Genomic DNA, 230686 nt, shown 5'->3' with positions numbered 1-230686 from the left:
TATCGCGACCCTGCTCGCCGGCGCGCATCTTCATGACGCGTTGGAACAAATTGCCGTCGCCGGCCGCGAAAAGATCCGTCGCGACTCCGGAGTCGTGCGCGTAGACGTTGTCGCTCATGCCGTTCATCCCGATGTCATTCAACAATACGATTAAAACTGGTGTAGTGGTCGTCCGAGTAGTAACAATTATCGGTTCGCTTTAGCGGACCTCCGCAGACGATGCGACGCGCCCCGCGATTGTGCGAACGAGGCGTAGGTACGGTGTATTCGTGGTAATAGCCGCGCCGATGGGCCGGCAGCAACCGTTCGCGATTGCCGAATACGATGCCGTCTTTCTCATACGGGTAAGGCCCACCCGCTGCAATCAAGTTCAATGTATTGACCGCTTCGCGCGGCAACTGCGCCAGCGCGACCGTGCCCTGCGCATTCGTTTCGGCGGGCGCCGTGTAGTCGCGTGCAAACGCGCCAGGCACGGGGCCGGATAACGCGTACAGCGTAAAAGCACCGATCAGCACGCCTTTGATGCGCAGCCACGAGCGTGCCATGTATCAGGGTTCCCCGCTGTTAGATCACGAGTTTGACGACCATGAAAGTCGTAAGGGTATCGCTAATGGCCCCCGGAATCAACGTTAGCCGGGTAGCCTAAGCCATCCAATCGCGCGGGAAAGGCTACGGGTGGGACTTTGACGACTTTTCACAGAATGTTTAGCCCGATCAGGCTAAACTGAGCTTGACCTTGCGAATTGGGGGCGCATGACAGGCTAATCAGCATGCAGTCTGGTTGCGCCGCCAGTCCCTGCGGCAAGCGCGGGGGCAGCTTCGGTCTTTGAAGGTTGGATTGTGTCAGTAGCCGTTTTTTGGGTGGCTATCCCCTGCTTACCCTGAGGTGTGCCCATTGCGGGCACGCCTTTTTTTTCGCGTGGCGCAGATCAGACCGCGCCACGCCTTGCTCTGATCGAGGAGATCAGCGAGCCGCGATCACATCGGCAACCAGCAGCGCCGTCATGTTGACGATCCGGCGAACTGTCGCCGAAGCCGTCAGCACATGCACAGGCTTGGCTGCGCCGAGCAGCATCGGGCCAATTGCGATGTTGTTGCCAGCGGCGGTCTTCAACAGGTTGTACGAAATGTTAGCGGCGTCGATGTTCGGCAGCACCAGCAGATTTGCTTCGCCCTCGAGCGTCGAGTCCGGCAGCACTTCGCGGCGCAGATTCGCGTCGAGCGCGACGTCGCCGTGCATTTCGCCGTCTACGTGCAACTCCGGCGCGCGTTCACGCAGGATCTGCAGCGTATCGCGCATCTTCTGCGCGGTCGGCGCGTTGCTCGAACCGAAGTTCGAATGCGACAGCAGCGCAACCTTCGGCTCGATACCGAAACGACGGACTTCCTCGGCTGCCATGATCGTGATCTCAGCCAGCTGTTCCGGCGTCGGATCGACGTTCACGTGCGTGTCGACGAGAAAAATCTGGCGATTCGGCAACACGAGGCCGTTCATCGCTGCGTAGACCTTGGCGCCTTCCTTCTTGCCGATCACCTGATCGATGAAGTGCAAGTGACGATGCGTCGTGCTGACCGTGCCGCAGATCATGCCGTCCGCTTCGCCCTTCTGCACCAGCATCGCGCCGATCAGCGTGGTACGGCGGCGCATTTCGAGCTTCGCCATTTGCGGCGTGATGCCCTTGCGCGACATCATCTTCGCGTATTCCTGCCAGAAATCGCGATAACGCTCGTCATGGTCGGTATTGACGATCGTGTAGTCCTGACCTGCGACCAGACGCAGACCGAAACGCGCAATGCGCTGCTCGATCACGGCCGGACGGCCAATCAGAATCGGCTTCGCCAGCTTTTCGTCGACGATGATCTGCATCGCGCGCAGCACGCGCTCTTCTTCGCCTTCCGCGAACACGATGCGCTTCTTCTCCGGCTCGACGCCACGCGCCAACTGGAAAATCGGCTTCATCGTCGTGCCGCTGTGATACACGAACTGCTGCAAGTGCTGTTCGTACGCTTCCATGTCCTCGATCGGACGCTCGGCAACGCCGCATTCCATCGCGGCCTTCGCGACAGCCGGTGCGACCTTGACGATCAGACGCGGGTCGAACGGCTTCGGAATCAGGTATTCCGGCCCGAACGACAAATCCTGAATGCCATAAGCCGTCGCGACGATGTCGCTTTGCTCCTGACGCGCCAGTTCGGCAATCGCGTTGACTGCGGCGATTTCCATTTCCCGCGTCACCGTCGTCGCTCCTGCATCTAGCGCGCCGCGGAACAGGAACGGGAACACCAGCACGTTGTTCACCTGGTTCGGATAGTCAGTACGGCCAGTGCACAGCACGGCGTCCGGACGTACTTCGAGCGCCAGCTCCGGCAGGATTTCCGGCGTCGGGTTAGCGAGCGCGAGAATCAGCGGCTTGTCCGCCATCTGCTTGACCATGTCCTGCTTGAGCACGCCGCCAGCCGACAGGCCGAGGAAAATGTCCGCGCCGCCAATCGCTTCAGCGAGCGTACGGGCGTCGGTTTCGCGCGCGAAACGCTCCTTGTCCGGGTCCATCAGTTCGACGCGGCCCTTGTAGACCACGCCGGCGAGATCGGTAACGGTGATGTTTTCGAGCGGCAGGCCGATATCGACCAGCAGATCCAGACATGCCAGCGCCGCTGCGCCCGCGCCCGACGAAACCAGTTTGACCTTCTTGATGTCCTTGCCGACCACCTTCAAACCGTTGGTGATCGCAGCCGCAACGACGATTGCCGTGCCGTGCTGGTCATCGTGGAAGACCGGAATCTTCATGCGCTTACGGCATTCGCGTTCGACGATAAAGCAGTCCGGCGCCTTGATGTCTTCGAGATTGATACCGCCAAAAGTCGGCTCCAGCGCGGCGATCACGTCGACCAGCTTGTGCGGATCGGACTCGTTCAGCTCGATATCGAACACGTCGATGCCGGCAAATTTCTTGAACAGGACGGCCTTGCCTTCCATGACCGGCTTCGACGCGAGCGGCCCAATGTTGCCCAGACCCAGCACTGCCGTGCCGTTCGTGACGACGCCGACCAGGTTGCTGCGCGCGGTGAAACGCGCTGCGTTCAGCGGGTTTTCGACGATTTCCTCGCACGCGAATGCGACGCCTGGCGAATACGCCAGCGCGAGGTCGCGCTGGTTGATCATCTGCTTGGTCGGGGCGATCGCGATCTTCCCCGGGGTGGGGAACTCGTGGTAATCGAGGGCGGCTTCGCGGAGTTTGCTATTGACGGGATTCGACATAAGGCGGGCTTCGAAGTGCAGATTAGAATAGACGTTCGACGGCATTGTAGCCCCAATTGCCTACGCGATTCCTTCAATACGGGTACAACTGCCGCGACTTAAATAAAGCGAAAGGCCGAGTTGGCCGGCGTCGACCCAATTGGGACAGCAAATGGAGTTGCAGGTGAATTGAATCTCGATGCTGCAGCCACTCCGTACAATGCGCGCCGTTCATCACTTTTCGCGGCAATTATTCATTCTTCGCGTGCCACTATGCTTTCCGAGTTTTCGCTGATCGATCGCTTCTTTGCCCGCCGGGCCGCAGCGGCTCGTCCGCCTGACGGCGCCACGGGAACCCTCGGCATCGGCGACGACTGCGCGTTGCTCGCGCCGCGAGCCGGCGAAATGTTGGCGATATCGACGGACATGCTGGTAGAAGGCCGCCATTTCTTTCCTGATGTCGCTCCCGAAGCGCTAGGTCACAAAGCGCTCGCCGTGAATCTGTCGGACCTTGCCGCGATGGGCGCCCAGCCGCAGGCGTTCACGCTGGCATTTTCATTGCCGAAAGCGGACGAAGCGTGGCTCGCCGCGTTTAGCGAGGGACTCTTCGCACTCGCGGAGCGCTACGGCTGCGAGTTGATCGGCGGCGATACGACCGGCGGCCCCTTGAATCTGTGCATTACGGTATTCGGCAGCGTGCCGCCACACACCGCACTGCGCCGCGATGCGGCCAAACCGGGCGACGACATCTGGATTTCCGGCACGCTGGGCGACGCGCGCGCGGCGCTGGGCGTGCAGCGCGGCGAGTGGTCGGCGGATTCGGGCGACGCTGCGACGTTTCGTCGCGCCCTGGAACGTCCGGAGCCGCGGGTCGCGCTCGGGCTTGCATTGCGCGGCGTCGCGCACGCGGCGCTGGATCTGTCCGACGGGCTGGCCGGCGATCTGCGACACATTCTCGAACGTTCGTCCGTTCAGGCGAGCGTCGACGTCGACGCCATTCCACGCTCGGACGCACTGCGTCGCCTCGCGCCCGGCATTCAACAACGTTGCACGCTCGCGGGCGGCGACGATTACGAACTATGCTTCACGGCCCCGGCGGCAGCGCGCGCGTCGGTGGAAGCCGCCGGCCGCAAGGCGGCCGTGGCGGTCACCCGCATCGGTACAATAAGCGCACTCCAGGCGGCCGAAGACCGTCCGGCGATCCACTGGCACGACGCCGCCGGCACGCCGCTCACCCTGACGTTGCAAGGCTTCGATCACTTTCATGCAGACTGATCCCCCGCTCGGCCCCGCCAACGACCTCATCGGCGGACAGCCGCCAGAGGCGCCCGGACCGGACGCGCCCCGCCCCCAGCCACGCCGCGCGACCGCACGTTTCATGCTGTCACATCCGCTGCATATCCTGTCGCTGGGTTTTGGCAGCGGCTTATCGCGGATTGCGCCGGGCACGATGGGAACGCTGTTCGCGTGGGCGTCGTTTGCCGTATTGAGCCGCTATCTGACCGTGGTCGAATGGGCGGTACTGATCGTCGTGGGCTTTGTCGCGGGTATCGCAATCTGCGACTTCACCGCGAAAAGGCTGAATGTCGCCGACCCATCGCAAGTCGTGTGGGACGAAATCATTGCGTTCTGGCTGGTGCTGCTGATGGTCACGCCAGTCACGCTGACCGGCCAGTTTTGGGCGTTCGTCGTGTTCCGTTTCTTCGACATGGTGAAGCCGCCGCCCATCGGTTATTTCGACCGCCGGCTGAAAGGCGGCTTTGGCATCATGTTCGACGACCTGGTCGCTGCGTTTTTCACGTTGCTCGTGATCGCGCTGTGGCGCATGTCGGTTTAAGCGCCTCGCGCGCCCAGCCTCACCTTCTGTCTCTGGATACGCCATGCCTACCGACTCCGTGGTTCACCAGCTCGCGATTCGCGTGAGCAATCGTCTGCGCGACGAGCGCCTGATGCTCGTCACCGCCGAGTCCTGCACCGGCGGCATGGTGGCGACCGCGATCACCGACATCTCCGGCAGTAGCGGCTGGTTCGAGCGCGGTTTCGTCACCTATTCGAATCAGGCCAAGAGCGAGATGATCGGCGTGCCTGCCGATCTGATCGACAAGCACGGCGCGGTCAGCGAACCCGTCGCGCGCGCGATGGCCGAAGGTGCGCTGCGCAATAGCCGCGCGCAGGTTTCGGTGTCGATTACCGGCGTCGCCGGGCCGGGCGGCGGTACTGAAACCAAACCGGTCGGGATGGTGTCGTTCGGATGGAGCAACCGGCTGCATACGTCGGTGGAGACGAAGGTTTTCAAGGGCGATCGCGAACAGATTCGCGTGCAGGCAGCCGCTCATGCGCTGCGTGGCGTGCTGGCGCTGCTCGATGAGCGCGAGCATTAAGCTTTCTTTCTGCACGGTCCAAACCCATGCCCGATTTGCGTTCGGCCAAAGACGAGTTGATCCGGCGCTTCAATCTGACGCCGCATCCTGAAGGTGGTTTTTTTAGCGAGACTTACCGGTCGGCGGCTCGGGTTGACCGGGGCGATCTCACTGCGCGGTCGGCATCGACGGCGATTTATTACCTGCTTTGCGACGGCGCGCATTCGGCGTGGCATCGGATCCGGTCCGATGAAGTCTGGCATTTTTATGCCGGCGAACCGTTGCGGGTGCATGTGCTCGCGGAAAACGGCAGTTTGATCACGCACAAGCTGGGCAATGCGTTGACGCATGCCAACGCGGTATTTCAGGCTGTGGTGCCCGCCGGCTTGTGGTTCGCCGCGGAGTGCGCTGATCCGGCCACGTTTGCGCTGGTGGGCTGCACGGTGGCGCCGGGGTTTGAGTTCAGTGAGTTCGAACTGGCGGACGTCGAAGCACTAAAAGGTCAGTATCCGCAGCATTCAGCGTTGATCGAACGGATGGGACCGGCGAAATAGCGGCCCATTTCAAGCCGATCCGCCTCGCCTGCGTCACCAAGGCTGCCGGCTAATTTCAACTTCACCGCCCACAGCCTTTCTCTCACTCACCGGAATGCATTGATCCGGTCACGCGTTTCCATCGCCGCCTTCGCTGCGGCTTCCGCGAAATCGTCATCCTTGCCCGCATAGATGATTGCGCGCGACGAGTTGATCAGCATGCCCGTGCCATTCGCGGTGCGCCCGGCGTTGACCGTCGCCTGCACGTCGCCGCCTTGCGCGCCGATGCCCGGAATCAGCAGCGGCATATCGCCGACGATCCCACGCACCACTTCGATCTCTTTCGGGAAAGTCGCGCCGACCACCAGCGCCAGTTGGCCGCTGGCATTCCATTTGTCCGCCGCGAGTTGCGCAACGACCTGATACAGCGGACGCCCTCCCGTCTCGAGGAATTGCAGATCGGAGCCGCCCGCGTTCGACGTGCGGCACAGCACGATCACGCCCTTGCCCTCATGCTCCAGATACGGCTGGATCGAATCGAAGCCCATGTACGGATTCACCGTCACCGAGTCCGCCTGATAACGCTCGAACGCCTCGCGTGCATATTGTTCGGCGGTGCTGCCGATGTCGCCGCGCTTGGCGTCCAGAATCACCGGCAGGCCCGGATGGTTCGTGTGAATGTGCGCGATCAGCTGCTCGAGCTGGTCTTCCGCGCGATGCGCGGCAAAGTACGCGATCTGCGGCTTGAACGACGACGCGTACGGCGCGGTCGCATCGACGATAGTGCGGCAGAAATCGAAAATTGCGTCGGGCCGGTTCGCGAGTGCACCCGGGAATTTGCTGGGCTCGGGATCGAGGCCGACGCACAGCAGCGAATTGGTGCGCTGCCAGGCGTCGTTGAGTGTCTGGATGAAATTGGACATGGTGGGTCTCGCGGCGAGCCGGTAATCGGAAGAGGCGCGTATTTTACCCGTCCTGTGAGGCGGGCCGTGTGCTGCCGGCGGAAGCCCTCACGGCCTCCGGCCAGATCACGCCACGACCTGTTCCGCGCCGCTTATCAGGACCCATTAACGGGCGCTATTAACGACGCCGTGCCCCCGGCATCGACCGCAACCCTGTTCGCTCGACCGTGAACCGGAAGGTCCGCGTCAGCCGCTCGCCGCGCGCCAGCAACGTCATGCCGTTCTCGCTCGCACCGCCGGCCAGATTCATTGCGTTAATCGGATGATCCACCGGCTCGAAGCAGAAAAAGTCCTCGCCAGGCGGCGTGTACAGCACGTAGTAGTCGGTATCGGCGGCAATGTTCAGCGACAGACGCCGCTTCGGCCACACGACCGCCGCCTGCCCGCTCCACCCTGTGAAAGCATGATTGACGATGGTGTCCGGCAGCGGATACGCCACGCCGAATTGCCACGCGGGCGGCGCCGGTACGTGCCGCAGCGGCAGCCAGTCGTCGCCGGAAAGCCACAAACCGCCCGCGGCCGCCGACAATTCCGTATCCGCGTCACGCACAAAAAAAGGATGCACGCCCAGGCCGAACGGCAACGCCTCGCGCCCCGTATTCTCGATTTCCAGCGCGATGACGAGCGTCGGGCCGTCCAGCGTGTAGGTCTGCGTCGCGCGGAATGCGTAGGGTTTGCCGTCGTGCCGGTCGAGCGTCAGACGCACATGCTCGCGGTCCGATTCGGCCACCTGCCACGCGGATAACCAGCCGTCGCCGTGAATCGGCAAAGCTTCGTCGGTGCGATTGCGCGGCACCTCGACACGCCGTGCGCCGACATTGAAATGGCCGCCGCCGATCCGGTTCGAATACGGCAGCAACGGATAGCAGGCTAACTGGTTCGGTTGTGTGTCGGCGGAAACGTGACGGCAGCGCCGGAAAACCGGTGTCAGTGCACCGTCGTTGCGCCAGTCGAAACGGGTGATGCCGCCGCCCAGAGTCGGTGCCACGTCGAGGCGCAAATGCGCGTTGGCGAGCGTGATACAGGCCACGTCGCCGCCACTGGTTTCGCCGATCGCGACCGCCGAGGTGCTTGGCCCCGGCAGCACGGGATTGGCCGCCGCAGCAAGCCGCGAACGTCGGCTCTGGGAGGAGGGAGAAGAACCGGAAACAAGATTCGCAACAGTCATATCTGGCTCCATCGAGAGGCGTGGGACGTTGCCGTCATTGCTGACGGATGCTGTAGGGCGATTTTTTTGAGCCGGTCGCCTCTGGGTCCAACTTCATGCTGCCGATTTGCTGCCACTGGAATTGCGACTTCGACTTCTGATTCACTGGGAGGATCACTACGGATACCGGCCGCCAGATCGACTTGGCGGCCGGCTGCGTCATTCTGCGCTATGCGGGCGCGCCCTGGAACACCGGTTCGGGCAAACCGTGGCGTCCTTGCATCGCCACGAACACGCCGCCCGCGTGAGTATCCGCTGCGAGCGCGGCGGCGTCGAGGTCGGCGCGCGCACTCGTGATGTATAGCGTGTCGAGTTGCGGGCCGCCCAGCGCGACGCAACTCGTGTGCGCGGTCGGCACCTCGACGCGTTCCGTTTCGAGGCCATCGGGGCCATAACGCACCACGCGATGGCCTCCCCATTGCGCGTTCCACAAACCGCCGTCGCTGTCGACGGTCGAGCCATCCGGTTCGACGCTCTGGTCCGGCAGACGGAGGAACAGCCGGTCGTTGGAGATGACCCCGTCCGCGTGATAGTCGCAGGCGCGAATTTCGAAGGCCAGCGAATCGCAGTAATACATCGTCGCGCCGTCGGGACTGAATGCGATGCTGTTCGCAATCGCCGGCGACGGCAGCGGCAGACGCTCCAGCGACAGATCGCGATTCAGCCGATAAAAGCCGCCGATCGGTTGTGCCGGCGACGTGTCGTCTTTGGTACCGAACACGAAACGGCCCTGGCGGTCACAACGGCCATCGTTGACTCGCGTATGCAGGCCCGGTTCGACATCGACAACCGGACGGATTTCGCCGGTCGTCAGATTGAAAAAGGCCAGTTGCGACGCGAGACCGAGCAGCACAAAACGCGGATCCGCGCACAACGCAAAGCTGGCGAGCCGCTCCGGCATCGGCCACGACGAATTGGTACCGTCGAGCGGATCGTAGCGCCACAGACGCGCGCCTTCGATATCGGTCCAGTAGAAGCGGTCGGTGCTCGCGCACCAGGTCGCGCATTCGCCGAGTGTGCATTTCGTATCGAGCAGCAGCGTCGCCTTTTGCGGCGTCGAGCTGGAAGGCACACCCGTGCTCACGCCCAGCCTCCGTCAACCACGACGTCCTGCGCGGTGATCATGCGGCTGTCGTCGGCGGCGAGGAACAGCGCCATGCGCGCGAGATCGGACGGTTCAAGTTCGGCGTCGATACACTGCCCTTCCTTGATCTGACGACGCCCTTCGTCATCGAGCCACAAGCGCTTCTGCTTCTCCGTTATGACCCAGCCCGGCACCAGCGTATTCACGCGAATGTTGAAATGCCCGAGGTCGCGAGCGAGACCGCGCGTCAAACCCTGCACCGCCGATTTCGACATCACGTACACCGGATAGCCACCGTTCTTCAGCATCCAGCTAATCGAGCCGAGATTGATGATCACGCCGCTGTTGGCCGCCTTCATGTCTTCCATCACGGCCTGCGCCGCGAAGAACTGGTGACGGATATTCACCGCGATACCCGCGTCGAAAAACTCGCGCGTGACTTCACCGATCTGGTGACGCTTGTCGTTCGCTGCGTTGTTCACCAGCACCTGGATCGGGCCGAGTGCGGCCTTCACGTCGGCGATGGCTTTTTGCAGCGCGTCGATGTCGGTCAGATCGCACGTCAGGAACAGCGGCTTGTGCTTCGAATCGCCGAGTTCGTCGGCGAGCGCTTCACCGGCGCTCGCGTCGATATCAAAGAACGCGACGCGTGCGCCTTGCGCCGCGAAATGCTCGACGAACGATGCGCCGATCCCGGTCGCGCCGCCCGTGATCAACACCGTACGGTCGACAAGACTCGGATAGCGCGCGAACGCGCTATCCGCGAGACGGGCGTTTGCATTGGCCGGAGACGACATCGTTCGATTCCTTTTAAAAGCTAAGTGGTGAGTGGCTGGGCTTAATCAGGCGATCAGTCTCGCGAGCCACGGTTCTTCAACTGGTCGAGCAGCACGGCGGCGAGCAGGATCGCGCCACGCACGAGGTACTGGTAGAACGCGTCGATGTTCAGCAGATTCATCACGTTCTCAACCGTACCCATGATCAGCACGCCGATCACGACGCCGGAAATCGTCGCGCGTCCGCCGAGCAGCGACACGCCGCCCAGCACGCACGCCGAGATCACGTTCAACTCGAAACCTTCAGCGGCATTCGGCTGACCCGACGTGATACGCGAAGCCAGAATCACACCGGCCAGCGCGGTCACTGCGCCTTGAATCAGGAAGATGTAGACGCGCGTGCGTTCGACGTTGATACCGGCCAGACGCGACGCTTCCGGATTGCCGCCGATCGCCAGCGTGTTACGGCCATACACGGTCTGGTTGAGCATCACGCCGAAGACGATGAAGCACAGCAGCGTGACCCAGATCGGCAGCGAGACGCCGAAGAAGCTCAAACCGCCCAGCGCGATAAACGTATCCGACGACACACCGACTGCCTGACCATGCGACACGATGAAGCCGAAACCGCGCACGATTTCCATCGTGGCGAGCGTCGTGATCAGCGCGTTGATGCGCAGATACGCGATCACCGCGCCGTTGACGAAACCGATCACCGCGCCCGCCGCCACAGCAGCAATGATCGCAATGAACGTATTGCCCGTCGCATTCAACACCATCGCGCACAACACGCCGGCAAACGCGACCGTCGAACCCACCGACAAGTCGAAATCGCGCGATGCCAGACAGAACATCATCGTGCACGCGACCATGCCGATCTGCGAAATCGACAGCGCGAGGCCGAGCATGTTCTCGATCGAGAAGAAGTGATCGACCGTGAACGACATCGTCGCGAACATGATCACGAAGATGACGATCAGACTGTACTCGGTGATCTGCTGCCACCACTTCGTCTTGTCGTTGGTCTGTGGAATCAGCGCTTCAGCCGCGCCTTTGGCGGCTTGCTGCGCGAGGTTTTCTCTAGCTTGCATGATGAAGACTCCTCCCGTTCCCCACGGGTTGCCGGACTTGCGTCCGAATAATGTTCAGGCCGCCTGCTGGGCGACGGTCTCGGTACCGGGCAATGCAGTCGAGCTTTGCGGCAACGCGAGGCTCAACACCGCTTGTTCGTTTGCATCCTTGCGCGCCAGTTCGCCGGAAATGCGGCCCTGACGCATCACGACGATGCGGTCGGACACGCCGAGCACTTCCGGCAATTCCGACGAAATCATCACGATCGCGCAGCCGCGTTCGGCGAGCTGGTAAATCACGTTGTAGATTTCATGCTTGGCGCCGACGTCGATGCCACGCGTCGGTTCGTCGAGAATCACGACCTTCAGATCCGGTTCGGCGAGCCAGCGTGACAGAATTGCCTTCTGCTGATTGCCGCCCGACAGGAAACGGATTTTCTGGCGACGGCTCGGCGTCTTGATCTTCAGCAGCTTGATGAAACGATCCGCGGTTTCCGCTTCTTTCTTGCGATTGAGGAACATCCCCGCCCGCAGGTAATGGCGGCGGCAACTGATGTTGATGTTCTCCGACACCGTCGCCATCGCGACAATGCCCTCTTCCTTGCGGTCTTCCGGGCACAGCACGATGCCGTGGCGGATCGCTTCGCCCGCACTGCGCACCTTGATCGGCTTGCCGTCGAGCATCAGTTCGCCGCCCTTCTTGCGATCCGCGCCGTACACCAGATGCATCAGTTCGCTGCGGCCCGCGCCGACCAGTCCGAAGAAGCCGACAATCTCGCCGCGCCGCACTTCGAAGCTGGCCGGTTGCGAGAGCGCGTGGCCTTCGATCGCCTTTGCCGCGAAACGCACCTCGCCGAGCGGCCGCGCCGAATAGCTATAGATGTCCGAAATCTCGCGCCCGACCATTTCGCTGACGATGGTGTCGCGCGACACGCCTTCGAGCGTCGGATGCGAAGCGATCTTGCGACCGTCGCGGAAAATCGTACAGGCGTCGCACAACTCGTAGATCTCGTCCATGCGGTGCGAGATGTAGATCATCGCGCGATTGTCGGCGCGCAGATCGCGCACCAGCTTGAACAGCACTTCGGTCTCGCGGTGCGACAGCGAACTGGTCGGCTCATCCAGCGCGATCACGCGCGCATTGCGCAACAGCGCCTTGCAGATTTCGACCATCTGCCGCTGCGCGATGGAAAGCTTGCGCAGCTTCGCGTTCGGGTCGAGGCCGACGCCCATCGCTTCGAGACGTTCGCGCACGAAACGCCTGCCTTCACCCTTATTGACCCAGCCGAGCGAGTTCGGCAAGCGACCCAGCAGCAGGTTTTCCGCGACCGTCAGATCGGGCACGTACTGCAATTCCTGGTGAATCACCGCGATCCCCGCCGCGATCGACGACGCCGCGCTCGTAAAGCGCACCTCGTTTCCGTCGATCATCACGCGGCCCGAGTCGGGCTGATATTCACCGCCGAGAATCTTCAGCAGGGTCGATTTCCCTGCGCCGTTTTCGCCCATCAGGCCGTGAACCTGGCCGACGTTGACGTCGAAGGACACACCGTCGAGCGCACGCACGCCTGGAAAGACTTTGCCGATATTGTCAAAACGTAGCGTCGCTGACACTTCGCCTCCTATGCCGACTGGAGTCAGCGCTTTAACGCTGACTCCAGCCCCATGCAATTTGTATGTCGACCGGAGTGCTGCAAAGCACCGACTCCAGCCCCATTCATGTGAACCGTGTTTGAGGCGCCTCGTGGGTGCCCGGAACCCGGCCTGTCTCTACTGCTTCTTTTATTGCTGCTGCCGGTGCGCTGCGATCAAGGGCGTTGCCCTTCAAACCAACGCACCGGCAGTTCACTTCATTGCCTGGCGAGCGCGTGATGAAACCCCGCGCCGAATCAACGCTTAGTTCGCTGCGAGACCCATCTTCTGGCGAACATCGGCGACGTTGTCACGCGTCGCCAGCATGCCGGTGGTCAGCGTGAGCGGCGGCGGTTCCTTGCCTTGCGTGATCCAGTCGTACATCAGCGTCGAGGTTTCTTCGCCGTGACGCTTCGGGCTGATGATGACCGTGCCGTAGAAGCCCGTCGGCGTCGGCTTCTTGAACTCGTTGAGTGCCGAGTCCGAACCGCCAATGCCGATACCGATCATGTTGTCCGCCTTGAAGCCGCGGCCTTCCGCTGCGCGCACTGCGCCGAGCACGCCTTCGTCGTTCAGCGCATAAGCGACCCAGTGCTTGTACTGCGGGTTCTTCGTCAGCGCGATGTTGGCCGCGTTGAACGCGTTTTCCGTGTCGGTCTTCGCTTGCGGCGCCGCGATGATGTTCGCCTTCGGGAAACCGGCAGCGACCAGTGCGTCGGTCGCACCCGACGTGCGGTCATGCGCGGTCGGCAGTTGCTCGTAAGTCACGTCGATCGCGCCGACGTCCTTCATGTCCCAGCCGCGCTTCTTGATTTCCGCAGCCAGACCGTCGCCGACCTGTTTGCCGATGTTGTACGCGGAGATGCCCATATGCGGCACCGAAGCGATCGGCTTGCCTGCGCCGTCGACCAGACGGTCGTCGACCGTCATCATCTTGAGGCCGTCAGCTTTCGCTTTGGCAACAATGCCCGGCCCGAGCTTGACGTCCGGCGTGCAGATCACGAAGCCTTGCGCCTTCTGTGCCGACAGGTTGTCGATTGCGCTCATGACCTTCTCGCCTGACGGCGCGCCGATCTTCACCAGCGTGAAGCCTTTCTCCTTGGCGGCGATTTCGGCGAACTTCCATTCGTCCTGGAACCACGGTTCTTCCGGCTGCTTCACGAGGAAGCCGATCTTCACCGGATCAGCGGCTTGCGCGGCCGTTGCGTTGAACAGCACACCTGTTGCCGCTGCCATCAGCGTGAGGAAAATTCTACGTTTCATGGTGCTTGTCTCCTGACTAATTGATAACGAGAAGGTATCGGCCGCGTCTTCTTGTACCGGGTATGACACACGCGGCCAGCGCGTCGTCCGGTGTACTTTTTTGCCCTTCTACTTTCTTGTTGCGTGATACGTGATGCGTGATGCGTGATACGTGACTCAGTCGTGATACAGCGCGGAACGGCCGCCGTCGACGGTGATGCAACTGGCGTTGATGAACGGCGCTTCGTCCGATGCGAGGAACACCGCCGTCATCGCCACTTCTTCGGGGCGGCCAATGCGTTTCATCGGCGGCAGAGCGAGCGTGGCCAGTTTCGCGGCGGCCGGGTCGGGCTGCTCGTTCCACCAGTCGTGCGTCAGTTGTGTTTCGATATAACCCGGTGCAATCGCGTTGACCCGCACATTGCGCGGCGCATATTCGATACCGAGCGCGCGCGTCAGACCGATCACACCGTGCTTCGCGACCGGATACGGGAAACAGCCCGGAATGATCTTGAACGAATGTGTCGAGGCAATGTTCACGATGCTGCCCGCGCCGCGTTCGACCATGCCCGGCAACACCGCGCGGCAACCGTTCCACACGCCGTCGAGATCGACCGCGAAGCAGCGCCGCCAGTCGTCGTCGGTCATGGTCAGCGGGTCGCAGAACACGTTGATGCCCGCGTTGTTCACCAGCACGTCGACCGGACCAAAGGCGTTGCCGGCCTCGCTCACCGCATGCTGAACGGACGCCGATTGCGTGACGTCGGTCCGCACCGCGAGCACCCGTGAGCCGGTTTGCGCCCTGATCGACTCCGCCGTTTGCTGCGCGGTATCGATGTCCAGTTCTGCCAACACGACCGACGCGCCTTCGCGCGCGAACGCCAGCGCAATCGCCGCGCCGATTCCGCGTCCGGCACCCGTGACTAGCGTCGTTTTGCCGGCGAGCCGTTTCATTTCTTCACGCCCGCACGAGCGATCCGCAGGCCGTTGATGAACGCCTTCGCATGCGAAGCGGTCACGGCGGCGCTCTGACCCGGCTTGTACAACGCCGAGCCGAGACCGAAGCCGTTCGCGCCGGCACTGAGGAACGGCCCCATGTTGTCCGGCGTGACGCCGCCGACCGGCACCAGCGGAACCTGCGCCGCGATCACTGCGCGCCATGCTTTCACGACCTGGCAGCCGAGTTGTTCGGCGGGGAACATCTTCAGGACGTCCGCGCCGTTCTTCAGCGCGATGAAGGCTTCGGTCGGCGTCGCGACGCCCGGTGCGCAGGCCATACCTTGTGCTTTCGCAGCGCTGACGACTTCCGGATCGCTATGCGGCATCACGATCAGATCGCCACCCGCCGACTTCACGTCATTGACGAAGCTCGGATGCAGCACCGTGCCCGCGCCGACGATTGCATCTGCCGGCAGCACTTTGCGGATGGCGGCGATGCTGTCGAATGGCTGCGGCGAATTCAGCGGCACTTCGACGATGCGAAAACCGGCTTCGTACAGCGCCTGACCGTGTTCGGCCGCATCGGCGGGCGTCACGCCACGCATGATTGCGATCAGCGGACAGGCTTCGAACGCTGCGATCAAACCCGCGTGCGGCATATACGGAGCGGGCAGATTGATGTGAGGTTGCATGTCGGTTCCTTGTTTCGTAAGCGGCGGTGCAGCCGGTTAGCCGGCGTGCGCCGTTTGAGCGGCGGGATTGACGAGTCCCGCCTGCGAGGCGACGCGCCACAGGCCGCGCTCGGTCGCCTGCCTGACCAGTTCTGTCCGGGTGCAGCCGAATTGCGCCAGCGCGAGGCGATAACGCTCGCACAGCGCTTCGTTGCCGATCAGACGCAGGCTTTGGCCGGCGAGTGAATCCTGCTGTTGCGCCAGCACCGCGTCGAGACCCGCCAGTTCGTGTCCGATCAGCAGGCCCGACAAATAGTCGGGCTGTTTCTGTCCTGGCAATTGACCGGTGAGGCCGAGCGAGCGGGCGCTGAAAATAGTCGCCAGCACACCCGCCTGGCCTTTTTCCCGCGCGATGTTCACGCCGTGCAGAAACGCTTCGGCATCCGGACGATCCGGCGTGACCATCGTGCGGCCGAGAATCGTGTGTTCACGCAATGCCGCGAACACTTCGCCGGTCATGAAGGTATGAAATCGCTCGATCCGGCCCGCCTGCACCACCGCCCATTTCGCGTGGGTGCCGGGCAAGCCGATCAATGCGCGGGCGTCGTTGCTGGATGCGTTCGTAGCGTTCGCGCTTTCGGTGAGTGCGCCGAAAATCTGCGTTTCCTCGCCGCGCATGACGTTGGGCAGTTCGCCACGTTGCAATACGCCCGGCACGATATGCAGCGTCGCACCGCACGCCGCCTTGACGCGGACGATACCGGCGACCAGCGCGTCGGCATTGGCGGGCGCGTCGACGTACGGCGCTTCCAGCCAGCCTTGCGCGCTGCCGACCATGCCCGCTGCGATTGCCGGTAGATGGGGGGCGTGTTTGAGCCACGCACCGCAGACGTCGTCGAAAGCTGCGTCGAAACCGCCCTGCTCCGCGCTGCGCGGCAAATTCATGATGCCGGCCGGCGACGAACGCGTGGCCAGCACCTGGCCCGCTGCGTCGAACAGATACGCACGCAGTGAGCTGGTGCCCCAGTCGAGCGCGATCAGCGCGGCGTCCGGGAAGTGTGCGTCGGCGCCTGCGTCGTTGGCAGGAGAAGCCGGTGCTGTTTGGGAAGAACCCGCGTGTGTCATCGTTTGATCCTGCGGGTTGCCGGTTGTGGCGCACGCCAGCCGAGTTCCTCCGAAATCGCGCGCGCTTCGCGCTGCACGACCGGAATCAGTTCGTCCATGCGTTCGAGCGACATGTACGGAATCGTGCTCGCCACGGAAAGCGCCGCCACCACTGCGCCCGACGCATCACGCACGGGTGCCGCGACGCAGCGGATCGCCGCCTCGTTTTCCTCGAGGTCGAAGGTATAGCCGCCCGCCGAGTAGCCCGCCATGCGCTGCATGAAGGTCGGCGCGTCCGGACGATTGTCCGGCTTGAACGTGACGCCGGCGAGCGCGCGGCGCGATGCGTCGAATAGCGATTGCCAGACATCCGGCGTGAGGTCGAGCATCATCGCCTTGCCGATTCCCGTCGACGCCAGCGGCATGCGGTGACCGACGCGCGAGCGCATTTCGAGGCCACGGGTGCCCGGAATCTTGTCGATGTACAGCACGTCGTCGCCGTCGCGGACGCCGAGGTGGATCGTGTCGAGCGTCTGTTCGGCCAGCGATTCGAGATGCGGACGCGCCACCGCGGTAAGCGGCATTTGTTCGAGCGCGATGGTGCCCAGTTCGATCAACTTCGGGCCGAGCAGATAGCCGCCTTGAACCTGCCGCAGATAGCGCGCCTGCACGAGACTGCTGACCAGCCGATGCGTCGTGCTGCGGGTCGTGCCGAGCGCCGCGCCGAAGGTGCGCAGATCGCGCACGCCCGCCGCCGCGGCTTCGAGAATCGCCAGGCCGCGCAGCAGCGTTTGCGTGCCGGCTTGCTGCGGCGTGATATCCAGCAGCGTGCTCGGCAATGCGATGGCGTCGACAGGGGCCGGTTGAACGCTGGCTCGTGGCGCTTTGGCGACGGGAACCGGCCGCGGGGCGGCGCTGGTCGCGTGATCCGCGTCGGACGCGCTCCCGGCGTGAGTGGGCATCGCTTTATTCATGGCGATTGGCTTTTGGGTGGTTTTTTGCGCTTACAGCGCGGGGCCAGAGAAACGGCTTGATGTGCTCGCGATGCTGCGGGCGCGGGGGTGCTGCCTCAAGCTATTGGGCATGGTTTGGCCTTGTCTCCGATTTTTTTGCGTCGCTGTTTTCCGTGGTCAGAAGGGTGGCTTTCTGGCGAACGGTGCGTATTGGGTTGGATTGTAGGGGGGTTTTTGAGAAATCTCCAATATGTGAATGGTGGATTCATATAATGGGATTTGGGGAGGCGTGGCCTTTTGGTTTTGGTTTTGGTTTTGGTTTTGGTTTTGGTTTTGGTTTTGGTTTTGGTTTTGGTTTTGGGGTGGGGGGCTTTTCTTGAGTTTGCGGTGGGCTGGCGGGGGCGTTTTCGGTTTCCTGTTGCCCGTTGCCCGTTGCCCTTGGCTGCATGCTTTGGCCGGGAGCCGCCTTGCTTGTGCTCCACGGGCGTTGGCCTTTCCTTGAATTCACGCTGGTCTATTAGCACTGCCCCTGTGCGGGGCGGCACTCACTTTCTTTGCCGCCGCAAAGAAAGTAAGCAAAGAAAGCGGGCTCACACCGCCAACTCTTAAGCGGGTCCCCTGGCTTGGAGGGGGCAGTGGTGCATCTGGAATCGGTGCTTCCGCGCACTCCGCGTTCGTGACAAGTTGCCCGATGGCTGGATGCTTTGGCTGGGAGCCGCCTTGGGTGTGTTCTTTGGGCGTTGGCCTTTCCTTGAATTCACGCTGGTCTATTAGCACTGCCCCTGTGCGGGGCGGCACTCACTTTCTTTGCCGCCGCAAAGAAAGTAAGCAAAGAAAGCGGGCTCACACCGCTAGCTCTTAAGTGGGTTCCCTGGCTTGGAGGGGGCAGTGGTGCATCTGGAATCGGTGCTCCCGCACACTCCGCGCTCGTGACAAGGCAGTCATACTTCCCGCCTCGCACTTCGTGCTCGCCGGAAAGGGCGTTCTTTTTGCGGTGTGTGGGAGCAGGTGCGGTCGCAATACTCGGCAACTCGTGGAGCACCCCTTGGTTTTTTAGATATGCAAACGCGCATACCGCCCTGCAGCGGAGGCAGGTGGCGCAGACAAACACATTGAATCATTGGGATATGGCGTCTCTCCACCAGGGACGCGATCTGGCGGTCAGCGGAAAGCATGAGAGGGTGGCTGAAGAACTACCGCTACGGCGCGCGAAGCGTCGCCGGAAGAATGACTGCCTTGTCACGAACGCGGAGTGCGCGGGAGCACTGATTCCAGATGCACCACTGCCCCCTCCAAGCCAGGGGACCCGCTTATGAGCTAGCGGTGTGAGCCCGCTTTCTTTGCTTACTTTCTTTGCGGCGGCAAAGAAAGTGAGTGCCGCCCCGCACAGGGGCAGTGCTAATAGACCACCGTGAAAGCAAGGAAAGGCCAACGCCCAAAGAACACACCCAAGGCGGCGCCCGACCAAAGCATCCAGCCATCGGGCAACTTGCCACCAACGCGGAGTGCGCGGAAGCACCGATTCCAGATGCACCACTGCCCCCTCCAAGCCAGGGGACCCGCTTAGGAGCTAGCGGTGTGAGCCCGCTTTCTTTGCTTACTTTCTTTGCGGCGGCAAAGAAAGTGAGTGCCGCCCCGCACAGGGGCAGTGCTAATAGACCACCGTGAATTCAAGGAAAGGCCAACACCCCAAGCCAACCCCCCGCGCCAGCCCCAAAACCGCTCAATTCCGACTAGCAATAGCCCTCTGCCCTTCATCAGTAGGAGAAGAAGTCCCTTGCGCCGTCTGCGCCCCCTGGGTCCCCCAAACCACCGAATTATCAACCGCATACAACCGGCAAGGAGCCGCGCTCTGCTTCTGGCAATTAGCCACCGCCACCGACATCGGATCATCCCCACCTTCAGCCCACGACCAGGCCCCCGAATCCGACACGGCAAACGCGCGACTCGGATACTGATGCAGGAAATTCCGATACCCCGAACGCCCCGCTTCATCGACATAAGGCACAGCGTCGACGGAATCGACAGCAGCAAAACCACTCGCCTTAGGCGATGACGGATCCGACACCTGATACCGCACACCGGTAGGCATCCCCACCTGGGCCAGAAACGCTTCGACAGCCGGCCACCACACATGCACGCCATCGCGGTCGCCTACCAGCCGATGCGCGTCATTCTTGTAGCTGCCGTAATCCACCATCTTCGTGCTCGCACCATGCGCGCCAAACGCGGCGTACATGCCCGCCACCAGCGGCGCATTCCAGACCGAATCGTTATCTCCATACATCCACAGCGACGGCACTTTGGTCTTTTCACCATAAGCGCCAAACGCGCGCGTCAGATTGCCCTGCCAGTCCGTGCACGCATCCTGCCGCAAGCCGCCCGAGAAATTGATTAACGCCCGCACACCAGGCGCAGCTTCCGTGCCGTAAGCCATCGTCGCAAGACCGCCATGCGAAGTGCCCGCCACGACGATATGGTTTGCGTCCACGTAAGGCTGCTTCGTCATGTAGCTGATGGTTGCCGCGACGTCGCCAGCCTGACCCAGGCCGTTACGTTCGACGTCGCAACCGTCCTGTTCATACACGCCATCCGAATGACCGAAGCCCTGACGGTTCGGCGCGACCACGACATAGCCACGGCGGACAAATTCGCGTGCGAACGGCAGCGGGTCGCTGCGCTCCTGCGTACGCGGATCGCCAGGAATCTTGCCGTGGTTGAATACGATCATCGGGAACGGGCCTGCGCCGTCCGGTTTGTAGACCGTGGTTTCGAGCGTGGTCGAGCCGTCGGCATCGACCGGCACGCGAATGATTTTTTCGTTGAGGCTCGCCGTGGGCAGATAAACGTCGTCGAGCGCGATACGCGGCACATGAGCGCGTGCCAGCGGGCCTGCCTGGTTGTCGGCGAGTGCGGCGGTGCGCGCATCGGCAGATGTACCGGCGAGCGGATCGGCATGAGCGGCTGCGACAGCGCACGTAGCCGCTGCACAGATCACCACACACTTCGTCAGAACCTTGCTGAACACCATTGACGCACCTGCCTCAAGAACCTGCCCTGAACACCGTGATGTCTGTTCGCCGGAATATTGCTGACGTTTTCCTTTCGTCCGCATTTTCGACAAACAAAAACACACTCGCGTACGGAGTGCGCTATGCGCACGCACGCTAATCGAGATCGCACGGGATGAACCCAAACGGCCGACGCGACCCCACGCGCCGATGATGAGCGCCACCTGCTGCCGGGGACCGCCGCCGAACCCACACTCTCTGGTGAACGGCAGGACCCCCCTGCGCATTTGCGGAACCGCTATGGAGAGGCTCTCGCAATGTGACGTCATGAAGCTACGGCCTCATCCTGGCACGACAATTTTGTTTTGTGCAATCAAGGAGAACCCGCGACGAAAAAATTGCCGCACGCTTTTTGCGTCGATGAAGCCAAGGCCCGCATGGCGCGCCGGTGATTGGGTGGACGAAGTAATCGACCGAAAGGGGGACGCTGTGGTGCCGAGCCAACACGAAAAAAAAGCCCTGATATCAGGGCCTTATGTCGATGCGTTCAGTAAGTGCTGAAAACGGTGCAGGTGAAAGCGGTCACTGAATACTGCGTAACGTGAGCCGGCCGCGGGCGAAATATTTGGAAATGCAGCAGCGACGCAGAGCGCGGTTACTCGCTAACGTCGCCGTCGATATAACGCCAGCGTCCGTCGTCGCCACGCACGAAGCGACTGAGTTCATGCAGCCGGTGCGCGCGGCCGCCCACCTTGTATCGTGCGACGAATTCGACCGTCGCGTGATGGTCGTCGGTTTCGGTGAAAGCCTTGATCTGAAGTCCGAGCCAACGTGGCGCGTCGGGCGCGCCCGGGTCCGCGTCGAGATCGGCAGGGCAAGTGTGAGGCGCCCACGTGGCGCGCAGGTATTCCGTTGCGCCGACAACATAGGCGCTGTAACGCGAGCGCATCAGTTCGAGCGCGCGTGGTGCGGTTTCATTGCCGTCAATGTAGCGGCCGCAACATTGTGTAAAGCGCGGCGCTTTGGTCCCGCTTCGCTGCGCGGGCGCGGCACCGCCGCAGGGGCAGTCGTTAGGTCGTTGCATTGACAATAATTGTTTATTCATTGGACTTTCAACCAGCACCGCGAGCGGTCAATACTTTCTGGAACGCTGCCGCGTGGCCGGATCTGACCTAGGTACCCGTCAGCGCGGTGAACGTGCATGAACGCCCCTTCTTACCAGTCGAGCGGCGTACCGTCGTATTGATAGAAGCGGCCATTGAACGCATCGCGTGACGCAGCGGCCTGCGCGAGCACATCCCGCATGCCCGTGACGCTGCGCGCCGGATCGATGGCCGCCTGCGCACCGCCCATGTCGGTGCGCACCCAGCCGGGATGCAGCGACACACACGTGGCGCGCTGTGCGTTCAGCGACGCGAGCTTCAGCACGTCGTTCAACGCCGCCTTGCTCGCGCGATACAGCCAGCCGCTTGTGCCGCTCGTGTCGCTGATGCTGCCCATCTTGCTCGAAATCACCGCGAACACACCGCCGGCATCTTCGACTAGCGGCAGCAGGATCGGCATGAGTTGCATCGGACCGCGCACGTTCGTGTGCATCACGTGATCGAAGTCTTCAGCGGTGATTGTTTCAATGCCTTCGGTGTGCGGACCGTACACGCCCGACACCACAATCGCCGCATCGAGTCGCTCGCCGTCGAGCTTCCAGCCGAGCGCGGCGATGTCCGCCGGTTCGGTCACGTCGACTTCAAATGGTTCTGCGCCGAGTTCCTTCAATGCGTCGAGCGCGGCGCCGTCGCGCGCGGTGGCGAGTACGCGCCAGCCGCTCTTTTTGTATTGCCGTACGAATTCCTGACCGATGCCGCGCGATGCACCGACGATCAATACTGTCTTCATCGAATACCTCAATCTGTTGACTATCGCCGCTTCAAAAACACCGCGGCAGATAGCTTGCTAAACCAGTTCGATCCCCATCGCAGTCGCTTCGCCGCCGCCGATGCATAACGTCGCGACGCCACGCTTCAAACCGCGCTTCTTCAACGCACCGATCAACGTGACGAGAATGCGCGCGCCCGATGCGCCAATCGGATGACCTAGCGCACAAGCGCCACCGTTCACGTTGACCTTCTGATGCGGCAGATGGTGTTCCTTCATCGCGGCCATGGTCACGACGGCGAACGCTTCGTTGACCTCATAGAGATCGACTTCGTCGGCGCGCCAACCGTTCTTCTCGAACAGCTTGCGAATCGCCCCGATTGGCGCGGTGGTGAACTTCGCCGGTTCCTGTGCGAACGTCGAGTGGCCGACCACGCGTGCAATCGGTTCGACGCCGAGCCGCTTCGCCGTCGATTCGCGCATCATCACGAGCGCGGCTGCACCGTCCGAAATCGACGACGAATTCGCTGCTGTCACCGTGCCGGTTTTGCTGAACGCGGGCTTGAGCGTCGGGATTTTTTCGAGATTTGCCTTGAACGGCTGCTCGTCGTGATCGATGGTCACGTCGCCTTGACGGCTCGCCACTTTGACCGGCGTGATTTCCCACGCGAACGAACCGTCTTCGTTCGCGCGTTTGGCACGGTTGAGCGACTCGATGGCGAACGCGTCCTGCGCTTCACGCGTGAAGTCGAACGATGCCGCGCACTCCTCGGCAAACGTGCCCATCAGACGGCCTTTCTCGTACGCATCTTCGAGACCGTCGTAGAACATGTGGTCGATTACCTGACCATGTCCCATCCGCATGCCGCCGCGCGCCTTGGGCAACAGATAAGGCGCGTTCGTCATGCTCTCCATGCCGCCCGCGACGATCACGTCGGCGGAACCCGCGGCGAGCATGTCGTGCGCGAACATGGCTGCGCGCATGCCGGAGCCGCACATCTTGTTGACCGTCGTGCTGCCGGTGCTCAACGGCAAGCCAGCGCCGAGCGCGGCCTGACGCGCAGGCGCCTGGCCGAGACCGGCAGGCAATACGCAGCCCATCACCACTTCGTCGATCTGTTCGGGTTTCAGCCCCGCGCGCTGCACGGCGGCTTCGATCGCGGCCGAGCCGAGTTGAGGCGCGGTAAGCGCGGCGAAGTCGCCCTGAAATGCGGCCATCGGCGTGCGCGCCGCACCGACGATCACGATCGGATCAGACTGGCTTGCGTTCATGTTTGTCTCACTCATGTTTTAGCTCCTTGATCACACCTTCGACGATGGCCGGTACGTCGCCAAGTTGCGCGGCGTCGGCCGCGACCACGTCGTTGTCCGCTTTATGCGCGCCTCTCGCCGATACTGCCGCGACGCACTCCTTGTAGGTCGATTCGAGCGCGGCAGCGTCGCTGATCGTCATGCCGAGGTTACGCACCTTGCCGTCATGCACGCCATAGGCCCAGCCGTGAACGGTCAATTCCTGGCCACGCGCCCATGCATCGTTGACGATGGTCGTGCGGCACACGTTCATCACCTGCTCGATCGTATTGAGTTCGACGAGGCGCCGATGACGCACTTCGCCAATCGGCCATTCCTCGATCAGCGCCGCGTGTTTGCTGCGCACGTCCTGCACGTGGGCGAGCCAGTTATCCGCGAGACCGACGCGACGGCCGTGAAGTGCGGCTGCGACGCCCGAGCAACCGTAGTGGCCAACCACCATGATGTGCTTGACCTTCAACAGATCGACGGCAAACTGGATCACCGACAGACAGTTCAGATCGGTATGCACCACCACGTTCGCAATGTTTCTGTGGACGAACACTTCGCCTGGCGGCAGGCCGATGATCTGGTTCGCCGGCACGCGCGAGTCGGAGCAGCCGATCCACAGATATTCGGGCGCCTGCTGATGCGCGAGACGCGAGAAGAATTCGGGATCTTCGGACAATTTGCGCGTGACCCACGCGTCGTTGTTGTCGAACAGATGCGCGAGCGGGTGGGAAGAGTTAGAGGCGTTGGTTGTCATGTTGCGTCTTTGCGGTGATCGATCGACCGGTTGATTCGAGCGCGGTCGATCTCGTTATATAAGGCATCTGGCGATACGCGCGTTTCACGCGGCTCGTGCGTTGCGTTCATCGTCTTCAGCGGGGGTATCCGCGAAACGTTCGGGATACCGCACGCAAAAGCGCGCGCTGTTGTCGTACGGAAAAAAGTCGGGCAGTTCGCCTTTCAGTAGGTGATCCTTGTGCCGTTGCCACAGCGCCGGATCGAAGAAGTCTGCGTGATGCTGGATGAAAGACCGGCGCACGCGTGGGTCGCCGAGCAGAAAAGTGCCATACGTTTCGGGGAAAATGTCGTGCGGGCCCACCGAATACCACGGTTCGCCCGAGAGTTCGTCTTCCTCGCTGCGTGGCGCAGGCACTGCGCGCACATTACAGTCGGTCAGATATTCGATTTCGTCGTAGTCGTAAAACACGACGCGGCCATGACGGGTCACGCCGAAATTCTTGTACAGCATGTCGCCGGGAAAGATGTTCGCCTGCATCAACTCTTTCACCGCATTGCCGTATTCCCTAATGCCGTGATCGACGTCGTCATCGCTGCCGTTTTGCAGGAACAGATTGAGCGGCACCATGCGTCGCTCGATATACAGATGGCGGATCACCAGGCTGTCGCCGTCATATTCGATCAGCGACGGCACTTCTTTTTTGAGTTCGCGCACGAGCGCGTCGTCGAGCCGCGAGAGGGGCAATGCGACACTCGAATATTCGAGCGTATCGGCCATGCGACCCAGGCGATCGTGCCGTTTAACAAGCTGATACTTCGCCTGAATCTGCGCGCGAGTCGTTTCTTTCGGCGGCGGGAAGTTGTCTTTGATCAGCTTGAAAACGTAGGGGAAAGAGGGCAGCGTGAACACTAGCATCACGAGCCCTTTGATGCCGGGCGCGATGATAAATCGGTCGCTCGAATGCGACAGGTGATGCAGCAGATCGCGATAGAACAGATTCTTGCCCTGTTTCTGCAATCCCAGCGACGTATAGATTTCCGCCTTCGGTTTGCCCGGCATGATCGTGCCGAGAAATTCGACATAGGCGGAAGGTACTTCCATATCGACGAGAAAGTAGGAATGCGAGAAGCCGAAGATGATCAGCAACGGGTCGCGGTTGAGCAGGACAGTGTCGAGCGCGAGCACGCCGGGTTTGACATGTCGCAGCGGCACGGCAAATGGCAGTAGTGCATCACCGTTGATAATTCGCCCGACGATATACGCCGACTTGTTCCGATAAAACAGCGACGACGGCACGTGAATCTGGAAGTTGGGTGCTTCGTCGAACGCGCCGAACGTATCGTGAATGGCCTGCATCACGCAGCCGACATCGCGCGTCAAATCTTCGAACGGCGGCTCGAGCTGGAAGTTCGTTACGATCCGCTCGAGCGTGGCGGCCAGACCGTCTTTGCCAGGGTAATACGCGCGGTACGTCGGCTTTGCTGCAGGCTCGTCGTTCTCGATATAGTCGGTCGAGATTGCCGGCCGCACGAAAATGAAATCGTTATTGAAATACGAGCGGTGCAGGATCTTGCAGCATACCGAATTGAAAAACGTCTCCGCGCACTCGGGTTGGCGGTGCGTGGTCAATAGACCGATGTAGTGCAGCTTGATCTGCTGCCAGACTTCGTTGTCGATCTCTTCCGCGTCGTATTCGTCTTCGAGAAGAATCACGCATTCGGCCACGCGTTCGTCATACGAAGTAATGCGCTCACGGGCGAGTTTTTGCAGACCGTGCCAGTCGCCCGTTTCGAACAGCGTTTTGGCACGGATCGCCGCGTCGCGGAAGATCTGGTAATGCCGGTCGAATCCTTCGAGCATCGTCTGGGCGACGTCAAAGCCGATTTGCGACGACAGCAGTTTGGGAAAGTGATTCATGTCGACCGTGCATTCGTCTCATGTCGTGAAGACACCCGTGATTGTATCGTCCGGGTGGACCTGCGACGCATCGCGCCGCTCGACTCGCGCTTTCACGCCTGGTGGGCGTTGGCTGGCGTTGGCCGACGTTCAGACTATCTCCGCTCAATGCTTGAGTTCGGCGTGCAATAGGCGCTGCAACTTCCAACAAAAAATATTTGCGCGCGTGCTGGTTCTTCAGGCCATCCGTTCACGCAGGCCGGGCTTCGCGCGTGCCGCCGTCGAGCAGCGCGCGCGCCTGGGCTTCGTATTGCGAAAGATCTTCGAGCGTCGCATCGAGGTCTTCCCGTTGCCGTTCAAGTACCTCGCGATGGCGCGCCACCGTGGCGAGAAATGCATGCAATTGCGGCACGGTGTCGGTCGGCGATTCGTAGACGTCCAGCAGATCGCGGATTTCGGACAGTGTGAAGCCGAGCCGCTTGCCTCGCAGCGTGAGCTTCAGTCGCGTGCGATCCCGACCCGAGTACACGCGCCGCAAGCCGCTCGACCCTTCGCGGCTCGGCGAGAGTAAACCCTGATCTTCGTAGAAACGAATCGCGCGCGGCGTGACGTCGAATTCCCGCGCGAGTTCGGTGATCGTGTATTGCGTGTTCATCGGGGGAGTCCGTGGCCGGGCAGAAAATCAGATTGAACGATAGAATCTAGACGTTTACGTTATCGTCAACCTGAGCTGAAATCAACTACGGCAGCACCCACGGCGCGATAGCGCAACAAGCGCCACAACCACGCTGACCGGCATCGCACACCTCGCCATACCGGACGGCCGACGGAGGAAGACATCCCCAATGAATGCACTCGAACATCAACTCCAATACCCATTCAGCGATACCTTGCCGGAACCCGGCCACGCGATGGAAGTCGCCCCCGGCGTGTTCTGGCTGCGCATGCCGCTGCCTTTCGCACTCGATCACATCAATCTGTGGCTGCTGCGCGACCAGATCGACGGCAAAGAGGGTTGGACGGTGGTGGACTGCGGCATCACGTCGGACACGATCAAGCAGAACTGGGAAACCGTGTTCGATTCGGTACTCGACGGTTTGCCGGCGCTGCGCGTGATCGTCACGCATTGTCATCCGGACCACATCGGCCTCGCGCATTGGGTGTGCACGGGAGGCGACAGGAAGCGTTGGGACGTGCGCCTATGGATGACCCTCGGTGAATACATGCAGGCCCGTGTCATGGCCGCAGGGGACGGCTCGAATGCAGGCGGTGAGGCAGCGGCGCGGCACTTCGCGCGGCACGGTCTGAACGATGAGGAATCGCTCGAAAAACTGCGTCACCGCAAGAGCTACTACTCGAGCCTCGTACCGGCCATTCCGGGCCAATACCGCCGGTTGCGCGAAGCCGATGACGTGAAGGTCGGCGGCAACACGTGGCGCGTCGTGACGGGTTTCGGCCATTCGCCGGAACATTGCGCGTTGTATTGCGAGGAAACCGGCGTGCTGATTTCCGGCGACATGGTGCTGCCGCGCATTTCGACCAATGTGTCCGTGTTCGATATCGAACCGGAGGGCACACCGCTCGCGTTGTATCTGGAGTCGCTAGGCCGCTACGAGACGATGCCGGAAGACACGCTAGTGCTGCCGTCACACGGCAAGCCTTTTCGCGGGGTTCGCACGCGCATCCGTCAATTGCGCGAGCATCATGATGCGCGGCTGGCCGAAGTGCGCGACGCGTGCGCAGAGAAACCGCACAGCGCCGCAGACATCGTGCCGCTAATGTTCAAGCGCCAACTCGATATCCATCAAATGACGTTCGCGCTCGGTGAAGCGCTCGCGCATTTGCATCTGCTGTGGCTGTCGGGCGAGTTGAAACGCACGCACGACGCGGACGGAGTGATTCGCTTCTCGCCGGCCTGAATCAGTCAAACGCGTTGACGCAGCAATAAAAAAAGCCCGGTCATCCAGACCGGGCTTTCTTCTGTGTACTTTCGCACCGTCAGGCAAGCGGCATTTACTGCACCGACACCGTCGCGAAGTTCACGCGGCCAAACGGACTCACGTGATACCCGCTCACATTCGTGCGCGTCACCGCCGACGCGGTCGGATATCCCAGCGGAATCCACAGCGCCTGATCGTGGATGATCTGCTGCGCCTGCTCATACGCCTTCGTGCGTTTGGCGATATCCGGCGTGGCCTTGCCGTCGGCAATCAGCTTGTCCAGATCCTGATCGCAGAAGCGCGCGAAGTTGATCCCCGACTTCACCGCGTTGCAACTGAATAGCGGCGACAGGTAATTGTCCGGATCGCCGTTGTCGCCCGCCCAGCCCATGAACAGCGAGTCGTGCTGACCTTGCTTGGCCTGCTTGATCAACTCACCCCATTCGATCACCTTCACCTCTGCCTTCACGCCAATCTTCGCGAAGTCGGCTTGCAGCAATTCGGCGCCCGCTTTCGGATTCGGATTCAGCACGCTGCCATTCGGGCGTACCCAGATCGTCGTTTCAAAGCCGTTCGGATAGCCCGCGTCGGCGAGCAGTTTCTTCGCTTTCGCCGGATCGTACGGCCACGGCTTCACCGACTTGTTATAGCTCCACGTGTTCGGCGGATACGGGTTCGTGGCCGGCGTCGCGGTGTTGTCGAACACGGTTTTCAGATAGGTGGTGCGGTCGAACGCCATGTTCAATGCGGCGCGTACCTTCTGGTTGTCGAGCGGCTTCTTCTGCGTGTTCAACGCGACAAACGCGGTCATGAATGCCGGTGTCTGCACGATGGCGAGCGACTTGTCGTTTTTCGCATCCGCGAGATCCTGCGGTTTCGGCGACAACGCGATCTGGCATTCGCCCGCTTTGACCTTCTGCGCGCGGACCGTGGCGTCCGGCGTGATCGCGTAGATCAGACGGTCGATCTTCGGCTTCGGCCCCCAGTAGCTGGGGTTCACGTCATAGCGGATCACCGCGTCTTTCGTATAGCTCTTCAGTGTGAACGGGCCGGTGCCGATCGGCTTCGCGTTCAGATCGACCTGCTTGCCAGCCTTCAGCAACTGGTCGGCGTATTCAGCCGAATAGATCGACGCAAAACCCATCGTCAGGATCGATACGAAGGTCGCGTCCGGCGAGTTCAGTTCGAACTTGACCGTGTTGTCGTCGACCTTGCTGATCGACTTGATGAGCTTCGGCAAGCCCATTGACTGTGCATGCGGGAAGCCGCTCGCGCCCGCCACCTTGTGCCACGGGTTGTTCTCGTCAAGCATGCGCTCGAACGTGAATACGACGTCGTCGGCGTTCAGCGCGCGGGTCGGCTTGAAGTAGTCGGTGGTCTGGAACTGCACGTTAGGCCGCAGATGGAACGTATAGGTGAGGCCGTCGGCGCTCACTTCCCATTTGTCGGACAGCGCCGGGACGACTTTCTTTGCGGCCTCGTCGTACGAGACCAGCGAATTGAAAATTACATCCGCCGACGCGTTGGTCGTGACGAGCGAATTGAACTGCACCACGTCGAAGCCGTCGGGGCTCGACTCGGTACAGACGGTCAGCGGTTTGGCGAGCACGAGCGCGGGGGCCGTGAACAATACGGCGGCTGCGAGCAGTTTGAAGCGCATAGGTTCTCCCATAACGAGCGCAGTCGGGCAGTGCGTCTGGTTGTGTGGTTATTCCGGTGGCGAGGGACGAGGCTGAACGTCGTCTTTATTGTGATACGTTTCCGGCGCTGGCGCATGACTCGGATGACACCGGCCATGCAGTTGGCGGCCTTCGCGAAAGCTTATCGAAGGGAGATTGCGGCGACAACAACTTAATCCGTATATCCATATGGGTTCGGTTTCGTGCGCGGAGCCCGCTCCATTTCGATGCGTGTACGCCGTGGCACGAACCTTTGCTTGATCGATCAACACGACGCGTGTGGCCGCCGCACATGGATCGTGCGGGAGGGCATCGCGGTGAGTTTGAGTGAGGCGCCAGGGCTGGCAGGAAAGCAGAATGAGATCGACGTCGCAGAGTCGCCGCGCAAACAGCGTTTCAGCGATGGCCGGCACCAGTGATGCAGCGAGTGCGTTATCTCGTGCTGCTGCTTCGTGCGCACCGCTGGCTGCATCGCGGCCGCACGGCGGTGCGTGATTTACTCGGCAGCGACTCGCGGCTTGCGCGGCGCGCGTTCGAACGCGCGGTCGTAGAGCCAGCGCGGCAACACATGCAACAGCATCGCGACAATGCGCATTTGCCACGGAAACACAGAGAAAGCCGTTCGACGCTCTATCGCGCGCGTTGCCTTCGCCGCGAAACGGTCGGCGTCCATCAGGAACGGCATGGTGTACGGATTGTGTTCGGTCATCGGCGTGCGGATATAGCCGGGCGCGATGGTGACCACACCGACGCCCAATGGCCGCATCTCCACACGCAGTGCTTCGAGATACTTGAGTGCCGCCGATTTCGACGCGCTATACGCGCCCGACCCCGGCAAGCCACGCACACTGGCGACGCTGGCAATGCCGACCAGCGTGCCGTGCTTCGCAGCGACCATGGCGGCGGCGAACGGTTCGAAGGTGGCGACCATGCCGAAGTAATTGACGTCCATCACTTCGCGGAAGGCCCGCAGATCGCCGTGCCCGGTAACCGCGCCACGACTGATGCCTGCATTGGCGATCACGACGTCGGGCAAGCCGTGCTGCGTGATGAATTGAGCCGCCGCTTCGGCGAGCGCTTCGGCGTCGCGAACATCGACGGAATAGATTGAGACCGTGTTCTGGGGATGGGACTGCTGGAACGCGGCGAGCGCGTCGCCGCGGCGGGCAACGAGGCCGAGAATCGCGCCGCGCGCCGCGTAGTCGGCGGCGAGCGCGAGGCCTATGCCACTCGAAGCGCCGGTAATGAAAACCTTCAGCGGTGAACTCATTGCGGCGCCTCGTCTTTACATCTTCTTCGCGCGGATTTGCGACACCAGGTAGTCGAGCACCTGGATCGTGCCCGGCAGGCTGTCGGTGGCGGCCGGACCGGTTTCATACTTGCCTTGCACCGCGAGCGTCGGCACGCCGTCGATCTTGTAGTCGTCGAGCAGCTTCTTGTCCTTCTGCAATGCGCTTTGCGTCGAGAACGAGTTGTACGCTTCCATGTACTTCTTCGGATCGACACCGTTCTTGGCGAGGAATTTGGCCTGATCTTCCGGCGTCAGCAGATAGTTCTTGTTGACGTGGATTTCGTTGAACACCTTCGGCGTCAGTTCCTGAGCGACGCCGAGGGCGTCGAGCGCGTGGTACATCTTCGAGTGCGGAATGAAGTCGTCGCGGAATGCAACCGGCACACGCTTGAACACGACGTCAGGAGCCTGCTTCTTCACCCATGCTTCGAGGTACGGGTTGAATTCGTTGCAGTGCGGGCAGCCGTACCAGAAGAATTCGGTGACTTCGATCTTGCCGGCCGGCACGTCGGTCGGTTGCGGCGACGGCAGCACGGTGTAGTCCTTGCCTGCCACCGGTGCGGACGGCGACGCCTGGGCCGTGGCGGCGATCAGACCCAGCGAGAGAAACAGAATGCTCAGCAGTTTTTTCATGTTGTGTGATCCAGGTAGGCAGTAAAGCGGTGGCGCCACGCAAATGCCCGTCACCGCTTCTCAGAGTCAGACGATGTTTGATCGCCCATCGGGCTGTGACACGCGCGGCTCGCTCATAGTTCGGCTGGCGGCGCGTGCCGATGTTTACCGTTTGTTTATTGTTTGGTGAAACGGATTACCGCGGTATCGACACCCGCGTCCGACAGACGCTGACGGTTCGAATTCATGTCCTCGAACTTCGAAAACGGCCCGATGCGCACGCGATAGTACGTCACGCCGCCTGCATCACGCTGGGTAACCTTCGATTCGAAGCCCTGGAACGCGAGACGCGCGCGTTGCTGTTCGGCATCGGCTGCGGTCTTGTATGCGCCCACTTGCAGGAAGTAGCCGGTGTTCGCATCGCCCGGAGCGGACGTCGCCGTAGCAGCCGACCCCGGTTTCGCATTGGCATTGGCCGTCGCGTTGGGCTTCGGTGCAGAGCCTGCGGCGGTGGCAGCCGGTGCGCTCGATGCTTGCGGCTTCTTCACCGGAGCAGGCGCCGTGGCCGTTTCGTTGCCGTTATCTTGCGAAGGCTTCGGCGCAACCGCCGTGCCGTTTGCATTGCCGGCCGACGGCGGCACTTCGATGATCTGCGGTTCTTCCGCGATACCCGACTGGGTTTGCGAATTGGTTTGACCCGGCGCGGTGTTAGGCGGAGCCGGTTGCGCAGCTTGCGGCACCGGTTGGCCCGGCGTCTTGCCTTGCAGCGGACGGTTCGGATCGTATTGCGTGTTGCCCGCGTTGGAGTCGGATGCCGCGGGCGGTGCGACCTTCGACACGAATGGCGTAGGTGCCCGGGTGATATACAGCGCCACCACTACCGCGATCGCCAGGCCGACGATCAGGCCCAGCACGATGCCGAGAAAAGTGCCCCCGGTTTGCTTCGATTGCTTTGTTGTGCGGCGTGGTTTTGCCATCGTACGAATCACCTGCAAAAAGAATCCTGGAACGGCCGTCGATTATAGCGACGGCCGCATGCATGTTGCGCCGGAGGACTTACATCTTGGCGGGAGCGGAGACGCCGATCGTCGCGAGACCGTTGGCCAGCACCTGGCGCGTGGCCGCGAGCAATGCCACGCGTGCATTGCGCTCGGCCGCATCGTCGACCAGCACGCGCTCGGCACGGTCATTGTAGAACGAGTGGAATTCCCCGGCGAGGTCGCGCAGATAGAACGCGACCGCGTGCGGTGCGAGTTCGTCGGCGGCATGTTGCAGCATGTCCGGGAATTCGGCGAGCTTGTTCAGCAGAGCCATTGCGCGTTCGCTGGTGAGCGGCGACACGTCCACGCTTGCGAGCGTGCTTTCGTCGGTGTTGTAGCGCGTCTTGCATTCGGCGATCACCGAGCAGATGCGTGCGTGCGCGTATTGCACGTAGTGCACCGGATTCTCGTCGTTCTGCTTCAGCGCGAGGTCGATGTCGAACACGAATTCCGTATCCGCCTTGCGCGAGATCAGGAAGAAGCGCACCGCATCGCGGCCACGGCGAATGGTGTCTTCGTCGATCAGATCGACGGCGGCTTCCTGGCCTGGCAGCGCGCCGCCCGACCATTCGATCAGGTCGCGCACCGTCACGTAGCTGCCCGCGCGCTTGGAGATTTTCACCTCTTCGCCGTTGCGCATGACGGTGACCATCTTGTGCAGGATGTAGTCGGGATAGCCCTTCGGAATGCCGATGCCAAGACCTTGCAGGCCGGCACGCACGCGCGCGATCGTGCCGTGGTGGTCCGAACCCTGAACGTTGATGACCTTCGTGAAGCCGCGCTCCCACTTGGCGACGTGATAGGCGACGTCGGGCACGAAGTACGTGTAGGTACCGTCTTTCTTGCGCATCACGCGGTCTTTGTCGTCGCCGTCGTCGGTGGTGCGCAGCCACAGGGCGTCGTCCTGCTCGTAGGTCTTGCCGGCGGCGACCAGTGCATTGACGGTTTTCTCGACCCGGCCTTCCGTGTACAGCGACGACTCCAGATAGTACTGGTCGAACTTCACGCCGAACGCCTGCAAGTCCATGTCCTGCTCGCGGCGCAGATACGCGACGGCGAAGCGGCGGATCGCTTCGAGGTTTTCGACGTCGCGCGCACCGGTGACGGGTTCGCCGTCGCTCGCCGCTACGGTCGCGCCGTCCAGATAGTCTTTCGCGATGTCGGCAATGTACTCGCCGTTGTACGCCGAAGCCGGCCAGCCTTCGTCACCGGGAGCGAGGCCGCGTGCGCGCGCCTGAGTGGACAGCGCGAGCGTGTGGATCTGCACGCCGGCGTCGTTGTAGTAGAACTCGCGATGCACGTCCCAGCCTTGCGAGGTCAGCACGTTGGCGAGCGCGTCGCCGAGCGCGGCCTGGCGGCCGTGGCCGACGTGCAGCGGACCGGTGGGGTTCGCCGACACGAATTCGATCAGCACGTGCTTGCCGGCGTCGCGATCCGAGCGGCCGAACTTGTCCTGCTCGGCGAACACGGCGGCGATCACCGCCTGCTTGGCCGCAGCGGCGAGACGCAGGTTGATGAAGCCGGGGCCGGCCACTTCAGCGGCGTCGATCAGGCCTTTGGCCTGCGGCTGCGCGAGGAGTGCGTCGACGATCTGTTGAGCCAGCTGGCGCGGATTCGCGCGCAGCGGCTTGGCGAGTTGCATGGCCACATTGCACGCGACGTCGCCATGAGCGGCGACCTTGGGTCGTTCGAGCGTGATGGTGGGCGACACAAAAGCGGCTTCGGTCGCGCCCTGGGTGGCTTCTGCGACCTGCTTCACCGTGTCGGCGAGCAGTGTTTCGAGGGTATGTTTATGTGCGGGCAGCATGCTTGTTGCGAGTCCAGTGAGGCAATCCGGTGAGGCGGGAGAGGCGCCGGCCGTGCGTCATGCGTTTTTGCATCAGGCGCAGCCGGTTCGTCAGAAGCGTGGAAAGCGGCGCTGCACGCGTTGCGGTCCATCAGGGCGACGCGGGGTAACCCCGTCGCGCCGTCAGGCACGTTGCCTGCAAAGCAGTCAGGCGGTGCACCGGGCGCGGCAACGTAACTTGCGACGGCGCTGGCTGTTTCCAGCCGGATTCGGCCGCGATGCCTGCCGTCGACTTACCCAACCACGCATTTCTGCGCTTCGCCTCGCGCGGTGCGTTGCAGCGCGCTTTTCCGTTCAGACGGATTTTAGCAGGTGCTAATATGTTCAATGAGATGCCCAGCAAGGGCCGTGGCCGCCATGCCTGCCTGGCGAGCAAACGTAGAGCGCGCCGGCAGTGGCTTTTTTAGCCGCCCGCGCGTCAAATCCGACATAACGAAAAGGGAATAGTCATGCTGATTACTTTCAAATGCCGTGCTTGCCCAGACGTGATGATGCTTGAGAACCTGGCACAGTATCTGGTCGGCATTGTCGGCAAACGCCTTGGAGAACGCGGCGTCATTACTCACGACGAAGCGGGTCCGGCCATCACGAAACTCGAAGCGGCCATCACTTTCGACAAGCAGGAACGCGCCGAACACGACGGCCATTTCCACGAAGGCGAAGAAGGGCATGAGCATCATGAGATCCCGCCGGGACTCGCGCAACGTGCGTATCCGTTCCTCGACATGCTGCGCGCGGCGCAGAAGGAAAACGCGGATATCGTCTGGGGTCTTTGATTCCAGAAGCGGTGTTGCGCTAGCGGCAACCCCGCCGCAGCGGGGCCAGGAAGGGATCGCTGTGGCGGCGCAGACATCGCCGCATCAATGAAAAGAGCCCGCGCGATGCGGGCTCTTCGTCGTTCAAAGGTCTGAATCGACCGGCCTGACCATGCAGCTTACTGGCTGGCGGCATCCGCTGGAGCGGCCGCAGGAGCCGACGCACCTTTCTTCACTTTCTTTTTCTTCGGCTTCTTGACGTGTTTCTCCGTAGGCGGCGAATACGAGCTCACCGCACTGGCCGCGCCCGGAGCGGCAGGCTGGGCCAGCGCCACTGAGGCGCCCGCAGCAAGTGAAACGGCAGTCAATAACAGCGTCAGCTTCTTCATACGATTCTCTCCGTCGACGATTGCAATTAATAAGCCGACGCGTTGTATTCGCGCCTGGCGGGATAAAACCGGGTTCAGTCTACAAAGACGAAAATTACGCTGCCGCAAATATTCAGTCTTTCAGACCCGATATAGTGGGTTTCCCGCCACAAGGCTTACAGCAAAGGCGCCAACGCCCGTTCAGCGTCCGCTTTCGACAACGACATGCGTTGCGCGAAGTCTTCAACCTGGTCCTGGCCGATCTTGCCGACCGAGAAATACGTGCTGTCCGGGTGCGCCAGATAGAAGCCCGACACGCTGGCTGCTGGCAGCATCGCCAGTGATTCGGTCACGCTCATGCCGATTTCGTTGGCTTGCAGCACGTCGAACATGTCGCGCTTGACCAGGTGGTCCGGGCACGCCGGGTAGCCCGGAGCGGGGCGGATGCCGTGATATTTCTCGGCGATCAGGTCGTCGTTGGACAGGTTTTCAGCGTTCGCATAGCCCCACAGATCGCGCCGCACGCGGGCGTGCATTGCTTCGGCGAAGGCCTCGGCGAAACGGTCGGCAAGCGCCTTCAGCATGATCGCGCTGTAGTCGTCGTGATCCTTTTCGAACTGCTTTTCCTTCACATCGACGCCCAGACCGGCGGTGACCGCGAACATGCCGATGTAGTCGGCCACGCCCGATTCCTTCGGCGCGATGAAGTCGGCGAGCGACCGGTTCGGCCGCATCACGCCGTCCACCACCGGCCGCACGCTTTGCTGGCGCAGATTGCGCCAGGTCAGCGCGACTTCCGAGCGCGATTCGTCCGTGTAGATTTCGATGTCGTCGTCGTTCACCGTGTTGGCCGGCAGCAGCGCGATCACGCCGTTGGCCTGCAGCCAGCGGCCCTGGATCAGGCGCGAGAGCATCGACTTGCCGTCCGAGAACACCCGGCGTGCCGATTCGCCGACGATCTCGTCGTTCAGAATCGCCGGATACGGACCCGCGAGGTCCCACGTCTGGAAGAACGGACCCCAGTCGATATAGTTCGCAAGGTCGCTCAAGTCGAAGTTCCTGAACACCCGGCGGCCGATGAACTTTGGCTTGACCGGCTGATAACCGGCCCAGTCGATCTTCGTCTTGTTCGCGCGCGCTTCGGCGAGCGTGACCATCGGCGTGGCCTTCTTGTTGGCGTGCTGAACGCGAATGCGGTCGTAATCGGCCTTGAGGTCGTCGACATACTTTGCCGCGCCTTCGTCGGACAACAGGCTCGACGCCACCGAAACCGAACGCGACGCGTCCGGCACGTACACCACCGGCCCTTCGTAATGCGGCGCGATCTTCACGGCGGTGTGCACGCGTGACGTGGTGGCGCCGCCGATCAGCAGCGGAATCTTCTTCACGCGGAAATAATCGTCGCGCTGCATTTCCGACGCGACGTAGGCCATCTCTTCGAGACTCGGCGTGATCAGCCCCGACAGCCCGATGATGTCCGCGCCTTCGACCTTCGCCTTCGCGAGAATGTCGTTGCACGAGACCATCACGCCCATGTTGACCACTTCGAAGTTATTGCACTGAAGCACCACCGAGACAATGTTCTTGCCGATGTCGTGCACGTCGCCCTTGACGGTCGCGATCACGATCTTGCCCTTCGCGCGCACGTCGGCGCCGGCTTCGGCCATCAGCTTCTTTTCTTCTTCGATGTACGGAATCAGATGCGCGACCGCCTGCTTCATCACACGCGCCGATTTCACGACTTGCGGCAGGAACATCTTGCCCTGTCCGAACAGGTCGCCGACGATATCCATGCCGGCCATCAGCGGGCCTTCGATCACGCTGATCGGGCGGCCACCTTCGGCGGCGATCTTCGCGCGCACTTCTTCGGTGTCTTCGACGATAAAGTTCGTGATGCCCGACACGAGCGCGTGGGCGAGACGCTTTTCGACCGGCTGGTTACGCCACTCGAGGTTCTCTTCTTTTTTTGCCGCGCCGGTTTTGAACTTGTCGGCGATTTCGAGCAGACGGTCGGTGGCGTCGTCGCGACGGTTCAGCACCACGTCTTCGACACGTTCGCGCAACTCCGGATCGAGCTCGGCATACACGCCGAGCTGGCCCGCGTTGACGATGCCCATGTCCATCCCCGCCTGAATCGCGTAGTAGAGGAACACGGTGTGGATCGCCTCGCGCACCGGGTCGTTGCCGCGGAACGAAAACGACACGTTCGACACGCCGCCGCTCACCTTCGCGTACGGCAGGTTCTGCTTGATCCAGCGGGTCGCCTCGATGAAGTCGACCGCGTAGTTGTTGTGTTCCTCGATACCAGTGGCGACCGCGAAGATGTTCGGATCGAACACGATGTCTTCCGGCGGGAAGCCGACTTCGTTCACGAGGAAGTCATACGAGCGTTTGCAGATCTGCGTCTTGCGCTCGAAAGTGTCGGCCTGACCTTGTTCGTCGAACGCCATCACCACCGCCGCCGCGCCGTAGCGGCGAATCAGGTTCGCGTGATGGCGGAACGCTGCTTCACCTTCCTTCAGCGAGATCGAGTTGACGATCGCCTTGCCTTGCACGCACTTCAGGCCCGCTTCGATCACTTCCCATTTCGACGAATCGATCATGATCGGCACGCGCGCGATGTCCGGCTCCGATGCGATCAGATTCATGAAGCGCACCATCGCCGCTTTCGAATCGAGCATCGCCTCGTCCATGTTGACGTCGATGACCTGCGCGCCGTTTTCGACCTGCTGGCGCGCCACGGCGATCGCTTCGTCGAACTGGTCGTTCAGGATCATTCGCGCGAACGCTTTCGAGCCGGTCACGTTGGTGCGCTCACCAACGTTGATGAAGAGCGTCCCGGGCGTGACGTTGAACGGCTCGAGGCCGGAAAGGCGCATGGTGTGATCGGTCATGGCGTAGGTGCGGGTCGATGGCTTGCGTGTTAGGTGCGGCTGGGATACATCTTTGTTTGCCGCTGCTTTGATGCTGCTGCCGGATAAATACGAACGACAGCGGCCTGAGATTCAGGCCGCTTCCCTCGTCAGGCGGCGTCGCGATATTGCGTCGGCCATTGACGCGGCTTGACGTCGGCCAGCGCTTTCGCAATCGCGGCGATGTGCTCCGGCGTCGTGCCGCAGCAACCACCGGCGATATTGACCAGACCAGCCTGGGCAAATTCCTTCAGCAATCCCGAAGTATCCGCCGGCAATTCATCAAAGCCCGTATCGCTCATCGGATTCGGCAAACCGGCGTTCGGATAGCACGACACATAGGTGTCGCACAGCTTTGCCAGTTCGGCGACGTACGGACGCATTAACGCCGCGCCCAGCGCGCAGTTCAGCCCGAACGTGAGCGGTTTCGCGTGACGCAGCGAATTCCAGAACGCCTCGACGGTCTGACCCGACAGAATGCGGCCCGATGCGTCGGTGACGGTGCCCGAGATCATGATTGGCAGACGCTCGCCGGTGTTCTCGAACAGCTCGTCGAGCGCGAACAGCGCGGCCTTCGCATTGAGCGTGTCGAAAATCGTTTCGACGAGGAACAGATCGGCGCCGCCATCCAGCAGCGCTTTGGCTTGTTCGTAATAGGCGGCGCGCAGTTCGTCGAACGTCACGTTGCGTGCGCCTGGATCGTTCACGTCCGGCGAGATGCTCGCGGTCTTCGGCGTCGGTCCGATGGCGCCGGCGACGAAGCGCGGCTTGTCGGGCGTCGAATACTTGTCGCAGGCTGCGCGCGCGAGCTTGGCCGATTCGAGGTTCATCTCGATGGCCAGTGCTTCCATCCCGTAGTCCGCCTGCGCGACCGTCGTCGCACCAAACGTATTCGTTTCGATGATGTCTGAGCCCGCCGCCAGATACTGTTCGTGAATCTCGGCGATGATCTGTGGCTGCGTGAGCGACAGCAACTCGTTGTTGCCTTTGATGTCGGTCGGATAGTCCTTGAACCGCTCGCCGCGATAACGCGCTTCGTCGAGCTTGTATTGCTGGATCATCGTGCCCATTGCGCCGTCCAGGATCAGGATGCGCGACTTGAGCAGCGCAGGGAGCGTCGCACCGCGCGTGTAGGCGGCTTCGGAGCGGGCTGGCGTGGCGGTTTGAGCAGGCTGGTTCATGGCGGACAAGGGCTTGCGCCGGCTTTTTCAGGAAACCTGTCATTGTAGCCGCTGCCGGGGCGATCCGCCCGGCGCTGGCGGGCGGTCCTTTGGCGCCGACGCGGCTTGGGCCACCGGAAGCCTCAGCTGAAAAGAAAACGGCCCGGCAGGCGAGAAGCCTGCTGAGCCGTTCCATTCCTGCTGACCGCCTTAAAAAGGCCGCCGGTTTTGCCGGACGGCGCGGTCGATATATGTCGCCAAAAAAACCTTAAGCCTAACCCTGAGATCAGTGAAGAATCACCGGTTGATGCATCAGGCTGTCGAACTGGCCGAGGAATTCGTCTACTTCGTCCAGCGACGGTTCCTCTTCGATCAGCTTTTGCACATGCTCGCGAAAACGTGCCGCCATCGCACCGTCGATATAGATTTCACGCTGCATGTTCTTGTCCACGATCTCATACCCACCCGACTTCATGGCCAGCAGACCTTCCTGCGGCGGAAACTCGACAACACAATAGTTGGGGCTGTTATAGATCATTTGCATGGCGACACTCCTTATTTCCGTTGGCTCCTGGCCGTTCCTGCACCATAAATGGAGCGTGTGGTGTGGAATTCAAGGGGTGGGTCCGGGTTTGACGCTTGTGAAGTTCCGAACCTACCGGTTAGACCGGCCTTTCAAGAAACGTTTCAAGCAGTGCAGCAAAACGGTGAGATTGCTCGATGGGGGCAAGATGGGCTGCATCGAGAAGTTCGAACTGTGCGCCATGGATGGCGTCGGCTATTAACCGCGAAGTAGCAGGCGGCGTGCCCGAATCGTGGCGCCCCGCCACGACCAGGGTTGGGCGAACAATGCTTCCCAGCTTACTGCGTACGTCGAATTCGCGCAGCGCTTCGCATGCCATTGCGTAGCCTTCTGGCAACGTGTGCGCAAGAACTTCACGAATGGGTTCGACCGCTTCGGGATGCGCTGCCTGAAAATCGGCCGTCAGCCAGCGGCTCAATGTGGTCGATGTAAGCGCTCCCATTCCATCCGAGCGCGCGGCGTGCGCGCGTTGATCCCATGTGCCACGGGCTTCTGGTGTGGTGCCAGGAGAACTGTCGGCGATCGTCAACGTATCGACGCGCGACGGGTGATCGAGCGCAAATTGCTGCGCGATCATGCCCCCCATCGACATGCCGACGAGATGCGTGCTGGGCGCGCCGAGCGTGTCCAGCAGCGCGGCAAGATCGTCTGACAGATCGCTAACGCCAAACGGTTCAGCCGATACCGCAGTCCTGCCATGACCGCGTACGTCGTAACGCAGCACCGTGAAGTCGTCGCGGAAATAGCCGGCGAGTTGGTCCCATATGGACAAATCGCCGCCGAGCTGATGGACGAACGTCAGCCACGGGCCGCCGCCCTCGTTGCTCAGCACATAGCGCGTTTCGATGCCGTTGATGTTCACTTGCATGCGGGCTCCTTGAAGGAAACGCAGTAGAAGGTCCGTTTGCGCGCTGCATGTCGTCTTCCGACTTCGTCACAAAACTTCGTCACAAGCTTGACTCATATACGCAGTATCCGCGCGAACGGTTGCAACAGACGTGCGAGTCACGAGCGTCGCGGAAGTTTCGACGATCTGCTGAGACCTTATTCGGATTCAGCGACAGTTAAGGCTTGAGGTTGCCGGCATCGGTCGGATCGACCGCGGGAGCCGGGGGCGGCTCGGGCGTAACTGCCGGTGTGTCGGCGGGGGGCGGGGTGTTGGCGGAATTGGCGGGCAGCGCGGATGCGGCATCGTTGCCGCTTTGATTGGCATTGGGGTCGCCATCCTGCGAGCCCGCTTCGTCGATGCTCAGCTTGCCGCGCCAGACCAGTTCGAACTGGTTGCCGTTCGGTTCTGTTTGAACGATACGCGCGGGCAGCCAGCCGAGCGCCGGCGCAAGCCACACGTCGATGCGTCGCAAGTCGCCATCATGGCGAGGCAGGCGTTTGAAATGGCGCGTCTCCAGATAGCCTTGATCCGTGCGGATGGTTTCGTCACCGATCGTCTCGACGGGCCAGTTTTCGCCGCTATTGTTGTCGACCACGAAGAACTGCCGCGTCACGCCGGGCTTATACGCCGACGGATCGCCACGGACCAGACTCGCGAGTTGCATCACCATGCTGAAACGGTCCTGCGCGCCATCGGGCAGCGGCAGCGTGTCGGGTGTCCGCGTGAAAGCGATTTTCTTCTCTGTGCGATTGAAAATCGCGATGTCTTCCGCGCGACGGCCGCGCTTCTCGCTGTACTGGTCGGGCGCCAGACCGAATGCATCGATGTGCCCGTGGCTCGAGTAGACGAATGGACCCACGAACGGCAGCGGCACGGACACGATCATCTCGTAGCCTTTAGCGCTGCTGGTCCAGTGGATCGTGCCGGGTGCATTGCGCACGCTGTTATAAAACGTGTCGTACTGCAACTCGGCCGACGGCGGGACGGAAAACTTCACGCCCGGCGATGCCTGAGGCGCGCTGGCGGCAACGGGCGCGCTGGCTGTGCCGGTGCCGGCGTTCGCGCTCGGGTTCACGCTGGGTGCGCTGGCACCATCGGGCGCGCTGGCCACCACGTCCGATGCCGCTGCTGCCGGGGCGGCCTGATTCGCAGCAGGCTGAAGCGCGGTCAGCACATGTTCGCGTGGCGGGCTCGCTACGGCTGTATGTGGGGGAGCCGGGGCGGGAGCCGGTTGCGTCGCGGCGGCAGGTTTGCTTTCGACGCGCTCCGGCGTCAGCAGCGCGACCTGAACAGGCACATGCTCGTTGTCATGCGGATTGAGCGATGCGCGGTTGCGCTCGAACCATTGCGCAGCGATCCAGTGCACGACGACCACGCTCACCAGTACCGCGATCCACCGCCACGCACGCGAACCGCGTCGCGGCTCGCTGGGCGGCAGGTGATCGGCGCGGCGGGAGGCGGAGGCTGAGGCCATCGGCGATTGAATGTCTAGTGAGGGAGCGCGGTTTGGTGGATGCGCCAGCATAAGGCGAATGAGCGAACGGGTTCGACCGCGTGGCCGCGAACGATGTTCCTTGAACCACGGCGACCCGTCATTTCAACGCCTTTCGTTACGTATCTTCGCAGCGGGGCGCCGCACTATACCCCAGCTCGTACGACAGCTTTTGCGCGCAGTCACGCAAGGCCAGATCGATTTCACCGCCCCAGCGAATATCGAACACGCCTTCATGTCCAAGTGCGACCAGCCCCAACGCAAGCTCACCCGTCGAATCGAACACCGGCATGCAGAACGCGTGAATGGTCGGCAGCAACATGCCTTCGACGCGTGCCGCTTCATGCTCGCGCACTTGAGCGAGCACCGTGGCGACCTCTTCATGGGTACGCGGGCCGCTCATATGCGATGAGCGACGCGAGTCAGTCAGTTCGCGTTCGAGCATCGCGGCAGTTTTACTCGCGGGCAGATAGGCGGCGAACAGCAGGCCAGTGGCGGAACTGAGCAGCGGCATCACATCGCCAAGCTTCAGCGACGCCTTCGCGGGATGACTCGATTCCATCCAGTGGACCATGGTCGGCCCCTGATTGCCCCACACCGCGATACCCACGGTGAGATCGAGCCGGTCACGCAATTCCGCCAGCGCGATCCGCGCGAGCTTCACACCGTCGACGCGCGCAAGCCGTGCGAGTCCCAACTGCAACGCGAAGCCGCCGAGTTCGTAACGCCCCGACAATGGATCTTGCGACACGACACTGAGGCGCAGAAAACTCACCAGATACCGATGTGCTTTCGCTGGACTCATGCCGGCGCGTTGCGCGAGATCGCGCAGCATCATCGCGCGAGGTTCGTGGGTCAGCACGTCGAGCAATCTGAAACCGACCTCGATCGACTGGATGCCCGAGCGCAACTTCTCTTCGCCGGTGTCGACGCTGTCGTCGTCGGCTTCGGGCGCGTCGAGTGGTTCAGCGGAGTCGGAGTCGGTACGGATCGCGCCGGAGCGGGCAGTTGGAGGCATGAGCGGGGCGCATGGCGCGCGTTCAGAAGCGGTGAAAGAGGTTGATGGCGACGCGCCCGCTGAAAACCCTCACCCACTTGGGTCGCGCCGATTCACCATCGTAGAATAGATTCCCTCCATCGTCACTAACACGGTTCACTCCTCTATGAAACTTGCCACGCTGAAGGACGGCACGCGCGACGGTCAACTGATCGTCGTGTCCCGCGACCTGCATACCGCGGCCATCGCCGACGCGATCGCGCCCACCATGCAGCGCGTGCTCGACGACTGGGCCTTCTACGCGCCGCAACTGAACGACCTGTACGACGCGCTCAACCAGGGCCGCGCGCGCAACAGCTTTACGTTCGACGCCAAAGAGTGCATGGCGCCGCTGCCGCGCGCTTTCCAGTGGGCCGATGGCTCGTCGTATGTGAACCATGTCGAACTCGTGCGCCGTGCGCGCGGCGCGGAGATGCCGCCGGAGTTCTGGACCGATCCGCTGATGTACCAGGGCGGCAGCGACGACTTCGTCGGGCCGAAGGACGACGTGCTGTGCGCATCGGAAGCGTTTGGCATCGACTTCGAGGCGGAAGTCGCCGTGATCACCGGCGACGTGCCGATGGGCTCGACGCCCGACCAGGCGCTTAGAAGCATCCGGCTCATCACGCTTTGCAACGACGTCTCGCTACGTAACCTGATCCCCGCTGAACTCGCGAAGGGCTTCGGCTTTTTCCAGAGCAAGCCGGCAACCTCGTTCGCGCCGGTCGCCGTGACGCCCGATGAACTCGGTGAACATTGGCGCGAAGGCCGCGTACATCGACCGATGATCGTTCATTGGAACAACAGGAAGGTTGGCCAGCCGGACGCGGGCACCGATATGGTGTTTCACTTCGGGCAATTGATCGCACATGCGGCCAAGACGCGCAATTTGCGCACGGGGGCGATTGTCGGATCGGGCACGGTGTCGAACAAGGACGCGAAGCGCGGCTACTGTTGTATCGCCGAGAAGCGCTGCCTCGAAACCATCGAGCACGGCGCGCCGCAAACCGAGTTCATGAAGTACGGCGATACGGTGAAGATCGAAATGTTCGACGAAGCGGGCAAGTCGATTTTCGGTTCGATCGATCAGAGCATCGCGCCGCTGGACTGAAGCCTTGAATTGAAGCATTGAAGCATCACGATCGACATGCGGAGCGCGGCATCAGACCTGCGCCCGCATTGGTCGACGCAGGCAGAAGCGAAAGGGTTTCGCCCGATGCCGTCACCGCAGCGCGCCGCTACACTGATTGGCGCAGCGGCGTGGCTGGCAACGCTGTAAGCGGCACATCGGCAGTAGATCAAAACGAAAAACCGACGTGAGGAGACAGGCATGCTGCTATTTGAACAATCCGGTGCAACGGGAAGCCGGCACGCTCACGCGTCGAACGTGAAGCAAAGCGGATCGGTCAACCCGTTCGCCCGCCGTGCCGCCGCATTCTGCGCCGCGCTCGCTTGCGCGTCGGCCTGCGCATTTCCCGCCATCGCATGTGCGCAGGTCAAGATCGGCCTCGTGCTGTCATTGACCGGACCGGCCGCGTCGCTCGGTATTCCCGCACGCGACACGGTTGCGCTGCTGCCCAAACAGATCGGCGGTCAAACGGTCGAATACACCGTGCTCGACGACGCGTCCGACACCACCCAGGCCGTGCAGGACACCAAGAAGCTGATCTCCGAAAATCACGTCGACGCGATCATCGGTTCGTCGATCACGCCGAATTCGCTGGCGATGATCGACGTCGTCGCCGAAGGCACAACGCCGATGATCTCGCTGGCGTCGTCCGCGAAAATCATCGAACCCGTCGATGCAAAACGTCACTGGGTATTCAAGACCCCGCAGACCGACGCGATGATGGCGTCCGCCATTGCCGAACACGCGAGCACGCACAACGTCAAAACCATCGCCTTCATCGGGCAGGCCGACGCGCTTGGCGAAACTTTCTACGCCGAAGTCGCGAAGTTCGCTCAACTGCATCACATCGACATGGTGGCGAGCGAGCGCTTCAATCGCACGGACCCGAGTGTCACCGGTCAGATTCTGAAAATCCTCGCGACGCATCCAGACGCGGTCGTGGTCGGCGCAGCCGGCACGCCCGCCGCGTTGCCGCCAAAAACGCTTCGGGAGCGCGGCTACAAGGGCTTGATCTATCACAATCACGGGGTCGGCAATAACGACTTCCTGCGCGTGTGCGGCGCCGATTGCAACGGCACGTTCCTGCCCGCGAGTCCGGTGCTGGTCGCCGCGCAATTGCCTGCGGACCATCCGGCGAAACGGCTCGCGCTGGACTACATCGCGCGCTTCGAGGCGCAGCATGGAGCGGGCAGCGTGTCGGCGTTCGGCTCATACACGTGGGACGCTGGCGTGCTGCTCAATCACGCCGTGCCGATCGCGCTGAAAGCAGGCGCACCCGGCACCCCGGAGTTTCGCCGCGCTTTACGCGATGCGCTCGAAACAACACAAGGTCTCGCGGATACCAACGGCGTCGTCAATATGAGCGCTACCGATCACCTCGGGCTCGATCAGCGGGCTCGCGTGATGGTCGAAATCAGCAACGGGAAGTGGGTTTATCAGCCGCGTTAATCGGCGGCTTGCGACCCCGGTTCAACAGTTTCAGCGACACACGGATTGCTCATCATGTCCCACGTACCTTCTTCCGCATCACACAGTAACGACGCCTATTACGCACGCTATCAAGCGCTTCAGTTGCACCGTCATCCCCATGGCGTGCTCGAAGTCGTGATGAACGGCGAGGGCGCGAACAAAAGCGGCCTCGCTACGGCCAACGCGCGCATGCATTTCGAACTGGCGGAAATCTGGCGCGATATCGACCGCGATCCCGACACGCGCGTCGCGATCATTCGTGGCGAAGGCAAAGGCTTTTCGGCGGGCGGCGACCTGCAGCTGGTCGAAGACATGGCGGCCGATTTCGACGTGCGCGCCCGCGTGTGGCGCGAGGCCCGCGATCTGGTCTACAACGTGATCAATTGCAGCAAGCCGATCGTGTCGGCCATGCACGGTCCGGCGGTCGGCGCCGGACTTGTCGCCGGGTTGCTGGCCGATATCTCGATCGCGGCGAAGACCGCGCGGATCATCGACGGCCATACGCGGCTCGGCGTCGCTGCGGGTGATCACGCGGCAATCGTCTGGCCGCTTCTGTGCGGCATGGCCAAGGCGAAGTACTACCTGATGCTGTGCGAACCCGTCAGCGGCGAAGAGGCGGAGCGCATCGGCCTCGTGTCGCTCGCCGTCGACGAAAGCGATCTGCTGTCAAAGGCATTCGAGGTGGCGCAGAAGCTGGCGAACGGCTCGCAGACGGCGATTCGCTGGACCAAATACGCGTTGAACAACTGGCTGCGCTCAGCGGGCCCCGCGTTTGATACTTCGCTCGCACTGGAATTCATGGGCTTTGCCGGCCCGGATGTGCGTGAAGGCGTGAACTCGCTGCGTGAGCGGCGCGCGCCCGATTTCGGTGCCGCCGACCCTTGGCGCGACGCGTCACGGGAGCGGTCCGGTGGCGATTCATCGAACGGCTAGCGGTCCAGATTCCGCATCTCACACGGTATGATTGAACCGGACCCATATCGACACCAGCTCGGACCAGGCTCGACGTTGAATCGAACCCGAACCTGAACCAGACGCGCGGGACGGCGCTCACCTTCCCCTTATGCAGCGAGGCGACAAGCATGACCGACTCAACTAATTCGACGCCGCCGTTTCCCGGCTTTCCCGGTTTTCCGCCCGCTGAAATGCTCGAGCGCATGTGGGGCATGATGCGGCTCTCGCCGTTCGGCTCGGCCTTTCCGGGGGCGCAATCTGGCGGCAACCTCGGACCTTCGCTGTCGATGATGTCGGACATCATGGCGCCGCTCACCAACGTCGAAGAACTCGACAAGCGCATCACCGACATGCGCGCGGTCGAACAATGGCTCAAGCTGAATCTGAGCATGCTGCAATCCGCAATCCAGGCGCTCGAAGTACAGCGCGCCACGCTCGCTACGCTGCGTGCGTTTGGCGCATTCGCGCAATCGTCGATGTCGCAGCCGGCGCCGTCCGCTACGCCGGGCCCGGCGCCCGCCACTGGCTGGCCGCATCCCGCGGCGCCCGCTGCAGAAACCGCAGGCGCCGCTGAAGCGTCGGCAGGTGACGACGACGAAACGCCCGCCACGCCTCCTTTCGACGCGTCCGCGTGGTGGAACCTGTTGCAATCGCAGTTCAACCAGATCGCGCAGTTCGCGGTAGCTCCGCCCGCAGCGGCGGCCTCGGCAACGGACTCCGCTGCGGGCAATCCGGCAACCGGCAGCGCGGCGGCTGAGTCGTCAGAAGCGCCGGCCGCAAACGGGGAACCCGCAGCCAAACGGCCCGCAGCGAAGCGCGCGACGTCATCCACCAAACGTCCCGCGAGCGCGTCAACGGCGAAAAAGTCTATTTAAGGGCAGGAATCAAACGGAGCGCGGCAAGCCATGCAGTGCGCGAAAAGCCCTTGGGGCCGACGTGAACACAAAACGACAAATTCGCCGCCTGTCATGGTTTTGCCGTGAATTGTCCGCGACACTTAAGCCGCTGCTCGCTTTGTTGAGAAATGTCAATCAGGCACCTCCCATAGCGGCGGTTCTGCTAAAGCAGCGTGCTATCATTGTGTAAGCTTTATTTGGCTTCTGGGCGTGCGCTGAAAAGAACCAATCCAGCCGCCCTCGTCTTATTCGCCGCCGGTAACACCGGCGCAGGGCTGGACGGTGCGGTTTTCATCGCAAACTGGCTCGACCTCAGGCATAGGGTATCCCTCACCCACGGTTGGCCGCATCGCGCGTAACTTATGGTTAGCCGCGCATGCACATATGCCCGGACTTCTTTGCTGCCTGGTGCATCTTGGCAGTGGATTACCGCGTAAAATCGAATACTTGGCCGATAAACGGTGCACGCCATGTGCATTCCGTTCATCGTGAGCAAAAGTGCTACATGTAGCAGCGACAGACACACACAGTATGCGCAGAACAGGGGTGGGACTATGAACACCATGCTTTATCCGGAACTTTATAAATCGCTCGAATCCGTTCGATGGGACATGGAGAAAGACATTCCCTGGGACAAGTTCGATGCATCGCTTCTGACCGACGAGCAGGCTGCGACGATCAAGATGAACGCGATCACCGAATGGTCGGCGTTGCCCGCCACGGAAATGTTTCTGCGTGACAACCATCACGACAGCGATTTCTCTGCGTTCATGAGCGTGTGGTTCTTCGAAGAACAGAAACATTCGCTGGTGCTGATGGAATATCTGCGCCGCTTCAAGCCGGAAATGTGCCCGACCGAAGAAGAGCTGCACGCAGTGCGCTTTGAATTCGATCCGGCGCCCCCGCTCGAAACGCTGATGCTGCATTTCTGCGGCGAAATCCGTCTGAATCACTGGTATCGCCGTGCGGCCGAATGGCACACCGAGCCGGTCATCAAGCAGATTTACGAAACGATTTCGCGCGACGAAGCGCGTCATGGCGGCGCGTATCTGCGCTACATGAAGAAAGCGATGGCGCAAACCGGCGACATCGCACGTGCTGCGTTTGCGAAGATCGGTGTGTTGATGGCATCGGCTCGCCGCACCGAAAAACCGCTGCATCCGACGAACCTGCACGTGAATCAGGCGCTGTTCCCACGCGACACGATTCAGTCGCGTCTGCCCGATCCGGAGTGGCTCGAGCGCTGGCTCGACGAACAGATCCGTTTCGACGACGGCTGGGAAAAGAAAGTGGTCGAGCGCATTCTGCACAACCTGTCCATTCTGTTCGAGCGCACGTTCACCACGGCGCAGGAACTGAACCGCTATCGCAAGGAAGTGGTGACGCGTTTGCAGGCCGAGCAGAAGTCGAGCGAACTGCCGGCTTGATGCGGCTGAGTTCGTGATCCGGGGCGCGGCATCACAGCGTTCCACGTTCGCGGCGTGAACAGATTCAAAGGTTTAAGTACGGTCCGACAAGCGTGAGCTTGCCGGACCGTTTTGCTTGATGCCGTTCACCCTGTATCGTGACGGCAATTTCTACTCATTCTTCACATCGTCATGGCCGCTATTTTTGAACGCAAGATTTTGACGCGCGATGCACTGGCAACGCTGCGTCCCACGCTCAACTCACCTGTCGTGTTCACCAATGGCGTGTTCGATATCCTGCATCGCGGGCACGTGACGTATCTCGCCGATGCAAAGGCGCTGGGCGCTTGCCTGATTGTCGGCGTGAACAGCGACGCGTCGGTGCGCATGCTCGGCAAGGGCGACGACCGGCCGATCAATAACGAAGCCGACCGCATGGCGCTACTGGCCGCGCTGGAAAGCGTCGACTACGTGGTGTGCTTCGGCGAGAAAACGCCGGTCGAGCTGATTTCGGCGCTGCGCCCGGACGTGCTCGTCAAAGGCGGTGATTACGATATGGATGTGCTGCCCGAGTCCGCGATCGTACGCGGGTGGGGTGGCAAGGCGCTGGCGATTCCGTTCGAGCATGACCGCTCGACGACGGCGTTGCTGAAAAAGGTGCGCACGCAGGGCTGAGCGCCGCTGCGCAGGTTGCGTATTTCGTGATTGGCGGGCTGGACGTCGCGGCGGTCAAGCGCTGGGTACGCGCCATGCTCCGCTAGCGTGCATTTTTACTGAGCCAACTCAGAGGCCGCGATCGGCACCGACGGCGCCGGCCCACCCACAACCGGTTGATCGGCCGCGTCGGCAGCCGTGATCGGCTGCACTTTCAACCACTCCGGATTGACCTGCCGGTTCAGATGATTCGGCTCGCGTCCGCCCGCCGTGGGCGACGGGCCGAACACGCCGCGCACCGCGACGAATGCCAGCACGTTGGCAAGAAACAGAATGGCGATCGGCCAGCGAAGCATTATTGGTATTCCCGTCCAAAAAATTGAGCCGCTGTTGTCGAGATAGAGGGCCGTGATTCAGGCGCCGTGTTCCACCGCGTGCTCGGCGGCAATCAGCGCCAGGCCGGACAGCACGAGCGAATCGTGGCGAGTATGCGGCACTTTGAGCGCGCTCGCCACTTCATCCACGGCACCGCCGCTGACCACGAGGCGCACCGGCACCTGCCATTCATCCTGCAAGTCGCGCCACATCCGTTCGATCAAACCAGCCTGCGCCAGCGTGCAACCCGCCGATAGCGAGCGCGGCGTGTCCGTCGCGAAGAAGGGGCCGCGGCGGGGCGCGTCAGCGGGACCCGATCCGCTATCGGGCGTGAGCAGGCCGCGTGCCGCGTTGGCGTCGAGCGTGGGCAGTTGAGCGGTGTGCTCGCCGAGCGAGCGCATCATCAAGGTCCAGCCCGGCGCAATCAGGCCGCCGACAAAACAGCCGTCCGCGCGCAATGCCTCGAGCGTGGTCGCCGTGCCGAACGTTGCAATCAGCAGATGCTCGCCGGGAAACGCGGCGTGCGCGCCGATCATGCCGGCCCAGCGGTCGCTGCCGAGTGCATGCGGCGTGGTGTAGCTGTTGGTCACGCCGCATTGCTGCGCACGTGCGCGGATCGTCGTGAGCGGCAGGTGCGGCCAGCGCGCGTCGAGCAACGCGGCGATTCGCGCCGCGGCCTTTTCGCCCGCGACATTGGATAGCCATGCGCCGCACGGCGTGGGCAGCGTCGACCAGTCGGGAGAATCGTCGCCGCCATGCGTCAGTGCGCCGGACGCGAGCTGCGTACGGTTCGCGTGGACCATCGTCCATTTGATCCGGCTATTGCCCGCGTCGATCAGAAGATAAGGCGCGCCGCTCGTCATGCAGCACCGTCGACGAGACGCAGCGAGACGTCACCGGTAGCAATCGTCTGGCGGCCCGCACGCGTGTCGAGCAGCAACTGTCCCCGTTCGTCGACGCCTGCCGCCACGCCGCGCGCCAGTTCCTCGCCCTGTTCCAGCAGCACGACTTCGCGGCCCGCGTACGCATGTACCGCGTTCCAGCGCGCCTGGAACGACGCGAAGCCTTCTGCGCCGAAGCGCTGCAAGGCGGGTTCGAGCGCGTTCAGTTCGGCGGCGAGCGTGTCGGTGAGATTGGCGTTGGGCAGCGCGCGTTGCAGCGCGGTCGGCACGGTGCCGCGCGCTTGCGGCGGCGCGTTGGCGTTCAGCGCGCTGACCTTGGCCGCCAGTTCGTCGGCGCCCTTCACGTTGGTGCCGATACCGATCACCACGGCGCTTGCGTCGCCGGTGCTCCAGGCGGTTTCGATCAGAACGCCGGCCAGCTTGTCGCCTTCGAGCAGTACGTCGTTCGGCCATTTCAACGCGATCTGGCCAGGACCCGCGACCGGCAGCGAGCGCAGTCCGTCGACCAGGGCGACGCCCACCGCGAGGCTCAAGCCCGCCAATCCCTCAAGCGGACGCGGCAGCACACAGGCGACCGAAAACAGCAGCGCATTGCCCGGCTCTGCATACCACGGACGCCCACGGCGGCCACGCCCGGCGGTCTGCAGATAGGCGACCCGCACGATCGGCCGCGGCAGTGCGCCGGCTTTGCGCGGCAACGCTTTGACGCGAGTCATCAGGTCGGCATTGGTCGAGCCGGTTTCCTCGACGATTTCGATGGGCCAGTCGTGCGCGTGCGCGCCGAACAGCGCCACCGCACGCTCACGGTCGATACGCCAGTCGGCGCCGGTTGCGGACGACGCAGCGGCCGCCGCGCGTTGGGATGGAGTCTTGGAAGCATTCATGTCTCATATTGTAGCGACAGCCAACCCTATGGGGTTTTGAGCACGGCCCATCCGCCGCGCCTTCGTTACAATGGCCCCTAATCCGATAACCAGATTCTCGCGATCCTTGAACTACGACACTCCGCCCGGCCTTGAAGTCGCGGCAGGCAGCCAAGGCAAGATCGTCCGGCTCTCGGGCCAGTGGACGGCGCTCGCGCTCGCACGCGACAAGGCCACCGGGCACGTGATTCCCCAGTTGCGATCGCTGGCGGGCGCCCCGGGCATCGGTGCGTGGGACCTGTCGCGTATCACGAGAATGGACCACGTCGGCGGCCAGGCGTTATGGCGTGTGTGGGGCCACAAAATGCCTCCGGACACCGAACTGACCGATACGCAGCGCGATATTTTCGAGCGCATCGCGTTGCTCGATACGGTGCGCGAAAAAGCCGAACCGGTCGTCCGGTTCGACCCGTTCTCGCGCCTGGGTCTCGCGATCTTCTCGTTCTTCGAGCATCTGTACGGCGGCGTCAGCATGCTCGGGCGCGTGGTGCTCGATCTGTTCGCGATCGTGCGCAATCCGAAGGTCACGCCGTGGACCGAAATCTCGGCGAATGTGTATAACGCCGGCGCCAGAGCGCTGCCAATTACCGCGCTGGTCGCGTTCCTGATCGGCATCGTGTTGAGCTATCTGTCCGCGCAGCAACTGCGGCTCTTCGGCGCGAACCAGTTCATCGTCAATATTCTTGGGCTGGCGGTGATTCGTGAATTGGGGCCGGTGCTATCGGCGATTCTGGTGGCGGGGCGGTCGGGCTCGGCCATCACCGCGCAGATCGGCGTGATGCGGGTGACCGAAGAACTCGACGCGATGCGCGTGATGGGCATTCCGCACGGCCTGCGGCTGATTTTGCCGCGGGTGGTCGCGCTCGGTGTGGCGATGCCGCTGCTGGTCATGTGGACCAACGTCATCGCATTGACCGGCGGCGCGCTGGCTGCCAAGGTGGTGCTTGGCATCGACATGAGCTTCTTCGCGCGGGCGTTGCCCGGCGTGGTGCCGATCGCGAATCTGTGGATCGGGCTCGGCAAGGGCGTCGCGTTCGGCATGCTGATCGCGATCGTCGGCTGTCACTTCGGTTTCCGTATCAAGGCCAATTCGCAGAGTCTCGGCGAAGGCACGACGACCTCGGTGGTGACCTCGATCACCATCGTGATTCTCGCGGACGCGGTGTTCGCGATCCTCTTTCAGAGCGTGGGGCTAGGATGATCGCGCCACTTACCCAGGCCGTACGCGGCCAGCCGGTGCCATGTATCGCCGAACCGGTGATCGAAGTCATCGACATCACCAAGCGCTACGGCCGCAACATCGTGCATCAGCATCTGAATCTGGATGTGCGGCGCGGCGAGATCATGTCGATCGTCGGCGGCTCGGGTTCCGGCAAGACTACGCTGGTGCGGCAGATTCTCGGACTGGAGCGACCGTCGTCCGGCACTATCAAACTGTTCGGCGAGGACCTCGCGACCATCTCGCCGGAAACCGCACTGCTGATGCGCAGCCGCTCCGGCATGCTGTTCCAGCGCGGCGCGTTGTTCTCGTCGCTGTCGGTGTTCGACAACATCGCGCAGCCGGTGCGCGAACTCGGCAAGGTGCCTGAAGACCTGCTGCGCGACATCGTGATGCTCAAGCTCGAAATGGTCGGGTTGCCGTGCAAACATGCGTCGAAAATGCCGTCGGCGCTGTCGGGCGGGATGGTCAAGCGGGTCGGTATTGCGCGCGCGATTGCGCTCGAACCCGAGTTGCTGTTCCTCGACGAACCGACCGCCGGGCTCGATCCGCAGGCGTCCGATGAATTCGTCGAACTGATCTCCGCGCTGCATCGCGCGCTGGGCTTGACGGTGGTGATGGTCACGCATGACCTCGACACGATGATCGCGCTGTCCACCCGCGTGGCCGTGCTGGCCGATCGCAAGGTGCTGGTCGCCGCGCCGGTCGAAGAGGCGGCGGGCGTCGATCACCCGTTTATCCGCGAATATTTCCTCGGCCTGCGCGGGCGCCGCGCGTTGCAGGCGTTGCCGCCGGAGCGGCGCGCGAAGTTGCCGCGTGCCGCGCTCGAGGCGGCATCGTCCGAATTGCCGCTGTGAACCAGGGAAGCTGACAATGGAAAACAAAGCACATGCCTTTTGGGCCGGGCTCTTCACAGTAGTTCTGCTGGCGGCGATCGCAGTGGCGGCTTTTCTGTTCAATGTCGACCGCTCCGTGCGGGTGCCCTACGATCTGATCGCGCGCACCAACGTCACCGGGCTGTTCGCCGATGCAGCGGTGCGCTATCGGGGCCTCGACGTGGGCAAGGTGCAGTCGATCAAATTCGATCCGAGTCATCCGGGGCAGATTCTGGTCCGTATTCTGGTCGATACGCGTGCGCCGATTACCCATTCCACGTTCGGCAGCCTCGGGTTTCAGGGGGTGACGGGCATCGCCTTTATCCAGCTGGACGACAACGGCAAGGATTTGCGGCCGCTGCCGTCGTCGATTCACGATGTCGCGCAGTTGCCGATGCGTCCCGGTCTGCTCGATCAATTGCAGCAACGCGGCGACATCCTGCTGCGCAAGCTCGAAAAGGTCACGGACGACGTGAACAATATGCTGTCGCCGGAAATGGTCGCGCAGTTGCACGGCACGGCGGCCAGCATCCAGAAAGCCGCCGACGGCGTCGCCACGCTGACCCAGCAGATTGCGCCGGCTACCGGCAAGCTGCCCGGCACGATCGATCAACTGAATCGCACGCTAGCGTCGACCAATCAGCTGGTCACCAGCCTGAACCGTCCCGATGGTCCGTTCGAGATGAATCTGAATAAGGTCGGCACGGCCGCGCAGCAGGCCGGCAACGCGTTGGCGCAGATGAACGTGTCGGTGCAGGACCTGTCGGCGCGGGTCGGCTACGACACGCTGCCGCGCGTCAACTCGCTCGCTGACGATGTGCGCACGGCGGTCCGCTCGGTCGACCGGGCCGCCGACACGTTCAGCACCAACCCGCGCAGCGTGCTGTTTGGCGCACCGCGCCCGGCGCCGGGTCCCGGCGAAGCGGGCTTTACATGGCCGGCTGCCCACACCGCTCATTGACTCACCGAATTTGAAGTTTGAAGAAAGGAAGATTCTCATGTCACGCTCGATTAACCGATTGTTGTCCACGAGCGCCGCGCTCACGCTGCTGCTCGCGTTCGGCGTGCTGGCCGCTGGCTGCGCGGGCACGCCTGCCGCGCTCGCGGACATTCGCTATGACTTCGGGCCGCCGAATCCGGCGGCATCGGCGGGCACATTGCCGGCAGTGAAGGTGCTTGACGTCACCGCGCCCGCGACGCTGGAATCCGACCAGTTGATCTACCGGCTCAGCTACGCCGACGCGCAGCAGACCGCGTCGTACGCGAACAGCCACTGGACCATGATGCCGTCGCAACTGTTGACCCAGCGTCTGCGTAACGCGCTCAGTTCGCGCGGCACGGTGCTGACCGGTTCCGACGGTGTGGCCGCGCCAGTGTTGCGGGTCGATCTGACCGAGTTCGAACAGGTGTTCGACAGCCAGTCGGAGAGTCACGCCGCGATCGCCGCGCGCGTCACGCTGACGCAAAGCGGCAAGGTGCTCGGCCAGCGCACGTTTATCGCGCGTGCGCCGGCAAGTTCTGCGGATGCCGCCGGCGGTGCGCAGTCGCTTGCCGCGGCCAGCGACGACCTGGTCTCGCAAATCGGCGCGTGGCTCGGCGTGCAGGCGCTGGTCGCCGCCCAATGACGGGCTCGCAGCGCACGCAACGGAGCGCTGCATGAGCGAAAGACCCTGGCTGCGCCGGCCTTCGGCGCTGGCCCGGCAGGCGCTGCTGCTGTATGCCGCGTTGATCGTGTACGGTTCGTGGTATCCGTTTTCCGGCTGGCGCTCGCTCGGTATTGCGCCGTTTGCCTATCTGTCCGATCCCATGCCGCAGTATCTGACGGCGTTCGACGTCGTCACCAACGTGCTCGGCTATATGCCGTTCGGCGCGCTGGTGGTGCTCGCGGTCTATCCGCGCTGGCGTGGCACGCTGGCGGTTGCGTTGGCATTCGGGCTCGGCGGCGTGCTGTCGGGCGTGATGGAAGCCGTGCAGACCTATCTGCCGACGCGCGTCGCCTCCAACCTCGATCTGGCCGCGAACGCGCTGGGCGCGCTGCTTGGCGCGGCGATCATGTCGCCCGCGACTGGCGCGCTGCTCGATCGCGGTTTGCTGCGGCGCTTGCGGTTGCTGTGGTTCGAGCGCGATCGCGCGGCGCTCGCGTGTCTGATCGCCACGTGGCCGTTCGCGACGATGTACCCGGCGCCGCGTCTGTTCGGCCTTGGCAACTGGCCGCGCGCGTTATGGCTGCGTTTCGATTCGACGACCCAGGATGCGCTGCTCACATGGACGCCGCCAGGCTGGCACGTTGGCGCGTGGCCGGCGCTGGTCGCCGCGTGGTTGCCCGATGACGCGTGGGAAGCGGTCATCACGACGCTTAATCTGTTCGCCGCGCTGCTGTTGGCGTCGTTGCCGGTCAGACGCCATGCGCCGCGCGTGCGTCTGCTGATCCTCTTTATCGTCACGACCTTGTGCGTGAAGGTAGGCGCGACGTTCCTGCAGTCGCAGTCGGGTCTTGCGTTCGATTGGGCGACACCGGGAGCGCTGACGGGGCTCATTAGCGGCACCGTTCTTGCGCTCGCTGTGTTGCGTGTGCGACGTAGAGCGCGCGTGGCGCTGGCAGGCATAGCGCTGACGGTTGCGTTGGTATTCGTCAACCTGCTGCCGGTGAATCCGTATTTCGATGTCGTTCTGGCCGACTGGCGGCAAGGGCGCTATCTGCACTTCAACGGACTCGCGCATTGGCTCGCGTGGATCTGGCCTTATGCAGCGCTGATATGGATGGCCTACGTGGCCGAGCAGGCGTGGCTGAAGCGGCGGGTGAAGCGCCCGTAAGCACAGGCCCGGGCTCGCGAGCGGGCTTCTCACCGACGCTCGCGGCCACCGGCGCCGCTTACCCTCGCTCGCTATAATCGTCCGCACAACCGGCACGGCACTGTCACTGTGCTTACAACAGCATTCCCCACTCTTACACTCTCGCCCCGGACATCATGGACTCCTTCTACAAGCACCACGTCTTCTTCTGTCTCAATCAGCGGGACCCTGGCGCGGAGCGCCCGAGTTGCGCGAACTGCAACGCGCAGGAAATGCAGGAATACGCGAAAAAGCGGGTGAAGAAGCTCGGTCTTGCTGGCCCCGGCCAGGTGCGTATCAACAAGGCTGGCTGTCTGGACCGCTGCGAACTGGGACCGGCGCTGGTCGTGTATCCGGAAGGCGTCTGGTACACCTATGTCGACGAAACCGATATCGACGAGATCGTCGACTCGCATCTCGCGAACGGCAAAATCGTCGAGCGTCTGAAAATCGATTAACAAGCCTCGAATATGAACGTTCACACGAAGAAGTACCTGATTGACGGCCCGGTCGGCAAGCTCGAGGTCGCTCTGGATCTGCCCGACGAGATGCGCGAGAACGGCACCGCGCCGCGCGGGATTGCGCTGGTTGCGCATCCGCATCCGCTATTCGGCGGCACGATGGACAATAAGGTCGCGCAGACGCTCGCGCGCACGCTGGTTGGTCTGAACTACGTGGTGTACCGGTCGAATTTTCGTGGCGTCGGCCAGACTGAAGGCGAGCACGATGCGGGCATCGGCGAGCGCGACGATCTGCGCGCCGTGCTCGATCACATGCGCGCCGAAGCGGGGCAGGGTGATCTGCCGCTCGTGCTTGCGGGCTTTTCGTTTGGCACTTTCGTGTTGTCGCACGTGGCTGCGAAGTTGCGCGAAGAGGGCGTGGCGATCGAGCGGATGGTGTTCGTCGGCACGGCGGCAAGCCGCTGGGAGGTTGCGCCGGTGCCGGAAAACACGCTCGTGATCCACGGCGAAACCGACGACACGGTTCCCATTCAGTCCGTTTACGACTGGGCGCGTCCGCAGGAATTGCCGATTGTCGTGATTCCGGGGGCAGAACATTTTCTGCATCGCAAGCTGCATGTGCTGAAGCGGATCATCGTCGACGCATGGCGGTAAGTAGTCCGCTGCACGTATTTTTCGCGGTACAGGTACGCGAAAACGAGAATTTATCGGCAAGCTCTGAGCAAAGTTGGCGGAAATGGGCGCGTATAATGAGCGCTCTTTTTTGGGCGCAGCCCCGCCTGTCCGACAGTTCGCGCGACGCGTAGCCGCATTTCGCGCGCAGCGGTGACGGATGCAGGGCGAGCTGCGCGAACCGATCGCGTCGCCGGAAGTCCAATGGGCGCCGCGCCGTTTTACGGCCAGACGCTCGCCGACCGGCTCTTCCAAACAATGCGCCCTGCGCGCGATGTATTTTTCCGCACGAATCGACCCTATGCGTTTCTCCACCACCGGCCGCACGTCAATCCCGTCAGTAGTTTCTTCCGCTCCCCACAAACTTAGCCGTGCCGTTACCCTCGGCATCGTGTTGCCGGCCACGCTTGCCGCCAGCACCGCTTTCGCGCAAGTGCCGCCGCCGGCGGTCAACGCGCGTTCGTGGGTGCTGGTCGACGCCACCAGCAACCAAGTGCTCGCTTCAGGCAATGCCGACGAGCGCGTCGAACCGGCTTCGCTGACCAAGCTGATGACCGCGTATCTCGTCTTCGAAGCACTGCAGACGAAGAAGATCACGATGGACCAGACGGTGATGCCGAGCGAGGCGGTGCGTCGCGTGAAGACCGACGAGTCGCGCATGTTCATCGAGGCGAACAAGCCGGTGACCGTGCACGATCTCGTGTACGGCATGATCATCCAGTCGGGTAACGACGCCGCTATCGCGCTTGCCGAACTGGTTGGCGGCAGCGAGTCGCAGTTCGTCAACATGATGAACACCGAAGCGCAGCGCCTCGGTATGAAGCACACCCATTTCGCCGACGTGAACGGCATGCCCGACCCCCAGCACTACACCACGGCGGGCGACCTCGCGGTGCTGTCGGCGCGGCTGATTCGTGACTTCCCTGACTACTACAACATCTTCTCGGTCAAGGAATTCAAGTACAACAACATCAAGCAGCCGAACCGCAATCGTCTGCTGTGGATCGACCCGACCGTCGACGGTCTGAAGACCGGTCACACGCAAGCCGCTGGTTACTGCCTGATCGCGAGCGCGAAGCGTCCGCTGCCGGGCACGAACGACGCGTCGCGCCGTCTCGTCTCGGTGATGATGGGCGAGACCAAGGAACACGACCGCGTGCAGGACAGCCTGAAGATGCTGAACTACGGCTACACCGCGTACGACACGGTGCGTCTGTACAAGGCAGGTCAGGTGGTCGGCACGCCGCGCGTGTACAAGGGTTCGCAAGATAGCGTGCAGATCGGCGTGAAGAGCGACCAGTACATCACCGTGCCGAAGGGCATGGCCGACAAGGTGAAGCCGCAGATCGACCAGGTCGACACGCTGATCGCGCCGATCGCGAACGGTCAGCAGGTCGGCACGGCGAAACTGATCGCCGACGGCAAGGTGCTCGCGCAATTCCCGGTGGTCGCGTTGCAGGCAGTGCCGCAAGCGGGTGTGGTGGGCCGCGTGTGGGACTCGTTAATGCTGATGTTCAACAAGAAAAAATAAGAGCCAGGCCGCAATGTCCGCAGCAGTTTCTGATGTGTCGCCAGATCCGGTTGTTTATCTGAATGGCGAGTTGGTGCCGTTGTCCGAAGCGCGTGTGCCGGTTCTCGACCGCGGCTTTATTTTCGGCGACGGCATTTACGAAGTGGCGCCGCTGTATGCGCTCGAAGGCGGCCGCACGGCGTTCCGTTTGCCGCAGCATCTGGCGCGTCTCGCGCGTTCGGTCGACAAGATCGGCATCGTCAACCCGTTCAGCAACGACGGCTGGCGCAAGTTGATCGGGCGAGTGGTCAACGCGAACGAGGCCGCCGGCGGATTGCGTGCCGATCAGGACGCGATTGCCTATATTCAGGTGACGCGCGGTGTTGCCAAACGCGGCCACGCGTTCCCGGCCGGCGTTCAGCCGACCGTGTTCGTGATGGTCACGCCGCTGCATCTGCCGGATGCCGCGCAGCGCGCGCAGGGCGTGCGTTGCGTGAGCGCCGAGGATCGTCGCTGGCTCAATTGCGATATCAAGTCGGTGTCGTTGCTCGGCAACGTGCTGATGGCGCAATTCGCGGCTGAAAACGACGCGTTCGAGACGATCCAGTTCCGCGACGGCATGCTGACCGAAGGGTCGTCGTCGAATGTATGGATGGTGAAGGATGGCGTGTTGTCAGCGCCGCCGCGCAGCAACAAGATTCTCGAAGGGATTCGCTACGGGCTGATCGAAGAGCTCAGCGCCGAATGCGCTATTCGTTTCGAAGCACGCGAGATTACCGAGGCCGACCTGCGCGCAGCCGACGAGATCATCGTCAGCTCCGCGACGAAGGAAGTGCTGCCGGTCACGCAACTCGACGGCCAGCCTGTTGGCAGCGGCAAGCCGGGTGCAGTCTTTGCGGCGCTATATGCGGCATATCAGCGAGCCAAAGTTAAGGAAGCGCAGGAAGCGCAGCAAGGAGCAAAGCATGAATCAGCCGAACAATCCGAACGACTCGCTGTTTGAGTTTCCGTGCGATTTCCCGATCAAGGTCATGGGCAAATCGCATCCGGAGTTTGCCGAGACGATCGTCACGGTGGTCCGTCAGTTCGATAACGATGTCGACGCATCACGCGTGGAAACGCGTCCGTCCAGCGGCGGCACTTACACCGGCCTGACGGTCACGGTGCGGGCCACGAGCCGCGCGCATCTCGACGATATTTATCGCGCGCTGACCGGCCACCCGATGGTCAAAGTGGTGCTTTAAAGCTTTAAAACTTCAAAAGCTCCACCGAAGTTTCGTATCACGGCGTGACGCGCAATGCGTCCGCCGACAGACCGGCGCTTGCGGCGGGCCCCGCCTCGCAGGCCCGGTCGAACAGTTTCTTGAAGCGTCCCACCTCGTCGAACACCCAGTCGCGAAACGCCTTGACCCGCGCGGTTTCGATCATTTGCGGCGGGCAGATGAAGTAGTACTGCCACGGGCTCGGGCCATCCACGTCGAACAAGCGCACTAGCCGGCCTGCCGCGATTTCGTGCATGGCCAACGAGCGGCGGGTGAGCGCGACTCCCTGACCGTCAATTGCTGCCTGCAATAAGTTCGACGAATCCTGATACAGCACGCCGCGCTTCGGCTCAGGCCAGTCGGTAAGGCCGGCGGCGTCGAACCACGGACGCCACAGTTCGTCGTCGGAACGTAGCAGCGGGACTTTGGCCAGATCGGCCGGAACCTGTGGCAGTTTTCCACCATTGAAATTCGGCGAACAGGCCGGGAAGAAAATCTCCTCCAGTAACAGCTCCGCATGCAGGCCCGAATATTTGCCGAAGCCGAAACGGATCGCCACGTCGACGTCGTCGCGTGCGAAGTCTGTTAGCGCGTTGGTGGACAGCAGTTCGAGATCCCATTGCGGATGCGCCTCGATAAAGCTGCCGATGCGCGGTGTCACCCAACGTGCCGCGAACGACGACAGCATCGACACGACCAGGCGCCGCTCGCGGTCGCCGGCGCGGACCTCGCGGGTGGCGTCGGCGAGCGCCATCAGCGCGGTGCGCACGTGCGTCGCATAGCGACGGCCGGTGTCGGTGAGCCGTACGCGCTTGCCGTCGCGCGCGAATAGCGACACGCCCAGTTCCGCCTCGAGCGCGCGAATCTGGTGGCTGACCGCGCCGTGGGTGACGAACAGTTCGTCCGCGGCGCGCGAAAAGCTTTCGTGGCGGGCGGCGGCTTCGAACGCCTTGATCGCGTTCAGTGCGGGCAATTGCCGGAGATCCATCGCAATATTTCTCACATAGAGGTGAAAATTGATCGTTTTGCGTAACCCCTTGCTACACCTACGATTGTAGCCACGAAACGATTTTTGACGAGGGCATCATGCGAGAAATTTCCTCTAGTATCGCCTTTGAAATCCGCACAGGCGAAACGCTTCCGCTGAAGGTGGCGCGCAGTACCAAACTGGTCGTGCACGGCGGCGCGGTCTGGGTCACGCGCAGCGACGACATCCACGACTACTGGCTGCAACCCGGCCACACGCTGCGGCTACGTCGCGGCGAGCGGCTGTGGCTGAGCGGCGAGGGCGTCATGCCCGCGAAAGTGGCGTTTTCGGTGCCGACACGTTGCGACGAGCGCGCGTTGAACTGGCTGGCGCGGGTCGGTGAGCGACTGGTGGCGCGGATGCGCAGCGGCTGGCGTACGGTTTGACGGTTTGGCGGCGAGTCGGTGACCGAGGTGGTCCGGGATCGACAGCGGCAAGGGCGACGGCGTGTGCGTCGCCCGCTCCGCGTCGGCCTTTTGCTCATCAACCGTAGTTGGACGCCGCCGTCAATTCCTTGCCGTAGCGCATGGCGTTACGAGCCGGAATCCGCAGGCCGATATTCCGCCGCAAACTGCGTCGCCATCGATGTCTGCACTTTTGCACGGCCCAGCGGTGATGGCTGGGTCCGGAAAAAATGCCGCCATAACGCGCTAAACCAACCCCAGCCGGACTCCGCGCCCATTCGGTAGGCCTCGCGAGCCTGGCGGCCTCCGGCGCAGATTCCCACTTTTCGGTAAACTAGCGGGATTATGTCCGCCACCCCGGTTTCACCGTCTCCCTCGTCCGCCGTAGCGCCGCTCATGCTGCGCTGGCGCGGCAACGAACCCTACGAAGCCAGTTTCGACGCGATGCGCGCGTTCACCCACGCGCGTACCGCCGACACCCCCGACGAAATCTGGCTAGTCGAGCATCCACCCGTCTTCACGCTAGGCCAGGCCGGCGATCCGGCGCACCTGCTGGCCGCCGACAGCGGCATTCCTCTGGTCAAGGTCGACCGTGGCGGGCAGATCACGTATCACGGCCCCGGACAGGTGGTCGCTTACCTGCTGCTCGATTTACGCCGACGCAAGCTGATGGTGCGCGAGATGGTCACGCGTATCGAGCAGGCCGTGATCGACACCCTGGCGGCGTATAATCTCGCCGGAGAACGCAAGGCGGGCGCCCCGGGTATCTATGTGGCGCCTGGGCCAGACGCCGGGTTGCACGCCAGCGCCAAGATTGCGGCGCTGGGTCTGAAAATCCGCAACGGCTGTAGTTATCACGGCGCGAGCCTGAACGTGAAGATGGACCTGCGGCCGTTTCTGGCCATCAATCCATGCGGCTACGCGGGGCTCGAAACGGTCGATATGGCAACGCTGGGTGTTGCCGCCGGCTGGGACGACGTGGCCCGTACCTTTGCAGCATGCCTCACCGCAAACCTCGACGGCAGTCCCGCGGCCGTCGCCCAACCGCAGGCTGGTGCGCTCACCGCCTGACTGGACCGAACGAATGACTGACGTTACCGCGAACCTCGCAACTTCTTCCTCGCCCGATAGCGCGCCGGCTTCCGCCGCTGCCTACGACGCCACCGCGAAGCAGAAGGCGCAAGCCAAAACTGCCCGCATTCCGATCAAGATCGTCCCGATTGAAAAGCTGAAGAAACCGGACTGGATTCGCGTCAAGGCGGCCACCGGCAATTCGCGTTTCTACGAGATCAAGCAGATTCTGCGCGAACACAACCTGCACACGGTGTGTGAAGAAGCGAGCTGCCCGAATATCGGCGAATGCTTCGGCAAGGGCACGGCCACGTTCATGATCATGGGCGACAAGTGCACGCGCCGTTGCCCGTTCTGCGACGTCGGCCACGGCCGCCCCGATCCGCTCGATGTGGACGAACCGGGCAACCTCGCGCGCACTATCGCCGCGCTGAAGCTGAAATATGTGGTGATCACCAGCGTCGACCGTGACGATTTGCGTGACGGTGGCGCGGCTCACTTCGTGGAATGTATTCGTCAGACGCGCGAGTTGTCGCCGGAAACGCGTATTGAGATTCTGACGCCGGACTTCCGTGGCCGTCTCGATCGTGCGCTCGGCATTCTGAACGCCGCACCGCCCGACGTGATGAATCACAACCTCGAAACGGTGCCGCGTTTGTATAAGGAAGCGCGTCCGGGTTCGGACTACGCGCACTCGCTGAAGCTGCTGAAGGACTTCAAGGCGCTGCATCCGGAAGTCGCGACCAAGTCGGGCATCATGGTCGGCCTTGGCGAAACCGAGGAAGAAATTCTGCAGGTGATGCGCGATCTGCGCGAGCACAACGTCGACATGCTGACCATCGGCCAGTATCTGCAGCCGTCGGAACACCATCTGCCGGTGCGCTCGTACGTGCATCCGGACACGTTCAAGATGTACGAGGAAGAAGCGTACAAGATGGGCTTCACGCATGCGGCGGTCGGCGCAATGGTTCGTTCGAGCTATCACGCTGATTTGCAGGCACATGGGGCTGGTGTGGTCTGAACACCTTCTTCTGATTGACGCTGTTGAAAAAGCCCGCGAATGCGGGCTTTTTCATGTGCAAAACGACGCGATAGCGCGCATCGCCGACAAAGATAAAACCCGCGCCGACCTCACGAATTTTCGCGCCGCTTCAAATACCGCTGCGGACTTTCCCCCAGCGTTTTCCTGAACATCGAAGTGAACGCGCTCGGGCTTTGATAACCCAACTCGGCCGCTACCGATGCAACCGGCGAGCCCAGCGCAAGCCGCGCCACCGCCTCCACCAACCGCAACTGCTGCCGCCACTGGCCAAAACTCAGGCCCGTTTCGTCGCGAAACAGGCGCGCCAGGGTTCGCGTGCTTGCACCCACGCGGGCGCCCCAGACATCGATCGTGTCGTTGTTCTGGGGGCACAGCAGCAACTGCTCGCAGACGCCCCGCAGCCGCCGGTCCGTGGGAAGGGGAAGCGTGCCGCTCAAGGCCGCCGGCGCGTGCGTCAGCTCGAAGAGAAACAGCGGCAATGCCAGTTTGGCTCGCCTCGTATCGCTGTCGCCGGAACTCACGGCTAGCGCGACCAGCGACGCGTCCATCAACTGGCCCACCTGCAACACGCGGCACTGCGTCCAGCTTTTCAATTCCGCCGACGCACCTGCATCCGCATACACAGTACGCACCGACACCTCGCCGATGGCGTGAAGCTCATGCAGCATCCCCGGCGGCAGCCAGATTGCCTGAAACGGAGCGAGCATCCAGATCCCGGTGGGCGTCAACACCCGCACAACGCCCCGCGTGACGTAAATCAGTTGCGCTTCTTCGTGAGCGTGCCACGGGTCCCGGTAGCCATCCTCGACTTCCCACATGCGCGCGACGAGCGGATTGTCTCCATCCGTGCGAATCGGCAGGAAACGCTGCCGCCATACCGGTTCCAGATTTTCAAACTTTTCTAATTTCATCGAGTTTCAGCAACTTTTTGGCAGGATCGCGATAGAACTTGTCATCACGGCGGATGCAGGTCGAATGTAAGCTTCTTCCTGTCTAGCCGGGTAGAAAGTTCGGCAGCAACCAGTAATAATTCTCATTCTTGCATAGATCAATGCACGATCTTCACGCCACGACGGGCGCGGCATGAACCGCCCCGCATCCTCATAGCGCCCTGACCGGCGCGTCCCCTGGTTTTTAGAGAAGCCGCTGCGAGCCCTGCGACTCGCAGGCGCGTGCTTGCGTGCGCGCTTTTTCGGCGGAAACAGCGGCGTCCTGGAGACCGATTGGGAAGATGGCCGGAAGGAGATCACAACGTGTGTGGCGCAAGCCAGCCGCACGTCGGAAGCGAAGCGATAACAACCCGAGAACGAGGGGAGCGACGGCCGCCCGGCCGGTGTCCCCCGAACAAGGCTCGCCGGGATGGCAGCCGCACACTAGTGGAGAGCAACGAGAGATGGAGTGGGCAACAAGCACGCGCGTGCGCGCGATTTCGGCCGCCGCGGGGATGGCGTTTTATGCAGCGGCGACGAGCCACGTTTATGCGCAGGCGGAGCAATCGCCGCCGTCAGCTCAATCGCCAGGGCCGGCCCAGTCGCCGCCATCGTCGGCTAAACAAACAGGCAGCGCCACGACCCAGCCAACCGCGAGCGCCAACACGTTGCCCGCGATCGCGGTGTCGGGGAATACCGACAAGGACGCGACCGTCGGTCTCGTCGCGCGCCGCAGCGTCACCGGGACCAAGACCGATACGCCCATCAACGAAACGCCGCAGACGATCAACGTGGTCACCGCGCAGCAGATCGAGATGACGCGTGCGACGGACATCAACCAGGCGCTGCGTTACGTGCCGGGTTTCTCCACCTACAGTTCGGACAATCGCTCCGACTGGTATGCGGCGCTGCGAGGCTTCACGCCGACGCTGTTCGTGGACGGCCTGTCGGTGCCCAACACGATCAATCTGGCCAGTTGGCGTGTCGATCCGTACATGATCGAGAGCCTGAGCGTGTTGCGCGGCCCGACCTCGGTGCTCTACGGGCAGGGCGATCCGGGCGCGATCGTCGACGTGCAAAGCAAGCTCGCGAATGGCGAGCGCATCCGCGAGGTCGAAGTGCAGGTGGGCAACTATGCGCGCAAGCAGATCGCCTTCGATATCGGCGACAAGATCGGTGATGACGGACGGCTGTCGTACCGCGTCTTGGGCGTCGCGCGTGACGGCAATGTCGAGGTTGGGCCGAAGGCCGATCAACGTGTGGCGCTGTCGCCGTCGATTAAATGGCAGCCGAGTGCGGCCACTTCGTTCACGCTGTACGCGACCTATCTGCAGGACTGGACCGACACGGCGAGCAACTTCCTGCCGGTCTACGGCACGGTGTTGCCGAACCCGAACGGCAAGATTCCGGCCGATCTCTACGTCGGCGATCCGGGCTTCGACAAGTACGGAAAGAAACAGGCATCGGTCGGCTACAAGTTCGAGCATCAGTTCAACGACATCTGGACCGTGCGGCAAAGCGCGCGCTTCATGCACCTGTCGACCGACGACTGGTCGGTGTACGGCGGCGGTCTCGACGACGCCGATCCGACGATGGCGTCGCTGACCCGTTATGCAGGGATTTTCCGGTACAACTACAACCGCTTCGACGTCGACAATCAGGCGCAGGCGAACTTCCGCACGGGCGAGCTTGAACATACGGTGCTGGTCGGTATGGAGTACAACCGCCAGACCACGACTGACAGCGAGTCACTCGCGCTCGCGCCGGACCTGAACCTGTTCAATCCGGTCTACACGCCGGTGACACCGGCGATTTTCTCGACGGATGCCGCGTATCCGCGCACCGACATCAAGAGTTCGATGGACGCGTTCGGCGTGTATCTGCAGGATCAGATCAAGTGGCGGCGCTGGGTCTTCACCGCGGGTGGCCGTCAGGACTGGTCGGTGACGACGCAGAACGATCTGGTTGGCGGCACGCAGCAGACGCAGAGCGATCACGCGTTCAGCGGACGGGTCGGCGTGACGTACCTCGGCGACTACGGTTTGTCGCCGTACATCAGCTATTCGACCTCGTTCAATCCGCTGCTCGGCGTGAACCTGGCGAGTGGCGAAATTGCTGCGCCCACCCGGGGGCGTCAGATCGAAGCGGGTCTACGCTGGCAACCGCCCGGCAAGAACCTGATGCTGAATGCGGCGATCTATCAGATCAACCAGACCAACGTCGCAACGCCTAACCTCGCGGACCCGACCTTGAGCACCTACGTGCAAACCGGCGAGGTGCGCTCGCGCGGCATCGAACTCAGTGCGGTCGGCAAGGTGACGAACAATCTGTCGATCATCGCGGCGTACGTCTATCAGGACGTGAAGAACGTCGTGGCGAACGACGATTCGCTGAACAAGTGGCCGGTCGACATTCCGCGTCCGCGTCAGATGGCGTCGCTGTGGGCCGACTGGACGTGGCACACGGGCGTTCTCGCAGGGCTCGGTTTCGGCGCGGGCGTGCGGTATCAAAGCTCGGCGGCGGGGGCATCGGACAACTCGATTTCGGTGCCGAGCTACACGCTCTACGATGCGGCCGTGCACTACGACACACGCGACTGGCGGTTCGCGGTCAACGCGTCGAATATTTTCAACCGTACCTATGTGGGCGGTTGCCAGTCGGCCAGCGTGTGCATTTACGGCAATCCGCGTACGGTGATCGCTTCGGCGAGGTACAACTGGTAAGTGCGGTTGCCGTCGCAGTCGTCGTCGCGTAATTGCGTGACAGGGAGATTGGGTGTCCTCGACATCCAGTCTTCGTCAGCGCGCCGCGCGGTCAACCAAAGATCTACGCAAACATAGCTTTGCGTCTACGCCAGAACAACCTCCTCTAGCGTCTTCTTCAGTGCGGCAAAATCGGCGGCTTCGACCGCCTTTTTATTCGTGACGAGCACATCGATCCGGTCGACCGCGCAATACGAAATACGGCTGTGTTGGCCGATCTTGCTGTAGTCGGCGAGGATGGCGACACGATCTGCATTCGCAACCATCGCGCGCGCTACTTCGGTTTCCGCGTGATCGTAACTGGTCGCACCATGCCGGTGATCGACTCCGACCGGCGACAGCAGCGCCAGGTCCGCGCGATAACGGTGGATGTCGAGCACGGTCGTTGCGCCGGTCGTCGCCATCGTGCGGTCGCCGATCGATCCGCCCAACAGAATGACTTCGTTGGCCGCGTCGGCCTGTTCGGCCACGCCGCGCATTTTCAGCGCGACGTCGATGGAATTCGTCACGACGGTCAGATTGGCCAGCTTCGCCAGTTCTTCGGCGAGCGCTGCCGTGGTCGTGCCCGCATCGACAAACAGCGTCTGGCCGCTTGCGATCAAACCGACCGCCGCTTTCGCGATCGCCGTTTTGGCTTTGACGCGCAGGTGAGCGCGTTCGGCAATTGGTGCTTCGTCGGCGGGCCTGATCGCACCGCCATGCACGCGACGCAGTTCGCCGAGTGCTTCGAGATCGAGCAGGTCGCGCCGCACGGTTTCACGCGAGACCCCGAGGTCCGCCATGATCCGCTCGGTCGACACACGTTGCAGCGTGGACAGCAACGCGCGAATTCTCTGATGACGGTCTTCCTGCCACATGCATTTTTCCCTCAAGGAGACGCGCGGTGAAGCGTTCGAATCGATAGCTGCATCGTGGACATGGATGTGTGTCCGAACGATGTCAAGCGTACCGTTTTCGCCAGATTGTGTTGTATTTTTTTGGCAGCTTGCAACTTTGTGTATTTCATTTTAGCCTTCGCAAATCAAACATTGCGCGTGTTCTCTCGCGCGATGAAGCGCGTGGTCAGCTTCGTCATCCTGACAAAGATCTTGCAGCATAGATTCGGTATCCACGCGATAGGTGCGGGAAAACGCGCGATACTACGCGCGGGTCTCGCACGTAGTATCTGACGCCTGAATTCGCTATGCATCGCGGTTGCCTGATAGCCCGATGCGTTAAGGCAGCCGCAACCGTGTCGAGAACAAAACCAACCGCTTTATCAGGAAGGTAACGAGACGTGGCAAACGGGATTGATCGATGGCCTTACCCGCGACTGGTCGCGCATCGCTGCGGCGGCACGCTCGCGCCGGAGAACACGCTGGCCGGTTTCGACGCGTGTATGCGCTATGGCTACCGGATGGTCGAATTCGACGCCAAGCTTTCCGCCGATAACGAAGTCTTCCTGCTGCACGACGACACGCTCGATCGCACCACCAACGGCCACGGCGCCGCCGCGGAGCACAGCTGGCAGCAACTCGCCACGCTCGATGCGGGCGCCTGGCGCGGTCAGCAATTCGACGGTACGCGTCTGCCGACACTTGCGGAAGCGGCGCAACGCTGCAAGCGCGACAACATCGCCGCCAACATTGAAATCAAACCGTGTCCGGGCCGGGACGTGATCACCGGCACGCTGGTGGCGCAACGCGCGTCGACCTTGTGGCAAGGGCAAACGCCGCCGCTCCTCTCATCGTTTTCATTCGACGCACTCACCGCCGCGCGCGACGCCGCGCCGTCGCTGCAACGCGGCATGCTATTCGAAGAAGTGCCGACGGATTGGCTGCGTATCGTGCGTGAGCTGGAGTGCGTGTCGTTGCATGCGAGCCACCGCTATCTGAGTGAGCCGCTGGTCGCGCAGATTCATGCAGAAGGACTATGCGTGCTGGCGTACACCGTGAATGACCCGGCGCGCGCGCGACTGCTCGCGCAATGGGGTGTCGACATGATCTGTACCGATCGCCTTGATATCTTGCCGCATGACATGTTGTCCGCGCTGGCCGATCCTGCCTGAAACGAGGCAAACGACGAGGCAAGCGCGGTTGTTCAAATCAGACATTTTCCAAACGTAGCAATTTCGGCAAAGGATGGGGAAGACTATGAACCGCACCGCGTTAGCTCGCATACTTTCGATGTCGGCCGCTGCGGGTGTCGCCGCTGCCGGGGTCGGCAGCGCATCGGCGGCGCCGCTCGACGCGCTGATCTCGGCAGCGAAGCAGGAAGGCCAGCTCACCGTGATCGCGTTGCCGCACGACTGGTGCAACTATGGTCAACTGGTCGCGGGCTTCGAGAAAAAGTACGGCATCAAGATCAACGAGCTGAATCCGGATGCGGGTTCCGGCGACGAAATCGAAGCCATCAAGGCGAACAAAGGCAACAAAGGGCCGCAGGCGCCCGACGTGATCGACGTCGGCCTGTCGTTCGGTCCGACCGCGAAGGCCGAAGGTTTGCTGCAACCGTACAAGGTCGCGACGTGGAACTCGATCCCGAAAGAATCGAAAGACGCGGACGGCTACTGGTATGGCGATTACTACGGCGTGCTGGCATTCGAAGTGAACGCCGACATGATCGACAAGGCGCCTGCCGACTGGAGCGATCTGCTCAAGTCGGACTATAAGAATGCGGTCTCGCTGGCGGGCGATCCGCGCACCGCGAATCAGGCCATCCAGGCCGTCTATGCAGCCGGTATTTCGCAAGCCAAAGGCGATGCCGGTCAGGCAGATAAAGCCGGCCTCAAATACTTCGCCGATCTGAATAAAAGCGGCAACTTCGTGCCGGTGATCGGCAAGGCCGCATCGCTCGCTCAGGGCACGACGCCGATCATCGTGCGTTGGGATTACAACGCGCTGGCCGACCGCGACACGCTGAAGGGCAATCCGAAGGTGCAGGTGGTGATTCCGAAAACGGGCGTGGTCGCCGGTGTTTATGTGCAGGCGATCAGTGCGTACGCACCGCATCCGAATGCCGCCAAGTTGTGGATGGAGTACCTGTACTCCGATGAAGGTCAGATTGGCTGGCTGACCGGTTATTGCCACCCGATGCGTTACAACGAACTCGTAGCAGGCAAGAAGGTACCTCAGGAGTTGCTCAACAAGTTGCCGCCGCCGTCGTCGTACAAAAACGTGGTATTCCCGACGCTGTCGCAACAGGACGCGTACAAGGAGACCATCACGAAGCAATGGGACGCAACCGTGGGCGCGAACGTCAAGTAAGCCCGGGTCGGCGCGTCTGACCGTGGCGGGATGTTTTTGCTGTCGTGCGCGCCGCTCATTCCCGGGCGGCGCGTATTGGCTTGAGCCAGATTGTTGCAAAGGTGAGCTATGAGCGCTTCATCGGATGCCGGGTCGGTGCAGCCGGAATTGCTGATTCCGACTGTGCCCGGTCCAACGCCTCGTGTCGACGGTCCGGGGCGTGCGTCACCGTTACTCGCATGGATCGGCGTGGTGCCGTTCTTCGTGTTCGCGCTGATGTTCCTGATTCTGCCGACCGGCTTCCTGATGGTCGGCGCATTCCAGGATGCGCAAGGCCACTTCACGCTGACCAACCTTCGCGACCTGCTCCAGCCGACGATTCTCGACGCGTACTGGATCAGCTTCAAGGTCAGCGCTGCCTCCGCGTTGGGCGGCGCGGTAATCGGTTCGCTGCTCGCATGGGCGGCGGTGCAGGGCAAGCTGCCCGGATGGATTCGTCCTACGTTGATGACGTTTTCCGGCGTCGCTTCAAACTTTGCCGGTGTGCCGCTCGCGTTCGCTTTCATCTGCACGCTAGGGCGAGTCGGCCTCGTCACCGTTTTGCTAAAGAAATATCTCGGCTTCAATCTGTACTCGACCGGCTTCAGCATTCTCAGTTTCACCGGTCTCACGATCACCTACCTGTACTTCCAGATTCCATTGATGGTGCTGATGGTCACGCCCGCGCTCGACGGGCTGAAGCGCGAATGGCGCGAAGCCTGTGATTGCCTCGGCGGCACGGCGTTTCAATACTGGCGATACGTCGCGCTACCGGTATTGTTGCCGAGCATTCTCGGCGCAGCGTTGCTGCTGTTCGCCAATTCATTCGGCGCGGTTGCTACCGCTTACGCACTGACGGGTAGCTCGCTTAACATCGTGCCGATCCTGCTATTCGCGCAGATTCGCGGCGACGTCATGCATAACCCGAATCTCGGTTACGCGCTTGCATTAGGGATGGTGGTCGTCACGGGCCTGTCGAACGGCGGCTACATCTGGTTGCGTTCGCGCTCGGAAAGGGGGCGTCGATGAAAAGTCAGTCGCGGGTGGGCGCCTGGACCGCGGTGATCGTCGGCTCGCTGTATTTTCTGATTCCGTTGATCGCAACGTTCGAATTCAGTTTGCGGATGAAGCGCGGCGCGTATAGCTTCGAAGCCTATCGTGTCGTGCTGTCCGATCCGCGTTTTCAGGCCTCGTTTGGCTATTCGATTCTGATCGCCATCCTGACGATCGTGATCGGCATCTTGCTGGTGGTGCCGACGGCGTACTGGGTGCAGTTGCGTTTGCCGAAGCTGCGGCCGGTTGTCGAATTCATTACGCTGCTGCCGCTGGTGGTGCCGGCAATCGTGATCGTGTTCGGCTATCTGCGCATCTATAACAGCAGTTCGATTCTGCCGCTCACCGGCAACGAGCGCGCAACCGATCTGCTACTCGTGTTCGGTTACGTGACGTTATCGCTGCCGTATATGTACCGCGCAGTCGATGCCGGTCTGCGTGCCGTCGACGTGCGTTCGCTGACCGAAGCCGCCGAATGCCTGGGCGCAAACTGGCCGACGATTCTCTTCAAGGTCATTTTCCCGAATATCCGCTCGGGCATTTTGTCCGGTGCGTTTCTCACGTTTGCGGTGGTCATCGGCGAATTCACGATAGCCAGTCTGCTCGACCGGCCTGCGTTCGGTCCATATCTGCAATTGATCGGCGCGAATCGCGCGTATGAGCCGTCGGCGCTCGCGATCATTGCGTTTGCGATCACGTGGGCGTCGATGGGACTGATTCAGGTATTCGGTTCGGCCCGCGCATTGAGCGCGCAAAAAATCTGACGGACTCAGGCAGCGAGAATCATGGCATTCCTTGAAATCGAAAATCTGCACAAGACCTTCGGTGCGAACACGGCGCTGCATCACTTCGATATGCAGATCGAGCGCGGCGAGTTCATCACGTTCCTCGGCCCCTCCGGCTGCGGCAAGACCACGGTGCTGCGGATGATCGCCGGCTTCGAAACACCGACGCGCGGCATCATCCGGCTCGACGACAAAGACGTCACGCACCTGCGCACGCGGCAGCGCAAGGTCGGCATGGTGTTCCAGTCGTATGCGCTGTTTCCGAACATGACGGTGGCGGAGAACATCGGCTTCGGGCTGAAGATCGCGCATCAGTCGCAGGCGGAGATCGGCAAGCGTGTCCAGGAGATGCTCGATCTGATCAAGCTGCCGCAGCTCGGCGAGCGTTATCCGTGGCAACTGTCGGGTGGACAGCAGCAGCGCGTGGCGTTGGCGCGAGCGTTGGCCGGCAAGCCGCAGGTGTTGCTGCTAGATGAACCGCTGTCCGCGCTCGACGCCAAAATCCGTATCTCACTGCGCCAGGATATTCGCGCGTTGCAGCGTGAACTCGGCATTACGTCGATCTTCGTCACGCACGATCAGGAAGAGGCGCTGTCCATTTCCGACCGCATCGTCGTGATGAACGAAGGGCGGGTCGAACAGATCGGTTCGCCATCGGAGATTTACAACTATCCGCGCACACGGTTTGTCGCGTCGTTCGTCGGCACCTTGAATATTCTGGCGGGACACGTGATCGATCCGGCGACCGGCAGGATGGCTGTCGACGGTCAGGAACTCACCACCACCCAGGAACTGCCGGCGGACGACGCAGGCAAGAAGCGCTTGCTCGCGTTGCGCCCCGAGGCAATCGTGCTGGAACCCGCCGCACCTGGGCGCAACACGTTGAACGCCACCGTCGAAGAAGTGAATTTTCTGGGCGCCGTGGTGCGCATCAGGACCCGCGTAAAAGATGCGGTGATTTCGCTCGACGTATTCAACGATCCGAATCGCGGCCTTCCGGAAAGAGGGCAGCCGGTGTCGCTCGGTTTCTCGCACGAGAATCTGCTGGTGCTGGAAGAAGGCGCGGTTTAAGCCTGATCAGAAGTTGGCCGGGTTTTCCCGTAGCTCACGGCCAACTCGATTCCGGATTCCCCGACAGCCCTTGTCCGGATTTCCGGAATCCCGGACGTCATTCGCGACGGCGCGATAAAAAGCCTATAAAAATCAACGCGCTAATGGCGGCATGCAGCTGGCATTGACCTTGCAAAACAGATATCGCGGCCGCAACGGTCCGACAACTAAAGCAAGGAGACAACGATGTCTGATTTCCCTTCCCGGTATTTCTGAATTCGTCGTCTTGTCGCGGTCTGATGCCGTGCACGAGCGTGACGACTATTCGTTCGCGTGATGCGCAATGTGACAGGCCTTGAGCTCATCCCCCTAGCAGGAACCATCGTGAAGAAACCTATCCACAAAGTGCTGTACGTCCAGGTGATCGTGGCGATCATCATCGGTATTGCGCTCGGGCATTTCTACCCGGATCTCGCCATCGATATGAAGCCGCTCGGCGACGGCTTCATCAAACTGATCAAGATGGTGATCGGGCCGATCATCTTCTGCACGGTGGTCACGGGTATCGCCGGCATGGAAGATATGAAGAAGGTCGGGCGCGTGGGCGGCAAGGCGCTGCTGTACTTCGAGATCGTGTCGAGCTTCGCGCTGGTGCTCGGCCTCGTCGCGACGCACGTGCTGCGGCCGGGCGCGGGCTTCAACATCGACCCGGCCACGCTCGACAGCAAGGCCGTCGCATCGTATGCCGCCAAGGCGCACGGCCAGTCGACCGTCGACTTCTTCATGCACATCATTCCGGACACGATCACGTCGGCGTTCGCGCAGGGCGAAATTCTGCAGATCCTGCTGATCGCGCTGCTGTTCGGCTCGGTGCTCGCGACGGCCGGTGAGAAGGGCAAGGTCGTGACGAACCTCATCGAGGGCTTCGCGCATGTGCTGTTCGGCGTGGTGCGCATCATCACGAAGCTGGCGCCGATCGGTGCGTTCGGCGCGATGGCGTTCACCATCGGCAAGTACGGGATCGGTTCGCTGCTGCCGATGCTCAAGCTGATCGGCACGTTCTATCTGACGTCGATTGTGTTCGTGGTGGTGGTGCTCGGCATCATTGCGCGTTTCGTGGGCTTCAACATCCTGCGCTTCGTCGCGTACATCAAGGAAGAGATGCTGATCGTACTCGGCACGAGCTCGTCCGAAGCTGCGCTGCCGCAACTGATGCTGAAGCTCGAAAAGCTCGGCTGCTCGCGTTCCGTGGTGGGTCTGGTGGTGCCGACCGGCTATTCGTTCAACCTCGACGGCACCAACATCTACATGACGATGGCCGTGCTGTTCATCGCGCAGGCGACCAACACCGACCTCACGTGGACGCAGCAGCTCACGCTGCTGGCCGTGACGATGCTGACCTCGAAGGGCGCCAGCGGCGTGACGGGTGCGGGCTTCATCACGCTGGCCGCGACGCTGGCCGTGGTGCCGACCATTCCGCTGTCGGGCATGGTGCTGATTCTCGGTATCGACCGCTTCATGAGCGAGTGCCGCGCGCTGACCAACATCGTCGGCAACGGCGTGGCGACGGTGGTGGTGTCGGCATGGGAAAAGGAACTGGACCGCAGCAAGCTGAATGCCGCGTTGCGCGGTGAGGTGGCGGTCAAAGAGTCGGCCGGCGTTTAAGCCGCGCCCGGGCTTCAATACCTGTCCTCCCCCGACTGCGGACACCAGCGTATGAAACCGGTGTCCGCACCTGAACCTCTGGTGCGATCCACGGCGGAAGCTCAGGCCGACGGCGCGCCGCCTTATGCCACAATGTCCGATCCTGACCGATCGGACATTGCCAACGTGACCCGCCGCCTGTTGATCCTCTTCGTGCTCGTTGCCGGGCTCGCGGCGGCGTGCGGACTCACTTACAGCATTGCGTGGAAGAGCGGGGTCGACAACTTGCGGCGCAACGCTGCCGTGCGGGTCGACCGCACCACGAGTGCGCTTAAGAGCACGCTCGAGCGTTACGAATCGCTGCCCTATCTGCTGGCTGAGCATCCGATCGTGCAGGACGTGCTGGTCGACCCCAGCCCGGCCAACGTCAAGCGCGCCAATCTCTACCTCGAAGACCTCAACCTGCACGCGCGGGCCACGGTCACGTACATCATTTCGCTCGACGGCTACTGCGTCGCCGCCAGCAACTGGCGCGGTCCAGGCAGCTTTGTCGGCGCGGGCTATCAATTCCGGCCGTATTTTCTCGACGCGATCAACGGCGGCGTGGGCCGCTTTTTCGGCATCGGCACGATTTCGCAGGCGCCGGGCTACTACATCTCGCAGCCGGTGCGGCGCGACGGCAAGATCGTCGGCGTGGCGGTCGTCAAACTCGATCTGGAATGGTTTCAGGGTGTCGACGCGTCCGAGCCGCTGGTCGTCACCGACGACCATGGCGTGATTTTTCTGTCGTCGGTGCCGGCGTGGAAATATCACACGATCCGGCCTTTGTCGGGACCGGTCGCCGATTCGATTTATCAGGCGCGGCAATACGCGCAACAGCCGATTGCGGCGCTGCCGGTGACGATCGAGCGCACGCTTGAAGGGGATGCGCAGATCGTGCGGATCGGCGGCGGCCGCTATGCGCCGCGTTATCTCGCGTCGCGCCGCAGCATGGGCGAGCCGGACTGGCATCTGATCACGATGTCGACCGTCGATCCAGTCGACGCCGATGCGCGCAAGGCGACCATCGTCACGGGCTTCGGCTACGTGTCGCTCGTCCTGCTCGCGTTCTACTGGCGGATGCGCCGCGCGCGCGTGCGCGAGGTGATGCGCAGCCGCGCGTTGCTGCAGAAAGCCTATGCCGAATTGAACCGGCGCGTCGCCGAGCGCACCGCCGATCTGTCCGAAGCCAACGAGCAGTTGCAGAAGGAAGTCGCCGAGCGCACGCGCGCCGAGCAGGAACTGCGCGCCGCGCACGACGAATTGATTCAGGCGAGCAAACTCGCCGCGCTCGGTCAGATGGCGGCCGGCATCACGCATGAGTTGAATCAGCCGCTCGCCGCTTTGCGCAGTTTTTCAGACAACACGCGCGTGTTTCTCGAACGTGGCGATCAGGTGTCGGCGCGCGAGAATCTCGAAGCGATTGCCGCGCTCACCGAGCGTATGGGCAAGATCACCAATCAACTGAAGCTGTTTGTCGGGCGGGCGCGGCCGCGTAGTGCGCGCGCGCCGATCATGCGGGCGTTGCGCAATGTCGTTGGCTTGCTGCAAAAGCGCTTGCAGGGTATTGCAATCGAATACGCGTTGCTCGATTCGAGCAGCGGCGCGCGCACCCCGCTCAGTCTCGCCGACGACCATGCCGAACTGGTTGCGCATTGCGACGATCTGCGGCTCGAACAGGTGCTGATCAACCTGCTCGGCAATGCGCTGGACGCAACCGCCGGCATGAGCGCGCCGCGCATTGTGATCGAGATCGAAGCCGGCGAGTCGAGCCTGTCGTTTGCGGTGAGCGACAACGGCCCGGGCATTCCCGACGACGTGCTGCCACGTTTATTCGAGCCGTTCTTCACAACCAAAGAGATGGGGCAGGGACTTGGCCTTGGGCTCGCGATTTCTTCGTCGATTGCACGCGATTGCGGCGGCACACTCGTGGCGCGCAACGGGCCGGACGGCGGTGCATTATTCGTGTTGACGCTGCGTCGCGCGCGCGTGCAGACGAGCCACACATCGGACCCGCTGACTACGGGTCCATGAATCAGAATCAGATGGAAAACGACATGAGCTACGGCCTGCAAGTGCTGTATATCGAAGACGATGAACTGGTGCGGCGCGCCAGCGTGCAGAGTTTGCAACTGGCGGGCTTTGACGTGATCGGCCATGCGTCGGTGGAATCGGCGGCGAAGATGATCAGCGCGGAATTTTGCGGCGTGATTGTCAGCGATATTCGTTTGCCCGGTGCGAGCGGTCTCGATCTGCTCGCGCAATGCCATGAGCGTGCGCCCGACGTACCGGTGATTCTGGTCACCGGGCACGGCGATATTTCGATGGCTGTTCAGGCGATGCGCGACGGCGCGTACGACTTCATCGAGAAGCCGTTTGCGTCCGAACGTCTGATAGAAACGGTGCGGCGCGCGTTGGAGCGCCGCAAGCTGGTGCTTGAGAACACAGCGTTGCGGCGCGAACTGGCTGAACAGAACACGGTGGCGCCGCGGATCATCGGCCGCAGCCAGGCTATCGAGCAGGTGCGCCGGCTGATCGCGAATGTCGCGCCGACCGATGCGTCCGTGTTGATCAATGGCGACACCGGCGCGGGCAAAGAGTTGATCGCGCGTAGTCTGCATGAGTTGTCGCCGCGACGTGACAAGCCGTTTATCGCGGTGAACTGCGGTGCGCTGCCGGAGCCGATGTTCGAATCGGAGATGTTCGGCTACGAACCGGGCGCGTTCACCGGTGCGGCGAAACGCCGGATCGGCAAGCTCGAACATGCGTCGGGCGGCACGCTGTTTCTCGACGAGATCGAGAGCATGCCGCTCGCGTTGCAGGTCAAGCTATTGCGCGTGTTGCAGGACGGCGTGCTGGAACGCCTCGGCTCGAATCAGCCGATTCGCGTGAATTGCCGCGTGGTGGCGGCGGCGAAAGGCGATATGGCGGAGCATGTCGCGGACGGCTCGTTCCGGCGTGACCTGCTGTATCGGCTGAACGTGGTGACGATTGCGTTGCCGCCGTTGGGCGAGCGTCGCGAAGACATCGTGCCGCTGTTCGAACATTTCCTGCTGGATGCGGCGGTGCGTTATCAGCGTCCGGCGCCGATCCTCACCGACCGGCAACGCGCGAGTCTCACGCAGCGCGACTGGCCCGGCAATGTGCGCGAACTGCGCAATGCCGCCGATCGCTTCGTACTCGGTATCGCAGACGACCCCGTGATGTCTTTCTCTGCCGACGAAGCTGCCACACAGCCGCTCAAGGAGCGCGTCGAGCAATTCGAACGGGCGATGATCGCGCAGGCGTTGGAGCAGGCAGGCGGCGTGGTCGCCGTCGCGGCGGACAATCTGCAACTCGGTAAAGCGACACTCTACGAGAAGATCAAGCGATATGGCCTGGCGGCCAAAGGGGAAGGGGAGCGGTGAGGATTGAGTGCGCCGGCGGCGTAATGCGGTGCCGGCGCGTTGGAATCTGATTTAAAGCGGGCGCGCGGAGTTCAGGTTCAGGCTGCTTTCAACGCCTTTTCCAGCAAGTGGTCGAGTTCCGCGAATTCCGGTTCGCCAACATAGCGCTTCAGAATCTTGCCGTCCTTGTCGACCAGGAAGGTGGTGGGTGTGAGTTGCACGTTGCCGAACTGCTTGGCTGCCGAGCCGTCGTCCATGGCGACCTTGAACGGAAGCTGACGTGTTTGCGCGTAGTTGGTCACGTACATCGGCGCGTCGTAGTTCATTGCGACAGCGACGAATTCCAGACCTTGGCCCTTGAAGCGGTTATAGGTCTTAACCATCTGCGGCATTTCCTTGATGCAGGTGTCGCAGTTGGTGGCCCAGAAGTTGATCAGGTAGACCTTGCCTTTCAGGTCGGCGGTCGACACTTTCTGGCCCGACAGCAGCGTGAAAGTCGCATCCGGCACGCGTTGCTGGCCGGCAAACGCGAAGTAACCGGCGATGGCGAGCGCGACCGCCACAGCAGCCGCGATGATGTAGCGAAGCGGGCTGGTGCGCTTGACGGCGGTAGACGGATTGGAGCTCATGAACGGAACCTCGAGAGTCGCGCGGAGCGCGCGGGACAGTGGTCGGTTGTGGGCTTTCGGCCCGGTGCTGGACAGCCCCGCTATTGTAGACCCATTCCCTTTGACGGAGCAGGAGAGCGGGCGGGAGAGGATAATGGGGCTTTATGTTCCCGTCAGCCCGGTCTTCTGTCCCTATGTTCCGATCCGCTTTTGGCATTCGTCGTTTGATCGTCCGGGTTTTGTCCCGTTTTGCATCGGCTGACATTTTTTCGGCGCGCGTTCAGGCCGATGGCCGGTTTCCTCGCGATGCCGGTGTCCCCGCCAGTTCCGGCGAAAGCTCGCAGGGAAAGCCGGGACTGCGAGCGATTCTCCGCACGGCGGCCGCCGTGCTGGCTGTCGGCGCGGTCCTCACCGCCTGTTCGCCGACTTTCGACTGGCGAACCATCATGAACAACGATGACGGCTACACAGTCGATCTACCTGCCAAGCCGAGTAACGATCAGCGTGCGTTGCAGATCGACGGCAAGTCTATGCAGATGGCAATGCAGACAGCTGAGGCCGGCCACGCCGTCTTCGCAGTCGGCACCGTGATGCTGCCGGACGACGCCGAGGCCACCCAGCGCGCCGCGCTCGATTTCCTGCGTGACGGACTTGCCCGCAATGTGAACGCAGCACCTGCCGCGCATGACGTGCAAATCCCGCTGGCAGCAGGCGGCAAGGTGCCGGGTCTCGAAATGCAGCTAAGCGGCGAGGCGGGCTCGCAGCACGAAACGCGCACCATCTACGCTCGCCTGGTGGCGCACGGCCGACACGTTTATCAGGCGGCGATCATCGCGGCCACACCGCTCCCTCAAGAGCAGGTCGACCAGTTTTTCTCGTCGTTTCAGCTGTATTGAGGCGGTATTTTTGTCCGGTTCAGCAGGCTTTTAAGTGGGTTAACGCAGTGAAGGTTTTTTCGTAACTTCGTGCGCTAATCCACGGTTTACGTTGATTTTTTTTGTATCCACGGCGCCCCTGTGGATAACTCTGTTGAGAACTCCGCCAGATTTGCCGCAAATGCCCATCCCGTGGGCATTCTGTCAGACGGCCGCCGCGCGCCGCGTCTAAAAAAACTCAATCAAATCAATGCGTTCCCGTCAGGCCTTTCAATGCGCCTTTCAGATGTATCTAAATCTAACGAAGGCTTGAACATGTGCATAAGTCAAGTCTTGACAGCAGATTTTTCTCCTTATACCGAACCAAAAGCGCGCCGATACTGGATTGCCTCGCCGATCTGCGCCGCACTCGGCATCCGGGCGCCGGCAAGGTCGGCGATGGTTCGAGCGACCTTCAGCACACGGTAGTACGCGCGCGCTGACCATCCGAAGCGCTCGCCGGCTTCGCGTAGCAACGCCTCGCCCGCCGCGTCGGGGCGGCAGAGTTCGTCCACTTGCCGGCCCCCCAGTTCGCGATTGGTCATGCCCTGCCGGTTGAGCTGACGCTCGCGGGCGGCACTGACCCGTTCGGCAATCGGCGCGGTCGCTTCGCCGGACACCGTTGCGCGGGCCGACAATTCCGCCGCTGTGAGCGCTGGAATTTCCAGCTGGATATCGATCCGGTCGAGCAAAGGGCCGGACAGTTTGCGCAGGTAGCGCGCCGCGACCTCCGGCGTGCAACGGCAGCGGCCGCCCGGATCGCCGCGCCATCCACACGGACAGGGATTCATCGCCGCGATCAGCTGGCACGCGGCAGGAAAATCCGCCTGGAGCGCCGCGCGCGAAATGGTGATGCGGCCGGCCTCAAGCGGTTCGCGCAGCGTCTCCAGCACATTCCGGTCAAACTCCGGCATTTTGCTTTTAGGCACAAAAAAAGCGAAAAGTTGCTCATTGTCGTCGGGTAGCCCCGTACCTAGTGAGGCCTGCCGTAACGTGGGGGTAGGTTTAATTTTTTACATTTAGGGCAAGCCGGCGCAGCCGGCGCGTCAGCGCTCAAGTGTGTGCAACTGCGGAACCGCCGTTAGGCGGCTGTCCACACCCTTGCGGTGTGGGCAGCGAAGTTGTGCACACGGGGAACTGTCGGAGTGCTGTCACAACCTCAGTTTTGAAACACGCGGGTAATGTGCGTCTTTCAGTCTGCCTAGGTGAATTGCTAGGTAAGACCTTAAGCGAGCTTTGCCTCGAGCAGCTTTCTAAGATGCTTGCGTTCGTGCTTTGATAAGCGGCCCCATGTCAGCACCAACTCCGCGAGGTCGTCGTCCTCGCAATAAAAATATGCTGCCGGAACGCGTAGCACTTTGGCGAGCTTCATTGCGATTTCAAACGATGGCTCGTGTACACCAGTCTCATAACGGCTAATGCGGGCGCTTGCGGTATGTTCATCTAACCCAATTTGGAAGCCCAATTTGTCTTGTGGAATCTCCGCCCGGCGCCGGGCACCCCGGAGACGCTGACCGAAAAGTGAGGCTGATTGCTTGGTAGTCATTCTACGAATATCGTAGGATTCGCTTGTGGAATCTCTACGTAATTCGTAGAATTGGTTTCATATTTCGTTTTTGCCGCGGGTATAACAGTTATCTCCCATTCGTCGGGTCAATCAATTGACGCGACAACTCAAGGCGGTAGAGCCGTCTGACGTTCAATGGATACGTGAGCTTCTTTTCGGCGAGGCAGCAATCGACGTCCCAGGACGAACCCGAGCTCACAGCGACGAACGGGATTTTTATGGGTTCCGTTTGGCATACACCTGCGTGGAAGCCTAGATGTCATGGATGTGCAGATGCCCCTTTTGCCAACGTTTCTAACTCCAGCTGAGCCAGAAATCGCTTTGTCACGCTGGAGAGCCTTCAAGACTTCGGATGGCTTAATGCACCTTGTTGGCGTCGACTCATCTCGGCGAGAGCGCGTGAGTTGGGCCGTTGGCGTATTTGACCACCGGGATATGCTAGCTTTCACGAGCGACGGTAATACCTATCGACTCGTCGGGAAGCCAGGAACGTTCTGCGACGTTGAGAACGCGTGGGAAAGCTGGTTTCAAGTTCACTGCGTAGGAGCGGTCACCGATGTTACGGATTGCCTACTCGCAAAGTCCGGCGGTGCCGACGCGTAACCGTACTGAGTCGCAGTAGGGAAGTGAATGGGCACCGTCGGGTCAGCATATTGTGAGAAGCTCATTTAGCGCCAGAAAGTTTTTCGACAAGCGAGCTCGAAATCGCGTCTAGTTCTGAACGACAAATGTCCACATAGATGTGACCTGTCGCAGCAAGTTGATATTGAGGTCCAGCTAGTCTTTCATCCACTAGCATTGAATCAGCACTACATGGGAATGGTTATGCCGAGGTCCGGAAGTGATACCAGTGCTGATGTGCGACATGTCATGCGCAGTGCCGCCGTTGCGGCAATGCTGTCGGACCCAACTGGCACCGAAGCGCTACTACATCGTTCTGATGCGGAAATCGGGGGCCTCTTCAAAATGCACCTTATTCAGGTTGTTGGCGCCGCGACGGTTTCCAACTTGGACTTGAGTTCGACTCGTGAGGAAGACGAGGCGCGAGGTCGTTTGACTAGCCGCCGTGGCACAGAATTCCCCGGTTTGACAAGCGTGTCCGCGGCTAACATGGAGCGGTATTCCCTTGTTCTGCAAGGAAGACTCTTACCTGCGGAGGACTTCTGCAAAGCAGAGGGAATCACTGAGCAGCAGCTAAACGAAGACGTCGCATTGTGCCGAGTCTTCACCGTGGAATTTGAGTCGGACCAGTACTACCCGATTTTTGCCCTATCGAGTCAGGTTCACCGTGGGAACTTCGCGAAGGTCGTCCGGAGTCTGGGTGAATCAACTGGCTGGAGCAAATGGAAATTTTTCACGACGCCTTCGGAATCACTCGGCGGACTTACGCCACTCAAACTTTTGATGCGTGAGGAAGTAGGCCGTGCGGTGGCCGCTGCCGCGGAATTCCGAGCGCTAAGTGCAGTGTTCCTCAGCATCACACGAACGACACCGCACTCAAACTGATTCACACGCCATGCGTACAGTCACGGCCACAGAGACCACCGAGCCCGAAGTCCCAAATAAGAAGCGAACGGTTCAATCGCTTGAAGATGCACGGGTTGCGCAGGTAAACCATGCAATTCATCGCGCGGTTGTCACTGCTATCCTGGTTGACCCTGTGGCCGCCGATGCGTTTCTTGACATCCCTGACGAAGAACTCGGACGCAGGTTCAAGAATCGACTTTGGGAGGTCATCGGCGTGTCCACGATACTGAACCTGGACCTTCGGTCGATGCGCGAGGAGGAAGCGAATCTCGCCAAACACTCTGGCCGCGGCTCGAAATTGCGAATATCGGAACGCAACGGCATCGGCATCTCAGAGCGCTACACCTTGGTGCGCGAGGGTCGGTTGCTCCTTGTGTCGGACTACTGCAAAGCGACCGGTATCACTGAAGCAAATCTGAACAGGAGTCTTGGTGCGAGGAAAATCTTTAGCGTTGAACTCAAGCGCAAGAAGTATGTTCCAGCTTTCTTCCTCTCACCGATGATTCGTCGGGAAGATTTCGCCAAGGTTATTCGTCGCCTAGGTGAGACTTCTGGGTGGGGCACGTGGGACTTTTTCACCACTCCGAAAGCGACGCTTGGTGGCGCTACGCCGCTTCAATTCCTCGCGATTAAACGAGTCAAGCCCGTTCTGATGGCTGCTGCAGAGTTCGCAAAGGGCCAGGTCTCACCGCCTTCAACGTCATGGACGAAATCCTGAGAATCATCTTCCAAAACTTACCGCTACTTTATGTACCAGCGGTCGGAGCTCTTGTCGCTCTGGTCGTATTGTGTATCAAGCGGCGTTACGTGAAAGAAGGCTACATCTTTCGACGCCCGTCTGCGTCTTCACAGCAGAACCAGGCGCCAGTCCTTGAAGTGACCAACACGTTTTCTGTTAGTCAGGTTGCACCGGAGCGTCCTATGACCACGCCAAGCGAAAGGACCAACGCAGTTATCGAGACTCGTAGATTCCTTCAAGAGCTCGCTTCCGACGATGGTCACACCGAGGCTTCCGAGATTCGAGAAAGTGCAAGGCGGCTTCTTCGGCACTACCCACTCGACATCGACATATCGATATCGGCATCGGCCTTTCCAAGCGTCTGGTCTGAACCAGAAGCGTAGCGACAGTTGCATCTTCCCCACGAAATGGCGAGGCGCTTCTAAGCCGAAACTACACAACCCATTTTGGCGTCCCCAGCGACGACAACTCAAATGACTAAGCGACCGAGTATTGCTAAGCAAATGTTCCGGGAGTCAGAGATACCTTCCGAAGACTTCAGTCGTAGCTGGCACATTAGGCAATCCCCTAGCTTCGATGAATTTCCCTCTGGAGATAGGACGGGCAAGTGGTGCATCTTCGCGCCCAACGTCGATGTCGACTCGGCGTGGGCCAAAATCAAAAGTGCAGTGGATAGCGACAATCTCTTTTGCGCGAAAGTGTCCACTGGATTGCGCAGTTTGCGGCGGGACGGCCACGTAATCTGCGTGTACACACGAGATTGGGAAGACAGACAGGACATCTTCCGCGTACGTGAAATATTGCGGTCGCTGGGCTTTGTGGAGGAGCTCGGTTACAAGCGTGACATTGATACCCTGAACGGGGTTTACGGGCCGGGGGAATGGTACCTGCGTGAGTAGTAACAGGCGAATCGTTGCTGCCACCCACGGTAAGTCAATGTCATTCCGTGAAGAGTCTAGGCGAGAGGAGTAAATCGTGGCCGAATCAACCGTGAATTCAAAAGGACAGACTACGGTGCCTGAAAGTATGAGAGCGATGCTGAATGTTCAAACGGGTACGCATTTGCTCTGGCATGTGATGCCTGATGGCAGCGTAATTGTGCGCGCGAAATCGCAATCGATTTGCAGTCTGGCGGGGTCAGTGAAGACCGACAAACACGTCGACATCGAAGACATGAACCCGTGGCGTGGTTAATTTTTCGACCAGCGTCGGGTTCAATCTGCTAGCGATGCTCCAACCGTGGCCAGAATGCGAAGCGGTGGCCCGAAATGACACGAGCACGCTGCCGTCAACTTCTGTCATGGCATCACGGTCTTCACCGGTATCGTGCCGCTGGGTCAGAGCGCCATGGCAATTTCTGGAACTCTTCTTCCGAGAGAACCTTTTTATCGCGTGCATCATCGAGGCCGTCCACGGCGTCATTCAGCATCATCATCCTGCGCCGCTCGTCTTCAATCAAAAGTGCCGACTTAACCGCGATGCTGATGAGCGTCTCTGGGAACGGCGGTCCGTTAAGCCTCTCGTCAAGAAGGTGGTCGCTCTCCATTGCTTCGGAGGACCACAACGGCTGTGAATAGCGATGCGAGTTAGCGGCCATGTCGGCGGCAGTGAGCACGCTTGAACGTTCGGCGGAAAGCGAGGTGCTTCGCTTAATCAAAGCCTTCAGATTCGTGCCCATATCTGCATCCTTGCAGTCGTCGACTACGAATATTGCACGAATGGGTCGGCTGGACAATCCTTTGCGGGAAGATGCAATGCTCAGAATATCCGGAATGTCAGCGCCTGGAAATGGCAGATATGGTCGATGGAGCCGGCGCCATGAGCGTTTGTTGAGCTATACGGTATCGTCCCAACAACGAACACTCGAAACACTATGAACGACTTTGCAGAAGACCAACTAGTGTTCCGTTCCGCTGATTCGCGTACAAAGTCTTTGTAGCTTTGCGAGGATGGAGTCAGCGGAAGCGGTCCATGTAAACGCTTTGCAATTCTCGTTGTAGTGGGACACGAATTGATCGATACGCTTGATCAGTTGCTTGACCGAGCCGAACGAGCCGCGACGTATGGCCTTGCCGGTGATCAACGCAAAGAAGCGTTCCACCTGGTTAAGCCATGAACTATAAGTGGGGATGAAATGCATGTGCCACCGAGGCCGCGCGGCCAGCCATGCCTTGACTTTGGGATGCTTGTGGGCACTGTAGTTGTCAACGATGCAGTGCACGTCGAGAGCTTGCGGGACCGCCTTGTCGATCTCACGCAGGAACGACAGAAACTCCTGGTGCCGGTGACGCGGCTTGCAGGTGGCCAGCACCGCGCCGTTGAGCACGTTCAGGGCCGCAAACAGCGTGGTGGTGCCGTGACGGACATAGTCATGCGTGACACCCTCGACGTAACCAAAGCCCATCGGCAGCATGGGCTGAGTACGCTCAAGCGCCTGGCATTGGCTTTTCTCGTCTACGCACAGCACCAGCGCGTTCTCCGGAGGGCTCAGGTACAGGCCGACCACGTCGCGCAGTTTCTCGATGAAGAACGGGTCGGTCGACAGTTTGAAGCTTTCGCTGCGGTGCGGCTGGAGGCCCAGCAGTTTGAAGTATCGATGGACGCTGGTCGCAGAGATTGCCGTCTCGGCAGCAATTGTGCGTACGCTCCAATGCGTGGAGCCGTCGGCAGGCTTGGTATGCAACGTCTTGTGGATCAACTCGGCCACCCGCTCGTCATCGATCGTGCGAGGCTTGCCGGGCCGGACTTCGTCGTACAGACCATTGATGCGCTGTTCAAGAAACCGGGCGCGCCATTTACCCACAGTGGCACGTGTGAGTTGCAGGCGCCGGGCAATCTCGCTATTTGGTTCGCCAGCGGCCGCAGCCAGGACGATGCGTGCCCGTGTAACCAGCGCAGCCGGAATCGAACGCGAACGCGCCATCGAAGCAAGTTGCGATTGTTCGGATTCGCTCAACATCAACTCCACCTTCGGTCGTCCCATTGGCATGCTGGTATCTCCCGTTCCGTTGATACCAACATCCTACGCAAACATAGTTCAGTTAACAACGGAACAGGACACTAGATATCAAAGAACTCCGGAACGCTGCTTACCATGAGGCTGGCCACAAGGTGCTTTACGAACGGTTTGGAGGTGCTGGTGATGCGGTGGTATGGAAGAACCAGAGCGGAAATCTCGACGAAACCACCTGGCTCGGGCACTTCCAACCCAGGACGTGTCCCGAGACAATGCACGCAGTAGCCAAGGCGCAGGGGTTCATCGCCGTTCAGTTGCCCGCGAATTGGAAGGTGTTGTACGGCATGGCAGGCTTGTTGGCTGAGGTCATCCTAAGCGACGAGACGGACGACGCCGGCGTCATGGCTGACATGTTGCGCACTCGAGTGTGGACTGGCGAGGCGTCACTCTCGGACTTAACGTTGATGAACGCCATCGACCTCGATTGTTCCTCGCTGAGCTACGACGTCGTCGAAGAGTGCGTGCGTCTGCTGCGCGAAGGATGGACCGACGTGCAGCGAGAGGCCGAATATCTTATTGCGGCCGGGTTGGAAGATTTGAACGTCAAGTGACACGTTGCGCAGGCCCTCTACGAGCGCGAACACCGATTCAGCGAGGTGAGTTCCCATGTCGACAGATGCGAAGATTTCACCGCCATCCGAAGGCGGCACTGACGAATTTATGTCCGCTGCTGAAGCGGCGAAGCTGCTGTTTGTTTCACGCCCACATGTGCTGAAGCTACTCGCGCAAGGGAAACTCAAGCTCCACCACAAAACGGAGAACAGCCGATTCGTGACGAAAACGTCGGTTCTGGACTATCAGGCCGACCAGCGCGCTGCGGCAAAAGCATACCAAGCTTCAACAACTGACGACGAGTAAAGCGAGTGCGACCAGCTGAGCAGAACGCCAAGTTCGAGGCAAGCGCTCACACGCGACTGTGCTCCCCTAGGCACTGACTTTTTCGACAAAAAGTGGTCGAGACAATGCGGTATCTTTCCAAACACTCCGCGCGGCTACATATGTACATGAACATGAAGAACGATACTCATATGCCGACTGAGCTCCTCGCGGTTAGCAGACTTCTTTCGAAGATTTTGCGCCACGAACCCGAGCTGATTGGCATCAAGCTCGACAGTCAAGGATGGGTATCTGTTGCCGAGCTTACACGCGCTATCGAACGTACTGCGCGTACTGCGGGCGCGTCAAAGCGACTGAGAACACTTCCAACAATCACCAAAGAAGTCATCCAAGCGGTCGTTGCCACAAGCGACAAACGGCGATTCACGCTTTCTCCGGATGGCAGTCGAATACGTGCGGCGCAAGGTCACTCGATAGGAGTGAGCCTGGGATATGCCGTAACGGAACCGCCTGCCGTTCTCTATCATGGCACCGCCTGGAGCAACTGGAAGAGTATCGCTGTTGAAGGGTTGACGACTCAAGCGAGGCACGCGGTTCATTTGAGCACGGATGTGGAAACGGCAACTCGGGTCGGTGCTCGCCACGGCCGGCCGCTGGTGTTAGTTGTGGACGCGGGACGGATGCACGTTGATGGATACGCTTTCTCGCGGTCGGATAATGGAGTTTGGCCTGTTCAGGCAGTGCCGGCAGCTTACCTCGCTCAGCATGGGCCGCGCGAGCAAGGGTCGAAATCGTGAATGCGTGTCAGCACACAGGTTCATCCTTGAGGGCGGCAAGCCCTGTGTTGAACTCGTTGGTGGGCGCCCCCCGCATCGAGGCTGCGGTGTCGAGCAGCAGCAGGCAGGGACAGCGCGGCTCCGGGTTGTCCGCAAAGTTGCCGGTGCCAAACGGACCTGGCTGAAAAATTGGTTCTCCGACATCGCACGTCCCCATGTTTGTGTAATATCCACAGTCATAGCCAGACGGCTAGACACAAAAAAGTTGTTCCCGCGTAGAAAGCAAAAGAGCGCGGCAGTCGCGAATCAAACCAGCCTGTTCATTTACGGAGTTCTTGCCGACGGCGCGGCGAGAATTCGCTCAGTTGCCGCCGACACAAGAGTGCTTCCGAATAATTTCGGTTATGCTCGATTCGTCGACGGTAGACAAGTACCAGCACGCGTCTAACCTACTCGCAGCGGTAAAAGCGGCCCGACTGGGCCGCACTGCCAGTTAGCCCCTCGCCCAGAGCTTCAATGCACGCTCCAACAATTCCCGACCGCGTGTTTCGATTGTTGACTCATCCCAGCTACTGAAGCGGTTGAGGACGCCATTTATCGGCGATACAGAGTGCGTGAGAATTGCATCACGCTTCGTCAGCCAGGCACCGTTTTTCATCGAACTGTTGAGACTTCCGGTGATGAGCGTCAGATTGCCGAAAGTTTGCACCAGTTCATTGCGTCGACGGCTTAGACTAACTCCCTGCGTTTCCTCCTTCGCGAACCACGCGTGCTCGACGCCCGCCGAGCCATCCTGTAGCGGCCAATGGGGCACCCATCCTTGCGGCATGATGTGTTCGACCGTGAGCGGAGCGTTGGTGCTTACGTTTTCCGATTTTGCTGACCGATAGGTTTCGCTGATGCGCCAAAGAACATGCGTCAATCGTAGATTGTTGAGAGAGTGATATGCGCTAATCCGCATCCAGGCGTCTGATACAGCGGCATCGTTAGGCCAAACGTCCGTTGCGTTTTTGAGTGACGTCAGGAATTCGCGGATGACCTCAGAACTGGCTCCCTTGGTTCGGATAGCTCGCGTCAGGCTCATAAAAATTCTGTTATATGCCTTTGTCTCCCCACCGCAGATTGCGCGCCGCACAAGATAGCTTTCAAGCATTTCAGCAGTTTCGGACATATCGACATCGCTAGCGCCCAAATCAAGCATCGCCAGAAGCGGCGGATAGGCCGTGCTGACGTCAAACAGATTGAGGAAGTGCGCCAGTTCGCCAAGCAGGGGGGATTCATGAGACACCGAGAGTGTGCGGAAATGGTCACGCTGTCGCGCGAGTTCAGCCAGCTCGTCCGCAACGGTGGCGAAAGGGTTTTCGCGTTCGACCCAGTGCTTGTATTCAACGAAGAGATGCTTGATTGGAATATCCCGTGCCTGCTTACTGGCAAGGTAATGCTGGATGAATAGGTCGCTGCGGGGACGACGCAGTCGGCCTTGCGTCACCTCTTCTCGCCAAAACGAGTCGTCGAAAGTAGACCAGTACTGCTCGTAAAGCTGTTCTTGTGGTTCGCCATGTCGAGCTGCCCGGAGGAAGATGTAATTTCGCAGCAAGTCTGCCGGTAAAAGCGGCTCGCCTCGTGCATTGAGAGTTTCGAAAATGACCTGAGCGTCATCGCCATCGCCCAAGTCAATCGCCACAACCTTCAGCGCAGTTTTGAGCGCCTCGAAGCATGCCTCAAGACGATGTTCCATCACGATATCGGCGCCGACAGGCGGCTCATCGGACGTACCTTTGAAGTATGCAGAGACTTGCTCATGGAAGAAGAGGTATGCCTCGACCATTCGTGGCCGTGGATTGAACCTTCTTGCATACGGTCGACGGGTTAAAGGATGAATTTTCTCAAGGGAAGATTTTGAGCCGGCTGTTAGTACGTCCATGAACTGAGGACGGTCAGAAAGCGTCGGCCAGACCTTGAATTTCTCGACCTCGGGTTCGGCCATTCTGCCCGAATTAACGGTGTACTTCTCACATTCCTCAGCGAACTCTTCCAGACCCTCCTCGCGGCAAAAGTCACGAAAAGCGGCGAGAAAAATCTGCAGCGTGGTCAGGCGCTGTTGCCCATCGATTACGCTACGCCGCTCGACCCGGCCAACGTGAGTCTGCTTCTGGTCCAACACCATGGCACCCAAAAAATGGACCGGCGCATCCCGTCGGTCTTCAATAAACTCAGTGAATTTCCGTGAAATGTCTTCCCATAGCGGCTCCCACTGATGTTCCTTTCCCCAAACATATTGCCGTTGAAACATGGGTATTTCCAGTCGCATCTTCCTTTCGAAGATGTCGAGTAATGCAATCGCATTTGCGTCCATCAGTGGTCCCTCAGCGTTCGTTTTGTATTGGCGACTTGACTTGCCCGAACGCGATGATAGCCGGGATAAAGAATGCTTGAAACCTGGCGGCCTCGGTGCGCGCAGTTTCATCAGTACACGGTGATGCCCCACGGCGCGACACGCAGCGGACAAGGCACGGCCCGCGGCCGCCGCTTTTTGCTCAATTGCATCGTAGAATTCCGGTCTGGCATGCGACGGGCGCGGGGGAACATACGCCCCAAATAATATGCATTCAGGAAAAGAGAGCAAGCAATGACCACGGGCCTAAAAGAAGCAATCCTGCGCATCCTGCCGACTGAGCGCGATGCGATTGCATGGATGGGCACATCGGAAGTGCGGCACCAGCTCGAAGAGCGCGGACACCGCACTTGCTATTCGAAAAAGGTCTTGCGCGAGCTGGCGAAGCTGGAAAAGGAAAAGCTCGTTCTGTCCACGATAACTGGGCGCGAGCTGATGTGGCAACGCAAACCGTGGTTACAGGGCGCACGCGACAGCGCAAGCCGCATGGGCGCATCCGAGGCCGTGGCATTTCATATAATGAAGCGCTTTGCCGGCAACAAGCTGCCTGCGGCCGTTACACGCGATATCGAGCCGCTCTTTGCTGCCGCGGAGGTTCGACTCTCCCAAGAAAAGGCGGACAGCCGGATTTACCGGGAATGGCCCGACAAGGTCGATTCGGTCGACGGCACCTTTTCCCTTATCCGGCCGAGTCTGCGTGAAGATATTTTCCATGTGATTACGACCGCGACTTTTTTCGAAAGAGAAATGTCTGTGCGGTATCGTCCTGCTGGAAAGCCCGAGACAGAAGAGCTCAAACCGAAAACCCTGTGGCCCCTTGCCCTAGTTGAGTCCGCCGGCATCATGTATATGGTTGCGCAGGACCCATCCTTCGAACCGCGTAAGGACAAGCCGAAGATTCAATGGCTGCGCAGCCTATTCCGGGTCGACCGGGTTGTCTCGGCGGCTGAGTCAGGCAAAACGTTCGCCTACCCCGAGGACTTCAGTCTGCGCGACTATATCGAGAGCGAGCAGGCGTTCAACTTTCTGACGGAGCCCGCGGTTCAGCTAAGTATTGCCTTTGATGGGCACGCTGGAAGCCATCTCCGCGAAACGCCAATGTCGAAAGACCAACGAATTGAAACGCTCGCCGACGGGCGCATGATAGTGACCGGTACTGTCATCCCGAGTCTGAAGTTGCGCTGGTGGTTGCGGTCGTTCGGCGCAAGCGCCGAAATCCTTGCTCCGGCCGCCCTGCGCGAGGAATTTGCCGCCGAATATCACAGACTCTCCAAGCGCTACGGCAGTTAGTAATCGCCACCCGCTGTGTCACACTTGCCTCCGCCTCTGACACCTCGGCCTTCCAGACGACCCCGTTTCGGCGGACAAGTTTTGTCTCGATGAGCAGGAAGAATGCGCCTGTTGCGGCTCAACAGGAGCAGGAAATTCCAATGAATCCAAACATAACCGGACCGGCGGCCGTTGTTAGTCCATACACCGCGAAGAACATAGACGAGGCCCTCACGCATCTCGAGCGCGTCCTGTCGGTCGAGGGCGCGACGACTGTGCTCGGGCGACATTATTGGCACGGGAGGGTTGCGCAGATTGGCGCGACTTTGGGACTGACGCCTAGGCAGCGGGCACGTGTAGCACGGTTGCCACAACTGTTAGCGGATGCCCAGAGTGCGCAGTGCGAGAACTAAGGCGGGGATTTATCCTGTCACGTAACTAGGCAGCCGAAAGCAGCGGCAAGAAAAGGTCCTTCGCGCTCTTGGACACCGTTCTTCGAACAAAAGCGCGCCCACGACCGCATCGTGGTGCGCCTTGACATATTGCGTTATTGTCTTAAACCACCTTAAAAACTGGACGTTGTAAGCGCTGTCGACGGAGCGACCTTCTGAGGCATGGGGTTGCCACACTCGGAGCAGAATTTTGCTTCCTGTGTGTTAATTTTCGTACATTTGCTGCACCGGCACTCAAGCGCAATTCTCAGGGCCTTTTGCCGGATGTGCGCCACTTGCACGACGCACGGAACGGTGACACGATAGGCAGCACTGGCCAGTTCGGCGACTGTCCATATGCCTGAGAGGGCTACGCCGAAAGGGCCAATAAGCACGGCCGCGCCGCGCGAAGCGATGACGCTCATCGCAAGCGGCAACCCGCGGCCAATGACTGTGGAGGCCATAGCACTCGCAACAACCATCGACATTGCGTACATACTCATTCCAGCAGCCATCCCCGACGCTGCTGTCGATGCTCCAAACGAGCCCATTGACGTAGTGAACTCTCGCAGGTCGCGGGCCGACATTACTCGGACAGTGTCGTTGTAGAGTTTTTCAATAATGGCTTCCTCAATCGTCCTCGCGTCGGCACCTTTGGCGAAAGTGACTTTCAAGTGGCTGCCGACATCGCTCGCGAGCTCGTTATAGGACACACCCTTGCCGCCCCGGAACAGATTAGCTATTGAGTTACCACCGAAAAGCAGTATTTCACTGGCAATGGCACCTCGGTCAGCCGCGCGGTAATTGCGTGCATTCTTGCAAGTGACGAAACGCTCGCGCACATCCTTGGCGAGTGCCACACGCCCGTTGCCATTGTCGGTAATGTAGTCGACCAGCGCATCCAGGTCGTCAACGTCGGCGGACTGCAACAATGCTGCTAGGTCTCCTGAATCTTTCAGAAATGCCGTATCCAATTTGTATCCTTGAGGCACAGTGTGTGCGCCATGTTTCGCTGGCAGCGCTGTACGGCCGCTGTGAATGTAGTCGCGCCGTTCAGACGGTCGCGGTTTGCTGTTTGAATATCTCGACCACGGCGGCAAGCAGTGCTGCTACAAGAAAGCAGACGAAGGCCGCGGCTAGCGCCGTGCCGAGCAGCGTGCCCAGAATCTCGAGACAGCCGTAGAGCGCGGTAGTGAGTGCAGTCCAGAAAATCGTCATCTTGTTATCTCCGTTAGGTCCGAGAATCCAATGGTGCTTCGGCGCGTTCAGGCGCCAGTCATGAATGCGTCGAGGTCCGACTCATTCCTGATAAGAAGCGCTTCATGCACGCCATGCGCACGCGCGAGCGCGAGGCTCGCATCGAGCAGGCGCACATTGGCCGACAGGTCGAACGCAATCGTCGTGAGCTCGCCCAAGCGGTCGAATTCCTCCTCAAGGAAGTTGAGGACCTTGCGCACCTCATCATCAAGTGCCGCTACGATTCTGCTCATCCGTTCCGCCAGACGGTCGGTAACCTCCCGGGCTTTTTTGCCAATGAAGGTCGACAAAAGCTTGCCGGCGATGGAGCCCAGCACGGCGCCAAGCACCGGCACCGGGATAAGTGTCTGACCTGCAGCGGTGCACAGGCCCACGATGGCTGCATCGCTGCACACGAACATCCCGTTGTCGATGAGCGCGTCCAGAGAAAGTTTGCCGGCATGGTAGTCAGCTACGAGCGACGCCATTCCTTTTGCCGCGCTCACGAATGCACCTGCGAACGGGGCGGCCATCTCAGCGCAGTTGGTCAGCGCGTAGATGGCGCCGCCCGCAAAAGCGCCGCCGGCAGCACCCTTGACAGTGGATAGGCCGACCTCCTTCCAGTCCTCCACGGTAAAGTCGCCTGCGAAGACGTTTTTTCCATCGCGATACTTCTTCCAAACGTGCATTGTCAGGCTGAGTGCAGCACCGACTGCCGCGGCCCCGCCCGTTGCCTTCAATCCTTCGGCCAGCGATGGTTCGTGCTCAAGGGCAATCTGGTCCTTGAGCGCCTCATTCTGCTCCTTGAGGTCCTGCTCGTGATGGTCGACTGTTTCACCAACCTTGCCGAGTTGCACTTCGCCGTATGTCGACACGGAAGGCTGCACGACTTCAGTAAACGGTTTGCCAGTCGAAAGTTCGATTTGCGCGACCTTCTCATGAATGGCGCGTACGGTCTTTTCGCTGAGCTCGCCGTGATTACCCTTTAGAACATCAAGAATCTGCGAGTGCTGGTCCTTGGGAATGTGATAAAAGCCGTCTTTACCAAAATCGCTGTACGTATCCATGTGTTCAAGGACATGCTTGAGGCTGTTATTGGCGCCGTTGATGAACTTCGACTGAACGTCGATTCCGTTGATACGGTAGTCCATGGGCGCTGTACGTCCTACCCCCTCGAACGTCGCGCCGGGCATGATTTGGGCGAGATAGTCGCGCGAACGACGCACGGCAACCTCGACATGCTCGGCGACCTCCCCGTGCTTGGTATCCATGCGGCCCAAAATCTTCCCGGGCTCTCCGATGAATTCTCGCAGCCCCGCCATCGCAGCCATTGCGTTTTCGAACGCCTTGTCCTGCGCGGACTGCAGAACAGCCTCAGCCGCCACTCGCGCCCCATTGACTGCGTCGACCACGATGCCCGCAGCCTGGTCGGCCAGCGAAGCCGTGCCGGTTAGGGCCGGGCCGCCGTAAAACGCAGCCGCCCCTGATATCCCGATTGTGGAGTCGATAGTCATATTGGGCCTTAGGAAGCGTTCGACATAATGGTCTTGTTCAGCAGAGACGACAGCGAGCGCACGTGGTTGATGAGCGAGCCCAAGGCATCCTTGCTTTCCGCGGAAAACTGACTGTAGTCCTTGGGCGCAGTCCGCTTGAGCTTCCCGAGAAGCGACTTCATCCCGATGGTGTGCGTGAGCGTCAAATGCCTGAGGATTTCGATTTCGGCTGCGGCCATCTTGAGCGACGCGATGCCCTTCTCGATAGGCGCTCGCTTGGCGTGAGCTTCCTCAGCGACCTTTCCGTTTGAGCGCCACACAAAGAGTCCGCCCCCGACGACCGCCGCACCCGCAAGAGTCCAACCGACCGGGCCTGCTAGTGCAAGCAGTGCGCCGCCGGCGGACATTCCACCACCGCCCGCAGCCAGCGCGCCGCCACCAAGCCAAGCCAGCGCCGCGTTCGTCGCGGCTGCACCGGATAGGGAGGCGATGGCGGTACCCGTAGACGCAGTGCCGAATGTCGTGGCAACAGCCATGGCGGCCGTCGGAGCCAACAATGCTGTCGACGCACCGGCAGCTACGCCTACCCCTGCGGCCGCACCGCCCGTCACGTTGATGTCATGCAGTTGACGGTCGACCTCTGCGATGACACCTTCAAACGTGTGATACTCGACCTTGAATTCAGAAAACGCACGGCTGAATTCTTTCGGTGTCGAAGCAAGACCATTCACGTACGCTTCGACGTCGCCAATCAGTAGTTCACTGCTCTCGCGACGCAGGTTGTAAAGCCCCGTGGCCAGCATCTGGACTTCGTTCTGGCGTTTGTCATAGTCCTTAGCCGCCGCTTCAAGTTGATTACGGGCATTTGACGCAGCCTCTCTGTTCAGCATGTATCTCTCCGTTTTTAATCTTGTCTTCGTCAACGCGACGTCAACCCCGGGCCACGTATCGCGTTGGGTACGTACTGCAAAGGCATTCTTCCCTTTTGCATTGCCAAAAGTGACGCAAGGGACCCCATCGACTAACGGCACGATGCGCAGAAAACTTTAGGCTGTGCCGATAGCCAACACACACGAGTCAAACAGAAGATATTTGTCCCAAACTTGGAGCCCGATTGTGAAATGAGCTCAGGACAAAATGTGTCCCGATAGGAATACCCTTCACGAAAAGTTGTTCCGTCAGTCTCGTCTATTCAACGCAACGCGTTGCTAGCCGGACAGGAATTGTCTCGCTGGCCCGTAATCATCCGTGCTAGTCGACAACTTTATGGAAATCGGAAGAGATGCCACAGACGAACGCAGGGGTCAGCAAACTCGGCGAATTCACGGTCCGGGAACTCGCGAGACTTCATATTCTGAATGAGGCGTTGCAGGAGGCTGAGCATTGGATTCGTGAGCACTTGTTGGGCGAGCAGCACAGTAGCGAATCAGACTCGAACACTGTGGGACCCTCGCACATGCTACCGGCATCGGATTGGTCTCCGAGGTTCACCGTTAGCGCCTCATTGGTCTGCGTGACCGTTGCTGCTGAGCCCGGCAGCGCAGTTATCCAAAGCCCCGCCGCACCGACGGACTCCACAGCGGTACCAAGACAGGTTAGCGTGTATATGGACGCGAACGAAACACCGCTAGCAGATGAGAGCTTGTTCGGTCTTCGACCCTGCGCTCTATTCAGCGCGCTCTTTACCGACTTGCGCGGCGATTGGCTGCAGATGCTCGACGTGAGCGCCCTGAAGGTGAAGTTGGGCGGGTCGGCATGTCGCGAGTTTGAGGTTGCGCCGGTTCTTGCACCACGAACCTCAAATCTTTCTTTTGGTCGTGCGCGACTTCAGGCCTGTGCTTGCTGCCATCGTAGGCTGGATTAGAGCAGCGCGTAGCGCAGGCTCGCTAGGACGCGCTTCACTATATCAATGAGGTCTCGAAGTGGTCGCAGCAGCAATTCGCATACTACTACTCACGCAGGTACCACTCGCCAGGTCCCTAGACTTCGCTCAATGTGCGGTTCGTAGGCGGGTGGGTCCTATCGTGCCATCCTCTCGCTGCCTACATTCTTGGTACATCGAGACTTGCGGGCCGGGTCAGCGTAATAGGCTTGTCGTGGCGATGCTCGGCTAACGGTCGCTTTGCGGATGGAAGCTGCAATTGCTCACAAAATCTCGGACTTTGTCGCGGACACCGCTGATATCCACTGCGCCGGTATGCCCAACAGCTCCGTCTGCTGCGACCCAAACCGTAATTGTCGTCGAGGCCAACAGTTTCTGGACTTCCGCGGGCGCGAGAACACGTGTTACCCAAATTGTTGAGTCATTCGGCATTAGGCCGTCGTCCGCGTTGCCCTTTCGCCTCGTTTGTATTGTCTGCTGGTCGAACGTGAAGAAGGACTGTGTAGCCCAATCGTACACCTGCTTCGCATCTTGCGAGTTGGTAACGATGCCCCCCATCAATAGAATCCTGTCGCCGCGAGCGCAGTTGAAAATGAAGCGAGCGCTGTAGCTCGTATATTTCTGCTCGATGCGAAGGTACGTCGAGCCGTTGACCTGCTTGAGCTCTGCAGTCGTTGGCTCTATTCCGTTGTTGGAAAAATGGAGCTTGTTGGCTTCCGCTGCGCTCAACCAGAAAATGTCATTTGGTTGAACGGACGCCGATGCAGAAAATGCCAACGCATCAACACCCATGCGTTGAAGATACGCAACCAGCAAGCCGCTGACCTCCTGACTGGTCCCATTGCCGATGTCACCACCCTCCGAATAGAATTGGTGGATACCGAGCCTTGTGTTGCCGCCTAAATAGTATCGGCCCCGGCCGCCAGCAAAAGCATATGCGCACGCACTCGCGCAGATGCCGCTTGTCACCATTCCCCCTTGAAGATATGTCGCAATACCGGTGTCGAATCCAAGTTTCCTGATGGTGTTGCCTAGCGCAACCCCTCCCATAAGCGAACCGCCCGGTGAGTTAAATAACACCATGCCTCGCTCGATGTGATTTGCGCGAGCGAACCGTTCCAACTCGCTGGCGCTGGAAGTGGTTATCTCACCCCCCGCATAGATTCGAGTCGTGTCACCGTGTTGGTCCATCCACGTGACGACATCGGGGAGGTTATGTTTGGGCGCAGTGAACGACATCGCATTTGCATCGCTACCAGCGAGGCCAAAAATCAGGAGAATTAGGCTCAGTGTTTTCATGTTTTTTGCAGGCCGTATTGCCCACAAAGTTCGCGCCAGCGTTGGTGACTTCGCTGCCGACCTTTGTTCTAATCGTGGGCGGTGAGGTGTTTCTGGAACGACAACTTTGTCCTTATATTATATTTGTCAATTCCGTCTGGCTAGAATTGGGACGCTATTGAGGAGCTGAACATAAGCGCGCCAGCCTGCCAGTTGCATGCTTGTAATCCGGTTCCTCGTCGAGGCCGGGTGTCGTCGCTGTGAACTACGCGCTCTGACGGAAAAACGCGTGAAGAGTTGGCGGGGGCAGTGACGGCCGGCAAACACATCGACATCGAAGACACGAATCCTTGGCGTTGATAATGTTCCGCTCGCATCGGGTTCCAGTTTTTGAAATCGCAGGGCCGAATTGCATCGAAGTCTCCGGTGATGGCTGCATCCGTATGATGCGGGGAGGCTGAACTCGCAATGGCGAGAGCCCCACAACAGGTGTGAGACCGTGAGCCGTCTTCGCTTTGTCGTTGAGCTATAAAGTTACGTCAAGACAGCCGAGTATCGTCAAACCCACGAACGATACTCCTTCACACGGCACCTTTCGTTTTCCCGTCAAACCGGCTACCGTACTCATTTTTGAGATACGACCTTCGCCAGCTAGACGTCTGGCTTCGCGTCGGCTAACTACGATGACGAGCGCCGATAACAAAAACCAGTGGGTACCTTCCCATTACGGCCAGGTATTCACAAAATCGAAGAACTGGATTTTGAGTCTGGCAGACGGTGCTCTGGTTCTCTTCGTTGAAGGGAAGCAACAGGTTACGCTCACACTGGACGGCAAAAACAAGCCCATTATCAAGCAAGGCTTGTTCTGGACGGACATCACCTTTGGGGCTGGCAAGCCAGACTCAGTCCGCATCGATGGGCTACCAAACAAGCTGGCAATTGGGCTTGAAGACGCAATCTCGGCGTGCGAGCGTCTCTATGTGTTCAATCACGCATATGGCGAGATACTGGCGTGGCTCAAGACGGCTGGTGCCCACGTGGCGAAATGCGAAAAGGAAAGACGCTGGATACCGCAGAGCTGGCAGGCCGGATTCGAATCGCGGCGACCGCGCCTGAAAATATCCGAGGAGGAACTTTGGAGACTTTTCAAAGACCCGGCAATCCGTGCCAGCCTTTCCGATGACACGGGTCGCATCGAAACGGCACTCAAGAGCTGGCGAAGTGACTGGCCGGCCTATTGGGCGCGGAGAAATGAAGCGCATGCGAAGCGGGAACTGATTGCCTGCAAGGACCTGTTTGACCGTGTTGAAAGCAAACCGCTGTCTGAAGAACAAGCGCGCGCGGTGGTCTGCTTTGAGGACCGCCTGCTGGTTGTTGCCGCTGCCGGGTCCGGCAAAACGTCGACCATGGTCGCAAAAGCCGCCTACGCAATCGACCGTGGCATCGTTCGCCCCGACCAGATTCTCCTGCTGGCATTCAACAAAAAGGCCGCAGACGAGCTTCAGACACGCGCAGCCCAGTCGTTCAGTCGACTCGGCATGAACGATGCAGCAGTTGAAGCGCGAACCTTTCACGCGCTGGGGCTCAGCATCATCGGCAAGGCAACTGGCGAAAAGCCAGATGTGCCGGACTGGGCAATCGACGCATCGTCCGGTCAGCAAAAACTGATGGGAATCGTCGACGCGCTCAAAGACAGCTCGCCCATATTTCGCACGAACTGGGACCTCTTCCGGGTTGTGTTTGGTCAAGACCTGCCGAAACCTGGCGAGCAAGGTGATGCCGACTTCATCGACCGCGATGGCAATGCAAAGATGCGAACTAACGACGGCAAGTTTGTCCGCAGCCAGGAAGAACGCATCATCGCGAACTGGCTGTTCTACCAGGGCGTCGAGTACGACTATGAACGACCTTACGAGCACAACACGAGGACGGCCGAGCATCGCCAGTACAAGCCCGACTTCTACTATCCGGACATCGGCCTTTACCACGAACATTTCGCGTTGGATGCGAGCGGTGAAGCCCCTGCTCACTTCGAAAACTATCTTTCTGGCGTAGTCTGGAAGCGAGAAGAACATGAACGCCGCGGGACCGCGCTCGTAGAGACGACATCTCACCAGGTCCGCACGGGTAAATTCGCGTCAATCCTCGAACTCGCTCTCACAGAACGTGGAATTTTGCTTGACCCGAATCCAGACCGCCCCGTCCCGAAGTACGGACAGCGCCCCATGGATAGCGCGACGCTGGTCAAGCTCATCCGCTCGTTCATCGTGCATACGAAGAGCAATTCACTGTCGGTGGACGATTTGCGCAAGCGTCTTGGCGACTCGTCCAAGGATACCTTCGTTCATCGTCACCGGATGTTCCTTGACCTTGTCGAGCCGATACTCGACGCCTGGAACGCCGCACTGGTGGCGGAGGGTTGCATCGACTTCGAGGACATGTTGAACCAGGCGGCCGAGCACGTTGAAAACGGTCGATACATATCACCGTATGGGCTCGTCATGGCTGACGAATTCCAGGACGCGTCGCGCGCCCGGGCGCGTCTCTGCCGGGCGCTGGCGAATGCTCGACTCGGGCCGGCGCGAATGACATTCGGGACCTTAAGCGGGTCGGCGGACTTCCATATGCTCAAAGCGCCAGCTCCCGTAACTCATCGATACTTCTTCGCCGTGGGCGACGACTGGCAGTCCATCAACCGCTTCGCCGGCGCCGACGTTTCGGTGATGACTGGCTTCGCGGAGTGGTTCGGCAAATCACAGGTGCTGCGACTGGAGCAGACATTCCGATGTCCGCAGGCGCTCTGCGATATATCGAGCCGGTTCGTAACGAAGAACCCGCAACAAATCAAAAAGAACGTGCGCTCGTCGACGCCCGCTATCGGCACAGTGCTGGAGGCATTTCAAGTCAAGACGCGGTTCGACGTCCAGAGAGCTATCGATGATTATCTGGCGAACCTGCATCGCGGTATCCTGGATGGGAGCGTTCCTCGTGCGCACGACAGAAAAGTCACCGTATTCATTCTCGGCAGGTACAACGCTGACAAATCTGCGCTCCCAGCGGGATGGCAAAGACGCTATGGACAGGAAATTGCGTTGTCGTTTGTCACCATGCACAGTTCGAAAGGCGCCGAAGCTGACTACGTGATTCTGCCCGGAATGCTCAGCCGCGGATTCCCTAATACGCGAGAGGACGACCCGGTTCTGGCCCTCGCGATGCCCGGTACTGACCCATATCCATTTGCTGAGGAGCGGCGCCTCTTTTACGTCGCACTCACGCGTGCCCGTCGCTCGGTAGCGATGTTCACAGTCGCGGGTCAGCGCTCCTCGTTTCTGACAGAGCTACTCTCGGAAGGCGCTGTCAACGTCACGTCGGCACGAGAAGATGAAGATGCGGAGAATACGTGCCCGGCGTGCGGTACCGGACAAATCGTCACCCGTGAAGGACGTTACGGGCCGTTCCTTGCATGCTCCAACTTTCCGGCATGTCGATACAAGCCCCCTGCAAAAAATTAGGCTCGACGTCTTTAGCTTTCAGGGCCTGCCCTTGCCGCATGCGTTTCGGTAACCCGCTGATGTCATCGCTGGCCTCAGAGATGCAAAATATGGACGCTCGGTCGGCGAAGCCGAATTTCGCCGACCGTTTCTACAATGACGGCGAACCTGGTTGCGGAACTCAATCGAAGGAGTCGAGATGTCTGATTCACAAGATGAGAAACTGGAGAAAGCGACCGCATGGCTCCGGGAAGCCGACGGACTGCTCATCACTGCGGGTGCCGGCATGGGGGTCGATTCGGGCCTGCCTGACTTTCGTGGCCGAGATGGGTTTTGGCGCGCTTATCCCGCTCTGCGGCACCACGGCTTTTCGTTCGAAGACATGGCGAACCCGGCAAGATTTGCGGAGCATCCCGAACTTGCATGGGGCTTCTACGGACACCGTCTGAAGCTTTATCGTGAGACTGTGCCGCATGAGGGCTTCGCGATTCTGCGCCGGTGGGCGGACCGCATGCCCCATGGCGCATTCGTGTTCACGAGCAACGTGGACGGCCAGTTTCAGAAAGCGGGGTTCTCCGACGACCGAATCCACGAATGCCATGGGTCGATACACACACTCCAGTGCCTTGATGTATGCACGCCAGATACGTGGTCGGCCGGGCAGTTTCAGCCGCTAGTGAATGATGAGACATCCGAGTTAGAGAGCCCGATGCCGCATTGTCCACGTTGCGGTGCACTTGCGCGTCCGAATATTTTGATGTTTGGAGACTGGGGATGGGTTGACGTCCCATACGAAGAGCAACGCGAGCGCTTGGAAGCCTGGATTTCGACCGCTTCTAAGCTGGTTGTCGTTGAGCTTGGCGCAGGCAGGGCTTTGCCTACCGTACGGCGCTTCAGCGAGCAGAACTCTCGGCATCGGCTCATTCGAATCAATCTTCGGGAGCCAAGCACGAGCTCGTTGCATGGTGTTGGACTCGAGGGAGCGGCGGCTGCGACGCTCAAGCTGCTCGACGGTAAGCTGTGAGTTAGGCGCAACGGGAACGTTCCAGCCGCATAGGAAGGAGGCACAACGAATTGCGGAATGAAAGACACCCGTTGGGGAAACGCCCAATCTCGGCGCAGCCTGTATCGGGTTAGAATTATACTTTCGATTCTATTATCAAGGTCAGCCCGATGACGCTACGTTTGCGACTGGGCGGACCGCGAGTACATCGACCTGTCAAGGCAAGCAATCAAATGACGGACCCAACGAATCAGAACTTCGTTCGAGCGCCTAGCCAAGGGCGAAGCCGCGCGTCGTTCGAACGTGTGCTGGAGACAGCCACGGAGTTGCTCGCCACGCGCGGTTACGAGGGCTTTACGCTGCAAGATGTCAGCGTATTGTCAAAAGCGTCAATCGGTTCAATCTATGGGCGTGTGAAAGGGAAGGATGACCTTGTCCGGGCCGTGCAAATTCGCGTGCTACAGAAGGCTGATGACGAGCAGATAGAGATGTTCAACTCTCTTCGTTCCCAGCATGCAAGTTTGGCTTCGTTAATTCCAGCGACGATTTTCGCAACCGCAGAATATTTGAAGTCGCATGGCGCCTTATTCAGCGCTTTCATGACTCGCGCGCCGTTTGACCCCGTCATTGCATCAACAGGCAAGATGTCGTTCCACAAGTTCCTTCAGGGTTTCAAGTCTTTGTTGCTTGCGCATCGCGACGAGATTGCGGCTCCCGACCCACATCGGAGCGTCGAAACATGCTTCGTTGTTGTGTATGCGGCGTTGAGCCGCTACCTTGGACTAGGAATGCCGAGCGAGATGAGCGGCGCCGGCGGATGGGAAGATTTCAAGTCAGACCTCAGTCGCATGTGCCTGCTGTACATGACGACGGAGCTCGAGACGTCCAATGGCGAAGGCGCAAAGAAGTCGGACGCGGTAAGGCAAACCGCAAAACGGCGTCAGCGAAAAGCCGAGAACCGTCCTCGAGCGGGCTCCTTACCAACACCGCCGGACCACAACTAAGTTCGCGCGCGTTGGACGGCGGGGACGACTTTCGAATTACCTCAATGCTCGCCTAGCGGGTCCTGGCAGAGCCAAGGTCCGCTAGGGACCGCCGGCGCATTGCATGACTCGCTACCGGTCGACCCGGAATGCTTCGAATCACCACACGCCATTGTCTTTAGTAGGCCTCCGTTCTGGTGCCGGAACATTCGCTCTTCACTTCCTAACCGACTGCTTTCAGTCTCGGCATGTTCACCCGACTAGAGGCAGTTCGTCGCCATCGAGCACCGCTGGCCGGAGGTGAACGTCTCGAGATGTCCAGATAGAGTTCAGCGAACCGCCCACTGTGACGCGATATTTGCCGCCACGGATGTGCCACGACTGTTTTTCAGTGGACCATTCCGCGAACGCTCGAGCGGGTATTTGGCACCGGACGTTCCGGCGTTCGTGCGCCGGAATGACAATCGTCTCGAATGCAGCCAGTCGCGGATATTCCCTGTCGCTTTCCAACGAAGGAGGGAACGTCACATAGACTTGCACCACTGACTTGCCCGCTCGCGCCGAAACGTTCCTAAGCGTTGCGCACGCTTCGACATTGATTTCCTGTGACTGCTCTACAGCAGCGCCTTCTACCTCGATATTTGCATATCCCAGCCCGTACCCGAATGGGAAAGCAGGAGAGATTCCGGCGGCCACAAAGTGCCTGTATCCGACCAGGTCACGTTCGTCATACACAAGGTTTCCGTTTTGGTCCGGTGCAAGTGAGGTAACAGCGTAGTCGTGGTCCTGTTTGGCGAAGGTCACCGGCAGGCGGCCTCCAGGCTCCGCTACGCCTGTAAGTACGTCGGCTAAAGCAACTGCATATTCCTGCCCCGCAAACCACGTGACAAGTATCGCGGCAGCGCTGCCAGCCCATGAGGTATCCACGGCGTGTGCCGCGTTCAGCACCACGATGGTTCGCGAATTGACAGCGCAAACGCGCTTGATGAGGTTGACTTGTTCTTCGGGGAGCGAGGATGTCGTCCGGTCCACACTTTCCACTGCGGTGTCCGGTGTCTCACCGACGAACACGATAGCGCAGTCAGACTCCGCAGCAAGCGCAACGGCATCTTCGAGTAAGGTCTCGCTAGGGGGGGCTTCCGCTCCGAACCACAGCCCTTGCGCACGTCCTTCGCCGAACTGCATCTCAATCGACAGCTCATAGTCCTCGCCCGCCTCGAGGCTTACGTTGACCCGCTCGTGCGCACCTCGCAGCAGCTTGCCCATCACATCGCCAGACATTTCAAGCCCTGAGAACTTTCCGTATACATGACCTGCGATGGTCAGCTCGACGTCTCCCGTGCCTCCCACGAAGAAGCGGTATTCGCCGGTCTGAGTCGGGCGCAATATGCTGCTAACGCGTACGCGACCGTTCTTCCCCTCGAGAGAACCGATGCCCGGCATGCTTCCGAACCAAATCAGGGAATTGCTGTGACGCCCCTCCGAAGCCGTAGCGGTGCTGGAACGCCCATCAAAATATTGAACGTTGACAGTGCCTTCGCCGTGTTCGCTCACAATCGGCAAAGAGGTAAGCGGCGGAATCCGAAATTCGGGCATCACGCCCACGCTGTGCGAGACTTTGCCGCGAGCGCGCATTGCATGTTCCAGCGCCGTGACCGGGGTCGGAGTGTCGCCCGAAATTGAAATGCGAGCGAATGTCCCACCTTGGTAACACGGCGTTGCCGCGTTCGGCCCTACAACGGCGACTCGCTGCATACCCTGACCAATCGGTAAAGTACCGTGTTCGTTCTTGAGCAAAACGAAGCTGTCTATTGCGGCTTGGCGAAGAATAGCGCGAGCCTCGTCATCGCTTACGCCGGCTTCCTGCGCTGTCGATGTCGCGTCGCCGCAGGTCCGGGACGAAAAGCGGGCCACGCGCGCGGCGGCGTCGTTGAGTTGACTGCGCGCAATCTCACCGCGTTTGACCGCAGTATGCAGCTGCGAGCCCATATGGCGCGCCGGTCCAGGCATCTCCAGGTCAAGGCCAGCTTCAAGGCTAGCTACGCCATCGTGTGTCCCAAACCAGTCCGACATGATGACACCATCCCACTGCAGCTCTTCTTTTAACCACTGGCTCAGGAGGGATGGCATTTCTGCGCACCAGTGACCATTCAGCCGGTTATACGCTGTCATCATCGCCCAGGCACCGCCACGGGCAGCGTGCTCAAAGGGGAGAAAGTACACTTCGCGCAGGGTCTTTTCATCAACGACCGCGTTCATCGAGTGGCGCTCGGTCTCGGAGTCATTGCAAAGCAGATGCTTTGGTGCTGCCGCGACGCCGACACGCTGTACGCCCTGAACCCACGCACAGCCGAGAATTGCTGTTAGAAAAGGGTCTTCCGAAAGCTGTTCAAATGCCCGTCCGCCCAGTGGGCTCCGTGGCAAATTCAAGTTCGGCCCCAACACAGCACCTACGCCGAGCCTTTTCGCATCCTGGCCAATCAATTGGCCAACTTTTGACACCAGTCGGCGGTCCCAGGTCGCTGCGAGAGCCACACCGCACGGCGTGAGCAATGAAACGTCGCGTTCATCAAGACGACCATGCGTGACGCCCATTGGGCCGTCGACCATGCGGACCGAAAGCACGCCCGCCGATTCGAGAGACGGGCCGGACCATAGGCTACTGCCGGCGGTCAAGGATGCCGCGTCTTCGTCCGTTAGCGCGTCGATAGATGTCAGGTTCATGCCCATGCCGGTGCGCTCCGCATTGCGCGCGCAAAAGTTACCAGTTGCTGAGCGACGAGATTAAATGTTCGACTTGCCGATTCAACCTGGCAACTGCCGTCGCTTGCAAAAAGTTTTGTCTCGACCGTATTGAACGTCGCGCCGATAGGAGTTGGCCAACCACGCATCGCATGAGCGACGGACCGTAGTGCGCCCAACGTCGTATTGCACCCCTGCCAGCCGGCGGCCGTGACGACGCACCCTACCGGTCGGCCGTCAAAATACACTCGCGTGTCGTCGCGCAAATCCTCGAGTAAATCAAGCGCGTTTTTGACCAGTGCGGAGATGCCACCATGATAGCCAGGCGATGCCAGGACGATGCCGTCCGCTTCGCGGACTGCTTCGACCAACGCAATCTGCTTTTCCGTGCGGGTTTTGTCCTCAGGGACGTAATAGGGCAACGCGAGCAAGTCGGCGCCGCCAAATATCCGGGTGCGAGCTCCAAGACGCTCGCAGGCGAGCAGGGTTGCCCTCAGCGCCAGTTCCGTCGATGAACCGGCGCGCGTCGTTCCGCCGATACCGACAATGAGGGGTTGCTCTACCTGCAGGGCGGATGCTTCAGCGTAGTTCATGGTTGTTCTCCGTAAAGGCATGGAAACTGTTCCGCCTATTTGAACCGGGGCATGACTTCATTCGCGAACAGCCGGATGGACTGGTCCGCATATCGGACCCGTTCTTCGCTCATCGGCCCAGTGGTAAAGCCAAGCAATACATTCCCGATACCGAGGGCCGCATAAGGCTGCAGGTGCGCAGCAACCGTGTCGGGGCTACCGTGCAGGCACCAGGTTTTTATCCATTCGCTAGTGAGAGCCGGCGGGGATGAGACAAGGTCGACGCCGCTAATCGCTTCTGCCCGCTTGTTATAGCTATGTTCGCGGTCAATGGCCTTTTGGTAGCTCTCCAGGATTGCATGCAGTTCGCGCTCCGCCTGCTCATCGGTCTCAGCGATGTGGACGCACTGATACGTATGCGTAGTCCATGAAAGGCAGTGGTTTACGCGGGCCTCTGGATGGCCCGCGCCCAATAGTGCGTCGCGATACCGCGTGAAGTAGCGTTTCGCGTGCTCAAACGGCTGGTCGCTTGCCGGTACGGGCGGAGTGAAAGCGGGGATGAATGCGGGCCATCCTTTCTGCGCCGCTCGCAGGGTGCTGCTTTCGCGGAGCGCGACAGCCATCAACGGCGCATAGTCCTGCGTCAGCGCTTCTGGAACAATGCGTTGAACTACAGTGCCTTTGTAATGGCCCGTGTCGAAGCTGTAAGGACTGTCGTCCATTTTCTTCGACCACAACCTGGCGGCAATCTCCAGGTTCTCTTCTGCCATACGTGACGCGTCTTTATAGTGGACGCCAAACCCAATCATTTCCTCGGGGGTCGTGCCGCTGCCTACGCCGACAAGAAGACGTCCATTCGTAAGTTGGTCCAGGAGGTTGATACGCTCTACGAAACGGACGGGGTGGTGCAAAGGCACCGTCGTCACGGAAAACCCGAAATGAACGTTCTTCAGGGTTCCCGCTAGATATGCCGCGAACATGAACGGGTCGCTGGACATTGGCGCATAGCCGGTGAAATGGTGGTCCGGCAGAAAAACAGCGTCGAAGCCGAGTGCATCGGCTTGCGCCGCGTGCTCAGCGAGACGACGCATTACGACTGCGTCTTCTTGGGGGCCGGTCGAGCGGCCGTTTAGAAAGGCAGAAAAGCGCATTTTCGAGTCCTAGGGGCGAGTTGCTGTACTGCAGCGCAACCTATAGGCGAGGTGCACTGCACAAAATCAGAATTCGTATTCTGATTTGCAGTATAAGCAACTTCGCTACCGAGGGGCAATGACATCTTCCCTCAGGGGTTTCCCTACCCGTTGACGAACAGCCCCGCTTCCCGACTGCTCGTGGCATTCCCGGCCGCCGCTATCGGGGCCGGGGCGCATTGACTCCCACTAGCGCAACGTAATTCTCCGCATAAACCCTGAGTTGACGCTGTGTCGGGTCAGTGCCTATTATCCAAACCAGAATATTGCTTCTGAAACGCAGCGACGTGCCGGCGGCCTCGATGCCAGTCCGGCTAACAAATTGAGCCCAAGAGGAGACGGATTTTGATGGACGACCAGAGACACATCGTGCGCACGCCACGCTTGAAACGGTTGGCTTTTGCTAGCGGCTTGCTGGCCTGCTCGATAGCAGCGTCAGCCGAAACCGTCGACGCGCCTGCGCAGAGCGACGTGCCCGCAGTGCCAGTCAACTCGAGCGCGCAGTCGCCCGACTGCCGCTCCTACGACGCGTTCCTGACGCGTGCGGAACCGGTTCTACGAGAAACACCGGCGTGCGAGACAGTGTTTCCGGAACTGGGCGGCGCGCGCGCGAAGCTGGCGGAGAACGGCTGGGGCTTCGCTGCCTCCTCGACGCTTGGCTACGCCTATGACGTGCTGGGTCACAACGAGTCGGTTCAGCTCTACAACGGTCAGAGCCCAACCTGGAATTACTCGTCGCAGGCCATGTTGACTTATGACCTGAGCCGCATCGGATTCTCGCCTGATGCACAATTCACCGTGCAGGGTGCGTGGCAGGGCTCGAACTATCGTCCGGCCCAGCCGAAATATCTGACGATGCAGATTTTTGCAATTACCCAGTCTTTTCTCGACCATCATCTTGAGCTCCAATATGGGTACTTTCCGGTCATTCGAGCCTACTACGGTCTCATTCTCGGCGGCAATGCGTCTGCCGCAGCGCTCGGACCCAGCAGTGTCATTCCATTCCAGATTGGCGTCAGCGCATTCGCGCCGACTCCCACCTTCAATGCGAAGCTTTGGGACCCAAGCAAGCATTTCTATAACAGCTTCGGCGTGACTCGTAGCGTTAGTCCTGACGGTTTTCTTGCTGATATTGACCAGAATCCCACGGGGTTTCGCCTGAGCGTACCTGGCGCACGAGCGCTGTTCATCGACGAATTCGGATACAAGGCGGACAGCGGGCCGGACACAAACTCAAAGTGGTTCCGGGTCGGCCTCATTTACAACACAAGCCATTACACGGATTTCAAATCGGGCGGGGTCTCGTCTAACAACTACGGCGGGTATCTGGCAGCAACCTATCAGTTGTATAACCCGGATGGCACCGCGCGTGGTTTGTACGGCGACGTCAAATTCGACTACGCACCGTCGGACCGCAACCTGTACACCAAGGATTACCAGTTGACCCTTTTCTATCTCGGACCTTTCAAGAGTCGCCCGGGCGACATGGCTGCCGTTGGATTCACAAAGAACTATTTCAGTGAATACGTTCAGAGCCTTGTGCGTAGCTCCGGGACAACTGCAGCAGTAGGGTCGGCGGCGCTGACTGCTTCGTACGCCGCCAGAGTGTCGAGGGGCGTCTACGCGGTGACAGGTCTGACGTACACCAAAAATCCGAATTTCGCGCCGACCCGCGCCAACGCGCTGATTTTCCAAGAGACGCTCAACCTGTCGTTCTAGTACGACGGCGTCGGACGCTGTGCCGTTGACTAATGCCCCGGCCGTCGACCGCATGGCGTCCGTCGTATCATCCAAACTTGGAGTTCGAAGTGGAGACAACCATCAAACGTGAGTCGCTAGACAACGGTGTCGATATCGCAACAGCAAACCGGAACCTGCTCGGAATGCGTGAGCGGATAAGTTACGGAGTTGGCGACCTCGCATCCAACCTGCACTGGAACATGGTGTCGGGTTTTTTGATGTATTACTACACCAACGTAGCAATGCTCCCGGTCGCCGCACTCGGTACCCTATTCCTTTTGGCGCGGGGATTGGACGCTTTCGCTGACCCTGCCATCGGCATACTCGTTGACCGGACCGACACTCGGTTCGGACGCGCACGGCCTTATCTGCTTTTCGGTGCCATCCCGTTGAGCTGTCTCGGCTTTCTGACATTTCTGACGCCTTTCAGCGGCGAGACAGCAAAGCTTGTCTACGCCTATGTCACCTTTCTTGCGTTGGGCATCGCCTATTCTGCCGTGAACATTCCCTACGGCGCACTCCTGCCAATGATGGCCCGCGACAGCAACCATAAGCTGAAGCTCGGAAGCGCCAGAGCTATGGGCAGTGCGGCGGGCAATGTCATTGTGTTCAGCGGAGCTATGCCATTAGTAGCGTGGCTTGGACACGGAAGCCAGAAGCAGGGGTTCGCCTTGACTGCAGCGCTTTTCGGCATCGTAAGTGCAGTGCTTTTCTTCGTCACTTATCGCAACTGCCGTGAGAAGTACACTGACAGGCCTTCAGCGGCGCAGTCAGGACTTGGCCGCGCACTGCGGCACATGGTTTCGAACCGAGTCTGGATTGTAACTTCGGTATTCATGGTCGCCGTGTTCATTCGACTTGGCGTGCAGCTCGGCGTAACCGTTTACTTTGCCCTCAATGTTCTCGGTAAGCCGTGGGCAATTCCCATCTTGATGTCTCTTATTCCTGTCGGCGCCCTTGTCGCTTCGTTCTTCGCGGCTGCGTATTATCGACGGACCGGTATTCGACGCGGCAATGTAATTGCGCTTATTGCTTCCGGGGCGTTGTTCCTTTTCCTTCCTTTTGTGGAAGGAAACTTGACGGTGTTTGTCTCCGTCTACGCGCTGTCTTGCGTCATGGTAGGCCTTCCGGTCGCATCCATCTTTGTGATGGTAGGTAACGTCGTAGATGTGCAGGAGTACAACAGCGGCGTGCGCAGCGACGGACTGATTTTCTCATCAGTGAGCCTCGCCGCGAAGCTGGGCATCGCGTTGGGCGGCGCTCTTGTAGGATGGGGACTCGCATTTGGCGGCTACGACCCGGCGGCCGTGAGCGCCACAGCCCGCCATGTAATCTCCGTACTCTATTACGCTGTTTTCCCACTCTGCATACTCGTACAGATTATCACTGTGTGCTTCTACGACCTTGACGCGCGCCACGCGACCATCGTCGAGGAGTTGAACCGTCGCCGCCAAAGAGCAGCCTAAATCGAATCGCGAGAATATTCATGGTCAAGCTGGTCACTCTCAAGAATGGAAATCGCGACGGCGAACTGGCCGTGGTATCGGCCGACCTGACTCGCTTTAAGCGAGCCACCACGATAGCGCCCACGTTGCAGGCTGCTTTGGACGCATGGCAGGTGCATGCACCGCTGCTCGCAACGTTGTATGAGGAGGTCAATGCCGAGGGGCTGCATGCTGATAATCGGTTCGACCCGGCGAGAGCAATGGCTCCCATGCCACGGGCCTACCAGTGGCTCGACGGCTCCGCGTTTCTCGCGCACGGCGAGCTAATGCAGCGGGCCTTCAATCTTCCTGCTTCCGAAGACGCCGCTCGTATTCCACTGATGTACCAGGGAGGCAGTGATGCGTTTATTGGACCGCATGACGACATAACGCTCGAGTCGGAAGAGTTGGCTCTCGACTTCGAAGGAGAGTTTGGCGTCATCGTGGGTGACGTGCCGATGGGATGCAATGCAGACGATGCCCTAAAGCATGTACTGCTCGTCGTTCAGATTAACGATGTCAGCCTGCGCGCGCTTGCTCCCCGCGAAATGAAGACCGGGTTTGGATTTTTACAGTCTAAACCGTCCTCCTCGTTTGCGCCGGCTGCGGTTACGCTCGATGAGCTTGGAGCCGCTTGGCGCGACGGCCGCGTCGCTCTACCGCTTCATGTTTCCTATAACGGTGACAAATTCGGTTCACCGGACGGCGCCGAAATGGATTTCTCGTTTGGCGACCTTATTGCTCATGCGGCTCGTACACGACCATTGTCAGCCGGCACCATCGTAGGCTCCGGGACTGTGTCTAACCGAGGGCGGGCGGCGGGGTCGGCCTGCATCACGGAACGTCGCATGATTGAACTGATTTCGGAAGGTGCCGCACGTACACCATTTATGACTTACGGCGACCGCGTCAGGATGGAGGCGCGCACGAGCGACGGCAATGAGCTCTTCGGCGCCATTGACCAGCAAGTCAGGCGAGCGGCTTAGAGCAGCGATGGCTCGTGACGTCCGAGGTCGTGCACAGCCGCAATTGATAGCTCGTGCGGGACTGCCCGTGCGTCATAAGGAAAAGACTATTCATGTGGAAATGGACATTCCTTCTTGCTGGCCTGGGAGCGCTCGGTCCGTTTTCCACGGACATGTATTTTCCCTTCTTCCCAGCGCTTAGCGAAGCCTTTAACAGTGCGCCCGCCGCCATTCAGCAAACTTTAACGTTTTATCTGGTCGGCTTCTCCGCGATGATGCCTTTCCACGGCGCAGTCGCGGACGTCTTCGGACGGCGGCGCACGATTCTCTGCTCCCTCGTAATCTTCGGGGTCGCGTCTGTACTGTGCGCATTTGCTCCGTCATTGCTTTTGCTCAACATTGCCCGCTTCGGTCAAGGACTGTTCGCCGGCGCAGGCATGACTGTCGGGCAGGCTATCTTGCAAGAGCGATTCGCGCCCGTCGACGCGCGGCGTCTGACAGCACAGGTCACGATGATGTTCGCACTCGCACCGGCTGTAGCTCCAGCACTCGGAGGTTGGTTAGCACAACATTTCTCCTGGCGAGTCTGCTTCATCGTTCTTGCAATCGCGGGCGCCGGGCTTTTTGCCGGCTGCGCGAGAATCCTCGACGAATCGCATCCAAGAGAACAAAGGATTGCCTTCGGCTGGAAATCCGTCGTCCTTGGCCCCTGGTCTCTGCTGGCGAATCCCGATTTCGTTCGGCGTTCGTTAGCGCGAGCGTTCGGCCTCGGCGGTCTCCTTGTTTATCTTGGAGCTGCGCCAGACTATGTGCTGAACGTCCTGGGCCTTTCCACAGGCGAGTTCGCAACGCTCTTTATACCTGTGGTCGCCGGAATTATGACCGGTTCCCTCGCATCAAGCCGTCTCGCGTCTCGTCTATCGACTACGGTACAAATACGCATCGGACTCGCAATCATGCTTTGTTCGGGCGCAGCCAATTTTTTGCTCGCATGGTTTATCCCAGGCCGACTGCCGTGGGCAGTAATTCCCTGCGCTACCTATGCCTTCGGGACCGCCCTTTATCTGTCGAGCGCGACGTACGAAGCACTCGAGCGCTTTCCGGCGCGTCGAGGAAGTGCGGCCTCGATGCTTGGATTCGTTCAGTCGCTAGCTTTCGCGGGAATCTCTGCATTGGTCGCGCCGCTGGTTTTCCACTCGGCTCTACGTTACGCAACTGCAATGCTCTGCGCTGCGGTCTTGACTTGGGGCCTATCTCGACAATGGGCAAAAGCGGATACGCGAGAAGTACGTCTTCAATAACATGTCTTCTGTTCTGCTTAGCGGGGAAGCTGGCGCCCTCCTGCTAATCCGCACGGCATACAGCGACTCGATTGGGTGTCATTGCTTCAACTGCCCAGCGGCGGCGAGCAAAGTCTGTCGTACAAATCGATGACCGCTATCGTTGTCGAGATGGGCGGGCCATTGCAAGCACTCCGTTAGAGGCGGAATCTTCACGGGCAGGTCTACGATTCGAAGCGGGAGTAGGCCGACGTACCACTGCGCCAAGCGGTGGTGAACTGTCGCTATCCGTGTCGTACCGACCAGCATTTGAGGAAGAGTATTGAAGTCAGGAGCAATGACCTCAAGCCTTCGGTCGAAGCCTTTTCGCTTTAGGTAGCGCTCCTCAAAAGACTCCTGACGATTCGCCCCGAAGCGTATGCCCACGTGCCCGAAAGAACGGTACTGAGCAGCCGTAATTCGCTCGCTGATTTGGCCGTTGCCTGTCCATATCAGCCCAACGTACTCATCGCTCAACAACGGCACGTACGGCAGGTTCTGGTCGATAAAGTCAAAAGGCGTAGCAAGCAGGTCAACGTCTCCCCGTCTGAGCGCTGCAACGCTATCGTCACCGGGAAGAAGAATTTCAATCGTCGTGCGCGGTGCGCTTGTTTGCAGCCTACGAACCGCCTCGGAAAGCAATACTGTCACCAGATAGTCGGAAGCGATAACTCGAATATGGCGCTCAGATGTGGCCGGGTCGAATTGAGACCTCCGCTCAAGCGTTTGTTCAATTCGCATAACGATGTCGCGCACGTCATGCGTAAGTTCGTTCGCTAGCGCCGTTGGAATCATGCGCCTACCGCTTGGCACCAAAAGCTCATCGGCAAAAAACTCTCGTAGACGCGCCAGGATGTTGCTAACGGCAGGCTGCGAGAGATGAAGTCTCGCAGCCGCATTGGTGATGCTTTTCTCCGCGAGCAATGCATCAAGCGCGACAAGTAAGTTGAGGTCAAGCTGTCTGTATCGCATAGCGCTCGTATTTCAAATGGAAATACATTGTATCCATAGATTCAATTTGCTGAATAGATTTGCATGCCTGAAAATCGCTATAAATAAGCGGCATCAACCGCGACGAAAACGTAAATCGGAGACGAACGTGAGGTCCACGCTTGTGGCTGATGGAAGGTATTCGCGCTCGATGCTTCGGATGAACCTCAGTTATCGGGAATGCCACAGTGTTTAAATATTTTCCTACCAATTACGTCTGGAACCTGTCCGTGGACCTGGCCATCGAAATGGGTGCCAAGATGGGCGAGATAGAAGAGATGTGCTCGCAGTTACAGGACGCGGCACTGAAGCCCGACGCAGAGGGCACGCGGGCTTTCAGAACCGCCTGGGAACGGATGGGTGACAAGCTAGTCGACCTGGCGCACGAAGACGAGAGCCGAAACCGTCTGCTTTCGGCGGGGGAGAAATACAACAGAGCCGCTACGTACTACCTGACCTGTGAACGTCTTCAGTCGCACGGCTCTCCAGGGCGCGCAGAACTCTATTCTCGCTTTCTGGACGCCTTCGCCAAGGGGGTGAAACTTACCGCAGAGAATTGCGAGCGAGTTGAGATTCCTTACAAGGACACCTATCTGACTGCGCTCTACGTGAGACCTGAAGGCTCCACCGGGCGGGCGCCCGTACTGGTGCAGGTTAACGGGCTGGACTCGACAAAGGAAATGAAATACCGGGTCGGCCTGCCGCAGATGCTCGCGCGGCGCGGAGTTGGTTCTCTCATCGTAGACCAGCCAGGAACTGGAGAGGCCCTGCGTTTGCAAGGTTTGCACGCGGTACATGATTCGGAGCAGTGGGCGACTCCGGTCGTCGACTGGCTTGAAACGCGGGATGACATCGACGCTCGCCGCATCGGTATGGAAGGCATCTCCCTGGGGGGATACTACTGTCCCCGTGCGGTTGCATTTGAGCCTAGGTTTGCCTGCGGAGTCGTTTGGGGTGCGAATCACGACTGGCGAGATGTTCAGAAAAAGCGATTGGACCGTGAAGGGAGTTTCCCGGTGCCTCACTATTGGGAACATGTGAGATGGGTCTGGGGCGCTAAGGACATGGACGAATTCATGCGGATTGCTGAAAACGTCCACCTCGACGGCATTCTTGACCGGATACGTGTTCCTTTTCTGGTAACGCACGGCGAGAAGGATTCACAGATTCCTTTGGCATGGGCGCATCGAACCTACGAGCAGCTCATCAACAGCCCAAAACGGGAACTCAAGATTTTCACTAAACGGGAAGGCGGCGTTCAGCACAGCAGCTTTGACAACCCGGCGAATGCTGGCTCTTACATTGCGGATTGGGTCGCTGAAACGTTAAGCGGCCGGACTTCGGTCTGATTCTTCTTGGCTAATACTACTTCTATGAACATTACCGGTCCTGAAACACTCGTATTTGGCGTTACTGACGTGAAGTCCTGCAATCAGTATCTTATTGATTATGGCTTGATTGCTGTCGCCTCATCTGAAGACGGCGGCCGTTTCGAGGCCCTCGATGGCACGGGCGTCGAAATCGCCCACCGCGACAGTTCGGCCCTTCCCCCCGGTCTTGACACATCAAGCATGCTTCGCAAGACCGTTTATGGCGTGGCCGATGCCGCCTCACTCAGGGCAATCGGCGATGAGCTGCGTAAAGACCGCGAGGTGACAGCGCTGTCCGACGGCTCGCTCGAAGCGGTAGACGATATGGGATTCATGCTTGGATTCCAAGTTACGAAGAAACGGGCTTTTTCATTGCCGGCGGAGGCTATAAACGCTCCGGGTGCGCCCGTTCAGCGTGCTGTGAACATCATCGGAGTCGATGACAGCGTAGTCCTGACTCCCCGGACCCTTTCGCATGTCGTCCTGTTCGTGCCCGACGCAGCGAAAGCAGAGGCGTTCTATGTGAAACGTCTAGGGTTTAAGGTGACCGACCACTTTGACGGCGTAGGTCCTTTCCTTCGTCCGCAGGGTACGCTTGACCATCACACGCTTTTCCTTATTGAAACGCCGCCGTTTCTCAAAGGTTGCGAGCATTTCACTTTCCATATGGGTGGACCGACTGAGGTGATGCAGGCAGGCACCCGATTCGTCGAGAAAGGCTACGAATCATTCTGGGGGCCAGGTCGGCATCGCTTCGGTTCCAACTGGTTCTGGTATTTCAACAGTCCTCTTGGCTGCCATGTCGAATATGACGCGGACATGGATTTACACGACGACACATGGGATGCGCGCCACGCACCTATGGGCGCCGACGCTTCGCAGCTTTTCCTCTTTCAACACCGCGAAAAGTGGGCACCGGGCGGACCGCCGCCGGCTGTGAAGAGCACGGGTCAGTGACGGTAGGACGTGTATACGCACTGTTGCTCGGACAAATGCATTGACGCGCCTGCGGCCATTCGGTCGACCTGGAGAATCAAAGAGATGTCGGAGAAGATTTGAAAAAAGAGACCCAGCAGATTCGGGAGGCTGCGGCAGTCGGACCGGCGGTCGTAGCGGACATCGGAGGGACGAACGCCCGGTTTGGACTATGGAATGACGGCCGTGTCCAGCACGTTCATCGATACCTATGTGCGGATTTCGACTCGGTCGCCGCGGTGTATGCGACTTATCTCCGGGACATAGAAATAGCAGCGCCGCGCCGCGCCGCGCTTGCCATAGCTACCCCGGTGACGGCCGACATCGTCCGGATGACAAACTGTCCGTGGGAATTTTCCATCGAGGGCCTTCAGCGGGCTCTCGGATTGGACGACCTCAAGGTTGTGAACGATTTGGCTGCTCTCGCGCACGCAGTTCCATATCTTGCCGCTTCCAGCGTGGAGTCTGTCGGGACACTACGGGAGCCGAAAGCCGGGAGGAGTTTCGCCGTAATTGGTGCAGGCACAGGACTTGGCGTCGCTTCGGCAGTCCACGATGGCAATGAGTGGCGAGTTCATGCAAGCGAAGGAGGACACAGTAGCTTCGCGCCGACGAGCGAGATAGAAGACGTTGTGCTACGCCATGCGAATAACGTCTGGGCGCACGTTTCATACGAGCGCCTGGCGTGCGGCGAAGGCATATCAGTAATTCATCGCGCGCTTGGCGCGCATCGAGACCACGAGCCAGCCGAGATTGTCTGCCTCGCTGAACAGGGCAACGGGCATGCCATTGAGAGCTTGCGGACCTACAGTCGCATTCTCGGCAACTTTGCGGGCAACGTAGCGCTCATGTTCGCGGCAACCATGGGCGTCTACCTGGGCGGCGGGGTCTTAGGAAAACTGAGACACAGCTTCGATGCCGACGCCTTTCGTGAAGGCTTTGTAGGCAAGGGTCGCTTCACAGCCTGGCTCAATGAGATACCGACGCTCCGGATTCTCGCCGCGTATCCAGAACTCGACGGGCTTGGGCATCTTCTTGAGACCAGCGGTCTTCGCGGGAGCACGCGCACTTCGGCACCGTGAGTTTGCCCGATGGCACTCAACATCAATACCAACGACGGCTAATGGAGACAACTATGAATCGCAAAGCGCATCGCCGCTTCATCGACTTATCTATCTTTCTCGAGAATGATGTGCTGTCTGACCCACCTTCTCTTGCGCCAAAGATAACCTATCAAGGTCACAGCGACACATTGCCCGAATTCATGATGCTGTTGCCTGGAACGTCCCCCACGGATTTTCCCGAGGGTGAAGCGGCAGCAGCGGAACGGGTAACGTTGACTACGCACAGCGGGACGCACCTGGACGCCCCTTATCACTTCCATTCGACGATGGATGCGCTGAACGGCGGTACGAGGCCGTCCATTACCATTGACGAGGTGCCGCTTGAGTGGTGTTTCCAGGACGGCGTGAAGCTCGATTTTCGCCATTTTCCGGACGGCTACGTCGTCACCGCTGCAGACGTCGAGGTCGAGCTAGCTCGCATAGAGCACGAATTACAACCACTCGACATTGTAGTAGTCAATACTCGTGCGGGCTCTCGCTACGGATGCAGCGATTACGTTAGCTCCGGATGCGGGATGGGCTACGAGGCAACGATGTACCTCCTGGAGCGAGGCGTTCGGCTAACCGGGACTGATGCCTGGAGTTGGGACGCCCCGTTCACTTACACTGCAAAGAAGTTCGCCGAAACAGGCGATAAATCCCTCATCTGGGAGGGACATAAGGCGGGCCGGGACATTGGATATTGTCATCTTGAAAAACTGCACAATCTCGAAGCGCTCCCGGCGACAGGGTTCATTATTTCGTGCTTTCCCCATAAGATTCGCGCTGCTTCCGCAGGATGGACGCGGGCAGTTGCAATCTTTGAAGATGTCTAACCTCTGAAGGTTGCCGCAAATTGCGGCGGTGAGAAGGCGCCTCGGAAATTCTGCGGCTGCGGTCGTTTTGTAAGCGGTGTAGCAACGCTTTCCGCGCTGGCGGTAGCAGCGACGTCGATGCAGTCGCGATGGTTCGCCAGGTCGAGCGGGCCTTTCGTGCGCGCGGCCTCGGCTGCTGGGAGAAGAGGAAGGAGCGCAACGACATCGCGGAGAGCCCCTTGTTGAGGTTTGCTTGCCATGCCTTCTCCTTGGCGATGGTGGCGAGGGCGGCGATACTCGGACAACACGGTGACGGCCTTAATTTTTGCGATGTAGGCCAAGGCCAAACGGCGGTGGTTAAAACTATTACCAAGACGGCAACCATCGTGGCGCAGCGGGCGGGCCCCCACTTTGCGCGACTCATGGTTGCTCTCAAGCAAGACAGTGACGAAAGGGAAGACCTTCAACCTCGGCGCCCCGCCATTGACTCATCGGGAACTGCGGTTGTGCGAGATTGTAAGGGCTGCTCCACCTGAAGATTTTCCGCTTTGGGCTCCGTCGACTGTTCGCGCCTACCTTCGTGAACGATGACCGCATGCACGCGCGAGTCTGCTGATTGCCCTGCTCAGAGGTCGAGAATGAGAACTTGGGTTTTTGAACGTGAGCAGCATGGCAAGAACTGGTCGCAAGCAGTTTTTTCTTCGTCGGTAAGGTACGAGTCCCGATGCTCCGGTTGCCCCTCCAGAACGCGGGTTAGACACGTGCCGCAAACGCCCTGTTCGCACGACGTCAGCACCTCCACGCCGTTCTCCGCTAGAGCCTGCACGACTGTGCACCCCGGCGGAACGTCGACTGTGAGGCCGCTGCTTGCGAGCTTCACCTGGAAGCTTGCGTCGTTAGTTGGCTGCTCGATGACAGCGCCGAAGAACTCGTAGTGAAGTCTCGTTTCGGGCCACCCCTGCTTACGTGCTTCGGTGAGAACTGCATCCATAAAGCCCCGCGGACCGCATACATAAAGATGAGTTTCCTCGGGCGCCTGCTTGAGCGTTGTGGACAAATCCAACTTCTGCGCAGGTTCGCCATCGCTAAAGTGAAAGCTGGCCGACCTGCCCAGGTCCGACGACAGGATTCGGGAGACAAACGCGGCGCGCTTCGGCGAACGCGCGCAGTAGTGCATCTCAAACGTCTCGTTAGCCAAAGATAGCCGTTCTGCCATGCACAGGATGGGTGTTATGCCGATGCCACCTGCTAGCAAAAGGTGATTCTTAGCGTCGTGTGCCAGCGGAAAGTGATTCTTAGGTCCGCTTATCCTGAGCGTGTCCCCTTCGTGGACGAGGTCGTGAATGGCCATGGAGCCACCACGACCCTCGGCATCACGCAAGACAGCAATGTGGTAACGATTCGACTCGTTCGGATTGTTGCAAAGCGAATACTGTCGGATGAGCCCGCCCGGCAGATGAACGTCGATATGCGACCCTGCGCTGAACGGTGGCAGCGCAACTCCATTTTCAGAGGTGAGTTCGAAGGCACATATGCCTTGCGCCTCCTCCCATTTCTTTGAAATCTTGACATCGAGCGTCGCCGTCGTCATGACGCCTCCGAAACGTTCGAAAGCGGGATGACCTTGCGGTCCGACTGGGACTTGCGCTCTTCGGTGAGCAGACGGTCGATGACTTTGACACCACCGTTAAACGTCGTGCATGGCTGAAAGAGAACGCCGACGAGATTCGAAAGGCGTTGGTGTTTGAGCCACGCTGACATGTACGGTGGCTAAAAGACCACCAGATAGCGAAGAAAAGGGCTATGCAATCTTATGTTGAAGTTCATCGACATGACTTGACCTTCACCCACGTTTTACTTGACCTTCACACACAGCCAACTTGACCTCCACCCACATATTGCTTGACCTTCACACACGGAAATTGGGTATCCACTTCTGAAAACTCCGCTGTAGCCAACGTGTTTTCTCGGTCAAATGTTCCGGTAATCATATAATCTTTAATCTGTGTAATTCTCTATGCGCAAGCGACACGGTCCACCGAGATGAGCTCGCAACAACGTCTCTGCTCAATCCTTAAGCTTGTTTGTACCCAGCTGATTTCCTGGCGCGAAAGATAATGGCTGCCAGGACAGAGCGATGGCGCGCGCGGCGTCGCTCCCATCATTAAATGGGTGCTACCTGCTCATTCACTCGGGATGCGGTTCCCTACTTCAAGTCACTTGGCGCTAAAGCGCACTCCCTGGCTGCCCTGTCGATGACTGAAGGGCATGGGCCACCGCTCTGCGTCTGCGCATTACATCGCGTATCTGCTGGCTGGGGCCACTGCCCGACGTTCGCCAAGCGGACTGCTGCTACGAGCGATTGAATATCTCAGAGGGGAGCGCTACCGACATCCATACTGTGGCGGCTTGAGCCCGCGTGCAGCACGCTACCATCGGCACGACCAGGTGTTCTTCATGCAGTGGGGACGGCTCGTCAGCCAGTGAGAGGATGGCTGCCCCACCGACTGCTCGGTGGACGCTCCCACTAGACCTCAGTGCCGTAGTCCATGCGCTACCGTTCCGTCAGTGCGTAAGGAAGTCCAGCACCATGCGATTGAACTTGTCGGCGTGTTCCCACTGCGCCCAGTGCCCGCAACGGTTGAAGATATGGAACTCGGCGTTCGGCATGCCCCATAGCAGCCGCAGTCCAACGTCCAAGGGGACGAAGCGGTCATCGCGCCCCCAGATGATGAGGGTCGGCGCCTTTACTTCGGAGAGGCGGTGACCAACGTCAGGAAACTGCTTGGGATTTGCGGCGAGACTCTTCGTAAAGTTTTCAAGATGTTCCTTCTGAGCGAGCATGTTGCCGAGTCGCGCTTGGAACAGCTCTTCAGTCAGATTGCTCGTGTCGTACACGAAGACGCTCATCATCTTCTTCAGGTTTTCAATCGTCGGCTCACGATACAGACCCTGTAGCAGCTTGATGCCTTCGGTGGGCATCGGGACGAACTGGCTCGGGCCGCCCGTCCCGCCGCCCATCAGGATGAGCTTGCCGACGCGCGATGGATTGGCGAGTACGAACGCAACCGCACTGTGACCGCCCATCGAATTGCCGATGATGTGTACGGGACCCTGTACGTCGATTGCATCGAGAAGACCCTTCAGTGCGCGGGCATTGAGCTCCGAACGGGAGCCCGTACATACGATGGGGTCGCTCTTGCTCCAGCCCGGACAGTCAATCAGGATGACCCGATAGCCTTGTTCGACCAGCGGCTCCAGATTGCGATTGAAGTTAGCCCAACCACTCGCGCCGGGACCGGAGCCGTGCAGCATCACCACGGTTTCGCCGCCTTTGCCCATGTCGTTGTAGTGAATCTGGAGGTCGAGGTCGCCTTCCTTGATTCGCACAAGCTTGCTGGTTCCCGCTTCCGTCAATTGAGTGTTCGCGCTCATGGTGAAATCCTTGCTCCTACAAAATGATTTAAATCGCTCAAAATGCCTGGTTCAAACCGCGTGTCCAGCGACCGACTTCATGCTGCCGAGAACGGCTGAAAGTGCGGACTGAAGAAATTCTTTCGCCATCGCGGCGTCGAATACGTTCTCGCCTTGGCGCCACGCTATGTATCCATCGGGACGAACGAGAAGCGCTCCCGCTTCTGAAGTTTCGCGAACACGCTGCCAGTCGCAGTAAGGGTCCTGCGTATCATTCGCGCCGGTGACAACCGTTTGCAAGAAAGGCAAATCGAGCTCGTCGGCGGCCTTAACCCATGCGCCGCCAGACAGGCCAGTAACAAGCGTGAATTTGCCTTTGCCCGTAACGTCGAGGGTGGACACACGGTGCCCGGTTTTATCAATGAGCCACGCGTGCGGAATCTTGGCGCCCGGCCGGCTGGTCGCCTGCAGATAAAGCTCCTGGTCGCGTTTCCATTCCTCCTCGCCCACCTGCCCATCCGGGATGACCGCCGAGGAGTTGTATCGCTGGTTCATCTCAACGCCTTGCGCGTTGAATTCACGGTTCTTGAGTTCCAGAGCTTCCTGAGCCGCCTGACGCGCCTTGGCGCCTTCGGGCCCGGGGTCCTTGAATCGCGCGATGCCAGCCGCCACCGGATTTTCTGCACCTTCGACGCTGAATACCGCCTTGATGGGTGCATAGTCGAGACGGGACTGATTCGCGCGCAAAACAATCTGCTTTCCCACGGGTGCCCGCTCGGGTGAATACGTCTCAAGCAGTTGGGCACCCGCGTAGCCCTTCAGTACATATGCAAGCTTCCAGGCGAGATTGAAGCCATCCTGGACGCACGTGTTCAACCCGAGTCCGCTGGAGGGTGGGTGACGATGAGTTGCATCTCCGCCTGCGAATACGCGGCCTTTGGAGTAGGTGGTTGCATAGGCCTGGTTCACATACCAGACCGATTTGCGGACAATGTCGACCTCGAGGTCCGGGTCACCAACCAAAATTCGAATCTTGCTCAGAACCGTCTCCTCGCTGAGGTCCGGTTCACCCTTGGATATATCGAAGCCCCAACCGGCAATCCACTGGGTCCACGGTTTGACCGCGCGGAGCAGTCCGAGGCCAATCTCGCCGAATGCAGCGTCCGGGCTGACAATCCAGTGAAGGATGCTTGGGCGATGCTTCACGTAGCGCGTCAGGTCCGCATTGAAGATGACATAGGCGGTACCTGCGCGTGCCATCTGACCTTCGATTTTCAGGTCAAGCTCTTCAACGACTTTAGAGCGCGCACCGTCGGCACCTACGAGGTACTTGGCGCGCATTGAATATTCGCGCCCGGTAATGCGGTCTTGCAGTTGCACAGTCACGCCGCTCTCGTCCTGCTCGTGCGACAGATACTCGGTATTGGTCGAGAACGTAGCCCCCCGCTGTGCGGCATTTTTAAACAGGATTGGCTCCATCTCCGGCTGAATGATGTCGACGACGTTGCAAGGGCTCCCTTGAACATAGTCACCGTGGCGTGCATCACCAGTACCCCACGCACGCAGGCGAATCAGTTCCTCGCCGGCCAGACTTGTGGCGAAGAGACTATCGCCCATCTGGTCCCACGCCGTGGCATGGCGAAGCACTTCTTCTTCAATCTGCAGGTCGCGGTAGACCTCCATCGTTCGCTGGTTGGTAATGTGCGCGCGTGGTGTGTCGGCCAGCCAGTTGAACCGCGAAACCATATGCGCGCGAACCCCGTACGTCGCCAGTGCAAGTGCTGTGGTGGCGCCCATCGGGCCAGAGCCGACAATGACCACGTCGGTGTCAAATTCAGTGTTGGTTCCCATAATTGCTTCCTAGGCTTTTAATAATCAAACAAACAGCATCCATGGGCACTGGCCGCGGGCCGCGCACCCGCTTTTCGGGCGCCGGGACGCGGAGACCACTTTGGCCACCACGTCCGTTCCAGTGCAATCAGATTTCGGCCCGACGTAGTCGGATGTCGACGATTGGCGATTTACTCAAGCGGTTTCAACAGCGTCTTTCCTGGCAACCCGTACGACCCTTTCCGGGAAGGCGAAGGCGATGCAGATGGCGCCGACCGCAGACAATGCTGCAATCGCCAGTACGCCATTTGTCAGGCTGCCCGTCGCGGTCTTGATGTAGCCAAGAAGCGGCGGACTCGCAAAGGCGCCGATGTTGCCCAGCGTGCTAATGAATGCGATGCCGACGGGCGCAGCCTTTTTGCCAAGATATGACGGTGGAATAGCCCAGATGAGTGGACCGCTCGCCCCCGTCGCGAAGCTGGCGACTGCAAACGAAAGGAGCATCAGCGGCAACGAATGAGTCGTGGTGCTCGCAATCAGACCGAGCGCGATAAGGCAGAAGCAGAGCGTGAGGTGCCAGCGTCGTTCTTTCAGCCAGTCGGAGCTCCAGCTCAGCAAGATGGCGCCAATGAATCCCATAGCCAACGGGATGGCGCTTAACAGTCCCACGTTCACGAGCGAAGCAACACCGCTTTCCTTCACAATCGTGGGCAGCCAGAAGAAGAGCAGATAGTTGCTGCAGATTGCTGTGAAGAACAGGAAGGCGACCAGATAGTTCACCGGGTTGCCCGCAACCTGGCGAAAGACGCCGAAGGAGTGGTCTGGCAAAACGACAACCTCCGAAGCAAGGTCTGCTTTGACCGCTGCTTTCTCCTCTGCGGTCAACCATTCAGCGTCGTCCGGACGGTCGCGCAATGTCAGGAAGCAGACAACGCCCAGCACGCATGCGGGAAGCCCTTGCACGATGAACACCCATTTCCATCCGGCCATGCCCAGGGCGCCATTCAACGACGTCAAAATCCAGCCGCTCAACGGGGCGGCGATAGCCCCTGCAGCAGCGTTCGCTACGAAGATGACAGCGGTCACGCGGGCCCGCATGCTCGCGGGAAACCAGAATGTGAGGTAAAGAACGATGCCCGGCAGGAAGCCGGCCTCGAACGCACCTAGAAGCAGGCGCAGAGTGATGAGGTGTCCCACTGTCAGAACAAACGCTGTAGCGACAGTAGCAAGACCCCAGAGAACCATGATGCGCACAAACGTTCGCCGGGCGCCCCATTTCGCAAGCAGGATGTTGCTTGGCATCTCGCACAGCGAATAGGTGACAAAGAACGCCCCCGCCGCGATGCCATACCACGTGGGATTGATGCCGAGGGCATCGGTCATCTGGAGCTTGGTGAATCCCAGGTTGATACGGTCGATGAATGCAATCCCGTAACACACAAAGAGCAAGGGGATGATGCGCCACCAGATTTTTCGATACGCCCGCTTTTTTAGCAGGCTGGAATCAGAATTCGAAGCGAGGTATTCGTGCATGTCTTCCTCCAAACGTGGATAGATTATTTTTTTGTTGTTTGTCACCGGACCATCGAGGGCCCGGTGCCTTAATGCCTTTGCTTCAGACTGCTTCCTTCTGCCGTGCAACCAGGTCGAGGGCAACGTCGACAATCATGTCTTCTTGGCCGCCGACCATTTTTCGCTTGCCCAACTCAATGAGGATGGTTCGCGTGTCGAGCCCATACTGCTTTGCCGCAGTCTCAGCGTGTCGCAGGAAACTCGAATAGACGCCGGCGTAACCCAGGCTCAGCGTCTCCCGGTCCACTCGGACTGGACGGTCCTGAAGCGGGCGCACCAGTTCCTCGGCAGCGTCCATTAGCGCGAAAAGGTCCGTGCCGTGTTCCCAGCCATAGACATCGGCCGCAGCAATGAACACCTCGAGCGGAGCGTTGCCGGCACCTGCTCCCATACCCGCGAGGCTTGCGTCGACACGAATTGCGCCGTTCTGAACGGCCACAACCGAGTTCGCCACACCGAGCGAGAGGTTGTGGTGTGCGTGGATGCCGCGCTCGGTCTCCGGTTTGAGCACTTCGTCGTAGGCGCGAAAACGTGCCGCGGTGTCATCCATAGTCATGGCTCCGCCGGAGTCCGTGACATACACGCAATGCGCGCCGTACGATTCCATGAGCTTCGCCTGCTGGGCGAGCTTGGCCGGTTCCAGCATGTGCGACATCATCAGAAAGCCGGAGACATCCATGCCGAGTTCGCGGGCGTATTCGATGTGCTGCTTCGACACGTCTGCTTCGGTGCAATGCGTGGCGACGCGAACGGAACGCACGCCCGATTCGTATGCGCGCTTGAGGTCGTGAGTAGTACCGATGCCAGGAATGAGAAGCGTGGTCAGCTTTGCGTGCGTGATGACCTCAGCGGTTGCCTCAATCCACGCCCAGTCTGTGCAGGCACCGAAGCCGTAATTGAAGCTCGAGCCGGAAAGACCGTCACCGTGGGCGACTTCAATGGCATCGACCTTTGCCGCATCCAGCGCGCGGGCGATTGCACGGACATGGTCAAGACTGTATTGATGGCGCACGGCGTGCATACCGTCGCGCAGCGTTACGTCCTGGATGTACAGCTTGGGTTTGACTTCCTTGTTCATACAGCCTCCGCGGCGGTGCTTTCGTGTTTCTGGCGACGGACAATGCTCTCGGCCGTGGCCAGCGCTGCCGAAGTCATGATGTCGAGATTGCCGGCGTAGGCAGGCAGATAGTGGGCGGCACCTTCGACTTCGAGGAACACCGTGACCTTCATCCCGGTGAACGAGCGGCCGAGTTCCGCAATGAAGAGCGGGTTCTCGTCGGTGTAATGCTGGAACTGGACCTTCTGCTTCATCCGGTAACCAGGGACGTACGATTTAACTTTGGCGACGGTTGCCTCAATCGACGCAGTGACCGCTTCTTCGTCTGTGCTTTCGCAGAGGCAATAGACCGTGTCACGCATGATGAGCGGCGGCTCCGCCGGATTGAGGACGATGATTGCCTTACCGCGCTTTGCGCCCCCGACCTTCTCGATTGCCTGTGACGTCGTTTCGGTAAACTCGTCGATGTTGGCGCGAGTACCGGGGCCTGCGGAACGCGACGAAATCGATGCAACGATTTCGGCATAGGGGACGTTCGAGACCGCGCTCACGGCAGCAACAATAGGAATGGTTGCCTGGCCGCCGCATGTCACCATGTTCACGTTCGGGGCGTCGAGATTCTGTTCGCCATTCACGCACGGCACGGTGAAAGGCCCAATCGCGGCCGGCGTGAGGTCGATGACGCGCTTCCCGAATGATTGCAGTACCGCGTCGTGCTTCTTGTGAGCTCCAGCCGAAGTCGCATCAAAAACGATTTTGATTTCCTGAAAATTGGGCAGACGTGTCAGTCCGTCGATGCCTTCTGCCGTGATGGGCACACCCATACGTTCTGCACGCTTCAGGCCGTCGGACTCGGGGTCGATGCCAACGAAGGCGCCCATTTCAAGAACGTCAGACAAGCGAAGCACTTTTATCATCAGGTCAGTGCCGATATTGCCGGAACCGATGATGGCTACCTTGGTTTTGGACATAGATACCTCTTAAACGAATTTCGCCGTGACTTCGCCGAGTCCGGACAGTTGGGCGACAAACGTGTCACCAGCGTTGACCGGGACCATGGGACCCAGTGCGCCGGTCAGCACGACATCACCGGCTTTGAGCGGGCGGCCGCGGCGGGCGATTTCGCCTGCGAGCCAGACAGCTGCGTTGAGCGGATGGCCGAGACACGCTGCGCCGCAGCCGGTCGATACAACATTCGGGCCGGTCGTTACCCCATCGTGTTCGCGGCGCATCGTCATCTGCAGGCCACGCAAGTCGAGGTCTTGGATACGACGTGCGGGGCCGCCGAGCACAAACATTCCGGATGAAGCGTTATCAGCTACGGTGTCAAAGAACCGGATGTCCCAATTGGCAATACGGCTGCCGACGATTTCCAGTGCCGGCAGGACATACGCCGTCGCGCGAATCAGGTCGGCAACTGTAGGCGTCTGAATGTCAAGGTCCTCGGCCAGGATGAGCGCCACCTCCGCTTCCACCTTCGGCTGATGCAGGCGGCTAACTGCGATAGGCTCGCCTTCCCCCGCAGCCATGTCAGCGAACAGCATTCCGAAGTCGGGCTGGTCGACGCCGAGTTGTGCTTGCACGACCTTCGAGGTCAATCCGATTTTTCGACCGATGAGGCGCCGGCCTTGTGCCTCGAAAAATTTCGTATTTGCGTCCTGAATCGCGTACGCCGTATCGACATCGTCAGACAAGGTGCGCGAGCGCAGGGGGCCAATCGTCTGCCCGGTTTCGTAGCAGTTGCGAATCTCAGCAGCCAGCGCTTCAATGCTCGTCGCGCTGGCTGGCTGTCGCTCAATGGTTGCGTCAGACATGAAAACCTCTTCTCAATGCTTGCGTTGGTGGCGACTAACAGACAGGGTCGACCTCAAGCGGGTGATAGCAGCCGCGCCAGTGCACCAGCGGCGATTTGTCGGCCACTCGGGTACGCATCACGCGCCCAACAAAAATAGTGTGGTCGCCCGCTTCGATTTCGCGCTCGAGGCTGCACTCAATCCAGCCGAGGCAACCAGCTACGAGAGGCAAACCCTCTAGTCCGAGAAACGATTCGACTTGTGAGAATCGGTCAATCGGCTTGCAGAAAGTCCGGGAGACGTCTTCCTGGTTGGACGCGAGGATGTTCACCGCGAAGTGCTTTGCCTGACTGAAGATGGGATACGAATACGACTTCGTCGTCAGGCTCCACTGGATGAGCGGCGGGTCAAGCGACAGTGACGAGAAGGAGCTGACCGTCGCCCCGTACGGGGTCCCTTGAGCGTCGACCGCGGAAATCACCGTAATGCCAGTTGCGAAATGGCCAAGCGCGTGGCGAAAGGCGTCCGCTCGGACGCTTGCTGCGGCCGGTTGTGCGTCGGCGACCCGGTTGGTTTCTGACATGATTAAATCCTTAATCGCAGGCTTTGGTCGTTGGGTTGTGGTCCCGTCGATGGAACCACCCTCCGTCACTTGTCGAGCAGGAAATCAATATGGAGTCGATTGAACAGTTCGGCGTCTTCGAACTGAGGCCAGTGACCGCACTCATTCATAACGACGTATTTACAGTTCGGAATCATTTCCGAGATTTCCTTACCTTCCGCAGGTGTTGCCGTCGGGTCATGCGAAGTCCAGACCACCAGCGACGGAGACTTGATTGACCGGTACTGCTCTTCGGTAATCATGTTCGGGCGGCGGATTTCCATTTCCTGCAGGCACATGATTCGCTTCATCGTGTCGGCGAACCCGGGTTGCGAATAGATGCTGCGCCGTGTTTCGATGAGGTCATCGCTAACCGTGCTCTTGTCGCACATCAGGAATTCGAGGCGGGTCTTGATACGTTCCCAGCTGGGGTCTTCAGCAGCCTGGTTCGACAGGCTTTTCAGGCGAGCCATGACTTCGGGGTGCGCCGTCCAGCCGCCGGCGGTGTTCAGCACCAGGTGGTCGACAACCTCGGGGTGGTGCACCGCAAGATATGTCGCAACCCAACCACCGAGTGATTCACCGGTGATGTGCGCCCGCTCGCGGCCGAGCGCCTTCAACACCGCAAGTACGTGGTCGGCGTAGTCTTTGACCTGGTAATTGATTTCCGGCTTGTCCGTCCAGCCGTGGCCGAGCATGTCGATAGCCACGACCCAGAAGTGCTCACCATGCGGTCCAAAATTTCGCGAATAAGCTTCGGCATGACCGCCTACCCCGTGCAGGCAAAGCAGCAGCGGCTTGTCCGGCGTGCCAGACGAGATATACCTGGTCTTGATGCCGTCAGCGTCGAGGTAGCCCTGACTGAATGTGACGCCGCGCAGGTCGGCCCAGACGCTCGAAAAATTGGAGGGGCGGGTATCGCTCATGAATTCACTTCCGTTGCGAGTTCGTTGTTGGTTGGCTCGGCAACTGTCGCCGGAGCATTCGGGTCACCGGCGAGCGCAAGTGCCTTGTCGACCAGACGTTGCATGTCGGGATTGCGGTTGCTGAGATAGTTCAATGCGAGATTGCGAACGGGGTCGCCAGCGTAGTAGCGCTCGTATTGCACGAGGCGCTGGCCGAATGCTTCTCCGGCAAGGTCCCAGGCCAGCTTGAAGAGCTTTACGCGCTCGACCGACGGCATACCGCCAGCGCCCTGGTAATACAGCGCGAGGTCGTCCGACAGCTCCGGCGCGCGGAAGTCGGCTCCGCTCGGCATCAGCATGAAGCCACCCGCACCGATGGTTTGTAGCACTTCGATGACGCGCGGATACGCGGTAGGAAGCATCGTGCGGATTGCCTGCAGCGGTGCAAGGCTCGGGCGTACCGTGCCGACTTCGGTTGGTTCCGATTCATACTCGGACCGCACGAGGGCGCTCTTGACCTGTTCGATGTAGCCGAGCAGTTCGCCCAACATCTGCTGCACGTGCAGGAACTGGTCAGCCTTGATGGACTTCGCTACTGCGATGGCCAGACCGACCGAGAACTGCATCTTGATGAGCGCGCGGGTGTTTGTCTGATGTGCGGTGTGATTCCGCACGCCGGTGTGCGTGTACAGCTGGTTCGAGAGCTCAACCTGGCGATAGCAGAAGACACGGTCCCAAGGGACGAAGACGTTATCGAAGATGAGAAGTGAGTCGTTTTCCTCGAAACGCGTCGACAGCGGATGGTCGTAGCTTTCGTGTGCGTCGACGTGATACGGGTCGCGCGAAATCTGACGCATGCCCTTCACATCCGTCGGCACGGCAAAGATGAGCGCGTGGTCTTCGTCGCCTGCCTTGAACTGCGGCAGGTTGTACATAATCATTTCGTCCGACACCGGACCCAGCGTCGCAATCATGCGAGCGCCGCTTACGTAGATGCCTTCGGTGGTTTCTTTCACGACGCGCAGGTGCATGCTGGCCTGTTCGGACGACTGCTTGGAGCGGTCGTTCTGCGGCGTGATAAGCGCGTGGCTCAGAAACAGGTCGTTGTCGCGGATGTACTCGTAATACTTCACGATGTTGTCCGCGAACTTCTGGCCGCCCTTCGCGAAGTCGTGACGAGCTTCCCAAAAAGCGAGGAGCGTGACGTTCATGAAGTCGGGTGAACGGCCCATCAGTCCAAAGTTTGTCTCGGCCCAGATGCGATAGGCTTCACGGCGCTTGCGCAGGTCCGCAGCAGATTTCGCGGGCATGAATGCCAAGCCTGCACGTTCACCAGTTTCCGGGACGACGTAGGTGACCTTGTCCTGCAGTTCGGGGTCATGCTGCGTGTCGTATAGCGCGGCGAGTTGTTCGACAGCACCTTTGAAAGCCGGATGTGTCGTTACGTCGTCGACGCGTTCGCCCCGGACCCATACGTCACGCGGCCGACTCCTCAATCCTTCAATGAACTGCTTGCCTGTTCTGATACCCATGACTCATCTCCTAAAATCGTAGCCGCGTCAAACGCGTGGCGCCTTGGATTCGGCGAACATCATTGCCATGCCGGCAATCCATCCTTGAATCGCCTGGTAGTAAATAAGGTCGGCCTTGTAGTCGCCATTCACAGACAGTGCTGCGAACGCAGCAACCCAAGCCAGAACTTCGGGACCACCGCGTCCGGCTTTTTCGCGGACTTCTTTGGTGGTTAATGAATCGAAATCTCTCAAGTTCCCGCGCTGCAATTGTTCGATGAAAGCTTTGTCCCACTCGGGGTCTACTGGGAGAATCTCCGGGGTGCCGTCAACCGCCCGGGCCCCCGCTGCAAGCACGCGCTCGACTCGCGCACGCTGCACGTCTTGCGACGGATGTCGGCCGCTGATTAGCCGCTCCTTCACTTCGTCAGGCGCGGTGACGATGCTCGGCGTCGGCGGGTCGTGTGACAAACCTCCCGATGCCGAAATCAGCACACGCTTGCCGGATGCTGCTGCCCATCGGCCCACCGCTTCGCCGAGGAGGCGAGCACGCTTGAACGTCGGGAGCGGCGGCGCCGCACAGTTGATGAATATTGGAATCGTTGGGAAGCGACTGAATGAGCCGAACATGCGCTCCCAGATTTGGACGAAGCCGTGGTCCACTTCCATGCGGTAAGAAACCGCGATGTCCAGGCCGTCTTCAATCAATGCCTCGCTCAGCCGCACTGCGTCGTCAGAAGCAACGGGAAGGGTCCCTGTGGACGTGTCCCAGTCGCCGAGCGAAGTCGCATTTACGCCGATGCAGAAGCTCGGCATAAGCTCGTAGAAAAATCCATTGAAGTGGTCCGGCGCGAACTGAATGAGAAGGTCCGGCGCGAATCCTTCTGCTCTCTTTGCAAGGGAGGCAAATCCTTGCTTAACAGCGGCGCGGACGTCCTCTGAAGCGACTCCGTCTTGCATCAACGGCGTATGGGATGCACCAAGCACAGCCAGTGTCACGGTCTGTCTCCTATGTTCAATCATCCGTGCATTCCGCACGGCCGGCTCGACGGCCGGTCTGCTTCGCTGCTGCCGCTGTTCGGTTGGCACTGGCGAAACGTTGAACAAATGTTAGCGAGACAGGTGTTATCCGGATAATGCGTGTTTTCTATAGAGTCCATCCGATTTTCGTTTATCGGTTAAAACCCTATGTTTAGACGGGATTAGCCTTTAAATTCAGCGCCCTATACATTTCTTCTGGTTGGCAATCGGGGCTAACCGGGTTCAGGGAAATCCCCGATTCGAACGTTGAGGCGGGCCGGACGTATAATCGTTTTATGGATAACCAAGGCCTAAGTTGCACAGAAATGGCCTAACGGAGACGGATGTGGACTCGCGGCTGATTGAGTATTTTCTGCGCGTTGCAGAGCTTGGGAGCATTAATAAGGCAGCGACCGACCTGCGGCTTTCTCAGCCTGCGCTTTCGCGCCATATCGCGCTGCTGGAGCATCAGGTACGGGCCAAGCTCTTCACCCGGACCCAAGGTGGGGTGATGCTCACAGACGCAGGGACGCTATTGCTTGAACGCGCGCGGCCAATCTTGCGTCAACTGACAAAACTCGTCGAACAGGTTGGCGACCGCGCAGCGGGCCAGTTGTCTATCGGCATTGCGCCATCCTGGCGCTACCTGTTCACGTCGAAGTACGTTCCGCGTCTGGTAGCCGAATATCCGGGGGTTTCGTTGCGAGTGCACGAGGGCGCCAGCCACGAACTGCGTGAAGTCATGCACTCGGGGATGCTGGACCTTGCTATCGTTCCGTTCGAGGGGTCGCCGCCGCAGGGTTACGTGCACACACCTCTTATCCGGGAGCCACTTATTCTTGTTGGACAAAAAGAGGCAGGGCTTCAGCCTGACAAGCCTGTGGCGCTGTCCCGACTCGAAGACCTGCAGTTCGCATTGCCCGGAAAACCCAACGTCATTCGAACTACCATTGAGAATGCTCTATCGCGGCGCGGCCATGATTTGAGGACGCTTTTCGAAATCGACGCCATGCATCTTTCCATGGAGCTTGCGCGCCAAGGAGTGGCCGATACCATCACGCCATGTTGTGCAGTAAGCGGCAACCCATACTGGGAAGAGTCATTGTCCTGGAGTCCGATTCGCGGTGCTTACATGACCTGGGCTCTTTGCGAGAACACGGCGCGCTCTCACTCGCAAGCCGTACGGGAAGGTCAGCGACTCATCTTCCAACTGGTGGATGAAATCGTGAGTAGCGGCATCTGGCTTGGAGCCGAGCGACTGAAGAAGACGTACGAGACCTCCGCAGACGAAGTGCTCGAAGAAACCTGAGGAATTGTTAGCGTATAGAGAACCTGTGATGAACTGACCGGCGCGAAACACGCCAGTCAGTTGCCTCACGGGTTCTTAGAATAGAGTTCGCATCCCTAGCCGCAGAACAGTCTGATTCTGACCGGAAGACGTTGCAAATGTACCGTTGACCGATGCGACAGCGTCTGTTCCGCTGGCACGCTGATAGATGGCATTTACGTAGACGTCAGTCCGTTTCGACAGGAGGTAGTCAAGAGTCAGCCCCCCCTGGTTTGAGTGAGTGTTGTCGAGCTCACCGTTACCTTTTGCGTAGATGTAGTTTGCGTAGAGAAAGATGTCCGGCGCGAATGTTATCAGGCCCCCAACCTCGTAGCTGTCTACATGGCCGTTCGTAAATGTGTTGCGCGTGTTCGTATAGAGGGCATCCAGAGCGAACACGCCGAAGTCGTAACGACCTCCTGCACCAAAGTTTCGGATACCGGAATGACCATCATTGATTCCGTCTTCTTTCGAGTAGGTGTAGGCAGCGTTCAACCGCAACGGGCCATTGTCGTAGTTCGCGCCGAAGCTTGAAAGGTTGTTGCTGCCAGTCTCGCCCGCCATATTGCTGAAGCCATACATCGCGCCGAAGTTGAAGCCTGCGTAAGTCTTCGATGTAAACTTGACCGAATTCGGCGTGGCCTCTCCGCCGGCGATACGCGTGATGTCGAACGTGCCGAGGGGCGCGCCGAGCTTGGCAAATGGCCCCCCTGGCAACTGGTAGAGACTGACGAACGGTATCTGATGTCCCCACCGAGCAATGGACAGATTATCGAACATATAGTCAAACTGGCGCCCCATCGACAACGAGCCATACGGCGACGCAAGTCCGACGTATGACTCCCGGCCGGTGAATGCGCCACCGCTCTGTTTTCCCGTGTTCAGGTCGGGCTGCGAGTCGAGGACGAAGAAGGCCGAATATCCGCCTCCGAGGTCCTCGATTCCACGCAGGCCGATTAGGTTCGGTGCCTGAATGCCCGAAGCCATCTGTACAAGATGATGGCCTCCCGAGTTGCTTACGAAGCTCACGCCTTCGTCGAGAAGGCCGAACAACGTAACAGAACTCTGCGCGTGGGACTGGAGCGGAATTGCAGCTAGCGCGACGAGAAGTAATCTCTTAACCATGAAACTTTCCTTTTTATGGGCGCAGGCGTGCCTGCACCGCCCGCGAGATGCGGGCAGAGATTTTTGATGAAAAGTCAGGCGACCAATGCGGCGTGGGAGGTTGGACCTCCGGCGGATTCAATGCTCCGGAGTTCCCACGTCGTCAGTCAGCTTTGATACGATGAGCCCATAAGGACGAACAGAACAATTGCAGGACTGTTGCCAGGATTTCGCCATGCGTGGCGCGTTGCACGCTGCACGACGACGTCGTTCGCTTTGAGTTCGCGTGACTGTCCGTTATCAAGCTCAAGCACGATGGAACCGGACAGGACCACGCCGTAGTCGAGTGTCGCGGTCTTATGCATGCCTGGGTTGTCGGCCTCGAATGCCTCGGCTAGGCCTGGGATTTTTTCCATCTGCTCCCGGTGCGCTGCCACGCCGTCAAATGCATCCGATGCCATCACACTGTCAGGCGGAAAGGTTGCAATCAGCAGTCGGCTTCCTCCCGGACCAGGCACCCACGACTCAGGCGGTGCTCCGGAATCCGGAAACACGTCCGTGGCGCTGATTCCGGCACCATCTGTTGCCCACAGCATCGAAACGGCAAAGCCCGGAATCGAGCTAAATGAGGCGCCCCAAGGGGATTCCCCCTCGCTCATGATGACGGATGCGCCGTTGGCGTCGTGCCCGGTGACGAGACGTCTGGTCATGACAACCTCCGCTCAAATCAACGTTGGGTTGATGACGACGTTCGTGAAGCCACCATGACGATGGTCGACCGCGTGGAGCGCTTCATTGATTTGCTCGAGCTTGAACACCTCATGCTCGAAGACAGAAAGGTCGAGTGTCCCCGAATCAGCCATTGCTGCCATGTTTTCGCCTTCGGCAGGCGTGAACCATAGCGAACCAATGAGCGATTTTTGCTGGCACATGAGTGGGAACGGCTCAAGCGGAATCGGGTCGGAGACGCCACCGATTGAAACTGCTTTGCCGCCGCGGCGCAACGCCGAGAATGAATCAAGGACATTCGATACCGGTGCGTTAGGTCCCAGACACTGCAACACAGCATCGACGCCATATCCATCTGTCGCTTCCATCACAACATCATGAACACTACGGTCACCTAGCGGCACCGGATGAATGCGCTCAGGCGCGAGGGCTTTCAGTTGGGCTAGCAACTCGCGGTTACGTCCGGTTGCGAAGATTGTTCTGACACCCATGCCTAGCGCACAAAGCGTACCGCCCAAGCCCAGCGTGCCAGTCGCGCCGTCGATGACAAGCGTCTGACCTGCCTCTAGTGAGGCGCGGCGCAGACCCGCATAGGCCGTACCGATATATCCGAAACGCGCACCTTGCTCGAATGAGATTGATTCGGGAAGCTTCACCAGATTGTCGGCCGGAGCGGTCAGATATTCGCTAAAGCCGCCGTAGGGATAGTCTTCAAAGAGCTTCTGCGAGCCCTGACCAAAACCGAAATACCCTTGGAAAGTGTATGCGGGACAGTTCGTATTGTCGCGTCTGCGGCATGCGGGGCAACTGCCACAAGAAAGGCCGGGATTTACGTAGACACGGTCACCCACCTTGATGCCAGTGACGTGGCTGCCTATCTGTTCAACGATGCCGGCAGCGTCAAGTCCATAGATAGCGGGCAGTTTGGGCAGTGGGAGAAACGGAAACCACTCGGGATAGTAGGCGACAACATTGTGCAGATTGGGAACGACACCGCACGCATGGACCTTAACAAGGACGTCGTTGGGGCGAGGTTCAGGTACCGGGATTTCATCAACCTGGAAAGGTTGTCCGACCGTATGCAAACGCGCGGCGCGCATTGTCTTCATGCTTGTCTCCTAAGCAGTCAACGAAGATGTTTTGAACATCAATCTTTTCGTTCTGTCAGCTCTAGCGGGTTTGCAGCGGCTCGCGATGTACCGTTTACAGCAAGGCCCCGCAACAATATGCGAAGCATTGGTATCGGAGTCATTTGCACCCGTGCGCTATGGGAAGACAAGTTACAGCAGGACAATCCGTGCCAGTTATGCAATCAATCTATATCAGTTATCCAGAATTCCAGGACGTAAGCGGCTCGCAATTTCTCAGGTTCAACAATGTATCGGAGTTCTGCATGCTCGCCTCGTGGTTCGCGAGTACGCGAGAGAGGCCCTTCCCAGGCATCGCAGTCTCGGAACGCCGCTTGCTATATGGTTGCTTTGCAACATCTAAAGGGGAAGGACAATGGCAGGCGACAGTTCATACAAGCCGGGTGAAATAGTAAAAGTTTCGGGTATCTATTCGGTAGTGCATGATGATGGGAAAGACACGTTCGAGGTCACTTGCGTCGAAGGGGAGCATTTTCCGCCAACACGTAGCGGCAAAGGTGTGCATTTCGAGCTGAAGTACGCAGCGACGCATTCACACAAGCATAGTGAACTGAAGGGCGCTGAGGACCGCAGCTAAACTGTGTGCGGAAAGCGGCGCATCGAGAAGTGGTACCTTGACGGTGCGCCGGTGTCCTCTAAGCCATCGGAGGCTTTGCATTGCCTTGTCAAATTGAGTGACCGGCTGATAGCCGGCGTGAACCACGCCTACAGTTGGGCTTTCTTCGGGCCAAACCTATGGTCACGAGCCGCAGAGTTGCATCCGCCTCTCTCAACCGCTACGAGAAGATGCGGGATTTCGGCGCAACGCCCGAGCCTGCCCCATCGGCTCGCGCCACAAGCGGGTCAGCGGACCTTGGTTTCGTTGTTCAGAAGCACTGGGCCAGTCGCCTTCACTATGATTTCCGCCTTGAGCTGGATGGCGTGCTGGTCTCCTGGGCTTTGCCTAAAGGGCTCTGCTACGACCCAAAGGAAAAGCGAATCGCCATCCACGTTGAGGACCATCCCCTCGAATACGCGACGTTCGAAGGAACAATACCACCTCGGCAGTACGGCGCGGGTACCGTCATTGTCTGGGACCGGGGGACCTGGGAGCCAGTCGGTGACCCGAGAAAGGCATTAAGCGCCGGCAAGCTGATTTTCCAACTCCATGGCGAGAAGCTCGCAGGTTTGTGGGAACTGGTTCGCATCTCCAAGCCAGACGACAAACAGGACCAGTGGATGCTCTTCAAGAAACGCGACGAATGGGCACAACCGCTGGCGAAATACGATGTCATCAAGGCGCTTCCAGACAGCGTCACCGCCAAGCCACTGGGGCTGCTCGAAGAGCGGGAGCCGAAAGTCGTGCGACCGGTGCGAAGGAGCAACCAGGAACTAGACCTGTCTGCCGCCACGAGCGCGCCGCTCCCCGCCAAGCTCGAACCGCAGCGCGCGACGTCGGCTTCGTCGCTCCCAACGAGCGGTGATTGGATAACTGAAAGCAAACTAGATGGCTACAGAATGCTCGCCCGCGTCGACAAAGGTCGCGTGCGCCTGTTCACAAGCGGCGGCCACGACTGGACAACGAAGCTCGCAAGTCTGGCTGCGGAGGTCGCCAAGCTGCCCGTTCCGAGTGGATGGCTGGACGGCGAAATCGTCGTGCTGAGCAACGGGCTGCCAGATTTCGGCGCTCTCCAAAATGCTATAGACGGCGCGAAGAATCAGGAAATTATCTATTTTCTGTTCGACCTCCCCTACTTCGATGGCATGGACCTCAGGAACGTCCCGCTGTGGGCGCGCCGCGCGCTGCTTTCAAAAATGCTCAACGATGAAGGCGACCGCATACGTTTCAGCCAGGACTTCGACGCGCCGGTGGCCCAGATATTTGAGGCGGCGGCTGGTCTGGGTCTCGAAGGCCTGATGCTGAAATCTCGCGACGCGAGATACGAGTCAGGAAGGACGCAGACATGGTTGAAGGCAAAGTGCCGGTTGCGACAGGAACTGGTTGTTTGCGGCTTTACGGCCCGGGGCGGCAAGGACGGTGAAGTTGGTAGCCTCCTGCTTGGATACTACGTTGGAAAAAAGCTCCACGACGCGGGCAGCGTCGGCACCGGTTGGAACGCCCGTACTGGCCGTGACCTATGGGTGCGCCTGATGCCGCTCGAGCGGGATGCGTCTCCGTTTGACGTAGCAGTATCAAAGCCCAGTCGCTGGTCGAGGCGTGCGGCTGGCAGCGAACGCTGGGTTCGGCCTGAGCTCGTCGCCGAGGTCGAGTTCGCGGAGTGGACGGCGGAAGGGGTCGTGCGCCAGGCGTCGTTCAAGGGTCTGCGCGTCGACAAGCCAGCGCGTCTTGTCGTCCAGGAAGCTGGCGAGACGCTGAAGCCAGCGCCTGCCTCCAATGTGAGGGTGACCCACCCAGAGCGTATCGTCGACCCGACAAGCGGCGTGACAAAGCTCGACCTGATTCGGTATTACGAAAGCGTTGTTCAATGGATGCTTCCGCACCTAAGGGAACGGCCGGTGGCCATGGTCCGCGCGCCAACCGGCATAGCGGGTGAGCTGTTCTTCCAGAAGCACGCCGAAAAGACAGCCATGCCGGGCCTGAAGGCCCATGACCGGGATTTGTGGCTGAATCACCCGCCGTTGCTGACGGTCGATACCGCTGATGCACTGATGTCGGCGGCCCAGATGAATGTCGTCGAGTTTCACACCTGGAATTCCACGGTGCTCGAAATCGACAAACCGGACCGGGTCATCTTTGACCTAGACCCGGGCGAAGGGGTCAAGTGGAAGCAGATTCAGGAAGCGGCTGTGCTTGTCCATGCGTTGCTGACGGAGCTTGAGCTGAAAGCCTGGCTGAAGACAAGTGGAGGCAAAGGACTGCATATTGTCGTGCCGCTGACGCCCCGGCTGGACTACAAATCGGTGAAGGCGTTTTCGCAGGCGTTTGTCCGGCATATGGCGAAGACCATACCGGAGAGGTTCTCGGCGACGTCAGGGTCGGCCAATAGAGTCGGCAAAATCTATGTTGATTACCTGCGCAACGGCAAGGCGCAGACCACTGCTGCCGCGTTTTCTGCGCGGGCACGGCCGGGAATGGGGGTTTCGATGCCAGTGTCGTGGGAACAACTGCACGACCTGAAAAGCGGTGCGCACTGGACGGTGCAAACCGCGAGAGAGTATCTTAGCTTCCAGACGCAGGACCCATGGGCAGACTACTGGACCACCCGTCAATCCCTGGTGGCAGCCGCGAAGCGTCTGCGTTAGGACGCCTGCCCGACTGCGCGCAGTCCGTTGGCTGCAGCTTACCTGCAGCGAAGTTAGGCACATCCCATGCTGTGAGAGGCGCACGGTAGTCGCTCCAGATGGATAGTGTGTAGCAGCGCCAGCGGCATGGTCGCCGGCCACGTTCAGGAGAATCTCATGGCAGCGCGTTCCATCGCATCGCTGACGCTTTCCTTCGGCCTGGTGTCCATACCGGTGAAACTGTATTCGGCTACAGACAGCTCTGCCGGCGTTGGATTCAACCTGCTGACACCGGAGGGCGGCCGGGTCAAACAGCAATACATATCCGAGGCAACTGGCGAAGTCGTTGCTCGCGCCGACATGAAGAAAGGTTACGAATTCGAAAAGGGGCAATTTGTCGTCTTTGCACCGGACGAATTGAAAGCGCTCGAGGAAGGTGCGAGCCACGTGGTCGAGATTGTTTCTTTCGTTCCGGAAAAGTCGGTCGACCCGCTCTACTATGACAAGGCGTACTTCATTGCCCCGGACAAACGGGGAGGCAAACCCTATAGCCTGCTGCAACGGGCTATGCGGGAAAGCGAGCGCTGTGCGCTGGCCAAATGGTCATACAAGGGGAAGACCCGAATCGTTCAGATACGGCCGGCTGAGGATGGGATGGTCTTTCAGCAACTACTCTTTGCCGATGAAGTACGAGCGCTGAGCGATTTGCACATCGAGCAGGTCACTGTCAGCGAGACGGAGCTGAAGCTGGCGCTTCAAATCATCGACCAGGTTTCCGAGGACGCATACGACCCGACCGCGTACGAAGACGAAGAAAAGAGACGGATTCTCGAAGCCATCGACCAGAAGATTGCCGGCAAACAGATTGTGTCGCCGGAGGCGCCGGCCGAAGAGTCAGGTGGACAGGTGATTGACCTGATGGAAGCGCTGCGTGCAAGTCTTAGCGCAAACAAGACAAAGCGGGCCGCTCCTGCCAAAACGGCGGCAAAGACAGCTACTCCGAAGAAGGCTGCGCCCGATGACAACGTCGAAGCGCTTTCTGCCAAACCGCGGCGGCCCGTCAAACGAGCCGCACCAAGAGTCGACGTGAAAGAAGCGCCGCCGACCAAGGTTCGAGCTCGCAAGTGAACAGAAGAAATCTTTCACACGATTATTCGTTGCGGAGCCTCCAGTCGTTACTGGGCGTCTCGCGCCGGGTTCTGTCCGGACTGATTGACGCAGGCTTTGTTCAGCCCGCACGTGGCCGGCGAAACGAGTTGCGGTTCTCGTTTCAGGATGTCGTGGTCCTTCGCACCGCATTTCAACTGCAGTCCGCAAAGGTTTCGTCGCGGAAAATTCTGAAGGCGCTTGCCAGGCTAAGAGCGGACCTCCCCGACGAGCTTCCGCTGTCTGGAATCCGAATCACATCTGTCGGAGAAAGCGTGGCTGTCAGGTCAGGACGGTCTCAATGGGACGCGGCCTCGGGCCAGCTTTTGCTCGATTTCGAGGTCGCACCTATCCGGGGCGATGTCGCGTTCCTGGACTCTGCGCCGCGAAACCTGGCGAGCCGGGACGAGCAGGCAGAAGAATGGTTCGTGCTGGCTGAACAATTGACTGAAACCGATGCAGTCGGTGCAGAACAGGCGTACCGGAAAGTGCTTGAGCTTGCACCGTCTCCGCATTACCACGCTTACATTAACCTGGGCGTGTTGCTATGCGAAGTGGAATCCCGCTGCGATGACGCACTGTCCATTTTCGATGGCGCACTTCAGCACTTTCCAGATGACGCGTTGCTCCACTTCAACCGAGCGGTGGTTCTAGAAGAACTGAAACGCTATGACGCGGCAGACGCTGCCTACCAACGCTGCTTAGAGCTTGACTCCGGCCACGCCGACGCTCATTTCAATCTTGCACGGCTGAGCGAGATTCGCGGGGACAAACAAGGTCTTGTACGGCACCTTAGTGCTTACCGTCGGCTGGTTGGCTGAAGCTGCAGGTACTAGCTCTCCTAGTGGCTGCCGGTCGGTATTCGTTGTCGGGATGGAGCCTTTACTTAAGCCAACACACGAAGCTTCACGCTATGAACGACAATACAGCGTGTCGCTTCACGCCTTTACTTGCATCCAAGTGCCTCAAAAATGCGGCCGTCGTTGCGTATGAGATTGTCGGCGGGCCTCTCGCATCATCAAACGACTGCCAATTTGCGGCCACGATGACGTTTCAGTTCTTCAAATCGTCAGGCACTTTGCCGCCATTCTCAGCGAGCTTTTGCATGACCTCCTCATGCAACCATATGTTCATAGAAGCTGAGTCCTCGGTGTTACCCGTGTAGTGCAATTCGGTAGCCAGTTCTTTGCGCGCAGACAGACTGCTATCCAGGCCGAGCAGCTTGAGCAGGTCCACTATTGAAGTTCGCCAGTTCAGTTGCTCGCCATTTCCCTCCTGCATCTTTGTGAGTACCCCTTCAACGTCGACAGTCGGTATCGGCACGGCCGTTGGCTGAGAGCCCTCAGCTGCAACGGTTGACGGCGTGATGGTCGCCGCTGGCGCGCTGGCGGGGGTGGCGGACGGAGGTGCGGCTGGGGCTACCGTTGCGCCGGAGCCGCTATTTGCCGGATGGTCTTGCGGAAATATCCTGTTGAGAATCGACGAGAAAATACTCATTTGATGCTCCAAGTTGACGACGTTGGGACGGCTGCATGTTATTGCTGCTCAATCTTGCTGCATTGCGGCTGCTAGCTACCCGAGCCGCTCGCACTGACCGGTGCTCCGGGCCCACTGGGTGTTGGTGTGCCGCCAGGCTGCGTGGACTGTCCGGCAGGTCCCGACCTCGATGATTCCATGTTCTTCGAAGGCGAAGATTTATGTGTTGGCGCAGATTGGACGTTGTCCCCTGCGTTGAGGCCTTTATTAGAGCTAGACGGATTGGCCTGCGCAAAGGCACTGCCAGAAATAGCGGCGGTGGCAAGAAATGTATAGAGGAATGCATAAGATTTCATTCGATGCTCCCGGAGAATCCTGTGGAAGAACGCGCACCATGCGATGGAGAGACCATTGCGTTTTGGCACTCGTGAGCCAGCAGGTGGACAGGCCACAAAAAATGGCGAGAATGACGCATCAGAAGTGAACGCGAGTGCCTCAAGTGCACTCGCTTGTTCCGGCTATTCAACCTTTTCGCTGCGTCTTCATTTTTCGGGCTCTGCGACCGTTTGTCCTGCCCCTAAGTCGGCGCCGGTCGTCGGGTCCAGACTCGTGTCGGATGCAGTCCGCGCAGCCATTGCCTGGAGGACTTTCGCATCTGCGCCCGATACATTTACTGTGGCAAGCCCATCACCGCCGTCGACGGCCGGTTGAGGGGTCTCAACAAATTCCCATTCGGGACCCTCGTTCCACGGACCCCGCGGCGCGTCATCGCCTTGCGACATTTTGTAGTAGACACTCGCAAATTCCGGGACGCCCGGCAGTTTCCCCTGCGGGAAGTTAGGCTGAATCGAATGAAGCGCTTTTTCGAAAGACTTCTGATGAGCTATCTCCCGCGTCATCAGGAAGCCGAGTGCTTCGGAAATGCCGGGGTCATCGGTCACGTTCATGAGGCGCTCGTACACTATCTTGGCGCGCGCCTCTGCTGCGATATTTGAGCGCAGGTCCGCAGTTGGGTCGCCGATGGTGTCAACGTATGCCGCGCTCCAAGGGACTCCCGCCGAGTTTGTCAGCGCGGGGCCGCCTCCATACAGCAACGCTGTCGTATGTGAGTCATTGCCACCACCCGTCATCGACCGGTAAAGCTCGGCCTCTGCCTCCACGCCTTCGGCAAGTTGTCCCTTTGCGCTCTTGTTCAACATTGCGACAATGGACCCAATAATTTCAAGATGGCTGAGTTCCTCAGTGGCAATATCAAAGAGCATATCCTTTCGACCAGGGTCATCTTCGCCGACCGCCTGGGTGAAGTAGCGGCAGGCCGCCCCCAGTTCGCCTTGAGGCCCCCCAAATTGTTCCAGCAGCAGGTTAGCCAGCCCGGGATTCGGGGCGCTGACGCGGACGGTATATTGAAGACGCTTGTTGTGGATAAACATGTCACTTCTCCATAGGGGCCGAATACCCGGCGACGAGGTGGAAGGCTTCGCTCCCATAACGATGCGAGGTACTCTGGCTGGTCAGACATACCGGACAGCTGCACACTAGCGGCGCTAGATGCCGCACCCTGATGGGCGCCCGGGTCTCAGAGCGAAGCGCTCTGGCAGAAATGCAGCGTTGCGCTGCACGGCGAAGGTAATCACTCTGCGCATGACGCGTTCCCGGGCGGCAGCGCTCTCACAAGTTCGTCGCAACGGATGGCTGCGCTGCGTGGCACACGCACATGTGCGTCTTTGTGGTTTCATCCGTTCCCGTTCTGCAAGGACGGCTGATTGCAAAATAGTCATCGCGGATTGTATTAATCCGGTAGAGAAGCCGCGAGGTCCGCTTTGGGGGACTTTCAACTTTTCAGAGTTTTGAACAAATAGGGCACTTAGGTAGGAGTGAGCGTTCGCTGGGGATGATTTACTTCCCGCCGAATTTGACAAGCCTCCAACGAAGTTGGGTGGCTGTACTGGGTATCGAGGCCTCCAGTTCCTTTCCGACCACTATCTATTGCGCGCGGACCGGCGCATCATCGTTTTTCGGCTAGCTGCTGAATCAGGTGCGACGCAATGAGGCGGGATATGACTTTCACTGTTTCTGATGGCGACATCCGCTCCCGCGCTTACGAGTTATGGCTGGATGCCGGCAGTCCAGACGGGCGCGCCGACGAATTCTGGGAGAAGGCACGGTTGCAACTGACGTCGTCGGAGGAACCGACCGCAGAAGATGTGGTCTCGGACTCCGATGACTTTGCGGCCGCCCCGGCGGCAAAGCCAGCGTCCGACGGCACTGGACGTTGACAGGCCGTCAATTCATTCCTGGCCCAGGTTTAAGAGGGGCGCCCATCTCTGCAAAATACGGAACGCTACTGGCTTCGGCTCGCTTTACTCACTTCGGTGGTCCGTGCTTAAACATAGCGTTGCAGGGTTAAATTCGAGCCTCGACTTCTCCTGAGCGAAGCCTTCAGACACGTTCCGAAGCATCAAAGATGCCCCTCGGAGCCAGCGTCACCCGTCAGCCGTTCGCCTCGGGGCGCTAACTTCGCCACCCTGTCCGGTATTTCAAGGCTATCCCACAGTACCGGCTATCCCGCGACCGCTGCCGTTGATGTCCGACCAGTCGCGCGGCTGCACCGCGGAACGGGCAGCAGTATGTATACCGCACGACAGCGGGGATGTTTTCGGATTGAGAGACCGTGCTCGCAAATCTCGCCGAGTGCTCGGAGAATATCCAGAAAAATATTTCAAGCGGACTGGCGGTGTGCGTGTGCAACCCTCGACGAACAGTTCGTCAACGACTTCCGCGAGGCGCAGCATTGCCACGCCCGCCGCCTGACGGATTTCCGGTCGTGCTCGGCCAGTTACCGCCTGAAGAGCCACTTCCCGACCGGCCGCCACTCCCGGCTGGTTTGGCTCCGCTGGACGAGCCCTTCGATGCACCGCCCGAGTCGCCGCGCGTGCCACTTTGGCTTCCGCCAGTTCTTTTGCTCATCGCCGCCTCCATTGGACATGTCGGGTGCGACCAGCGGCATCCGATGTCTCGATTGCGCATCGGAGCCAAGGTCGCCACTCCACAGTACTCTCAGGGCGTCGCTTCCGCGAATTGTTGGACAACCGTGAGCGCCCAAGTCGTCCATGCTTGCGCCAGCTGCGATTCGTTATTCGACTTCGCTCTGGTCGTTGTCGGAGGTTTCCGTATTTCGCTCATGGCTCATCGCCGTGTTCGTTAGCGCGGCTATTGCCGCAGGCGCCTTCTCTTTGCGTTCGCTGTAGCGGTCCGTTAGATAGTCAGAGCGGTCGCGGGTGAGCAATGTGAACTTGTAGAGCTCCTCCATGACGTCGACGACTCGGTCGTAGTAACCGGACGGCTTCATTCGGCCGTCTTCGTCGAACTCCTGAAAGGCTTTTGCGACGGAGCTTTGATTGGGAATTGTCACCATGCGCATCCATCGTCCAAGAACGCGCAGCGCATTTACGGCATTGAAAGACTGACTTCCCCCGGATACCTGCATGACGGCCAATGTGCGACCCTGAGTTGGTCGAACACTTCCCGTTTCGAGCGGCAGCCAATCAATCTGGTTTTTGAATATGCCGGTGAGGGCTCCGTGGCGCTCCGGGCTGCACCAAACTTGACCTTCCGACCAGATAGAGAGGTTGCGAAGCTCCATCACCTTCGGGTTGTCGCCGGGGACACTATCGGCGAGCGGCAGGCCTGCCGGGTCGAACACTTTTGTCTCTGCGCCGAAGCTTTGAAGAATGCGTTCGGCCTCCAACGTCAGCAGCTTGCTGTACGAAGTCGCACGCAGCGAGCCGTAGAGCAAAAGGATGCGTGGAGGGTGAGTCGATACCTTGCGCGGCTCAAGCTTCTTCAGGTCAGGCGTGTCAAAAGCCGAGGGAACAATGTTAGGGACCATCGTATGCATCAGCGCACTCGATTGCCGGCGGCATCGACCACTTTTTCTCCATCTTCCTTCGCGAATTCGCCGAGTTGCTTCGAAGGGAGAATGTCCAATACCGTTTCCGACGGGCGGCAAAGTCGAGTGCCGATTGGCGTCAAGACAAAGGGACGGTTGATAAGAATGGGGTGGGCCATCATCGCGTCGCGCAGTTGCTCGTCAGTCAACGACTCGTCTTCGAGATGCAGGTCAGCGTATGGCGTCCCTTTTTCTCGAAGCGCGGCCCGGACAGTTATGCCGGCCGCCGCAATCATCGATTCGAGTTGCTCACGACTCGGCGGATGCTCCAGATATTCAATAACATCGGGTTCAATTCCAGCGTTTCGAATCATGGCGAGAACGTTCCTCGATGTGCCGCACGCCGGATTGTGATAGATGGTGACTTTCATTGTCGAGTCCTAATGCGTTCGTGCTTCGTACCAGCGCTGCGAGTGGTTCACGACCGCGACCACATGCAGCATGACCGGCACCTCAATAAGTACGCCCACGACAGTTGCAAGCGCGGCCCCAGACTGGAATCCGAACAGGCTGATGGCGGTGGCTACCGCTAGTTCGAAAAAATTGCTCGCTCCAATCAAGCTGGATGGTCCGGCGACGCAGTGCGCGACACCGAGTCGACGGTTTAAGAGGTACGCGAGGCTAGAGTTCAGGAATACCTGAATGAGAATCGGCACTGCCAGCATCGCGATGACTATAGGCTCTTTGACTATTGCCTGGCCTTGGAATGCGAAGAGCAGCACAAGCGTGGCGAGTAGCGCGAAGATGGAATACGGACCAAGTCGCGCAACCACCTTTTTAAGGTGAGCTTTGCCTCCGGCGAGTAGTCGTCGGCGCAGGACTTGAGCAATGACGACGGGGATAACGATGTACAGGCCGACCGACGTTGTCAGGGTGTCCCATGGGACCGCAATTGCTGACAGTCCAAGCAGCAGTGCCACCAGAGGAGCGAAAGCGACAACCATGATGGCGTCATTCAGCGCTACCTGCGACAGCGTGAAATAAGGGTCACCCCTGCAGAGCTGTGACCATACAAAAACCATCGCAGTGCATGGCGCGGCTGCCAGCAATATGAGTCCTGCAACATAGCTGTCGAGTTGGTCCGAGGGCAGATACGGCGAGAAGACGTGTCGTACGAATACCCATCCGAGGAGTGCCATCGAGAAAGGTTTGACAAGCCAGTTCACGACGAGTGTCACGCCGATTCCGCGCCAATGACCGCGAACTTGGGACATTGCGGCGAAGTCGATTTTGACCAACATCGGCACAATCATGACCCAAATGAGCATGCCAACCGGGATGTTCACGTGCGCGAATTCCATGCGGCCGATGGACTTAAAGAAGCCGGGCATCCAGTGACCCAGTGCAACTCCGGCGACAATGCAGAGTGCCACCCAGACCGTCAGGTAGCGCTCGAAGAATCCAATGGCGGATGCCTTTGGGATGCTAGCGGGACGGTTGACGCTGCTCACGCTTAACTCCCGGACGAGATGGTCGAGGGCACTGGCGCACAGCAAGAAGACGTTGCTTCAGAGTCGTGACGAGACTGGCCATACGTGGGTGCTGCTTCGAGTGTCTGGAACGTCTCCCATGCAACACCTTGCGGGTCAACGGTCCAGGACTTATCTGATTTGGCATAGCAGCAGGTAGTGCCCGGTTGGTCCATCGTCGGGACCTCCGCGCTGGCGAAACGCGCGCGCATCTCTGCGAGCTCCGCTTCGGTCTCCACCTGAATGCCTAGATGGTCGATGCCCGGGCTCACGCCTCGCTTCGAAATCGCGAAGTTCACACGCGGGTCGTCGAGCTCCCATTTGCGATATTCGGCTTTCTCAACGGTCGGTGCCACACCACCGAACATCGCTGAATAAAACCTGGTGCTCGTATCGAGGTCTTCGACGGCAATATGAATGTGCAGACGCTTCATTTGGAGTCTCCGCAACAAGATGGCGCAGGCGCGATTTCGCAGGCTTCGCCTGCGCAGCAGTTCTCGGTCAAGAAGCCAATCAACCCGTTCATCGCGTCAAAGTTCGCCGAGTAATAAACGAAACGACCCTCCTGCCGACCTTTAACCAATTCGGCGTGGGAAAGGTCCTTAAGGTGGAACGAAAGGCTCGATGGAGAGACCGCAAGCTTTTGCGCGATGTCGCCGGCAGCTAGGCCATTCGGACCTGCGACAACAAGAGCGCGAAAGATTGCTAATCGCGAGTCATGAGCAAGCGCGCCGAGCACGCGTACGACCAAATTTGTATCCATGCTCCGATGCTACGCGAAACATTTCATCATTACAACAATTGTCGAAATGACGTTTCCATTTGGTTAATTTGGGGCCATATTGCCGATTGTGCCGGCTTAGACTGATGCTCAGCAAAAATTGCGACTGATGACCGTCAGACCACCGAGCAGGTGAGACATATCGACAAGCCGTTGGGCGACCAGGTGGCGGACCTCGCCGTCGCATTGCCAAGTTCCGTACACCGCAAGCAACGACGCGCCCAGCGTTTCCTGCCGGAACCGCTCCTGGATTGAAGGCCAGATGATGACGTTCACGTTTCCCGTCTCATCTTCGATGGTGACGAACATCACACCCTTCGCCGTTCCAAGGCGCTGACGTACCGCGACCAACCCACAACCCCGAGCGAGCCGACCATTGCGATAGGTCATGAGCGTTGAGGCAGGCACAAGACTTTGCTCAAGAAGCGCACGCCGTAGCAGCGAAAGCGGATGTCTACCGAACGTGGATGGCTGGGCGAAGATGGCAAACCAATCCTGTTCCCTGCAGGGGCTAAAGCGCACGGGAAACAACGGACATCGGTCAACAGAAATTTCTACTGACAGCCGTAAGCCCCCCGAGCAGATGCGATAGGTCGACGAGCCGTTGTGCAACCAGGTGGCGCACCTCACCCTCGCATTGCCACGTTCCGTATACCGCCAACAACGACGCGCCCAGCGTTTCCTGCCGGAATCGCTCCTGGATTGACGGCCAGATGATGACGTTCACGTTGCCCGTCTCATCTTCGATAGTGACGAACATCACGCCGTTCGCGGTCCCAGGCCGTTGCCGCACCGTGACCAATCCACAACCGCGAGCGAGCCTGCCATTGCGATAGGTCATGAGCGTTGAAGCCGGCACGAGCCGTCGTTCGAGCAACGCCGGCCGGAGCAGCGATAGCGGATGCCGACCGAGCGTCAGGCTCATAGAGTTGTAGTCGGCGACGATGTCTTCGCCTTCCGACGGAGCACCGAGCACAGGCGTCTCATCATCCACGCTCGCATCGGCGAGGATGTCGCGGTCGGGCACCGCAGTGACTGACGCCCAAAGCGCCTCGCGCCGGTTCCCAGCAAGCAACGACAGCGAATTCGCTGCAGCCAGGACTTGGAGGTCTTTCCGGTCCAGCTGCGCGCGTCTCGCGAGGTCACTAACGCTGGCGAACTGCCTCACGGCTCTCGCTGCTTCAATGCGCTCCGCGGCGCCGTCCTTCATGCCCTTCAGCAACGACAGGCCAAGGCGTACCGCTGGGCTCGATGCGGCCTCATGACGCTCGAGCACCGAGTCCCAGTTGCTGATGGTGACGTCAGCCGGCAGCACCTTTACACCATGGCGTTGCGCATCCTGAATGAGCTGCGACGCAGAATAGAAACCGAGCGGCATGCTGTTCAGCATCGCGGCAAGGAACGCCTCCGGCTCGTGACACTTCAGCCAGCTGCTCGCGTACACAAGCAGCGCGAACGACGCCGCGTGACTCTCCGGGAAGCCGTACTCGCCGAAGCCATGAATCTGCTGGAAGATGGATTCGGCGAAGGCCTTTTCATAGCCGCGCTCCATCATCCCGTTGACGATGCGGTCGTAGTATTTGTCGAGGCCGCCCTTGCGCTTCCAGGCAGCCATCGCGCGGCGCAACTGGTCCGCTTCGCCAGGCGTAAAACCGGCAGCCAGAATGGCGACCTGCATCACCTGCTCCTGGAAAATCGGCACACCCAGTGTTCGCCCGAGCGCAACCTCCAGCTTGTCGCTGGGATACGTCACGGGTTCCAGACCCTGACGGCGGCGCAGGTACGGATGCACAGCACCACCCTGAATCGGACCAGGCCGTACGATGGCAACCTCGATGACGAGGTCGTAGAACTTGCGCGGCTTCATGCGAGGCAGCATGCTCATCTGGGCGCGCGATTCAATCTGGAACACGCCCACGGTGTCTGCGCGCGAAATCATCGCGTAGGTCGCCGGGTCTTCTGCAGGTATGTCCTGCATCTCAAAGCGCTCGCCGCGCTGCTCCGACACGATGTCGAGCGTGCGCCGAATCGCCGACAACATGCCGAGCGCCAGAACATCAATCTTCAGCAGGCCGAGGGCTTCGAGGTCGTCCTTGTCCCACTGAATTGCAGACCGGTCCGCCATCGCGGCGTTTTCGACCGGTACGAGACGCGTCAGTTTTCCCCGGCTTATAACGAACCCGCCGGAATGCTGCGAAAGGTGCCGAGGGAAATTGAGAATCTGTGCGGCCAGCTTTGCCCATAGACCGATGAGCGGATTCTCCGGGTCGAGGCCGGACTCTGCGAAGCGTTGAAGCAGGTCTGCGGAGTGGTCGAACCACTGATGCGACTTCGCGACCTTGTCCACAATCTGCGGGTCGACGCCGAGCGCCTTGCCGCTTTCGCGCAGCGCGCCGCGCGGCCGGTAGGTCGACACCGCCGCCGCGATGGCCGCACGGTCGCGCCCGTACTTCCGGTAGATGTACTGGATGACTTCCTCGCGACGCTGGTGCTCGAAATCCACGTCGATGTCCGGCGGCTCACCGCGCTCTTTCGAAATAAACCGCTCGAACAGCATGTTGCCGCGCGACGGGTCGACCTCCGTCACGCCGAGGCAATAGCAGACCGCACTGTTCGCGGCAGACCCGCGTCCCTGACACAGAATGTGCTGGCTGCGCGCGAAGCGCACGATGTCGTAGACCGTGAGGAAATAGGCCTCGTATTCCAGTTCGCGGATGAGCTGCAGTTCGTGCTCAATCTGCTCCTGCACGCTGAGCGGAATGCCTCCGAGATAGCGCCGATGTGCGCCGATGTACGTCTCCTGCCGCAGATAAGCTTCATGGGTGAAGCCCTCCGGCACCAGCTCGTCCGGATATTCGTAGCGTAGCTCGTCGAGCGAGAATTGGCATCGTTCGAGAATGTTGAGGGTTTCGTACAGCGCGCGCGTCGGATACAGGTTGCCCAGCCGGAACCGTGAGCGCAAATGTCCCTCAGCATTCGGCGCGAGCTCGTATCCGCATTCAGCAACGGTCTTTCGCAGGCGGATTGCCGTCATCGTATCCTGCAGCGGTTTGCGCGACCGGACGTGCATGACGACATTTCCCGTCGCCACTACCGGCACCTGATACTGGTCAGCCACGTGCTCGACGATGCCACGATGGATGTCGTCCATTGCTCGCTGATGTAGGGTGAGGCCAACCCATGCTCGACCCGCGAACACATCATTCATCCACTCGAGCTGGGCTGCGAGCATTTCCTCCTTCGCCGGGAAATCTGGGACCAGGATGGCGAGGCAATCTGGCATGTCTCTCAGATGCGCGTAGCCTTTCTCGGGCTTCGCGATGTCGTGCGGAGTGAGCAGGTATTCGCCCTTGGCTGCCCGCATGCGGCCCAGCGTGATGAGCTCGGAGAGGTTGCCATAGCCCTCGCGGTTCTGCGCCAGCAGGATGAGGCCGAAGGCCGGCGTTCTGTCCGCATGCACAAGCTGGAAATACGAGCCGATGACCAGTGGCAGCTTTGCCTTCTTCGCCTCGACATGGGCGCGCACGACGCCGGCGAGCGAACACTCGTCGGTTACCGCAAGGCCCGAATAGCCAAGCTGGGATGCACGTTGCACCAGCTCTTCTCCGTGAGACGCGCCACGAAGAAACGAGAAGTTGGTGAAGGCAAAAAGCTCCGCGTAGTCCGGCAGCATCGACGATGGAAAGTCCATGAGGGCACCGTCTTATCCGAACAGGCCGTGGAGAAACCAGCGGACTTCTTCCGTCTTCACGACGGGGCGTTCGCGATAAATCCAGTAGCAGCTCTTGTCGGCTGCCTCCGCGACGTAGTAATCGCGCGTGACTGCTTCACTGTCATGCCATCCCGCTTCGATGCGTTCGCCCATCGAGACGAGTCTGAGCGGCGAACCGTAAAACGGTCGATGGTTCTTCATCATCAGCTTGATGGGTTCCTCGAGCAGCCAGATGGGTCGAGGCAGACCAAGTGGTGGCGCCTGCACTTTCGCATCGGCCTGGATGGGTACCCAGCGATTCGCCATCTCCGGCCGGTGGTCGGATGTCGGCGCCGCGCGCTCCACATTCTCCGCGCCGAGTCGCGCGACCAGCAGTTCGACGAGGCGATTGTGGTCTTCAGCCGACCCGCCCGGGTCGGGGAACAGCGAATCACTCGGTGGCTCGGCGGGCTGCACGCTGGACGCGGTCAGGCGAACCGCGAGCACCGCTGCCGGCAGTTCGGCGCGCCCCAGGCGTTCCTTCAGCAGACGAACGAGGTGCTCCTCATGCCACGTCGGTTCTGCGAGCGCGACTTCGAGGATGGTTGGGTCGACGGCTTCACGTCCACGCTCATGTTCAAGTGACACGGTGGCGTGGGTCAGCGCGAGCTGCTGCGCAGTGAGCCAGCCGCACATCTGGACGATAAGACGCTTCGCGGAAAACAGGATGGCATCCGCATGCTCGACCCGGTCGGGAAGCTCGGCGCGCGCGCTGAATGTCGGCGGCATTTCCAGCCATTGATACAGCTCGGGCGACAGACCATAGGCGCGGTCGAGCGCGTCCAGCAAATCCACGCCACAGCGCTTCTTCAACCCGGCGCGAGGGAGACGGCGAATGTCGCCCAGTACCCGGCAGCCCAAGCCCTGAAACCAGTCCGCGAATGCGCGAAGCTCCTGAACGACGGTGAATGGCAGGGCGTCAAGGTTGCGCTCAAGTGTCGGCATCTTGAGCACGCGGCACCGGCCTCGCTTGGCGAGCAGCCATGCGCCCTGGCCGGTTGGCGCCACGCTCATGCGAACGGTCACGCCGACGGTCTTCACGACGTCGAGCATCAGCGCGCAGACGCGCCGGATGCCACCAAAGAGACGCAGGCTGGCCGTCACGTCCATGACGATGGTTTCCTCGTCGCAGACTGCAACCTGCGGCGAGAAGCGCAGCAGACCGAAGGCGACCTCACGCTGCATGTCACGCTCGCGCTCGACGCTCCGGTCGTACATCAGGGCGTCGGGCGACAACGTGATGACGCCACCCCGTTTCATTCCCGGCAGCACACCGGCTTCCCGCGCCATCGCATCCGCTACCAGTACCTTGTCGCGTTCCAGCACGACGCAGCCGTGCTCAGTCCGAGGTGACCACCTCGGACGGAACACCTCCAGCGAAAGCCGGGGCAGGAAGATGGCGACGAACACGGCCATAAGGGCTGAGAAGAATCGGTGACGGTTGCAGGTTGATGGACAGCGGTTCGCTTCGTGTTGGGCCCCGTCGCTTGACGACATCGACGACGAGGCCACCGTCAGCCGGTCGGACTCCCAGTCGAAGCGTGGCGGGCGATGCGTCCTGCGCATTCGCCAGCGGCCGGATGAGCACGAGCAGCGTTTCGGACGCCTGCGCTGCCAGATGTAATCGCCGCAGTGCTTCGGTCCGGATGTGCTGCTGCCACAGAATGAGTGCGCCGCAGCTCTTCGCCTGAAGCACGCGCTCCGCACACCAGAGCGCGTCCGCCGCCTTCGGTGCCCGCAGCCTCATGAGCCGCTCAACTGGCAGGCCGAGATACGAGAACGCCAGCGAATTGGGGACGTGCGGTGGCTGCAGTAGCGCAATTGGTCGCGCGCTTAACTCGGCGAGCGCCGGCTTCAGGAGCCGCATCTCGCCAATCCCTGGCTGCTGGACCAGCAGTTCCACCAGTGCGCCCAGCGGCCAGCCGCTGCCCGGTAGTTCGGCCGACAAGGCTGCGTAGCCCGTATCGACCGTCCTGCCGTGAGCACGCGCGAGCTGAGCCCCACGCCAGAGCGCTGGGTGAATCGACTCGACGTATTGAGGCAAAGCGGCCATGTTGCAAAAATACTGTATGGATGTACAGTATCCTATATCAAAAACCCCGTTTGTGAAGTGTCCCTTTTTAAGTCGCCGCAGGAGACGCATGATGGACATGCCTGTTCGAAAGCACCCGATGCCGGAGATTGCGGCGTTCGTGACCGAATTGCGCGACGCGTTCGGAGATGCGACCATCGACCAGGCGGTCGCACGCGGCAAAGCGGGCGAGCCGACCTTTTTCGCATGGGAGAATGGCCGGACGGTCGGCACGAAGGCGAGTGACAATCCGAATTGCTGGCCAGTCGACAATAGCGTGCGGGACCGGCATTACTGCCGGGGATGTGACGGGTCATGCATCGGCACCGAAACGCGGTGCAGTCAACGGAGATGACGCATGTGCTATTCAGCTCAAATCTTGGCGGACTATCGTCGGTACGTTCGGATGTTCGGCGCACACATGGACATCGCTGAGTTTGCGCGTCTCTATTTCCTGCAGGCTGAAGGGAGCGGCGCGAAAACGCCGAAGGCACTCGATGATGCTTTTCTCGACCCACAGTCCGACGACGAGCGTGAGATACGGCAATTCATCGAAAAGACGCGCGGCGAGCAGAAGACAAAACTCGAGCAGGAGCTCTTCAAGCAACGCACCCGCCTGGCGGAAGCCGAGCGCAAGTTGGAATCGAAGGTGACGAAGGCTGCGACCGAAAGCCGGCGCATTGCTACCAACAAAATCAAATCCGCGCTGCTTGGCATCGAAGACATCAACCGGACCGAATCGAAGCCTCGCGATTCGCGCATCTTTCCAGGGTGGTACGCGCCAGTGCTGGTAATGGAGAATGGCGAATATGTCGTCAAGCCGATGCGCTACCAGTGCAGGGTTCCTGGCACGCCGGCCAGTTTCGATGTGAAATATCCCGGAACATACAATGCTCGCAAAGATTCATTGGACGGCTTCTGGAAGTTGTGCTTTGGTCACACGCATGGCGTGATGCTCGTCGAGGTCTTCTACGAAAACGTGAAGAAGGCGAAGATGGAAGGCACGATGCTGGAGACGCACAAGGACGAGAACGTCGTCCTCGAGTTTCAACCGAGCAACCGGCAACTGATGTACGTCGCCTGTTTGTGGTCGAGATGGACCAAGCCGGGTGAGCCGGACCTGCTGTCGTTCGCGGCCATCACTGATGACCCGCCTCCGGAGATTGAAGCGGCTGGCCATGACCGCTGCATCATCCCCATCAAGCCAGAGAACATCGAAGGGTGGCTCAATCCGGGCGCATCAACCCTCGATTCGATGTACGCCATCCTGGATGACAAGGACCGGCCGTACTACGAGCACCGACTCGCGGCCTGACGCCGCTTGGGTAGTCCATTCCAGAAGCCAGCAGCATGACATTCGAAGCCGAATTCGCGGTAGCCGACGTTATTACCCAAAGCGCCATGCCGACTCGTAGCGAACGACATGACAAGCTCCCAGTGTTACGCAAGAGCGCAAACTGGATAAAACCGACCAGAGGTTGCCGGACGATACAACGGGGCACTCCAGATTTTTATCTTGCGGGGTGTATCCAGCATCCGTCGCTTGCACTGTCGAAGAACTCCACTTCAATTCCGGCACCCAAGTTCTCTTCAACTAGATATTGCGCGTGATTGCAGAACGACTGTGAATGCTGATAAACCGAGACGGCCACTCGCTTGACTGTCGCTCGTTTTATCTGGTTGAGAATATGTACATCATGGTCGCCGAGTGCCCAACCGTAGATGACCAGAGTCGATTGGTCCGACGTAAGGACCTCCCGATACACGGTAGAGAGATAGTAACTGGTTCGTATTGCCGATACCTTCTGCTGCCAAGTCCCCTCACTGACAAACAGAGGAACAAAATTCTCGGACTCCCACCGCGCGAGGATGGCATCGAGAAGCCGACCATCTCCACCAAATATCTTCGACTCTTGTTCACTTTTGTCGCGAGCAAGCGCGAGATTGCCGTGCGGATAGAATACAAGCGTGACCGACTGGTTGCCTCGTATCGGCTTTCTCAATTCTTCCCAGTCTTCACGAAACTCACCGTACGGGAAGCAATCCTTGAAGGAATGCCCATCTCGTAAGTCTATACCGAACATCGTCGTCCAATACACAATGAGGTCGTAGTTCAAGGACAGGACTGTCTTGAATCTCTTTAAGAAGCGATAGATGGGTTCAAAATGAACACTCACCTCGTCATGGCCGGGATGAACCTGTCGCACAGCCTGAATGAGAGCCGTCCTGACATTCTCGTAGGCCTCCCGAGTCCGTTTGTCTTCAATCTTGAGCGCGCTGTTGATGTTCGTCGCTTGCCAAACTGTTCGCAGCACAAACTCAAAATCTGGTGTTTTGAAGAAGTCGAATATTAGCTGCACATCTTCCGATATCGACTTGTCTGCAAGAGCACGTTCTAGCAAAGAGCCATACAGAAACGATTTGTTGACAGCGGCGCTTGCACCGTTGCCCAACAGTACCGTATCGTCGTAGTTATCGGCGATGTCTTTCCATTGCTTGATTTCGTGAGGCATCGATAATCTCCAAATACGTGCTTCCGATGTGCCATAACTCCGACGACAGGTCCTGCGGCACGAGGCAGTCTGTTTGACAAGAACGAATACTGTGCCCTTGGACGCAGATTACTGGCTCTCCTGCGCTGCGCGTATGAAATACCATAATGAGGCGTACCGCTTCCAATCGCCTGACCTTGACGCGAACGATAGGCGCGTTGTCGTGTCGACCAGTTACTTACGGACTCATTCGAGGGTCGTCACTTTCAGGTTCCTTGCGACGGGCCTGCGCATCTTCAAACGTCAGGTCTTTACGAATGATGCACTTCTCCTGAAGGCGCTGAAACACTGTCTCTTCGGTCACAGGTATGCCGAAATGCAACATCAGCGTCGCCGCATTGATGTCCCTGAAATGTCGAAGCGCTTCCATCGCAGTACGCAAAGTATGGTCAAATAGCAGCCAGAGCGCTTTTCCATGGTTTTCCCATTCTGTCCAACTGGCAAAACTATTGGCTTTTTGTTCGGTGCTGTGAGCTAACTCCCCATAGATTATTGTGTCTAGGAAGTCGCGCCGAGAGATAGTTTCTTCGCAGAAGGTCCATCCGCTCGGTGAGTCCAAGAACTCTGCATTCAAGTCTTGAAGATGATAAAAAGCGTCACGAAAAATATAATGGACGAACTGGTAACGCTCGGCCAACTGTCGAATGCTGAACCTATCGTTTTTCTGAACGAGCATTCTGTAGGTCAGGATGAACGCGTCTAAATTGTCTCGGTCGTGGAAACAGAGGTTCATCTCCGAGACCTGCATCTCGAGCTCCAGGCAGTATGCAAGCTCTTCGTCGTCATCCGAGACTTTCTCGACGGATAGAATTCTTCCTGGCGCGCGTTTCGCCTCAAACATGACAGGACGGCTGCGGAAGTAGCGACTCTGTTCAAGATGCGCAACTTTCCGATTGAAACCCAACAGCTGCTTCTTAAATGCCTCCGGGTTGGGTGTTTTCGGACCGTTCAATCGTCATCTCCGTACGCCACGTAATTTGGGGGGGACCCAGCTTCGAAGAATCAGTGCTGGTATCTCAATCGTTCCGGTCTTCGGGGTTAGTGCCCAAAGCGGCTCGCTGTCGTCGAAACGCTGAGGCGGTAGTTTCGAGGCTTCCGTATATTCTCTCACTCAAGACTCTAATATCGGATAATCTCAGGCTCCGCGGGGTCAAGACCCGACCAAGGACAAAAACGATGGCTGACAAGACTCTTTCTGGAACCGCTCAAATCAGCGACGAGGGCATCAAGAAGCACTTTCGAAGCTACGAAACGTGGCAGGCACTGTTTGAGCTTGTCTGGAACAGCTTGGACGCTAAAGCGAAAAAAGTCGAGGTCGGTCTGCGCGAGAATGCACTTGAGAGCATTGAGTATGTCTCGATTCTTGACGATGGGGATGGGGTCGACGTCCGCAACATTGACGACAACTTCGGGCAGTTCAATGATTCACAAAAGAAGGAGAACGTTGAACAACATGGTTCTCACGGACGGGGGCGCTTAGCTTTTCATCGACTTGCTAGCGAAGCGGCCTGGTGGACCCGCCGAGGCGACATCGATGCTGTCATTCGAGTTTTAGACGGTAACATTAAAGCCTTTACAGGCGACTACATACAGCCAATCGAGCAACACGAACTGCTGCTGAACTACGCCAGCGGCACCGTCGTTGAGCTAAAGCGACTTCATTCCAATCTTCCTCCCGTCGCACAGCTCCTCGAAAAATTCGCAGTCGAATTCGGGTGGTATCTCGCGCTGAATTCTGACCGGGCAATTTCGTTGAATGGGATAGACGTTGCGGTTCCTGCACACGACAGACACACACACTCGATAGATATCGGCTCCGCACACTTCGATGTCCAAGTCCTACGTTGGCACGAAAAGCCGACCTCCGAAAAATCATATGTGTATTTGCTCGATTCGGAAGGGAAAGTTCGTCACAAGCAGCTAAGCAGTTTCAATCAGAAGGCCAATTTCTTCGTAAGCGTCTATGCTCAATCTCCTTGGGCAGACAACTTCAGCAGCGAGCCGAGCGACCTGTTCGGAGAACGCGCGCGCACGACCGCCTCGGAGGAATGGAGGAAGCTTGCGGACGAGATACACGACCAGGTTACACACATTTATGCTGAATTTTTGCGTTCATATGTGGAGGGAGAGCTCAAGAAGTTCGACGAAGACGGCGTCTTCCCCAGTTATGTGGGTTTGCCGATTCCGTACGCGGAGTGGCGAGCGGAGAATACTCGCAACCTAGTGCGTCTCGTCTATATGTCCGACCCGACGTTGATTAATTCGTTAAACAAAAAGCAAAAAAAGATTGTTGTCAGACTTCTGGACCGACTCTCGGTATCGAACGAAAACGACGCGCTCTTTGAAATCATCAGCGAGGTGTTGGACCTTGATGAGCCCAATTTGCTGGCCCTCTCGCGCCAACTGCAACACACTACACTTGAGCATATCATCAGCACTATCGAGTTATTGCAGCAGCGGCAACTTGCCGTCCAAAAACTGCGAAAGTTGATGGACGAACACTATCGCACCGTACTGGAAACGCCCGACCTTCAGCAAATAATCGAGAACAACACGTGGCTCTTCGGTAACCAGTATGAAACCATCGGCGCAGAAGAGGACACTTTCACGTCGGTCGCACGAAATCTCCGCGAGAAGCTGAAAGACGTCAATGTTGTTGACGCAGAGGACGTGGAAGACCAAGCCCATTTTGCAGGAGTGAATCGACAGACCGATATCTTCCTTGCCCGAAAATATCCTACCCGAGACTCTTTGGGACAACCCTACTATCGTTGCATCATTATCGAGATTAAACGGCCTGGCATCGCACTCAATTACAAGCACTTACGGCAATTGGATGACTATGCAGCAATCGTGAAAAAGCATCCTGCGTTCTCCAGTGAGCGAATGCACTTCGAACTGATTCTCGTTGGTCGTAAAATATCGGGGGCTGATTTTGAGATTAAAAGTCGTCTAAAAAACCAGCTGGCACATGGTGAAATGGGCTTAGTCAGCGTTGACGACAGAATGAAACGTTATGTCATGAACTGGTACACATTGCTGGATAGTTTCGAGCTGTCCCACGGGCATCTCCTGAAGACCTTGGAGTTGAAGCGAGAGGCGCTGTCCCCGACGACCAAAGACGAGCTCGTTCGCGAACTACAACAGGAGCATTGACGCGTATTAGTATCGCATACATATGTGCCGCTTTTCAGGCGCCGGGATGGACTCGTCGTATTCGGTACCGGACACATGCAGTCGCCGAAGGCGACGTAGTGCGGCTAGCGGTGACGAAGGGGATTTGTGGCAGGGGACGACGGGGCACCGCTATGCACCCCAAATACTGTATGGATATACCGTGCAGCCTAGTTTGAGTAGCGCGCGTCGCGGCAATCTCGAAGGCTTTCAAAGGCTATCGGGCGCGAGAAAAACGGCACCGTATATCTAACGTAATACTATTTTTCCGTCTGGCTTTGCACTAAAATTGCGCAGTCGAACTGCTCCTCATATTAAGCCGGAGTGAGCGTGACGCATACCTTAAAAACTAAAATCTGAGAGAGACTTACATGGCGGTGGCTGCAGCGCAACCAAAACCATTCAATGCGGCATTGAAACCCGCCGATGTGATTGACGCACTTCGGAATCGATGCATCTGGGCGAATCTGAGGGAGGCGCTCAAAAAAGCCAGTCTTCCCAATGGCACCGGCTGGGCAGAGCTTGGTGGTTTAGTAGACGACAAGCTGAACAAATTTTTGTCAGACTACTTTCGTGACCACATCATCGCTGGGGAGCGCTATGTACAGGTTTACGACCTGCCGGATGGAATTAACGCGGCTCTACGTAAAAAGATAGGTGCTGCCACGGTATCGGTCTCGGACTTTTCAAAGTCTTACCCACTACCACTTCCAGCAAGTCCTCTTCTCAGTGCACCCTCTGTGCCAACATTGGTTGAAGTGCGTCCGTTGAATCCGAACGACTACGCCTTGGTGTATTGCTCTGTCCGCAGCTATGATGACCGGGATAGGTACGAGTATGACCAACTGCCCAAATTGGTCCAACAAACGTACAAGGGCATCGAAGAGCTCATCACGGTCAGAAAGGTCCACTTCCAAGCCTACGACGTCGCTGTTATCCGCTTGGGTTTGAATCGCATTGAGATTTGCATCGACCAGCCGACGAAGGGCCTAGGCAATATCGAGACGGTCGTGCTGAGTGTATTCGGCGCCTTATGCAACAATCTGCCCGAGTTGCAACCCGCTTATCAAGACCAGCCGTACAACGTTTTTGATTCGATAGGTGGCATCTATTTCACGAAGAGCGAAGGAACTGTACGTTCAATGTCTTTTCGCACACTGACCGGTTCGCGGAAACATGAGAAGATGATTAAGTCTGATGATGACCTTCGGTCTGAGAAGTTCCACAACGCAGGGGCTCAGGCGGTGAATCATCAATTGAAGCCATATGCACTAACAGTAGACTGGGAGTCGAAAGCCCCGGTTGGAAAGGTCGAGGTCGGCATGAGAGCTATGATTCGCGAGGTTTCTAGCGCTGCCCCTCAACTCAGAGGATTTACGGTGACTGCTGACACCGAACCGTTACTTGCGGTCGGTATTAACAAAGTCGTCAAATATATTTGAACGTCGATGATTCCGGCGAGTAAGGCAGACGCGGTAGCAGGACTGGCTCGTCTCTGGGGTGATGCCCCGGAGACGCGCATAGGTACTGCCATCATCGATTTGTTGGCTGAGAACCTCGACAATTCGTTCCTGCCGCTTTCCCTGTTCCTTGAAGCAGCCGATAGGGTGCAAGCGAATCAACAAGATGCAGTATTGAACATTGTAAGCCTGCTAACAGGGGCTAGCTTCCAGCTGCTGAAGCTTCAGTTCGAATACATCTATGCGGATGACGTCGTTCCACTCGACGACGATGCCGCTCGAGCCGCATCCGAGAAAAACATAAACCCCGTGACCGGAGAGAAAGACGATGAGCTTCCTTCAAAGCTCTTCATTTGCTTTACGCCTTCGGAAGTCGCAAAGAGGGCTCTTCGCAAATGAGTCTGCCAAACGTCTCGCTTGCTGCGTTTTACGATAAGGCAAAGGACAACCCGGTTACTCGGAATATGGTTCGACTGTTTTACGTCGAGAGCTATGAGGAATTCATTGAAATCTACGATGAAATTCTCGACTTTGCTATTGCCAAGCTTCAAGAGAATCCACAACATCACCAGGAAGACAGCGAAGACGCGCTAACTGTTAAGTTGATGAATCTTCTTGAAATGGCGGGCTTCTCAGTCACCACGGGGACTACTGGTGGTGGAAATAAGGACTTAACCGTGCGCTGTCTCAATCCTGACTGGACGTGGATTGGCGAGGCCAAAAAATTTAATAGCTTGACAGACCTTCGTGAAGGCTTCTTGCAACTCACCACGCGCTATAGAAACGCCAATCCTCTGTATGCGCGTGGGGGCTTGATTGCCTATACGTTGCGCCCTCAGGCGGCAGTGCTGCTTAAGGAGTGGATAGCAGAAGCAGCAACGGTTGCGAATGACGCGACAGTAAAGTTGGAAAACTTCCGCGTCGAGGACTGCAAGCTGCGGCCTAAGCTAGCCTACAACTCATTCCACACTGACGTCGCGAGTGGGCTTGAGTGTCAAATCCGGCACATGGCAGTGGTACTGATGCATCTACCCGACGATAAGAGCGGCCGCTCAGCAAAGAAATACGAGAAGGCCAGAGAAGCTATTAAAAACGCTGCGGGCGGGGCCGGCGATGACGTTGCCGCCGCTGCGTGATAAGGCACATTCACCGAGTCAATGACGTACTGAACCTCGACGCATTGAACGCAGCATATAAAGTAGAAAACATGGTTCGCAAACGTCGAGGTCTCACTGTTCAAACGGAGACAATGCCGCAAGGCGACCGTGATAACGGTGCGGCCGCCTTTCGCGCGCAGTGAGCAAGGACTCGATAAACGGCTCCTCTAAGTCTCGCGCGGCTACAGCGCGAGCCTCATCTGCTGGTTGATTCCGTGGCTGGGCGCCTTTGAGGTCTTGGTAATTGCGACAAGCTCGAAGTTGCAGGACAGGGTATACAACCCGACAGTGTGCAGCCGCCCGCATTCGGTCGGTTGATGCACCCACGAAGTTTTGATGGGGTATCCCTCTTTGCGCAGTTCGACAATCCGCGCCCGCGGGTCGACGATGTCGAGAAACCGCATCGCCTCCAGCGTCGTCACACCTGAGCGTCCCCTCATCGCCTCAAGCAAACGCGCGCGCTGATGCGCGGCAGTGTTATCCGGCCAAGTGGCGATGATGCGGTCGAAGGACAGGAGATTGTGCATTCGAAACGGTAGTAGTTAAGACAAGGCGTATTGTTCGCCTTCCGTCACGAAACACTGCTACCGAAATGCCCGACGATTCCACGGGCAAATCATCCGGCCGAAATTCGACAGATTTCGACGCTTTTTTCGGCCGCTTTAGTCAGGTGGAAAATCCGGCTCAATTTCGGCTTCTTGGCGAAGCGTGTCCATGAGATTGACGGCCGAGATTGATATGGTCTCGTCTGGAATGCGCTTCGCGAGTGCCAGCATCATTTCAAATATCTCGCTGGTCGTCTGCGGCTCTCGGACTTGGGGGGAAGTCTTCGACGGGATACTGGCGCGGTTCAGCAGCAAGTGTGCGACGTTTTCGCTTTCAGCTACTTGCCGGCGGTTCTTCTCGGCGTGGCGCTTGATGGCGTCCCGTTCGTCTTGGGTCAATATTTTCCGGATAGTACGGTCGTCCGTGTCTTCCCATACCCGAGCAGCCACCGTGGCAATAAACCTGCCCGGAAAGTCGCCGCACATTCCATAGAGCGCCCCAGCAAGGTGCAATACGAAGATGCGCCGCTCGCTGAATGCCGGACGTCCCGCAGACCGACGTTCGACTGTTGATGCCGCATCCCGGAGGCTCTTCATCGGGCTACGGAAGCTCTTTTCCACCTCCGGCGGCACCCAAGACGAACTTTCAGCATCAAGCTCGGACTCGAAGGCGGCGGCCTTCTTCATCAGACCGCGCACGTTGGCCGCCGTAGGCAGCGGCACGGAAGGCTCCCGTTCGAAGCAGGCCACATACGCCCGTGCGACTTGGGTAATCGCGGCTACCTTCAGCACGGTCCCCTTGTCGAATACAGATTGCTTGAAAAAGCTCCGCACCGGGGCATAGGCTAGGAAACCCTTGAACCAATCAGACTCCGCGCGAGCGGCTTGGTCCAGCCCCAAAAAGCAGCGAGCTTCCCTATAGGTCTCGGCCAGCTGTTCGTTCGTCTCAAAAATGGTCATTTGGTTGACAGCTTCGGCGTAGGAGTTAGAACGTGGCGCGGAGCTAATTATAGGTGCGGCTCGTTGGGACCAACTGTGTCCGCATACGTTCTGATGCCCAACGAACTCTTCGAACTCCAGGTGGCATTGCTGAAAGTAGGAACGGAGGCCGCCACAAATCACCCCCCACTCAGGTCGAGATTGGACTTGCCCTATTTGCAAGAACGGCGCCCTTGTCGAAAAGGGGGTGGCATCCCCTGGACCAAAAAACAAATTGTTGCCAAAATACAACACAATCCCATAGTAAATTAGCTATTTAGTCTTATACATGGTTCTAAATAAAAAAGGGGCGGACCACTAGTCATCCGGAGTGCTTTAGCGTAGGCGACGAAACCTCGTTAAAGGATGTCAGCAAAATGCGGTGTTACATGCACAACTAGACGCCCAGTTACTCTGCTCAGGAACCGGCCACAAGCCTTGGCCCATATGGGACAAAGGCTTACTGATAACGACACATAGCCAATCAATTTATTGTGGATTACTAAATTGTATTCGGAATCTGTTCAACTGCTCTGTTCCGACGCGATGAAGCTTTTCGCACTGAGCCATACGAAGGCACGTCTAGTCAGCATCCCGAGCTTGCACGACCTCTTTTAAGTACAGGAAAACGTTTTTAAATCTCATGGTGATGAAAGATGAGTCAAATAGCGACGGATACTCGATATGCTCCAGAAGGCGTCAAATCTTTGTTGAAATCCGAGGCAATTATCAGAAGTGCGCACTGGCAGGCTTCATACCCAATCGAGTGCCTCAGCAAGCGCGCAGTAAAGAAAGTGACGCAATTGGTTCGAAAGGTATGTAACGACACCGACGTTAAAAACCTACCGGTTCAGCTTCGCGTACTGGAAGCATACCTGGCGGTCACAGGACAAAGACTTGATTACGTCGGTGGTGCGTTCAGGCCTTTATCAGCCGCAATTGGTTTTTTTGGAGCGATTTACTCGAAGCGTTTCCATGAGGCAACAAGCGACAAGCGCTATCGCTGGGCACGTAACTGGAGGCTTATATTAGGACAGGTGTGCCCAAAAATTCTACTCGAGGTTCCGAAGCCAAGTCTGGCTAATCAACCGGATTGGTTCGCGGACGCAAGTGAGCGTTTCGAACAGCTTCCGTTAATAGATGCTCAGGTCGAACTGTGGCGAGGATGGGCATTTCTCAATCGCGCCGGCCAGACGAGATGGTACGACTTTCGGGCGCTATATGTTCGCTATGGAAGGGACTTTGTTACCACGTATGCACACTCGGTAAATCGATTCTACGTTGGAAGGAGAGCACAAAATCTGCCATTGGTGCAACAGTTCGCCGACTTCCTCAGTTTGCTTCCAAGAGATTGGACGGGAGAAATGCTTTCGTCTCCTGTTCGGATGCACCAGTTGCTCGTGAAGTTCCTTAACTTAACAGCAAAGGATTTCGACGAACGAGGTCTGCAGTACTCGACTCTTCGGGACCAGTGGGTTGATTTTTCTTTTTTCGTGAAAACGTATCTTTGTGCCGGTAGCCTGATAGCCAAAGAAACGAAAATTCCATGCCTACCTGAACAAGAGCGACCTCAGTCTGAGACCCATCGAAGGGTCGAGAAAGATGGGACCATTGTCGTCACCAAATTGTTGACAGATGTTCCGCTCTACATCAGCAACGAACAAGCAGTTCAGCTTTTATACCACCAAGTTAGCGAGGATGTCGAAGCGATTCGTCGGTGGGCGTTGCGTGAAGTGAATAACATCTGGAATCGCCGCCAGCGACGAATTGAGCTTGCGAAAGCGGGGACACGTAAAGAAATTCGGCCGAATGTATCAATCGGCCGCGTCGACAGCGTGAAACGGGGAAGCCCCAACTGGGAAGCCAACGCTTGTGCGACCTTTGAGCATCACGGATTCGTTCCCAGCCGAGAAGGAGATTTGAGGTCGCACTATCCCGCGCCGCTCGGCGAACTTGCTTCAGACACATTCGGTCTTCCAGTCAAATCTGCGCTCATTCCGCATATGACACTTCTCGTGCTTGCGCACCCGAAACTAACTGCTTCATTCTTCGAAGAACTCATGTTGTATGAGCCGAATTCTGAACTAGCTGGCATTGGGCAAACGGACATTGGATGGGTTCTTGACGGGCACAAGTTGCGAAAAGGACCCGCAACAGCCAATCAGCAAATCCATCTGTCTACAGAGGACTCTAACGTAATTGCGCAAGTGATAGAACTTACCCGTCCTCTCCGAGACTATCTGAAACGTCGGAAGGACCAGACTTGGCGTTACCTCTTCTTACAATGCGGAAAAGGCTTTTCTTATCCAATGCGGGTTTGTCCTCCCGAGGAAACCTCGTATCGACGGGAGACGGGTGCTATGGCTGCCAGTTTCCTGGCCAGTCAAGTAATTCCAGCGGACTCTGTCGAGCGACTATCCAAAAGTTTCTCTTTGACCACCCTCCGGGCAAGCGTAGCTGTTTGCGCGTATGTCAAAGAGCCAAGCATCCGAAAACTCGCTGAGCTACTCGGACACGAAAGCGTCGATATGCGGCTCCTGAAGAGGTACATGCCTCCAGCATTGCTCGATTTTTTCCAGAATAGATGGGTAAGGCTCTTCCAGTGCGGAATTCTGCTGGAGGCACTAAAGGAAAGTCCTTTCGCTCTTCCAGCTACTGGCTTCACAACGCTAAACGAGATGACGCAGTTTCTCGAAAATCACGCCCTCAAGTGGCGGCCGCGCGACTACGCGACCCAGCCGGCAGCAAAAGCAAAAGCAAAAGCAAAAGCAAAAGTGGGACATTTTGACGATGAAGTGGTCTTCTCGGTCTGCGTCGAAAATTTAACCATTCTCGAAAGCTTGCGTTTGGCCGTTGAGCAACCTGCTGGAAGAACCGTTTCGCGCTTGGCGAGAATGTGGCGCGATTTTTCGACTGGGCTTTTCAACTATATCGAGCAGAGTTCGCCGCCTCGTGACGATTTCATAGCTATGTTGGAAATTGCCCGGGAGCGCGCTTCTGTGACGTTAATCGATTGCGAGGCGATTTATGCTTAGAGGAATGCCAAAAAATTTGTTTGGTTACCTCCAGGAGATGTCGCTCGTCAGCGAACTGCTGTATCGGCAGGCAACTTGGCTCGTAAGTGACTTCGATGAGGGGGTATGGCTTTTGAATTTCGGCGGTGTGCGTCGAACAATTGATTGGCGCGTACGTTTCGGTGACGGCCTCCTCACCGACGCGCGTCATACAGGAACAAGGAATCTATTCAAATCGTTTCTAGTCGTTCAGACGGACGCAACTTTGTGCGGTGGACGAGAGCCGGTAGCATCAAGGGCGAACATATCGGTCGCGCAAGCGAGTCGCGTTGTCGACTACTTTCTGTTAAATCAAGATGAGTTAAAAATTGCTCGGAATGGCCTCTCGCTCATTAGCAAGAATGACGTCGCCACGCTGATGCATAGATATGAAATTGGCCCGACAGACGTGGACGCCATCTACGACTGGAAGAGCTCTCTGTCTCGCTGGCTCGACGCGCGACTTGAAGAGGTTCGCTCACGTGCGGAACAGTTGGTAGATAGCGATAAAAGATTCGCCCACATCGCAGTTCCCAACGAAGAATGGGTCCTAAAGGCGGACGAACGCAAGATGGTGCTTTGGAGAGCGGTCTTATGGTTAGACGGCTACTACAACCCAGCCGGTAAGACTATGAATTATAAATTCACTCCGAGTACGACGAAACTCTCGGCCACTATTTATCCGGGTACCATCGCCGGAAAGGGCCCCAAACCAGTTTTTGAAGAATTGTGTCTTAATCCTGTAGATAAATACGTGAGGGAGTTTCCCGGTGTGAACGTACGCACGGGCGAGGGAGAGGGACCGACTCAGAGTTACCTCAGCAGCCGAGGCAGAGCAGTCAGTTCCTTCACTCATCTGAGCGCTGCTGGGTTCGACGTATCTGTCGAAGCTTTCGAGACGGCACGCGAATATAAGCCCGTTTCTCCGGAGCGTGTCGCAATGCCGGGACGATTCCGGAACCCACCGTTCTGGCAGGTGATGGATGGGTTGAAGAATGGAATTGGTTTTTGTAGCAAACACGGCGACGAATTCCTCACCAGCTACGGAAACGTCTTGGCCGCAGCGAAAAGTGAAGGTGTAACACCTTATGGACTGTTGCTAGCTCACGATTTTCGTGAATTCCTAACGCCCGGGGCTATAAAGTTTGGTGTGACTCAGTGGTGTCTTCGTACTCACGCGGGCACGGTCAGCGTGGGAAATCGATACCTGCAGGCCCGCGCAGGGAAACAACGATGGAGTAGGGAAAAATTCTATTCTGAGTTTCGTAAAGGGCGCGGGCTGTTGCAAAACATTTACGTGTTTTACGGCAGCGTCGTTCATATAGTTGGGCCAATGACCGCTCGTAGGCAAGATGAGCTCACGGGATTGCCAGTCGAGGGCTGCCTAGATGAATCTCGCAGTTTCATTCACTTTACAAACGGAAAATCGGGAGCAGCGGGACTTCGCGAGAAAGAAGTCCGACCAATCCCTCCTGCGGTGGAGGCAGCATTTTCCATCATTCAAGAGTTTCGCCAGAGGCTGCTCAACGACGGTATAACTGACGAGTTAGGGCGTCTGTTCGACATTCCTGGGTTCGGAGGAATGCGAACAGCGACGGCGAGCGGCTTCAATGACTGCATTGACGCGTTTTGTGATTTCTTCGAAACCCCGCTGTCGGATGACGGAGCCCGCTTCTACCTACGAGAGCATCAGTTCCGTCGCTTTTTCATTATTGCGTTTTTCTTTAGTGCAAGACAGGGTGACCTTGGCACGTTACGTTGGTTCGTCGCGCATGCGGACGCGCAACATCTGTGGAACTATCTAACGAACAATGTATCCGGTGATTTGTACCGCGAAGCTGCAGCTTATTTTCTTACTGATGAACTTCTCTTACCTGCAGAATCGCGCGTGATTGAGATGCACGAGAGTGCCCAAGATTTGCTCAGTTCGATGGTCGAAGAACGATTTGGGACTCGGAAATTTTCGCTCGTAGACGCGGACGCACTCGAAGCATATCTCGAGTCGCTGATTGGAAGCGAAATCGAGGTCGAGCCAGAGTTCTTCCCCTTTGCGGCGAATTTCCCGTACAAAATTATTTGTAAATTGAAAGGCCCGAGATGAAGGTAAAACGCGAGCCTCGGACAAAGAACGAACATAGTATCGTTGCGCTAGCGAAGCTTATTGCTAATGTCATCGCGAATCCTAGCGCATTTGTTGGAGATGATTTGCTGTTGTCTGCGCTCAAGCGACAAAGTCGACTTGGGCATCTTTCGAGAGCGAAGATGGGTATCCATGCGACTTCGCGCTGTACGATAGAGCGAACCGCTGAGCGAATCTTTGAGGGAGGCTTTGAGCGATTTGATGAAGAGCGGCTTAAAGCGTTGGAGAGGATTCAGGAAGCCATGGTCGACGGGACAAAGCCGAAGCGACGAACTAAGGCAAGTTTGGAGTGCAACCTTCGTGCGGCGGAGGCTGAACATGTGCAAGTCTTGGTTGATTGCTGGCAAATAACCAATGCCTTCCATGAAGCATTAAAACAGGCTCGAGTTCTTGCGAACTTAACCCGCAACGCAGCATTAGTAGAACATTGGAATCAGCAGGAGAGTGTTCTGCTTTCGATGTTCAGCTTGGCCAAGCGGCCTGTTGTGAAGAAAGACTCCGAGGTCGAAAAATGGCTGAAACAGCTCAGATATTAGGTTTTCTACCGCGCAAAAAAGGCAAAACTTTTTTTTCGGCGCCAAAAGGGACAAGACTCTTTCGCGTCAAGAGAGGCAAAGATGCAATCACGCGAGATGTCTCTGGGTTGCCGCTACCTGTTTGGCCAGACGGTGGATGGTCTCCTGAGATGGCCGGATTCATACATTCCTTAGCGGAGAAGAACCTTTCGTTGGCCGACCGAGGTGGCACACCTGGGACATACGTGTCGCAGTTGAGCCATATAGTGCGTTTTTGCCATGGGAAGAAGATAGATTTTCACAACCTCAAGGATGGAGACTTTATAGATTTCATCGACGAGCTGACCGCCAAGACCCCTGATGGCGAGAGGTCACGGAGCGACAGGTCAGTGGTGAGTATCGGGAGGCGAACTCTCTCGTTCCTCGACTTCGTGGGCAATCGCTGGCACATCCCTGACTTTCTGTCACCCGATGGAGCTTTTATCAAAGCAGAACTTCGGACATATACGAAAGCGTCGGACGGTCGGTCACCGGTAGTGCGCCAATATTGGCACCATTCGTGTCTACCGGCCAAAAGCCCCGAGGATAAGCGATACCCGGTTCCAGAGGATTATATAAATCGTCTTCGTAAGGCCGTACATGGCATTAAGTCTTCGGGCTTCGTAAAGAGGCGGCGGTTGGTCCTTCTGAGAGCTCTTGATATGACCGGAGGCCGGCGCATAGAGCTCGCGAATCTGCGAGTGTCAGATGTTCTTTCAGCGAAGGCGATGGAACGGCCCTTCTTGAAGCTACTAACGTTCAAGCGCGGTGGAGAACCGGTGCCTCGTTTGGTGCCAGTCAGCCATTCAGAACTGGATTATTTAATTGAGTACATCAAGTTTTATAGAGGTCCACTTGTCGCTCGCAGGTTAGGTAAGGAAGACAATGATTTTGTCTTCTTAAATGAAAAAACCGGCGCGCCGATTAAACCAAACACCATCACATTGGAGCTGCATCTATTAAGAAAGGCAGCCGGGATTGAGGGAAAGGCTCACCCACACCTTTTTCGTCATCGCTATATCACGTTAGCGCTGTTTCGATTAGTCAGAGCTTACAACGTTCAGAACAAAGACCAGTTCTCAGAACTACTTGCACATATGACTCGGTTTGCGCAGGAGGTGATGGAGCGGACTGGACATAAAAGCATGTCGTCGTTGTCGCGGTATGTGGACTGGGTATTTGCTCTATCGGCGTCTGTCGAAGGAAATCCGGAAACCGTCGAGGTTAGTGAGTTGGGAAGAACAGGACGGGCTTCAGTGTCTGAGCTTGAGGCGATGCGCGACGAGATGTCCGACCAAGAATTTGCGGCCGAGGCATTTGTCCGACTGAAGGGCTTGGTGAGAGATATTTCAAAAGTCGACGGTAGAAGAGAAAATCAAATCTCCGAATCGATGTTAGGAAAGGCCGTGAAAAATCGGCCGGTGTGAGCAGTGCAGCGGTTGGCCAAAACCGTCTTTCTAGCTCAGGTTCAGGTTCTTATTGGCATTCGGCGCGTGACGGCGCAGTTGCTCAACTGGCGTTGCTCAAAATTCGAGCTAAATTATTGATTTGGAACGAATGTATTTGCGAGAAACAATCTGGTTAAAAGCGAAATATGAGGCTCGTCCAGAAACAGGACGCCTAAATGTGCGAGCGTGATCTCGCCGGGTTGCGGCGGATTGCGTCCGCCCACCAGCGCCGCCGCGCTCGACGAATGATGCGGCGAGCGGAACGGCCGCTGCCGCCACTGCGCCGGTGAAAAACCCGCGCGACTGGCGGACAGCAGCGCGGCGGAGCTAAGCGCTTCGTCGTCGGTCATCGGCGGCAGCAAGCCCGGCAGGCGGGCGGCCAGCATCGACTTGCCCGCACCGGGCGGCCCGATCAATAACACGTGATGCCCACCGGCCGCCGCGACCTCCAGTGCGCGGCGCGCAGCGCGCTGGCCAATCACATCTGCCATATCGGGAATGACGGCGGGCGCGGTTCCGGTCAGGTCCGGTGGGGTGACGGGGTAGAGCCGCGCGTCAGGCGCTTCTGCAAGGTGCGCGCATAGCGACGGCAGATCCGCCGCGCCATAAACATCCACGCCGGGCACGAGCGCCGCTTCCGCTGCGCTCGCCGCCGGTAGATAAAGCTGCGGAGTCCGCTGCGTCGGCATCTGATGTGCAACCGGCTCTGCGCATACGGAAATCGCACCGGGCGAAACGCCGCCAGCCGGGACACCGCTACCGCTACCGCTGCGCGCCGTCCCACATGCCATCGCGAACGCGCCACGCATCGGCCGAAGCGCACCGGTCAGCGACAGTTCGCCCGCAAACTCGCGATGCAGCAGGGATTCGGACGGAATCTGTCCGCTTGCCGCCAGAATGCCGAGCGCGATCGGCAAATCGAAACGACCGGATTCTTTCGGCAAATCGGCGGGAGCAAGATTGACGGTGATCCGTCTCACGGGGAAGTCGAAGCCGCAGTTCTGCAACGCCGCGCGCACGCGCTCGCGGCTTTCGCGTACTTCCAGATCGGGGAGTCCGACGATCGAAAAAGAGGGTAATCCGTTCGCGAGGTGGACCTCGACGGTTACTTCGGGCGCGCGGCCGGAGGCCGGCGCGCGACTGCGCACCACTGCAAGCGACATGTTTTCTCCCGTCGGACGGCGCGCCGAGGGCGCGCGCAAGTCCCCTAAAACGCTGATGACGTCACGGCTCGCTTGCCAGTGATGTGCAGCACTGCGCAGCTAACAAGCTGCGAGCAACGCGTTACGACGTTTGAGTCGTGGAGACCGGCAGCTTCTGTTCGAGCTCGGCGACGCGGCGCTCCAGTTCTTCCAGGCGGGCGCGAGTGCGCACGAGCACCTGGGTCTGCGTATCGAATTCCTCGCGCGTGACCAGATCGAGTTTCGAAAAGCCTTGCGACAGCATGGCTTTGACGTTGCGTTCAACATCTTTAGCCGGCGAGTTCTTGAACAGCTCGCTCATGCGAGCCTGGAAATCGTTAAAAACGTCGTTCGGTTGTTTCATGGTGTTCCCCTTGGTGCACAAAAAATGTGCATGTTTCGTTACGTCTGTGCTTTGTTACGGCGAATGGGCTGTCTTGGTGCGTGCCCTGTTAAGCGCCGCCGCCGCATGAGCGCCTTTGGTGCGCGGCCGTGCGTTCAAAACCTTCGAACACTCTAGCAACGATCCATACGCTGCGCCACCGCGCCCCGCTGTGTTAGCCATCCGGCCAGGGCAGTTTGCGCCCCTTTTTAAGGGGGCGCGGTGCGCAGTCTGACACAACATGGCATGCGAGTTGCTGTTACTGCCCGGCGCGCCCTGTCGGGAGCTTTTTACCGGCGGGCGAACGAGGCCACGCGAACGGGTTACGGGTACGCAAACGGGTTAGCAACGGGTTTAGCAAACTAAGCGAGGGATTTCATGAAACTCATTACCGCAATCATCAAGCCGTTCAAGCTCGATGAGGCGCGCGAAGCCTTGTCGGCCATCGGCGTCTCGGGCATCACGGTGACGGAAGTCAAGGGCTTTGGCCGTCAGAAGGGCCATACCGAGTTGTATCGGGGTGCTGAGTATGTGGTCGATTTTCTGCCGAAGGTGAAGATCGAGGCTGCGGTCTCGGACGACATCGTCGACCAGGCGATCGAAGCGCTCGAACGCGCGGCGCGCACCGGCAAGATCGGCGACGGCAAGATTTTCGTCACGCCAATCGAACAGGTGATCCGGATTCGCACCGGGGAGACCGGCGCGGACGCTCTGTAATACGAAAAGATAGCGACACAGATAGCGATAAGAGGAAACGAAAGATGCGCAAATTATTGATGTCCTTGCTGATGGCCGGTTCGCTGCTTGCGGGCGGTATCGGCGCCGCCCTCGCGGACGACGCTTCCGCTCCCGCAGCCGCCTCGGCGCCAGCCGATACGACGGCCAGCGCGCCGGCACCGGACGCTTCGGCACCGGCCGCCGCACCCGCAGCGTCGGCTCCGGATGCAACCGCCGGCACCGCCAACGCAGCCGCTTCGGCACCGGCAGACGCATCAGCTGCTGCCGCACCGGCTGCACCGACCGCGCCGTTCTCGGTCGATTCGTCGAAGATCAATTCGGGCGACACCGCCTGGATGCTGACCTCCACCGCGCTCGTGCTGTTCATGACGATCCCGGGTCTGGCGCTGTTCTACGGCGGCATGGTCCGCAAGAAGAGCGTGCTCGCGATCCTGATGCAAAGCTTCGCGATCACCTGCCTCGTGTCGATCATCTGGGTCGTGATCGGCTACTCGCTCGCGTTCACGCCGGGCAACTCGTTCATCGGCGGTCTGTCGCGCTTCTTCATGGCGGGCATGAACTACATCAAGGGTGACAAGGCCACCACGCTGACCGTCAGCCACCTGGCGCCGACGATCCCGGAAACGGTCTATGTCGTCTATCAGATGACGTTCGCGATCATCACCCCGGCGCTGATCACGGGTGCGTTTGCCGACCGGATGAAGTTCTCGGCAATGCTGGTGTTCATGACGCTGTGGTCGATCATCGTCTACTCGCCGATCGCGCACATGGTCTGGGAACCGACCGGCTGGCTGGCTAGCGCGGGCATCCTCGACTTCGCGGGCGGCACGGTGGTGCACATCAACGCCGGTATCGCGGCGCTGGTCTGCGCGCTGGTGCTCGGCAAGCGTGTCGGCTACGGCAAGGAAGCGATGGCGCCGCACAACCTGACGCTCACGCTGATTGGTGGCGCGATGCTGTGGGTGGGCTGGTTCGGCTTCAACGCAGGTTCGGCGGTGGCGGCTGACGGCCGTGCCGGCTTCGCGATGTTCGCTACGCAAGTGGCCACTGCAGCGGCTGCACTCGCCTGGATGTTCGCCGAATGGGCAACCAAGGGTAAGCCTTCGGTACTCGGTATCGTGTCGGGCGCCGTCGCAGGTCTGGTGGCGATTACGCCGGCTTCGGGCTTCGTCGGCATGACGGGTTCGCTGGTGATCGGTATCGCGGCAGGCGTGATCTGCTTCTGGTCGGCAACGTGGCTCAAGCACAAGCTCGGTTACGACGATTCGCTCGACGCGTTCGGCGTGCACTGCATCGGCGGTATCGTGGGTGCGCTGCTGACGGGTGTGTTTGCAGTGAAGGACATCGGCGGCGCGGACGGCAGCATCGTTCTGCAAGCCAAGGGCGTCCTGACGACGCTGATCTACAGCGGCGTGGTGAGCTACGTCCTGCTGAAGGTCATCGACATGGTGATGGGCATCCGCGTGACCGAAGAACAGGAACGCGAAGGCCTGGACGTGAGCCTGCACGGCGAACACGTCGAATAGGCATCGACTGGGAAGTCTCCGCGGGCCCGTGCTCCCGGGCTCGCCGGATTACGAATTAAGCGCAGCGATTTTGGCCCGCCTTCATGGCGGGCTTTTTTCTTGCTGACTATCCTGGAAACAGCAGATTTCCCTGCCTATCATCCCCATAGCGAGAATGCATTCGCGTCCGCTTGCGAATGGAGAAACCGTCCCCAAATGGGCAAAGCATTTGCTCTACAATCTTTTTTCTCCAGTCTGCGAGTGATCAATGGTTCCGCACCTAGTTACGGCGTTAAACGGCCCGCTGCTCGATCTTGAGCGGAAGATCCTCGACGCTACGCCCGCCATCGAACGCTGGTTCCGGCTCGAATGGCAGGAACACACGCCGCCGTTCTACTGTTCCGTCGACCTGCGCAACGCGGGCTTCAAGCTCGCGCCGGTCGACACCAATCTGTTCCCCGGCGCCTTCAACAATCTGCCGCAGGAAGTGTTGCCGCTCGCCGTGCAGGCCGCGATGGCGTCGATCGAGAAGATCTGCCCGGACGCGAAAAACCTGCTGGTGATTCCCGAGCGCCACACGCGCAACGCGTTTTACCTCGAAAACGTTGCCCGGCTGGCCGCGATCATGCGCCAGGCCGGTTTGAACGTGCGCTTCGGCACGCTCGACGAGAGCATCAACGGTCCGGTGACGATTGCGTTGTCCGACGGCCAGAAGCTCGTGCTCGAACCGCTCGAGCGTTCACAGCGCCGTCTCGGTTTGAAGAATTTCGACCCGTGTTCGATTCTGCTGAACAACGATCTGTCCGGCGGCATCCCGCCCGTGCTCGAAAATCTGCACGAGCAGTATCTGCTGCCGCCGCTGCATGCGGGCTGGGCGGTTCGCCGTAAATCGACGCATTTCTCCTGTTATGACGACGTCGCGAAGAAGTTCGCGAAAATGGTCGAAATCGACCCGTGGATGATCAACCCGTATTTCGCGCACGTCGAAGGGGTCGATTTCCAGGAGCGCACCGGCGAGGAAGCGCTGGCTGATGCGATCGACGGCGTGCTGAAGAAAATCGCGAAGAAGTATCGCGAGTACGGTATCTCCGAGAAACCGTATGTCGTCATCAAGTCCGATGCGGGTACGTACGGCATGGGCGTGATGACGGTGCACGACGCGTCCGAAGTTGCCGCGCTGACCAAGCGCGAACGCGCGAAGATGGCGGCAACCAAAGATGGCCTCGAAGTGCACGACGTGATCGTGCAGGAAGGCGTGTACACGTTCGAGCGCATTGGTGAAGAAGTCGCCGAGCCGGTCGTCTACATGATCGACCGTTACGTGGTGGGCGGCTTCTACCGCGTGCACGGCAGCCGCGAGCGCGATCAGAATCTGAACGCGCCCGGCATGCACTTCGTGCCGCTCGGCTTCGAGCACACGGCACTGCCCGACGCGCACGCCAAGCCGGGCGCGGCGCCGCCGAACCGCTTCTACATGTACGGCGTGGTGGCGCGGCTTGGGCTGCTGGCCGCATCGGTCGAACTGGAAAAGACCGATCCGGAAGCGATCCAGGTCTAAGCCATCCTGAATGAGCGATGGCGGCATGCGTGCCGCCATCGTCATTTTCAACGACTATATTTACGAACAATGCCAAGCCCGTCAGGGCGCACCGGGACCTTCATGGACATTCTTTTCATCGCCGATCCGCTCACGCAATTCAAGATCTACAAAGACTCGACTTACTCGATGATGGCCGAAGCCGCACGTCGCGGCCACGCGGTGTACACGTGCGAGCCGAAGCATCTGGCGTGGACGGGTGGCGACGTCGAAGCGAACGTGCAGCGCTTTGCGATTGTCGGCGACGTGAGCGATCTGCATCGCGACGTCTGGTACGCCGCCGAACCGGCCGCGCCACGCACACTGAAAAGCTTCAGCGCGGTGGTGATGCGCAAAGACCCGCCGTTCGACATGGAATACGTAACGTCCACGTGGTTGCTGGAAATGGCCGAACGCGGCGGCGCGCGCATTTTCAACAAGCCGCAGGCAATTCGCGATCATTCGGAAAAGCTCGCAATCGGCGAATTTGCGCAATTCGTCACGCCCACGCTGGTCACGCGTGACGCGACGCGGCTGCGGGCGTTCCATGAAGAACACGGCGACGTGATTCTGAAGCCGCTCGACGGCATGGGCGGCATGGGCGTATTTCGCGTGAAGGCCGACGGCATGAACCTCGGTTCGATCATCGAAATGCTGAGCCACGACGGCGCGCGGTCGGTGATGGCGCAGAAATTCATTCCGGAAATCAAGGACGGCGATAAGCGCATTCTGCTGATTGGCGGTGAAGCGGTGCCGTATTCGCTGGCGCGAATTCCTCAGGGGAATGAGGTGCGCGGCAATCTGGCTGCAGGCGGGTTGGGCGTCGCACGTCCGCTGACCGAGCACGATCGCAAGATCGCCGATACGCTTGCGCCGGTGCTGGCGGCGCGCGGTTTGCTGCTGGTCGGGCTGGATGCGATCGGCGACTGGCTGACCGAAGTCAACGTGACGAGCCCGACCTGTTTCCGCGAAATCATGGATCAGACGGGCTTCGACGTCGCCGCCATGTTCATCGACGCGCTGGAACGCGCCGCGGCGTAGGCGGCAAGTAGGAGGGCGGCGCGACGTGGGTGGCGGTACCGGTCGCGCAACGCGTTGAGCCCTTGAATGCCTGCCGCAGCCCCCAAACTGTGTAGTAAATCCGCATCAGGCGCGAGCTCGGATTTGGCGCGAAAATGAGCCTGCTACAATGCCCGCTCTTTCGCGCCAACCCGATTCAACGGCTTCCAGAGGAGTCTTTCGGCGTGGATTAGCGGACTCTGAACGAGCCGTTTCGCGGGCCAGGCACGCAGGTGCGAGCCGTGCGCCGCGAGCAGCTCGTCAATGGTGCGTTCCGGCTCTCATGACCTACGGCCGGTCGAGGGCGCTTGAGGACCGGGTTTCGTCCCGCTCCACGGTTCGGGGCCGTTCTTTTGCAGTAAGGCTGACATGGCAGGCATTCTGATCATTGCGCATACTCCGTTCGCCACCGCGTTGCGCGATTGTATTTCGCATATTTATGGTGGCTTGCCGGCTCGGATCGGCGTGATCGACGTTACGCCTGATTGCGATCCCGCACAGGTCGTGGCGTTCGCCAATTCGGAAATCGAGCGGCTCAAGGAAGAAAACGGCGCGCTGGTATTGACGGACATGTTCGGCGCCACGCCGGCGAATATCGCAGGACGACTCGCCACGACGCCGAATGTGCGTGTGTTGTGCGGCGTCAATTTGCCGATGCTGGTGCGTGCAGTCTGTTATCGCTCGACACCGCTCGACACGTTGGTCGACAAGGCGCTCGCAGGCGCGACCAAGGGCGTGCATGCAATCGGACCCGCGACGCCGGCTCCGGTCGCTCCCGCAGCGGCTTCCGGCGATTGCTTACCGGCATTGCCCCCCGAGGCCGCCGCCGACACGTGCGTGCCAGCGTTGCCTGAAGACGCTGACCTGACGCAAAAGGCAGACTCGGCGGGTTTATAGGCTGTCCACGAAGCCGCCGCACACGTTGATCAAGGCCTTTGGGCCACGCTTCAAACACATTGCAACTGGTTTGCAGTTCCCCTTTTCATAACCTCATTACCCGCGCTTCGGACCATCATGCTGCAACAGGAAACGACTATTGTGAACAAGCTGGGGCTGCACGCACGCGCGTCGGCCAAGTTGACGCAACTCGCGGGCAACTTTCAGGCTGAAATCTGGATGAGCCGCAATGGCCGCCGTATCAATGCGAAGAGCATCATGGGTGTGATGATGCTGGCGGCGGGTATCGGCAGCACGGTGTTGATCGAAACGGAAGGCGCTGACGAAAAAGACGCGATGGACGCACTGTTGAAACTGATTGCCGATAAATTTGGCGAAGGTCAGTGATCAACGCGCACTCGTCGCGATGAGCGTCAACGCCGCGGTTGTCCACGGCGTTTTTTTTAGCGCGTGACAATGGGGAAACGAACGCCGACGACATTGCGACGGCGTGGAGACCGGGCTGTGCGTGACCGCATGATTACGATATTTCGTGCTGCGCTGCACACAGCATGGGCGTACTTGCGAAGGACGCGGAATTTATAATGACCAACAGAGTCTGAGAGCATTGCAGCGGTTTGCCGCGGCATCACACAACTAGAGGAGGTGCGCGTGTCCTTCACGCTGCATGGAATTCCCGTGTCACGCGGTATCGCCATCGGGCGGGCCTATCTGATCGCCCCGGCAGCACTTGACGTAGACCACTATCTGATCGAACCGACCCAGATCGAAGGGGAGGTCGAGCGCTTTCGCGCGGCACAGCAACATGTGCATCGGGAGCTCGACACGCTGCGCGCAGACCTCGCAGCGGACGCGCCGAGCGAGATGGGCGCGTTCATCAACGTTCATTCAATGATCCTGAACGATGCGATGCTCGTCCAGGAAACCATCGACCTGATCCGTACGCGCCGCTACAACGTGGAGTGGGCGCTTACCGAACAGCTCGAGCGTCTGTCGCGACATTTCGACGATATCGAAGACGAATATCTGCGCGAGCGGAAAGCCGACATCGAACAGGTGGTGGAGCGCGTGTTGAAGGCGCTCGCTGGCGCATCGACGGCGCTCAATGGCGTGCACGGCGCATGCGACGAAATGATCGTGGTCGCGCACGACATCGCGCCGGCCGACATGATGCAGTTCAAGACGCAGACGTTTCAGGGCTTCGTCACCGATCTCGGCGGACGCACGTCGCATACGGCTATCGTCGCGCGCAGTCTGGGCATTCCGGCGGCGGTCGGGGTGCAGCACGCGAGCGCGTTGATCCGGCAAGACGATCTGATCATCGTCGACGGCGATCATGGAATCGTGATCGTCGACCCCGCGCCGATCGTGCTCGAAGAGTACTCGTATCGGCAGAGCGAAAAAGCGCTGGAACAACGCAAACTCCAGCGCCTGAAGTTTTCGCCGACGCAAACGCTGTGCGGCACCCGCATCGAACTGTGCGCGAACATCGAGTTGCCGGACGACGCGCGCGCGGCAGTCGATTCGGGTGCGACCGGCGTGGGCCTGTTTCGTACCGAGTTCCTGTTCATGAACCACAAGGACCGTTTGCCGGAGGAGGAGGAACAGTTCGCCGCGTATCGTCGTGCGGCCGAGTTGATGAACGGTCTGCCGGTCACGATTCGCACGATCGACGTGGGCGCTGACAAGCCGCTCGATTCGATGGGCGGCGGCGATGGCTACGAAACCGCTGCGAACCCGGCGTTGGGGCTTCGGGCAATACGCTGGAGCCTCTCCGAGCCGCAGATGTTCCTGACGCAGTTGCGCGCGATTCTCAGGGCGTCGGTGTTCGGGACGGTGAAGATTCTGATTCCGATGCTCGCGCACGCGCAGGAAATCGACCAGACGCTCGATCTGATCCGCGAGGCCAAGCGTCAACTGGACGACGCGGGTATCGCCTACGACCCGAACATACAGGTCGGCGCGATGATTGAGATTCCGGCGGCGGCCATCGCGTTACCGCTATTTCTGAAGCGGCTCGATTTTCTGTCGATTGGTACCAACGATCTGATCCAGTACACGCTGGCGATCGATCGCGCGGATAACGCGGTTGCGCATCTGTACGATCCGTTGCATCCGGCGGTGCTGCATCTGATCGCGTTCACATTGCGCGAGGCGAAGCGCGCGGGTGTGCCGGTGTCGGTGTGCGGCGAAATGGCGGGCGATCCGGCGTTGACGCGTCTGTTGCTCGGCATGGGCCTGACTGAGTTCTCGATGCATCCGAGCCAGATACTGGTGGTCAAGCAGGAGGTGCTGCGCTCGCATCTGAAGACGCTGGAGAAGCCAGTAGCCGATGTGCTGGCTTCGTTTGAACCGGAAGAGGTTCAGGCGGCGCTGAAGCTCGTGGCGCTGGCTTGAAAAGTCGGCTTCGCCGTTACCAATGACAAACGCCGCACAGTGTGCGGCGTTTGTCTTTTGGCCCGCGTATTCCAGATGCAGAGAGGCAGAACTGCAGATTCAACTTCGATGCTTCAACCCGCATACCGGGCAATCCGGCTGGCGCGCGATACGCATCGTGTTCCATTCCATCCGCAGCGAATCAAGCATGGTTAGCCTGCCTACCAGCGGCGTGCCGATTGCGCCGATTACCTTGAGCGCTTCGGCCGCCTGCATCGAACCGATGATGCCGACCGTCGGCGCGAACACGCCCATCGTCGAGCATGCGACCTCCTCGAACGGCTGGTCTTCGGGAAACACGCACGCGTAGCAGGGCGACGCTTCGTCGCGGAAATCGAACGTGCTGATCTGGCCGTCGAAGCGCAACGCCGCGCCCGACACCAGCGGCACGCCATGCTTCACACACGCGCGGTTGATCGCGTGGCGCGTCGCGAAATTATCGGTGCAATCGAGCACGACCGTCGCCTTCGGCACTTCGCGATCGAGCCACGCGTCGTCGACCCGCTCGGCCACCGCGTTCACGACCACTTCGGGATTGATCTGTGCGATCGCATCGCGCCCGGACTCCACCTTCTTGCGTCCCACCGACGCGCTCACATGCAGGATCTGCCTTTGCAGATTGGTCAGATCGACCGTGTCCGCGTCGACCAGCGTTAGCTTGCCGACGCCTGCCGCTGCCAGGTACATGGCAGCCGGCGAACCAAGCCCGCCTGCACCGACGATGATTGCGTGAGCATCGATAAAACGTTGCTGCGCCTCGATACCGATTTCATCGACAAGAATATGGCGGGAGTACCGAAGAAGTTGATCGTCATTCATGGCGGGGGCGCGCAGATAGGTCGCGCGATGGAAGGCAAACAGGGAAGTACAGCGCGCGTTTCGTTGTTTATTTTATTCGCGCAGAGGGTGAAGCGTTGCGGGTACTACTGCGTGTCTCCGCCGCGGGAATAGCTGCGGAGACACGCTGACAGGCTGGCTGCTTACTTACCTTGCGTAGCCGGAGCCGAGGCCGGCGCCGTGCCCGAGGCACCCGGAACCGGTTGCGTCGGCTTCACCGCGACCGGCGCGGACGCCGAGGTTTCCGGCTTGTTCTGCGCGAGACGGCGCTCGGACAGCGACTTCGATTCCTGAACCGGCTTGCCTTCGAGCTTGTTCAGACCTTGCTGCATCATGAAGTCGTCGTTCGAACCGAATTCGACTGGCTTGCGGTCACGGTCTTTCTGACGCTGTTCCGGCGTCTTCTTGTCGTTCGCTTCTTCAAGCGCGCGCAATTGGTCCATGCGGTCCTGTTCGCGCTGTTCCGCTTCCTTCTTCTCGTTCGGGTCTTGCGTGTTCGCAAGGTGATTCGAGTAGTCGACTTCGCGGGTGACCAGTGCGTCGTCTGGATCGCCGTCTGCGTACTGGTCGACCGCAATATCAGGACGGATGCCCTTGTTCTGGATCGAACGGCCGCTCGGCGTGTAGTAGTACGCCGTGGTCAGACGCAGCGCGGTGTCCGCCGTCATCGGGCGCACGGTTTGCACCGAGCCCTTGCCGAACGTGGTCTTGCCGACGATCAGCGCACGACGCTGATCCTGCAGCGCGCCCGCGACGATTTCCGACGCCGATGCCGAGTAAGCATTGGTCAGCACGATCATCGGCACGGTCTTGAAGATGGCCGGGACGTCCTTCAGCGGATCGCTGTCGAAAGACTGCAGACGGTAGTTGTCGTACGTGTCGCGATAGACCTGCTTCGAATCCGGAATCTGACCGTTGGTCGACACCACCACCGAGTCCGGCGGCAGGAACGCACCCGCGACGCCGACCGCGCTTTGCAGCAGACCGCCGCCGTTGTTACGCAGGTCGAGGATCAGCCCCTTCAGGTTCGGCGATTGACGCGCGATATCTTGCAGCTTCGCTGCGAGATCCGGCACGGTGCGTTCCTGGAAGCTGGTGATACGGACATACGCATAGCCCGGTGCGAGCACCTTGCCCTTGACCGACTGCACCTTGATGATCGCGCGCGTGACGGTGAGCGGGAACGTGCGGTCGTCGGTCTTGCGGAAGATGGTGAGCGTGACCTTGGTGCCCGGATCGCCGCGCATCTGCTTGACCGCCTGGTCGAGCGTCATGCCGCGTACGGGTTTGTCATTAATACGCGTGATCAGGTCGCCTGGACGGATGCCGGCGCGGAACGCGGGCGTGTCTTCAATGGGCGAAATCACCTTGATCAGGCCGTCTTCCGACGAAATCTCGATGCCGAGACCTGCGAAGCGACCCTTGGTCTGCTCCTGCAATTCTTCGTAATCGGTCTTGTCGAGGTACGACGAGTGCGGGTCGAGGCTTGACACCATGCCCTTGATGGCGGCGGTGAGGAGCTTTTTATCGTCGACCGGTTCGACGTATTCGTGCTTGATTTGCCCGAACACTTCGGCGAAGAGCCTGAGCTGGTCTAGCGGCAGCGGCGCGGTGGCACTGGCGGGCTGCTGTGCCGAAGCGGAAAGTTGGAGGGTGGCAAATGCCCCGGTAGCAAGGCCAACGGCAATCAGGCCGATATTTTTCAGGTTCTTTCGCATAGAGTCTGTTGCGGTCGGAAGCGCGTGGCAGCGTCGTTAGAGATTTGGACGGACAAGTATAACTGCACACCCGCCCACTCAGGGCGCGGCGCAGATAATCGTGATTCGACAGCACGTGGCGGGCCTGGTTCGTGCAATCAGGCTTGCGACACGCGAAGTAGGGTGCGGTAACACGCGCAGGTTGGCGCGAGCCGCCCGCGCGCGCGATGCCAGCCGCTCCCATTGGTCTTCGCAAAACTGTATTTCCGAACGGCTGGTGCTGACGGCCGCGGGTCTTCGCCGGTTGCAGCGAAGACCCGCGGCCGATGCGACTGACTTAGCCCGCCTTGCCCTGCTTCGCGACGGCGGCTTGTGCCTTTGCAATGGCGTCCTGGTCGCCGAGGTAGTAATGCGTGATCGGCTTCAGGTTTTCGTCGAGTTCATAGACGAGCGGCACGCCATTCGGAATATTCAGACCGACGATGTCGTCGTCGGAAATATTGTCGAGATACTTGACCAGCGCGCGGATCGAATTGCCGTGTGCGGCGATTACGACCTTGCGGCCCGACTTGATGGCCGGTGCGATCGACTCGTTCCACAGCGGCAGCACGCGCGCCACCGTGTCTTTCAGGCACTCGGTGAGCGGCAGTTGTTCGCGCGGCACCTTGGCGTAACGCGGGTCGCTGTACGGCGCGCGTTCGTCGGTCGGCTCGAGTGCCGGCGGCGGCGTGTCGTAGCTGCGGCGCCAGACCAGCACCTGTTCGTCGCCGAACTTCGCGGCGGTTTCAGCCTTGTTCAGACCCGACAGCGCGCCATAGTGACGTTCGTTCAGGCGCCACGAATGCACCACCGGCAGATACATCAGATCCATCTTGTCCTGCACGTGCCACAGCGTGCGGATCGCGCGCTTGAGCACCGACGTGTACGCGATGTCGAATGAATAACCGGACTCTTTCAGCAGCGCGCCCGCCTGCTGCGCTTCGCTGTTGCCCTGTTCCGTGAGGTCGACGTCGACCCAGCCCGTGAAGCGGTTTTCCTTGTTCCACGTCGATTCGCCGTGGCGGATGAGAACGAGTTTGTACATGAGATTACCGGTCGGTAGTGAGGAAGCGGTCAAGCGTTGCGGAGGTCCTCTAGAGGAGCGCCGCCATCGCGTCAGACGGTTATTTTATAATGGGTCGATTGCCCTTTTCGATTTCTCTCTTTTTCGGCGGATTTTCCGTGAAGTTTTTCACTGATTACACAAACCTTGTACTGATCGCAATCGTCCTCATCTCCGGTGGGTTGCTGCTGTGGCCGACGATTAGCCGGCGTGGCCGTGGTGGCCTGTCGGCCACTGAAGCCACTCAACTGATCAACCGGCGCAATGCGGCGGTCATCGATCTGCGCCCGTCCGCTGACTACGCCAAAGGGCATCTGCCTGCGGCACGGCACCTTGAATTCGCTGAATTGCAGGCGAAAGTCGCGCAACTCGTGAAGAACAAGAGCAACCCGGTGCTGCTGGTATGTCAGACCGGCCAGCAGTCGAACAAGGCAGCGCGTATCGTGCAGGATGCAGGGTATGCGGAAGTCCATGTTCTCGAAGGCGGTGTCGATGCCTGGACGAAAGCCGGTATGCCGGTTGTGAAACAAGGAGCAGCCAAGTGAACAAAGTGATCATGTACAGCACCCAGGTGTGCCCGTATTGCCAGATGGCCGAACGTCTTTTAAAGTCGCGCGGCGTCGAGCACGTTGAAAAGGTACTGATCGACAAGGACCCGGCCCGTCGCGAAGAGATGATGACCCGGACCGGTCGTCGCACGGTGCCGCAGGTGTTCATCGGCGAGACGCATGTCGGCGGTTACGATGACCTCTCCGCGCTCGATCGCGCGGGCGGTCTGATGCCGCTGCTCGAAGCTGCCTGAACCAGCTGTCCGAAGTCGCGCGCCCGCGGGCGCGCGGCCGGACGGGTGAAGCAGGCGGGTGATATACAAGCCGCCGCGTTCTCGTCCCTGCCGGACGGGGCATGCGGCGCAACGATCTGGCGGCCCGTGCAGTCATGGGGCGCTGCAATGCATACCTATCAGGAATCACTCAATCATGTCCGACGAGAATAACCAGCCGTTCTTCAACATCCAGCGCATTTACCTGAAGGACATGTCGCTCGAGCAGCCGAATTCGCCGGGCATCTTCCTCGAGCAGGAAATGCCGTCGGTGGAAGTCGAAGTCGACGTGAAGGCCGAGCGCCTCGCCGACACCGTGTTCGAAATCCTCGTCACGGGCACGGTCACGGCCAAGGTGTCGGACAAGGTCGCGTTCCTGATCGAAGCCAAGCAAGCCGGCATTTTCGACATCCGCAACATCCCGGCTGAGCAGATCGATCCGCTGGTCGGCATTGCCTGCCCGACCATTCTGTTCCCGTACCTGCGCTCGAACATTGCCGACGCGATCACCCGCGCTGGCTTCCCGCCGATCCACCTGGCCGAGATCAACTTCCAGGCCCTGTACGAGCAACGTCTCGCGCAGATGGGCAGCCAGGAAGGCGCGGCGCAGAACGGCGTCACGCACTAACGTGTCGCAGGCAGTGCCGGCTATGAAGGTTGCTGTCCTCGGCGCCGGCGCGTGGGGCACAGCCCTCGCCGGCCATCTGGCTCTACGGCACGACACGGTGTTGTGGGCGCGCGAGTCCGCGCTCATCGACGATCTCCGCGCTTCGAACGAAAACGCCCGCTATCTGGCGGGCGTTGCTTTGCCATCAGCGCTTCGCTACGAAGCCGACCTGAATGCTGCGCTCGACCACGCCATTGCCGAGGACGCGTTATGCGTCGTGGCAACACCCGTGGCCGGTCTTCGCGGTCTGTTCAGGGCGATGCGCGACGCGGGCAAAGTGCCGGCGCATATCGTGTGGCTGTGCAAGGGTTTCGAAGCCGAGTCGCAGTTGTTGCCACATCAGGTGGTGGCGGCGGAATTGCCGGAGCATTGCAGCAATGGCGTGCTGTCCGGCCCGAGCTTCGCGCGCGAAGTCGGGCAGCGTTTGCCGGTTGCGTTGACGATCGCGAGCGCGTCCGCCATGTGCCGCGAGCATACGGTTGCCGCGTTTCATCACGACGCAATGCGCATCTATACCGGCGACGACATCGTCGGCGTGGAAGTGGGCGGTGCGGTGAAGAACGTGCTAGCCATTGCAACGGGCATTGCCGACGGCCTCGGCCTCGGTCTCAATGCGCGCGCGGCGTTGATTACGCGCGGGCTGGCCGAAATGTCGCGCCTCGGCGTAACGCTCGGCGGACGGGCTGAAACGTTCACCGGTCTGACCGGCCTGGGCGATCTGATCCTGACCGCAACCGGCGATCTGTCGCGCAATCGTACGGTGGGCGTGCAACTCGCCGCGGGCCGTACGCTCGACGATATTCTCGGCCGCCTCGGCCATGTGGCCGAAGGCGTGCGTTGTGCACAGGCGGTTCTCGCAATCGCGCGGGCTCATGCAATCGAAATGCCGATTACGCAGGCGGTTTGCGCCGTGCTGTTCGACGGCGTGGCGCCTCGCGATGCCGTCAGCGCCCTGCTGCGGCGCGATTCCAAAGCTGAATAAGCGTTGTCTTTCAGCCGTTTAGCGTTGTTCGACGCTGAACGGCTGCTCAATTTCGCGGTCCACGTTTTTATCGACGCTTCGGATCGGCGAGGTTTCCCATCATGCTCACATTCAATGGTTGCACGCTGGAAGCGCGCGTGGTCGACATCACGACGCTCGCCGTGGATGCGATCGTCAACGCCGCGAACACGTCCTTATTAGGCGGTGGCGGTGTGGATGGCGCGATTCATCGCGCAGCGGGGAAGGAGTTGCTGCGCGAATGCGAGACGCTGGGCGGCTGTGCGACCGGCGACGCGAAACTCACGGGCGGCTATCGCTTGGCCGCCAGGCATGTGATTCACGCAGTCGGCCCGGTATGGCGGGGGGGTGCGCATGGCGAGGCCGACTTGCTGGCTTCCTGCTATCGACGCTCGCTGGAAATCGCGCAGCAGGCGCAGTGTGCGAGCATTGCGTTTCCCGCGATCAGTTGCGGCATCTACCATTTTCCGGCCGATCAGGCCGTGCAAATCGCGCTAGGCACCGTCGTCGAAACGCTGCCGCGCACGCCGCAAATCAAAGGTGTGGTGTTCGCCTGTTTCGACGACGCGATGTTCGCACGCTATGAGGCGGCACTGAAGCACTACTAACGCGATCAGTCAGTCAGCATCAGACTGGCAAAAAAAGCGGCTAGGAAATGCCCATCAAGCGCTGATCCAGCGCGCATCAAGCGCCGCCATCGAACCCCGTCTGACGCCACGCCTCAAACACCACGATCGCCACCGTATTCGACAGATTCAGGCTGCGATTGCCCGGCCGCATCGGCAGACGCACGCGCTGTTCACCCGCGAACTGGTCGAGCACCGTGTCCGGCAGGCCACGCGTTTCGGCGCCGAATACAAACCAGTCGCCCGACTGGAACGCGTGTTCGTGAAAGCGGCCCGAGCCGCGCGTGGTGAACGCGAACATGCGCGCCGGGTCCGGCGTTTCTTTCGCGACGAACGCCGCCCAATCGGCGTGCACATTCATCTGTGCATATTCGTGATAGTCGAGACCGGCGCGGCGCAGTTTGGCGTCGTCGAGCGGGAAGCCGAGCGGCTCGATCAGATGCAAGCGCGCGCCGGTGTTCGCGCACAGGCGAATCACGTTGCCGGTGTTCGGCGGAATTTCGGGTTCTACGAGAACGACATTGAACATAGTGAGGCCAGTGGAGACTAGTTTTTCGGGGTGCGCAGCGCGACGAAATTCGTGACCCGCCGTGCACCGGCAGCTTTGAGCGTATGAGCAAGCGCTTCGAGTGTTGCGCCGGTGGTCATCACATCGTCGACGATACCGACGTGCAGACCGCGCACCGCTTTAGCGACCCGAAACGCGCGCCCGACGTTTTGCCGGCGCGCGTCGTGGTCGAGCCGCGATTGCGGTGCAGTGTGAATCACCCGTTGCAACAAGGTGGCGTCGCTGCGTACTTGCAGTGCGCGGGCCAGCGGTTTTGCGATTTGCCACGCCTGGTTATAACCGCGTTCGGCGAGGCGTCGGCCGGCTAGCGGCACCGGCGCGATTACGTCGGGCCAGTCGGTTTCATCCTGCCTCGCGTCTTGCGCGAGCCGCGCGAGGCGTCGTGCGAATTCGCCAGCGAGCATCAGCCGCGCGCGGAATTTCAGGCCGACCGCCAGCGTATCCAGCGGCGGACGATAGTCGGCAAGGGCAAAACTCGCGTCGAACGGGGGCGGCGCGGCGAGGCAATCCCCGCAGCAATACGTCACGCGGCCCGCCTGACGCGAAGCGGATAACGGCACAGCACAGACAGTGCAGCGCGAGCGCGCTTCATTCCAGTAAGCTTCATCACAACCGCCGCACACCACCTTATGCGACAAATTGCCACATAGTGCGCAAAGATTAGGCAGCATTGCCTGCACGACCTGGGGCCATACCGAATGCCAACTACGCGCGAAACGCGCGAAGCTGTTGCCTGAAGATAAATACGACGGTCGGAATGGCACGAGTGGGGCGCCCGCGAGGGCCTTTCGGCTGAATGCAAGGAAGCGAACGAGTATACTTCGTGCTCTACGCCAGCACGACACCCATGCCCCCAACTCCCGCTCCATCTGGCCGTCCGGCCTATGATTCCCGGCGCCTCCGGCGTATTTTCGACCGTCGTGCCGAGACTTTCGGCGAGGTCGCCTTCCTGCCGCGCGAGATCGCGCAGCGCATGCGGGAGCGCCTCGACTTCATCAAGGTTGCTCCGACGAGCGTGCTCGACGCCGGTTGCGGCGCCGGTGAAGACATCCCCGCGTTGCGCGAGCGCTTCCCCGAAGCGCCTGTGTTCGGCACCGATCTGTCACACGGCATGTTGACGCGGGCGTTACACCATGACTCCGGCGACACCAGCTGGCGGCGCTTTTTGCCGGCTTCGCTCGGCAAGGCGCTCGGCGCCCGCGGCCCGCGATTCGCGCAAGCCGATTTTTCCGCGCTGCCATTCGCAGGCGGCGCTTTCGAATTCATCTGGTCCAATCTCGCGCTGCACTGGCACTCGCGGCCCGATCTCGTGTTCCCCGAGTGGCAACGCGTACTCAAAGTGAATGGCCTGCTGATGTTCAGCACGCTCGGCCCGGACACGCTCAAGGAGTTGCGCGGCGCCTACGCCGAAGTCGAGGCGGCGCATGGCGTGATGTCGCGCAAGCATGTGATCGACTTTGTCGATATGCATGATCTGGGCGACATGCTGGTCGAAAGCGGCTTTGAAATACCCGTGATGGACCAGGAGACGCTCACGATCACCTACAAGTCGCCCGAATCGCTGCTCGCTGACGTGCGGCGCTGGGGCGCTTATCCGTTCGAGCGCGAGGCGTCGTCGAGCGCGGCGGCGCGTCGGTTGCACAAGGCTTTACTCGCCGCGCTCGAAGCGCGCCGGCGGGCCGACGGCACCCTCGCGCTGACTTTCGAAGTGATTTACGGACACGCATGGAAGGCCGTTCCGAGGACCACGGCGGAGGGGCATGGCATCGTGCGAATTGAAGACATTGGTCGAGGTTCACAGAGGAATCGTTGAAGCGGAAAGAGGGCTTCTGTTATGTCTGAAATTTCCGCTTCAAAAGACGTGCAAAAGATCCCTGAAAATGGCGCAAAGGCTTGTCGCGTCGGGCTTTCTGGCCAATCGGGGCTTGCTTGTGGATGCTTTGGATCGCGCCTATAATGCGTCAGTTTGTCGCCCGGAGTTCCCACTTCCGGCGCGACAGGTCCGAGGCGCAGGGCTGCAACATGAAGTGAAGCTGAAGTGACGCGGTATGGTTCATGCGGCCAGTTTTTGGCCGTAAGGAATGGCCGAAGGCGGTGATTCGCAGGAGGCAGCGTTGGGCGCATCAGATCATCTGTTGGCAGATTCTGAGCCGGTCCTCAAAGACTGGACGATGAAACGCAACTGCTCGATCTCGCCCCGGCAGTTCATCTGTCTCTACGTGTCACTAGCGTTGTTCTCGCTGGCAATTGCATTCATGCTGTTTCTGGTCGGCGCCTGGCTGGTGCTGCCGTTCACCGGAATCGAATTGCTCGCGGTAGGTATCGCCTTTGCCATCTATGCGCGTCATGCTGTGGATTACGAGCGGATCCGGCTGTTTCCGAATCGGCTCGTGATAGAGCAGGTCAGTGCCGAGCAGCTTACGCAGTTCGAATTCAATCCGCGCTGGGTGCGGATCGAGCCGGGCGCAACGCCGCGTGACCACATCAAACTGGTCTCGCGCGGCCAGACGATCATGATCGGGCAACATCTCGCGCAGTATCGGCGCACGCAGTTCGCAACTGAATTGCGTATATGGCTCGCACGTTGTTAGACGTGCCAGGCACGAAGCGTTCAAGGGGAGTGCGAGACAAGCTGCCAGCGGGGTCGAGGGTTTGAATGGAAAATTTGGGTAAGGAAGCTATGAAAACAATCAAGCGAGCGCTCATGGGCGTGCTGGCGACGAGCGGACTGCTTTTCGCCGGAGCTGCCCTGGCAGTGGGTGATGCTCCTGGCGGCCCTGCCGTCAACGCCATCAACCTTCAGCCGCCTGCGTCAAAAATCGCTGAGGAGCTCTTCAGCCTGCATATGTTCATGCTGGCGCTTTGCACGGTGATTTTTGTCGGCGTGTTCGCCGTGATGTTTTATTCGGTCTTTGCGCACCGCAAATCGAAAGGCCACAAAGCTTCAAATTTCCACGAAAGCACCACGGTCGAAATTATCTGGACGATCGTGCCGTTCGTCATCGTCGTGTTGATGGCGCTGCCCGCCACCAAGACTGTCGTGGCGATGAAAGACACCTCGAACGCCGACCTCACCGTCAAGGTCACCGGCTACCAGTGGAAGTGGGGCTACGACTACGTGAAGGGCCCGGGCGAAGGCATCAGCTTTCTGTCCACGCTGGCTACGCCGCGTGCGCAGACCGATGGCCGGGAGCCGATCGGCACGCTGTATCTGCAGGAAGTCGACAATCCGCTGGTCGTTCCGGTCGACAAGAAAATCCGCATCATCACCACCGCGAACGACGTGGTCCACTCCTGGTACGTGCCGGCATTCGGCGTGAAGCAGGACGCGATTCCGGGCTTCGTGCGCGACACGTGGTTCAAGGCTAACCGGGTCGGCACGTTCCGCGGTTTCTGTACCGAACTCTGCGGCAAGGAACACGCGTTCATGCCGGTGGTGGTCGAAGTACTGTCCGCCGACGACTATGCGAAGTGGGTCGACGAACAGAAGAAGAAAATGGCCGCTGGCCAGGATGATCCGAACAAGACCTACACGTTGGCCGAGTTGATGGATCGCGGCGGCAAGGTCTATGCGTCGAATTGCGCAGTCTGCCACCAGCCGACCGGCAAGGGCGCGGGCGAGTTTCCGGCGCTCGACGGCAGCAAGATCGCCAACGGCCCGATCGGCCAACACGTGAGCCTCGTGCTGAAGGGCAAGAACGCAATGCCTTCGTGGGCGCCGACGTTGAACGACGTCGAAATCGCGTCGGTGATCACGTACGAACGTAACTCGTGGGGCAACCACACCGGCGACATCCTGCAGCCGAAGCAGGTCACGGACGCCCGTAACGGCAAGCTGCCGGAAGGCGGCGACCATCTGGCCGACGCGGGTGCGGCGGCCAGCGGTGCCGGGGCGGCAGCGGCTGCAAGCGGTGCGGACGCTGCTTCGGCAGCGCCCGCAGCAGCAGCGGCACCTGCGTCTGACAACGCAGCAGCGCCGCAGGCAGACCTGCCGGCCAGCGTCTACTTCGACACGGGCAAGAGCACGCTGCCAGCCGACGCGAAGGCGGCGGTCGACGCAGCCGCGGCCTACGCGAAGGCGCATCCGGACGCGAAATTCTCAGTGTCGGGCTATACCGACGCCAGCGGTTCTGCCGACCTCAACGCGAAGCTCGCGAAGAGTCGTGCCGAAGCCGTGCGCGATGCGCTGAAAGCAGCCGGCATCGCAGAAGACCACATTATTTTAAAGAAACCGGAAACGGTCACAGGCGGCGGCGACGCAAAAGAAGCCCGACGCGTCCAGATCAGCGCGGCTGCAAGCCCGGCTGCCTGACGAGTTCATGGTCAGCACCGCAGTATTCGCTTTAGGAGATTGTCATGTCTAGCATCGGACACGATGTAACCGCGGGCCACGAGCACGTACACGGCGACCATGCACACGAATTGCCGCATGGCTGGCGTCGTTGGCTGTTTGCAACCAATCACAAGGACATCGGGACGCTGTACCTGATCTTCTCGTTCACCATGTTCCTGTCCGGGGGCGTGATGGCGTTGGGGATTCGTGCCGAACTGTTCGAACCGGGGCTGCAGATCATGCGTCCCGAGTTCTTCAACCAGTTGACCACCATGCACGGCCTGATCATGGTGTTCGGCGCGATCATGCCGGCGTTCGTCGGTTTCGCGAACTGGATGGTGCCGCTGCAGATCGGCGCGTCGGACATGGCGTTCGCGCGCATGAACAACTTCAGCTTCTGGCTGCTGCCGGTGGCGGCGGTGTTGCTGGTCGGTTCGTTCTTCGCACCGGGCGGTGCCACTGCTGCGGGTTGGACGCTCTATGCACCGTTGTCCACGCAAATGGGCCCGGGCATGGACTTCGCGATTTTCGCGGTCCACTTGATGGGTGCTTCGTCGATCATGGGCGGCATCAACATCGTCGTGACGATTCTGAACATGCGCGCACCCGGCCTCACGCTGATGAAGATGCCGATGTTCGTGTGGACGTGGCTGATCACCGCGTACCTGCTGATCGCGGTGATGCCGGTTCTGGCCGGCGCAATCACCATGGTGCTGTTCGATCGCCACTTCGGTACGTCGTTCTTCAACGCGGCAGGCGGCGGCGACCCGGTGATGTACCAGCACATCTTCTGGTTCTTCGGACACCCCGAGGTCTACATCATGATCTTGCCGGCGTTCGGGATCGTGTCGCAGGTGATCCCGGCGTTCTCGCGCAAGCCGCTGTTCGGCTATAGCTCGATGGTGTACGCGACGTCGTCGATCGCGATCCTGTCGTTCATGGTCTGGGCGCACCACATGTTCGCGACCGGCATGCCGGTCACCGGCCAACTGTTCTTCATGTACGCGACGATGCTGATCGCCGTGCCGACGGGCGTGAAGGTGTTCAACTGGGTCGCGACGATGTGGCGCGGTTCGCTGTCCTTCGAAACGCCAATGCTGTTCGCCGTCGGCTTCCTGATCGTGTTCACGTTCGGCGGTCTGTCGGGCCTGATGCTCGCGATGGCGCCGCTCGACATCCAGTATCACGGCACTTACTTCGTGGTCGCGCACTTCCACTACGTGCTGGTGGCGGGTTCGCTGTTCGCGCTGTTCTCCGGGTGGTACTACTGGGCGCCGAAGTGGACCGGCTGGATGTACAACGAAACGCGCGGCAAGATCCACTTCTGGGCGTCGATGTTCTTCTTCAACCTCGCGTTCCTGCCGATGCACTTCGTTGGTCTCGCCGGCATGCCGCGTCGTTACGCCGACTACCCGGCGCAGTTCACCGACTGGAACCAGGTCATTTCGATTGGCGCGTTCGGCTTCGGTCTGGCGCAGGTCTACTTCCTGTTCGCGGTTGCACTGCCGGCCTACCGTGGCGGCGGCGAACTCGAAGAAGCGGGCGACAAGCCGTGGGACGGCGCAACGGGCCTCGAATGGACCGTGCCGAGCCCGGCTCCGTTCCACACGTTCGAACATCCGCCGACCGTCGAATAAGCGGTGGTTTCCGGCGAGAGGCTTGGGCTCTGGCGGCATCGTTTTGATGCAACGAGTAGAACCGGGTCTCCGCCAGCCGGCGGTGACGCTCCAGTTGAAACCGCCGCAAACCGCCAGTCACGAAAAGCATTCAGAAAGTCGAGCATGACGCGCAATCCACAGGAAAGACGTACGCCGGAACAGATTCGTGCGGGCAACAGGCGGATTGGATTGGTGATGTTCGTGATCGCGGCACTCTTTTTCGCGAGCGTCATCATCAAGCAGCACTGGTTCACCTGACGTTGGTCTGGCGATGGATCCCGCAGCATCACAGCAGAAGTCTGGTTAGCAGGTTTGTTGAGGATTCCGATGTCGACGCAACCGCCGGCGCAGGCCGACCGCTCTTTCAACCGTCCCATGCTGGTCAAGCTGGTCATCGTCGCGGTGATGATGTTCGGCTTCGGGTTCGCTCTGGTGCCGATGTATCGGGCGATCTGCCAGATTACCGGTATCAACAACCTCGTTCAGCGCGATGCCACGGTGCGCGAGGCGAAGAACACGCAGGTCGACATGAGCCGCACGATTTCAATCGAATTCGATGCGAACGCGCGCGGGCCGCTGGGTTTCAAGCCGGAACAGCGCAGTATGGATGTGCATCCGGGCGAAGTGACGACGGTGATGTACGAGGTCAGCAACGAACAGGCGCGCACGATTCAGGCGCAAGCCATTCCGAGCTACGCGCCGAAGCAGGCCACCGAGTACTTCAGGAAAATCGAGTGTTTTTGCTTTACGCAGCAGACGTTGACGGCGAACCAGACCAAGCGCTTGCCGGTCGTGTTCGTGGTCGATCCGAAATTGCCTAAGGACGTGAAAACGATCACGTTGTCGTACACGTTCTTTGAACTGAATACGCCGGCAGCGGCGACTGCCGGAAGCGCGGCGCCCACGGCCAGTACAGCGAATCCGGCGGCAACTTCGGCCAATCCCGCGTGACGGCAGCAGCCGCCAGCGAATGATGACGAGACGAGATGAGCGATAACGGCGGTAATCCGCGCAAAAGCAGTTTTGGTCAGTCGATGCGTGCGGTGTTCTGGTCGTTTTTTGGCGTGCGCAAGCGCCGCGATCTGGAAGCGGACGCGACGCAGCTGAACCCATTGCATGTGATTGCCGCTGCGTTGATCAGTACGGCAATTCTGATTGCCGTACTGATTCTGATCGTGCGCGCAGTGGTCGGTTAAAGCAGCAGAAAGAGCAGTGCAGACAAGGGCGGAGACAGCAGCAACCCAAGGCCCACGAATTAGAGAGAAGCGGTGCGGTATCGACGCGTCGCCGAAGATACAGCCGGAAATTCCGGAACAACTGGACTGAAGTGGAGAATCAAGAAATGAGCGGTCAAAACGAGAGCCCGTACTATTTCGTACCGCATCCGTCGCGGCATCCGATCAGCGCCGCTATCGGGTTGCTTGTCATGCTCGGATCGCTTGCGGCCTGGATCAACGAACATGAGTGGGCGCCGATCGGCGTCGTCGCCGGTTTGTTGTGGCTGCTCTTCACGCTGTGGCACTGGTTCGGCGACGCGATCGCCGAGTCGGAAGGTGGCATGTACGGCAAGAATGTCGACAAGTCGTATCGCTGGAGCATGAGCTGGTTCATTTTCTCCGAAGTGATGTTTTTCGGTGCGTTCTTCGGCGCGTTGTTTTATGCGCGCGAAATTGCGCTGCATCAACTGGGCAGTCTCGACTTCAAGCTAATATGGCCGGACTTCTCGGCGGTCTGGCCGAACAACGGTCCGGCAGCTCTGGTGTCGCAATACAAGTCGATGCAACCGTGGCCGGTGCCGACCATCAACACGGCGCTGTTGCTGTCGTCGGGCGCTACGTTGACGGTGTCGCACCATGCGTTGCGTGAGAATCATCGCAGGAAGGCGATCATCTGGCTCGCGGCTACGCTCGTGCTGGGCGTGTGCTTCCTGTTTTTCCAGGGCTTCGAATATTTTCACGCGTACAACGAACTGAATCTGACCCTGGCTTCGGGCGTGTATGGTTCGACGTTCTTTTTGCTGACGGGCTTCCACGGTTTTCACGTGTTCCTCGGCGGCACGATGCTGGCGGTTGTGCTGGCGCGGTTGATTCGCGGTCACTTCACGGCGGAGCATCACTTTGCGTTCGAAGGCGCGGCCTGGTACTGGCACTTTGTGGACGTCGTGTGGCTCGGACTGTACGTCGTCGTGTACTGGCTGTAACGCAGTCTGGTCTGCGCCGACCGGCTATCCGGATCGAGCGGGGCCGTTCTTCGCGCAACGTCCTTCGGGGCAATGTGCGCAGCAAGCAGTAGACAAGGATGAAAGCAGCGCCGCCCTCGACCCTGTCAGGGCGGCGTTTTGTTTGGCGGGTCGGGTGGGGCAGGAAGCGGAGGCAGGAAGCGGTGATCAGTCCGCGGCCGGCGGTAAATCGGCGGTGGTCGCCGATCGCACCGACAAACGCCAACCAATGCGGCTGGTCACCGGCGCGACGTTTTTTCCACCTGACTCAACGTCCGTAAGGAATACCGGTCGATTGAATCCAGCCCATCCAGTGAGCAAAGAGGATAAACAGGAACAGCGAGATCGACAGACCCACCCGCGTGGCGAGCGACCAGACCATCCGTTTGGTTTTGCCCTTGTCATGCATCATGAAATACAGCGCCGACACCATGCTGGCGATGATCAGGACGAAGGCAATGGGAACGAGAATGTGCATGGAGCTGGCTGAAATCAGAAAGCGCAGAGGCAAGAAGTTTATTATCGCACCGCATGCGGGCGTTTGCCGCAGGTTCCCGGCGTCTGAACAAGCACCGTCGGAGCGCGCTCGATGAAGATTCGCCTGATTCCCGCGCTGCTGATTCTGCTGGTGATCGTCGTGACGGTGCGGCTCGGTTTCTGGCAGCGCGACCGTGCACATCAGAAGGAAGCGCTCGAGGCGCACATCACGCAGTTCGAGAATGCGCCCGCGCAGCCATTGAGCAGCGCGGCGGTCGAACTGAAGGACATCGAATTTCATCGCGTGAAGGCGCGCGGCACGTTTGTCGCGGACAAGGTCGTCTACCTGGATAATCGTCCGTATAACGATCAGCCGGGTTTTTACGTCGTGATGCCTTTTAAACTGGCCGACGGCGGTTACGTGCTGGTCAATCGCGGCTGGCTGCCGCGCAATATGAGCAATCGCGAAACCATCGCGCCCTATACGACGCCGCAAGGCGAGGTCGAGATCGAAGGCATCGTGCGTGCCGATGCATCGCGTGCATTCGAGTTGGGGCAGGGCGGCTCGGCCGCGCATCAATTGATCCGCCAGAATCTCGATACGGCAGCGTATGCCGCCGAAACCGGGCTGCCGCTGCAACCGTTCGTGATCCAGCAATTGAGCGACGACGGCGACAAGCTGGTGCGCGATTGGCCCGCACCGGATAACGGCGTGGAGCGCAATTACGGCTACATGTTCCAGTGGTGGGGCATGGCAGCGGCGGCTTTGTTCTTCGGCCTGTATGCCGCCCGTCGCGCCGCCAGAAAAGAGCAAACGCAAGAGCACGCGCCGGGCGCGTAATGCAGCACATATGCGGTGGTTCGCCAGATTTGCTTAGCGAAGAAGGCGACCCCACCGCGCAATCACTGAAAGAGGTCCTGTAGTGTCGACGCAATCCCCCCGTTCGCCGCAAGCCCGCAAACCCGCCGCGCCGAAAGCCATGCCCGGTCAACCCAACGGCCCCGGTTCGTGGAAGAGTGGCCGCTGGATTCTGCTGCTGCTGGTGATCATCGGCGCTGCGCCGATTGTCGTGTCGTATTTCACGTACTACGTGATCAAGCCGACCGGTGGCAGCACGAGCTACGGCACGCTGGTCGAACCGCAACGGCCGATTCCGGACTCGCTCGTCGTCACCGGTGAGGACGGCAAACCGCTGAAGCTGGCCACGCTGCGCGGCCGCTGGCTGATGATTTCCGTCGACAGCAGTTCATGCGACAAGGCTTGCGCGACCAAGCTCTACTTCATGCGGCAAATCCGCGCAGCCCAGGGGCCGGAACGCGAGCGCGTCGTGGAAGTGTGGCTGCGCACCGATGCCAACAAGGTCGCAGACGTGATACAAACCGCCTATCCCGAAACTCGGAGGCTGGTCGCCGACCCGGCGCAGGTATCGGCATGGTTGCCTGCCGACAGCGGCACCAACGTTACCGACCACCTCTACATGGTCGATCCGAACGGCAATCTGATGATGCGTTTTCCGAAAGATCCGAATCCGAGCAAGATCAAGAACGACGTGACCAGGCTGCTCAAATGGTCGAGCATCGGCTGATGTCGCAACCAGGGTAAGAAAGATGTTCGTACTGCAACTGGCTTTGATCGGCCTGTGTATCGCGTTGTTGCCGCTGTCCTACGTGTGGGTCAAAGCCGACGACAACAAATTCCGCAAGCTGGTCTGGCTGACCACTTTCCTCACGCTCGATCTGGTGATGTTCGGCGGCTTTACGCGCCTCACCGATTCCGGGCTTGGCTGTCCGGACTGGCCGGGGTGCTACGGCACGTCATCGCCGTTTATCGCGCATGCGGCGATTTCGGCCGCGCATCAGCTGATGCCGACCGGCCCCGTCAGCATGGCGAAGGCCTGGATCGAGATGATCCACCGTTACTTTGCGATGGCGATCGGCGTACTGATCATCGCGCAGACGATCATTGCGTGGACGGCCCGGATCAAGCGCCGTCCGTTGCATGTGTCGCCATGGTGGCCGACCTCGCTGCTGCTGCTGATTCTGGTGCAAGGCGCGTTCGGCGCATGGACCGTGACGATGAAGCTGCAACCCATCATCGTGACTACGCACCTGTTACTCGGCTTGGCCTTGCTCGGCACGCTCGGTTGGCTCGCCGCGCGGCTGACCCCGCTGCCCGCTTTCGAGCCGGAAATTGCGCGCTGGCGTGTGGCGGCGCTCGCCGGTCTGATCCTGCTGATCGCGCAAATCGCGTTGGGCGGCTGGGTCAGCACGAATTACGCGGTGCTCGCGTGCACGGACTTCCCGACCTGCAACGGCCAATGGATTCCGCCGATGGATTTCGCGCACGGCTTCCACCTGTGGCGTGCGCTCGGCATGACCGGCGACGGCGACGTGATCACCCAGGACGCACTGGTCGCGATCCACTGGACCCACCGCACGTTTGCGATCGTCGTCGTGGCTTATCTGGCGTGGCTCGCGTTGAAGCTGCGCCGCTTCGAATCGCTGCGGCGGCCGGCAAGCGGCGTGCTGCTGGTGGTGATTGTCCAGTTCATCACTGGACTGTCGAACATCGTCCTGCAATGGCCTCTGCCGATTGCGGTCGCCCACAATGGTGGCGCCGCGATCCTGCTGCTTTTGCTCGTTATGTTAAACTTTCGGATCGCTTATAGCCGTCCCGGCCGCGCCTCGCTCCCTGCGCGCGACGCCGCGCCAGCGTGACCTCCATGGACAGCACAACACTCTCCCAAACACCCGGTAGCCGGGTCTCCCAGTACATCGCCCTGACGAAACCGCGCGTCACGCAACTCGCCGTGTTCTGCGCCGTCATCGGCATGTTTCTTTCTACGCCAGGCATGGTGCCGTGGACCGTGCTGATCGGCGGCACGGTCGGTATCTGGCTGCTCGCCGGTGCCGCGTTCGCAATCAATTGCCTGGTTGAACAGAAAATCGACGCGAAAATGCGTCGCACGTCGTGGCGTCCGTCGGCGCGCGGCGAAATCACTACCACGCAAATTCTGTTGTTTTCGGCGGTGCTTGGCGGGCTCGGCATGTACACGCTGTACCGCTTTGCCAATCCGCTGACCATGTGGCTCACCATCGCCACGTTCGTCGGTTACGCGGTGATCTACACGCTGTTGCTCAAGCCGGCCACGCCGCAGAACATCGTGATCGGCGGCGCGTCGGGCGCGATGCCGCCTGCGCTCGGTTGGGCCGCAGTCACCGGTCACGTGCCGGGCGACGCATGGATTCTCGTGCTGATTATCTTCGTGTGGACGCCGCCGCATTTCTGGGCGCTCGCACTGTATCGCCGCAAAGACTACGAAAACGCCGGTCTGCCCATGCTGCCGAACACGCACGGTGAGAAGTACACGCGTCTGCATATCCTGCTGTATTCGCTGATCCTGTACGCGGTCACACTCATGCCGTTTATCTCCGGCATGAGCGGCGTGGTGTATCTGGTCTCCGCCGTGTTGTTGGGTGCTGTGTTCCTCGCCTATGCGTGGAAGATCTATCGGGAATATTCGGACGATCTGGCGCGCAGAATGTTTCGTTACTCGATCGTCTATCTGTCGCTGCTGTTCGCCGCGCTGCTGATCGACCACTATGCGCGTGCCTTGATCGGCGCGTAATACCATGCTCAAAAATCGCTTCGCGCGCGTGGCGCGCGCTGCTGTGTTGGCTTGCGCGCTCGGCGGCGCGTTGCTGGTGGCAGGTTGCGGCAAGCAGCCGCCAGCCTTCACGAATCTCGACATCACCGGCAATACGCAGTTCGGCAGCGATTTTTCGCTTCCCGACACGTCCGGCAAAATTCGCACGATGGCGGATTACAAGGGCAAGGTAGTGGTGCTGTTTTTCGGCTACACGCATTGCCCGGATGTTTGCCCGACCACGATGGCCGAGCTGTCGCAGGCATTGCAGCAACTTGGGCCTGAAGACGCGAAGCGTGTTCAGGTGCTCTTCGTGACCGTCGATCCCGATCGCGATACGCCGGAATTGCTCGCGCAATACGTGCCGGCGTTCAATCCCACTTTTGTCGGCTTGCGACCCGCCGATCAGGCGCAACTCACGAAGATCACGAAAGACTTCCGCGTCTACTACGCGAAAGTACCGGGCAAGACGCCCGACAGCTACACGATGGATCACACGGCCGCGAGCTACGTGTTCGACACGGACGGCAAACTGCGTCTATTCGCACGTGATGGTCAGGGCGCGACGCCTTGGGTGCACGATTTCAAGCTGCTGCTCGATTGATCGATTGACCCACTGACCCACTGACCCACTGACCCACTGACCCACTGACCCACTGACCCACTGACCCACTGACCCACTGACCCACTGACCCACTGACCGTTCGGGGCAAAAGCAAATGGGCGCGTGATGCAATCACGCGCCCATTTTCAATTCAGGTCGTCGTAACCCTCAATCCGGTATCGGCAGATTCAAACCGGGCGCGAGACGCGTCGTCTTGAACTCCGTCACGTCGTAATGCGCGAGCTTCTGGACGACGAACGGATCGGTGGCGAGAATCGCGTCGAGCCTGTCCCGCTCGATGCGCACCGCCAGAATAATTCCACCGTCGCGCGGCAGTTTCGGCCCGGCGGCCACGAATACACCTGCTTCGAAGTGTTTGGCCAGGAACGCGCGATGCGCTTCCAGCGCGTCGTCGATACGGTCGAGCGGTGCGGTGTAAGTGATGTTGATGACGTACATGGTCGTTCTCGAAGGCAATTGGCTGGGCCACTGATAGGGGCGCGGCCACGGTTTCCAATTATCTGTCAGACGACGCTTTATTGCGTGCACAACCGGTTTGCAACGCCAGATATCGCGCAACGCAAACCCGTCATGGAGAAATTCGCTCACGCGCCACTCGACCCGGGTGCTCATACGCATACCCATATGCGATAGGGGTATTTCCCATCCCGCCGGGCATATGAGACCATTTAGGGCTCAGTTGGCGGGGCATCTGCCTTGCGGCGAAACCGCCGCCGGCTTCCACCAGAATCTGACATCGATCAGAGCATCAACCAGAAACAGCGAGAAACACCATGCAGCGCAGAAACATTCTCAAAGCCCTCTCGGCAGTGATCGCCGGCGCGGCGATTTTCACCAGCTTCGGCGCACACGCCGACGACAAAGTGATCAAGGTCGGCACCATTGGCGGCCCGGATGCGCAGATCTGGGAAGTCGTCACGAAAGTGGCGAAGCGCGAAGGCCTGAACGTGAAGGTCATCGAATTCAACGACTACGTGCAGCCGAACGCCGCGCTCGACGCAGGCGACCTCGACGCGAACAGCTTCCAGCATCAGCCGTACCTCGATAGCCAGATCAAGCAACGCGGCTACAAGCTCGTCAATGCGGGTCTCACGTACATCTCGCCGCTCGGCGTCTATTCGAAGAAGCTGAAGTCGCTGAAGGACCTGCCGCAAGGCGCGAAGGTCGCAGTGCCGAACGATCCGTCGAATGAGAACCGTGCGCTGCTGTTGCTGCAATCGCTTGGTCTGATCAAGCTGAACGCAGGTGCAGGCACGGGCGGCAATAACGCCACGCCGCTCGACGTCGCGGAAAATCCGAAGAAGATCAAGTTCGTCGAACTCGACGCCGCGCAATTGCCGCGCACGCTGGCAGACGTCGACGCCGCCGTGATCAACACGAACTTCGCGCTCGCCGCCGGCCTGCAGCCGACCAAAGACGCAATCGCGCTGGAAGACATCCACAGCCCGTACGCAAACCTGATCGCCGTGCGTGCGCAGGACAAGGACAAGCCGTGGGTCAAGAAGCTGGTCGCCGCTTACCAGTCGGAAGACGTGCGCCAGTTCATCAAGACGCAGTTCAAGGGTTCGATGGTGCCGTCGTTCTAACCGACGTGTGACAAAAGCGAGGCTCGCGCGGCGTCATGTCCGCGTCGGGCCTGCTCTTCAAGCTACAGATTCAACTCCCACCTTTCGATCGTCAGATCCTTGCCGAAACGGCGTTCAGCCGTTGTACCGGCGAGCCGGAAACCGGCGCGCTCGCATAGCCGTCGCGGCTCACCCAACATGCTGGCCGTGGTCAGCGTGAGTGTCGTATAACCCGCCCGCTTCGCGAATCGCACGCATTCGCTGACCAGTTGCGTGCCGATGCCCAGTCGCTGCACGTCCGGCTCGACCCACAGCAGGCGCATGCCCGCGACGGTCGTCGATACAGCCACGACGCACACCGAGCCGACCACCATCCCGTCCTGTTCGGCGACCCAGCACATCTCGCGCACCGGATCGTTGCGCAACGTGTAGTCGGCGACGATCCGCGCGAGCAATCCCTCGAACGATCGATCCCAGCCGAATTCCGCTGCGAACCACTGTGCCTGCCGTTGCACCAGCCACCCGCATTCGCCCGCGCGCGGTTGCCGGAGCGTGACCAGTTCGTGCCTGGGTTTGCCGCCGAGCAGCCGCTCGATCACCTGCATCGCCGAAATCAATCGTTCCTGCGACAGCGTCGTGAGGCCGTCGAGCACCGCGGACACCTCTTCGATAGCGGCTGTGTCTAGCGGCCCATAGGCCGCATGGCCAAGCTCGGTGAGCGCGATCAGCGACTGCCGCGCGTCCAGCTCGGACGGGCGGCGTGTAATCAGGTTGCGTCGTTCGAAGCTGGTGAGCAGCCGGCTGAGATAACCACTGTCAAGACCGAGGGCTCGCCCCAGCACCGACGCCGTCTGCGCGCGTCCGCGAAAAAGCTCATGCAGTACACGCACCTCCGTCAGCGAAAACTCGCTTTTGGCCAGATGCTCGTGCAGCACTCCAATATGCTGGGTGTAGAAGCGGTTGAAATGGCGGACGGCCTGAGCACGTCGTAGCGCCTCGGAATCGGACAAAGGCTGCTCCCCGGGGAATTGTTATGGCTTGGTACACAGCACTATATTTGAACGAAACTTTTTGACAAAGCCACGCGGGCAAAGCGGCGGTCCCACTCGGAATACCGGTGGGACCCACTGGTGCTAGAAAGGTATTAGCCGTGACGCACGGTCCGGGACTCGCCGCATTCGTAGAGCACCCACAGGTATCTTTCAAAAGCCCTGATACGGGTAAATCCTTACCCCGGAAATGCCGCCCCCAACGCACTCCTAAGCCTCTCTAAGCCTTATCCCGTAAGGCTTTGCGGTCGCCTATACCAGCATGTAACCAGTTGATTGACTGGTATTATGTTGGTTATATAATGGGCTCTCATTTTTCGTAGGCCGGCCTTTTCTCACCGACCCCCGGAGCCCCATGGAAACTCGCTGGTCCGCACTGATGCCTGACGCTCGCAACGTCACGCCGCTGTATTTGCAGCTCGCGCGCAATCTTGCGACGGCGATCCACTGTGGCGTGTGGTCGGCGGGTGAAGCGCTGCCGTCGGAGCGCACGCTGTCGGATGCGATTGGCGTGTCGCGCATCACCGCGCGCAAAGCCATCGAGCTACTGGTCGAGCAAGGCCTGATCCGGCGGGCGCGGGGCGCGGGCAGCTTCATCACGCCGCGGGTCGAAGATCCGCTGTCGCGCCTCACCGGTTTCACGAAGAAGATGCAGCAACGCGGATTCCGGCCGGATTCGGTGTGGATCGAGCGCAATATTCGCGCCGCCAACCGCGACGAGCTGGTGCACCTCGGGCTGTCGCCGGGCGCGGCGGTGGCGAGTCTGCGGCGGCTGCGTCGCGCGGACGGCATCGTCATGGCGGTCGAGCATTCGGCGCTCCCGGCGGCGATCGTGCCCGATCCGCAGGCCATCGGCGTGTCGCTTTACAGCTATCTGGAGCAACGCGGCGCCGCTGTCGTGCGCGCGTTGCAGCATTTCCGCGCGGTCAATGCGTCGAGCGAGATCGCATCGTTAATGGACATCGAACCGCGCACCGCGCTGCTTGTCATTACCCGTATCGGCTATAGCGCCGACCAGCGTGCAATCGAGCTGACCGACACCTATTGCCGCGACGATTACTACGACTTCGTCGCTGAATTGCGCACCTGAAGCCCAGCCGCCCGCAGCGGCGCCAGCGAGCGCGATTCAGTCACACCCGTATCACGCCTCACCAGAGAGACTCATGCTGACCGGAAACATACTCACCACCGATGGGTGGATTCACGGCACGCTCGAATATGAAAACGGCCGCATCACGGCGCTCACAGGCGTTCCGGTCGATCCGTCGACGAACGACGCGCCGTACATCCTGCCCGGCTTCATCGATCTGCACGTGCATGGCGGCGGCGGTTCCGACGTGATGGAAGCGGGCGACGCGATCGAAGTGATCGCCCGCACGCACGCCCGCTTCGGTACGACGAGCCTGCTGGCCACCACGATGACCGCGCCACGCGACGAATTGATGAACGTGGTCGCGGGTCTCGGCAACAACGCGAAGGTGCGCACGCCCGGCGGCGCACGCGTGCTCGGCGTGCATCTGGAAGGGCCGTACATCAACCCTGGCAAGCTCGGCGCGCAGCCGGACGCGGCAGTCTCCGCGGTGATGGACGAAGTGCTGAAGTATCTGTCGATCGCGCCGATCCGCGTGGTCACGCTGGCTCCCGAAATCGCCGGCCACATGGAGATCATCTCCGCGATGGCGGCGCGCGGCGTGCGTGTGCAGTTGGGTCACTCGCTCGGCACTTACGACGACGCCGTCGCCGCACTCAAGCACGGCGCGTGTGGCTTCACGCATCTGTTCAACGCGATGTCGCCGCTGCATCACCGTAATCCCGGCCTCGTCGGCGCAGCGCTCGCGCATGCCGAATTCGCCGAAATCATTCCCGATCTGCTGCACGTCCATCCGGGCGCGATCCGCGCTGCGTTGCGCGCGATTCCGCGTCTCTATGTGGTGACGGACAGCACGTCGGCGACCGGCATGCCCGACGGCGAATACCGCCTCGGCAGCCAGCACGTGACGAAGTGCCTGGGGGGAGTGCGACTCGCCGACGGCACGCTCGCCGGCAGCACGCTGACGATGGATCAGGCGCTGCGCAATCTCGTATCGATCGGTCTGCCGATCGCCGATGTATCAAACCGTTTGTCGCGCTACGCCGCCGACTATCTCGGCATCGAAGACCGCGGCCGTATCGCGCGCGGCGCGTGGGCCGATCTGGTCGTGTTCGATCGTGAACTGGCGTTGACCGCGACTTACGTCGAAGGAGAAGCAATTGTCGAATATGCTTAAAGAGGCACTGGCGTCCGCTGAAACGGTCGCCGCGCAACTCTCGGACACCTCGCACGTCGAGGCCCTCGCAGCGAAGCTGGCCGAACAGCCGCGTCACGTTGCGCTGACGGTCGCACGCGGTAGCTCGGATCATGCAGCGAGCTATTTCGCGAGCCTGACGATGAGCCGCCTCGGCGTGCCGGTCGCGTCGTTGCCGATGTCGGTCGCGACACTCCAGCAGGCACCGCTGCAGGTGCGCGATCAGCTCGCGCTGGCGTTCTCGCAATCGGGCAAAAGCCCGGATCTGATCGGCACGATGCAGGCGCTGCGTAACGCGGGCGCGTTGACCGTGGCCGCCGTGAACGCGCCGGGTTCGCCGTTGGCGGATGCATGCGAATGGCAGTTGCCGTTGGTCGCCGGTCCCGAACTGAGCGTCGCGGCTACCAAAAGCTATATCGCGATGCTGTCGATTTCCGCGCAACTGGTCGCGCATTGGCAGAAAGACGCCGACCTGCTCGGCGCATTGCAGACGCTGCCCGATTCGCTGCAAAGCGCGGGCAAGCTCGACTGGTCGAAGGCCGTCGAAGAACTGCGCGGCGTCGAACGCATGATCGTGATCGGCCGCGGTCTCGGCCTCGCGATTGCACAGGAAGCCGCGCTGAAGCTGAAGGAAACCTCCGGCATTCAGGCCGAAGCGTTTTCGAGCGCGGAAGTGCGTCACGGTCCGATGGAATTGATCGACCGCGATTACCCGCTGCTGGTTTTCGCACCGCGCGGCCCCGAACAGGCCGGCCTGCTGCAACTCGCGCGCGACATGCAGGCGCGCGGCGCACGCGTGTTGCTCGCCGCGCCGGACGACGTGTCCGAAGCGACGTTGCCGCTCGCTACCACCGCTCATGCGGCGCTCGATCCGATCGCCGCGATCCTGTCCTTTTACGTGATGGCCGCCGGCCTTGCCGCCGCTCGCGGACGCAATCCCGATGCGCCGCGCCATCTCAACAAAGTCACCGAAACTCACTGACGAGAAATCAGATGCGACGTGTCGAGGAGTCCCGCTTGAAGAGCCATTCTGAAGGCCACATTGTTTTGCTTGCGCCGCTGACCGGCCCGGTCGTGCCGCTCGCGAAGGTGCCCGACCCGGTGTTTTCGGGCGGTATGTTCGGCGACGGCATCGGTATCGATCCGCTCGAAGGGCGGCTGGTTGCGCCGTGCGACGGCACCATCACGCATCTCGCGCGCACCGGTCACGCCGTGACGCTGGCGACCTCTGAAGGTGCTGAAATTCTGCTGCATATCGGTATCGATACGGTCGAGCTGAACGGCAAAGGTTTCGCGCCGATGGTCGAGCAGGGCGCGCAGGTGCATGCCGGCGACGTGCTGATCGAGTTCGATCAGGATCAGGTCGCGCTGAACGCGCCGAGTCTGGTGTCGGTGATCGCGATTGCGAATTCCGATGCGTTCGAGATCGTCGAGCGGGTGGAAGGCGGCATCGTGAAGGCGGGTGAAACGCCGCTGCTGGTGCTGCGTGCGCGCGCTGGCGAAGCCGCTGATGCATCCCGTCAACTGAGCGCGACGAATGTGATGGAAGAGGCGCGCCGGCAGGTCACGCTGATTCACGCGGGCGGCCTGCATGCGCGTCCTGCTGCGCGTGCGCGTGAAGCGGCGCGCGGTTTCGATGCGCGTGTCGAAGTGCGTTATGAAGGGCGCAAGGCGGCGATCGAAAGCGTGGTTGGTTTGCTCGGTCTCGGCGCGGGTGAAGGTGCGACAGTCGAGTTGCTCGGCGTCGGCTCGCAAGCTCAAGCCGCCATCGACGCGATTGCGCATGAATTGACGCGTGAAGCGCAGGGTGAAGTGGAACAGCAGAAACCTGCGCGCCAAACCTCGTCGCTGGCGACCCAGGCAGCCGCGAGTCCCGCAGGCGAACCGCTCGCACCGAATACACTCGCCGGCGTTTGCGCGTCGCCGGGCATCGCGGTCGGCAAGCTGGTGCGCTGGGACGATGCGGATGTCGATCCGCCGGAACAGGCGAGCGGCACGTCGGCAGCGGAAAGCCGTTTGCTCGATAAAGCCATCGCTACTGTCGACGCCGACCTCGACACGGTCGTGCGCGACGCGTCGCAACGTGGCGCGGTTGGCGAAGCGGGGATTTTCGCGGTCCATCGTGTATTGCTCGAAGACCCGACGCTGCTCGACGCCGCACGCGATCTGATCAGCCTCGGCAAGAGCGCGGGTTTCGCGTGGCGTGAAGCGATTCGTGCACAGATCGGCATCCTGAGCAAGGTCGAAGACGCATTGCTCGCCGAACGTGCGGCCGATCTGCGCGATATCGACAAACGCGTGCTGCGCGCGCTCGGTTATACGAACGCATCGGCTCGCGCGTTGCCGGACGAAGCCGTACTGGCAGCGGAAGAATTCACTCCGTCCGATCTGTCGACGCTGGATCGTTCGCGGGTGACAGCGCTGGTGATGTCGCGCGGCGGTGCCACGTCGCACGCGGCGATTCTGGCTCGCCAGGCCGGGATCCCGGCGTTGGTCGCAGTCGGCGATGCATTGAACGCGATTCCGGCCGGCACTCAGGTCGTGGTGAACGCCACGACCGGCCGCCTCGAATTCGCGCCGACCGACGTCGATGTCGAACGTGCGCGTGTGGAGCGCGGCCGTCTCGCCGATGTGCGCGAAGCGAATCGCCGCACGTCGCAGCAGGCAGCCGTCACCTCCGATGGCCGCGCGATCGAAGTCGCCGCGAACATCGCCACGCTCGAGGACGCGAAAACCGCCGTCGACAACGGCGCCGATGCCGTGGGCCTGTTACGTACCGAATTGCTGTTCATCCACCGCGCGTCGGCCCCGACCGTCGACGAACATCGGGAGAGCTATCAGGGCATTGTCGAAGCGCTGAACGGCCGTACCGCGATCATCCGCACGCTGGATGTCGGCGCGGACAAGGAAGTCGATTACCTGACGCTGCCGCCCGAACCGAATCCGGCGCTCGGCCTGCGTGGTATTCGCCTGGCTCAGGTGCGCCCCGATCTGCTCGACGATCAGCTGCGCGGCCTGCTCGCCGTGCAGCCGCTCGGCGCCGTCCGCATTCTTCTGCCGATGGTCACCGATGTCGGCGAGCTGATCCGCATCCGCAAACGTATCGACGAGCTGGCCCGCGAGTTGGGCCGCACGCAGCCGATCGAAGTCGGCGTGATGATCGAAGTGCCGTCGGCGGCATTGCTCGCCGACCAGCTCGCGCAACACGCGGATTTCCTGTCGATCGGCACCAACGATCTGACGCAGTACACGCTCGCGATGGACCGCTGCCAGGCCGATCTCGCCGCGCAAGCCGACGGCTTGCACCCGGCCGTTCTGCGCCTGATCGCGGCCACCGTGCAAGGCGCGGACAAGCACGGCAAATGGGTCGGCGTCTGCGGCGCGCTCGCCGGCGATCCGCTCGCGATGCCGCTGCTCGTCGGTCTCGGCGTGACCGAGCTGTCGGTGGACCCGGTGTCGGTGCCGGGCGCCAAGGCGCGCGTGCGCAACCTCGATTATCAGCTGTGCCGTCAACGTGCCCAGGATGCGCTGGCGCTCGAATCGGCGCAGGCGGTAAGAGCAGCAAGCCGCGAAACCTGGCCGCTGGACTGAACCCCACACAGTCCATCGGCGGGTTCGCCGGATGAGTACCCATAGCTACAACATTTAACGACCACGAGACAAGGATTGGAGATATCAATGGATGGGAATCCGTTTCTGAAGATTCAGCGCCTGGGACGCGCGCTGATGCTGCCGATTGCAGTGCTGCCGGTCGCCGGCCTGCTGCTGCGCCTCGGCCAGCCCGATGTGTTCAACATCAAGATGATTGCCGACGCGGGCGGCGCGATCTTCGACAATCTGCCGCTGCTGTTTGCCATCGGCGTGGCGGTGGGTTTCGCGAAGGACAACAACGGCGTCGCGGGCCTTGCGGGTGCGATCGGCTATCTGGTCCAGATCGCGGTGATGAAGGACATCAACGACAAGCTGAACATGGGCGTGTTGTCCGGGATCGTGGCGGGTATCGTCGCGGGCTTGCTGTACAACAAGTACAAGGACATCAAGCTGCCCGATTACCTCGCGTTCTTCGGAGGGAAACGCTTCGTGCCGATTGTCACGGGGGTGGTCTGTCTGATACTCGGCATTGTGTTCGGCTACGTGTGGCAGCCGGTGCAGACCGTGATCGATACGGCCGGCCACTGGCTGACCACGGCGGGCGCGCTCGGCGCATTCGTGTTCGGCGTGCTGAACCGTCTGCTGCTGGTCACGGGTCTGCATCACATCCTGAATTCGCTGACGTGGTTCGTGTTCGGCAGCTTCACGCCGCCGGGCGGCGCAGCGGTGACGGGCGATCTGCATCGCTTCTTCGCGGGTGACCCGACCGCAGGAACGTTCATGACCGGCTTCTTCCCGGTGATGATGTTCGGCCTGCCGGCCGCGTGTCTCGCGATGTATCACGAAGCACCGAAAGAACGTCGCGCGATGGTGTTCGGCCTGCTGGCCTCGATGGCGCTCACCTCGTTCCTGACGGGCGTGACCGAGCCGATCGAATTCAGCTTCATGTTCCTCGCACCGGTGCTGTACGTGATCCATGCGCTGCTGACGGGCCTGTCGCTCGCGATCTGCTCCGCGCTCGGCATTCACCTCGGCTTCACGTTCTCCGCTGGCGCGATCGACTACGTGCTGAACTACGGTCTGTCGACCAAAGGCTGGTGGGCGATTCCGATCGGTATCGTGTACTCGGTGGTGTACTACGGTCTGTTCCGCTTCTTCATCCGCAAGTTCAATATGGCGACGCCGGGCCGCGAACCCGCTGCCGCTGACGAACAGGTCGATTCGTTTTCGACGGGTGGTTTTGTGTCGCCGGTAGCCGGTGCTGCTGTACCGCGTGCGCAGCGTTATATCGCGGCGCTGGGCGGTGCAGCGAATCTGTCGGTGGTGGATGCGTGCACGACGCGTCTGCGTCTGTCGGTAGTCGATCCGAACAAGGTTTCCGAAAGCGAACTGAAGACGATCGGCGCGCGCGGTGTGCTCAAGCGTGGCGCGACCGCTGTCCAGGTGATCATTGGACCGGAAGCGGACATCATCGCGGATGAAATTCGTACCGTGATCGCGCAGGGTGGTGGTGAGGCGGTCAAGCCGGCGGTTGCCGCGGCTCCGGTTGCTGCCGCTGCTGCACCGGCCCCGGCCGCTGCATCTGCGGATGGCGGGCACGGCGGTCCGCTCGACCCGGATCCGCTGCGCTGGCTCGCCGTGTTCGGCGGCGCTGGTAACGTGGCATCGCTGGATGCGGTGGCGTCGACGCGTCTGCGGATCGTCGTGCGCGATCCGTCGGCGGTGGATCGCCAGCGTCTGGCTTCGCTCGATACCGCATGGGTGTCGGCGGATACATTCCACATCGTCGTCGGCGACTCGGCGCAGCGTTACGCCGACAAGCTGGCCACGCGCATCTCGCAGACCGGCGGCGCGACACCTCTGCCCGCGTGATGATGCAACGCTGACGACCCGGCTCATGCCGCTCGTCCACGAGCGCTAGCAGCCATAAAAAAGCGGCACCCTGATTCGATTCAGGGTGCCGCTTTTGCATTGGCCGGCAAACTGTGGCCCGAACCACTGCTTTTAACGTCGATCGGATCGTCTGACGTCGATCCGCGCGCCGGCCGATTCGAGCCACAACGCGTTGATCAGGCCGAACGACAGCGCCACACCGACCCCAAGAATCCAGCTGAAATACCACATCGCACACTCCTGTCGGACGCAATGCCGTTCAATACATCGAATGGTGATTTTCTTTGAGCGCGGCCGCGGTTACCTTGCCGCGCATCACGCGATAGACCCAGCCCGTATAGATCAGAATGAGCGGCAGGAAAATAATCACAGCGACTAGCATGATCTGCAGCGTCAGACGGCTCGACGTCGAATCCCACATGGTCAGACTGCTGCGGCCGTCGAGCGACGACGGCATGATGAACGGAAACATCGAGAAGCCGGCCGTCAGAATCACGCCGATGATCATCAGCGAGGTCGACAGAAACGCAATCTTTTCAAAGCGCGAACGCGCCAGCAATAACGCCAGTACGCCGCCGACCAGGCCGGCAAGCGGCGCGATCACCATCCACGGATAAGTGGCGTAGTTGGTGAGCCACAAACCGGGTGCGCCGATCACGGTTTTCATCAACGGATTGGCGACCGCGTCGAGCGGCGGCGCATCGACAACCTGATAGCCGCCGATCATTGTCGCAATCAGCGCGCCGGCAATCAGGAACAGCACGACGGCGCAAAGCGCGGCGATGCGCAGCGCCAGCCCCGCGCGTTCAGCGACCACACCATCAGACTTGATTCTCACGAAAGCCGCGCCGTGCGCGGTCAGCATCGACACACTGACGAGACCGCACAACACCGCGAACGGATTCAGCAGGCCGAAGAAGCCGCCGTAGTACGTGACGCGCAGATCGGTATCGAACGAAAACGGCACGCCTTGCAGCAGGTTGCCGAACGCGACACCGAATACCAGCGCAGGGACGAACCCGCCCACGAACAGACCCCAGTCCCACGCGGTGCGCCAGCGTGGGTTTTCACGTTTGCCGCGATAGTCGAAACCGACCGGCCGGAAGAACAGCGCGAACAGAATCAGCAGCATCGCGAAGTAGAACCCCGAGAACGACGCTGCATAAGCAAGCGGCCACGCGGCGAACATGGCGCCGCCTGCGGTGACGAGCCAGACCTGATTGCCTTCCCATGTCGCGCCAACCGTGTTCACGACGATGCGTCGCTCAGCATCGGTTTTCGCGATGAACGGCAGCAGAATAGCCGCGCCCATGTCGAAGCCGTCGGTCAGCGCGAAGCCGATCAGCAGCACGCCGATCAATACCCACCAGATCAGTTTGAGGGTTGCGTAATCCATGATTGTGGTTCCCTTGTAGCGCGGCAGTGGCGCATCAGACGGCCGGGGTGATCGGCAGCGGCTGATTCAGCGGCTGTTCGGTTTCATGGTGGTAACGGCCGGTGTGCAGCGACGAAGGGCCGAGCCGCGCGTACTTGAACATCAGCATGATTTCGATGATGAACAACACCGTGTAGAACAGCACGAAGCCGGCAATGCTCAGATAAAGGTCGCGTGGCGTCAGACTCGACGCGGCCAGGTTGGTCGGCAGAATACCGGCGATGCTCCACGGCTGACGCCCCATTTCCGCGACGATCCAGCCGAACTCAGCCGCAAGCCATGGCAACGGAATCGCCCACACGGCCCAGCGCAGGAACCAGCGGCGTTTCTCCAGCAGCAGCGTGCGTTGCGCGCAGAACCAGAACGCCAGCACGAAGGTTGCGAGGAACAGCAGGCCGAGTCCGACCATCAGCCGGAACGAGAAGAACAAAGGCAACACCGGCGGGATGGTTCGTTCGGCCGCCTGAGCAATCTGATCGGGCGTGGCGTCGGTGACGTTCGCAGTGAACGGCTTGAGCAGCAGGCCGTAGCCGAGATAGTCCTTGTGATTTTCGAAGTCGGCTTTGGCTTCGTCGGTGGCCTCGCCCTGCTTCAGCTTTTGCAGCGCCGCGTAGGCGACCATGCCTTCCTTGATGCGTGCCTCATTGCGCGTGATCAGGTCCTTTAGGCCGATCACGGGTTCATCGAGCGAACGGGTTGCAATGATGCCGAGCGCGTACGGAACGCGGATCGCATAGTCCGTACGCTGTTCCTTCTGATTCGGAATGCCGAAGACCGTGAACGATGCCGGAGCGGGCATGGTCTCCCATTCGGATTCGATGGCGGCGAGTTTCACCTGCTGAACTTCGCCGGTGGTGTAACCCGATTCATCGCCGAGAATGATCACGCAAACCGTGGACGCCAGTCCGAAACCCGCGGCAATCGCGAACGAGCGCAGCGCGAATTCGGTGTCGCGACGCTTCAGCAGATACCACGACGACACACCGAGCACGAACATCGCCGCTGTCACATAACCTGCCGACACGGTGTGCACGAACTTGACCTGCGCGACCGGGTTGAACAGCACGGAAAAGATGCTGTCGAGTTCCATCCGCATGGTCTGATAGTTGAAGGTCGCGCCGACCGGATTATTCATCCAGCCGTTGGCGACCAGAATCCACAGCGCGGACAGATTCGAGCCGAGCGCGACGAAGAACGTGACGATCAGATGCTGGATCCGCGACAGCCGCTTCCAGCCGAAGAAGAACAGGCCGACGAAGGTCGATTCGAGGAAGAAGGCCATCAAGCCTTCAACGGCGAGCGGCACGCCGAAAATGTCGCCGACGTAATGCGAGTAGTACGCCCAGTTGGTGCCGAACTGGAATTCCAGCGTCAGACCGGTGGCTACGCCCATTGCAAAGTTAATGCCGAAGAGCTTGCCCCAGAACTGCGTCATGTCTTTATAAATCTGTTTGCCGGTCATCACATAAACCGACTCCATGATGACCAGCAGCCACGACAGCCCGAGTGTGAGCGGCACGAACAGAAAGTGATAAAGCGCCGTGATGGCGAACTGGAGGCGCGACAGTTCTACGACTTCGCTAACGGGCATGTTGATCACCTTGAGACGGATGCGAAGCAGGCACGGACAACAATGCCTGCGCGACCTGTTCAGGCGGCATGCTCATATGCTCCGCCTGCGGATGATTGAAAAACGCGTACTTGAGCGCCATCAGCAGAACGAACTTGATGGCGAGGACAATGGCCACGTCCCGTGCCATGGTCGGACCACGCACCCATCGGGTGAACCGCTGACGCCAGCGTGAACGGCGGGTGGTGCTGCGATTGAGGGCTATGGTCATGATCGGTCGAATTCGACTTCACACCGGTGGAACCGGCCGGATCCAGGGCGTTGTCGCGGCCTGGATAGTGCACCCCGATTTTAGGAGCGGAACCTTGCGCTCACTGCGTCAGCAGCGCGGCGTTGTGTCGCGAAATTCGCCGCGTTTAGTCAGTATTGCAATGTGGTTTGAGATACGTCAAGAAAGCCTTTGAACGTCAGGCCTGGTTCCGCGCCGATGAGGCGGGGGCGCGCGATCCATCGGGAGGCGCGATGCGACGGGCGAAAAAAAGCCCCGCCGTCTTACGAGGGCGGGGCTTTGCGGCAGTCTGGCGGTGAGCCGATGCGGGCTGATATTGCCGGGCAGGCCGGCTTGCCGCGGGCTTCAGGCGTTACGCGTATTCGGTCAACGCGCCGCGCATTTTCTTCATCGCGCTAGCTTCGATCTGACGGATGCGTTCAGCCGACACGCCGAACTCGTCAGCCAGTTCGTGCAGCGTCGAGCCGCCCGAACCGTCATCTTCCACCTTCAGCCAGCGTGCCTCGATGATGCGGCGGCTGCGGGCGTCCAGTGCGTCGAGCGCACTTGCGATACCGTCGCTTTGAAGCTTGTCACGCTGACGCGAGGCCAGCACGGCGGTCGGTTCGCTATGCGAATCGGCGAGATAGGCGATCGGCGCGTACGACTCTTCGCCGTCTTCGACCTGACCTTCCAGCGCGATGTCGCCGCCGGACAAGCGCGTTTCCATTTCAGAAACTTCTTCGCGCTTCACGTTCAGTTCTTTGGCCAGATCGTCGATCTGGTCCGGCGTGAACGCGCCCAGGCCCTGCTTGTGGCTGCGCAGGTTGAAGAACAGCTTGCGCTGCGCCTTGGTGGTGGCGACCTTCACCATCCGCCAGTTGCGCAGAATGTATTCGTGGATCTCTGCCTTGATCCAGTGCATCGCGTATGACACGAGGCGCACGTTCTGCTCGGGGTCGAAGCGCTTCACGGCCTTCATCAGGCCGATATTGCCTTCCTGGATCAGGTCGGCGTGCGGCAATCCGTAACCCAGATAGTTGCGCGCGATCGACACGACCAGCCGCAGGTGCGACAGGACGAGCTTGCGCGCGGACTGCAGGTCGTCCTGCTCGCGAAATTCGGTGGCGAACTGGCGTTCTTCCGCCGGCGTCAGCATCGGAATCCGATTAACGGCCTGGATGTAGGCGTCGATATTGCCCAGTTGACCGGGCAGCATAGAGGAATGCGAGAGCGCCAGTGCACCTGCCGAAGCGGCCTTAGCCGACGACGGGCTCAGAGTACTCGGAAGGGTCATTGCATGGCTCACGTAAAAAACTCCTTTGGAATCAGACAAAAGCGTATTCAGTAAACGACTCCAGCGTTGGATGTTAGCACTCTGATTTACCGAGTGCTAATACTTAGAGGCCGTAGGGTCATCCAAGTTCCGCAAATTCCTATTGAAATTTGAATTTCAATAGCCATGTTACGCTCATTTTCCGTAGGGCGTGCAGCGCGTAGAACTTACCGGGTGTGACGTCAAAACTCTTATTAATAGCCGATTTTTTCTGAAATCGAGATCAGTAATTGCGGAAATGCCCGCTTATTCATACGATCCACCAAATTGAGATAGTCTTAGAATACGCAAAAGAGAAGTGCACTGATAACCGTCTGCTGGTGCGGGTGTTAGATGGACAACAAAAAGAATGCTTTTCATGGTCTGGCTCTAAAAGGCGCTCTGGCGACCTTTCTCTTCAGCGCTTCCGGATTGGCTTGCGCCGACCAGTTCGGCGTGCAGATTGCGGGCGGCATCGGCGACCGGCATATCAAGAAACTGGATCTGGGCCTGGCTTGGGACCCGAATCTGACGTGGTGGTACATCGGCGACTGGCATTTTTCGCTGATCGGCGAAGCGCACGCGTCCTGGTGGCATACCAATGAAGGTAACGTGCACGACGACATCGGTGAGATCGGCGTGACGCCCGTGATCCGCTTCATCAAGAGTTCGGGGCTGGTGCGCCCTTATTTCGAAGTGGGGGCCGGTATTCGGCTGCTGTCGACTACACGCATTTCTTCGACCTTCTCGGTCGGCACCGCGTTCCAGTTTGCCGACATGGCCGGCGTCGGACTGCAGTTCGGCAGTCGTCAGCAGTACCTGGCCGGTTACCGCTTCCAGCATATTTCCAATGGCGGTATCAAAGAGCCCAATCCTGGTATAAATTTCAGCCAGCTATATTTGCAATATAACTTCTGACGACCGTGGCCCCGTTCGGCCTACCGGTGCAAGGGGCTGAGCAATGGCGGCAAAGTTAATCGAAGCGATTCGCGGACTCGAGCGAGAGCGCTTTCGCGCGATGGTCGACGGCGACGGGCAGTCGCTCGATATGCTGCTCGCGGACAACGTGAGCTACGTTCACACGAACGGCAAGCGTGAAACGAAGCGGCAGTTCATCGACGGAATTACGGGCGGGCGCCGCCGTTACCGACAGATCGAAGTGCAGTCGCAGGACGTGCTGACTGTAGGGCGCGAGACGTGTGTGGTCACAGGGCGCGTGTTGATCGAGATGGAAGCGAATAATGGGGCGCTGTTGTTCCCGATCGCGTACACCGCCATTCACACGCAGGAAGATGGGCAATGGCGGCTGATTGCGTGGCAGGCAACGCGGTGTGCGCTTGAGTGACGTCTATCAGACGGCTTGTTTTCGTCGGACCTTCACCGCTTCAAGCCGCCGTCTTCGCCACATCCACAATCAACTCAACCTGCCGCTCGATCGCTCCCGGCACCGGCGCTTCGCCGCGTAGCACCGCACTGATCCATGCGGCCGTTGTCTGCGCGTCGCGCGCTTCGGGCATCTCGACCTCAGGCGCATCGGGCGACGAGCGCTCATGCGGTACGCGTGTTTCGCATACGCCGTCGTGCAACCAGTCGACCTGCACCTGACGTCGCGTGTCCGCGACCGCCTCGCCCTCGGTGCCACGCGCGAGCAATGCGCCGCCAGCCGCCGCATCCGGATGCGTGTTGAACAGTTGCGTGAGACTGTCCCGATACGGCGGATGCGTGTAGTTCACCAGCCGCAGCCCGGCCGGTGCGAACGGCTGAAGAATCTTCACGAGCGTATGAGTCGAGTTGCGCACCCCCATCCGGCGGCGCAGCGCGAGAAGCCGCGCGAGTTTCGGCGCGAGCACGTCGACTGAGGCGAACGCGAGACGGCGCTCGGCCAGACCATCCTCGATATCGGCATGCGACTGGGCATGTGGAATCTGCAGATGCGTGAAAATTTCCGCGCTGGTCACGCGACCCGGATCGTCGGTCACGCCGTGCACCAGCACCGGCACACCTTCGCGCGCCAGCAAGAGCGCCAGCAGCGGCACCAGATTCGGCTGTTTGCGCGCACCGTTGTAAGACGGAATCGACACGGGCCGGAACTCGGCCTGCGGCAGATGAACCGGCTCGAACGACGCGTGCGCTCCGGCCAGCATCGCGGCGAGTTCGTCGGCGGTTTCGCCCTTCACGCGATAAGCCAGCAGGACCGCGCCGAGTTCGAGGTCAGCCACCTGGCCGTCGAGCATCGCGGTGTACAGCGCGCGCGTGTCGTCGGCGGTCAGCGCGCGGGCGCCATTCGGGCCGCGGCCGATTTCCTTGATGAAGCGGGCGCAGGGGAAGAGGGGGGCGGTGGCGGTGTCGGTGTCGGCGGAATCGGTCATCGGGCGCAATGGGACGTGGTGGCGCGCCGCCATGCAACGGTTCGCCACGGTATTCAAGGGACGTTATCTGGCGTGAGTATCGCATCTATGACGATTCCACGAGACAGCACGCCGGCAGCGTGGCCTTTGAACGAGCGTCGCCAGCAGCGTCGTACGGGCGTCGTAAGCCCGTCGTATTACCTTCGTATTACCTTCGTAGGGGACCGTTATGCGTCCTTGCCGGACTGCCACGCATCGCACCTGGCAGCGCGTTACACTCGATGTTTTATCGCCGCAGCGGCGGCATCAATCAAAGAATGGAGAGCGGCATGAGTTACGTATTTGCACCCGCACCGCAGGTAGCGGTGCCGGTCGTGGGATCCAGCGAACAGTTCGCGGTGCGCCGCATCTACTGCGTCGGGCGCAATTACGAAGCCCACGCGCGCGAGATGGGACACGATCCCGATCGTGAGCCGCCGTTTTTTTTCAGCAAGCCTGCCGATGCCGTGGTGTACGTCGCGCCAGGCGAGACCGGTGAGTTTCCGTATCCGTCGCTGACGAAAAACGTCCACTTCGAAATGGAAATGGTCGCGGCGATCGGCAAGGGCGGCAAGAACATTCCGGTTGAAAGCGCGCTCGACCATGTCTACGGTTACGCGCTCGGGCTCGACATGACGCGCCGCGACCTGCAAGGCGAAGCGAAGAAAATGGGCCGCCCGTGGGACACCGGCAAGGGTTTCGATCACTCGGCGCCGCTCGGCCCGATTCACCCGGCAGCGACGGTCGGTCATGTGGGTAAGGGCGCGATCTGGTTGTCGGTGAATGGCGAGGACAAGCAGCGCTCGGACGTGTCGCAGCTGATCTGGTCGGTGGCCGAGACGGTCGCTTATCTGTCGACGCTGTTCGAGCTGCAACCCGGCGATCTGATTTTCACCGGCACGCCGGAAGGCGTCGGCGCCGTCGTCAAGGGCGATCTGATGAAGGGTGGCGTGGACGGGCTCGGCGAGTTCAGCGTGCGCGTCGTCTGATGCATTCGGGCGTGGAGGAGACAGAGAACATGAAGCTCTACAGCTATTTCCGGAGCTCGGCGTCCTATCGCGTGCGCATTGCGCTGAACCTGAAGAATCTGCCGTACGACTACGTGCCCGTGCACCTCGTGCGTGAAGGCGGTGAGCAACTCAAGCCCGAATATCGCAAGGTGAACGGGGACGGCATCGTGCCGACGCTGGTCGACGGCCATGAGGTGCTGCCACAGTCGCTCGCCATCATCGAGTATCTGGAGGAGATGCATCCCGAGCCGCCGTTGCTGCCCGGCACGCCTGCCGATCGCGCGTACGTGCGCTCGGTGGCGTTGCAGGTGGCGTGCGAGATTCACCCGCTCAACAATTTGCGTGTGCTGAAGTATCTGAAGCACACTTTACGCGTTGACGACGACGCGAAAGACGCGTGGTACCGGCATTGGATCGAAGCAGGTTTTGCGACGCTGGACGCGCATCTGGCGGGGAGCGCACGGACCGGCAAGCTGTGTTTCGGCGACACGCCGACGCTGGCCGACGCCTGTCTGATCCCGCAGGTGTTCAACGCTCAGCGCTTCAAGGTGGACACTGCGAAGTATTCAACCATTCAACGTATTTACGATCACGCAATGCAGATCGATGCGTTCGCCCGCGCGGCGCCTGGCGCTCAGCCGGACGCGGAGTGAGGTGACGGCCCGTTAGCGGTTTGATGTCCGGGCCGCTTGAATGAAAAAAGGGGCACTCCGTTCGGAGTGCCCCTTTGACTTTGGCTGGCGACCGTTCAACCGCCCAGCAGCGCGTCCGAGAACTCTTCCGCACTGAACGGCTGCAAATCCTCGACCTTTTCGCCGACGCCGATGAAGTACACCGGAATTGGACGCTGCCGCGCGATTGCCGCGAGAATGCCGCCCTTTGCCGTGCCGTCGAGCTTGGTGACGATCAGGCCGGTGAGGCCGAGCGCGTCGTCGAACGCTTTCACCTGCGCGAGCGCGTTCTGACCAGTGTTCGCGTCGATCACCAGCAGCACCTCGTGCGGTGCGCCGTCATGCGCTTTGCCGATCACGCGCTTCACTTTGCGCAGCTCTTCCATCAGATGCAACTGGGTCGGCAAACGGCCGGCCGTGTCCGCCATCATCACGTCGATCTTGCGCGCGCGCGCAGCGCCGACCGCGTCGAAGATCACCGCAGCCGGATCGCCGCTTTCCTGCGACACCACGGTCACGTTGTTGCGTTGACCCCAGATGGCCAATTGTTCGCGAGCAGCGGCGCGGAACGTGTCGCCTGCAGCCAGCAGCACCGACTGGTTGAAGCTCTGCAGATGCTTGGCGAGCTTGCCGATACTGGTGGTTTTGCCCGCGCCGTTCACGCCGGCGATCATCATGACGAGCGGCTGCGCGCGACCGAGCATTAGCGATTTTTCCAGCGGTTTGAGCAGGTCGATCAGCAGCGTGCGCAGCGCGGTTTTGACCTGCTGCGGATCGGTAAGACGCTCGCTGCGCACTTTCTCGCGTAGCGAATCGAGCAGGAACTGGGTGGCTTCGACGCCCGCGTCCGACATCAGCAGCGCAGTTTCGAGTTCTTCGTACAGATCTTCATCGATCTTCGTGCCGACGAAAATACCGGTCAGGCTCGAACTCGTTTTCGACAGGCCGGTTTTCAGCCGCGTTAGCCACGAGCGCTTGGCGCTGGCGTCCTGCGCGGGCGGCGGGACGATTTCGGCAGTTTCGAGTGCGGATTCTTCGGGCTCGATTTCGGGTTCGGGCTCGGGCTCGATGACGGCCGGAACGGCTTGAACTGCGGGCGCCGGCGTGTCGACTCGAGCAGGTGCCGCCAAAGGCGCTTCAGCGGCGATTTCAGGCAACGAGCCTTCCGCCGCCGTATGCGACTCGTCTGCCGCGGTATCGGACTCTTTCGAACCCTTGAATCGTTTGAAAAAGCTGAACATGATCTGGCGTGGTGAGAGCGCGCGCCGATGCGCGCAGCCGGTACGAACCGGCGGAAGCGGCAGGCAGCGTTGCGTTTGCGGGATGCAAGGCGCTGGAAGCCGCACATTTTATCAGGCGCGCCGCTGCCCGTCGTATTGGCCGAACGGCCAGGCTGGACGCCAGCCGCCCCTGTGGTAACGTTGGCGCTCCAGCTCGCACATATCGACGGTGCGAGCACCTTCACAAAGTAATCGAAACTGCATGCCCCGTTCAGCACCATCACGCGCTCATGGCGCCTCGTCCAAAGGCGGTAAGCCGCACGCCATCCGTATTATTGGCGGCGACTGGAAACGCACACCGTTGCCTGTCCTCGACCTCGACGGCTTGCGTCCCACGCCCGACCGGGTCCGCGAGACGCTGTTCAACTGGCTCGGCCAGGATCTGCACGGCCAACGCTGCCTCGATCTGTTCGCCGGCAGTGGCGCGTTGGGCTTTGAAGCCGCCTCGCGCGGCGCGGCGCGGGTTGTCATGGTGGAGCGCAATGCGCGTGCTGCCGCCCAGTTGCGCGCCAACCAGGAACGCCTGGCGGCGCGCACGATCGAAATCGCAGAAGCCGACGGTTTGCGTCTCGCCGCGAGTCTCGCGCCCGGTTCGTTCGAGGTCGTGTTTCTCGATCCTCCGTTCGACGGCGATCTGCTTGGCAAGGCGCTCACGCTGGCCGTGCCGCTCGTCGCCGCCGAAGGGTTTCTCTATGTAGAAGCGGCCGAGGCGCTCGAGCTCGACGGCAACGAGTCGCTTGCCGGCTGGGAAATCGTGCGTCAAGGCAAAGCCGGCGCTGTCCACTTTCATTTGCTGCAGCGCGAAAATAAGGAATAATGCGCGTTCCAAAATAAGCGCCGGTCAGTTTATAGTCACGCGCGCAGTCGGTGCCAAATGCGTCGTGTCGACGCTTTGACGTGCCCCCTTTGTCTGAAGAGAGGAGAAGTCTCATGGTAGTCGCCGTGTACCCGGGTACGTTCGACCCGCTGACGCGCGGTCACGAAGACCTCGTTCGGCGCGCGTCGAGCATTTTCGACACGCTGGTGGTGGGCGTGGCCGACAGCCGCAACAAGAAGCCGTTCTTCACGCTGGAAGAGCGCCTCGACATTGCTCATGAAGTGCTTGGGCATTATCCGAACGTTCAGGTCATGAGTTTCAAAGGCCTGCTGAAGGATTTTGTGCGCAGCAACAATGCACGGGTAATCGTGCGTGGTTTGCGTGCCGTGTCGGACTTCGAATATGAGTTCCAGATGGCGGGCATGAACCGCTATTTGCTGCCCGACGTCGAAACCATGTTCATGACGCCATCCGACCAGTACCAGTTCATTTCGGGCACGATCGTGCGCGAAATCGCCCAATTGGGCGGCGATGTCAGCAAGTTCGTGTTTCCTTCAGTCGAGAAATGGCTGACGGAAAAGGTTGCTGCGCTCGATCCGAATGGCGGCGCTTCGGCGGCGCAGCTGTAACCGGCATAAACTGTCGGTTTGACGGATCAAAGTTGGCTTCGGCTGGCGTGAAGTGAGAGAAGTATGGCCTTGATGATTACCGACGAATGCATCAATTGCGACGTGTGCGAGCCCGAGTGCCCTAACGACGCAATTTCGATGGGCCCGGAAATCTATGTGATCGACCCGAAGAAATGTACCGAGTGTGTCGGGCATTTCGACGAGCCGCAGTGTATTCAGGTATGTCCGGTCGAGTGTATTCCGCGCGATCCCGCTCATCTGGAGACGCCTGACGGCTTGATGGCTAAGTACCACGCGCTGCAGGCAGAAAAAGGCGAATGAGTGTCTTAGTCTGACAGTGTCGGGACGGATAAAAAAATGGCGAGGCTTGGGCCTCGCCGTTTTTTTTGCCGCGCACTTTGTTGTGAGCGCCGCGTTGCGCAGTTCGATTAAGCGCCGAAAATCTCGCGTAGCGCGTTGACCAGAATTTCGCACTCGGCGTCGGTGCCGACCGAGATCCGCAGATGCTGGTCGATTCGAGGCGCCTTGAAATGGCGCACGAAAATCTCCCGCTCCCGAAGTCGCAGCACTAGTGTGGCCGCATCGTGCCCCGGATGACGAGCAAACAGCAGGTTTGCGGCGGAAGGCACCACGTCGAATCCCAATGTAGTCAAGCCCGCCGCCAGCCGCTCACGGCTCGAGATGACCTTCGCGCAATTGTCGCGAAACCATCCATCGTCCTCATAAGCCGCGGTGGCGGCGGCTTGCGCCAGCCGGTCGAGCGGGTATGAGTTGAAACTGTCCTTCACGCGATTCAGCGCGTCGATCAATTCGGCATTGCCAAATGCAAAGCCCACGCGCATACCGGCCAATGAACGTGACTTCGACACCGTCTGAACAACCAGCAGATTCGGGTAGCGATCAATCAGCGTGATCGCCGACTCAGCGCCGAAATCCACGTAGGCTTCGTCGATCACCACGACGGACTCGGTATTTTTCAGCAGCAGACGCTCGATGTCGGCGAGCGGCAAAGGACGTCCGGTCGGCGCATTCGGATTCGGAAACAGTACGCCGCCGTTCGGCGCAACGTAGTCGTCGACGTTGATTGCGAAGCTGTCGTCGAGCGGAATCGTCCGGTATTCAACTTCGAAAAGCCGCGCGTAGGTCGGATAGAAGCTGTACGTGATATCTGGAAACAGCAAAGGCTTATCGTGCTTGAGCAATGCCTCGAACGTCAGCGCCAGCACTTCGTCCGAGCCGTTGCCCGCGAAGATCTGGTTTGCGTGTATGCCGTGATACGCGGCCACCGTTTCGCGCAATTTGAGCGCGGTCGGATCTGGGTAGCGACGCAACGACTCGCCGGCTTCGCCCAGTTCACGCCGGATTGCATCGAGCACGCGCGGCGAAGGTGGGTACGGATTCTCGTTGGTATTCAGCTTCACCGGATGCGCAAGCACGGGCTGCTCGCCCGGCACATATGGCGTCAGACGGTGAACGATGTCACTCCAATAGCGGCTCAAGCGATTCTCCTGTCGATACGGTAATGGCGGCGATCCATCTACGAGCGGTGCAACTCAGGGATTGCGATGCAATTGCGTCATCGCGCGTTCGAGTTCGCCCTTGATAATCTGCGGCATCACGGCGAGCGCACGCTCGACCGATGCGTCGATCACTTCCTGCTCTTCACGCCGCGGTGGTTTCAGCACGTAGTTGGCGACGTCCGGTTTTGCGCCGGCTCGCGCGCTTTCAGGAATCAGGTCACGCGGATGGCCAATGCCGATCCGCAACCGCCAATATTGCTGCGACGAAAGATGCGCGGTGATGTCTTTCAAACCATTGTGACCGCCGCTTCCACCGCCCAGCTTCAGCTTGACGCTGCCAGGCGGCATGTCGAGTTCGTCGTGCGCGACGAGAATCTCATCGGGAAGAATCTTGAAGAACTGTGCCACCGCGACGACGGATTGACCGGAGCGGTTCATATACGTCTGCGGTTCCAGCAGATGCACTTCCTCGCCATGAAGCCGCGCTTTGGCGTAGAAACCGTGGAAGCGCCGTTCATCGCGCAGTGTCGTACCCGCTTCGCGCGCCAGTTGGTCAATTAGCCAGAAGCCGGCATTGTGGCGGGTCGCGGTATATTCGGCGCCCGGATTGCCGAGCCCGACGATCAGCTTGATCATGATTGCGTAGGTCCATCTGGCTCGACACGCGAATGCGGCCGGGCCGAAAAAAACCGAAAAAAAACCCGCCGGGGAGAACCTCGGCGGGTCACATCGACCGTTTCATTGAAACGGATCGAGAGGATTGCTTGCTCTGAACCTGACAGGTTCTTAAGCAGCCGGTGCTTCGCCTTCGGCAGCAGCAGCGGCGTCGCCTTCAGCGATTGCGCCAGCCGGGATCGTTGCAGCTGCGACGACCGGGTTTTCTGCTTCGACGTGAGCAACCAGCGAAACGCCTGCCGGCAGCTTGATGTCTTTAGCGTGAACCGAATGACCAGCTTCGATCGTTGCGAGGTCAACTTCGAGGAATTCCGGCAGTGCCGACGGCAGGCACTCGATTTCGATTTCGTTGATGACGTGCGAGATCACCGCGCTCGACAGCTTCACTGCCGGGTTCGATTCCTGGTTCATGAAGTGCAGCGGCACCTTGGTGTGCAGCTTCTTCGAAGCGTCGACACGTTGGAAGTCCACGTGCAGCACGAGCTGACGGAACGGATGGTATTGCACGTCGCGCAGCAGAACCTGTTGGTTCTTGCCAGCAACTTCCAGTTCGAGGATCGACGAATGGAAAACTTCTTTCTTCAGCGCGTGCCAAAGTGCGTTGTGGTCCAGTTCGACCAATTGCGTTTCAGCACCAGCGCCATATACGATGCCCGGGGTCTTGCCCGAGTTACGCAGGCGGCGGCTCGCACCCGTACCTTGCAAAGAACGCTCGAAAGCGACTACTTTCATGTTGAATCTCCAATGCACTGCCCGCGACCAGGCAGTAAAAACGGGGCCCGCAAGCCATTACGGCTGAGGCCCCAGAGCTGCGGCACGAACCTTCGTTCGCTCGCGCCGATTGTGCAAAAACGCAGCGGCTGCTTAAAGCAACACGCTGCGTCTTCGCAAATACTTAACTTTCAGCAAACAGCGACATCACCGAATCGCCGCGACGAATGCGCGAGAACGTTTCGGCAAGCAGGCCGGCACTGGTCAACGAACGGATCTTTGCGCACGAGCGGGCTTCTTCGCCGAGCGGGATCGTGTCTGTGACAACGAGTTCGTCGAGTGCGGATGCTGCGATACGCTCGCCTGCACCGCCCGACAGAACCGGGTGGGTAGCGTAAGCGAACACCTGCTTCGCGCCGCGTTCCTTCAACACCTGAGCTGCCTTGCAGAGCGTGCCGGCGGTGTCGACCATGTCGTCCATGATCACGCAGGTACGGCCTTCGACTTCACCGATGATGTTCATCACTTCAGCGACATTCGCTTTCGGACGACGCTTGTCGATGATCGCGAGATCGCAGTTCAACTGCTTCGCCAATGCCCGGGCACGCACCACGCCGCCGACGTCCGGCGAAACGACCAGCAGGTTCTCGTAGTTCTGCTTGCGCAGATCGGTGAGCAGCACGGGCGTAGCGTAGATATTGTCGACCGGGATGTCGAAGAAGCCTTGAATCTGGTCGGCATGCAGATCCATCGTGATGATCCGCTCAACGCCGGCGATTTCCAGCATGTTCGCCACGATCTTCGCCGAAATGGCGACGCGCGCAGAACGCGGGCGACGATCTTGACGGGCATAACCGAAGTAGGGGATGGCAGCAGTGATCCGGCCAGCGGATGCGCGCTTGAGCGCATCGACCATGATCATCAGTTCCATCAGGTTGTCGTTCGCCGGTGCGCACGTAGATTGCAGGACGAAGACGTCCTTACCACGTACGTTTTCCTGAATCTCGACTTGGATTTCACCGTCAGAGAAACGGCTAACCATTGCTTTGCCGAGGGGAATACCGAGGATTTTGACGACTTCCTGTGCAAGCGCGGGATTCGCGTTGCCAGTAAAAACCATCAGGCCGTCATGGCTGCTCATCATGCACCTGCTTCAGGCTGGGGGGCGAGGGGAAATGCGAGAAATTTTGGCAGGGGAGAAAGGATTCGAACCTTTGCATGCCGGAATCAAAATCCGGTGCCTTAACCAGCTTGGCGACTCCCCTACACTAACTTTGAGCTCCGCCGAACGTGGAGTTTCGTTCGACGATGCAAAACTTATGACGCGAAAGTAAAGAGTGGATGCTGATCGAGACCTTGTGCTACTGCGCTGCTCCATTCGCGTGGCAGTTTGGCTTGCGCCGCTTCTGCATCAGCTTTACTACGGAACGCTGCAAAAACACTTGCACCTGATCCAGACATCCGCGCTGGTGCGATACTTTCAAACCATCGCAACACTTGCGCTACTTCCGCGTATTTTCCTACGACAACCTGCTGCATGTCATTCCGGCCAAAACTTTCCGGCCAGTCAATGTTGCAGCTAAGTTCTGCAGGAAAGTCCGTAATTGTGAGGGGTTTCGAATCTCTTGTCAACGCTTTTTCGGAAAAAATCGCTGCAGTCGGAACCTGCACCCTCGGCGTCACTACCAGGAAGTGACGCGGCGGCAATTGTACAACGTCTAAAGTCTCTCCGACACCCTGTGCAAACGCATTTTTCCCAAAAACAAAAAAGGGCACGTCTGCGCCGAGTTTCAACGCCAGTTCCTGCAACTCCTTGCGCGGCACGTTGAGTTTCCACAAGCGGTTGAGCGCAAGCAGTGTCGTTGCCGCGTCGGAACTGCCGCCGCCAAGACCGCCGCCCATCGGCAGACGCTTCTCTATTTCAATGTTCACGCCTTCCGTCGAGCCGGTGTGCGTTTTCAGCAGCGCGGCTGCGCGCACGGTAAGGTCATGTTCCGCCGGCACGCCCGCGATTTCGGTGCTGCGCGTAACGAGGCCGTCGTTGCGTCGCGTGAAATGCAGTGTGTCGCCCCAGTCGAGCAACTGGAAAACCGTTTGCAGCGTGTGGTACCCATCCGGCCGACGGCCGGTGAT

212 protein-coding genes, 1 tRNA gene and 3 pseudogenes (2 of these 216 only partly in view) are annotated in these 230686 nt (G+C 59.8%); 109 read left to right on the top strand and 107 right to left on the bottom strand.

Annotation, left to right across the window (positions count from 1 at the left end; genetic code table 11):
• From LMG28727_RS19705 to LMG28727_RS19695, 3 genes are all read right to left on the bottom strand, one after another.
• A protein-coding gene (locus tag LMG28727_RS19705; protein WP_201643978.1) for a barstar family protein crosses the window boundary here: on the bottom strand, positions 1–118 show its 5' end (the start). It extends 443 nt beyond the left edge of the window; 118 of the gene's 561 nt are visible here — the first part of the coding sequence; the start codon lies at positions 116–118; its stop codon lies beyond the left edge, outside the window.
• Between the two features lie 16 nt (positions 119–134).
• Entirely contained in the window at positions 135–545 is a 411-nt protein-coding gene (locus tag LMG28727_RS19700) for a ribonuclease (RefSeq protein WP_201643977.1), read from the bottom strand.
• Positions 546–964: 419 nt separating this feature from the next.
• A complete protein-coding gene (locus LMG28727_RS19695; RefSeq protein ID WP_201643976.1) occupies positions 965–3304 on the bottom strand; it encodes an NADP-dependent malic enzyme in 2340 nt (779 codons plus the stop codon).
• Between the two features lie 207 nt (positions 3305–3511).
• Here LMG28727_RS19695 and thiL point away from each other — a divergent pair, with 207 nt between their 5' ends.
• The 4 genes from thiL to LMG28727_RS19675 are packed head-to-tail and all read left to right on the top strand — an operon-like array spanning position 3512 to position 6152.
• On the top strand, positions 3512–4513 hold the full coding sequence (gene thiL, locus LMG28727_RS19690) for a thiamine-phosphate kinase (RefSeq protein ID WP_201643975.1): 1002 nt from the start codon (positions 3512–3514) through the stop codon (positions 4511–4513).
• Positions 4503–5075 carry a phosphatidylglycerophosphatase A family protein gene (locus LMG28727_RS19685; protein WP_201643974.1) on the top strand — a complete coding sequence of 191 codons (573 nt, stop codon included), beginning with the start codon at positions 4503–4505 and terminating at the stop codon, positions 5073–5075. The genes thiL and LMG28727_RS19685 overlap by 11 nt, the downstream gene beginning before the upstream one ends.
• Positions 5076–5118: 43 nt before the next feature.
• Positions 5119–5619: a CinA family protein gene (locus LMG28727_RS19680; RefSeq protein ID WP_201643973.1), complete on the top strand. Its 501-nt coding sequence runs from the start codon at positions 5119–5121 to the stop codon at positions 5617–5619.
• A 26-nt stretch (positions 5620–5645) separates the two neighbouring features.
• Positions 5646–6152, top strand: a complete 507-nt coding sequence (locus LMG28727_RS19675; RefSeq protein ID WP_201643972.1) for a cupin domain-containing protein — start codon at positions 5646–5648, stop codon at positions 6150–6152.
• Between the two features lie 86 nt (positions 6153–6238).
• On the opposite strand, the gene pyrF is transcribed toward LMG28727_RS19675, so the two are convergent.
• From pyrF to LMG28727_RS19585, 18 genes are all read right to left on the bottom strand, one after another.
• Positions 6239–7054: an orotidine-5'-phosphate decarboxylase gene (gene pyrF / locus LMG28727_RS19670; protein ID WP_201643971.1), complete on the bottom strand. Its 816-nt coding sequence runs from the start codon at positions 7052–7054 to the stop codon at positions 6239–6241.
• A gap of 157 nt (positions 7055–7211) precedes the next feature.
• Positions 7212–8261, bottom strand: a complete 1050-nt coding sequence (locus LMG28727_RS19665) for an aldose 1-epimerase (RefSeq protein ID WP_201643970.1) — start codon at positions 8259–8261, stop codon at positions 7212–7214.
• Positions 8262–8469: 208 nt separating this feature from the next.
• The gene (locus tag LMG28727_RS19660; RefSeq protein WP_407945857.1) at positions 8470–9384 is read right to left on the bottom strand and encodes an SMP-30/gluconolactonase/LRE family protein; all 915 of its coding nucleotides are present in this window, start codon (positions 9382–9384) and stop codon (positions 8470–8472) included.
• Positions 9381–10181, bottom strand: coding sequence for an SDR family NAD(P)-dependent oxidoreductase (locus LMG28727_RS19655; RefSeq protein WP_201643969.1), 801 nt, complete (start codon positions 10179–10181; stop codon positions 9381–9383). Before LMG28727_RS19655 ends, LMG28727_RS19660 begins: the two co-directional genes overlap by 4 nt.
• Positions 10182–10234: 53 nt before the next feature.
• Positions 10235–11251, bottom strand: coding sequence for an L-arabinose ABC transporter permease AraH (araH, locus tag LMG28727_RS19650; RefSeq protein ID WP_201643968.1), 1017 nt, complete (start codon positions 11249–11251; stop codon positions 10235–10237).
• Positions 11252–11305: 54 nt separating this feature from the next.
• A complete protein-coding gene (gene araG, locus LMG28727_RS19645; RefSeq protein WP_201643967.1) occupies positions 11306–12844 on the bottom strand; it encodes an L-arabinose ABC transporter ATP-binding protein AraG in 1539 nt (512 codons plus the stop codon).
• Positions 12845–13126: 282 nt separating this feature from the next.
• Positions 13127–14125: an arabinose ABC transporter substrate-binding protein gene (locus tag LMG28727_RS19640; RefSeq protein ID WP_201643966.1), complete on the bottom strand. Its 999-nt coding sequence runs from the start codon at positions 14123–14125 to the stop codon at positions 13127–13129.
• A 156-nt stretch (positions 14126–14281) separates the two neighbouring features.
• Entirely contained in the window at positions 14282–15058 is a 777-nt protein-coding gene (locus LMG28727_RS19635) for an SDR family oxidoreductase (RefSeq protein WP_201643965.1), read from the bottom strand.
• Complete coding sequence (locus LMG28727_RS19630; protein ID WP_201643964.1) at positions 15055–15735, bottom strand: 2-dehydro-3-deoxy-6-phosphogalactonate aldolase; 681 nt, start codon at positions 15733–15735, stop codon at positions 15055–15057. Before LMG28727_RS19630 ends, LMG28727_RS19635 begins: the two co-directional genes overlap by 4 nt.
• Positions 15736–15771: 36 nt before the next feature.
• Positions 15772–16839 carry a 2-dehydro-3-deoxygalactonokinase gene (locus tag LMG28727_RS19625; protein ID WP_201643963.1) on the bottom strand — a complete coding sequence of 356 codons (1068 nt, stop codon included), beginning with the start codon at positions 16837–16839 and terminating at the stop codon, positions 15772–15774.
• The gene (locus LMG28727_RS19620; protein ID WP_201643962.1) at positions 16836–17792 is read right to left on the bottom strand and encodes an IclR family transcriptional regulator; all 957 of its coding nucleotides are present in this window, start codon (positions 17790–17792) and stop codon (positions 16836–16838) included. The genes LMG28727_RS19625 and LMG28727_RS19620 overlap by 4 nt, the downstream gene beginning before the upstream one ends.
• 1702 nt (positions 17793–19494) lie before the next feature.
• Positions 19495–20802 (bottom strand): dienelactone hydrolase family protein, encoded by a 1308-nt coding sequence (locus tag LMG28727_RS19615; protein WP_201643961.1) that lies wholly within the window; start codon positions 20800–20802, stop codon positions 19495–19497.
• A gap of 635 nt (positions 20803–21437) precedes the next feature.
• Complete coding sequence (locus tag LMG28727_RS19610) at positions 21438–21887, bottom strand: YchJ family protein (protein WP_201643960.1); 450 nt, start codon at positions 21885–21887, stop codon at positions 21438–21440.
• 110 nt (positions 21888–21997) lie between these two features.
• A complete protein-coding gene (locus LMG28727_RS19605) occupies positions 21998–22675 on the bottom strand; it encodes an SDR family oxidoreductase (RefSeq protein ID WP_201643959.1) in 678 nt (225 codons plus the stop codon).
• A 57-nt stretch (positions 22676–22732) separates the two neighbouring features.
• Positions 22733–23941: an acetyl-CoA C-acetyltransferase gene (locus LMG28727_RS19600; protein WP_201643958.1), complete on the bottom strand. Its 1209-nt coding sequence runs from the start codon at positions 23939–23941 to the stop codon at positions 22733–22735.
• Complete coding sequence (can, locus tag LMG28727_RS19595; RefSeq protein ID WP_201643957.1) at positions 23934–24710, bottom strand: carbonate dehydratase; 777 nt, start codon at positions 24708–24710, stop codon at positions 23934–23936. Before can ends, LMG28727_RS19600 begins: the two co-directional genes overlap by 8 nt.
• An 84-nt stretch (positions 24711–24794) precedes the next feature.
• Positions 24795–26609: a bifunctional isocitrate dehydrogenase kinase/phosphatase gene (aceK, locus tag LMG28727_RS19590; RefSeq protein WP_201643956.1), complete on the bottom strand. Its 1815-nt coding sequence runs from the start codon at positions 26607–26609 to the stop codon at positions 24795–24797.
• A gap of 229 nt (positions 26610–26838) precedes the next feature.
• Positions 26839–27243 (bottom strand): MerR family transcriptional regulator, encoded by a 405-nt coding sequence (locus LMG28727_RS19585; RefSeq protein ID WP_201643955.1) that lies wholly within the window; start codon positions 27241–27243, stop codon positions 26839–26841.
• A gap of 190 nt (positions 27244–27433) precedes the next feature.
• Between LMG28727_RS19585 and LMG28727_RS19580 the strand changes: the two genes are divergently transcribed.
• Positions 27434–28507: an MBL fold metallo-hydrolase gene (locus LMG28727_RS19580; protein ID WP_201643954.1), complete on the top strand. Its 1074-nt coding sequence runs from the start codon at positions 27434–27436 to the stop codon at positions 28505–28507.
• A gap of 94 nt (positions 28508–28601) precedes the next feature.
• On the opposite strand, the gene LMG28727_RS19575 is transcribed toward LMG28727_RS19580, so the two are convergent.
• From LMG28727_RS19575 to argS, 5 genes are all read right to left on the bottom strand, one after another.
• Positions 28602–30188 (bottom strand): ABC transporter substrate-binding protein, encoded by a 1587-nt coding sequence (locus tag LMG28727_RS19575; RefSeq protein ID WP_201643953.1) that lies wholly within the window; start codon positions 30186–30188, stop codon positions 28602–28604.
• A gap of 515 nt (positions 30189–30703) precedes the next feature.
• A complete protein-coding gene (locus tag LMG28727_RS19570; RefSeq protein WP_201643952.1) occupies positions 30704–31477 on the bottom strand; it encodes an SDR family oxidoreductase in 774 nt (257 codons plus the stop codon).
• 15 nt (positions 31478–31492) lie between these two features.
• Entirely contained in the window at positions 31493–32131 is a 639-nt protein-coding gene (locus tag LMG28727_RS19565) for a thiol:disulfide interchange protein DsbA/DsbL (protein ID WP_201643951.1), read from the bottom strand.
• A gap of 155 nt (positions 32132–32286) precedes the next feature.
• Positions 32287–33105: an SPOR domain-containing protein gene (locus LMG28727_RS19560; protein WP_201643950.1), complete on the bottom strand. Its 819-nt coding sequence runs from the start codon at positions 33103–33105 to the stop codon at positions 32287–32289.
• Positions 33106–33166: 61 nt separating this feature from the next.
• Positions 33167–34957, bottom strand: a complete 1791-nt coding sequence (argS, locus tag LMG28727_RS19555; RefSeq protein ID WP_201643949.1) for an arginine--tRNA ligase — start codon at positions 34955–34957, stop codon at positions 33167–33169.
• A gap of 488 nt (positions 34958–35445) precedes the next feature.
• On the opposite strand from argS, the gene LMG28727_RS19550 reads away from it, so the two are divergent.
• Positions 35446–35772 (top strand): DUF1840 domain-containing protein, encoded by a 327-nt coding sequence (locus LMG28727_RS19550; RefSeq protein WP_201643948.1) that lies wholly within the window; start codon positions 35446–35448, stop codon positions 35770–35772.
• Between the two features lie 158 nt (positions 35773–35930).
• Here LMG28727_RS19550 and LMG28727_RS19545 read toward each other — a convergent pair whose 3' ends face one another.
• From LMG28727_RS19545 to LMG28727_RS19515, 7 genes are all read right to left on the bottom strand, one after another.
• A complete protein-coding gene (locus LMG28727_RS19545) occupies positions 35931–36140 on the bottom strand; it encodes an acid-shock protein (RefSeq protein ID WP_201643947.1) in 210 nt (69 codons plus the stop codon).
• A gap of 155 nt (positions 36141–36295) precedes the next feature.
• On the bottom strand, positions 36296–39085 hold the full coding sequence (metH, locus tag LMG28727_RS19540) for a methionine synthase (protein ID WP_268960512.1): 2790 nt from the start codon (positions 39083–39085) through the stop codon (positions 36296–36298).
• A 56-nt stretch (positions 39086–39141) separates the two neighbouring features.
• Entirely contained in the window at positions 39142–40212 is a 1071-nt protein-coding gene (locus LMG28727_RS19535; protein WP_201644132.1) for a homocysteine S-methyltransferase family protein, read from the bottom strand.
• Between the two features lie 265 nt (positions 40213–40477).
• Positions 40478–40735, bottom strand: a complete 258-nt coding sequence (locus LMG28727_RS19530; protein ID WP_074762832.1) for a BTH_I0359 family protein — start codon at positions 40733–40735, stop codon at positions 40478–40480.
• A 118-nt stretch (positions 40736–40853) separates the two neighbouring features.
• Positions 40854–41642 carry an alpha/beta fold hydrolase gene (locus LMG28727_RS19525; RefSeq protein WP_201643945.1) on the bottom strand — a complete coding sequence of 263 codons (789 nt, stop codon included), beginning with the start codon at positions 41640–41642 and terminating at the stop codon, positions 40854–40856.
• Positions 41643–41838: 196 nt separating this feature from the next.
• Positions 41839–43137 (bottom strand): DUF3108 domain-containing protein, encoded by a 1299-nt coding sequence (locus LMG28727_RS19520; RefSeq protein WP_201643944.1) that lies wholly within the window; start codon positions 43135–43137, stop codon positions 41839–41841.
• A gap of 136 nt (positions 43138–43273) precedes the next feature.
• Entirely contained in the window at positions 43274–44173 is a 900-nt protein-coding gene (locus tag LMG28727_RS19515) for an IclR family transcriptional regulator (RefSeq protein ID WP_201643943.1), read from the bottom strand.
• Positions 44174–44318: 145 nt separating this feature from the next.
• Here LMG28727_RS19515 and LMG28727_RS19510 point away from each other — a divergent pair, with 145 nt between their 5' ends.
• The 6 genes from LMG28727_RS19510 (at position 44319) to rfaE2 (ending at position 50721) form a co-directional block, all read left to right on the top strand.
• The gene (locus tag LMG28727_RS19510) at positions 44319–45302 is read left to right on the top strand and encodes a fumarylacetoacetate hydrolase family protein (RefSeq protein ID WP_201643942.1); all 984 of its coding nucleotides are present in this window, start codon (positions 44319–44321) and stop codon (positions 45300–45302) included.
• A gap of 219 nt (positions 45303–45521) precedes the next feature.
• Positions 45522–46769, top strand: coding sequence for an ABC transporter substrate-binding protein (locus LMG28727_RS19505; RefSeq protein WP_201643941.1), 1248 nt, complete (start codon positions 45522–45524; stop codon positions 46767–46769).
• Positions 46770–46823: 54 nt separating this feature from the next.
• Positions 46824–47723, top strand: a complete 900-nt coding sequence (locus LMG28727_RS19500) for an enoyl-CoA hydratase/isomerase family protein (RefSeq protein WP_201643940.1) — start codon at positions 46824–46826, stop codon at positions 47721–47723.
• Positions 47724–47872: 149 nt separating this feature from the next.
• On the top strand, positions 47873–48619 hold the full coding sequence (locus LMG28727_RS19495) for a PhaM family polyhydroxyalkanoate granule multifunctional regulatory protein (protein ID WP_201643939.1): 747 nt from the start codon (positions 47873–47875) through the stop codon (positions 48617–48619).
• Positions 48620–49194: 575 nt separating this feature from the next.
• A complete protein-coding gene (locus tag LMG28727_RS19490; RefSeq protein WP_201643938.1) occupies positions 49195–50067 on the top strand; it encodes a ferritin family protein in 873 nt (290 codons plus the stop codon).
• A gap of 171 nt (positions 50068–50238) precedes the next feature.
• A complete protein-coding gene (rfaE2, locus tag LMG28727_RS19485; protein WP_201643937.1) occupies positions 50239–50721 on the top strand; it encodes a D-glycero-beta-D-manno-heptose 1-phosphate adenylyltransferase in 483 nt (160 codons plus the stop codon).
• A 95-nt stretch (positions 50722–50816) separates the two neighbouring features.
• On the opposite strand, the gene LMG28727_RS19480 is transcribed toward rfaE2, so the two are convergent.
• Genes LMG28727_RS19480 through LMG28727_RS19470 form a run of 3 tightly spaced genes read right to left on the bottom strand, consistent with a single transcriptional unit; the run spans position 50817 to position 52861 of the window.
• A complete protein-coding gene (locus tag LMG28727_RS19480) occupies positions 50817–51056 on the bottom strand; it encodes a hypothetical protein (RefSeq protein WP_201643936.1) in 240 nt (79 codons plus the stop codon).
• 57 nt (positions 51057–51113) lie between these two features.
• Positions 51114–51938, bottom strand: coding sequence for a type III pantothenate kinase (locus LMG28727_RS19475; protein ID WP_201643935.1), 825 nt, complete (start codon positions 51936–51938; stop codon positions 51114–51116).
• On the bottom strand, positions 51935–52861 hold the full coding sequence (locus tag LMG28727_RS19470) for a biotin--[acetyl-CoA-carboxylase] ligase (RefSeq protein WP_201643934.1): 927 nt from the start codon (positions 52859–52861) through the stop codon (positions 51935–51937). The genes LMG28727_RS19475 and LMG28727_RS19470 overlap by 4 nt, the downstream gene beginning before the upstream one ends.
• A 106-nt stretch (positions 52862–52967) precedes the next feature.
• Between LMG28727_RS19470 and LMG28727_RS19465 the strand changes: the two genes are divergently transcribed.
• The 10 genes from LMG28727_RS19465 (at position 52968) to LMG28727_RS19420 (ending at position 61713) form a co-directional block, all read left to right on the top strand.
• Positions 52968–54101: an MlaE family ABC transporter permease gene (locus tag LMG28727_RS19465; protein WP_201643933.1), complete on the top strand. Its 1134-nt coding sequence runs from the start codon at positions 52968–52970 to the stop codon at positions 54099–54101.
• Positions 54098–54976, top strand: a complete 879-nt coding sequence (locus LMG28727_RS19460; RefSeq protein WP_201643932.1) for an ABC transporter ATP-binding protein — start codon at positions 54098–54100, stop codon at positions 54974–54976. Before LMG28727_RS19465 ends, LMG28727_RS19460 begins: the two co-directional genes overlap by 4 nt.
• Before the next feature lie 16 nt (positions 54977–54992).
• Complete coding sequence (locus LMG28727_RS19455) at positions 54993–55955, top strand: MlaD family protein (RefSeq protein WP_201643931.1); 963 nt, start codon at positions 54993–54995, stop codon at positions 55953–55955.
• Between the two features lie 37 nt (positions 55956–55992).
• Positions 55993–56619, top strand: a complete 627-nt coding sequence (locus tag LMG28727_RS19450; protein WP_201643930.1) for an ABC-type transport auxiliary lipoprotein family protein — start codon at positions 55993–55995, stop codon at positions 56617–56619.
• 31 nt (positions 56620–56650) lie between these two features.
• Positions 56651–57808, top strand: coding sequence for a VanZ family protein (locus LMG28727_RS19445; RefSeq protein WP_201643929.1), 1158 nt, complete (start codon positions 56651–56653; stop codon positions 57806–57808).
• Positions 57809–57963: 155 nt separating this feature from the next.
• A complete protein-coding gene (locus LMG28727_RS19440; RefSeq protein WP_201643928.1) occupies positions 57964–58284 on the top strand; it encodes a (2Fe-2S) ferredoxin domain-containing protein in 321 nt (106 codons plus the stop codon).
• Between the two features lie 12 nt (positions 58285–58296).
• Positions 58297–58941: an alpha/beta hydrolase gene (locus LMG28727_RS19435; protein WP_201643927.1), complete on the top strand. Its 645-nt coding sequence runs from the start codon at positions 58297–58299 to the stop codon at positions 58939–58941.
• Between the two features lie 319 nt (positions 58942–59260).
• Positions 59261–60490, top strand: coding sequence for a D-alanyl-D-alanine carboxypeptidase family protein (locus tag LMG28727_RS19430; RefSeq protein WP_201643926.1), 1230 nt, complete (start codon positions 59261–59263; stop codon positions 60488–60490).
• A gap of 13 nt (positions 60491–60503) precedes the next feature.
• Positions 60504–61472: a D-amino acid aminotransferase gene (locus LMG28727_RS19425; protein ID WP_201643925.1), complete on the top strand. Its 969-nt coding sequence runs from the start codon at positions 60504–60506 to the stop codon at positions 61470–61472.
• Entirely contained in the window at positions 61435–61713 is a 279-nt protein-coding gene (locus tag LMG28727_RS19420) for a DUF493 family protein (RefSeq protein ID WP_201643924.1), read from the top strand. The genes LMG28727_RS19425 and LMG28727_RS19420 overlap by 38 nt, the downstream gene beginning before the upstream one ends.
• 37 nt (positions 61714–61750) lie before the next feature.
• On the opposite strand, the gene LMG28727_RS19415 is transcribed toward LMG28727_RS19420, so the two are convergent.
• Positions 61751–62719, bottom strand: a complete 969-nt coding sequence (locus LMG28727_RS19415; RefSeq protein WP_201643923.1) for a transcriptional regulator GcvA — start codon at positions 62717–62719, stop codon at positions 61751–61753.
• A gap of 98 nt (positions 62720–62817) precedes the next feature.
• On the opposite strand from LMG28727_RS19415, the gene LMG28727_RS19410 reads away from it, so the two are divergent.
• From LMG28727_RS19410 to lipA, 3 genes are all read left to right on the top strand, one after another.
• Positions 62818–63144 (top strand): DUF2917 domain-containing protein, encoded by a 327-nt coding sequence (locus tag LMG28727_RS19410; protein ID WP_201643922.1) that lies wholly within the window; start codon positions 62818–62820, stop codon positions 63142–63144.
• A gap of 363 nt (positions 63145–63507) precedes the next feature.
• Positions 63508–64233, top strand: a complete 726-nt coding sequence (gene lipB / locus LMG28727_RS19405) for a lipoyl(octanoyl) transferase LipB (RefSeq protein ID WP_201643921.1) — start codon at positions 63508–63510, stop codon at positions 64231–64233.
• A gap of 13 nt (positions 64234–64246) precedes the next feature.
• Positions 64247–65254 (top strand): lipoyl synthase, encoded by a 1008-nt coding sequence (gene lipA / locus LMG28727_RS19400; RefSeq protein WP_201643920.1) that lies wholly within the window; start codon positions 64247–64249, stop codon positions 65252–65254.
• Positions 65255–65364: 110 nt separating this feature from the next.
• Here lipA and LMG28727_RS19395 read toward each other — a convergent pair whose 3' ends face one another.
• On the bottom strand, positions 65365–66186 hold the full coding sequence (locus LMG28727_RS19395) for an AraC family transcriptional regulator (protein ID WP_201643919.1): 822 nt from the start codon (positions 66184–66186) through the stop codon (positions 65365–65367).
• A 482-nt stretch (positions 66187–66668) separates the two neighbouring features.
• On the opposite strand from LMG28727_RS19395, the gene LMG28727_RS19390 reads away from it, so the two are divergent.
• Entirely contained in the window at positions 66669–68927 is a 2259-nt protein-coding gene (locus LMG28727_RS19390; RefSeq protein ID WP_201643918.1) for a TonB-dependent siderophore receptor, read from the top strand.
• A gap of 125 nt (positions 68928–69052) precedes the next feature.
• Here LMG28727_RS19390 and LMG28727_RS19385 read toward each other — a convergent pair whose 3' ends face one another.
• Entirely contained in the window at positions 69053–69823 is a 771-nt protein-coding gene (locus LMG28727_RS19385; RefSeq protein WP_201643917.1) for a DeoR/GlpR family DNA-binding transcription regulator, read from the bottom strand.
• A gap of 419 nt (positions 69824–70242) precedes the next feature.
• On the opposite strand from LMG28727_RS19385, the gene ugpQ reads away from it, so the two are divergent.
• From ugpQ to LMG28727_RS19345, 8 genes are all read left to right on the top strand, one after another.
• The gene (ugpQ, locus tag LMG28727_RS19380) at positions 70243–71013 is read left to right on the top strand and encodes a glycerophosphodiester phosphodiesterase (protein ID WP_201643916.1); all 771 of its coding nucleotides are present in this window, start codon (positions 70243–70245) and stop codon (positions 71011–71013) included.
• 85 nt (positions 71014–71098) lie between these two features.
• Positions 71099–72211, top strand: a complete 1113-nt coding sequence (locus LMG28727_RS19375; protein ID WP_201643915.1) for an ABC transporter substrate-binding protein — start codon at positions 71099–71101, stop codon at positions 72209–72211.
• A gap of 108 nt (positions 72212–72319) precedes the next feature.
• Complete coding sequence (locus tag LMG28727_RS19370) at positions 72320–73258, top strand: ABC transporter permease (protein ID WP_201643914.1); 939 nt, start codon at positions 72320–72322, stop codon at positions 73256–73258.
• The gene (locus LMG28727_RS19365; protein WP_201643913.1) at positions 73255–74046 is read left to right on the top strand and encodes an ABC transporter permease; all 792 of its coding nucleotides are present in this window, start codon (positions 73255–73257) and stop codon (positions 74044–74046) included. The genes LMG28727_RS19370 and LMG28727_RS19365 overlap by 4 nt, the downstream gene beginning before the upstream one ends.
• A 21-nt stretch (positions 74047–74067) precedes the next feature.
• Positions 74068–75138, top strand: a complete 1071-nt coding sequence (locus tag LMG28727_RS19360; RefSeq protein ID WP_201643912.1) for an ABC transporter ATP-binding protein — start codon at positions 74068–74070, stop codon at positions 75136–75138.
• A gap of 363 nt (positions 75139–75501) precedes the next feature.
• Entirely contained in the window at positions 75502–76782 is a 1281-nt protein-coding gene (locus LMG28727_RS19355; RefSeq protein ID WP_201643911.1) for a dicarboxylate/amino acid:cation symporter, read from the top strand.
• Between the two features lie 51 nt (positions 76783–76833).
• A complete protein-coding gene (locus LMG28727_RS19350) occupies positions 76834–78834 on the top strand; it encodes a sensor histidine kinase (RefSeq protein ID WP_201643910.1) in 2001 nt (666 codons plus the stop codon).
• Between the two features lie 23 nt (positions 78835–78857).
• On the top strand, positions 78858–80207 hold the full coding sequence (locus LMG28727_RS19345; protein WP_201644131.1) for a sigma-54-dependent transcriptional regulator: 1350 nt from the start codon (positions 78858–78860) through the stop codon (positions 80205–80207).
• Between the two features lie 77 nt (positions 80208–80284).
• Here LMG28727_RS19345 and LMG28727_RS19340 read toward each other — a convergent pair whose 3' ends face one another.
• Entirely contained in the window at positions 80285–80815 is a 531-nt protein-coding gene (locus LMG28727_RS19340; protein ID WP_201643909.1) for a TlpA disulfide reductase family protein, read from the bottom strand.
• Between the two features lie 173 nt (positions 80816–80988).
• On the opposite strand from LMG28727_RS19340, the gene LMG28727_RS19335 reads away from it, so the two are divergent.
• Complete coding sequence (locus LMG28727_RS19335) at positions 80989–81690, top strand: hypothetical protein (protein WP_407945856.1); 702 nt, start codon at positions 80989–80991, stop codon at positions 81688–81690.
• 332 nt (positions 81691–82022) lie between these two features.
• On the opposite strand, the pseudogene LMG28727_RS19330 reads toward LMG28727_RS19335, so the two are convergent.
• Positions 82023–82625 (bottom strand): annotated as a pseudogene (locus tag LMG28727_RS19330) (ATP-binding protein); the annotation flags it as partial.
• Positions 82626–82933: 308 nt separating this feature from the next.
• The gene (locus LMG28727_RS19325; protein WP_201643908.1) at positions 82934–83254 is read right to left on the bottom strand and encodes a helix-turn-helix domain-containing protein; all 321 of its coding nucleotides are present in this window, start codon (positions 83252–83254) and stop codon (positions 82934–82936) included.
• 819 nt (positions 83255–84073) lie between these two features.
• Here LMG28727_RS19325 and LMG28727_RS19320 point away from each other — a divergent pair.
• The 5 genes from LMG28727_RS19320 to LMG28727_RS19305 all read left to right on the top strand — a co-directional run bounded on the left by LMG28727_RS19320 (position 84074) and on the right by LMG28727_RS19305 (position 86735).
• Complete coding sequence (locus LMG28727_RS19320; RefSeq protein ID WP_201643907.1) at positions 84074–84781, top strand: hypothetical protein; 708 nt, start codon at positions 84074–84076, stop codon at positions 84779–84781.
• A gap of 10 nt (positions 84782–84791) precedes the next feature.
• Positions 84792–85520: a hypothetical protein gene (locus LMG28727_RS19315; RefSeq protein WP_201643906.1), complete on the top strand. Its 729-nt coding sequence runs from the start codon at positions 84792–84794 to the stop codon at positions 85518–85520.
• Positions 85505–85924 carry a BPSL0761 family protein gene (locus tag LMG28727_RS34660; RefSeq protein ID WP_328811000.1) on the top strand — a complete coding sequence of 140 codons (420 nt, stop codon included), beginning with the start codon at positions 85505–85507 and terminating at the stop codon, positions 85922–85924. The genes LMG28727_RS19315 and LMG28727_RS34660 overlap by 16 nt, the downstream gene beginning before the upstream one ends.
• 90 nt (positions 85925–86014) lie before the next feature.
• Complete coding sequence (locus LMG28727_RS34790; RefSeq protein ID WP_201643905.1) at positions 86015–86440, top strand: putative phosphothreonine lyase domain-containing protein; 426 nt, start codon at positions 86015–86017, stop codon at positions 86438–86440.
• A 76-nt stretch (positions 86441–86516) separates the two neighbouring features.
• Positions 86517–86735 carry an AbrB/MazE/SpoVT family DNA-binding domain-containing protein gene (locus LMG28727_RS19305; protein ID WP_201643904.1) on the top strand — a complete coding sequence of 73 codons (219 nt, stop codon included), beginning with the start codon at positions 86517–86519 and terminating at the stop codon, positions 86733–86735.
• A gap of 121 nt (positions 86736–86856) precedes the next feature.
• Here LMG28727_RS19305 and LMG28727_RS19300 read toward each other — a convergent pair whose 3' ends face one another.
• On the bottom strand, positions 86857–87219 hold the full coding sequence (locus LMG28727_RS19300) for a hypothetical protein (protein WP_201643903.1): 363 nt from the start codon (positions 87217–87219) through the stop codon (positions 86857–86859).
• A gap of 219 nt (positions 87220–87438) precedes the next feature.
• Entirely contained in the window at positions 87439–88530 is a 1092-nt protein-coding gene (locus LMG28727_RS19295; protein ID WP_144150299.1) for an IS630 family transposase, read from the bottom strand.
• Between the two features lie 239 nt (positions 88531–88769).
• On the opposite strand from LMG28727_RS19295, the gene LMG28727_RS19290 reads away from it, so the two are divergent.
• From LMG28727_RS19290 to LMG28727_RS19280, 3 genes are all read left to right on the top strand, one after another.
• A complete protein-coding gene (locus LMG28727_RS19290; protein ID WP_236592096.1) occupies positions 88770–89108 on the top strand; it encodes a hypothetical protein in 339 nt (112 codons plus the stop codon).
• Positions 89109–89163: 55 nt separating this feature from the next.
• On the top strand, positions 89164–89415 hold the full coding sequence (locus LMG28727_RS19285) for a helix-turn-helix domain-containing protein (protein ID WP_201643902.1): 252 nt from the start codon (positions 89164–89166) through the stop codon (positions 89413–89415).
• 152 nt (positions 89416–89567) lie between these two features.
• On the top strand, positions 89568–90191 hold the full coding sequence (locus LMG28727_RS19280) for an RNA 2'-phosphotransferase (RefSeq protein WP_236592094.1): 624 nt from the start codon (positions 89568–89570) through the stop codon (positions 90189–90191).
• A gap of 472 nt (positions 90192–90663) precedes the next feature.
• Here the strand turns inward: LMG28727_RS19280 and LMG28727_RS19275 are convergent, their stop codons facing one another.
• Complete coding sequence (locus LMG28727_RS19275; protein ID WP_201643901.1) at positions 90664–92526, bottom strand: DUF262 domain-containing protein; 1863 nt, start codon at positions 92524–92526, stop codon at positions 90664–90666.
• A gap of 273 nt (positions 92527–92799) precedes the next feature.
• Here LMG28727_RS19275 and LMG28727_RS19270 point away from each other — a divergent pair, with 273 nt between their 5' ends.
• The gene (locus LMG28727_RS19270; RefSeq protein WP_201643900.1) at positions 92800–93855 is read left to right on the top strand and encodes a helix-turn-helix transcriptional regulator; all 1056 of its coding nucleotides are present in this window, start codon (positions 92800–92802) and stop codon (positions 93853–93855) included.
• 544 nt (positions 93856–94399) lie between these two features.
• Here the strand turns inward: LMG28727_RS19270 and LMG28727_RS19265 are convergent.
• The 5 genes from LMG28727_RS19265 to LMG28727_RS19245 all read right to left on the bottom strand — a co-directional run bounded on the left by LMG28727_RS19265 (position 94400) and on the right by LMG28727_RS19245 (position 100175).
• Positions 94400–95239, bottom strand: coding sequence for a ubiquinol-cytochrome C chaperone family protein (locus tag LMG28727_RS19265; RefSeq protein ID WP_201643899.1), 840 nt, complete (start codon positions 95237–95239; stop codon positions 94400–94402).
• 79 nt (positions 95240–95318) lie between these two features.
• Positions 95319–95483 (bottom strand): hypothetical protein, encoded by a 165-nt coding sequence (locus tag LMG28727_RS19260; protein ID WP_201643898.1) that lies wholly within the window; start codon positions 95481–95483, stop codon positions 95319–95321.
• Positions 95484–95530: 47 nt separating this feature from the next.
• The gene (locus tag LMG28727_RS19255; RefSeq protein WP_201643897.1) at positions 95531–97015 is read right to left on the bottom strand and encodes a hypothetical protein; all 1485 of its coding nucleotides are present in this window, start codon (positions 97013–97015) and stop codon (positions 95531–95533) included.
• A gap of 8 nt (positions 97016–97023) precedes the next feature.
• On the bottom strand, positions 97024–97884 hold the full coding sequence (locus LMG28727_RS19250; RefSeq protein WP_201643896.1) for a hypothetical protein: 861 nt from the start codon (positions 97882–97884) through the stop codon (positions 97024–97026).
• A gap of 1220 nt (positions 97885–99104) precedes the next feature.
• Positions 99105–100175, bottom strand: a complete 1071-nt coding sequence (locus LMG28727_RS19245) for a COG3904 family protein (protein WP_201643895.1) — start codon at positions 100173–100175, stop codon at positions 99105–99107.
• A 662-nt stretch (positions 100176–100837) separates the two neighbouring features.
• Here LMG28727_RS19245 and LMG28727_RS19240 point away from each other — a divergent pair.
• The 3 genes from LMG28727_RS19240 to LMG28727_RS19230 all read left to right on the top strand — a co-directional run bounded on the left by LMG28727_RS19240 (position 100838) and on the right by LMG28727_RS19230 (position 105652).
• Positions 100838–103666, top strand: coding sequence for a UvrD-helicase domain-containing protein (locus tag LMG28727_RS19240; protein WP_201643894.1), 2829 nt, complete (start codon positions 100838–100840; stop codon positions 103664–103666).
• Between the two features lie 178 nt (positions 103667–103844).
• Entirely contained in the window at positions 103845–104669 is an 825-nt protein-coding gene (locus tag LMG28727_RS19235) for an SIR2 family NAD-dependent protein deacylase (protein ID WP_201643893.1), read from the top strand.
• Positions 104670–104881: 212 nt separating this feature from the next.
• Positions 104882–105652, top strand: a complete 771-nt coding sequence (locus tag LMG28727_RS19230; protein ID WP_201643892.1) for a TetR/AcrR family transcriptional regulator — start codon at positions 104882–104884, stop codon at positions 105650–105652.
• A gap of 231 nt (positions 105653–105883) precedes the next feature.
• Here the strand turns inward: LMG28727_RS19230 and LMG28727_RS19225 are convergent, their stop codons facing one another.
• Genes LMG28727_RS19225 through LMG28727_RS19215 form a run of 3 tightly spaced genes read right to left on the bottom strand, consistent with a single transcriptional unit; the run spans position 105884 to position 110096 of the window.
• Positions 105884–108361, bottom strand: coding sequence for a beta-glucosidase (locus LMG28727_RS19225; protein ID WP_201643891.1), 2478 nt, complete (start codon positions 108359–108361; stop codon positions 105884–105886).
• Positions 108352–108966 carry an NADPH-dependent FMN reductase gene (locus tag LMG28727_RS19220; protein WP_201643890.1) on the bottom strand — a complete coding sequence of 205 codons (615 nt, stop codon included), beginning with the start codon at positions 108964–108966 and terminating at the stop codon, positions 108352–108354. The genes LMG28727_RS19225 and LMG28727_RS19220 overlap by 10 nt, the downstream gene beginning before the upstream one ends.
• 35 nt (positions 108967–109001) lie before the next feature.
• Complete coding sequence (locus LMG28727_RS19215; RefSeq protein WP_201643889.1) at positions 109002–110096, bottom strand: LLM class flavin-dependent oxidoreductase; 1095 nt, start codon at positions 110094–110096, stop codon at positions 109002–109004.
• Between the two features lie 621 nt (positions 110097–110717).
• Between LMG28727_RS19215 and LMG28727_RS19210 the strand changes: the two genes are divergently transcribed.
• From LMG28727_RS19210 to LMG28727_RS19195, 4 genes are all read left to right on the top strand, one after another.
• Positions 110718–111854, top strand: a complete 1137-nt coding sequence (locus LMG28727_RS19210; RefSeq protein WP_201643888.1) for a carbohydrate porin — start codon at positions 110718–110720, stop codon at positions 111852–111854.
• Between the two features lie 89 nt (positions 111855–111943).
• Positions 111944–113341, top strand: coding sequence for an MFS transporter (locus LMG28727_RS19205; RefSeq protein WP_201643887.1), 1398 nt, complete (start codon positions 111944–111946; stop codon positions 113339–113341).
• 20 nt (positions 113342–113361) lie between these two features.
• Positions 113362–114345 (top strand): fumarylacetoacetate hydrolase family protein, encoded by a 984-nt coding sequence (locus tag LMG28727_RS19200; protein WP_201643886.1) that lies wholly within the window; start codon positions 113362–113364, stop codon positions 114343–114345.
• A 92-nt stretch (positions 114346–114437) separates the two neighbouring features.
• Positions 114438–115625 carry a multidrug effflux MFS transporter gene (locus LMG28727_RS19195; RefSeq protein ID WP_201643885.1) on the top strand — a complete coding sequence of 396 codons (1188 nt, stop codon included), beginning with the start codon at positions 114438–114440 and terminating at the stop codon, positions 115623–115625.
• 78 nt (positions 115626–115703) lie between these two features.
• On the opposite strand, the gene LMG28727_RS19190 is transcribed toward LMG28727_RS19195, so the two are convergent.
• Positions 115704–116615 carry a LysR family transcriptional regulator gene (locus LMG28727_RS19190; protein WP_201643884.1) on the bottom strand — a complete coding sequence of 304 codons (912 nt, stop codon included), beginning with the start codon at positions 116613–116615 and terminating at the stop codon, positions 115704–115706.
• Positions 116616–116821: 206 nt separating this feature from the next.
• On the opposite strand from LMG28727_RS19190, the gene LMG28727_RS19185 reads away from it, so the two are divergent.
• The 4 genes from LMG28727_RS19185 to LMG28727_RS19170 all read left to right on the top strand — a co-directional run bounded on the left by LMG28727_RS19185 (position 116822) and on the right by LMG28727_RS19170 (position 120917).
• Positions 116822–117982, top strand: coding sequence for an alpha/beta hydrolase family protein (locus tag LMG28727_RS19185; protein WP_201643883.1), 1161 nt, complete (start codon positions 116822–116824; stop codon positions 117980–117982).
• Between the two features lie 24 nt (positions 117983–118006).
• Positions 118007–118960, top strand: coding sequence for a VOC family protein (locus LMG28727_RS19180; protein ID WP_201643882.1), 954 nt, complete (start codon positions 118007–118009; stop codon positions 118958–118960).
• A gap of 98 nt (positions 118961–119058) precedes the next feature.
• The gene (glk, locus tag LMG28727_RS19175) at positions 119059–120060 is read left to right on the top strand and encodes a glucokinase (RefSeq protein WP_201643881.1); all 1002 of its coding nucleotides are present in this window, start codon (positions 119059–119061) and stop codon (positions 120058–120060) included.
• Positions 120061–120113: 53 nt separating this feature from the next.
• Positions 120114–120917, top strand: coding sequence for a cyclase family protein (locus LMG28727_RS19170; RefSeq protein WP_201643880.1), 804 nt, complete (start codon positions 120114–120116; stop codon positions 120915–120917).
• Here the strand turns inward: LMG28727_RS19170 and LMG28727_RS19165 are convergent.
• From LMG28727_RS19165 to LMG28727_RS19110, 12 genes are all read right to left on the bottom strand, one after another.
• Positions 120914–121363: a hypothetical protein gene (locus LMG28727_RS19165; RefSeq protein ID WP_201643879.1), complete on the bottom strand. Its 450-nt coding sequence runs from the start codon at positions 121361–121363 to the stop codon at positions 120914–120916. The two genes, LMG28727_RS19170 and LMG28727_RS19165, sit on opposite strands and share 4 nt — an antisense overlap.
• 158 nt (positions 121364–121521) lie before the next feature.
• Positions 121522–122487 carry a PDR/VanB family oxidoreductase gene (locus LMG28727_RS19160; protein WP_201643878.1) on the bottom strand — a complete coding sequence of 322 codons (966 nt, stop codon included), beginning with the start codon at positions 122485–122487 and terminating at the stop codon, positions 121522–121524.
• A gap of 974 nt (positions 122488–123461) precedes the next feature.
• Positions 123462–124331: an alpha/beta fold hydrolase gene (locus tag LMG28727_RS19155; protein WP_201643877.1), complete on the bottom strand. Its 870-nt coding sequence runs from the start codon at positions 124329–124331 to the stop codon at positions 123462–123464.
• A gap of 51 nt (positions 124332–124382) precedes the next feature.
• The gene (locus LMG28727_RS19150; RefSeq protein ID WP_201643876.1) at positions 124383–126161 is read right to left on the bottom strand and encodes an FAD-dependent oxidoreductase; all 1779 of its coding nucleotides are present in this window, start codon (positions 126159–126161) and stop codon (positions 124383–124385) included.
• A 174-nt stretch (positions 126162–126335) separates the two neighbouring features.
• Entirely contained in the window at positions 126336–127718 is a 1383-nt protein-coding gene (locus tag LMG28727_RS19145; protein ID WP_236592092.1) for an MFS transporter, read from the bottom strand.
• 37 nt (positions 127719–127755) lie between these two features.
• Positions 127756–128790, bottom strand: a complete 1035-nt coding sequence (gene dmpG / locus LMG28727_RS19140) for a 4-hydroxy-2-oxovalerate aldolase (protein WP_201643875.1) — start codon at positions 128788–128790, stop codon at positions 127756–127758.
• Complete coding sequence (locus LMG28727_RS19135) at positions 128787–129740, bottom strand: acetaldehyde dehydrogenase (acetylating) (RefSeq protein WP_200117422.1); 954 nt, start codon at positions 129738–129740, stop codon at positions 128787–128789. Before LMG28727_RS19135 ends, dmpG begins: the two co-directional genes overlap by 4 nt.
• A gap of 9 nt (positions 129741–129749) precedes the next feature.
• Positions 129750–130583 carry a 2-keto-4-pentenoate hydratase gene (mhpD, locus tag LMG28727_RS19130; RefSeq protein WP_201643874.1) on the bottom strand — a complete coding sequence of 278 codons (834 nt, stop codon included), beginning with the start codon at positions 130581–130583 and terminating at the stop codon, positions 129750–129752.
• A 34-nt stretch (positions 130584–130617) separates the two neighbouring features.
• The gene (locus tag LMG28727_RS19125; RefSeq protein WP_201643873.1) at positions 130618–131145 is read right to left on the bottom strand and encodes a flavin reductase family protein; all 528 of its coding nucleotides are present in this window, start codon (positions 131143–131145) and stop codon (positions 130618–130620) included.
• A gap of 65 nt (positions 131146–131210) precedes the next feature.
• Positions 131211–132089, bottom strand: coding sequence for an alpha/beta fold hydrolase (locus LMG28727_RS19120; protein WP_201643872.1), 879 nt, complete (start codon positions 132087–132089; stop codon positions 131211–131213).
• Positions 132086–133600, bottom strand: a complete 1515-nt coding sequence (locus tag LMG28727_RS19115) for a 4-hydroxyphenylacetate 3-hydroxylase family protein (protein WP_201643871.1) — start codon at positions 133598–133600, stop codon at positions 132086–132088. Before LMG28727_RS19115 ends, LMG28727_RS19120 begins: the two co-directional genes overlap by 4 nt.
• Positions 133601–133627: 27 nt before the next feature.
• Positions 133628–134578 carry a 3-carboxyethylcatechol 2,3-dioxygenase gene (locus LMG28727_RS19110; RefSeq protein ID WP_201643870.1) on the bottom strand — a complete coding sequence of 317 codons (951 nt, stop codon included), beginning with the start codon at positions 134576–134578 and terminating at the stop codon, positions 133628–133630.
• 367 nt (positions 134579–134945) lie between these two features.
• Here LMG28727_RS19110 and LMG28727_RS19105 point away from each other — a divergent pair, with 367 nt between their 5' ends.
• The gene (locus LMG28727_RS19105) at positions 134946–135908 is read left to right on the top strand and encodes a LysR family transcriptional regulator (RefSeq protein WP_201643869.1); all 963 of its coding nucleotides are present in this window, start codon (positions 134946–134948) and stop codon (positions 135906–135908) included.
• 75 nt (positions 135909–135983) lie between these two features.
• On the opposite strand, the gene LMG28727_RS19100 is transcribed toward LMG28727_RS19105, so the two are convergent.
• From LMG28727_RS19100 to LMG28727_RS19090, 3 genes are all read right to left on the bottom strand, one after another.
• Positions 135984–137051 carry a porin gene (locus LMG28727_RS19100; protein ID WP_201643868.1) on the bottom strand — a complete coding sequence of 356 codons (1068 nt, stop codon included), beginning with the start codon at positions 137049–137051 and terminating at the stop codon, positions 135984–135986.
• A 146-nt stretch (positions 137052–137197) separates the two neighbouring features.
• On the bottom strand, positions 137198–137740 hold the full coding sequence (locus LMG28727_RS19095; protein ID WP_201643867.1) for a cupin domain-containing protein: 543 nt from the start codon (positions 137738–137740) through the stop codon (positions 137198–137200).
• Between the two features lie 12 nt (positions 137741–137752).
• On the bottom strand, positions 137753–138868 hold the full coding sequence (locus LMG28727_RS19090; protein ID WP_201643866.1) for an alcohol dehydrogenase catalytic domain-containing protein: 1116 nt from the start codon (positions 138866–138868) through the stop codon (positions 137753–137755).
• A gap of 394 nt (positions 138869–139262) precedes the next feature.
• On the opposite strand from LMG28727_RS19090, the gene LMG28727_RS19085 reads away from it, so the two are divergent.
• From LMG28727_RS19085 to LMG28727_RS19070, 4 genes are all read left to right on the top strand, one after another.
• Positions 139263–139484 carry a hypothetical protein gene (locus LMG28727_RS19085; protein ID WP_201643865.1) on the top strand — a complete coding sequence of 74 codons (222 nt, stop codon included), beginning with the start codon at positions 139263–139265 and terminating at the stop codon, positions 139482–139484.
• A gap of 158 nt (positions 139485–139642) precedes the next feature.
• Entirely contained in the window at positions 139643–142150 is a 2508-nt protein-coding gene (gene ligD, locus LMG28727_RS19080) for a DNA ligase D (RefSeq protein WP_201643864.1), read from the top strand.
• A 156-nt stretch (positions 142151–142306) separates the two neighbouring features.
• Positions 142307–143257 (top strand): non-homologous end joining protein Ku, encoded by a 951-nt coding sequence (ku, locus tag LMG28727_RS19075; protein WP_201643863.1) that lies wholly within the window; start codon positions 142307–142309, stop codon positions 143255–143257.
• Positions 143254–144096 carry a tetratricopeptide repeat protein gene (locus LMG28727_RS19070; protein ID WP_201643862.1) on the top strand — a complete coding sequence of 281 codons (843 nt, stop codon included), beginning with the start codon at positions 143254–143256 and terminating at the stop codon, positions 144094–144096. Before ku ends, LMG28727_RS19070 begins: the two co-directional genes overlap by 4 nt.
• Positions 144097–144328: 232 nt before the next feature.
• On the opposite strand, the gene LMG28727_RS19065 is transcribed toward LMG28727_RS19070, so the two are convergent.
• Both LMG28727_RS19065 and LMG28727_RS19060 read right to left on the bottom strand, forming a co-directional pair.
• A complete protein-coding gene (locus LMG28727_RS19065; protein WP_201643861.1) occupies positions 144329–144772 on the bottom strand; it encodes a DUF3597 domain-containing protein in 444 nt (147 codons plus the stop codon).
• 521 nt (positions 144773–145293) lie between these two features.
• Entirely contained in the window at positions 145294–146181 is an 888-nt protein-coding gene (locus LMG28727_RS19060; RefSeq protein WP_201643860.1) for a manganese catalase family protein, read from the bottom strand.
• Between the two features lie 627 nt (positions 146182–146808).
• On the opposite strand from LMG28727_RS19060, the gene LMG28727_RS19055 reads away from it, so the two are divergent.
• On the top strand, positions 146809–147027 hold the full coding sequence (locus LMG28727_RS19055) for a DUF2934 domain-containing protein (RefSeq protein ID WP_201643859.1): 219 nt from the start codon (positions 146809–146811) through the stop codon (positions 147025–147027).
• A gap of 857 nt (positions 147028–147884) precedes the next feature.
• Here the strand turns inward: LMG28727_RS19055 and arsH are convergent.
• The 9 genes and pseudogenes from arsH to imuA form a co-directional block, all read right to left on the bottom strand.
• Positions 147885–148649: an arsenical resistance protein ArsH gene (gene arsH, locus LMG28727_RS19050; protein ID WP_201643858.1), complete on the bottom strand. Its 765-nt coding sequence runs from the start codon at positions 148647–148649 to the stop codon at positions 147885–147887.
• Complete coding sequence (gene arsC, locus LMG28727_RS19045; protein WP_201643857.1) at positions 148649–149071, bottom strand: arsenate reductase (glutaredoxin); 423 nt, start codon at positions 149069–149071, stop codon at positions 148649–148651. Before arsC ends, arsH begins: the two co-directional genes overlap by 1 nt.
• A gap of 9 nt (positions 149072–149080) precedes the next feature.
• The gene (gene arsB / locus LMG28727_RS19040; protein ID WP_201643856.1) at positions 149081–150151 is read right to left on the bottom strand and encodes an ACR3 family arsenite efflux transporter; all 1071 of its coding nucleotides are present in this window, start codon (positions 150149–150151) and stop codon (positions 149081–149083) included.
• 2 nt (positions 150152–150153) lie between these two features.
• On the bottom strand, positions 150154–150603 hold the full coding sequence (locus LMG28727_RS19035; protein ID WP_201643855.1) for an ArsI/CadI family heavy metal resistance metalloenzyme: 450 nt from the start codon (positions 150601–150603) through the stop codon (positions 150154–150156).
• On the bottom strand, positions 150600–150932 hold the full coding sequence (locus LMG28727_RS19030; RefSeq protein ID WP_201643854.1) for an ArsR/SmtB family transcription factor: 333 nt from the start codon (positions 150930–150932) through the stop codon (positions 150600–150602). The genes LMG28727_RS19035 and LMG28727_RS19030 overlap by 4 nt, the downstream gene beginning before the upstream one ends.
• Before the next feature lie 108 nt (positions 150933–151040).
• Positions 151041–151415 (bottom strand): annotated as a pseudogene (locus LMG28727_RS19025) (OB-fold nucleic acid binding domain-containing protein); the annotation flags it as partial.
• 76 nt (positions 151416–151491) lie between these two features.
• A complete protein-coding gene (locus LMG28727_RS19020) occupies positions 151492–154641 on the bottom strand; it encodes an error-prone DNA polymerase (RefSeq protein ID WP_201643853.1) in 3150 nt (1049 codons plus the stop codon).
• A gap of 12 nt (positions 154642–154653) precedes the next feature.
• Positions 154654–156117: a Y-family DNA polymerase gene (locus tag LMG28727_RS19015; protein WP_201643852.1), complete on the bottom strand. Its 1464-nt coding sequence runs from the start codon at positions 156115–156117 to the stop codon at positions 154654–154656.
• Complete coding sequence (gene imuA, locus LMG28727_RS19010) at positions 156041–156754, bottom strand: translesion DNA synthesis-associated protein ImuA (protein ID WP_201644125.1); 714 nt, start codon at positions 156752–156754, stop codon at positions 156041–156043. Before imuA ends, LMG28727_RS19015 begins: the two co-directional genes overlap by 77 nt.
• A 91-nt stretch (positions 156755–156845) precedes the next feature.
• On the opposite strand from imuA, the gene LMG28727_RS34235 reads away from it, so the two are divergent.
• Both LMG28727_RS34235 and LMG28727_RS19005 read left to right on the top strand, forming a co-directional pair.
• Entirely contained in the window at positions 156846–157127 is a 282-nt protein-coding gene (locus tag LMG28727_RS34235) for a hypothetical protein (RefSeq protein WP_236592120.1), read from the top strand.
• A gap of 3 nt (positions 157128–157130) precedes the next feature.
• Positions 157131–158087 (top strand): SOS response-associated peptidase family protein, encoded by a 957-nt coding sequence (locus tag LMG28727_RS19005; RefSeq protein ID WP_201643851.1) that lies wholly within the window; start codon positions 157131–157133, stop codon positions 158085–158087.
• A gap of 196 nt (positions 158088–158283) precedes the next feature.
• On the opposite strand, the gene LMG28727_RS19000 is transcribed toward LMG28727_RS19005, so the two are convergent.
• Together LMG28727_RS19000 and LMG28727_RS18995 are read right to left on the bottom strand one after the other, a co-directional pair.
• Positions 158284–159285, bottom strand: coding sequence for a DUF4917 family protein (locus LMG28727_RS19000; RefSeq protein ID WP_201643850.1), 1002 nt, complete (start codon positions 159283–159285; stop codon positions 158284–158286).
• Between the two features lie 217 nt (positions 159286–159502).
• Positions 159503–160276: a hypothetical protein gene (locus LMG28727_RS18995; RefSeq protein ID WP_201643849.1), complete on the bottom strand. Its 774-nt coding sequence runs from the start codon at positions 160274–160276 to the stop codon at positions 159503–159505.
• Between the two features lie 224 nt (positions 160277–160500).
• Between LMG28727_RS18995 and LMG28727_RS18990 the strand changes: the two genes are divergently transcribed.
• From LMG28727_RS18990 to LMG28727_RS18975, 4 genes are all read left to right on the top strand, one after another.
• Complete coding sequence (locus tag LMG28727_RS18990; protein WP_201643848.1) at positions 160501–162480, top strand: ATP-binding protein; 1980 nt, start codon at positions 160501–160503, stop codon at positions 162478–162480.
• Positions 162481–162869: 389 nt separating this feature from the next.
• Positions 162870–163940 (top strand): hypothetical protein, encoded by a 1071-nt coding sequence (locus LMG28727_RS18985; protein ID WP_201643847.1) that lies wholly within the window; start codon positions 162870–162872, stop codon positions 163938–163940.
• 6 nt (positions 163941–163946) lie between these two features.
• Positions 163947–164357, top strand: a complete 411-nt coding sequence (locus LMG28727_RS18980; RefSeq protein ID WP_201643846.1) for a hypothetical protein — start codon at positions 163947–163949, stop codon at positions 164355–164357.
• Positions 164354–165094: a hypothetical protein gene (locus LMG28727_RS18975; protein WP_201643845.1), complete on the top strand. Its 741-nt coding sequence runs from the start codon at positions 164354–164356 to the stop codon at positions 165092–165094. The genes LMG28727_RS18980 and LMG28727_RS18975 overlap by 4 nt, the downstream gene beginning before the upstream one ends.
• Positions 165095–165297: 203 nt before the next feature.
• Here the strand turns inward: LMG28727_RS18975 and LMG28727_RS18970 are convergent, their stop codons facing one another.
• The gene (locus tag LMG28727_RS18970) at positions 165298–165642 is read right to left on the bottom strand and encodes a helix-turn-helix domain-containing protein (protein ID WP_201643844.1); all 345 of its coding nucleotides are present in this window, start codon (positions 165640–165642) and stop codon (positions 165298–165300) included.
• Between the two features lie 135 nt (positions 165643–165777).
• Positions 165778–166620 carry a hypothetical protein gene (locus LMG28727_RS18965; protein WP_236592090.1) on the bottom strand — a complete coding sequence of 281 codons (843 nt, stop codon included), beginning with the start codon at positions 166618–166620 and terminating at the stop codon, positions 165778–165780.
• Between the two features lie 674 nt (positions 166621–167294).
• Here LMG28727_RS18965 and LMG28727_RS18960 point away from each other — a divergent pair.
• Genes LMG28727_RS18960 through LMG28727_RS18945 form a run of 4 tightly spaced genes read left to right on the top strand, consistent with a single transcriptional unit; the run spans position 167295 to position 173812 of the window.
• The gene (locus LMG28727_RS18960) at positions 167295–169673 is read left to right on the top strand and encodes a hypothetical protein (protein ID WP_201643843.1); all 2379 of its coding nucleotides are present in this window, start codon (positions 167295–167297) and stop codon (positions 169671–169673) included.
• The gene (locus tag LMG28727_RS18955) at positions 169666–171792 is read left to right on the top strand and encodes a hypothetical protein (RefSeq protein WP_201643842.1); all 2127 of its coding nucleotides are present in this window, start codon (positions 169666–169668) and stop codon (positions 171790–171792) included. The genes LMG28727_RS18960 and LMG28727_RS18955 overlap by 8 nt, the downstream gene beginning before the upstream one ends.
• Positions 171789–172367 (top strand): hypothetical protein, encoded by a 579-nt coding sequence (locus tag LMG28727_RS18950; RefSeq protein ID WP_201643841.1) that lies wholly within the window; start codon positions 171789–171791, stop codon positions 172365–172367. Before LMG28727_RS18955 ends, LMG28727_RS18950 begins: the two co-directional genes overlap by 4 nt.
• Positions 172343–173812, top strand: coding sequence for a tyrosine-type recombinase/integrase (locus LMG28727_RS18945; protein WP_201643840.1), 1470 nt, complete (start codon positions 172343–172345; stop codon positions 173810–173812). Before LMG28727_RS18950 ends, LMG28727_RS18945 begins: the two co-directional genes overlap by 25 nt.
• A gap of 173 nt (positions 173813–173985) precedes the next feature.
• Here LMG28727_RS18945 and LMG28727_RS18940 read toward each other — a convergent pair.
• Positions 173986–174996: pseudogene (locus tag LMG28727_RS18940) on the bottom strand (YifB family Mg chelatase-like AAA ATPase); the annotation flags it as partial.
• 121 nt (positions 174997–175117) lie between these two features.
• A complete protein-coding gene (locus tag LMG28727_RS18935; RefSeq protein ID WP_201643838.1) occupies positions 175118–175378 on the bottom strand; it encodes an accessory factor UbiK family protein in 261 nt (86 codons plus the stop codon).
• A 396-nt stretch (positions 175379–175774) separates the two neighbouring features.
• Here LMG28727_RS18935 and LMG28727_RS18930 point away from each other — a divergent pair, with 396 nt between their 5' ends.
• The 7 genes from LMG28727_RS18930 (at position 175775) to ptsP (LMG28727_RS18900) (ending at position 183568) form a co-directional block, all read left to right on the top strand.
• The gene (locus tag LMG28727_RS18930) at positions 175775–176113 is read left to right on the top strand and encodes a P-II family nitrogen regulator (protein ID WP_006048089.1); all 339 of its coding nucleotides are present in this window, start codon (positions 175775–175777) and stop codon (positions 176111–176113) included.
• 44 nt (positions 176114–176157) lie between these two features.
• Positions 176158–177660, top strand: a complete 1503-nt coding sequence (locus LMG28727_RS18925) for an ammonium transporter (RefSeq protein WP_201643837.1) — start codon at positions 176158–176160, stop codon at positions 177658–177660.
• 247 nt (positions 177661–177907) lie between these two features.
• The gene (gene gshA, locus LMG28727_RS18920) at positions 177908–179197 is read left to right on the top strand and encodes a glutamate--cysteine ligase (protein WP_013586995.1); all 1290 of its coding nucleotides are present in this window, start codon (positions 177908–177910) and stop codon (positions 179195–179197) included.
• Between the two features lie 102 nt (positions 179198–179299).
• The gene (gene gshB, locus LMG28727_RS18915; RefSeq protein WP_201643836.1) at positions 179300–180256 is read left to right on the top strand and encodes a glutathione synthase; all 957 of its coding nucleotides are present in this window, start codon (positions 179300–179302) and stop codon (positions 180254–180256) included.
• A gap of 387 nt (positions 180257–180643) precedes the next feature.
• The gene (locus tag LMG28727_RS18910; protein ID WP_201643835.1) at positions 180644–181171 is read left to right on the top strand and encodes a PTS sugar transporter subunit IIA; all 528 of its coding nucleotides are present in this window, start codon (positions 180644–180646) and stop codon (positions 181169–181171) included.
• Positions 181172–181288: 117 nt separating this feature from the next.
• Positions 181289–181558 carry an HPr family phosphocarrier protein gene (locus tag LMG28727_RS18905; RefSeq protein ID WP_074762875.1) on the top strand — a complete coding sequence of 90 codons (270 nt, stop codon included), beginning with the start codon at positions 181289–181291 and terminating at the stop codon, positions 181556–181558.
• A 264-nt stretch (positions 181559–181822) separates the two neighbouring features.
• On the top strand, positions 181823–183568 hold the full coding sequence (gene ptsP / locus LMG28727_RS18900; protein ID WP_201643834.1) for a phosphoenolpyruvate--protein phosphotransferase: 1746 nt from the start codon (positions 181823–181825) through the stop codon (positions 183566–183568).
• Positions 183569–183667: 99 nt separating this feature from the next.
• Here the strand turns inward: ptsP (LMG28727_RS18900) and LMG28727_RS18895 are convergent, their stop codons facing one another.
• The 3 genes from LMG28727_RS18895 to gpmA all read right to left on the bottom strand — a co-directional run bounded on the left by LMG28727_RS18895 (position 183668) and on the right by gpmA (position 187225).
• Positions 183668–184426 carry a HesA/MoeB/ThiF family protein gene (locus LMG28727_RS18895; RefSeq protein ID WP_201643833.1) on the bottom strand — a complete coding sequence of 253 codons (759 nt, stop codon included), beginning with the start codon at positions 184424–184426 and terminating at the stop codon, positions 183668–183670.
• A gap of 161 nt (positions 184427–184587) precedes the next feature.
• Positions 184588–186162, bottom strand: coding sequence for a S41 family peptidase (locus LMG28727_RS18890; protein ID WP_201643832.1), 1575 nt, complete (start codon positions 186160–186162; stop codon positions 184588–184590).
• A 316-nt stretch (positions 186163–186478) separates the two neighbouring features.
• On the bottom strand, positions 186479–187225 hold the full coding sequence (gpmA, locus tag LMG28727_RS18885; RefSeq protein ID WP_201643831.1) for a 2,3-diphosphoglycerate-dependent phosphoglycerate mutase: 747 nt from the start codon (positions 187223–187225) through the stop codon (positions 186479–186481).
• A 137-nt stretch (positions 187226–187362) separates the two neighbouring features.
• On the opposite strand from gpmA, the gene LMG28727_RS18880 reads away from it, so the two are divergent.
• The 5 genes from LMG28727_RS18880 to LMG28727_RS18860 all read left to right on the top strand — a co-directional run bounded on the left by LMG28727_RS18880 (position 187363) and on the right by LMG28727_RS18860 (position 190338).
• Entirely contained in the window at positions 187363–187788 is a 426-nt protein-coding gene (locus LMG28727_RS18880) for a rhodanese-like domain-containing protein (protein WP_201643830.1), read from the top strand.
• Positions 187785–188045, top strand: coding sequence for a glutaredoxin 3 (grxC, locus tag LMG28727_RS18875; RefSeq protein WP_028199035.1), 261 nt, complete (start codon positions 187785–187787; stop codon positions 188043–188045). The genes LMG28727_RS18880 and grxC overlap by 4 nt, the downstream gene beginning before the upstream one ends.
• Positions 188046–188220: 175 nt before the next feature.
• Entirely contained in the window at positions 188221–188691 is a 471-nt protein-coding gene (gene secB, locus LMG28727_RS18870; protein WP_074762880.1) for a protein-export chaperone SecB, read from the top strand.
• 22 nt (positions 188692–188713) lie between these two features.
• Complete coding sequence (locus LMG28727_RS18865) at positions 188714–189712, top strand: NAD(P)H-dependent glycerol-3-phosphate dehydrogenase (protein ID WP_201643829.1); 999 nt, start codon at positions 188714–188716, stop codon at positions 189710–189712.
• 101 nt (positions 189713–189813) lie between these two features.
• On the top strand, positions 189814–190338 hold the full coding sequence (locus LMG28727_RS18860; protein ID WP_201643828.1) for an O-acetyl-ADP-ribose deacetylase: 525 nt from the start codon (positions 189814–189816) through the stop codon (positions 190336–190338).
• Positions 190339–190414: 76 nt separating this feature from the next.
• Here the strand turns inward: LMG28727_RS18860 and trmL are convergent, their stop codons facing one another.
• The gene (gene trmL, locus LMG28727_RS18855) at positions 190415–190885 is read right to left on the bottom strand and encodes a tRNA (uridine(34)/cytosine(34)/5-carboxymethylaminomethyluridine(34)-2'-O)-methyltransferase TrmL (protein ID WP_201643827.1); all 471 of its coding nucleotides are present in this window, start codon (positions 190883–190885) and stop codon (positions 190415–190417) included.
• 17 nt (positions 190886–190902) lie between these two features.
• The gene (locus LMG28727_RS18850) at positions 190903–191604 is read right to left on the bottom strand and encodes a ComF family protein (RefSeq protein ID WP_407945855.1); all 702 of its coding nucleotides are present in this window, start codon (positions 191602–191604) and stop codon (positions 190903–190905) included.
• A gap of 167 nt (positions 191605–191771) precedes the next feature.
• On the opposite strand from LMG28727_RS18850, the gene LMG28727_RS18845 reads away from it, so the two are divergent.
• From LMG28727_RS18845 to LMG28727_RS18815, 8 genes are all read left to right on the top strand, one after another.
• Positions 191772–192737, top strand: coding sequence for a methyltransferase domain-containing protein (locus LMG28727_RS18845; RefSeq protein WP_201643825.1), 966 nt, complete (start codon positions 191772–191774; stop codon positions 192735–192737).
• Positions 192738–193038: 301 nt separating this feature from the next.
• Positions 193039–193515, top strand: a complete 477-nt coding sequence (locus LMG28727_RS18840) for a DUF2244 domain-containing protein (RefSeq protein ID WP_201643824.1) — start codon at positions 193039–193041, stop codon at positions 193513–193515.
• A 65-nt stretch (positions 193516–193580) separates the two neighbouring features.
• Positions 193581–195236 carry a cytochrome c oxidase subunit II gene (gene coxB / locus LMG28727_RS18835; RefSeq protein ID WP_201643823.1) on the top strand — a complete coding sequence of 552 codons (1656 nt, stop codon included), beginning with the start codon at positions 193581–193583 and terminating at the stop codon, positions 195234–195236.
• Positions 195237–195280: 44 nt separating this feature from the next.
• Complete coding sequence (gene ctaD, locus LMG28727_RS18830) at positions 195281–196894, top strand: cytochrome c oxidase subunit I (protein WP_074762887.1); 1614 nt, start codon at positions 195281–195283, stop codon at positions 196892–196894.
• A gap of 144 nt (positions 196895–197038) precedes the next feature.
• Positions 197039–197173, top strand: coding sequence for a cytochrome oxidase small assembly protein (locus LMG28727_RS34230; RefSeq protein WP_236592088.1), 135 nt, complete (start codon positions 197039–197041; stop codon positions 197171–197173).
• A gap of 69 nt (positions 197174–197242) precedes the next feature.
• Positions 197243–197866 carry a cytochrome c oxidase assembly protein gene (locus LMG28727_RS18825; RefSeq protein ID WP_201643822.1) on the top strand — a complete coding sequence of 208 codons (624 nt, stop codon included), beginning with the start codon at positions 197243–197245 and terminating at the stop codon, positions 197864–197866.
• A gap of 35 nt (positions 197867–197901) precedes the next feature.
• On the top strand, positions 197902–198111 hold the full coding sequence (locus LMG28727_RS18820) for a DUF2970 domain-containing protein (protein ID WP_201643821.1): 210 nt from the start codon (positions 197902–197904) through the stop codon (positions 198109–198111).
• A gap of 146 nt (positions 198112–198257) precedes the next feature.
• On the top strand, positions 198258–199115 hold the full coding sequence (locus LMG28727_RS18815; RefSeq protein ID WP_201643820.1) for a cytochrome c oxidase subunit 3: 858 nt from the start codon (positions 198258–198260) through the stop codon (positions 199113–199115).
• Between the two features lie 286 nt (positions 199116–199401).
• Here LMG28727_RS18815 and LMG28727_RS18810 read toward each other — a convergent pair whose 3' ends face one another.
• Positions 199402–199611: a twin transmembrane helix small protein gene (locus tag LMG28727_RS18810; protein ID WP_007179452.1), complete on the bottom strand. Its 210-nt coding sequence runs from the start codon at positions 199609–199611 to the stop codon at positions 199402–199404.
• Positions 199612–199722: 111 nt separating this feature from the next.
• Here LMG28727_RS18810 and LMG28727_RS18805 point away from each other — a divergent pair, with 111 nt between their 5' ends.
• From LMG28727_RS18805 to LMG28727_RS18785, 5 genes are all read left to right on the top strand, one after another.
• On the top strand, positions 199723–200451 hold the full coding sequence (locus LMG28727_RS18805; RefSeq protein ID WP_201643819.1) for an SURF1 family protein: 729 nt from the start codon (positions 199723–199725) through the stop codon (positions 200449–200451).
• Between the two features lie 82 nt (positions 200452–200533).
• Complete coding sequence (locus LMG28727_RS18800; RefSeq protein ID WP_201643818.1) at positions 200534–201196, top strand: SCO family protein; 663 nt, start codon at positions 200534–200536, stop codon at positions 201194–201196.
• 22 nt (positions 201197–201218) lie between these two features.
• Entirely contained in the window at positions 201219–202328 is a 1110-nt protein-coding gene (locus LMG28727_RS18795; RefSeq protein ID WP_201643817.1) for a COX15/CtaA family protein, read from the top strand.
• Positions 202329–202333: 5 nt separating this feature from the next.
• Positions 202334–203239, top strand: coding sequence for a heme o synthase (gene cyoE, locus LMG28727_RS18790; RefSeq protein WP_201643816.1), 906 nt, complete (start codon positions 202334–202336; stop codon positions 203237–203239).
• A 4-nt stretch (positions 203240–203243) separates the two neighbouring features.
• Positions 203244–203861, top strand: coding sequence for an SCO family protein (locus LMG28727_RS18785; protein ID WP_201643815.1), 618 nt, complete (start codon positions 203244–203246; stop codon positions 203859–203861).
• Between the two features lie 168 nt (positions 203862–204029).
• On the opposite strand, the gene LMG28727_RS18780 is transcribed toward LMG28727_RS18785, so the two are convergent.
• Positions 204030–204320: a YciI family protein gene (locus LMG28727_RS18780; RefSeq protein ID WP_201643814.1), complete on the bottom strand. Its 291-nt coding sequence runs from the start codon at positions 204318–204320 to the stop codon at positions 204030–204032.
• 335 nt (positions 204321–204655) lie between these two features.
• On the opposite strand from LMG28727_RS18780, the gene LMG28727_RS18775 reads away from it, so the two are divergent.
• Positions 204656–205468 (top strand): MetQ/NlpA family ABC transporter substrate-binding protein, encoded by an 813-nt coding sequence (locus LMG28727_RS18775; protein WP_201643813.1) that lies wholly within the window; start codon positions 204656–204658, stop codon positions 205466–205468.
• A gap of 62 nt (positions 205469–205530) precedes the next feature.
• Here LMG28727_RS18775 and LMG28727_RS18770 read toward each other — a convergent pair whose 3' ends face one another.
• On the bottom strand, positions 205531–206457 hold the full coding sequence (locus LMG28727_RS18770; protein WP_201643812.1) for a bifunctional helix-turn-helix transcriptional regulator/GNAT family N-acetyltransferase: 927 nt from the start codon (positions 206455–206457) through the stop codon (positions 205531–205533).
• Between the two features lie 394 nt (positions 206458–206851).
• Between LMG28727_RS18770 and LMG28727_RS18765 the strand changes: the two genes are divergently transcribed.
• The 5 genes from LMG28727_RS18765 to nagE all read left to right on the top strand — a co-directional run bounded on the left by LMG28727_RS18765 (position 206852) and on the right by nagE (position 214244).
• A complete protein-coding gene (locus LMG28727_RS18765) occupies positions 206852–207586 on the top strand; it encodes a GntR family transcriptional regulator (RefSeq protein WP_201643811.1) in 735 nt (244 codons plus the stop codon).
• Positions 207587–207659: 73 nt separating this feature from the next.
• Complete coding sequence (gene nagA, locus LMG28727_RS18760; protein ID WP_201643810.1) at positions 207660–208763, top strand: N-acetylglucosamine-6-phosphate deacetylase; 1104 nt, start codon at positions 207660–207662, stop codon at positions 208761–208763.
• On the top strand, positions 208756–209763 hold the full coding sequence (locus LMG28727_RS18755; protein WP_201644123.1) for an SIS domain-containing protein: 1008 nt from the start codon (positions 208756–208758) through the stop codon (positions 209761–209763). Before nagA ends, LMG28727_RS18755 begins: the two co-directional genes overlap by 8 nt.
• Positions 209764–209774: 11 nt before the next feature.
• Complete coding sequence (ptsP, locus tag LMG28727_RS18750) at positions 209775–212372, top strand: phosphoenolpyruvate--protein phosphotransferase (protein ID WP_201643809.1); 2598 nt, start codon at positions 209775–209777, stop codon at positions 212370–212372.
• 87 nt (positions 212373–212459) lie between these two features.
• On the top strand, positions 212460–214244 hold the full coding sequence (gene nagE, locus LMG28727_RS18745; RefSeq protein WP_201643808.1) for an N-acetylglucosamine-specific PTS transporter subunit IIBC: 1785 nt from the start codon (positions 212460–212462) through the stop codon (positions 214242–214244).
• A gap of 132 nt (positions 214245–214376) precedes the next feature.
• Here the strand turns inward: nagE and cydX are convergent, their stop codons facing one another.
• From cydX to rpoH, 5 genes are all read right to left on the bottom strand, one after another.
• Entirely contained in the window at positions 214377–214496 is a 120-nt protein-coding gene (gene cydX, locus LMG28727_RS18740) for a cytochrome bd-I oxidase subunit CydX (RefSeq protein ID WP_201643807.1), read from the bottom strand.
• Between the two features lie 28 nt (positions 214497–214524).
• Complete coding sequence (gene cydB, locus LMG28727_RS18735; protein WP_201643806.1) at positions 214525–215661, bottom strand: cytochrome d ubiquinol oxidase subunit II; 1137 nt, start codon at positions 215659–215661, stop codon at positions 214525–214527.
• Between the two features lie 34 nt (positions 215662–215695).
• The gene (locus tag LMG28727_RS18730; protein ID WP_201643805.1) at positions 215696–217291 is read right to left on the bottom strand and encodes a cytochrome ubiquinol oxidase subunit I; all 1596 of its coding nucleotides are present in this window, start codon (positions 217289–217291) and stop codon (positions 215696–215698) included.
• Positions 217281–217541, bottom strand: a complete 261-nt coding sequence (cydP, locus tag LMG28727_RS18725) for a cytochrome oxidase putative small subunit CydP (protein WP_201643804.1) — start codon at positions 217539–217541, stop codon at positions 217281–217283. The genes LMG28727_RS18730 and cydP overlap by 11 nt, the downstream gene beginning before the upstream one ends.
• A gap of 370 nt (positions 217542–217911) precedes the next feature.
• Positions 217912–218847 (bottom strand): RNA polymerase sigma factor RpoH, encoded by a 936-nt coding sequence (gene rpoH / locus LMG28727_RS18720; protein ID WP_201643803.1) that lies wholly within the window; start codon positions 218845–218847, stop codon positions 217912–217914.
• Between the two features lie 360 nt (positions 218848–219207).
• Between rpoH and LMG28727_RS18715 the strand changes: the two genes are divergently transcribed.
• Both LMG28727_RS18715 and LMG28727_RS18710 read left to right on the top strand, forming a co-directional pair.
• Complete coding sequence (locus LMG28727_RS18715) at positions 219208–219771, top strand: acyloxyacyl hydrolase (protein WP_201643802.1); 564 nt, start codon at positions 219208–219210, stop codon at positions 219769–219771.
• A gap of 43 nt (positions 219772–219814) precedes the next feature.
• The gene (locus tag LMG28727_RS18710; protein ID WP_201643801.1) at positions 219815–220198 is read left to right on the top strand and encodes a nuclear transport factor 2 family protein; all 384 of its coding nucleotides are present in this window, start codon (positions 219815–219817) and stop codon (positions 220196–220198) included.
• A gap of 40 nt (positions 220199–220238) precedes the next feature.
• Here the strand turns inward: LMG28727_RS18710 and ybiB are convergent, their stop codons facing one another.
• A complete protein-coding gene (gene ybiB, locus LMG28727_RS18705) occupies positions 220239–221222 on the bottom strand; it encodes a DNA-binding protein YbiB (protein ID WP_201643800.1) in 984 nt (327 codons plus the stop codon).
• Between the two features lie 308 nt (positions 221223–221530).
• Here ybiB and LMG28727_RS18700 point away from each other — a divergent pair, with 308 nt between their 5' ends.
• Positions 221531–222229 (top strand): fumarylacetoacetate hydrolase family protein, encoded by a 699-nt coding sequence (locus LMG28727_RS18700; RefSeq protein ID WP_201643799.1) that lies wholly within the window; start codon positions 221531–221533, stop codon positions 222227–222229.
• Positions 222230–222258: 29 nt separating this feature from the next.
• A complete protein-coding gene (maiA, locus tag LMG28727_RS18695) occupies positions 222259–222903 on the top strand; it encodes a maleylacetoacetate isomerase (RefSeq protein WP_201643798.1) in 645 nt (214 codons plus the stop codon).
• A gap of 95 nt (positions 222904–222998) precedes the next feature.
• Here maiA and ftsY read toward each other — a convergent pair whose 3' ends face one another.
• Positions 222999–224162, bottom strand: a complete 1164-nt coding sequence (gene ftsY, locus LMG28727_RS18690) for a signal recognition particle-docking protein FtsY (RefSeq protein WP_201643797.1) — start codon at positions 224160–224162, stop codon at positions 222999–223001.
• Between the two features lie 241 nt (positions 224163–224403).
• Here ftsY and rsmD point away from each other — a divergent pair, with 241 nt between their 5' ends.
• The 3 genes from rsmD (at position 224404) to LMG28727_RS18675 (ending at position 225968) form a co-directional block, all read left to right on the top strand.
• Entirely contained in the window at positions 224404–225018 is a 615-nt protein-coding gene (gene rsmD / locus LMG28727_RS18685) for a 16S rRNA (guanine(966)-N(2))-methyltransferase RsmD (RefSeq protein WP_201643796.1), read from the top strand.
• Positions 225019–225131: 113 nt separating this feature from the next.
• Entirely contained in the window at positions 225132–225647 is a 516-nt protein-coding gene (coaD, locus tag LMG28727_RS18680) for a pantetheine-phosphate adenylyltransferase (RefSeq protein ID WP_201643795.1), read from the top strand.
• Positions 225648–225710: 63 nt separating this feature from the next.
• Positions 225711–225968: a YfhL family 4Fe-4S dicluster ferredoxin gene (locus LMG28727_RS18675; RefSeq protein ID WP_201643794.1), complete on the top strand. Its 258-nt coding sequence runs from the start codon at positions 225711–225713 to the stop codon at positions 225966–225968.
• Positions 225969–226075: 107 nt separating this feature from the next.
• Here LMG28727_RS18675 and hisC read toward each other — a convergent pair whose 3' ends face one another.
• From hisC to ispE, 6 genes are all read right to left on the bottom strand, one after another.
• Entirely contained in the window at positions 226076–227146 is a 1071-nt protein-coding gene (gene hisC, locus LMG28727_RS18670; protein WP_201643793.1) for a histidinol-phosphate transaminase, read from the bottom strand.
• 54 nt (positions 227147–227200) lie between these two features.
• On the bottom strand, positions 227201–227803 hold the full coding sequence (pth, locus tag LMG28727_RS18665) for an aminoacyl-tRNA hydrolase (RefSeq protein ID WP_201643792.1): 603 nt from the start codon (positions 227801–227803) through the stop codon (positions 227201–227203).
• Positions 227804–227953: 150 nt separating this feature from the next.
• A complete protein-coding gene (locus LMG28727_RS18660; protein ID WP_201643791.1) occupies positions 227954–228574 on the bottom strand; it encodes a 50S ribosomal protein L25/general stress protein Ctc in 621 nt (206 codons plus the stop codon).
• A 163-nt stretch (positions 228575–228737) separates the two neighbouring features.
• Entirely contained in the window at positions 228738–229694 is a 957-nt protein-coding gene (locus tag LMG28727_RS18655; protein WP_201644122.1) for a ribose-phosphate pyrophosphokinase, read from the bottom strand.
• Positions 229695–229741: 47 nt separating this feature from the next.
• Positions 229742–229818, bottom strand: a tRNA-Gln gene (locus tag LMG28727_RS18650).
• Positions 229819–229870: 52 nt separating this feature from the next.
• On the bottom strand, positions 229871–230686 hold the 3' portion of the coding sequence (ispE, locus tag LMG28727_RS18645) for a 4-(cytidine 5'-diphospho)-2-C-methyl-D-erythritol kinase (protein WP_201643790.1). It continues 66 nt past the right edge of the window; 816 of the gene's 882 nt are visible here — the last part of the coding sequence; its start codon lies beyond the right edge, outside the window — the gene reads right to left on this strand; the stop codon is at positions 229871–229873.

It is taken from the genome of Paraburkholderia metrosideri (genome assembly GCF_904848625.1).
In the GTDB taxonomy this organism is placed as follows: Bacteria; Pseudomonadota; Gammaproteobacteria; order Burkholderiales; family Burkholderiaceae; genus Paraburkholderia; species Paraburkholderia metrosideri.
The sequence above is the reverse complement of the archived record's forward strand: the minus strand, read 5'-3'. Positions and strand labels throughout refer to the sequence as shown.

Coding starts and splice junctions, on each gene's coding strand:
- LMG28727_RS18795 (WP_201643817.1), top strand. CDS start 201,219: ATGTTCGTACTGCAACTGGCTTTGATCGGCCTGTGTATCGCGTTGTTG.
- LMG28727_RS19420 (WP_201643924.1), top strand. CDS start 61,435: ATGAATCAGCCGAACAATCCGAACGACTCGCTGTTTGAGTTTCCGTGC.
- secB (WP_074762880.1), top strand. CDS start 188,221: ATGTCCGACGAGAATAACCAGCCGTTCTTCAACATCCAGCGCATTTAC.
- ligD (WP_201643864.1), top strand. CDS start 139,643: ATGGTCACGAGCCGCAGAGTTGCATCCGCCTCTCTCAACCGCTACGAG.
- LMG28727_RS18810 (WP_007179452.1), bottom strand. CDS start 199,611: ATGCACATTCTCGTTCCCATTGCCTTCGTCCTGATCATCGCCAGCATG.
- LMG28727_RS19370 (WP_201643914.1), top strand. CDS start 72,320: ATGAGCGCTTCATCGGATGCCGGGTCGGTGCAGCCGGAATTGCTGATT.
- LMG28727_RS19495 (WP_201643939.1), top strand. CDS start 47,873: ATGACCGACTCAACTAATTCGACGCCGCCGTTTCCCGGCTTTCCCGGT.
- LMG28727_RS19520 (WP_201643944.1), bottom strand. CDS start 43,137: ATGGCCTCAGCCTCCGCCTCCCGCCGCGCCGATCACCTGCCGCCCAGC.
- aceK (WP_201643956.1), bottom strand. CDS start 26,609: ATGAATCACTTTCCCAAACTGCTGTCGTCGCAAATCGGCTTTGACGTC.
- LMG28727_RS18890 (WP_201643832.1), bottom strand. CDS start 186,162: ATGCGAAAGAACCTGAAAAATATCGGCCTGATTGCCGTTGGCCTTGCT.
- LMG28727_RS19685 (WP_201643974.1), top strand. CDS start 4,503: ATGCAGACTGATCCCCCGCTCGGCCCCGCCAACGACCTCATCGGCGGA.
- LMG28727_RS19570 (WP_201643952.1), bottom strand. CDS start 31,477: ATGAGTTCACCGCTGAAGGTTTTCATTACCGGCGCTTCGAGTGGCATA.
- LMG28727_RS18970 (WP_201643844.1), bottom strand. CDS start 165,642: ATGCACAATCTCCTGTCCTTCGACCGCATCATCGCCACTTGGCCGGAT.
- LMG28727_RS19655 (WP_201643969.1), bottom strand. CDS start 10,181: ATGTCGTCTCCGGCCAATGCAAACGCCCGTCTCGCGGATAGCGCGTTC.
- LMG28727_RS19475 (WP_201643935.1), bottom strand. CDS start 51,938: ATGACGAGCGGCGCGCCTTATCTTCTGATCGACGCGGGCAATAGCCGG.
- LMG28727_RS19245 (WP_201643895.1), bottom strand. CDS start 100,175: ATGAAAACACTGAGCCTAATTCTCCTGATTTTTGGCCTCGCTGGTAGC.
- LMG28727_RS18935 (WP_201643838.1), bottom strand. CDS start 175,378: ATGAAACAACCGAACGACGTTTTTAACGATTTCCAGGCTCGCATGAGC.
- LMG28727_RS19285 (WP_201643902.1), top strand. CDS start 89,164: ATGTCGACAGATGCGAAGATTTCACCGCCATCCGAAGGCGGCACTGAC.
- LMG28727_RS19700 (WP_201643977.1), bottom strand. CDS start 545: ATGGCACGCTCGTGGCTGCGCATCAAAGGCGTGCTGATCGGTGCTTTT.
- LMG28727_RS18965 (WP_236592090.1), bottom strand. CDS start 166,620: ATGACCATTTTTGAGACGAACGAACAGCTGGCCGAGACCTATAGGGAA.
- LMG28727_RS18660 (WP_201643791.1), bottom strand. CDS start 228,574: ATGAAAGTAGTCGCTTTCGAGCGTTCTTTGCAAGGTACGGGTGCGAGC.
- LMG28727_RS18950 (WP_201643841.1), top strand. CDS start 171,789: ATGAAGGTAAAACGCGAGCCTCGGACAAAGAACGAACATAGTATCGTT.
- LMG28727_RS18980 (WP_201643846.1), top strand. CDS start 163,947: ATGATTCCGGCGAGTAAGGCAGACGCGGTAGCAGGACTGGCTCGTCTC.
- LMG28727_RS19230 (WP_201643892.1), top strand. CDS start 104,882: ATGACGGACCCAACGAATCAGAACTTCGTTCGAGCGCCTAGCCAAGGG.
- LMG28727_RS19100 (WP_201643868.1), bottom strand. CDS start 137,051: ATGGTTAAGAGATTACTTCTCGTCGCGCTAGCTGCAATTCCGCTCCAG.
- LMG28727_RS18730 (WP_201643805.1), bottom strand. CDS start 217,291: ATGCCCGTTAGCGAAGTCGTAGAACTGTCGCGCCTCCAGTTCGCCATC.
- mhpD (WP_201643874.1), bottom strand. CDS start 130,583: ATGTCTGACGCAACCATTGAGCGACAGCCAGCCAGCGCGACGAGCATT.
- araH (WP_201643968.1), bottom strand. CDS start 11,251: ATGCAAGCTAGAGAAAACCTCGCGCAGCAAGCCGCCAAAGGCGCGGCT.
- LMG28727_RS19430 (WP_201643926.1), top strand. CDS start 59,261: ATGCGTTTCTCCACCACCGGCCGCACGTCAATCCCGTCAGTAGTTTCT.
- cydB (WP_201643806.1), bottom strand. CDS start 215,661: ATGGATTACGCAACCCTCAAACTGATCTGGTGGGTATTGATCGGCGTG.
- LMG28727_RS19635 (WP_201643965.1), bottom strand. CDS start 15,058: ATGAAACGGCTCGCCGGCAAAACGACGCTAGTCACGGGTGCCGGACGC.
- LMG28727_RS18815 (WP_201643820.1), top strand. CDS start 198,258: ATGAGCGGTCAAAACGAGAGCCCGTACTATTTCGTACCGCATCCGTCG.
- LMG28727_RS19315 (WP_201643906.1), top strand. CDS start 84,792: ATGCGTACAGTCACGGCCACAGAGACCACCGAGCCCGAAGTCCCAAAT.
- LMG28727_RS19515 (WP_201643943.1), bottom strand. CDS start 44,173: ATGCCTCCAACTGCCCGCTCCGGCGCGATCCGTACCGACTCCGACTCC.
- rfaE2 (WP_201643937.1), top strand. CDS start 50,239: ATGGCCGCTATTTTTGAACGCAAGATTTTGACGCGCGATGCACTGGCA.
- LMG28727_RS19065 (WP_201643861.1), bottom strand. CDS start 144,772: ATGAGTATTTTCTCGTCGATTCTCAACAGGATATTTCCGCAAGACCAT.
- LMG28727_RS19395 (WP_201643919.1), bottom strand. CDS start 66,186: ATGAAATTAGAAAAGTTTGAAAATCTGGAACCGGTATGGCGGCAGCGT.
- LMG28727_RS19460 (WP_201643932.1), top strand. CDS start 54,098: ATGATCGCGCCACTTACCCAGGCCGTACGCGGCCAGCCGGTGCCATGT.
- thiL (WP_201643975.1), top strand. CDS start 3,512: ATGCTTTCCGAGTTTTCGCTGATCGATCGCTTCTTTGCCCGCCGGGCC.
- LMG28727_RS19270 (WP_201643900.1), top strand. CDS start 92,800: ATGACCACGGGCCTAAAAGAAGCAATCCTGCGCATCCTGCCGACTGAG.
- LMG28727_RS19275 (WP_201643901.1), bottom strand. CDS start 92,526: ATGGACGCAAATGCGATTGCATTACTCGACATCTTCGAAAGGAAGATG.
- LMG28727_RS19115 (WP_201643871.1), bottom strand. CDS start 133,600: ATGGGTATCAGAACAGGCAAGCAGTTCATTGAAGGATTGAGGAGTCGG.
- LMG28727_RS19490 (WP_201643938.1), top strand. CDS start 49,195: ATGAACACCATGCTTTATCCGGAACTTTATAAATCGCTCGAATCCGTT.
- ctaD (WP_074762887.1), top strand. CDS start 195,281: ATGTCTAGCATCGGACACGATGTAACCGCGGGCCACGAGCACGTACAC.
- LMG28727_RS19415 (WP_201643923.1), bottom strand. CDS start 62,719: ATGGATCTCCGGCAATTGCCCGCACTGAACGCGATCAAGGCGTTCGAA.
- LMG28727_RS19295 (WP_144150299.1), bottom strand. CDS start 88,530: ATGCCAATGGGACGACCGAAGGTGGAGTTGATGTTGAGCGAATCCGAA.
- cydP (WP_201643804.1), bottom strand. CDS start 217,541: ATGACCATAGCCCTCAATCGCAGCACCACCCGCCGTTCACGCTGGCGT.
- maiA (WP_201643798.1), top strand. CDS start 222,259: ATGAAGCTCTACAGCTATTTCCGGAGCTCGGCGTCCTATCGCGTGCGC.
- LMG28727_RS34790 (WP_201643905.1), top strand. CDS start 86,015: ATGACTAAGCGACCGAGTATTGCTAAGCAAATGTTCCGGGAGTCAGAG.
- LMG28727_RS19665 (WP_201643970.1), bottom strand. CDS start 8,261: ATGACTGTTGCGAATCTTGTTTCCGGTTCTTCTCCCTCCTCCCAGAGC.
- lipA (WP_201643920.1), top strand. CDS start 64,247: ATGACTGACGTTACCGCGAACCTCGCAACTTCTTCCTCGCCCGATAGC.
- LMG28727_RS19160 (WP_201643878.1), bottom strand. CDS start 122,487: ATGACGACGGCGACGCTCGATGTCAAGATTTCAAAGAAATGGGAGGAG.
- LMG28727_RS19545 (WP_201643947.1), bottom strand. CDS start 36,140: ATGAAGAAGCTGACGCTGTTATTGACTGCCGTTTCACTTGCTGCGGGC.
- LMG28727_RS19615 (WP_201643961.1), bottom strand. CDS start 20,802: ATGGTGTTCAGCAAGGTTCTGACGAAGTGTGTGGTGATCTGTGCAGCG.
- LMG28727_RS19120 (WP_201643872.1), bottom strand. CDS start 132,089: ATGAGCGATACCCGCCCCTCCAATTTTTCGAGCGTCTGGGCCGACCTG.
- LMG28727_RS19055 (WP_201643859.1), top strand. CDS start 146,809: ATGACTTTCACTGTTTCTGATGGCGACATCCGCTCCCGCGCTTACGAG.
- LMG28727_RS19255 (WP_201643897.1), bottom strand. CDS start 97,015: ATGACTATCGACTCCACAATCGGGATATCAGGGGCGGCTGCGTTTTAC.
- LMG28727_RS19510 (WP_201643942.1), top strand. CDS start 44,319: ATGAAACTTGCCACGCTGAAGGACGGCACGCGCGACGGTCAACTGATC.
- gshA (WP_013586995.1), top strand. CDS start 177,908: ATGGTTCCGCACCTAGTTACGGCGTTAAACGGCCCGCTGCTCGATCTT.
- LMG28727_RS19470 (WP_201643934.1), bottom strand. CDS start 52,861: ATGAATGCTTCCAAGACTCCATCCCAACGCGCGGCGGCCGCTGCGTCG.
- LMG28727_RS19240 (WP_201643894.1), top strand. CDS start 100,838: ATGACGAGCGCCGATAACAAAAACCAGTGGGTACCTTCCCATTACGGC.
- LMG28727_RS19035 (WP_201643855.1), bottom strand. CDS start 150,603: ATGAAGCGTCTGCACATTCATATTGCCGTCGAAGACCTCGATACGAGC.
- ybiB (WP_201643800.1), bottom strand. CDS start 221,222: ATGACCGATTCCGCCGACACCGACACCGCCACCGCCCCCCTCTTCCCC.
- LMG28727_RS19445 (WP_201643929.1), top strand. CDS start 56,651: ATGAGCGAAAGACCCTGGCTGCGCCGGCCTTCGGCGCTGGCCCGGCAG.
- LMG28727_RS18820 (WP_201643821.1), top strand. CDS start 197,902: ATGAGCGATAACGGCGGTAATCCGCGCAAAAGCAGTTTTGGTCAGTCG.
- LMG28727_RS19385 (WP_201643917.1), bottom strand. CDS start 69,823: ATGTGGCAGGAAGACCGTCATCAGAGAATTCGCGCGTTGCTGTCCACG.
- LMG28727_RS19195 (WP_201643885.1), top strand. CDS start 114,438: ATGTGGAAATGGACATTCCTTCTTGCTGGCCTGGGAGCGCTCGGTCCG.
- LMG28727_RS18675 (WP_201643794.1), top strand. CDS start 225,711: ATGGCCTTGATGATTACCGACGAATGCATCAATTGCGACGTGTGCGAG.
- argS (WP_201643949.1), bottom strand. CDS start 34,957: ATGCTGCCCGCACATAAACATACCCTCGAAACACTGCTCGCCGACACG.
- LMG28727_RS19325 (WP_201643908.1), bottom strand. CDS start 83,254: ATGACTACCAAGCAATCAGCCTCACTTTTCGGTCAGCGTCTCCGGGGT.
- LMG28727_RS18975 (WP_201643845.1), top strand. CDS start 164,354: ATGAGTCTGCCAAACGTCTCGCTTGCTGCGTTTTACGATAAGGCAAAG.
- imuA (WP_201644125.1), bottom strand. CDS start 156,754: ATGGCCGCTTTGCCTCAATACGTCGAGTCGATTCACCCAGCGCTCTGG.
- arsC (WP_201643857.1), bottom strand. CDS start 149,071: ATGAAAGTCACCATCTATCACAATCCGGCGTGCGGCACATCGAGGAAC.
- LMG28727_RS19550 (WP_201643948.1), top strand. CDS start 35,446: ATGCTGATTACTTTCAAATGCCGTGCTTGCCCAGACGTGATGATGCTT.
- LMG28727_RS19200 (WP_201643886.1), top strand. CDS start 113,362: ATGGTCAAGCTGGTCACTCTCAAGAATGGAAATCGCGACGGCGAACTG.
- LMG28727_RS19060 (WP_201643860.1), bottom strand. CDS start 146,181: ATGTTTATCCACAACAAGCGTCTTCAATATACCGTCCGCGTCAGCGCC.
- LMG28727_RS34235 (WP_236592120.1), top strand. CDS start 156,846: ATGGACATGCCTGTTCGAAAGCACCCGATGCCGGAGATTGCGGCGTTC.
- LMG28727_RS19640 (WP_201643966.1), bottom strand. CDS start 14,125: ATGAAACGTAGAATTTTCCTCACGCTGATGGCAGCGGCAACAGGTGTG.
- LMG28727_RS19630 (WP_201643964.1), bottom strand. CDS start 15,735: ATGCAACCTCACATCAATCTGCCCGCTCCGTATATGCCGCACGCGGGT.
- arsH (WP_201643858.1), bottom strand. CDS start 148,649: ATGCATACGATGGTCCCTAACATTGTTCCCTCGGCTTTTGACACGCCT.
- LMG28727_RS19220 (WP_201643890.1), bottom strand. CDS start 108,966: ATGAACTACGCTGAAGCATCCGCCCTGCAGGTAGAGCAACCCCTCATT.
- LMG28727_RS19125 (WP_201643873.1), bottom strand. CDS start 131,145: ATGTCAGAAACCAACCGGGTCGCCGACGCACAACCGGCCGCAGCAAGC.
- LMG28727_RS19350 (WP_201643910.1), top strand. CDS start 76,834: ATGAAACCGGTGTCCGCACCTGAACCTCTGGTGCGATCCACGGCGGAA.
- LMG28727_RS19260 (WP_201643898.1), bottom strand. CDS start 95,483: ATGACGATTTTCTGGACTGCACTCACTACCGCGCTCTACGGCTGTCTC.
- LMG28727_RS34230 (WP_236592088.1), top strand. CDS start 197,039: ATGACGCGCAATCCACAGGAAAGACGTACGCCGGAACAGATTCGTGCG.
- LMG28727_RS19340 (WP_201643909.1), bottom strand. CDS start 80,815: ATGAGCTCCAATCCGTCTACCGCCGTCAAGCGCACCAGCCCGCTTCGC.
- LMG28727_RS19150 (WP_201643876.1), bottom strand. CDS start 126,161: ATGGGAACCAACACTGAATTTGACACCGACGTGGTCATTGTCGGCTCT.
- LMG28727_RS18785 (WP_201643815.1), top strand. CDS start 203,244: ATGCTCAAAAATCGCTTCGCGCGCGTGGCGCGCGCTGCTGTGTTGGCT.
- LMG28727_RS19365 (WP_201643913.1), top strand. CDS start 73,255: ATGAAAAGTCAGTCGCGGGTGGGCGCCTGGACCGCGGTGATCGTCGGC.
- LMG28727_RS18865 (WP_201643829.1), top strand. CDS start 188,714: ATGAAGGTTGCTGTCCTCGGCGCCGGCGCGTGGGGCACAGCCCTCGCC.
- LMG28727_RS19500 (WP_201643940.1), top strand. CDS start 46,824: ATGTCCCACGTACCTTCTTCCGCATCACACAGTAACGACGCCTATTAC.
- LMG28727_RS19525 (WP_201643945.1), bottom strand. CDS start 41,642: ATGCAAGTGAACATCAACGGCATCGAAACGCGCTATGTGCTGAGCAAC.
- gshB (WP_201643836.1), top strand. CDS start 179,300: ATGGACATTCTTTTCATCGCCGATCCGCTCACGCAATTCAAGATCTAC.
- gpmA (WP_201643831.1), bottom strand. CDS start 187,225: ATGTACAAACTCGTTCTCATCCGCCACGGCGAATCGACGTGGAACAAG.
- LMG28727_RS19695 (WP_201643976.1), bottom strand. CDS start 3,304: ATGCCGTCGAACGTCTATTCTAATCTGCACTTCGAAGCCCGCCTTATG.
- LMG28727_RS19215 (WP_201643889.1), bottom strand. CDS start 110,096: ATGCGCTTTTCTGCCTTTCTAAACGGCCGCTCGACCGGCCCCCAAGAA.
- lipB (WP_201643921.1), top strand. CDS start 63,508: ATGTCCGCCACCCCGGTTTCACCGTCTCCCTCGTCCGCCGTAGCGCCG.
- LMG28727_RS19250 (WP_201643896.1), bottom strand. CDS start 97,884: ATGCTGAACAGAGAGGCTGCGTCAAATGCCCGTAATCAACTTGAAGCG.
- LMG28727_RS19605 (WP_201643959.1), bottom strand. CDS start 22,675: ATGAAGACAGTATTGATCGTCGGTGCATCGCGCGGCATCGGTCAGGAA.
- LMG28727_RS19015 (WP_201643852.1), bottom strand. CDS start 156,117: ATGGCCGTGTTCGTCGCCATCTTCCTGCCCCGGCTTTCGCTGGAGGTG.
- rsmD (WP_201643796.1), top strand. CDS start 224,404: ATGCCCCGTTCAGCACCATCACGCGCTCATGGCGCCTCGTCCAAAGGC.
- LMG28727_RS19135 (WP_200117422.1), bottom strand. CDS start 129,740: ATGTCCAAAACCAAGGTAGCCATCATCGGTTCCGGCAATATCGGCACT.
- LMG28727_RS19585 (WP_201643955.1), bottom strand. CDS start 27,243: ATGAACACGCAATACACGATCACCGAACTCGCGCGGGAATTCGACGTC.
- LMG28727_RS19425 (WP_201643925.1), top strand. CDS start 60,504: ATGTCCGCAGCAGTTTCTGATGTGTCGCCAGATCCGGTTGTTTATCTG.
- LMG28727_RS19000 (WP_201643850.1), bottom strand. CDS start 159,285: ATGCCTCACGAAATCAAGCAATGGAAAGACATCGCCGATAACTACGAC.
- cyoE (WP_201643816.1), top strand. CDS start 202,334: ATGGACAGCACAACACTCTCCCAAACACCCGGTAGCCGGGTCTCCCAG.
- LMG28727_RS19290 (WP_236592096.1), top strand. CDS start 88,770: ATGCACGCAGTAGCCAAGGCGCAGGGGTTCATCGCCGTTCAGTTGCCC.
- LMG28727_RS19190 (WP_201643884.1), bottom strand. CDS start 116,615: ATGCGATACAGACAGCTTGACCTCAACTTACTTGTCGCGCTTGATGCA.
- can (WP_201643957.1), bottom strand. CDS start 24,710: ATGACAACCAACGCCTCTAACTCTTCCCACCCGCTCGCGCATCTGTTC.
- cydX (WP_201643807.1), bottom strand. CDS start 214,496: ATGTGGTATTTCAGCTGGATTCTTGGGGTCGGTGTGGCGCTGTCGTTC.
- LMG28727_RS19455 (WP_201643931.1), top strand. CDS start 54,993: ATGGAAAACAAAGCACATGCCTTTTGGGCCGGGCTCTTCACAGTAGTT.
- ptsP (WP_201643809.1), top strand. CDS start 209,775: ATGCGACGTGTCGAGGAGTCCCGCTTGAAGAGCCATTCTGAAGGCCAC.
- LMG28727_RS18780 (WP_201643814.1), bottom strand. CDS start 204,320: ATGTACGTCATCAACATCACTTACACCGCACCGCTCGACCGTATCGAC.
- LMG28727_RS19225 (WP_201643891.1), bottom strand. CDS start 108,361: ATGGGCATGAACCTGACATCTATCGACGCGCTAACGGACGAAGACGCG.
- LMG28727_RS19575 (WP_201643953.1), bottom strand. CDS start 30,188: ATGCGCTTCAAACTGCTCGCAGCCGCCGTATTGTTCACGGCCCCCGCG.
- LMG28727_RS19580 (WP_201643954.1), top strand. CDS start 27,434: ATGAATGCACTCGAACATCAACTCCAATACCCATTCAGCGATACCTTG.
- LMG28727_RS19300 (WP_201643903.1), bottom strand. CDS start 87,219: ATGGGCACGAATCTGAAGGCTTTGATTAAGCGAAGCACCTCGCTTTCC.
- LMG28727_RS18955 (WP_201643842.1), top strand. CDS start 169,666: ATGCTTAGAGGAATGCCAAAAAATTTGTTTGGTTACCTCCAGGAGATG.
- LMG28727_RS19530 (WP_074762832.1), bottom strand. CDS start 40,735: ATGCAAATGATCTATAACAGCCCCAACTATTGTGTTGTCGAGTTTCCG.
- LMG28727_RS19005 (WP_201643851.1), top strand. CDS start 157,131: ATGTGCTATTCAGCTCAAATCTTGGCGGACTATCGTCGGTACGTTCGG.
- LMG28727_RS18755 (WP_201644123.1), top strand. CDS start 208,756: ATGCTTAAAGAGGCACTGGCGTCCGCTGAAACGGTCGCCGCGCAACTC.
- LMG28727_RS18930 (WP_006048089.1), top strand. CDS start 175,775: ATGAAACTCATTACCGCAATCATCAAGCCGTTCAAGCTCGATGAGGCG.
- pth (WP_201643792.1), bottom strand. CDS start 227,803: ATGATCAAGCTGATCGTCGGGCTCGGCAATCCGGGCGCCGAATATACC.
- LMG28727_RS19090 (WP_201643866.1), bottom strand. CDS start 138,868: ATGAAGACAATGCGCGCCGCGCGTTTGCATACGGTCGGACAACCTTTC.
- LMG28727_RS18910 (WP_201643835.1), top strand. CDS start 180,644: ATGGCAGGCATTCTGATCATTGCGCATACTCCGTTCGCCACCGCGTTG.
- LMG28727_RS19345 (WP_201644131.1), top strand. CDS start 78,858: ATGAGCTACGGCCTGCAAGTGCTGTATATCGAAGACGATGAACTGGTG.
- dmpG (WP_201643875.1), bottom strand. CDS start 128,790: ATGAACAAGGAAGTCAAACCCAAGCTGTACATCCAGGACGTAACGCTG.
- LMG28727_RS19675 (WP_201643972.1), top strand. CDS start 5,646: ATGCCCGATTTGCGTTCGGCCAAAGACGAGTTGATCCGGCGCTTCAAT.
- LMG28727_RS18765 (WP_201643811.1), top strand. CDS start 206,852: ATGGAAACTCGCTGGTCCGCACTGATGCCTGACGCTCGCAACGTCACG.
- LMG28727_RS19480 (WP_201643936.1), bottom strand. CDS start 51,056: ATGCTTCGCTGGCCGATCGCCATTCTGTTTCTTGCCAACGTGCTGGCA.
- nagA (WP_201643810.1), top strand. CDS start 207,660: ATGCTGACCGGAAACATACTCACCACCGATGGGTGGATTCACGGCACG.
- LMG28727_RS19180 (WP_201643882.1), top strand. CDS start 118,007: ATGAACATTACCGGTCCTGAAACACTCGTATTTGGCGTTACTGACGTG.
- LMG28727_RS18655 (WP_201644122.1), bottom strand. CDS start 229,694: ATGAGCAGCCATGACGGCCTGATGGTTTTTACTGGCAACGCGAATCCC.
- LMG28727_RS19095 (WP_201643867.1), bottom strand. CDS start 137,740: ATGACCAGACGTCTCGTCACCGGGCACGACGCCAACGGCGCATCCGTC.
- coaD (WP_201643795.1), top strand. CDS start 225,132: ATGGTAGTCGCCGTGTACCCGGGTACGTTCGACCCGCTGACGCGCGGT.
- LMG28727_RS19440 (WP_201643928.1), top strand. CDS start 57,964: ATGGACTCCTTCTACAAGCACCACGTCTTCTTCTGTCTCAATCAGCGG.
- LMG28727_RS19235 (WP_201643893.1), top strand. CDS start 103,845: ATGTCTGATTCACAAGATGAGAAACTGGAGAAAGCGACCGCATGGCTC.
- LMG28727_RS19280 (WP_236592094.1), top strand. CDS start 89,568: ATGAAGAACGATACTCATATGCCGACTGAGCTCCTCGCGGTTAGCAGA.
- LMG28727_RS19620 (WP_201643962.1), bottom strand. CDS start 17,792: ATGAATAAAGCGATGCCCACTCACGCCGGGAGCGCGTCCGACGCGGAT.
- LMG28727_RS19450 (WP_201643930.1), top strand. CDS start 55,993: ATGTCACGCTCGATTAACCGATTGTTGTCCACGAGCGCCGCGCTCACG.
- LMG28727_RS18775 (WP_201643813.1), top strand. CDS start 204,656: ATGCAGCGCAGAAACATTCTCAAAGCCCTCTCGGCAGTGATCGCCGGC.
- LMG28727_RS18985 (WP_201643847.1), top strand. CDS start 162,870: ATGGCGGTGGCTGCAGCGCAACCAAAACCATTCAATGCGGCATTGAAA.
- coxB (WP_201643823.1), top strand. CDS start 193,581: ATGGAAAATTTGGGTAAGGAAGCTATGAAAACAATCAAGCGAGCGCTC.
- LMG28727_RS19360 (WP_201643912.1), top strand. CDS start 74,068: ATGGCATTCCTTGAAATCGAAAATCTGCACAAGACCTTCGGTGCGAAC.
- LMG28727_RS19020 (WP_201643853.1), bottom strand. CDS start 154,641: ATGGACTTTCCATCGTCGATGCTGCCGGACTACGCGGAGCTTTTTGCC.
- LMG28727_RS18895 (WP_201643833.1), bottom strand. CDS start 184,426: ATGAATGACGATCAACTTCTTCGGTACTCCCGCCATATTCTTGTCGAT.
- LMG28727_RS19170 (WP_201643880.1), top strand. CDS start 120,114: ATGAATCGCAAAGCGCATCGCCGCTTCATCGACTTATCTATCTTTCTC.
- LMG28727_RS19335 (WP_407945856.1), top strand. CDS start 80,989: ATGTTCCGATCCGCTTTTGGCATTCGTCGTTTGATCGTCCGGGTTTTG.
- LMG28727_RS19600 (WP_201643958.1), bottom strand. CDS start 23,941: ATGAGTGAGACAAACATGAACGCAAGCCAGTCTGATCCGATCGTGATC.
- LMG28727_RS19410 (WP_201643922.1), top strand. CDS start 62,818: ATGCGAGAAATTTCCTCTAGTATCGCCTTTGAAATCCGCACAGGCGAA.
- LMG28727_RS19535 (WP_201644132.1), bottom strand. CDS start 40,212: ATGAACCAGCCTGCTCAAACCGCCACGCCAGCCCGCTCCGAAGCCGCC.
- LMG28727_RS18845 (WP_201643825.1), top strand. CDS start 191,772: ATGCCCCCAACTCCCGCTCCATCTGGCCGTCCGGCCTATGATTCCCGG.
- LMG28727_RS18805 (WP_201643819.1), top strand. CDS start 199,723: ATGAAGATTCGCCTGATTCCCGCGCTGCTGATTCTGCTGGTGATCGTC.
- LMG28727_RS19375 (WP_201643915.1), top strand. CDS start 71,099: ATGAACCGCACCGCGTTAGCTCGCATACTTTCGATGTCGGCCGCTGCG.
- LMG28727_RS19085 (WP_201643865.1), top strand. CDS start 139,263: ATGGCAGGCGACAGTTCATACAAGCCGGGTGAAATAGTAAAAGTTTCG.
- pyrF (WP_201643971.1), bottom strand. CDS start 7,054: ATGTCCAATTTCATCCAGACACTCAACGACGCCTGGCAGCGCACCAAT.
- LMG28727_RS18715 (WP_201643802.1), top strand. CDS start 219,208: ATGGACAACAAAAAGAATGCTTTTCATGGTCTGGCTCTAAAAGGCGCT.
- LMG28727_RS19155 (WP_201643877.1), bottom strand. CDS start 124,331: ATGAGCGCGAACACTCAATTGACGGAAGCGGGAACCAGCAAGCTTGTG.
- LMG28727_RS18990 (WP_201643848.1), top strand. CDS start 160,501: ATGGCTGACAAGACTCTTTCTGGAACCGCTCAAATCAGCGACGAGGGC.
- ftsY (WP_201643797.1), bottom strand. CDS start 224,162: ATGTTCAGCTTTTTCAAACGATTCAAGGGTTCGAAAGAGTCCGATACC.
- LMG28727_RS18960 (WP_201643843.1), top strand. CDS start 167,295: ATGAGTCAAATAGCGACGGATACTCGATATGCTCCAGAAGGCGTCAAA.
- LMG28727_RS19680 (WP_201643973.1), top strand. CDS start 5,119: ATGCCTACCGACTCCGTGGTTCACCAGCTCGCGATTCGCGTGAGCAAT.
- LMG28727_RS19505 (WP_201643941.1), top strand. CDS start 45,522: ATGCTGCTATTTGAACAATCCGGTGCAACGGGAAGCCGGCACGCTCAC.
- LMG28727_RS18860 (WP_201643828.1), top strand. CDS start 189,814: ATGCTCACATTCAATGGTTGCACGCTGGAAGCGCGCGTGGTCGACATC.
- LMG28727_RS18825 (WP_201643822.1), top strand. CDS start 197,243: ATGTCGACGCAACCGCCGGCGCAGGCCGACCGCTCTTTCAACCGTCCC.
- LMG28727_RS18945 (WP_201643840.1), top strand. CDS start 172,343: ATGGCTGAAACAGCTCAGATATTAGGTTTTCTACCGCGCAAAAAAGGC.
- LMG28727_RS34660 (WP_328811000.1), top strand. CDS start 85,505: ATGGACGAAATCCTGAGAATCATCTTCCAAAACTTACCGCTACTTTAT.
- LMG28727_RS19610 (WP_201643960.1), bottom strand. CDS start 21,887: ATGAATAAACAATTATTGTCAATGCAACGACCTAACGACTGCCCCTGC.
- nagE (WP_201643808.1), top strand. CDS start 212,460: ATGGATGGGAATCCGTTTCTGAAGATTCAGCGCCTGGGACGCGCGCTG.
- LMG28727_RS19390 (WP_201643918.1), top strand. CDS start 66,669: ATGGAGTGGGCAACAAGCACGCGCGTGCGCGCGATTTCGGCCGCCGCG.
- LMG28727_RS19030 (WP_201643854.1), bottom strand. CDS start 150,932: ATGGATACAAATTTGGTCGTACGCGTGCTCGGCGCGCTTGCTCATGAC.
- LMG28727_RS19565 (WP_201643951.1), bottom strand. CDS start 32,131: ATGAAAAAACTGCTGAGCATTCTGTTTCTCTCGCTGGGTCTGATCGCC.
- LMG28727_RS18710 (WP_201643801.1), top strand. CDS start 219,815: ATGGCGGCAAAGTTAATCGAAGCGATTCGCGGACTCGAGCGAGAGCGC.
- LMG28727_RS19625 (WP_201643963.1), bottom strand. CDS start 16,839: ATGACACACGCGGGTTCTTCCCAAACAGCACCGGCTTCTCCTGCCAAC.
- LMG28727_RS18700 (WP_201643799.1), top strand. CDS start 221,531: ATGAGTTACGTATTTGCACCCGCACCGCAGGTAGCGGTGCCGGTCGTG.
- LMG28727_RS18905 (WP_074762875.1), top strand. CDS start 181,289: ATGCTGCAACAGGAAACGACTATTGTGAACAAGCTGGGGCTGCACGCA.
- trmL (WP_201643827.1), bottom strand. CDS start 190,885: ATGTTCAATGTCGTTCTCGTAGAACCCGAAATTCCGCCGAACACCGGC.
- LMG28727_RS19435 (WP_201643927.1), top strand. CDS start 58,297: ATGAACGTTCACACGAAGAAGTACCTGATTGACGGCCCGGTCGGCAAG.
- ku (WP_201643863.1), top strand. CDS start 142,307: ATGGCAGCGCGTTCCATCGCATCGCTGACGCTTTCCTTCGGCCTGGTG.
- LMG28727_RS18925 (WP_201643837.1), top strand. CDS start 176,158: ATGCGCAAATTATTGATGTCCTTGCTGATGGCCGGTTCGCTGCTTGCG.